Annotated in this window: 167 protein-coding genes, 6 tRNA genes, 1 other RNA gene, 1 pseudogene and 1 riboswitch; of the genes and pseudogenes, 66 read left to right on the top strand and 109 right to left on the bottom strand. The window is 71.9% G+C overall.

Annotated elements, in window-relative coordinates:
• Window positions 1-206 precede the first annotated feature (206 nt).
• Together orn and ACZ3IJ_RS30100 are read left to right on the top strand one after the other, a co-directional pair.
• On the top strand, window positions 207-809 hold the full coding sequence (orn, locus tag ACZ3IJ_RS30105) for an oligoribonuclease (RefSeq protein ID WP_467473210.1): 603 nt from the start codon (window positions 207-209) through the stop codon (window positions 807-809).
• Window positions 810-1,115: 306 nt separating this feature from the next.
• Window positions 1,116-1,188, top strand: a tRNA-His gene (locus ACZ3IJ_RS30100).
• Window positions 1,189-1,314: 126 nt separating this feature from the next.
• Here the strand turns inward: ACZ3IJ_RS30100 and ACZ3IJ_RS30095 are convergent.
• The 3 genes from ACZ3IJ_RS30095 to ACZ3IJ_RS30085 form a co-directional block, all read right to left on the bottom strand.
• Window positions 1,315-2,811 carry a glycoside hydrolase family 18 protein gene (locus tag ACZ3IJ_RS30095; RefSeq protein WP_467473207.1) on the bottom strand — a complete coding sequence of 499 codons (1,497 nt, stop codon included), beginning with the start codon at window positions 2,809-2,811 and terminating at the stop codon, window positions 1,315-1,317.
• A 289-nt stretch (window positions 2,812-3,100) separates the two neighbouring features.
• On the bottom strand, window positions 3,101-4,507 hold the full coding sequence (locus tag ACZ3IJ_RS30090; RefSeq protein WP_467473203.1) for a HAMP domain-containing sensor histidine kinase: 1,407 nt from the start codon (window positions 4,505-4,507) through the stop codon (window positions 3,101-3,103).
• A complete protein-coding gene (locus tag ACZ3IJ_RS30085) occupies window positions 4,504-5,205 on the bottom strand; it encodes a response regulator transcription factor (protein WP_467473200.1) in 702 nt (233 codons plus the stop codon). Before ACZ3IJ_RS30085 ends, ACZ3IJ_RS30090 begins: the two co-directional genes overlap by 4 nt.
• A gap of 78 nt (window positions 5,206-5,283) precedes the next feature.
• Here ACZ3IJ_RS30085 and ACZ3IJ_RS30080 point away from each other — a divergent pair, with 78 nt between their 5' ends.
• Window positions 5,284-5,838, top strand: a complete 555-nt coding sequence (locus tag ACZ3IJ_RS30080) for a hypothetical protein (protein WP_467473198.1) — start codon at window positions 5,284-5,286, stop codon at window positions 5,836-5,838.
• A gap of 35 nt (window positions 5,839-5,873) precedes the next feature.
• On the opposite strand, the gene ACZ3IJ_RS30075 is transcribed toward ACZ3IJ_RS30080, so the two are convergent.
• On the bottom strand, window positions 5,874-6,740 hold the full coding sequence (locus tag ACZ3IJ_RS30075; RefSeq protein ID WP_467473197.1) for a spermidine synthase: 867 nt from the start codon (window positions 6,738-6,740) through the stop codon (window positions 5,874-5,876).
• Window positions 6,741-6,909: 169 nt separating this feature from the next.
• Complete coding sequence (locus ACZ3IJ_RS30070; protein ID WP_467473195.1) at window positions 6,910-7,347, bottom strand: hypothetical protein; 438 nt, start codon at window positions 7,345-7,347, stop codon at window positions 6,910-6,912.
• Window positions 7,348-7,570: 223 nt separating this feature from the next.
• Here ACZ3IJ_RS30070 and ACZ3IJ_RS30065 point away from each other — a divergent pair, with 223 nt between their 5' ends.
• Window positions 7,571-8,857 carry a tetratricopeptide repeat protein gene (locus ACZ3IJ_RS30065; protein ID WP_467473193.1) on the top strand — a complete coding sequence of 429 codons (1,287 nt, stop codon included), beginning with the start codon at window positions 7,571-7,573 and terminating at the stop codon, window positions 8,855-8,857.
• Between the two features lie 297 nt (window positions 8,858-9,154).
• Here ACZ3IJ_RS30065 and ACZ3IJ_RS30060 read toward each other — a convergent pair whose 3' ends face one another.
• On the bottom strand, window positions 9,155-9,748 hold the full coding sequence (locus ACZ3IJ_RS30060; protein ID WP_467473191.1) for a histidine phosphatase family protein: 594 nt from the start codon (window positions 9,746-9,748) through the stop codon (window positions 9,155-9,157).
• Window positions 9,749-9,942: 194 nt separating this feature from the next.
• Between ACZ3IJ_RS30060 and ACZ3IJ_RS30055 the strand changes: the two genes are divergently transcribed.
• The 3 genes from ACZ3IJ_RS30055 to ACZ3IJ_RS30045 are packed head-to-tail and all read left to right on the top strand — an operon-like array spanning window position 9,943 to window position 14,097.
• Entirely contained in the window at window positions 9,943-11,133 is a 1,191-nt protein-coding gene (locus ACZ3IJ_RS30055; protein WP_467473188.1) for a hypothetical protein, read from the top strand.
• Window positions 11,134-11,173: 40 nt separating this feature from the next.
• On the top strand, window positions 11,174-12,763 hold the full coding sequence (locus ACZ3IJ_RS30050; RefSeq protein ID WP_467473186.1) for a hypothetical protein: 1,590 nt from the start codon (window positions 11,174-11,176) through the stop codon (window positions 12,761-12,763).
• The gene (locus tag ACZ3IJ_RS30045; protein ID WP_467473183.1) at window positions 12,760-14,097 is read left to right on the top strand and encodes an AAA domain-containing protein; all 1,338 of its coding nucleotides are present in this window, start codon (window positions 12,760-12,762) and stop codon (window positions 14,095-14,097) included. Before ACZ3IJ_RS30050 ends, ACZ3IJ_RS30045 begins: the two co-directional genes overlap by 4 nt.
• Before the next feature lie 43 nt (window positions 14,098-14,140).
• Here ACZ3IJ_RS30045 and ACZ3IJ_RS30040 read toward each other — a convergent pair whose 3' ends face one another.
• On the bottom strand, window positions 14,141-14,716 hold the full coding sequence (locus ACZ3IJ_RS30040) for a peroxiredoxin-like family protein (protein ID WP_467473180.1): 576 nt from the start codon (window positions 14,714-14,716) through the stop codon (window positions 14,141-14,143).
• Between the two features lie 68 nt (window positions 14,717-14,784).
• Here ACZ3IJ_RS30040 and ACZ3IJ_RS30035 point away from each other — a divergent pair, with 68 nt between their 5' ends.
• The 4 genes from ACZ3IJ_RS30035 to ACZ3IJ_RS30020 all read left to right on the top strand — a co-directional run bounded on the left by ACZ3IJ_RS30035 (window position 14,785) and on the right by ACZ3IJ_RS30020 (window position 17,043).
• Window positions 14,785-15,399, top strand: coding sequence for a TetR/AcrR family transcriptional regulator (locus ACZ3IJ_RS30035; protein WP_467473178.1), 615 nt, complete (start codon window positions 14,785-14,787; stop codon window positions 15,397-15,399).
• Between the two features lie 85 nt (window positions 15,400-15,484).
• The gene (locus ACZ3IJ_RS30030; RefSeq protein ID WP_391797178.1) at window positions 15,485-15,841 is read left to right on the top strand and encodes a hypothetical protein; all 357 of its coding nucleotides are present in this window, start codon (window positions 15,485-15,487) and stop codon (window positions 15,839-15,841) included.
• A 466-nt stretch (window positions 15,842-16,307) separates the two neighbouring features.
• The gene (locus tag ACZ3IJ_RS30025) at window positions 16,308-16,979 is read left to right on the top strand and encodes a bifunctional DNA primase/polymerase (protein WP_467473176.1); all 672 of its coding nucleotides are present in this window, start codon (window positions 16,308-16,310) and stop codon (window positions 16,977-16,979) included.
• A tRNA-Lys gene (locus ACZ3IJ_RS30020) sits at window positions 16,970-17,043 on the top strand. Before ACZ3IJ_RS30025 ends, ACZ3IJ_RS30020 begins: the two co-directional genes overlap by 10 nt.
• An 87-nt stretch (window positions 17,044-17,130) precedes the next feature.
• On the opposite strand, the gene ACZ3IJ_RS30015 is transcribed toward ACZ3IJ_RS30020, so the two are convergent.
• Complete coding sequence (locus ACZ3IJ_RS30015) at window positions 17,131-18,414, bottom strand: M6 family metalloprotease domain-containing protein (protein ID WP_467473174.1); 1,284 nt, start codon at window positions 18,412-18,414, stop codon at window positions 17,131-17,133.
• A 326-nt stretch (window positions 18,415-18,740) separates the two neighbouring features.
• Between ACZ3IJ_RS30015 and ACZ3IJ_RS30010 the strand changes: the two genes are divergently transcribed.
• On the top strand, window positions 18,741-20,660 hold the full coding sequence (locus ACZ3IJ_RS30010; RefSeq protein ID WP_467473172.1) for a putative bifunctional diguanylate cyclase/phosphodiesterase: 1,920 nt from the start codon (window positions 18,741-18,743) through the stop codon (window positions 20,658-20,660).
• A gap of 156 nt (window positions 20,661-20,816) precedes the next feature.
• On the opposite strand, the gene ACZ3IJ_RS30005 is transcribed toward ACZ3IJ_RS30010, so the two are convergent.
• Both ACZ3IJ_RS30005 and ACZ3IJ_RS30000 read right to left on the bottom strand, forming a co-directional pair.
• Window positions 20,817-22,520: a glycosyl hydrolase family 18 protein gene (locus tag ACZ3IJ_RS30005; protein WP_467473170.1), complete on the bottom strand. Its 1,704-nt coding sequence runs from the start codon at window positions 22,518-22,520 to the stop codon at window positions 20,817-20,819.
• A 237-nt stretch (window positions 22,521-22,757) separates the two neighbouring features.
• Window positions 22,758-23,825: an LLM class flavin-dependent oxidoreductase gene (locus ACZ3IJ_RS30000; RefSeq protein WP_467473169.1), complete on the bottom strand. Its 1,068-nt coding sequence runs from the start codon at window positions 23,823-23,825 to the stop codon at window positions 22,758-22,760.
• A 108-nt stretch (window positions 23,826-23,933) separates the two neighbouring features.
• On the opposite strand from ACZ3IJ_RS30000, the gene ehuB reads away from it, so the two are divergent.
• The 6 genes from ehuB (at window position 23,934) to ACZ3IJ_RS29970 (ending at window position 27,933) form a co-directional block, all read left to right on the top strand.
• Complete coding sequence (gene ehuB / locus ACZ3IJ_RS29995) at window positions 23,934-24,800, top strand: ectoine/hydroxyectoine ABC transporter substrate-binding protein EhuB (RefSeq protein WP_467473167.1); 867 nt, start codon at window positions 23,934-23,936, stop codon at window positions 24,798-24,800.
• A complete protein-coding gene (gene ehuC / locus ACZ3IJ_RS29990; protein ID WP_467473165.1) occupies window positions 24,797-25,456 on the top strand; it encodes an ectoine/hydroxyectoine ABC transporter permease subunit EhuC in 660 nt (219 codons plus the stop codon). The genes ehuB and ehuC overlap by 4 nt, the downstream gene beginning before the upstream one ends.
• Window positions 25,453-26,103, top strand: a complete 651-nt coding sequence (gene ehuD / locus ACZ3IJ_RS29985; protein ID WP_391797170.1) for an ectoine/hydroxyectoine ABC transporter permease subunit EhuD — start codon at window positions 25,453-25,455, stop codon at window positions 26,101-26,103. Before ehuC ends, ehuD begins: the two co-directional genes overlap by 4 nt.
• Window positions 26,093-26,836: an ectoine/hydroxyectoine ABC transporter ATP-binding protein EhuA gene (gene ehuA / locus ACZ3IJ_RS29980; protein WP_391797169.1), complete on the top strand. Its 744-nt coding sequence runs from the start codon at window positions 26,093-26,095 to the stop codon at window positions 26,834-26,836. Before ehuD ends, ehuA begins: the two co-directional genes overlap by 11 nt.
• Window positions 26,837-27,001: 165 nt before the next feature.
• Window positions 27,002-27,760 carry an IclR family transcriptional regulator gene (locus ACZ3IJ_RS29975; RefSeq protein ID WP_352187504.1) on the top strand — a complete coding sequence of 253 codons (759 nt, stop codon included), beginning with the start codon at window positions 27,002-27,004 and terminating at the stop codon, window positions 27,758-27,760.
• 99 nt (window positions 27,761-27,859) lie between these two features.
• Window positions 27,860-27,933: transfer RNA gene (locus ACZ3IJ_RS29970), tRNA-Lys, on the top strand.
• A 73-nt stretch (window positions 27,934-28,006) separates the two neighbouring features.
• Here ACZ3IJ_RS29970 and ACZ3IJ_RS29965 read toward each other — a convergent pair.
• The 6 genes from ACZ3IJ_RS29965 to ACZ3IJ_RS29940 all read right to left on the bottom strand — a co-directional run bounded on the left by ACZ3IJ_RS29965 (window position 28,007) and on the right by ACZ3IJ_RS29940 (window position 37,031).
• Window positions 28,007-28,669, bottom strand: a complete 663-nt coding sequence (locus tag ACZ3IJ_RS29965) for a response regulator (RefSeq protein WP_467473162.1) — start codon at window positions 28,667-28,669, stop codon at window positions 28,007-28,009.
• Window positions 28,600-29,919 carry a sensor histidine kinase gene (locus tag ACZ3IJ_RS29960; protein ID WP_467473160.1) on the bottom strand — a complete coding sequence of 440 codons (1,320 nt, stop codon included), beginning with the start codon at window positions 29,917-29,919 and terminating at the stop codon, window positions 28,600-28,602. Before ACZ3IJ_RS29960 ends, ACZ3IJ_RS29965 begins: the two co-directional genes overlap by 70 nt.
• 100 nt (window positions 29,920-30,019) lie before the next feature.
• Window positions 30,020-31,723 carry an AMP-binding protein gene (locus tag ACZ3IJ_RS29955; RefSeq protein WP_467473158.1) on the bottom strand — a complete coding sequence of 568 codons (1,704 nt, stop codon included), beginning with the start codon at window positions 31,721-31,723 and terminating at the stop codon, window positions 30,020-30,022.
• A gap of 25 nt (window positions 31,724-31,748) precedes the next feature.
• Window positions 31,749-32,339, bottom strand: coding sequence for a lytic polysaccharide monooxygenase auxiliary activity family 9 protein (locus ACZ3IJ_RS29950; RefSeq protein ID WP_467473157.1), 591 nt, complete (start codon window positions 32,337-32,339; stop codon window positions 31,749-31,751).
• A 183-nt stretch (window positions 32,340-32,522) separates the two neighbouring features.
• Window positions 32,523-35,615 carry an SPFH domain-containing protein gene (locus tag ACZ3IJ_RS29945; protein WP_467473155.1) on the bottom strand — a complete coding sequence of 1,031 codons (3,093 nt, stop codon included), beginning with the start codon at window positions 35,613-35,615 and terminating at the stop codon, window positions 32,523-32,525.
• A gap of 24 nt (window positions 35,616-35,639) precedes the next feature.
• Window positions 35,640-37,031 (bottom strand): peptidoglycan-binding protein, encoded by a 1,392-nt coding sequence (locus ACZ3IJ_RS29940; protein ID WP_467473154.1) that lies wholly within the window; start codon window positions 37,029-37,031, stop codon window positions 35,640-35,642.
• 182 nt (window positions 37,032-37,213) lie between these two features.
• On the opposite strand from ACZ3IJ_RS29940, the gene ACZ3IJ_RS29935 reads away from it, so the two are divergent.
• Window positions 37,214-37,287, top strand: a tRNA-Lys gene (locus ACZ3IJ_RS29935).
• A 360-nt stretch (window positions 37,288-37,647) separates the two neighbouring features.
• On the opposite strand, the gene ACZ3IJ_RS29930 is transcribed toward ACZ3IJ_RS29935, so the two are convergent.
• The 13 genes from ACZ3IJ_RS29930 to ACZ3IJ_RS29870 all read right to left on the bottom strand — a co-directional run bounded on the left by ACZ3IJ_RS29930 (window position 37,648) and on the right by ACZ3IJ_RS29870 (window position 51,347).
• On the bottom strand, window positions 37,648-38,280 hold the full coding sequence (locus ACZ3IJ_RS29930) for a class F sortase (RefSeq protein ID WP_467473152.1): 633 nt from the start codon (window positions 38,278-38,280) through the stop codon (window positions 37,648-37,650).
• A gap of 55 nt (window positions 38,281-38,335) precedes the next feature.
• Window positions 38,336-38,968 (bottom strand): hypothetical protein, encoded by a 633-nt coding sequence (locus tag ACZ3IJ_RS29925; protein WP_467473150.1) that lies wholly within the window; start codon window positions 38,966-38,968, stop codon window positions 38,336-38,338.
• A gap of 96 nt (window positions 38,969-39,064) precedes the next feature.
• Window positions 39,065-39,844, bottom strand: a complete 780-nt coding sequence (locus tag ACZ3IJ_RS29920) for an HAD-IIA family hydrolase (protein WP_467473148.1) — start codon at window positions 39,842-39,844, stop codon at window positions 39,065-39,067.
• A gap of 81 nt (window positions 39,845-39,925) precedes the next feature.
• Window positions 39,926-41,494: an alkaline phosphatase family protein gene (locus tag ACZ3IJ_RS29915; RefSeq protein WP_467473145.1), complete on the bottom strand. Its 1,569-nt coding sequence runs from the start codon at window positions 41,492-41,494 to the stop codon at window positions 39,926-39,928.
• Between the two features lie 143 nt (window positions 41,495-41,637).
• Complete coding sequence (locus ACZ3IJ_RS29910) at window positions 41,638-42,705, bottom strand: 2-aminoethylphosphonate ABC transporter substrate-binding protein (protein WP_467473142.1); 1,068 nt, start codon at window positions 42,703-42,705, stop codon at window positions 41,638-41,640.
• 23 nt (window positions 42,706-42,728) lie between these two features.
• Window positions 42,729-43,526, bottom strand: coding sequence for an ABC transporter permease (locus ACZ3IJ_RS29905; protein ID WP_467473141.1), 798 nt, complete (start codon window positions 43,524-43,526; stop codon window positions 42,729-42,731).
• Window positions 43,513-44,397 (bottom strand): 2-aminoethylphosphonate ABC transporter permease subunit, encoded by an 885-nt coding sequence (locus ACZ3IJ_RS29900; protein ID WP_467473230.1) that lies wholly within the window; start codon window positions 44,395-44,397, stop codon window positions 43,513-43,515. The genes ACZ3IJ_RS29905 and ACZ3IJ_RS29900 overlap by 14 nt, the downstream gene beginning before the upstream one ends.
• Before the next feature lie 16 nt (window positions 44,398-44,413).
• A complete protein-coding gene (locus ACZ3IJ_RS29895; protein ID WP_467473228.1) occupies window positions 44,414-45,454 on the bottom strand; it encodes an ABC transporter ATP-binding protein in 1,041 nt (346 codons plus the stop codon).
• 83 nt (window positions 45,455-45,537) lie between these two features.
• A complete protein-coding gene (locus tag ACZ3IJ_RS29890) occupies window positions 45,538-46,230 on the bottom strand; it encodes a phosphonatase-like hydrolase (RefSeq protein ID WP_467473140.1) in 693 nt (230 codons plus the stop codon).
• A 5-nt stretch (window positions 46,231-46,235) separates the two neighbouring features.
• Window positions 46,236-47,372 (bottom strand): TIGR03364 family FAD-dependent oxidoreductase, encoded by a 1,137-nt coding sequence (locus ACZ3IJ_RS29885; protein WP_467473138.1) that lies wholly within the window; start codon window positions 47,370-47,372, stop codon window positions 46,236-46,238.
• Window positions 47,373-47,544: 172 nt separating this feature from the next.
• Window positions 47,545-48,309: a GntR family transcriptional regulator gene (locus ACZ3IJ_RS29880; RefSeq protein ID WP_391797154.1), complete on the bottom strand. Its 765-nt coding sequence runs from the start codon at window positions 48,307-48,309 to the stop codon at window positions 47,545-47,547.
• 255 nt (window positions 48,310-48,564) lie between these two features.
• A complete protein-coding gene (locus tag ACZ3IJ_RS29875) occupies window positions 48,565-49,839 on the bottom strand; it encodes a hypothetical protein (protein ID WP_467473136.1) in 1,275 nt (424 codons plus the stop codon).
• 125 nt (window positions 49,840-49,964) lie between these two features.
• Window positions 49,965-51,347 carry an ROK family protein gene (locus ACZ3IJ_RS29870; protein WP_467473135.1) on the bottom strand — a complete coding sequence of 461 codons (1,383 nt, stop codon included), beginning with the start codon at window positions 51,345-51,347 and terminating at the stop codon, window positions 49,965-49,967.
• Window positions 51,348-51,421: 74 nt separating this feature from the next.
• Here ACZ3IJ_RS29870 and ACZ3IJ_RS29865 point away from each other — a divergent pair, with 74 nt between their 5' ends.
• Window positions 51,422-52,498, top strand: a complete 1,077-nt coding sequence (locus tag ACZ3IJ_RS29865) for a Gfo/Idh/MocA family oxidoreductase (RefSeq protein WP_467473132.1) — start codon at window positions 51,422-51,424, stop codon at window positions 52,496-52,498.
• Window positions 52,495-52,962, top strand: coding sequence for a heme-degrading domain-containing protein (locus ACZ3IJ_RS29860; RefSeq protein WP_467473129.1), 468 nt, complete (start codon window positions 52,495-52,497; stop codon window positions 52,960-52,962). Before ACZ3IJ_RS29865 ends, ACZ3IJ_RS29860 begins: the two co-directional genes overlap by 4 nt.
• 88 nt (window positions 52,963-53,050) lie before the next feature.
• Here the strand turns inward: ACZ3IJ_RS29860 and ACZ3IJ_RS29855 are convergent, their stop codons facing one another.
• The 4 genes from ACZ3IJ_RS29855 to ACZ3IJ_RS29840 all read right to left on the bottom strand — a co-directional run bounded on the left by ACZ3IJ_RS29855 (window position 53,051) and on the right by ACZ3IJ_RS29840 (window position 56,061).
• A complete protein-coding gene (locus ACZ3IJ_RS29855; RefSeq protein WP_467473226.1) occupies window positions 53,051-53,908 on the bottom strand; it encodes a fumarylacetoacetate hydrolase family protein in 858 nt (285 codons plus the stop codon).
• 239 nt (window positions 53,909-54,147) lie between these two features.
• Window positions 54,148-54,870, bottom strand: coding sequence for a YidC/Oxa1 family membrane protein insertase (locus ACZ3IJ_RS29850; protein ID WP_467473126.1), 723 nt, complete (start codon window positions 54,868-54,870; stop codon window positions 54,148-54,150).
• Window positions 54,871-54,957: 87 nt separating this feature from the next.
• Window positions 54,958-55,251: a DUF6412 domain-containing protein gene (locus ACZ3IJ_RS29845; protein ID WP_391797148.1), complete on the bottom strand. Its 294-nt coding sequence runs from the start codon at window positions 55,249-55,251 to the stop codon at window positions 54,958-54,960.
• 33 nt (window positions 55,252-55,284) lie between these two features.
• Window positions 55,285-56,061 (bottom strand): class E sortase, encoded by a 777-nt coding sequence (locus ACZ3IJ_RS29840; protein ID WP_467473125.1) that lies wholly within the window; start codon window positions 56,059-56,061, stop codon window positions 55,285-55,287.
• Window positions 56,062-56,124: 63 nt separating this feature from the next.
• Between ACZ3IJ_RS29840 and ACZ3IJ_RS29835 the strand changes: the two genes are divergently transcribed.
• Window positions 56,125-57,129: an SEC-C metal-binding domain-containing protein gene (locus tag ACZ3IJ_RS29835; protein ID WP_467473123.1), complete on the top strand. Its 1,005-nt coding sequence runs from the start codon at window positions 56,125-56,127 to the stop codon at window positions 57,127-57,129.
• Between the two features lie 10 nt (window positions 57,130-57,139).
• Here ACZ3IJ_RS29835 and ACZ3IJ_RS29830 read toward each other — a convergent pair whose 3' ends face one another.
• Window positions 57,140-58,249 carry an MrcB family domain-containing protein gene (locus ACZ3IJ_RS29830; RefSeq protein WP_467473121.1) on the bottom strand — a complete coding sequence of 370 codons (1,110 nt, stop codon included), beginning with the start codon at window positions 58,247-58,249 and terminating at the stop codon, window positions 57,140-57,142.
• A 93-nt stretch (window positions 58,250-58,342) separates the two neighbouring features.
• Here ACZ3IJ_RS29830 and ACZ3IJ_RS29825 point away from each other — a divergent pair.
• From ACZ3IJ_RS29825 to ACZ3IJ_RS29810, 4 genes and pseudogenes are all read left to right on the top strand, one after another.
• Window positions 58,343-58,491 (top strand): annotated as a pseudogene (locus tag ACZ3IJ_RS29825) (Scr1 family TA system antitoxin-like transcriptional regulator); the annotation flags it as partial.
• Window positions 58,488-58,712 (top strand): DUF397 domain-containing protein, encoded by a 225-nt coding sequence (locus tag ACZ3IJ_RS29820; RefSeq protein ID WP_467473119.1) that lies wholly within the window; start codon window positions 58,488-58,490, stop codon window positions 58,710-58,712. The pseudogene ACZ3IJ_RS29825 and the gene ACZ3IJ_RS29820, both read left to right, overlap by 4 nt.
• A gap of 294 nt (window positions 58,713-59,006) precedes the next feature.
• Complete coding sequence (locus ACZ3IJ_RS29815) at window positions 59,007-59,708, top strand: excalibur calcium-binding domain-containing protein (RefSeq protein WP_467473117.1); 702 nt, start codon at window positions 59,007-59,009, stop codon at window positions 59,706-59,708.
• A gap of 96 nt (window positions 59,709-59,804) precedes the next feature.
• Window positions 59,805-60,110, top strand: coding sequence for a hypothetical protein (locus ACZ3IJ_RS29810; protein ID WP_467473115.1), 306 nt, complete (start codon window positions 59,805-59,807; stop codon window positions 60,108-60,110).
• Window positions 60,111-60,378: 268 nt separating this feature from the next.
• Here the strand turns inward: ACZ3IJ_RS29810 and ACZ3IJ_RS29805 are convergent, their stop codons facing one another.
• The 4 genes from ACZ3IJ_RS29805 to ACZ3IJ_RS29790 are packed head-to-tail and all read right to left on the bottom strand — an operon-like array spanning window position 60,379 to window position 64,596.
• Window positions 60,379-61,890 carry a DUF445 domain-containing protein gene (locus ACZ3IJ_RS29805; RefSeq protein ID WP_467473225.1) on the bottom strand — a complete coding sequence of 504 codons (1,512 nt, stop codon included), beginning with the start codon at window positions 61,888-61,890 and terminating at the stop codon, window positions 60,379-60,381.
• Between the two features lie 26 nt (window positions 61,891-61,916).
• Window positions 61,917-62,900 carry an ABC transporter ATP-binding protein gene (locus ACZ3IJ_RS29800; RefSeq protein WP_467473112.1) on the bottom strand — a complete coding sequence of 328 codons (984 nt, stop codon included), beginning with the start codon at window positions 62,898-62,900 and terminating at the stop codon, window positions 61,917-61,919.
• 3 nt (window positions 62,901-62,903) lie between these two features.
• The gene (locus ACZ3IJ_RS29795) at window positions 62,904-63,803 is read right to left on the bottom strand and encodes an ABC transporter permease (RefSeq protein ID WP_467473109.1); all 900 of its coding nucleotides are present in this window, start codon (window positions 63,801-63,803) and stop codon (window positions 62,904-62,906) included.
• Window positions 63,796-64,596 carry an ABC transporter permease gene (locus ACZ3IJ_RS29790; RefSeq protein WP_467473224.1) on the bottom strand — a complete coding sequence of 267 codons (801 nt, stop codon included), beginning with the start codon at window positions 64,594-64,596 and terminating at the stop codon, window positions 63,796-63,798. The genes ACZ3IJ_RS29795 and ACZ3IJ_RS29790 overlap by 8 nt, the downstream gene beginning before the upstream one ends.
• Window positions 64,597-64,767: 171 nt before the next feature.
• Between ACZ3IJ_RS29790 and ACZ3IJ_RS29785 the strand changes: the two genes are divergently transcribed.
• Window positions 64,768-67,158: a transglycosylase domain-containing protein gene (locus tag ACZ3IJ_RS29785; RefSeq protein WP_467473107.1), complete on the top strand. Its 2,391-nt coding sequence runs from the start codon at window positions 64,768-64,770 to the stop codon at window positions 67,156-67,158.
• On the opposite strand, the gene ACZ3IJ_RS29780 is transcribed toward ACZ3IJ_RS29785, so the two are convergent.
• The 3 genes from ACZ3IJ_RS29780 to ACZ3IJ_RS29770 form a co-directional block, all read right to left on the bottom strand.
• Window positions 67,152-67,472, bottom strand: a complete 321-nt coding sequence (locus tag ACZ3IJ_RS29780) for a DMT family transporter (RefSeq protein ID WP_189805276.1) — start codon at window positions 67,470-67,472, stop codon at window positions 67,152-67,154. The two genes, ACZ3IJ_RS29785 and ACZ3IJ_RS29780, sit on opposite strands and share 7 nt — an antisense overlap.
• A gap of 181 nt (window positions 67,473-67,653) precedes the next feature.
• Complete coding sequence (locus ACZ3IJ_RS29775) at window positions 67,654-67,992, bottom strand: GroES family chaperonin (protein ID WP_189600978.1); 339 nt, start codon at window positions 67,990-67,992, stop codon at window positions 67,654-67,656.
• 46 nt (window positions 67,993-68,038) lie between these two features.
• Complete coding sequence (locus tag ACZ3IJ_RS29770; protein ID WP_383224027.1) at window positions 68,039-68,359, bottom strand: DUF3618 domain-containing protein; 321 nt, start codon at window positions 68,357-68,359, stop codon at window positions 68,039-68,041.
• 121 nt (window positions 68,360-68,480) lie between these two features.
• Here ACZ3IJ_RS29770 and bcp point away from each other — a divergent pair, with 121 nt between their 5' ends.
• The 4 genes from bcp (at window position 68,481) to ACZ3IJ_RS29750 (ending at window position 70,553) form a co-directional block, all read left to right on the top strand.
• Window positions 68,481-68,948, top strand: coding sequence for a thioredoxin-dependent thiol peroxidase (gene bcp, locus ACZ3IJ_RS29765; RefSeq protein WP_467473104.1), 468 nt, complete (start codon window positions 68,481-68,483; stop codon window positions 68,946-68,948).
• 170 nt (window positions 68,949-69,118) lie between these two features.
• A complete protein-coding gene (locus ACZ3IJ_RS29760; protein ID WP_467473102.1) occupies window positions 69,119-69,757 on the top strand; it encodes an HNH endonuclease signature motif containing protein in 639 nt (212 codons plus the stop codon).
• Window positions 69,754-70,419: an HNH endonuclease signature motif containing protein gene (locus ACZ3IJ_RS29755; RefSeq protein ID WP_467473101.1), complete on the top strand. Its 666-nt coding sequence runs from the start codon at window positions 69,754-69,756 to the stop codon at window positions 70,417-70,419. Before ACZ3IJ_RS29760 ends, ACZ3IJ_RS29755 begins: the two co-directional genes overlap by 4 nt.
• A gap of 50 nt (window positions 70,420-70,469) precedes the next feature.
• Window positions 70,470-70,553: transfer RNA gene (locus tag ACZ3IJ_RS29750), tRNA-Leu, on the top strand.
• A 48-nt stretch (window positions 70,554-70,601) separates the two neighbouring features.
• On the opposite strand, the gene rdgB is transcribed toward ACZ3IJ_RS29750, so the two are convergent.
• The 4 genes from rdgB to ACZ3IJ_RS29730 form a co-directional block, all read right to left on the bottom strand.
• Window positions 70,602-71,204, bottom strand: a complete 603-nt coding sequence (rdgB, locus tag ACZ3IJ_RS29745) for an RdgB/HAM1 family non-canonical purine NTP pyrophosphatase (RefSeq protein WP_467473099.1) — start codon at window positions 71,202-71,204, stop codon at window positions 70,602-70,604.
• Between the two features lie 8 nt (window positions 71,205-71,212).
• Entirely contained in the window at window positions 71,213-71,569 is a 357-nt protein-coding gene (locus ACZ3IJ_RS29740; RefSeq protein ID WP_352187535.1) for a hypothetical protein, read from the bottom strand.
• A 104-nt stretch (window positions 71,570-71,673) separates the two neighbouring features.
• Complete coding sequence (gene rph / locus ACZ3IJ_RS29735) at window positions 71,674-72,405, bottom strand: ribonuclease PH (RefSeq protein ID WP_391797128.1); 732 nt, start codon at window positions 72,403-72,405, stop codon at window positions 71,674-71,676.
• A 72-nt stretch (window positions 72,406-72,477) separates the two neighbouring features.
• Window positions 72,478-72,738, bottom strand: coding sequence for a PTS sugar transporter subunit IIB (locus tag ACZ3IJ_RS29730; protein WP_391797127.1), 261 nt, complete (start codon window positions 72,736-72,738; stop codon window positions 72,478-72,480).
• A gap of 222 nt (window positions 72,739-72,960) precedes the next feature.
• Between ACZ3IJ_RS29730 and ACZ3IJ_RS29725 the strand changes: the two genes are divergently transcribed.
• Window positions 72,961-74,262 (top strand): PTS transporter subunit EIIC, encoded by a 1,302-nt coding sequence (locus ACZ3IJ_RS29725; protein ID WP_467473098.1) that lies wholly within the window; start codon window positions 72,961-72,963, stop codon window positions 74,260-74,262.
• A 272-nt stretch (window positions 74,263-74,534) separates the two neighbouring features.
• On the top strand, window positions 74,535-75,800 hold the full coding sequence (locus ACZ3IJ_RS29720) for a PTS transporter subunit EIIC (protein WP_391797125.1): 1,266 nt from the start codon (window positions 74,535-74,537) through the stop codon (window positions 75,798-75,800).
• A gap of 82 nt (window positions 75,801-75,882) precedes the next feature.
• Here ACZ3IJ_RS29720 and ACZ3IJ_RS29715 read toward each other — a convergent pair whose 3' ends face one another.
• Window positions 75,883-76,635, bottom strand: a complete 753-nt coding sequence (locus ACZ3IJ_RS29715; RefSeq protein ID WP_467473095.1) for an MBL fold metallo-hydrolase — start codon at window positions 76,633-76,635, stop codon at window positions 75,883-75,885.
• A 188-nt stretch (window positions 76,636-76,823) separates the two neighbouring features.
• Here ACZ3IJ_RS29715 and ACZ3IJ_RS29710 point away from each other — a divergent pair, with 188 nt between their 5' ends.
• Complete coding sequence (locus ACZ3IJ_RS29710; protein WP_467473093.1) at window positions 76,824-77,363, top strand: type II toxin-antitoxin system PemK/MazF family toxin; 540 nt, start codon at window positions 76,824-76,826, stop codon at window positions 77,361-77,363.
• Between the two features lie 23 nt (window positions 77,364-77,386).
• Here ACZ3IJ_RS29710 and ACZ3IJ_RS29705 read toward each other — a convergent pair whose 3' ends face one another.
• The 10 genes from ACZ3IJ_RS29705 to clpS form a co-directional block, all read right to left on the bottom strand.
• The gene (locus tag ACZ3IJ_RS29705; protein WP_467473091.1) at window positions 77,387-78,337 is read right to left on the bottom strand and encodes a PLP-dependent cysteine synthase family protein; all 951 of its coding nucleotides are present in this window, start codon (window positions 78,335-78,337) and stop codon (window positions 77,387-77,389) included.
• 5 nt (window positions 78,338-78,342) lie between these two features.
• Window positions 78,343-78,621: a MoaD/ThiS family protein gene (locus tag ACZ3IJ_RS29700; RefSeq protein WP_467473089.1), complete on the bottom strand. Its 279-nt coding sequence runs from the start codon at window positions 78,619-78,621 to the stop codon at window positions 78,343-78,345.
• Window positions 78,622-78,724: 103 nt separating this feature from the next.
• Window positions 78,725-78,823 carry a putative leader peptide gene (locus tag ACZ3IJ_RS29695; RefSeq protein ID WP_352187453.1) on the bottom strand — a complete coding sequence of 33 codons (99 nt, stop codon included), beginning with the start codon at window positions 78,821-78,823 and terminating at the stop codon, window positions 78,725-78,727.
• A gap of 44 nt (window positions 78,824-78,867) precedes the next feature.
• On the bottom strand, window positions 78,868-79,653 hold the full coding sequence (locus tag ACZ3IJ_RS29690; protein ID WP_467473088.1) for an ABC transporter ATP-binding protein: 786 nt from the start codon (window positions 79,651-79,653) through the stop codon (window positions 78,868-78,870).
• Entirely contained in the window at window positions 79,650-80,759 is a 1,110-nt protein-coding gene (locus tag ACZ3IJ_RS29685) for a FecCD family ABC transporter permease (RefSeq protein WP_467473086.1), read from the bottom strand. Before ACZ3IJ_RS29685 ends, ACZ3IJ_RS29690 begins: the two co-directional genes overlap by 4 nt.
• On the bottom strand, window positions 80,756-81,730 hold the full coding sequence (locus tag ACZ3IJ_RS29680; RefSeq protein ID WP_467473084.1) for an ABC transporter substrate-binding protein: 975 nt from the start codon (window positions 81,728-81,730) through the stop codon (window positions 80,756-80,758). The genes ACZ3IJ_RS29685 and ACZ3IJ_RS29680 overlap by 4 nt, the downstream gene beginning before the upstream one ends.
• Before the next feature lie 8 nt (window positions 81,731-81,738).
• A riboswitch (adenosylcobalamin (AdoCbl) riboswitch) is annotated at window positions 81,739-81,889 on the bottom strand.
• A 7-nt stretch (window positions 81,890-81,896) separates the two neighbouring features.
• Window positions 81,897-82,325: a M67 family metallopeptidase gene (locus ACZ3IJ_RS29675; RefSeq protein ID WP_467473081.1), complete on the bottom strand. Its 429-nt coding sequence runs from the start codon at window positions 82,323-82,325 to the stop codon at window positions 81,897-81,899.
• 76 nt (window positions 82,326-82,401) lie between these two features.
• Window positions 82,402-83,853, bottom strand: a complete 1,452-nt coding sequence (locus ACZ3IJ_RS29670) for an amino acid permease (protein ID WP_467473079.1) — start codon at window positions 83,851-83,853, stop codon at window positions 82,402-82,404.
• Between the two features lie 330 nt (window positions 83,854-84,183).
• Window positions 84,184-84,768, bottom strand: coding sequence for a DUF2017 domain-containing protein (locus ACZ3IJ_RS29665; protein WP_467473077.1), 585 nt, complete (start codon window positions 84,766-84,768; stop codon window positions 84,184-84,186).
• On the bottom strand, window positions 84,768-85,073 hold the full coding sequence (gene clpS / locus ACZ3IJ_RS29660; protein WP_352187447.1) for an ATP-dependent Clp protease adapter ClpS: 306 nt from the start codon (window positions 85,071-85,073) through the stop codon (window positions 84,768-84,770). Before clpS ends, ACZ3IJ_RS29665 begins: the two co-directional genes overlap by 1 nt.
• Window positions 85,074-85,173: 100 nt before the next feature.
• On the opposite strand from clpS, the gene ACZ3IJ_RS29655 reads away from it, so the two are divergent.
• Complete coding sequence (locus tag ACZ3IJ_RS29655) at window positions 85,174-86,502, top strand: nicotinate phosphoribosyltransferase (protein ID WP_467473076.1); 1,329 nt, start codon at window positions 85,174-85,176, stop codon at window positions 86,500-86,502.
• A 110-nt stretch (window positions 86,503-86,612) separates the two neighbouring features.
• Window positions 86,613-87,200 carry an isochorismatase family protein gene (locus tag ACZ3IJ_RS29650; protein ID WP_467473074.1) on the top strand — a complete coding sequence of 196 codons (588 nt, stop codon included), beginning with the start codon at window positions 86,613-86,615 and terminating at the stop codon, window positions 87,198-87,200.
• Between the two features lie 36 nt (window positions 87,201-87,236).
• Here ACZ3IJ_RS29650 and ACZ3IJ_RS29645 read toward each other — a convergent pair whose 3' ends face one another.
• Both ACZ3IJ_RS29645 and ACZ3IJ_RS29640 read right to left on the bottom strand, forming a co-directional pair.
• A complete protein-coding gene (locus tag ACZ3IJ_RS29645; protein ID WP_352187444.1) occupies window positions 87,237-87,542 on the bottom strand; it encodes a hypothetical protein in 306 nt (101 codons plus the stop codon).
• Window positions 87,543-87,667: 125 nt separating this feature from the next.
• On the bottom strand, window positions 87,668-90,103 hold the full coding sequence (locus ACZ3IJ_RS29640) for an immune inhibitor A domain-containing protein (RefSeq protein WP_467473072.1): 2,436 nt from the start codon (window positions 90,101-90,103) through the stop codon (window positions 87,668-87,670).
• A 368-nt stretch (window positions 90,104-90,471) separates the two neighbouring features.
• Between ACZ3IJ_RS29640 and ACZ3IJ_RS29635 the strand changes: the two genes are divergently transcribed.
• Window positions 90,472-90,747: a hypothetical protein gene (locus ACZ3IJ_RS29635; protein WP_467473070.1), complete on the top strand. Its 276-nt coding sequence runs from the start codon at window positions 90,472-90,474 to the stop codon at window positions 90,745-90,747.
• Between the two features lie 23 nt (window positions 90,748-90,770).
• On the opposite strand, the gene ACZ3IJ_RS29630 is transcribed toward ACZ3IJ_RS29635, so the two are convergent.
• Complete coding sequence (locus ACZ3IJ_RS29630) at window positions 90,771-91,544, bottom strand: RDD family protein (protein WP_467473068.1); 774 nt, start codon at window positions 91,542-91,544, stop codon at window positions 90,771-90,773.
• 87 nt (window positions 91,545-91,631) lie between these two features.
• A complete protein-coding gene (locus ACZ3IJ_RS29625) occupies window positions 91,632-93,257 on the bottom strand; it encodes an RDD family protein (RefSeq protein WP_467473066.1) in 1,626 nt (541 codons plus the stop codon).
• A gap of 282 nt (window positions 93,258-93,539) precedes the next feature.
• On the opposite strand from ACZ3IJ_RS29625, the gene ACZ3IJ_RS29620 reads away from it, so the two are divergent.
• Window positions 93,540-94,031 carry an SsgA family sporulation/cell division regulator gene (locus ACZ3IJ_RS29620; protein WP_467473064.1) on the top strand — a complete coding sequence of 164 codons (492 nt, stop codon included), beginning with the start codon at window positions 93,540-93,542 and terminating at the stop codon, window positions 94,029-94,031.
• A gap of 53 nt (window positions 94,032-94,084) precedes the next feature.
• Here ACZ3IJ_RS29620 and ACZ3IJ_RS29615 read toward each other — a convergent pair whose 3' ends face one another.
• Window positions 94,085-95,464 (bottom strand): FAD-binding oxidoreductase, encoded by a 1,380-nt coding sequence (locus ACZ3IJ_RS29615; RefSeq protein WP_467473062.1) that lies wholly within the window; start codon window positions 95,462-95,464, stop codon window positions 94,085-94,087.
• Between the two features lie 87 nt (window positions 95,465-95,551).
• Here ACZ3IJ_RS29615 and ACZ3IJ_RS29610 point away from each other — a divergent pair, with 87 nt between their 5' ends.
• Window positions 95,552-97,084, top strand: a complete 1,533-nt coding sequence (locus ACZ3IJ_RS29610) for a tetratricopeptide repeat protein (RefSeq protein ID WP_467473060.1) — start codon at window positions 95,552-95,554, stop codon at window positions 97,082-97,084.
• Between the two features lie 261 nt (window positions 97,085-97,345).
• On the opposite strand, the gene hppD is transcribed toward ACZ3IJ_RS29610, so the two are convergent.
• Entirely contained in the window at window positions 97,346-98,491 is a 1,146-nt protein-coding gene (gene hppD, locus ACZ3IJ_RS29605) for a 4-hydroxyphenylpyruvate dioxygenase (protein ID WP_467473058.1), read from the bottom strand.
• Window positions 98,492-98,612: 121 nt separating this feature from the next.
• Here hppD and ACZ3IJ_RS29600 point away from each other — a divergent pair, with 121 nt between their 5' ends.
• The 4 genes from ACZ3IJ_RS29600 (at window position 98,613) to ACZ3IJ_RS29585 (ending at window position 101,279) form a co-directional block, all read left to right on the top strand.
• Window positions 98,613-99,089 carry an Lrp/AsnC family transcriptional regulator gene (locus ACZ3IJ_RS29600; protein ID WP_383227978.1) on the top strand — a complete coding sequence of 159 codons (477 nt, stop codon included), beginning with the start codon at window positions 98,613-98,615 and terminating at the stop codon, window positions 99,087-99,089.
• An 85-nt stretch (window positions 99,090-99,174) separates the two neighbouring features.
• Window positions 99,175-99,765 carry an ArsR/SmtB family transcription factor gene (locus ACZ3IJ_RS29595; RefSeq protein ID WP_467473054.1) on the top strand — a complete coding sequence of 197 codons (591 nt, stop codon included), beginning with the start codon at window positions 99,175-99,177 and terminating at the stop codon, window positions 99,763-99,765.
• A gap of 18 nt (window positions 99,766-99,783) precedes the next feature.
• On the top strand, window positions 99,784-99,969 hold the full coding sequence (locus tag ACZ3IJ_RS29590; RefSeq protein WP_467473052.1) for a hypothetical protein: 186 nt from the start codon (window positions 99,784-99,786) through the stop codon (window positions 99,967-99,969).
• Window positions 99,966-101,279 carry an MFS transporter gene (locus ACZ3IJ_RS29585; protein WP_467473050.1) on the top strand — a complete coding sequence of 438 codons (1,314 nt, stop codon included), beginning with the start codon at window positions 99,966-99,968 and terminating at the stop codon, window positions 101,277-101,279. The genes ACZ3IJ_RS29590 and ACZ3IJ_RS29585 overlap by 4 nt, the downstream gene beginning before the upstream one ends.
• On the opposite strand, the gene ACZ3IJ_RS29580 is transcribed toward ACZ3IJ_RS29585, so the two are convergent.
• Together ACZ3IJ_RS29580 and ACZ3IJ_RS29575 are read right to left on the bottom strand one after the other, a co-directional pair.
• Entirely contained in the window at window positions 101,212-102,006 is a 795-nt protein-coding gene (locus tag ACZ3IJ_RS29580) for a S16 family serine protease (RefSeq protein WP_467473047.1), read from the bottom strand. The two genes, ACZ3IJ_RS29585 and ACZ3IJ_RS29580, sit on opposite strands and share 68 nt — an antisense overlap.
• A 9-nt stretch (window positions 102,007-102,015) precedes the next feature.
• Window positions 102,016-103,209, bottom strand: a complete 1,194-nt coding sequence (locus tag ACZ3IJ_RS29575; protein ID WP_467473044.1) for an alpha/beta hydrolase family protein — start codon at window positions 103,207-103,209, stop codon at window positions 102,016-102,018.
• A gap of 90 nt (window positions 103,210-103,299) precedes the next feature.
• Here ACZ3IJ_RS29575 and ACZ3IJ_RS29570 point away from each other — a divergent pair, with 90 nt between their 5' ends.
• The gene (locus ACZ3IJ_RS29570; protein ID WP_467473042.1) at window positions 103,300-104,295 is read left to right on the top strand and encodes an ArsR/SmtB family transcription factor; all 996 of its coding nucleotides are present in this window, start codon (window positions 103,300-103,302) and stop codon (window positions 104,293-104,295) included.
• A 237-nt stretch (window positions 104,296-104,532) separates the two neighbouring features.
• On the opposite strand, the gene ACZ3IJ_RS29565 is transcribed toward ACZ3IJ_RS29570, so the two are convergent.
• The 5 genes from ACZ3IJ_RS29565 to ACZ3IJ_RS29545 form a co-directional block, all read right to left on the bottom strand.
• Window positions 104,533-105,174, bottom strand: coding sequence for an IclR family transcriptional regulator (locus ACZ3IJ_RS29565; protein WP_260229619.1), 642 nt, complete (start codon window positions 105,172-105,174; stop codon window positions 104,533-104,535).
• A gap of 376 nt (window positions 105,175-105,550) precedes the next feature.
• Window positions 105,551-107,341, bottom strand: coding sequence for a DEAD/DEAH box helicase (locus ACZ3IJ_RS29560; protein WP_352187429.1), 1,791 nt, complete (start codon window positions 107,339-107,341; stop codon window positions 105,551-105,553).
• A gap of 136 nt (window positions 107,342-107,477) precedes the next feature.
• Complete coding sequence (locus tag ACZ3IJ_RS29555; RefSeq protein ID WP_467473041.1) at window positions 107,478-107,849, bottom strand: type II toxin-antitoxin system death-on-curing family toxin; 372 nt, start codon at window positions 107,847-107,849, stop codon at window positions 107,478-107,480.
• Window positions 107,846-108,043, bottom strand: a complete 198-nt coding sequence (locus ACZ3IJ_RS29550) for an Arc family DNA-binding protein (RefSeq protein WP_260229616.1) — start codon at window positions 108,041-108,043, stop codon at window positions 107,846-107,848. Before ACZ3IJ_RS29550 ends, ACZ3IJ_RS29555 begins: the two co-directional genes overlap by 4 nt.
• 33 nt (window positions 108,044-108,076) lie before the next feature.
• Complete coding sequence (locus tag ACZ3IJ_RS29545; protein WP_467473038.1) at window positions 108,077-109,540, bottom strand: MFS transporter; 1,464 nt, start codon at window positions 109,538-109,540, stop codon at window positions 108,077-108,079.
• A 304-nt stretch (window positions 109,541-109,844) separates the two neighbouring features.
• Here ACZ3IJ_RS29545 and ACZ3IJ_RS29540 point away from each other — a divergent pair.
• Window positions 109,845-109,916, top strand: a tRNA-Cys gene (locus ACZ3IJ_RS29540).
• A 281-nt stretch (window positions 109,917-110,197) separates the two neighbouring features.
• Here ACZ3IJ_RS29540 and ACZ3IJ_RS29535 read toward each other — a convergent pair.
• Window positions 110,198-112,060 (bottom strand): DUF262 domain-containing protein, encoded by a 1,863-nt coding sequence (locus ACZ3IJ_RS29535; RefSeq protein WP_467473037.1) that lies wholly within the window; start codon window positions 112,058-112,060, stop codon window positions 110,198-110,200.
• A 271-nt stretch (window positions 112,061-112,331) separates the two neighbouring features.
• Between ACZ3IJ_RS29535 and ACZ3IJ_RS29530 the strand changes: the two genes are divergently transcribed.
• Entirely contained in the window at window positions 112,332-112,727 is a 396-nt protein-coding gene (locus ACZ3IJ_RS29530; RefSeq protein WP_467473036.1) for a hypothetical protein, read from the top strand.
• 22 nt (window positions 112,728-112,749) lie between these two features.
• Here ACZ3IJ_RS29530 and ACZ3IJ_RS29525 read toward each other — a convergent pair whose 3' ends face one another.
• The 9 genes from ACZ3IJ_RS29525 to ACZ3IJ_RS29485 all read right to left on the bottom strand — a co-directional run bounded on the left by ACZ3IJ_RS29525 (window position 112,750) and on the right by ACZ3IJ_RS29485 (window position 123,453).
• Window positions 112,750-115,065 (bottom strand): xanthine dehydrogenase family protein molybdopterin-binding subunit, encoded by a 2,316-nt coding sequence (locus ACZ3IJ_RS29525; RefSeq protein WP_467473035.1) that lies wholly within the window; start codon window positions 115,063-115,065, stop codon window positions 112,750-112,752.
• A complete protein-coding gene (locus ACZ3IJ_RS29520; RefSeq protein WP_467473033.1) occupies window positions 115,062-116,447 on the bottom strand; it encodes a (2Fe-2S)-binding protein in 1,386 nt (461 codons plus the stop codon). The genes ACZ3IJ_RS29525 and ACZ3IJ_RS29520 overlap by 4 nt, the downstream gene beginning before the upstream one ends.
• Window positions 116,444-117,319, bottom strand: a complete 876-nt coding sequence (locus tag ACZ3IJ_RS29515) for an FAD binding domain-containing protein (protein WP_467473032.1) — start codon at window positions 117,317-117,319, stop codon at window positions 116,444-116,446. Before ACZ3IJ_RS29515 ends, ACZ3IJ_RS29520 begins: the two co-directional genes overlap by 4 nt.
• Window positions 117,320-117,544: 225 nt before the next feature.
• A complete protein-coding gene (locus ACZ3IJ_RS29510) occupies window positions 117,545-119,209 on the bottom strand; it encodes a beta-N-acetylhexosaminidase (RefSeq protein WP_467473030.1) in 1,665 nt (554 codons plus the stop codon).
• 40 nt (window positions 119,210-119,249) lie between these two features.
• Window positions 119,250-120,089: a carbohydrate ABC transporter permease gene (locus ACZ3IJ_RS29505; protein WP_467473027.1), complete on the bottom strand. Its 840-nt coding sequence runs from the start codon at window positions 120,087-120,089 to the stop codon at window positions 119,250-119,252.
• A complete protein-coding gene (locus ACZ3IJ_RS29500; RefSeq protein WP_467473026.1) occupies window positions 120,086-121,036 on the bottom strand; it encodes a carbohydrate ABC transporter permease in 951 nt (316 codons plus the stop codon). The genes ACZ3IJ_RS29505 and ACZ3IJ_RS29500 overlap by 4 nt, the downstream gene beginning before the upstream one ends.
• Window positions 121,037-121,041: 5 nt before the next feature.
• Window positions 121,042-122,346 carry an extracellular solute-binding protein gene (locus ACZ3IJ_RS29495; protein WP_467473024.1) on the bottom strand — a complete coding sequence of 435 codons (1,305 nt, stop codon included), beginning with the start codon at window positions 122,344-122,346 and terminating at the stop codon, window positions 121,042-121,044.
• A gap of 225 nt (window positions 122,347-122,571) precedes the next feature.
• The gene (locus ACZ3IJ_RS29490; RefSeq protein ID WP_260229605.1) at window positions 122,572-122,862 is read right to left on the bottom strand and encodes a DUF3039 domain-containing protein; all 291 of its coding nucleotides are present in this window, start codon (window positions 122,860-122,862) and stop codon (window positions 122,572-122,574) included.
• Between the two features lie 30 nt (window positions 122,863-122,892).
• Window positions 122,893-123,453 carry a YqgE/AlgH family protein gene (locus ACZ3IJ_RS29485; RefSeq protein WP_352187418.1) on the bottom strand — a complete coding sequence of 187 codons (561 nt, stop codon included), beginning with the start codon at window positions 123,451-123,453 and terminating at the stop codon, window positions 122,893-122,895.
• A 264-nt stretch (window positions 123,454-123,717) separates the two neighbouring features.
• Between ACZ3IJ_RS29485 and murA the strand changes: the two genes are divergently transcribed.
• Complete coding sequence (gene murA / locus ACZ3IJ_RS29480) at window positions 123,718-125,058, top strand: UDP-N-acetylglucosamine 1-carboxyvinyltransferase (protein WP_352187417.1); 1,341 nt, start codon at window positions 123,718-123,720, stop codon at window positions 125,056-125,058.
• Window positions 125,059-125,315: 257 nt separating this feature from the next.
• On the opposite strand, the gene ACZ3IJ_RS29475 is transcribed toward murA, so the two are convergent.
• From ACZ3IJ_RS29475 to ACZ3IJ_RS29450, 6 genes are all read right to left on the bottom strand, one after another.
• On the bottom strand, window positions 125,316-125,597 hold the full coding sequence (locus tag ACZ3IJ_RS29475) for an HU family DNA-binding protein (RefSeq protein ID WP_017237029.1): 282 nt from the start codon (window positions 125,595-125,597) through the stop codon (window positions 125,316-125,318).
• 379 nt (window positions 125,598-125,976) lie between these two features.
• A complete protein-coding gene (locus ACZ3IJ_RS29470) occupies window positions 125,977-127,413 on the bottom strand; it encodes an NAD-dependent malic enzyme (RefSeq protein WP_467473021.1) in 1,437 nt (478 codons plus the stop codon).
• Between the two features lie 366 nt (window positions 127,414-127,779).
• A complete protein-coding gene (locus ACZ3IJ_RS29465) occupies window positions 127,780-130,110 on the bottom strand; it encodes a HelD family protein (RefSeq protein ID WP_467473221.1) in 2,331 nt (776 codons plus the stop codon).
• An 89-nt stretch (window positions 130,111-130,199) separates the two neighbouring features.
• A complete protein-coding gene (locus tag ACZ3IJ_RS29460; RefSeq protein ID WP_467473019.1) occupies window positions 130,200-131,069 on the bottom strand; it encodes an anti-sigma factor family protein in 870 nt (289 codons plus the stop codon).
• Window positions 131,066-131,653, bottom strand: coding sequence for a sigma-70 family RNA polymerase sigma factor (locus ACZ3IJ_RS29455; RefSeq protein ID WP_352187529.1), 588 nt, complete (start codon window positions 131,651-131,653; stop codon window positions 131,066-131,068). The genes ACZ3IJ_RS29460 and ACZ3IJ_RS29455 overlap by 4 nt, the downstream gene beginning before the upstream one ends.
• 95 nt (window positions 131,654-131,748) lie before the next feature.
• Complete coding sequence (locus ACZ3IJ_RS29450; RefSeq protein ID WP_391797083.1) at window positions 131,749-132,300, bottom strand: CGNR zinc finger domain-containing protein; 552 nt, start codon at window positions 132,298-132,300, stop codon at window positions 131,749-131,751.
• 223 nt (window positions 132,301-132,523) lie between these two features.
• Between ACZ3IJ_RS29450 and ACZ3IJ_RS29445 the strand changes: the two genes are divergently transcribed.
• Complete coding sequence (locus ACZ3IJ_RS29445) at window positions 132,524-133,006, top strand: anthrone oxygenase family protein (protein ID WP_467473017.1); 483 nt, start codon at window positions 132,524-132,526, stop codon at window positions 133,004-133,006.
• Window positions 133,007-133,043: 37 nt separating this feature from the next.
• Here the strand turns inward: ACZ3IJ_RS29445 and ACZ3IJ_RS29440 are convergent, their stop codons facing one another.
• The 3 genes from ACZ3IJ_RS29440 to ACZ3IJ_RS29430 form a co-directional block, all read right to left on the bottom strand.
• Window positions 133,044-134,180: a uroporphyrinogen-III synthase gene (locus tag ACZ3IJ_RS29440; protein ID WP_467473014.1), complete on the bottom strand. Its 1,137-nt coding sequence runs from the start codon at window positions 134,178-134,180 to the stop codon at window positions 133,044-133,046.
• Window positions 134,181-134,255: 75 nt separating this feature from the next.
• A complete protein-coding gene (locus ACZ3IJ_RS29435) occupies window positions 134,256-135,620 on the bottom strand; it encodes a nitrate/nitrite transporter (RefSeq protein WP_467473012.1) in 1,365 nt (454 codons plus the stop codon).
• 119 nt (window positions 135,621-135,739) lie between these two features.
• Window positions 135,740-136,744 (bottom strand): LysR family transcriptional regulator, encoded by a 1,005-nt coding sequence (locus tag ACZ3IJ_RS29430; protein ID WP_467473009.1) that lies wholly within the window; start codon window positions 136,742-136,744, stop codon window positions 135,740-135,742.
• Window positions 136,745-136,826: 82 nt separating this feature from the next.
• Here ACZ3IJ_RS29430 and ACZ3IJ_RS29425 point away from each other — a divergent pair, with 82 nt between their 5' ends.
• Window positions 136,827-138,140 carry an MFS transporter gene (locus ACZ3IJ_RS29425; protein ID WP_467473007.1) on the top strand — a complete coding sequence of 438 codons (1,314 nt, stop codon included), beginning with the start codon at window positions 136,827-136,829 and terminating at the stop codon, window positions 138,138-138,140.
• Between the two features lie 29 nt (window positions 138,141-138,169).
• On the opposite strand, the gene ssrA is transcribed toward ACZ3IJ_RS29425, so the two are convergent.
• From ssrA to ftsE, 5 genes are all read right to left on the bottom strand, one after another.
• Window positions 138,170-138,562, bottom strand: a transfer-messenger RNA (tmRNA) gene (gene ssrA, locus ACZ3IJ_RS29420).
• A 125-nt stretch (window positions 138,563-138,687) separates the two neighbouring features.
• On the bottom strand, window positions 138,688-139,227 hold the full coding sequence (gene smpB, locus ACZ3IJ_RS29415) for an SsrA-binding protein SmpB (RefSeq protein WP_467473005.1): 540 nt from the start codon (window positions 139,225-139,227) through the stop codon (window positions 138,688-138,690).
• 18 nt (window positions 139,228-139,245) lie between these two features.
• Window positions 139,246-140,442, bottom strand: coding sequence for a S41 family peptidase (locus ACZ3IJ_RS29410; RefSeq protein ID WP_467473003.1), 1,197 nt, complete (start codon window positions 140,440-140,442; stop codon window positions 139,246-139,248).
• A 78-nt stretch (window positions 140,443-140,520) separates the two neighbouring features.
• The gene (ftsX, locus tag ACZ3IJ_RS29405) at window positions 140,521-141,438 is read right to left on the bottom strand and encodes a permease-like cell division protein FtsX (RefSeq protein ID WP_385851749.1); all 918 of its coding nucleotides are present in this window, start codon (window positions 141,436-141,438) and stop codon (window positions 140,521-140,523) included.
• Window positions 141,439-141,459: 21 nt separating this feature from the next.
• Window positions 141,460-142,149 carry a cell division ATP-binding protein FtsE gene (ftsE, locus tag ACZ3IJ_RS29400; protein WP_215071052.1) on the bottom strand — a complete coding sequence of 230 codons (690 nt, stop codon included), beginning with the start codon at window positions 142,147-142,149 and terminating at the stop codon, window positions 141,460-141,462.
• A gap of 247 nt (window positions 142,150-142,396) precedes the next feature.
• Between ftsE and ACZ3IJ_RS29395 the strand changes: the two genes are divergently transcribed.
• On the top strand, window positions 142,397-142,582 hold the full coding sequence (locus tag ACZ3IJ_RS29395; protein WP_467473001.1) for a hypothetical protein: 186 nt from the start codon (window positions 142,397-142,399) through the stop codon (window positions 142,580-142,582).
• A 102-nt stretch (window positions 142,583-142,684) separates the two neighbouring features.
• Here the strand turns inward: ACZ3IJ_RS29395 and ACZ3IJ_RS29390 are convergent, their stop codons facing one another.
• The 4 genes from ACZ3IJ_RS29390 to ACZ3IJ_RS29375 form a co-directional block, all read right to left on the bottom strand.
• Window positions 142,685-143,353, bottom strand: a complete 669-nt coding sequence (locus tag ACZ3IJ_RS29390; RefSeq protein ID WP_467473000.1) for an LPXTG cell wall anchor domain-containing protein — start codon at window positions 143,351-143,353, stop codon at window positions 142,685-142,687.
• A 492-nt stretch (window positions 143,354-143,845) separates the two neighbouring features.
• Window positions 143,846-144,952 carry a peptide chain release factor 2 gene (prfB, locus tag ACZ3IJ_RS29385; protein WP_467472998.1) on the bottom strand — a complete coding sequence of 369 codons (1,107 nt, stop codon included), beginning with the start codon at window positions 144,950-144,952 and terminating at the stop codon, window positions 143,846-143,848.
• Between the two features lie 104 nt (window positions 144,953-145,056).
• Window positions 145,057-146,295 carry a serine/threonine-protein kinase gene (locus tag ACZ3IJ_RS29380; protein ID WP_391797073.1) on the bottom strand — a complete coding sequence of 413 codons (1,239 nt, stop codon included), beginning with the start codon at window positions 146,293-146,295 and terminating at the stop codon, window positions 145,057-145,059.
• A 107-nt stretch (window positions 146,296-146,402) separates the two neighbouring features.
• Complete coding sequence (locus ACZ3IJ_RS29375) at window positions 146,403-148,091, bottom strand: serine/threonine-protein kinase (RefSeq protein WP_467472996.1); 1,689 nt, start codon at window positions 148,089-148,091, stop codon at window positions 146,403-146,405.
• Window positions 148,092-148,521: 430 nt separating this feature from the next.
• Between ACZ3IJ_RS29375 and ACZ3IJ_RS29370 the strand changes: the two genes are divergently transcribed.
• The 4 genes from ACZ3IJ_RS29370 (at window position 148,522) to ACZ3IJ_RS29355 (ending at window position 155,932) form a co-directional block, all read left to right on the top strand.
• Window positions 148,522-152,043, top strand: coding sequence for an FHA domain-containing protein (locus ACZ3IJ_RS29370; protein WP_467472995.1), 3,522 nt, complete (start codon window positions 148,522-148,524; stop codon window positions 152,041-152,043).
• Window positions 152,044-152,167: 124 nt separating this feature from the next.
• The gene (locus ACZ3IJ_RS29365) at window positions 152,168-153,541 is read left to right on the top strand and encodes an ABC transporter substrate-binding protein (protein ID WP_467472993.1); all 1,374 of its coding nucleotides are present in this window, start codon (window positions 152,168-152,170) and stop codon (window positions 153,539-153,541) included.
• A gap of 4 nt (window positions 153,542-153,545) precedes the next feature.
• Window positions 153,546-154,886 (top strand): carbohydrate ABC transporter permease, encoded by a 1,341-nt coding sequence (locus ACZ3IJ_RS29360; protein ID WP_467472991.1) that lies wholly within the window; start codon window positions 153,546-153,548, stop codon window positions 154,884-154,886.
• Window positions 154,887-155,128: 242 nt separating this feature from the next.
• Entirely contained in the window at window positions 155,129-155,932 is an 804-nt protein-coding gene (locus ACZ3IJ_RS29355) for a carbohydrate ABC transporter permease (protein ID WP_467473219.1), read from the top strand.
• Window positions 155,933-156,083: 151 nt separating this feature from the next.
• On the opposite strand, the gene ACZ3IJ_RS29350 is transcribed toward ACZ3IJ_RS29355, so the two are convergent.
• Window positions 156,084-156,689 carry a TetR/AcrR family transcriptional regulator gene (locus ACZ3IJ_RS29350; RefSeq protein WP_467472988.1) on the bottom strand — a complete coding sequence of 202 codons (606 nt, stop codon included), beginning with the start codon at window positions 156,687-156,689 and terminating at the stop codon, window positions 156,084-156,086.
• A 143-nt stretch (window positions 156,690-156,832) separates the two neighbouring features.
• On the opposite strand from ACZ3IJ_RS29350, the gene ACZ3IJ_RS29345 reads away from it, so the two are divergent.
• From ACZ3IJ_RS29345 to ACZ3IJ_RS29335, 3 genes are all read left to right on the top strand, one after another.
• Window positions 156,833-157,741 (top strand): ABC transporter permease, encoded by a 909-nt coding sequence (locus ACZ3IJ_RS29345; RefSeq protein WP_467472986.1) that lies wholly within the window; start codon window positions 156,833-156,835, stop codon window positions 157,739-157,741.
• A 130-nt stretch (window positions 157,742-157,871) separates the two neighbouring features.
• Window positions 157,872-158,594 (top strand): ABC transporter ATP-binding protein, encoded by a 723-nt coding sequence (locus tag ACZ3IJ_RS29340; protein ID WP_467473217.1) that lies wholly within the window; start codon window positions 157,872-157,874, stop codon window positions 158,592-158,594.
• Window positions 158,595-158,638: 44 nt separating this feature from the next.
• A complete protein-coding gene (locus tag ACZ3IJ_RS29335; RefSeq protein ID WP_467472985.1) occupies window positions 158,639-160,066 on the top strand; it encodes a glycosyltransferase family 87 protein in 1,428 nt (475 codons plus the stop codon).
• A gap of 58 nt (window positions 160,067-160,124) precedes the next feature.
• On the opposite strand, the gene ACZ3IJ_RS29330 is transcribed toward ACZ3IJ_RS29335, so the two are convergent.
• Window positions 160,125-165,080, bottom strand: coding sequence for an NAD-glutamate dehydrogenase (locus ACZ3IJ_RS29330; RefSeq protein ID WP_467472983.1), 4,956 nt, complete (start codon window positions 165,078-165,080; stop codon window positions 160,125-160,127).
• A gap of 384 nt (window positions 165,081-165,464) precedes the next feature.
• Here ACZ3IJ_RS29330 and ACZ3IJ_RS29325 point away from each other — a divergent pair, with 384 nt between their 5' ends.
• On the top strand, window positions 165,465-166,019 hold the full coding sequence (locus ACZ3IJ_RS29325; protein WP_361768246.1) for a DJ-1/PfpI family protein: 555 nt from the start codon (window positions 165,465-165,467) through the stop codon (window positions 166,017-166,019).
• 267 nt (window positions 166,020-166,286) lie between these two features.
• Here ACZ3IJ_RS29325 and ACZ3IJ_RS29320 read toward each other — a convergent pair whose 3' ends face one another.
• Together ACZ3IJ_RS29320 and ACZ3IJ_RS29315 are read right to left on the bottom strand one after the other, a co-directional pair.
• Window positions 166,287-166,946: an HAD family hydrolase gene (locus tag ACZ3IJ_RS29320; RefSeq protein WP_467472981.1), complete on the bottom strand. Its 660-nt coding sequence runs from the start codon at window positions 166,944-166,946 to the stop codon at window positions 166,287-166,289.
• 128 nt (window positions 166,947-167,074) lie between these two features.
• A complete protein-coding gene (locus tag ACZ3IJ_RS29315; protein ID WP_391797064.1) occupies window positions 167,075-167,581 on the bottom strand; it encodes a DUF6912 family protein in 507 nt (168 codons plus the stop codon).
• Between the two features lie 369 nt (window positions 167,582-167,950).
• Between ACZ3IJ_RS29315 and ACZ3IJ_RS29310 the strand changes: the two genes are divergently transcribed.
• Window positions 167,951-168,433, top strand: a complete 483-nt coding sequence (locus tag ACZ3IJ_RS29310; protein ID WP_467473214.1) for an Rv3235 family protein — start codon at window positions 167,951-167,953, stop codon at window positions 168,431-168,433.
• 66 nt (window positions 168,434-168,499) lie between these two features.
• Here the strand turns inward: ACZ3IJ_RS29310 and secA are convergent, their stop codons facing one another.
• Window positions 168,500-171,307: a preprotein translocase subunit SecA gene (secA, locus tag ACZ3IJ_RS29305; protein ID WP_467472978.1), complete on the bottom strand. Its 2,808-nt coding sequence runs from the start codon at window positions 171,305-171,307 to the stop codon at window positions 168,500-168,502.
• 315 nt (window positions 171,308-171,622) lie between these two features.
• Between secA and ACZ3IJ_RS29300 the strand changes: the two genes are divergently transcribed.
• Window positions 171,623-172,204: a GNAT family N-acetyltransferase gene (locus ACZ3IJ_RS29300; protein ID WP_467472976.1), complete on the top strand. Its 582-nt coding sequence runs from the start codon at window positions 171,623-171,625 to the stop codon at window positions 172,202-172,204.
• Window positions 172,205-172,298: 94 nt separating this feature from the next.
• Window positions 172,299-173,462, top strand: coding sequence for a winged helix-turn-helix domain-containing protein (locus ACZ3IJ_RS29295; RefSeq protein ID WP_467472974.1), 1,164 nt, complete (start codon window positions 172,299-172,301; stop codon window positions 173,460-173,462).
• On the opposite strand, the gene ACZ3IJ_RS29290 is transcribed toward ACZ3IJ_RS29295, so the two are convergent.
• From ACZ3IJ_RS29290 to mtrA, 6 genes are all read right to left on the bottom strand, one after another.
• Window positions 173,455-174,210: a response regulator gene (locus tag ACZ3IJ_RS29290; RefSeq protein WP_467472972.1), complete on the bottom strand. Its 756-nt coding sequence runs from the start codon at window positions 174,208-174,210 to the stop codon at window positions 173,455-173,457. The genes ACZ3IJ_RS29295 and ACZ3IJ_RS29290 overlap by 8 nt on opposite strands.
• 208 nt (window positions 174,211-174,418) lie before the next feature.
• Complete coding sequence (gene hpf / locus ACZ3IJ_RS29285) at window positions 174,419-175,099, bottom strand: ribosome hibernation-promoting factor, HPF/YfiA family (protein WP_352187385.1); 681 nt, start codon at window positions 175,097-175,099, stop codon at window positions 174,419-174,421.
• A 294-nt stretch (window positions 175,100-175,393) separates the two neighbouring features.
• Window positions 175,394-176,185, bottom strand: a complete 792-nt coding sequence (locus ACZ3IJ_RS29280) for a ComF family protein (RefSeq protein ID WP_467472968.1) — start codon at window positions 176,183-176,185, stop codon at window positions 175,394-175,396.
• 126 nt (window positions 176,186-176,311) lie between these two features.
• Window positions 176,312-178,084, bottom strand: a complete 1,773-nt coding sequence (locus tag ACZ3IJ_RS29275) for an LpqB family beta-propeller domain-containing protein (protein ID WP_467473212.1) — start codon at window positions 178,082-178,084, stop codon at window positions 176,312-176,314.
• Window positions 178,085-178,211: 127 nt separating this feature from the next.
• Complete coding sequence (mtrB, locus tag ACZ3IJ_RS29270) at window positions 178,212-180,233, bottom strand: MtrAB system histidine kinase MtrB (RefSeq protein WP_467472966.1); 2,022 nt, start codon at window positions 180,231-180,233, stop codon at window positions 178,212-178,214.
• Between the two features lies 1 nt (window position 180,234).
• A complete protein-coding gene (gene mtrA / locus ACZ3IJ_RS29265) occupies window positions 180,235-180,912 on the bottom strand; it encodes a two-component system response regulator MtrA (protein ID WP_009333493.1) in 678 nt (225 codons plus the stop codon).
• Window positions 180,913-181,354: 442 nt separating this feature from the next.
• Here mtrA and ACZ3IJ_RS29260 point away from each other — a divergent pair, with 442 nt between their 5' ends.
• From ACZ3IJ_RS29260 to ACZ3IJ_RS29240, 5 genes are read left to right on the top strand one after another with little or no spacing between them, the layout of a single operon-like run.
• Window positions 181,355-182,587, top strand: a complete 1,233-nt coding sequence (locus ACZ3IJ_RS29260; protein ID WP_467472964.1) for a DUF7847 domain-containing protein — start codon at window positions 181,355-181,357, stop codon at window positions 182,585-182,587.
• 22 nt (window positions 182,588-182,609) lie between these two features.
• Window positions 182,610-183,281, top strand: coding sequence for a DUF4129 domain-containing protein (locus ACZ3IJ_RS29255; RefSeq protein WP_467472962.1), 672 nt, complete (start codon window positions 182,610-182,612; stop codon window positions 183,279-183,281).
• Window positions 183,278-184,477 carry a DUF4350 domain-containing protein gene (locus ACZ3IJ_RS29250; protein ID WP_467472960.1) on the top strand — a complete coding sequence of 400 codons (1,200 nt, stop codon included), beginning with the start codon at window positions 183,278-183,280 and terminating at the stop codon, window positions 184,475-184,477. Before ACZ3IJ_RS29255 ends, ACZ3IJ_RS29250 begins: the two co-directional genes overlap by 4 nt.
• A complete protein-coding gene (locus tag ACZ3IJ_RS29245; RefSeq protein ID WP_391797055.1) occupies window positions 184,474-185,457 on the top strand; it encodes an AAA family ATPase in 984 nt (327 codons plus the stop codon). The genes ACZ3IJ_RS29250 and ACZ3IJ_RS29245 overlap by 4 nt, the downstream gene beginning before the upstream one ends.
• A 12-nt stretch (window positions 185,458-185,469) precedes the next feature.
• Window positions 185,470-186,780: a DUF58 domain-containing protein gene (locus ACZ3IJ_RS29240; RefSeq protein WP_467472958.1), complete on the top strand. Its 1,311-nt coding sequence runs from the start codon at window positions 185,470-185,472 to the stop codon at window positions 186,778-186,780.
• A gap of 33 nt (window positions 186,781-186,813) precedes the next feature.
• Here ACZ3IJ_RS29240 and ACZ3IJ_RS29235 read toward each other — a convergent pair whose 3' ends face one another.
• A complete protein-coding gene (locus tag ACZ3IJ_RS29235; protein ID WP_467472956.1) occupies window positions 186,814-187,314 on the bottom strand; it encodes a hypothetical protein in 501 nt (166 codons plus the stop codon).
• Window positions 187,315-187,550 lie beyond the last annotated feature (236 nt).

Genomic DNA, 187,550 nt, shown 5'->3' with positions numbered 1-187,550 from the left:
GGGGGGGGGGCCCGGCGGGGGGCGGGGCCGCCCCCCCTGGGGGGGGCCCAGCCGCGGCCCCCCACACCCCGCCCACATAAAAACCCGCGGGGCGCCGGGGCACCCCCCCCCGGGGCCCCCGTCGGCGTCCCGCCCCGTCCCGCCCCGCCCCGAGCCGTACGGCCGCTCCCGGTCCGAACCGGGAGCCACCCCCTAAGGTAGGACGCATGAACGATCGCATGGTGTGGATCGACTGCGAGATGACCGGGCTCTCGCTGACGGACGACGCACTCATCGAGGTGGCCGCACTGGTCACCGACTCGGAACTTAACGTGCTCGGCGACGGCGTGGACATCGTGATCCGCCCGCCGGAGGCGGCGCTGGAGACCATGCCCGAGATCGTGCGCCAGATGCACACGTCCTCCGGCCTGCTCGACGAGCTGGCCGACGGCACGACCCTCGCCGACGCCGAGGCCCAGGTACTCGCCTACGTACGCGAGCACGTCAAGGAGCCCGGCAAGGCCCCGCTGTGCGGGAACTCGGTCTCCACCGACCGCGGCTTCCTCTCACGGGACATGCCGGCGCTGGAGAACCATCTGCACTACCGGATCGTCGATGTCTCCTCGGTCAAGGAGCTGGCCCGCCGCTGGTACCCGAGGGCGTACTTCAACAGTCCGGAGAAGAGCGGCAACCACCGCGCGCTCGCCGACATCCGCGAGTCCATCGCCGAGCTGCGCTACTACCGCGAGGCGGTCTTCGTCCCGCAGCCCGGACCGGACTCGGACACGGCGAAGCAGATCGCGGCCCGCCACGTCGTACGTCCGGAGTAGTCCGGAGCGGCACGGCGTCGCCGTACGGCGCTGTCCGGAGCGGTCCGGGGCGGTTCCGGGGCTGTCCAGGGCTGTCCGGGGCGGTTCCGGGGTGTGCTCCCGGGTGTGTTCCGGACCACTTCGCACCGGCCCGGAGCCGCCCGTCCCCAGCCCTGCCAGGTACGAGCAGCCCCTGCTCGCGCCCCTGACACCCCTCTGACGCCGCCACGGCGCCGCCGGGTCGAATACGGGCGCGAGCACCCTCTCGGACCCTGTAGACTTCTTCTCGGCCGGTCGGGAAAACCTTCGGGAAAACCGCCGGTCGTGGTGGGTATAGCTCAGCTGGTAGAGCACCTGGTTGTGGTCCAGGATGTCGCGGGTTCGAGTCCCGTTACTCACCCTGAAGAGAGAGGCCCCGGTTCTTGCGAACCGGGGCCTCTTTCGTCGTAGCGGCCCACGAAGAGGCGCGCCCCGGCCGGTGGTGGGGTGGAACCGGCCGGGGCGCGCGGTGTGGGGGGCGCAGTGGCTACTTGTAGGCGGCGAACGCCCTGGTGAAGGCCAGCGGCTGCTGGAGGATCGAGGAGCAGGTGGCGTCCGCGTGGTTCACCGCGCCGCCCGCGCACTGCTTGTCGCGGGTCGAGGACCACATCGACAGCCAGCCGATGCCCTTGGACTTGGCGAAGTCCACCAGCTGGGTCGCGTCGTCGACCCTGAAGATCTCGGTGGTGACGTCGTTGACCCCGATCATCGGGGTGACGGCGACGGCCTTCCAGGCGGCGCTGTCGCCCAGTCCGAGGACGCCCTTGATCTGCGCCTGGGTCGCGGTCGCGGCCTGAATAGCGTACTGGCCCATGTCGCCGCTGTAGGCCGGTCCGTAGTCCATCGCCATGATGTTGACGGCGTCGACGCGGACACCGTTCCTCTTGGCGTCGGCGAGCAGGTCCACCCCCGGCTGCGTCAGGCCCTCGGGCATGACCGGCAGGGTGAAGGAGACGTTCAGGCCGGGGTGGGACTTCTGGAGCTGGGCGATGGCCTGCGAGCGCCGGGTGTTGGCGGCGGTGTCGGGCAGGGCGGCGCCCTCGATGTCGAAGTCGACCTTGCTGAGCTTGTACCGGTCGACCACCTTGCCGTAGGCGGCGGCCAGGTCGGCGGAGTTCGCGCAGTTCAGGGCCAGTTCGTGACCGGCCGCGCCGCCGAAGGAGACCCGCACGTCGCCGCCCTCGGCCCGCAGGGCGCCGATCTGGGAGGCGACCTTGTCGTCGGCCAGATCGGTGACGCCGCCCCACAGCGGTGCGCAGGATCCGCCGGAGGTGATGAAGGCGAGGTTGAACTCCTTCACACCGGTGGCGTCGGCGGTGGCGAGCAGGTCGTACGCCGGGTAGAGCGAGGTGTCGACGTACGGCGCGTACTTCGCGGCGGCGCCCGGGGTGCCGGTGGCGGTCGCCGTCGGGGTGGGCGTGGGCGCCGTCGTGGCGGGCCGGCTCGGGGTGGCCGTCGCGGTGGCCGTGGGGGTGGCCGACGCGGTGGGGGCGACGGTGGCGGTCGGCTGCCCGGTGGGCCGGCCGCTGGGCGTCGGGGTGGCGCCGCCGACGGAGCAGCTGGCCTTGTTGATGAGGCAGTTCGTCGGGTCGCCGGCCGCACCGGCCGCCGAGGTCACGAAGCCGACGGTGACGGACTGGCCGGGGGCCAGCTCCTTGTTCCAGCTCGCGGGCTTCACGGTGACGTGCCTGCCGGAGACGGTGTGCTCGCCGTTCCACAGGGACCCGATGGTCGTCCCGGCGGGCAGGTCGAACTCCAGCGTCCAGCCCCCCGGCTGGACGCTGGAGGTCTCGTTGGTCACGACGTACTGCCCGGTGTAGCCGCCGGTCCAGGAGCTGGTCCTGGTGTACGCGGCGCCGACGGCCGCGGCCTGGGCGGTGCCGGTGAGCGCGAACGCCGCGCCGCCGATCACCGCTGCCGCGACGACCGCGCCGACGGCCTTGGTCCTGCCGCTCGTCCTGCGCCGGTGCGAACTGGTGCCCATCGCGTGCCTGCCTCTTGTGTGCGGGGGTGGGGTGCGGCAGCACGCTAGCGAGCGGGAAACGGACAAATGGCCACGAGGGGGTCAGGGTTGAGGATTCTTAGGGTCCGCTTAAGGGAGGCATCGGAACGACGAAAGGTTCGACACCTCGGCGGGCACTCGGCGGACCCTGGCGCACTCCCGACGGGCGCTCGGGGCACAGCCCGTACGCGGGCGCTCGGGGCACAGCCCGTACGCGGGCGCTCGGGGCACAGTCCTACGCGGGCGCTCGGGGCACAGTCCTACGCGGGCCTCAGCGGGCCCTCGCCGTGGCCGGCTTCTTCCGGCGCCCCCGACGGCCGCCGCGACCCGCCGCGTCGCCGAAGCGGCGCCCGTCGAGGCCGATCCAGATGCGGACCTCCGTACCGCCGAGCACCGAGTGTCCGATGCGGACGTCGCCGCCCGTGGCCTCGGCCATCCGCCGCACGATGTCCAGGCCGAGACCCGTCGAGCCGTCACGGTGGCCGCTGTTGCCACGGGTGAGCGCCGCGGCCGGGTCGGCGATGCCGGGCCCCGCGTCGGAGACCAGCACGATGACGGCGTCGTCGCCGTTGTGGACGTCGACGGAGAACGCCGTCCCCTCCGGGGTGTGGCGGAAGACGTTGCCGAGCAGCGCGTCGAGCGCGGCGACGAGTTCGGGCCGGGCGACCGGGATGCGTACCGGTCGCTCGATGCCCGCGACCCGCACCTTGCGGCCCTCGTCCTCGGCGAGCGCGGACCAGAAGTCCATCCGTTCCCGGACGACCTCGGAGGCGTCGCAGCCGGCGCCCGGGCCGGGGCCCTGCGTCTGGGGTTTGGCCTCCCGGGCCGTACGGATGATCGTGTCGACCTCGCGCTCCAGCTGCTCGACGGCGGTCCGGGTCTGCTCGGCCACCGGTCCCGAGCCGAGCGAGGCGGCGTTGAGCCGGAGCACGGTCAGCGGGGTCCGCAGACGGTGCGAGAGGTCGGCGGCCAGTTCGCGCTCGTTGGCGAGGAGCTGGACGACCTGGTCGGCCATGGAGTTGAAGGCGATCGCGGCCGACTTCAGCTCCGGCGGGCCCTCCTCGGGGACCCGCGCCCCGAGCTTGCCCTCACCCAGGTCGTGGGCCGCGCCCGCGAGACGCTGCGCGGGCTGCACCATCCGTACACCGAGCCGGTCGGCGACCGCGACCGAGCCGACGATCAGCGCGACGCCGACGCCGGCCAGGACCAGCCAGGCCGTGGCGACGCCGTTGGTGACCTCGCCCTCGGGGACGAAGAGTTCGACGACGGCGACCTGCCCGGAGGAGAGCGCCGTGGGCTGGAGCAGCACGGAGCCGCCCTCCACCTCGGCGATCGTCGCCCGGCCCAGTTCCCGGGTGGTCCGCAGCTCCTTCTCGTCGGCCCGGCGGGTGCCGATCTCCAGGGCCTCGGCGCCCGGCTCGTCGGCCGATGCGGCGGCCGGGACGTGGACGGCCATCCGTCCGGCGGCCCCGTCCTCGGTGCTCGCGACGGCCCGGTCGAGCTCGTCCCGGTCGGTGGTGATGGCGAGGACGGGTGCGAGCGCGGCGGCGCGGCGCTCGGCGTTGGAGAAGGCCCGGTCGCGCGCCATCTCCTTGACGACGAGGCCGAGCGGTACGGCGAAGGCGACGACGACCATGGCGGTGACGGCCAGCGACACCTTGACGAGTGCCCATCTCACGGCCGGCTCTCCCGCGGCGGTTCCAGCTTCACGCCCACCCCGCGCAGGGTGTGGAGGTAGCGGGGACGGGCGGCCGTTTCGCCCAACTTCCGCCGCAGCCATGACAAATGTACGTCGATGGTCTGGTCGTCCCCGTAGGACTGCTGCCACACCTCGGCGAGCAGCTCCTTGCGCGGGACGACCACACCCGGCCGGCCGGCGAGGAACGCCAGCAGGTCGAACTCCCTGCGGGTCAGGTCGAGCCGGGCCCCGTCGAGCTCGGCGTGACGGCGCAGCGGATCGATGGACAGACCGCCGACCTGGATCACCCGCGACGGCGGGGCCTCCCCGGCGGCGGCCCGTGAGCGCCGCAGGACGGCGGCCATCCGCGCCGAAAGGTGCTCCACGGAGAAGGGCTTGGTCAGATAGTCGTCCGCGCCGTCGTTGAGGAGCCGGACGATCTCCGCCTCGTCGTCCCGCGCCGTCGCGATGATCACCGGTACGTCGGTGATGCCGCGCAGCATCTTCAGCGCCTCGGAGCCGTCCAGATCGGGCAGTCCGAGGTCGAGGATGACCACGTCGAAACGGAAATGGGCGACCTCGCGCAACGCCTCCAGGGCCGTGCCGACGCTCCGTACGGTGTGGGAGGCCTCGGTCAGATGCCGGATGAGGGCGGAGCGCACGAACTGGTCGTCCTCGACCACGAGCACACTTGCCATGGGCCGCACCGTACGCCATCCGGGTGAGGCCGAGGGAAGGTCCACCCAGCGGGACGCCCGCGGCGACCGTGGTGCAGTATGGCCCGGATGCGTAGAGGACTTGTTCACGCCATGGCGTGGTCGCTCGCCACGGGCGCGGCGGTCACGCTCTCGTGGTGGGGTGTGCACACGGTGATGGCCGGCACGGTCTACGACCCGCCCCGCGCACTGCCCATCCCGGCCGGGTCCGGCAGCGACGGGCCGGCCGACAAGGCCGGTGACCCGTCGGCCTCCTCCACCCGGCGGCCGACCCCCTCCTCGCCCACGCCGCCCGCCGCCTCCGGCTCGACCCCGTCGCCGTCGTCCGCCTCCGCGACACCCTCGCGCAGACCCACCGCGCCGAAGCCGTCCTCGCAGGCTCCGCAGGGCGCAGGGAGCGTGAAGAGCTATGCCGTGGACGGCGGTCTGGTCGCCTTCGACCTCGGCGAGACCTCGGCGGAGCTGGTCTCGGCCACACCGGCCTCGGGGTGGCAGATGCAGGTGTGGAAGCAGCCCACCTGGATCCGGGTCACCTTCACCAGGGAGGGCCGCGAGCTGTCGGTCTTCTGCGTGTGGCACGACACCGCGCCCCGGGTGGAGATCGAGGACCGCTGACGGCCGGCGCGTCAGCTCGTCGGCGCGTCAGCTCGTCAGCGGAAGACGGACGCGGGCGGTACGGGCGAGGGCTTGGCACTCGCGTCGGTGACCGGGGTCGCTCCCCCGGTGAAGTCGGTGAGCGGACGGCCGTGTTCGACCCGGCCCGGGTGCGGGTCGGTCGCCACCCGGCGGGTCAGTTCGGCGACGGGCAGCTCGCGGTCGGAGGCGAGGAGCACGGCGTTGCCGAAACGGCGCCCGCGCAGCACGGTCGGGTCGGCGGTCAGCGCGAGTTCGGGGAAGACGGTGGCGGCGGTCGCGACCTGGCCGCGCAGATGGGTCAGCGGCGGCCCGTCGGCGAGGTTCGCCGCGTAGAAGCCGCCCGGCCTCAGGACCCGGCGGACCTCGGTGAGGAACTCGGTGCTGGTCAGATGCGCGGGCGTGCGCGCCCCGCTGAAGACATCGGCGATGATCAGGTCCGCCCAGGCGTCCTGCACCTTGGAGAGGCCGGCGCGCGCGTCCGTGGAGCGGACCCGTATGCGGGCGGTCGTGTCGAGGGGCAGCTCTCGGCGGACGAGCTGGACCAGCGGCCCGTCGAGCTCCACGATCTGCTGGGTGGAGCGGGGCCGGGTGGCGGCGATGTAGCGGGCGAGCGTGAAGGCTCCGCCGCCGAGATGGACGGCCTGGAGCGGCCGGTTCGGCGGGGCGGCGAGGTCGGCGATGTGGCCGAGGCGTCGCTGGTACTCGAAGGAGAGGTGGCCGGGGTCGTCGAGATCGACGTGCGACTGCGGGGCGCCGTCTATCAGCAGCGTCCAGCCGCGGGGCCGCTCCCGGTCGGGTATCAGCTCCGCGAGCCCGCCGTCGACGGTCTCGACGACGGCGACGGCGGCTGCCGCCTTCTCACGCTGTCTGTTCCTTGCCACGTGCCCATTATCGGCGCCCGCCGGACTCCCCCGCCCGACGAGCCCCCGGGCCGATCGGAACCATGATCGGAGAGACGGGCCCCAGGGCCTGTCTTTCGGATCAGGCCTGATCAGTGAGCGGCGTCGCGTGCCAGGCGTCGCGAGCCCGGCATGATCGGAGAGACGGGCACTAGTGGCAGCCGTCGGCCGCCTCGATCAGCCGGGCCGCCTGGCCGAGGGCCTCGCGCAGCACCATCGGGTCGGTGACCTCGACACTGTCGCCGGGCGGCAGGAGCCAGCCGGCCGGGCGGGGCGCGTCACCGGCGGGCCCGGGAAGCTCCGGCAGTTCGGGGATCCGCAGACCGCGGCCGGAGGTCTGCGTACAGGCGCTGCCCGGCATGTCCCAGCCCGCCGCCGTGCCGGGCGGCACCAGGAAGCCGAGGGTGTCGCAGGCGCCGTCGTGCAGCACGGGACCGACGACCGGGGCCCCGCCCCTGCGGAGGATGTCCACGGCTTCCAGGCCCTGACGCGCCGGCACGGTCACCAGGTCACAGGGCTCGGCGTGCGGGGCACTGGCGTCCGGGGTGGGTGCGTGCCGCGCGGTCGACTGCGATCCGATCTCCAACAAGGGGACCCCTCCTTGCTCCGAGAAGACACGTTCCGTCTCTCCGCATGGTTCAACGCTCATGCGCGTCAACGGCTACGGCGGCACGCCGCCGCAAAGGATGGCAGTTCATGGCAGATTGCGAGCGAGATATCCGATTTATGGCAAAACCCAGCGTGTGCGCCCGGACACAGCAGGTACGTTCATGCCCGGCCGGAACACCGGCAGCACAGGAGAGGGCTCGGCCATGGCGGTGTCAGGGGCAGTTCCCAATCTCGCCTTCCGCCGACTCCGCGGACAGCACTCGCCGGCGGAGTTCGCCGCGGCGGTCCGGCGGGCGGCGCGGGAGATCGGCGAGCGGGTCGCGTGCGACGCCCGCTACATCGGGCGCGTGGAGGCGGGCGAGATCCGCTGCCCCAACTACGCGTACGAGCGGGTGTTCCTGCACATGTTCCCCGGTCTCTCCCTGGCGGACCTGGGCTTCTCGGCGCGGGAGGCGGTACGCGGCCGACGGCCGGCCGTCGCGGCCGGAGCGCCCCCACCCGCCATCACGACCCGGAACGATGAGGAGAGCGACGTGCTGCGTCGCGCATTCATGACGAGCGGCACCGTCACGGTGGCGGCCGCCTCGCTGGGACTCGGCGGCACCGCCGTCGCGATCCCCGCCCCCCGCGGGGCCCACAGGATCGGCGAGGCCGAGGTCCGCGCTGTCGAGGACGCCGTACGGCAGATCCGGCTGCTCGACGACCGGCACGGCGCCGACGGCCTCTACAAGGCGGCCGCCCAGCCGCTCCGGGCGGCGTACGCCCTGCTGGACGCGGGCACGACGGCCCGGCGCTCCACCGAGGACAGGCTGCACGCCGGCGCCGGCGAGCTCGCGATCTCCGTCGGCTGGCTGGCCCACGACTCCGGCCGCTTCGACGACGCCCGCTCGCACTACGCGGAGGCCCTGGCCACCGCGCGCGTGGCGGGCGATCCCGCCCTGGAGGCGCACGCCTTCTGCAACACCTCGTTCCTGGCCAGGGACGCGGGACGGTACCGGGAGGCGGTCCGCGCCGCCCAGGCCGGTCTGCGGGCGGCCCAGCCGCTCTCCTCCGACCGGCTGCTCTCCCTGCTCTCCCTCCGGGAGGCGGGGGCCTGGGCGGGAATCGGCGACCGGTCCGCGTGCGAGCAGGCCCTCGGCCGCGCGCACACCCACTTCGCCCGTGGTCAGAGCGAGGGCGACCCGGAGTGGATGTCGTTCTTCGGGGAGCCGGAGCTGGAGGCGCTGGAGGCGCACTGCTGGTCGGCGCTGGGCGACTGGAGCCGCGCGGCCCGTCACGCCCATCGCGCGACCGTCCTCCAGAACCCCCACTTCGCCCGCAACCTCGCCCTCTACCGCGCCCAGCTCGCGAGCGACCTGGCGCACGCGGGCCGTCCGGACGAGGCGGCGGCGGAGGCGCGCCGGGTGGTGGACTCGCTCGGCGACGTCCAGTCCTCCCGCGTTCGCCGCATCCTCACGGACACGAGCCGGGTCCTCGCGACCACACGCTGAACGGGCGAGCGCGGCCCGGACCCCGAGGACGGCCGGACCCGAGAACGGCCGGACCCGAGAACGGCCGGACCCGAGAACGGCCGGACCCGAGAACGGCCGGACCCGAGGACGGCCGGATCCCGAGGACGGCCGGACCCGAGGACGGCCGGACCCGAGGACGGCCGGATCCGGCGCCGGATTGCGCGGCCGGGCCTTCGGTGGCCGAGGCCCCTGGGGCGTCCGAACCCTCGGCGTCCGGACCTTCGGCGGCAGGGCCGTCGGCGGCAGGGCTTCGGCGGCCAGGGCTCCGAGGCGTTCCTACTCCAGGTGCCCGGTGTCGTTCCAGCGGGCCAGGGCGGGCTTGCCGTACATCCAGCCGAGGACCGACAGGCTCGTCGGGTCGAGGCCGATGCGGGCGCCGAAGGAGACCTCCTCGCCCAGCCAGCGCGCCGCGAGCGAACGCAGGATGTGGCCGTGTGCGAAGACCAGCACGTCCCGGTCCTCCGACCGCGCCCACTCCACGACCTCGTCCACCCGCGCCGCGACCTGGGCCAGGCTCTCGCCCTCCGGCACACCGTCGCGCCACAGCAGCCACCCGGGCTGGACCGCCTGGATCTCGGGCGGGGTCAGCCCTTCGTACGCCCCGTAGTCCCACTCCATCAACGCGTCCCACTCCCGAGCCCGCTCGCCGAAGCCGGCGAGGTCGCAGGTCTCACGTGCCCGTACCAGCGGACTCGTGCGGACCTCCACCTCCGGCAGCCCGCCCCACGGCCCCCGGTGCAGCCGCTCCCCCAGCAGCTTGGCGCCGCGCCGGCCCTCGTCGAGCAGCGGGATGTCGGTCCTGCCGGTGTGCCGGCCGCTCAGCGACCACTCGGTCTGGCCGTGCCGGGCGAGCAGGATGCGCGGTGCCATGAAGGCTCTCCAGGGGTTCACGTATCAGGTGCACCCCCATCATCCCGCACATGAATTCACGGCGTCGCGCGGGCGACGCGGACGGCCGGACACCGGCCCGTGGTGCGGTTCGGGAGCGGTACGGAAGCGCCCCGGAAGCATCGTCGGGCCGGAACAGCGACCGGATGTCAGTGGCGGATGGGAGACTTCCGCGGGTGAGCGCATCCCTGGACGGCGGAGCTCCCCTCCCTCCGCAGACGACACGACGGCACGGGGCCTCTCCCGCTCCGGTGAAGCCGAGAGTGTGGGAGAGACTCGCCGAGTTGCGCGGCCCCGCCGTGGTGCCGCACCCGCTGGACGCGCGGGCGCTGGCCGCGCTGGCCGCCAACCCCGGCTGCCGGCGGCGCGCGCTGCTCGACGGGGCCGGGGTGGACAAGACCGCGCTCGCGGCGAAGCTCGGCTCGCCCGCCGCCTTCGGGCAGTCGCAGTTCGCGTTCATGCGGGGCAACGCCTTCGAGGCGAAGGTCAAGGCGGACGGCGGCCGCGAGCTGCTGCGTCTGCTCGGCATCGACGAACCCGACGCGGCCCTGGTCCCCGACCTGACGGCAGCCGGTCCCGAGGGGCGGGCGGCCCGCACCGCGCTCGCGCTGCGCGAGGCGACCGCCGCCGGCGGCTGGGCGCTGCTCGACCACCCGATGCTGGCCCTGGAGGTGGCGGGCTCCCCCGCCTACCTGGAGCCGGACGCCGTGGTGGTGCACCCCGACGGCCGGTGGACGGTCGTGGAGATCAAGTCCTTCCCGATGATCGACGGTTCGGCCGACGCCTCCAAGGTGGGCGCGGCGGCCCGCCAGGCGGCGGTGTACGTCCTGGCACTGGAGCGGGTCGCGGCGCTGACCGAGGGCGCGCAGGTGGCGCACAGTGTGCTCCTCGTCTGCCCGAAGGACTTCTCCAACCTGCCGACCGCCTCGGTCGTAGACGTCCGCAAGCAGCTGTCGGTGACCCGCCGGCAGCTCAACCGGCTCACCCGGATCGAGGACATCGCGGACGCGCTGCCCGAGGGCATCACGTTCGACGTGGAGACCTGTTCGGCGGAGGAGCTCACGGCGGCGGTGGAGTCCGTTCCGCACGCGTACGCGCCGGAGTGTCTCTCCGCCTGCGAACTGGCCTTCCACTGCCGGGAGCGGGCCAGGGCCGCGGCCGTGGTGGAGACGCTGGGGCGTTCGGTACGGGGCGAGTTGGGCGGTCTGACCACGATCGGCGCGGTCCTGGCGGCGGCCCGCGGCGAGGAGGGCGACGCGGAGGATCCGACCGTCGAGGCGCTCCGCCGGGCCCAGGCCCTGCGCGCCGAGGCGCTGGCGGGCGCGCCCGCGCGGACTGCCGGGGCGGTCGTCGCATGCCCCTGCTGAGCACGAAGCCGGCGCCCGGCACCGGACGAGGAGGCTCCACATGTCGCTGATCTCCACCCTCGCCCGGCTGGAGGCCGTCGAGTCCGGGCGGGCGCAGCCCCTGGCCACGGTCCGGCACCGGCATGTCGCCGACCGCCCGCTCGTCCTCGTACCGCTGACCACGGCGGGCGAGGCGGGCGCCCCGCTCGGCGCGCTGGTCGGGACCGACCGCGAGGAGCCCCGGCTCCTGGTGGTCGCCCAGCCTCGCGACCGGGACCTGCGGTTCGCGTTCCTCGCCGACCTGGCCGAGGAAGTCCTGCCGTACATCGACTCGTTCACCGACGCCGTGGAGGCGGCCGAGCGCAACGAGACCGATCCGGAGACCGGGAAGAAGGTCAAGGTCCAGGTCGATCTGTGCGCGGACGCGCCGCAGCTGATCGTGCCGAGCCGGGCCGGCGTCGAGTACGTACGCCTCCTGGGACGGTCCATGCGCTTCCGGCGCACGGCGGAACAGGACCCGGAGACGCCGTTCCCCGCGCCCCCGCGCGTGCCGCTGCTCGGCCGCTGGCTCACCCACTTCGGCGAGCGGGCCCGCGTACCCGGATCCTCCCTGCTGCTGTCGGCGACGGACCTGCTCAACCGGCACTGGGCGACGGGCCAGTCCTCCCTGGAGGACCAGCACCTCGGCGCGCTCCTGGCCTGGATCGACCCGTACGACGACGAGTCGGGCGCCGAGGGCGCGCTCCGCGCCGAACTCGGCCGGGACCGCGACGGGCAGCTGCTCTGCCCGCCCGCCGGTCCCGCGACCGACCCGGCCTTCGACAACCGGCTGCTCGCACCCGCCGTCGAGCGCTTCGACCAGGCCCGGCAGGCGCTGGCCTCCGCGGAGGACGGCGAGAGCGCCGACGAGCGGCTCGGTGAACTGCACCGCGCCGAGCGCGAGATCCGCCGGCTCGTCGTCTCCCAGCTGAAGCCGACGTGGGACGCGGTCTGGCGCGCCGTCGACCTCCTGCGGGAGCTGCCCGCAGGAGCCCGGGTGGCGGACAGATGGACCCGCGACCGCTGGTCGTTCACCGGACATCGGGACCGGGTCACGGCCGGTGAACCGCCCCAGCCCCGCCGCGACGACGCCGTCACGGCGGCGCAGAAGCTGGCCGCGCGCGAGTCCGCGCAGGGGCAGCTGGAGGCGCAGGAGGCCCTCGACGATCCGCTGGTGCTGGCGGGGCGGCGGCTCTCGGGCGAGGCGTTCGTCGCGGAGGTGGCGGAGGTGACGATGACCTGGTCGGAGTCGAAGCGCCCGTCACCCCGCCCGCTGCTCACGGTCCGCACGGACGACCGTCCGCACCTGGGCACGGGCGTGAAGGTGTACCGCTCGCTCGAAGGCAAGCCGCAGACCGCGGAGTTCGTACGGCAGGAGGAGGACGGCTCGCTCGTGCTGCGGATCACCGACCGGATGGGCCGCTCCAAGGAACCCGCGGAGGGGTCGGTGCCGGAGAAGGGCGAGCGGATCGCCTGGACGCTCTTCGAGCACGACCAGCGGGTCGGCGCGAAGCTCCCCGACCCGGAGGAGACGCCCTGGACGCACGGTGGCCCTCCGCGCTCCGACGCCGCCGAACTGCCCGACGCCGTCACGCCGGAGGACCTGCTGTGAGCACCGAAGTCTTCGACCCGTCGGCGGAGGCGGCGCGGGCCACGGCCGCGATCCTGGCCGACACCCTGCACGGGAACGCCCGGGGCGTCGTCGTGGACTCCCCGCCGGGCGCGGGCAAGTCGACGCTCGTGGTCCGGGCCGCGCTCGAACTGGCCGAGGCAGGAAGGCCGTTGATGGTCGTCGCGCAGACGAACGCGCAGGTGGACGACCTGGTGCTGCGGCTCGCGGAGAAGCGTCCCGACCTGCCGGTGGGGCGGCTGCACTCCAACGACAGCGATCCGTACGACAAGGCGCTCGACGGGCTGGAGAACGTATGGAAGTCACCGAAGGCGGGGGAGCTCGCGGGGCTTCCGGTGACGATCTCTACGTCCGCGAAGTGGGCGCACGTGAAGAACGTGGAGCCGTGGGCGCACGCGATCGTGGACGAGGCGTACCAGATGCGCTCGGACGCGCTGCTCGGCGTGGCGGGGCTCTTCGAACGGGCGCTGTTCGTGGGCGACCCGGGGCAGTTGGACCCGTTCTCGGTGGTCGGCGCGGAGCAGTGGGCGGGCCTGTCGTACGACCCGTCGGCGAGCGCGGTCTCGACGTTGCTGGCGCACAACCCGGAGCTTCCGCAGCACCGGCTGCCGGTGTCCTGGCGGCTTCCGGCGTCGGCGGCGCCGCTGGTGTCCGACGCGTTCTATCCGTACACCCGGTTCCGCAGCGGTACGGACCACGGCGACCGGCGGCTGACGTTCGGGGTGCCGTCCGACGGCTCGGGCCCGGACCGGGTCCTGGACGAGGCCGCCGAGTCGGGCTGGGGCCTGCTCGAACTGCCCGCCCGGCACACACCGCGCACCGACCCGGAGGCGGTCGGGGCGGTGGCCCTGGTGGTGCGCCGGCTCCTGGACCGCGGCGGTGCCGCGGTCAGCGAGCGGGGGCCGGAGCCGGTCCCGCTGACCCCGGACCGGGTCGCGGTCGGCACGGCCCACCGCGACCAGGCGGCGGCGGTCCGCGCGGCACTGGCGGAGCTGGGCGTCACGGGCGTGACGGTGGACACGGCGAACCGCCTCCAGGGCCGGGAGTACGACGTGACGGTCGTCCTCCACCCCCTGTCGGGCCGCCCGGACGCCACGGCCTTCCACCTGGAGACGGGCCGCCTGTGCGTCCTGGCCTCCCGCCACCGCCACGCCTGCATCGTGGTCTGCCGCGCGGGCGTCGCCGACCTCCTGGACGACCACCCGTCGACGGAACCGGTACAGCTGGGCGTGACGGTCAAATTCCCTGACGGGTGGGAGGCGAACCACGCGGTCCTCTCCCACCTGGCCGAACACCGCGTGACCTGGCGGCCCTGACGAGGCCGGGCCCGACACCGCGTGACCTGGCGGCCCTGAGGGGTCAGTTGGGAGTGGGGGTCGCGCGGGGGGTTGCGGTTGCGTGGGCGAGAAGGGTGTCGACCGGCCACTGGTCGTCGGCGTGCTCGCCGTACTTCAGGGCGGCGATACGGCCGTCCGGGGCGATCAGGAAGTCCGCGGGCAGTCCGAGCCGGCCGCCGCGCGGGTTGCGTACCGGCGGGCGTTCCCGGCCGCGCAGCATCTCCCAGGTGCCGAGGAGCACGGCCCGAGCGATGGGCCCCCACGCCCGTGGGGAGAGCAGCGACCGGGGCGAGGACTCGACGCCGAACTCCGCGTAGAGCCGCTTGTCGGGGTCGGCGACGACCGCGAACGGCAGCCCGTCGAGGTGCGGGTGGAGCTCCTCGGGGGGCGAGTGGAAGATCACGACCTCCCGGATGCCCGCCTGCTCGATCTCCTCGTGCCTGCGCACGAACGACCGCAGGTGGAGGTGGCAGATCGGGCAGCCCGCGAACCGGCGGAACTGCAGGTGGACGAAGCAGTCGGGGTCCGGCACGGCGACCGGGGGGCCGAGGACCGGGTCGAGGGTGCGGGCGGGAACGGGCGCGCCGGGCATGAGCATGGACGACCTCCACGTAGGCGTACGGCGTACTCCTAACAGCGTAGGCGTATGCCGTACGCTGTCAACCCGTGCCCCGCCCTCGCTCTCTCACCCCGGAACAGCTCGCCGCCGCCGCGCTCGCCGTCATCGACCGCGACGGCCTCGCGGGCCTGTCCATGCGCACGGTCGCCAAGGAACTCGGCATGAGCACGATGGGGCTCTACCGGTACGTGGCCGACCGCGACGAGCTCGAAGGGCTCGTCGTCGAGCGCGTCCTGAGCTCTGTCGACCCGGCCCCGCCCCCCACCGACACGCCGTGGCGGGCGCGGATCGAGGTCATGGTGCGGCGCCTGCGCGACAGCGTCGGCGCGCACCCGGCCGCCGTACCGCTGACGGTCACCCACCGGCACCGGCTGCCCGGGCTGCTGCGCTGGTCGGAGTCGGTGCTCGGCCTGCTGGCGGAGGCCGGCATCGACGGCGAGCGGCGCGTCGTCGCACTGCGCGGCCTGATCTCGTACGTTGTCGGGGCGATCCAGCTCGAGCACCTCGGGTCCCTGGCCGGCGCCGGGACGACCGCGATCGCCGAACTTCCGCGTGACCGCTTCCCGTACATGACGGAGGCGGCCCGTCATGCCCCCGGCATCGACGCCGAACGCGAGTTCTTCGGCGGTCTCACGGTGTATCTCCGCGGCCTCGGCGACTGACCGCCTCCCGCCCTCTTGCGCGAAGCGGGACAATGGAAGAAGGCCCGGGTGTCCGGGCCGCGTGTGTGCGAGGAGGAGAAGGACGATGGCGGAATCCGCGGAGCGGAACGAGCAACGGCGGCTCCGGCCCGCACCGCTGATCTTCGAGCCCGCCGAGGCGACCGCGGACCCGGAGCACTTCTTCGACCTGGAGTCGATCGAGGACCCGCGTGAGCTCCTGGCGCGTGCGACGGAGCTGACGCTCGCGTTCCGCGCGGCGACGGACCGGGCCATCGAGTACCAGGCGATGGCGGCGGCCCAGCTCGCCGACCCGCGCCGCTTCGACCGCCTGACGGCGGCGGACGTCGCCGAACGGGCGGAGTGGACCGAGGACTACGCGCGCCGCATGATCGACTTCGGGCACGACCTCCTCCGCACGGCCACCACCCCGACGGACGACTAGGGCGTGTTGCGAAAGTAGCGCCGTCCGCCCGAAGGGCGGGCCCCGCGGCGTCTGGTGCGTGCGATCGCAAGGCGGAGGGTCGTCCTCGTACCGGGTGTACTCGGACGATCCCGACAACGCAGCGAGCGTGCGTGCCAGGCGTCGCGGGGCAGGCGGGACTTTCGCAACACGCCCTAGCCGGACGCCGGGCGGGCGACCGAGCCGGCGATCACCCCGCAGGCGGGGACCGGAACTCCCCGGCGACCGCCCGACCGACCCGGGCGGCGCATCGGCGGACCTTGCACGCCCGGGCATGGGAGCGCGCCCGGTATCTCAGCGCACATCCCGCGCCCCCGTTCGCGCCATGCGCCCCCGCCATCGGCGGGTGGCATATGCCGGGGCGAAAGATACCCCCCTCGCACCGCTCTTGTCCGGGTTTCCGGCAACACGCGGAAACCGCTCCGTCACCGCCGGTACACCTGACGTCATGAGCGCATGGCTGCGAGACGAGACTCCCCTGAGCCCCGCCCAGAACGACGCCGACGAGCGGCGGACCGACCGGGGCGACATCTTCCGGTTCCTCCGGGACGCGGACGACCGGCGTCATCACTCCGCGCACGTCACCGCCGCCGGAGCCGACTGGCTCGCCTCCGCCACCGCGTACCCGCGCTCCACGCTCGCGCTCTGGGAGTCCCGCCCCGCCGCCCCCGCCGTCCTGCCCTGCGGGGCCGTCTTCGACGTCGTGAACGTGGAGCCGATCTTCGGGCGCCGGATGCTCGACCGGCTCTGGGACGAGGGCCCCGGCTCCGGGCCCGTCGCCGTCCACCGCGGCAGGATGCTCCTCTTCGCCGCGCCCGGGACCGCCCAGCGGCTACCGGCCCTGCTGCACTGGGAGGAGTGGGGCGACACCGTTCCGCCGCCGCTCTGCCACGGCACCGGGGACGCCGTGACGATCCCCCCGCTGACGCCGCCGAGCGCCTCCGGCCCCCGCTGGCTGGTCGCCCCCGACACCCGGAATCCCTGGCTGCCGGGCCCCGAGGTCATGCTCTGGGCCTGTGTCCGGGCGGCCCGCGCCGTGTCCGCCGCCGACGTGCGGATATCGATTTTTCCTCCCGCCGATCAGGATGCTAAGGTCTACGACGTCAGCAGGCGCCGCTAGCTCAGTTGGTTAGAGCAGCTGACTCTTAATCAGCGGGTCCGGGGTTCGAGTCCCTGGCGGCGCACAGACGGAGAAAGCCCCTCGCGAGAGCGAGGGGCTTTCTTGCTGTCCGGGCCCGTCCGGCCTGTCCGGTCCGTCCGAGCACCAGGGGCTACAGGGACGGCGGCGGCACCGTCACCTTCACCGTGTACGCACCCGCCGGCGTCCGGTCCGCGACCTCCACCCGTGTGCCGTCGTCCGGCACCGTGAGCGTCTCGCCCACCGCCAGCGGCGCGTCCGCCAGGGGCGGGTACACCGAGCGGTCCCAGCAGGCCTCGGTCCGCGGATGGGCGTCCACGACCTCGATCGGCCCCTCGCCGGACGCCGCCTCGTTCCGCACGCGGTAGATCAGCACACCCTCCTTGCAGGTGTCCTTGTCGTTGCCCGAGGCGCCGCGCGCCTCGATGGCGAGCGCCGTGCCGGGCCCCGTCCGTACGACCGCGAGCCGGTTGCCGAGCGTGCCGCCGGCCACCGGCGCCGCCGCCAGCGGTTCCAGGCTGAAGAGGCGGGAGCCCGGCCCCTGCACGCACACGACCTGGCTCGGCTCCAGCCAGCCCAGCTTCCACTTGTGCCAGCCGAAGGGCTCGGGGGCGAGGCCGAACTGGCTGCCCATGACGTCCCAGTCCCCCACATGGGTGTCCCAGTCGCCCTTGCCGTCCATCGGCCGGTGGTAGAGGTCCGGCAGGTCGAAGACGTGCCCGGTCTCGTGGGCCAGCACGTTGCGGTCCGGAGGGTGCCGTTCGAAGACGGTGACGACCCGCTTGATGTCCTTGCCGTCGGCCGTGACCGGATGCTCCAGGTTGACGACCTTGGTGGCGTCGGAGTCCACGCCCGGCGCGTCGGGGTCGGCGACCAGATAGACGATGTCGTACCGCGAGAAGTCGACCTTGCTGTCGGCCGCCGCGACGGCGTCGCGCAGATACGCCGTCCGCTTCGCCGCGTCCCAGTCACGCCGTATGGCGTAGTCCGTCGAGTCCTTCGGCATGACGGTCCACTCCGGCTGCGCGTCGGCATGGAGCGCGAACCGGCCGTAGGAGGCCCGCTTGAAGAAGTCGCTGGTGCCGGGGAAGTGGTCCGCGGCCAGCTCCGCGGGCGCGGTCAGCGGGGTGGAGTCGGGGAACGACAGGAAGACCATGACCGCGTCGAGGGAGCGGACGGGCTGGGGGTAGGCGCCGTTCCAGGTGTCCAGGCCGAGGGAGTGGTGCGCGGCGGTACGGGGCAGGGCGCACGGTCCGGCCGAGGGGGCGCCCACCGCCGGGCCCGCGACGAGCCCGGTCGCGGCGAGTGCCACGAGCGAGGTGAAGGCCGCGGCGGAGGCACGAAGCCGCGCGCGTTCCACTCCCCCGGGTGGCTGCTGACCCCTCACGTGGACCTCCGGCTTCCGAATGCGGGACACCCCACCCACCTTGTGACGGTTTGTGGTGTTTCGCACTTTTCCGCTGCCCCAGTCGGGTGAGCGCGCGCCATGGCGTCGACACGACACGCGCCCTCAACGGCTCACGGAACGTCACAATCGGTCAGGCCCCCTACGTCCCGCGTCAGACCCGCGCAGAAACGATCGGCCGGATGGTCTCCGGCGGAGGCTCGGGGCCTCCGCGGGGCCGGAGGGCGCCGATGAAGCTGGAACGGCCCCGGGGCCAGCCTCTATGATCGGCACACTTTCCTTGGCCGACCCACCCCGACCACGTCTCTTACGGCCCGACTGCATTACGGGAGCGAGCGGTGAGCGGAACCCCCGAAGGACCGGTGCACACCCAGCTCTCGCCCGCACGGGAGCCCGCGCCTCCGATCACGGAGCGTCACGACAAGCTCCCGTCTGACGCGGAGGCCACGGCACTGGCAGAGCTCAGCGACCACCGCGCCGCCTTCCGCGCCGCGCAGCTCGCGATGGCCGTCGTCGACGAGGACGGGCTGGTCGTCTCCGCGAACGACGCCCTCGGCACCCTCTTCGGCACGGAGGCCGGCGCGCTGCGCGAGCAGGCCGCCGCCGACCTCGTCGACCTCGCCTCGGACGGCCGCACCTGGCACGCGTACCGCGAGGTGCTGCGCGGCCGCCGCTCCCGCTTCCGCTGCACGCGCCGGCTCAAGCACCCCGACGGGCGCTCGCTCTGGGCCGAGGTCACCGTCGCCCCCGTGCCCGACAGCCCGCGGGTCCTGCTCTCCGTCGCCGACATCAGCGACCGGCGCGAACTGCAGGCGCGACTGCGCCACCTCCAGATGCACGACCCGGTCACCCGGCTCCCCAACCGCACGCTGTTCTTCGAGCGGCTCTCGGCGGCTCTGGAGGCGGCGGCCTGCCTGGACGAGGAGTCCTCGGAGTTCCGCGCCCACCCGTCACACCCGTCGTACGAGTCCTACGAGTCACATCGGTCACACAAGTCGTACGGGGATGGCGGAACAGGGCGGATCGGTCTCTGCTACCTCGATCTCGACGGCTTCAAGGCCGTGAACGACACGCTCGGGCACCGGGTCGGCGACCGGCTTCTCGCCGCCGTGGCCGCCCGGCTGACGGAGTGTGCGGACAACGACGGATACACGAGGAGCGGCGGACATCTGGTCGCGCGGCTCGGCGGCGACGAGTTCGCCATCCTCGTCGAGGACTCCGCGGGCACGGAACAGCTCGCGGATCTGGCGCAGTCCGTCCTCTGCGCGCTCCAGCGGCCCTTCGACCTGGCCGGGCAGCGGCTCTCCGTCTCGGCGTCGATCGGGGTGGTGGAGCGCGGCGCCCGCGGAACGACCGCGACCGGGCTGATGCAGGCCGCCGACACCACGCTGTACTGGGCGAAGGCCGACGGCAAGGCGCGCTGGACCCTTTTCGACCCCGAGCGCAACGCACACCGGATGACCCGTCAGGCCCTCTCCTCCACCCTCCGGCCGGCGGTGGAGCGCGGGGAGTTCGCGCTGGAGTACCAGCCGCTCGTCGGGCTCGCGGACGGCGCGGTGCACGGGGTGGAGGCGCTGGTGCGCTGGAACCATCCGCAGTTCGGCACGCTCGCGCCGAATCGGTTCGTCGGGATCGCCGAGGAGGACGGCTCGATCGTCGAGCTGGGGCGGTGGGTGCTGCGCACGGCGTGCACGCAGGCCCGGCAGTGGCAGAAGGACCATCCGCGCGAGCGGCCGCTGTTCGTGAGCGTCAACGTGGCCGTGCGGCAGGTCTGGGACTCCGACCTGGTGGCGGACGTGGCGGGGATCCTGACGGAGACCGGTCTCGCGCCGCATCTGCTCCAGCTGGAGCTGACCGAGTCCGCGGTGATGGGCTCGGCGGGCCGCCCGCTCCAGGCGCTGCAGGCGCTGAGCGACATGGGTGTACGGATTGCCATCGACGACTTCGGCACCGGGTACTCGAACCTGGCGTATCTGAGCCGGCTCCCGGTGTCGGTGCTGAAGCTCGACGGATCGTTCGTCCGCGGCTTCCAGGACGAGGCGCACGCCAATCCGGCGGACGAGCTGATCGTGGAGGCGCTGGTGCAGTTGGCGCACCGGCTGGGCCTGACGGTCACCGCCGAGTGCGTGGAGACCTCGGGTCAGGCGACCCGGCTGCGGCGCATCGGCTGCGACACCGGGCAGGGCTGGCTGTACTCCCGCGCGGTGGCCGCGGACCGTATCGCGGAGTTGATCGGGGCGGCGCCGCTGGCCGTGTGAGAGCTGCGCGCCGCCTGCCGTGTGAGGGAGGCGGCGGACGCGTACGGGCATGGAACTGCCCCCGGCCGGAGGGACATCCGGGCGGGGGCAGTGGTCATGGGGGCTCAGCGGGGTGCCGCCGGGCACGGCGCCCCGCTGAGCGGCGGGGGGTGGGACCTAGCAGGCGCCCTGGTCCTTCCAGACGCCCCACTCGCCGGTCGTGCCCGGCGTCTCGTTCTGGGTCCACCACTGGGCGAGCCACTTGCGGCCGTTGTGGGAGACGACCGAGCCGCCGGTGTAGACCGTGCCGGCCACGTACGCCGGGACCGAGCCGCAGCCGGTGGGCGGGGTGGTCGGCGGGGTCGTGGGCGGGGTGGTCGGAGGCGTCGTGGGCGGGGTGGTGGGCGGCGTGGTCGGCGGGACGGTGGTGCCGCCGAGGGCGTCGCTGATCTGGTTCAGCAGCGTGATGTTGTTGTCCAGGCCGAGGAGCGAGTACATCATCGCGCCGGCCAGGCCGCGCTGCTTGCCGTAGTCCACCCGGGCCTGGATGGACTTCTGGTTCAGGCCGGTGAAGAACTCGCCGTCCTTGTAGAAGTACGAGGACTTGGCCTGGTCGTCCCAGAAGGTGGTCGCCGCGTTGTCGACGACGCCGCCGAGCTCCTTGTAGTGGGCGATGCCGGCCTGCTGGCTGAGCGGACGGGCGGCGGAACCGCCGGTGGCGGACTGGGCGAGGCCGTTGGCGCTGCCCGCGGGGACGCCCTTCCAGCCGCGGTAGTAGAACTCGTAGCCCAGCGTCAGTTTGTCGGCCGGGAAGCCGCCGGCGATGCCGTAGGCCGGCTTGCCGTCGATCCAGGAGTCGATCGCGTTGTCGATCGAGTACTTCTCGGTGCCCGGCGCGATGGGGTCGGTCGGGTCGTTCGAGCCGGAGTAGAGCGGGGACTGGTGGTACGTCGGCCCGTCGCCGTCCCAGGCGCCGTGCATGTCGTACGTCATGATGTTCGCGTAGTCGAGGTACGCGCCGATCTTGTCCGTCTCGATGTGCTTGATCTTGTCCTGGCCGGCCGGGAGGGCCGCGGTCAGCATGTATTTCTTGCCGCCGTTGGCCGCGCCGTACTCGTCGAGCTGCTTGCGGAACTCGGCGAGCAGGAGGGTGAAGTTCTGCTTGTCCTCGGGTCCGTAGTGGTTGCCGAGGTGGCCGCCCTCGGAGCCGGGGTACTCCCAGTCGATGTCGATGCCGTCGAAGATGCCCGCGGCGGTGCCGGCGCCGCCGAAGCCGCCCTCGACCGGGAGGTTGCCCTTGAGGTACTGGTCTATACAGGAGGAGACCAGCTTCTTGCGGCTGGCGTCCGTCTTCGCGGCGTCGTGGAAGTACTTGGAGTAGGTCCAGCCGCCGAGCGAGATGTTGATCTTCAGGTGGGGGTACTTCGCCTTCAGCTCCTTGAACTGGTTGAAGACGCCCACGATCGGCTGGTTCCAGGTGTCGGCCACGCCGTCCACGCTGTCCGCCGCGCCGAAGGACTTCTGGTAGTCGGCGTAGGAGTCGCCCGCGCCGTCGCCCGCGTTGGGGTTGTTGTCGTCCCCCGCGGCCTTGTTGGCCATGAAACAGGTGAGGTTGGTGGGGTGGATGTTGCCGAACGAGTAGTTGATGACGTCCAGCTTGCTCGCGATGCCCCGGGTGTCGAGGTGCTTGGGATAGAAGGCGTTCCCGTACACGCTCCACTGGTCGTAGTACGCGATGCGCACGTTGCCGTCGGCGGCGGCAGCGGCGGTGGTCACGGTGTCGGCCGCCTGGGCGGAGCCGATGCCGACGGTCGCGGCGAGCGCGCCTGCGGCGAGGGCCGTGCTCAGGAGCGCGGCGATCAATGGCTTACGGGGGTGCACGTTCGGCCTCCGAGGGGGTGACGCGAGACGGGAGTTGGTGAAGTGATAACCCCTGCGCAAACAGCACGTCAATGGTCTGAACCAGATTGAGGACTAGACCAATTGGCAGGTGAAACCCCTCGTCAGAGCGGTGCAGCACAGAAGCGAACCGCCCGCCACCATGGGTGACGAGCGGTTTAAGGTTCACTTAGGGGTGCCGGAGCCTCACGTTCCGGACTGAACCAACCCCCTACTTTCTCAGCCGAGTTCCGGCATGCCGTAGGCGTCCGCGATCAACTCGTAGCTCCGCAGCCGGACATCGCCGCCGTGCGCGTTGGCCGTGATCATCAGCTCGTCGGCCCCGGTCCGCTTGCGCAGATCGTCCAGACCTGTCCGGACCTCGTCCGCGGTGCCGTGGACGATGTTCACGAGCCAGCTCTCCACGAACTCCCGCTCCGTCGGACTGAACGGGTACGCCTCCGCCTCCTCCGGCGTCGGGATGAGACTGGGCCGGCCCGTGCGCAGCCGCAGCATCGACAGGGCGCCCGTCATGACCTGCCGGCGGGCCTCCTTCGCGTCGTCGGCGGCGAGCGCGCCGACGCCGATGAGCGCGTAGGGGGCGTCGAGGACCTCGGAGGGACGGAAGGAGTCCCGGTAGAGGTCGAGCGCCGGAACCGTGTTCTGCGCGGAGAAGTGGTGGGCGAAGGCGAAGGGCAGGCCGAGCATCCCGGCGAGGCGCGCGCTGAAGCCGGAGGAGCCGAGGAGCCAGATCGGCGGGCGCCCGGAAGGCCCCTGCACGGGTCCGGGCACGGCGTGGATCCGGGCGTAGGGGTGTCCGTCGGGGAAGTCGTCGTCCAGGAACCGGGTCAGCTCGGCCAGCTGCTGCGGGAAGTCGTCCGCACCCTCGTTCAGGGTCTGGGTCCGGCGCAGCGCCGCGGCCGTGGCGCCGTCCGTGCCGGGGGCGCGGCCGAGACCGAGGTCGACGCGGCCGGGGGCGAAGGCCTCCAGCGTGCCGAACTGCTCGGCGATCACCAGCGGGGCGTGGTTGGGCAGCATCACGCCGCCCGAGCCGAGCCGGATACGGCGGGTGTGGGCGGCGAGGTGCGCCAGGATCACGGCGGGCGAGGAGGAGGCGACGCCGGGCATCGAATGGTGCTCGGCCACCCAGTGGCGGTGGTAGCCGCGCCGCTCGGCGAGCTTGCTGATCTCGACGCTGGTGGTCAGCGCCTGGCTCGCGGTCCGCCCGCTGCCGACGGTCACCAGGTCCAGTACGGACAGCGGCGCGGGCGAGTCCCCGTGTGCCGTGCCCCGAATCGCGTCGCTCACCGTTGACGACCCCTCTGCCCATAGACGTATGTACCGAGAGGAGAACAGGAGGCTGTCTCCGGTTATTCCGAAGGAATGACCGGTTCAGCTTCGGGTAGCCGCGCGCCCATGCCTCGAACAAAGAACCAGATACGGCGACGCACGGTGCTGTGGGGGACAGCGGCCGCCGCGACGACCGCGGCCGCCGGCTGTGCCCGTGTCGCCTCCGGTGACACGCTCGGCCGGCTCAGATCCCAGGGCACCGTCCGCCTCGGCATCGCCGGCGAGGTGCCGTACGGCTACGTCGACGAGCAGGGCGCGTTCACCGGCGAGGCCCCCGAACTCGCCCGGGTGATCTTCGGGCGACTGGGCATACGGGACGTCCAGCCCGTCGCCACCGACTTCGGCTCGCTCATACCCGGGCTCGGCTCCCAGCAGTTCGACGCCGTCGCGGCCGGGATGTACATCAACAAGGAGCGCTGCGCGCAGGTGCTCTTCGCCGACCCCGAATACCAGATGCTCGACGGCTTCGTCGTCCGCAAGGGCAACCCGAAGAACCTCCGCTCGTACGACGACGTGGTGCGCTCCGAGGCGCGCTTCGCGACCGGCGGCGGCTACGCCCAGATCGCCCATGCCGTGGCCGCCGGGTACCCGGAGAAGGACATCGTCATCCTCCAGGACCAGGTCGCCGGCCTGAACGCGGTCGAGTCCGGCCGTGTCGACGTCTTCGCCGCCACCGCGCTGACGACCCGCCTGGTGGTGGGCAAGTCCGCCAGGGCCGAGGCCACCGAGCCCTTCGCCGCCGTCGTCGACGGGAAGCGGACGGTCGACGGGGGAGGCTTCGCCTTCCGCCCCACCGACACGGCCCTGCGGGACGCCTTCAACACCGAGCTGCACCGCATGAAGAAGAGTGGCGAACTCTTCCGGATCATGCGGCGCTTCGGCTTCACCGAGGCCGAGATGACCACCCTGACCGCCGAGGAGCTGTGCCGATGACCGCGGGACTCTGGCAGAACTGGGTCCTGCCCGGCATCTGGATCACCCTTCAGCTCCTGGTCGCCTCCGCCGCGCTCGCCGCGCTGGTCGCGTTCACCGTCGGGACCGCCCGTACGCATCGCTCCCGCGTCGTCCGCTTCCTGGCCGCGCTGTACACCGAGGTCTTCCGCGGCACCTCCGCGCTGATCCTCATGTTCTGGCTGTTCTTCGTGCTGCCGCCGCTGGCCGGCTGGCAGCTCGTGCCGATGTGGGCGGCGATCCTCGCGCTCGGCCTCTCCTACGGGGCGTACGGCGCCGAGATCGTGCGGGGCGGCCTGAACGCCGTACCGGAGGCGCAGCGCGAGGCGGGGGTCGCGCTCAGCCTGACGCCCTGGCAGCGGCTGCGGCTCGTCCTGCTCCCGCAGGCCGTGCCCGAGATGATCCCGTCCTTCTGCAACCTCCTGATCGAGCTGCTCAAGGGCACCGCCCTGGTCTCGCTGCTCGGAGTGGGGGACGTGTCGTTCGCCGCCTATCTGGTCCGGCTCGCGACCCAGGAGAGTGGCGGGATCTACACCGTGACGCTGGTCGTGTACTTCGTGATCGCGCTGGTGATCACCCGCTCGATGAAGGCGCTGGAACGGCGCACCAAGGCGAACCTGGGGGTGGTGGCCAAGTGAACTGGGACTGGTCCGCGGTGGCGGACTTCCTTCCGAGGTTCTGGGACGGCGTGCTCCTCACCCTGCAGGTGCTGGCGCTCGGCTCACTGATCTCGTTCACGCTCGGCCTGGTCTGGGCGCTCGGTTTCCGGGCCCCGAGCAGGTGGGTGCGCTGGCCGGTGCACGCCGTGACCGAGTTCATCCGGACGACACCCCTGCTCGTCCAGCTCTTCTTCCTCTTCTTCGTGCTGCCGGAGTGGGGCGTGCAGCTCTCCGCCCTGGCCACCGGCACGCTCGCGATCGGGCTGCACTACTCGACGTACACCGCGCAGGTCTACCGGGCCGGCATCGACGCCGTACCCGTCGGGCAGTGGGAGGCGGCGAAGGCGCTCAGCCTGCCGCGCCACCGGACGTGGCTGACGGTGATCCTGCCGCAGGCGCTGCGCCGGATCACTCCCGCGCTCGGCAACTACGTCATCGCGATGCTGAAGGACACCCCGATCCTGGCCGGAATCGGTGTGCTCGAACTCCTGCAGCAGTCGCGGCTGGAATCCGCCGCGACCTTCCAGTACACCGAGCCGCTCACGGTGGTCGGTGTGGCCTTTGTCCTGATCGCGTATCCCGCGTCTCTTCTTCTCCGCACCCTGGAGCGCCGCCTTGCCCACTGACCAGCTCATTCGATTCGAGAACGTCACCAAGCGCTTCGGGGACCAGACGGTCCTCGACGACCTCAGCTTCTCGGTCAGTCCGGGCAAGCACGTCACCCTGATCGGACCCTCCGGTTCCGGCAAGACGACGATCCTGCGGCTGCTGATGACCTTGGAGAAGCCCGACGCGGGGACCATCCGGGTCAACGGCGGGAAGCTGTACCCGGCCGACGAGAAGCACCGCCGGGAGGTGCGGCGGAAGATCGGGATGGTCTTCCAGCACTTCAACCTCTTCCCCCACATGTCCGTGCTGCGCAACATCACCGAGGCGCCGGTACGGAGCCTGGGCAAGAGCCGGGAGGAGGCCGAGGCACGCGGCCGCGAGCTGCTCGACATGGTCGGCCTCGCCGACAAGTGCGAGGCCAGGCCCGCACAGTTGTCCGGCGGACAGCAGCAGCGGGTCGCGATCGCGCGGGCGCTCGCCATGGAGCCGAAGGTGCTCCTGCTGGACGAGGTGACCTCCGCGCTCGACCCCGAGCTCGTGGCGGGCGTCCTGGACCTGCTCCGGGAGATCGCGGCGACGACGGACATCACCATGATCTGTGTGACGCACGAGATGAACTTCGCCCGTGACATCTCGGACGAGGTCCTGATGTTCGACGCGGGACGGGTGATCGAGTCCGGTTCTCCGGAAAAAATCTTCTCGGATCCGGAGCACGCGCGTACTCGCGAGTTTCTCGGCGCGGTGCTCTGACCTCAGACTCTCTTAAGGTGCTGTGACCATGGCATATGCCAGGGTGGTGCGCCCCAGCGTATGAGGCTGGGGCGCCGCATCAATCGCCAACAGCCGCCCCGAAAAGGGAGCTTGACGGCTATCGTGGTACGGAAGCTTGCGGTCACAACCTGGTAGGGGGAAACCGTGGCGCTGAAGCCCGAGCCCACCGCGCCGTTCCACTCGGTGCAATACGCCCTGCGCGTCCTTGAGACGGTCTCACGGCACGGTGGCGGGGTGACGGACGTCCAGATCGCTCGTGAGACCGGTCTGCCCGTCGCCCACCTGTCGTCCCTGCTGCTGATGCTCCGCCGCGAGGGGTACGTCGAGCAGGTCGCCGACGGCGCCTATGTGATCGGCGACTCCCTGGTCCTGCTGGGCTCCGGGCTGACCCGGCGCGAGGCGCTGGAGGGCAAGCTCCAGGAGACGCTGACCGAGCTGCGCGACTCCGTGGGCGCCGCGGTGTACATCAGCCGGTACATCGACGGCGAGGTGAAGATCACCCAGTTCGCCGACGGCCCTCGCACGCCCGCGGTCAACGAATGGGTGGACTTCCGCTCGGCCGCGCACGCCAGCGCGGTCGGCAAGTGCCTGCTGACCCAGCTCGATCAGAACGGCCGCCGGGACCACCTCTCGCGCCACAAGATCGCCCGGCTGACCTCCCGGACGATCACCAACGAGAAGGTGCTCTTCTCCAAGCTGGACAGCCAGCCGCCGACCGTCCCGGTGCTCGACCTCCAGGAGTACGCGGTGGGCACGGTCTGCGCGGCGGTGCCGCTGACGGCCGGCGCGGCCGTGGGCTGCCTGGCCCTCTCGCTGCCGATCGAGCACGCCCACCGGCTGCGCTCGGCGGCCGACACGCTGAACCGCAGGGCGGCTCCGGTGGTCCTGTCGCTGGCGATCTGAGTCGGTACGGACCGACTCGTCCCCGGATGTGACCTGGTCCTCGCCGGATCGTGGTCGGAACCACCTCCGAGGACCAGGTAGTATTTTCTCTGTCAGCAGGCGCCGCTAGCTCAGTTGGTTAGAGCAGCTGACTCTTAATCAGCGGGTCCGGGGTTCGAGTCCCTGGCGGCGCACAGACGGAAGAAGCCCCTCGCGGAAGCGGGGGGCTTCTTCGTGTCCCCCGCTTCCGTCAGCCCCCGTACGTCGTCACGCCCTCAGGTACGTCAGGACGGCCAGCACCCGGCGGTGGGTCTCCTCCGCGGGCGGCAGGTCCAGCTTCCCCAGGATGTTGCCGATGTGCTTGCCGACGGCCGCCTCGGTGACGACGAGCCGACGCGCGATCTCCCCGTTCGAGTGCCCCTCGGCGACCAGACCGAGGACCTCCCGCTCGCGCGGGGTCAGCGCCTCCAGCGGATCGCGGCGGCGGCGCAGCAGCTGCCGGACCACCTCGGGGTCCACGACCGTGCCGCCGTCGGCTACCCGGCCGAGTGCGTCCAGGAACTCCTCGACCTGGCCGACCCGGTCCTTGAGGAGGTACCCGACGCCGGTGCCGTCGCCCGCGTCCAGGAGATCGGCGGCGTAGGTGCGCTGCACGTACTGGCTGAGGACGAGGACGGGCAGCCGCGGACGCTCGGCGCGCAGCGCCACGGCGGCGCGCAGCCCCTCGTCCTGGAAGCCGGGCGGCATCCGCACGTCGGTGACGACGATGTCCGGATCGTGCTCCGCGACCGCCGCGCGCAGCGCGTCCGCGTCGCCGACGGCGGCCACGACCTCGTGGCCGAAACGGGCCAGCAGCCCGATCAGGCCCTCGCGGAGGAGGACGCTGTCCTCGGCGAGGACGACACGGAGGGCTCGGACGGCGGTCGGCACGGGATCTCCACTCCTAGAACGGTCGGCCCGCCCGGCGGGCTCATGATCGTCAGTGTGCCATCGAGGACGGCGAGCCGGTCGGCCAGTCCGGTGAGTCCGGAGCCGCGGGCCGGGTCGGCGCCGCCACGCCCGTCGTCCTCGACGCCGACCCGCAGCCGCCCGTCCTCGTACCGGGCGGTGAGGCGGGCCTGGGTGGCACCGCTGTGCTTGCCGATGTTGGCCAGGGCCTCGCAGACGGCGAAGTAGCCGGCGCTCTCCACGGCGGTGGGCAGCCGTGGCAGGTCGACGTCGGTGTCGACGGGTACGGCGGAGCGGTCGGCGGCGTCGCTGAGGGCCGCGCCGAGGCCGTAGTCGGCGAGCACCTGCGGATGGATGCCGTGGATGAGTTCGCGCAGTTCGGTCAGGACCCGGCCGGCCTCCGCGTGGGCCTCGGTGAGCAGGTCGGCGAGCGGGCCGGGCGGGGCGTCGAGGCGGGCCAGGCCGAGGGTCATGGTGAGGGCGACCAGGCGCTGTTGGGCGCCGTCGTGGAGATCGCGCTCGATCCGTCGCCGTTCGGCCTCGAAGGCGTCGACGAGCCGCGCGCGGGAGGCGGTGACCTCGCCGATGCGCTCGCGCAGCTCGGTCTCACGGGGTGCGAGCAGTGCCCGGCCGAGGGCGGCGCGGGCGCCGGCGAGCGCGCCCAGCGGGTAGAGCAGGGCGACGAGGAGGACGCATCCGAGGAGGGCGGCGGCGAACGCCTGCGGATAGGAGGTGACCAGGTACGCCTTGACCACCTTGGCCTCCTCGCCGTCGACGGCCAGCTGGAGGGGGGCGCTGATCAGGGCGGCGGGCAGCCCGAGGGCGACGGCGAGGACGATCAGGTCGAGCGGCCACAGGACGGTGGCGTGCAGGACGGCGTACGCGAGCTCCCGCCAGGTGGCCTGTTCCCGGACGCGGACGCGGAGCCAGGCGGCGAGTCCGGGCGCGTCCGGGACGCGGTGCGGGTCGGCGGCGGGGTCGAGGTCGACGAGCCGGAGCCGGCGGCGCTCGATGCCGCCGAGGGCGACGCCGGCGAGGAGGAGCAGCGGAAGCCCGACGAGCACGAAGGAGAAGAGGACGAGCACCAGCAGGACGAGCAGCGCGAGCGCACCGGTGAGCACCCCGGTCGCCAGATAGCCCGCGGACCGCCAGGGCCAGACGGTCCGCGGATACCGGGCCCGCGTGAGGGCCTGCCAGGGAGTGAGGGCCTGCCGGGAGATGGGGGGCGACATGGGGTTCACCGTAGGGGCCGGCCGCCGGGCGGGGCCATGGGTCTGGGGGGTGTACGGGGGTAGGCCTGGCCCTACCCCCGTGCCGGCAAGTGGGCGGGCGCTACCTCTGCGGCGCGGCAGGCTGTTCGGCGGCGCCCGGCCCTCGGGGCGAGCGGTCGTGGGCGGCGTAGACGGACCGGAGCCCGGCGAGGGCGTCCGGCGTCAGGGGTTCGTACGGGCTCGCCGGCGCGGGGCGCCACCAGACCGGGTCCCCGCAGAGGAAGGAGTCCCGGCGCAGGGCCACGCGGTGGATCTTGTTCGTGGCGGTCAGCGGGAGCCTCGGGACGACGCGCACGAACCGCGGGGGCATCTTGGTGCCCAGGTCCGGCTGGGCGGCGAGGAACGCCTCGAACGCGACCGGATCGAAGTCGGCGGCCCCGGCCGGGTCCTCGCGCAGGGCGATCGCCGTCATCACCTGGTCGCCCGCGACCGGGTCGGGTATCGCGTACACGGCGACACCGGCCGCACGCTCCCAACGGGACAGGATCCGCTCGATCACCGCGGCCGCGAGGTTCTCGCTGTCGACGCGCAGCCGGTCGTCGTCCCGGCCCGCGAACCAGAGGAAGCCGTCGGCGGTCCGGTAGAAGAGGTCGCCGGTCCAGTACCAGCCGCCGCGCGTCCGGGCGGCGTCCGCCTCGGGGTTGCGCCAGTAGCCCTCGAAGGGGTTCCGGCCGCGGTTGACGAGTTCGCCGATCGCCGCGGAGGCGTTGAGGAGCCGGCCGTCGGGCGAGAGGACGGCGGGCGGACACTCCTCGCCGGTCGCCGGGTCCACCACCGCCAGGTCGTCCCCCGGCGCCGCCCGCCCGATGGCTCCGGTCGGGGTGTCCGCAGTCCGCTGGATCGCCGCGCCGCCCTCCGAGGAGCCGTAGCCCTCGACGAGCCGCGCCCCGAACCGTGCCTGGAAGCGGGCCGCGTCCACGGCCCCCGCCTCCGTACCGAAGCCGAGACGCAGCCGGTGCTCACGGTCGTCCGGACGCGCAGGGGTGGCCAGCAGGTACTGGACCGCACGGCCGACGTACGTGAAGTAGGTCGCGCCGAACTCCCGTACGTCCGGCAGGAAACGGGAGGCCGAGAAACGGTCCCGCAGCGCCACGCCCGCCCCGGCGGCGAGCGCCGGGGCCCAGTCCGCGATGACCGCGTTGCCGTGGAACATGGGCATGCAGACGTAGTGGACGTCCTCGGGCCGTACGCCGAAGTGGTCGACGAGCGAGCGGCCGGCGGCGGCGAGCCGGCCCTGGCTGCAGATCGCCGCCTTGGGCGCTCCCGTCGAGCCGGAGGTGAAGTAGAGCAGCATCCGGCTGTCGGGGCGCACGGGGCGGACGGTGGCCTCTCCGGGCTCGGCGCCCTCGAAGAGGGCCAGCAGCTTCCGGTAGGCGTCCGTGTCGGTCACCAGGACGCGTACGCCCGGCAGGGGAAGGCCGTCGAGGAGGGGGAGGTGGGCGCGCTGGGTGACCAGGACGCGGCAGTCCGTGTGGACGATGTCGCGAGCCAGTTCGGCGCCGCGCCGGGTGGGGTTGATGCCGGCGACGGCGGCCCCGGCGAGGGCCGCCGCGCTCAGCCAGAGCGGGAATTCCGGCGTGTTGTCGAGCAGTACCCCGAGGTGCGGCTCGGCACCCCGGGGCAGCAGATCGACGAGGAGCGCCGCCCGTGCGGCGGCTCCGGCGGCGACCTGGTGGTGGGTGAGGACCGTGCCCTCCGTCCTCAGCCCGACCCTGTGGTCGCCCCATTGCCGACGCACGAGCTCCGCCACGGTGGGTTCGGTCATGCACCGGACGGTAACTGACGCTCCGTCAGAACTGAACATCCGAGCACGCGTAGAACGCGTTCCCGGTGTCCGCGATCGTCCAGACCGCGAGGATGAGATGCCGCCCGGACTTGCCCGCCGGGACGGTCCCGGAGTGCGAGAGCGTGGCCGGGGGCTGTGCGTTGTTGTAGGGGACGGTCAGGAACGGCTGGGGATCGAGCGCCGCCCTGGTGAGCTTCTGGCTGCCGTTCCAGCCGTTCTTGGTGATGTAGTACTTGAAGTCGGTGGTGCTGTGGCGGGCGGTGAACTGCCAGCGGAAGGTGTGGCTCTGGCCCGCGGTGAGCCGCGTGGTGGGCCAGGCGCCGCCCCGGGGGTCGTCGAGCTGGGCGAACCGCGAGTTCCCGCCGGCGCAGATCGTGCCGTCGGCGGGTCCGGCGGACGGGAAGCCCTTGAGGCCCTCGACCGACTGCGGCTCCCACTGGATGTCGCCGCAGTTGGTCACGGTGCCGTTGGCGCAGAGCTTCTGACGACTGATCGGGGAGTCGGTGTACCCGTGGCCGCTGGCGCTGCTGGTGGCGAAGAGGGAGGCGCCGGCGACGCCGAGCGCCACCGCCGCCACGCCTATCTTTTTGCGCATGCTGTCGCTCCTGGTGAACGTGGGGGAGTTCCGAGCCGTGCTGCACGCGTGCGGGTGGTGCGGGTGGTTCTGATGCTGGTGCGCCTGCGCTGGCGCGCTTGTGCGGTAGTGCCTATTCCGGTCTAGACCAAGTACCAAGGTATTGACGGAAGTTGAACATGTCCATACCGGCCACGCACCCCGTCACGCGCCCTCCACGGGCCCGGTCCGGCCGGTGTAGAACGCCACCGTCAGGTCCTTGACCAGCGCCTTGCGCTCGTAGTCGTCCAGCTCGACGAGACCACGCGTGGTCAGCCGGTGGACCACGTCGTCCACGGCGTCCACGACGGAGGTCAGCACGCTGTCACGGTGCTTGGCGTCGATCGCGGCGATCCGGCGGCGCTGCATCGCCGCCGCGATCTCGGGGGCGTACTCGATACGGGTCGGCTGCGCCGAGAACACGTCGATCCCCACCGGCGCGCACTCCGCGGAGAGCATCCGGGTGAGGGCCTCCCCGACCGCCTCCGCGTCGCGCAGGGTCGGGGCGTCCTCGTGGAAGGCGTCGGCCGGAAGCTGGGACAGGACCCGGGCCATCGCCGCCTCGACCTGCTCGCGCAGGTAGTCCTCGTGGCCGTCGACGCCGAGCGCGGCGCGGACGGTGTCACGGATGCGCCAGACGACGAGGACGACGACCCGGAGCGCGGTGCCCTTGGCGTCGACCGCGGAGAGCGGCTCGCTGCGCCAGTGGCGGAGACGGATGTCCACGCGGCGGCGCAGGAGCAGCGGGCTGACCCAGACGAGCCCGGTACGGCGGACGGTCCCGCGGTAGTCGCCGAAGAGGGTGAGGACCCAGGCGTAGCCGACGCGGCCGCGGCCGAGACCGCCGAAGGAGAAGAGGGTCAGCAGGACCCCGAGGGCGAGGAGGGCCCACTGGCCGAGGTGGATGCCGTGGTACGGACGCGGGGGCAGCCGGAGCATGCGCGTGAGCTGCTCGGGCACGGCCCCGACCCACCACAGGACGGCGGCGCACCCGGTGAGCGCGAGCGCCCCGGCGACGACCCCGGTCCACCCGGGCAGCACGGCCCCGTCCCGCTCGACGAGTCTGGGGTCGGCGCTGGGGGCCGGGCGGGACGGCTCGGGACGGGTGGGGGCGGGGATGACGGCCTTGGGGATGTGCGCGGGGACGGGGGCGGCCATGGCGACGGTGGCGGGCCCGCCGTCGTCGTCGGCGTCGGGCTCCTTCCGGAAGAGCAGGTGTACGGGGATGGAGCCGGTGGTCTCGGCCCCGATCACGTTCTTCCGCCGCCCCCCGGGGCGCACGGCCACGTGCGGCTCGGCGACGACGGGCACGGCGACGACCCCGACGTCACCACGGACGATCCGCCGAGGATCGACCCGCGCGTCGCCGCTGCGGGGCGCGGGCGCGTCGGGGTCCTTGGCGGCGGGGGCGGCGGAGGCGGCAGGGGCGGCGGAGGCGGCAGGGGCGGCGCCGGGTGCGCGGGTGCCGTTCGCGGCGGGGCGTGCGGCGGTCAGGCCGGTCGCCCCCACCGGCGTACGAGGGCCGGTCGCGGCGGGGTGTGCGGCACCCCCCGGGTCGGCGGAGACGTCGGACTCAGGGGCGCCCTGCGCACGCGGGCCGGTCGCCGCTGCGGGCCCACCGGCAGCGGGACGAGCGGCCGAAGCCGCGCCACCGGCGCCCGAAGGACGGGAACGGTTCGCATCGGGCCCGGGGGCGCCCTGCGACGCACCGGACGCGGTCGCGGCAGCGAGCGCACCGGCCGCGCCGCGGTCGGCCGACGAACCGCCGGGCGTACGCGGGCCGGTCGCGCCCGGAGCCACGGGGCGGGCTGCGCCGGACGTGGCGCCGAGAATGGCCGGACCGGCAGAGACTTCAGGGTCGGGGATGCCCGGCGTGCGCGGGCCGACGGCGGAGGCGGCCGGAGCACTGGGCGCATCGGCCGCCGAGCGGGCAGCGGTCGAACCGGTCGCACCGACCGGCGTGGAGGACCGCGCATCGCCGACCGTCGCCGCAGGGTCGGCGGCTGAGGCCTTGGCACCGAGAGCGCCCGGGTCGGCAGAAGCCACGGTCCCCACGACGCCCGGTGCGCGCGGGCCCGCCGCCGAGGCGCCCGGGGCGCCGGGCAGATCGGGCGTAGGGCGGGCGGCCGAAGCCCTGACACCGGCACCGGCACCGGCACCGGCACCGGCACCGGCACCGGCAGAAACCTCGGGCCACAGGACGCCCGGTGCGCGCGGGCCCGCCGCCGAGGCGCCCGGAGCGCCGGGCAGATCGGGCGTAGGGCGGGCGGCGGTCAGGCCGGTCCCACCGGCCGGCGTGCCGAGCCCGGCATCGCCGCCCGGTGCCGTGGGGCCGGCGGCTGAGGCCGGCGAACGGCCCGGTGTGCGCGTATCGGCCACGGCGTCGGCAGCGGTCGGGGCGCCCGCGTCGGCCACCGGCAGAGCGGTCGCCGCGGCGTCGGCCGCATCGGCCGCGCCGGGCACCGTGCCCGGCGTCGCCGACGTGCGCGGCTCGGTGACCACGGCCGCGCCGGGGGCGGAGCCGTTGACGGCGTTCGGCGGGCCACCGGTGGCGACCGGCCCCGCCGACGCCCCCTCAGAAGCCTTCGCGGCGTGATCGCCTGGCGCGCTGGAGGGACCGGCGGGATCCACGGCGGCGGAGAGGCCCGTGCCCTGGGACACCGACCCACCGGCACTCGCGGCCGCGTGGCCCGGAGCCACCGGGCCCTGCGACACCGACCCACCGGCGCCCGGCGTCGCGCCGCCCGACGGCGCCGTCCCCGGGACCGCGTGATCCGAAGCCACCGTCCCCGGCGTCGCCGCACCTCCGGCACCCGAGGCCGAACCGTGCGACGCGACATGGACCTGCGGGGCCTGCGCTCCGGCGCACGGCGTCGCGCCGCCCGACGGCGCCGCGCCCGGGGTCTCTGGTCCTCCGGCGGCCGGGGCCGGGCGGTCCGGTGCGACCGCGCCGTCCGGTGCCGGGCTTCCGGCGGCCCGGGCCTGGCCCTCCGGGGCCGACGGCCCGGAGCCCGGGGCCGAACCGCCCACGGGCCCTCCCGGCGTCGCCGCGCTTCCGGCGCCCGGGGTCGAGGCGGCCGAAGGCTGCGGCGCGGACGGGGTGGGCGTCTCCGATGCCGCGCCCGCCTCGCCCGTCGGCTCCGGCGAGCGGACCGACGGTCTCGGGCCGCGCGGTTCCGCCGTCAGGCGGCGGGCCGTGCGGGCCGCGTCACGGCTGGCCGCCGCGCCCGAGTCGGGGTGTGGCGTCGATGCGGTCATGGGGTCCACCTCATGCTCTCGGGGTCATCGGAACAAGCGCCGCCAGGTCTCCGGGCCCGGGTAGCCGTCGGCCGCGCCGCCGCGCCATCCCTGTGCCCGCTGGAACGCCTCGACATTGCGACGGTCCGCCTCGCTCCAGCGCGGACCGGGACCCGACAGGTAGTGCTTGCCGTAGCCCCGCTTCACCAGCTGTTTGCCCAGCTTCTCCACATATGCGTTGGATTGGCCCGGACGGAAGTAGCCACGCCCGGGGAACCCCGCCGCATTCGCGCTCGGACCCCCCGAACCACTCGAACCGCCGATGCTCCGCCCCTTGGCCGTCACCAGCAGACGCCAGGTGTGCGGCCCGGGCATCCCGTCCGCCTCCTTGCCCTTCCAGCCCTGCGCCCGCTGGAACGCCGCCGTCGCCTGGCGGTCCGCCTCGCTCCAGCGCGGGCCCGGGCCCTGGCGGTAGTACCGCTTGCCTCCGCGCTCGACGAGCAGCCGTCCGAGCCTCGTGACGTGAGCGTTGTTCGCGCCGGGGCCGAACATCTCCGAGCCCGGGTACGCCGTCGACGTGGCGGCCGGGCCGGCGGCACCACCGCCCCCGACGGCACTCCCACCGCCGACCACGCCCTTGTAGCGGTAGGCCACGTAGCGGGCCGAGTTCTTCCAGTACGCCAGCGGCGTCGCCTGCCGCCTGGTGCGCGGCTTGGTCTGCTCGTACGCGAGGTACGACGTGTGCGTGTAGTCCGTCCAGCCGCCGAAGACCGTGACGTGCGACCCCTTCGTCGGATCGGCCGGGTTGTGGAAGAGCAGGATGTCGCCGGCCTGGAGGTCCGCCCGGTCGATCCGGTCCCCGAAGCGGTCCAGGCTGCCCGTCCACTCGTTGGCGCGCAGGTTCCACACCATCGAGACGTAGCCCGAGCAGTCCTGGCGGTAGCCGTCGGACCAGTACCGCTCCATCGAGTACGGGACCTTGGCGTTCACCCACCGCTTGGCGCGGTTGATGATCTCGGTGCGGGTGGTCTTCCGCAGGGACTGGGCAGAGATCTGACTGGTCGTCGGGGTCGCGGCCGGCGACGGCTGCTGCGGCCCCGGACCCGCCGCTCCGTGCAGGGGTCCCGCGCTGCCCTGCGGCGTGTCGGGCCCGGGCGCGGCGACGCCCCCCGCCGCCCCAGCCGCCCCCGCCGTCGCGTCCGCCGGAGTGACGGGCGTCGTGGAGACCGACTGGCGGGCGAGCGCGCTCGCTCCCCCGCCGCCGAGGACCACTCCCGCGGCGGTCACCATGACCAGCGCGCGGCGCGCACCGTGCGCCGCCGGATGACCGCCCGCCCGGACGGGCAGGCCAAGGGCGAGATCGCGCCGCTGCCGGGCGCAGCCCGCGCAGCCGCAGTCGGCCGCGGGCTCGTACTCCTCGAAGACCGGCACGCTCATGCGAATCCCCTCCACACTCGTCAAGATCTTCTGGCGTGGTGCACGGGCGCCAGTGTCTCAACTGTCCGGACATATCGCATTTTGACGGATCGAAGGCCCGATACGACCATCCGACAGGCCGGAAGAACCGGTAATGGTCGGGAGCACCCTCGGACGTCGGGTAGAGTTACGCAGGTCAGCAGGCGCCGCTAGCTCAGTTGGTTAGAGCAGCTGACTCTTAATCAGCGGGTCCGGGGTTCGAGTCCCTGGCGGCGCACGCAGAGTCAAGGCCCCCTCACCATCGGTGAGGGGGCCTTGATCGTTCCAGCGCGCGATCCCCCGTACTCTCACGCCCTCAACCGCGCGCCGCGGACGCCGGGTTGGACCGTACGGAACCGGCCGATCTCAGGGCGTCCCGGAGGATGTCCGCCCTCGTGACGGACGCCCGTTCTAGAGTTGCGGAACCCGAACCTCCCGCGGCGGCGCCGGGCTTCTCCCGCAGCCCGTGCGCCCGCGGTCGAGGACCGGCCCGGCCGCCGGGCGCGTGGTCCGCCAGATGGACCCGACGATCAGATGCCCGCCGGCCGGGCCCGGGCCGCCCCCCGCCCCCTTCGCCGACCGGCTCACCCGTCGGCGGTCACGCCCCGCTCGCTCCCGTGAGGTACGCCGAGACGACGACGTTCGCCGTGTACGTACCGGACTCGCGGTCGAACGTCCCGCCGCAGGTGATCAGGCGCAGCTCCGCCCGGCCGTCCTCCCGCTGCCCGTACACCTTCCCCGCGTCGAAGCCCTCCCGGGGGAAGACCCGTACGTCGTCGACGGTGAACTCGGCGACCGAGCCGTCGGTGCGGATCACTCTGACCGTGGCACCCGGGCGGGCGGCGCTCAGCCCGTAGAAGACGGCGGGCCTGGTCTCGGTGTCGACGTGGCCGACGAAGAGCGCCGCGCCCTCCGCTCCGGGGCGCGTACCCGTACGGAACCAGCCGACGGATTCGGGCATCTCGTACGGCGGCGGGTCCACCGCCCCCGTACGGTCCAGGCCGCGCCCGACCACCGGCGCCGCGATCCCGAGCGACGGGATCTCGACGCGGCGCGGCGCGGCGGGCGCGATGGGCCTGTGCGCCGGGGGAAGGGCGGCACCGGCCGGCCGGCCGACCGCGGCCATGTCGCCCGTCGTGGGGGCGGAGGTGCCGCCCGGTCCGTCGGTGGCCTCTCGGCCCCAGAGCCAGAGCCCGAGGAGGAGGACCGCCCAGGTCGCCCCGGTCAGCATCCGCCCGCCGCCGGACCCGGCAGGGCCGGCGGATCCCGTGGACCCGGCGGACACCTCAGTCGCCCGCCCCGCGCCGGCGCGCGCTGCGGACGGCGACGGCCACCGAGGCGATCGCGGCCATCCCCAGGCCGACCAGGGTGTACGGCGTGCCGAGGCCGTTCTCGCTGGTGGTCTGGGCGACACCCGGCGCCACGGGGGGTGCGGCCGGGACCGCGAGGGCCGCGCCGCCGCCCCCGGCCCGCACCGGGGCGTACGGGGTGGAGTGGTGCGTGGGCTCGTGGGTCGGCTCGTACGTGGGCTCGTGGGTGGGCCTGTGCGTGGGCTGCGGCTTGTGCTTCTCGACGTGGACCACGCCGACGTCACGGTGCTCGCGACCGTCGCAGGTCACGCTGACCTTGTACGTTCCGCTCACCAGTCCCGACCTGATCGTGGTGTCGCCGGAGAGGCCATGGCCGCCTCCGTAGGCGCCGGTGAGGTCGGCGGCGGCGACGAACGCCTTGGACGAGGCGGCTCCGGTGGTGCCCTTGCAGCCCTGGACGCGGACCTCGACATCGGCGCCGGGCTTGGCCGTGGCCGGGGTGACCGCGGCCTTGACGCCGTCTCCGGCGAAGGCGGTACCGGCCGCGGGCGCCAGCACCAGGATGGCGGCCGCGCCTGCGGCACGGAGAGCAATGGGACCTGAACGCATCGTGACCTCCTGATACAGGCAGGGTCACCTGTTTCGCCCGCTCCCGCATCCGCAGGGGGTCCGGTCGGGCGTCCGGCCGGACCCCCGGCGGAGCCGTTACACCCGGTCCACGAGGTCCGCGATCGACTTGACGATCTTGGAGGGGCGGAACGGGAAGCGGTCGATCTCCGCCTGCGTCGTCAGACCGGTGAGGACCAGGAACGTCTGCATGCCGGCTTCGAGGCCGGCCAGGATGTCGGTGTCCATCCGGTCGCCGATCATGGCGCTCGTCTCGGAGTGGGCGCCGATGGCGTTCAGGCCGGTACGCATCATCAGCGGGTTGGGCTTGCCCGCGAAGTACGGGTCCTTGCCGGTGGCCCTGGTGATCAGCGCCGCGACGGAGCCGGTGGCCGGCAGCGGGCCCTCCAGGGAGGGGCCGGTCTCGTCGGGGTTGGTGCAGATGAAGCGGGCGCCGGCGTTGATGAGCCGGACGGCCTTGGTCATGGCCTCGAAGGAGTACGTCCGGGTCTCGCCGAGGACCACGTAGTCCGGGTCGTGGTCGGTGAGGACGTAGCCGATGTCGTGCAGCGCGGTGGTCAGGCCCGCCTCGCCGATGACGTAGGCGGTGCCGCCGGGGCGCTGGTCGTCGAGGAACTTCGCGGTGGCGAGCGCCGAGGTCCAGATGTTGTCCACCGGCACCTGGAGGCCCATGCGGGCGAGGCGGGCGTGCAGGTCACGGGCGGTGTAGATCGAGTTGTTCGTGAGGACCAGGAACGGCTTCCCGGTGTCCCGCAGCTTCGTGATGAACGCGTCGGCACCGGGGATCGGCACGCCCTCATGGATGAGGACTCCGTCCATGTCCGTGAGCCAGGATTCGATCGGCTTGCGCTCTGCCATGTGCGGGGACTCCTGCCGTACAGAAATCGTGCGGTGTGCTGGGGGCGCCGCGACAGCGCTGTGGCGACGCCCCCACCCTAATCAAGAGGTCGTGACCCTGACCCCGTCGATCACCCAGTACCAGTTGTTGGAGCCGGTGTAGCGGAAGCGGAAGCTCACGCTGGACGCACCGGAGGGGACGTTCACAGTGAGGGACTGGGGCTGCGAGATCACGTCGGCGGTGTAGTTCTTGACGACCGTCGGCGTACCGCCGTTGAAGACGGCCTGGACCTGGGCGGTCTGGCTGCCCTCCTGGCGGTAGAAGGTGGTGAAGTCGAGGGTCGCCCGCGTCCTGCCGGAGACGCTGTACGCGGGGGTGACCAGCGTCGAGTCGTACGTACCGGAGAAGGACCTGTCGGACCACTCGTCGGAGTCGGCGACGGCGAAGACGCCCCGGGCGCGGACGTTCAGCTCGCGGGACTGGTCGCGCTGGGTGCGGGACCAGAACTCGTCCGTCGCGAAGGCCCAGCCGCGCCACTCGGTCATGCCGCCGGTGCCCATGGCGTTGTTGATCACGGACCAGCCGGCGGGCGCGGTGTGGGTGAAGCCGAGGACGCCGGCGGGGATCCCGGACTCGTCCACGCGGCCGGTGAGGGAGGAGTGCAGGGCGTCGAAGGGGTCGGTGGAGCGCTGCTGGACCGGCTTGCCGTCCAGGCCCCAGGAGGCGTCGGGAACGATGCCGAGCTGGTGGAAGACGGTCGCGGCGACGTCCACGAGCCGGGTGTCGATGGGGCGGGCGCCGGCCGCGATGCCGGGACCCTGGGCGAGGACGAACGTGCGGCGCTCCTCGATGGCGGAGCCGCCGTGGCCGCCGCCGTCGGTGTGGCCGTGGTCGGTGGTGACGATGACGGTCCAGCGCTCGGTGGCGTACGCGGGGCGGGCCTTGATCGCGGCGAGGAGGCGGCCGAGGTAGCCGTCCTGGACGGCGATGGCGTCGAGGTACTTCTGGCTGGCGGCGCCGTAGGAGTGGCCCATCTCGTCGGTCTCGCCGAAGTAGACGAAGAGGACGTCCGGGTTCTGGTTGCGGAGGACGTCCTCGGTGATGTCGGTGATGATCTTGTCGTTGACGGCGTAGTCGTTGTTGTAGACCAGCTTCGCGTCGGCGCCGGGGGTGACCGTGCCGTGCGTGTCGAGCTCGGGCCAGTCGACGGCGGCGAAGAGCGAGAGGTCGGGGCGGACCTGGTTCAACCGGGCGAGGAACCCCGGGTACTTGGCGTAGTTCTTGCCGGTGAAGGTGTTGTCCCTGACGCCGTGCTTGTCGGGCCAGACGCCGGTGGAGATGGTCGACCAGCCGGGGCCGGAGGACGTGGCGGCCATCGGGTTGGCGTAGAGCAGCGACAGGCCGTACGTGCCGTTGGCCATCAGGGACTTCATCGTCGGCGCGTCGGCGGCGTCGATCCGGTCGTACCGCAGTCCGTCCATGCCGACGACGAGCACCTTGTCCTTGCTGGTGCCGTTCGGGAGCGTGGGGGCGGCGGTGGCGGCTCGGGCGGCCGGCGCGGCGGCGACGGTGCCCGCGGCGGCGAGGGCGGCGGCGCCGGCGGCGGCGGCGAGCACGCTGCGGCGGGGGACGCCGGTGGACGGGTCCGTGGACATGCCGGTGATCGGCATCTGGATCCTCCGTGGAGAGGGAGAAGCGGGCGAGGACGCGCCAACGCCCCCGATTCCTCGGGGGCGTTGGTCCGTACCCGTTATCTTTCCGCTACATGCGGAGGGATTCCAGGGCCGTGCGGTGAACTCTTGGAAGCCCGCGGTTAGCTTCCGGTGGCCGTCTTCCAGGCGTCGACGTAGGTGGTCAGGTTCTTGTCGATGCCGGCCCAGTCGGGCTCGAAGATCTCGACGCCCTCGACCAGTTTGGCCAGCTCGATCGCGTTGACGTCGGTCGCCTTGATGTCCTTGCGGGCCGGGAAGCCGCCGCCGATGGAGCTGACGTCGCGCTGGGCCTGCTCGCCGAGCATGAAGTCGAGCAGCTTCTTGCCGTTCTCGGTGTGCGGGGCCTCGTCGACCAGGCCGGCGGCGTACGGCAGGGCGAAGGTGGTCGGCTTGGCGCCGTCCTTCGCCGGGAACCAGATGCCGAGGTTCGGCATCGACTTCGACTGCGCGAAGTTCATCTGGACGTCGCCGTTGGCGACGAGGATCTCACCCTTGTCGACCTTGGGGGCGAGCTTGGAGGTGGACGACGACGGGCCGACGTTGTTGGCCTGAAGCTTCTTCAGGTACTCCATCGCCGGCTCCTGGCCGCCGAAGTCGTTCATCGCCTTGATGATGACGGCCGTGCCGTCACCGGCGACACCGGGGGTCGAGTACTGCAGCTTGTTCCTGTACTTCCCGTCGAGGAGCTCCTCCCAGGTCCGGGGGGCCTCCTTCAGCTGCTGCTTGTTGTAGATGAAGCCGAAGTAGTTGTTGACGACGGAGGTCCACTTGCCGTCGTCGGCCTTGTCGGCGCCGTCGACCTGCTCCGATCCCTTGGGGGTGTACGCCTGGAGCAGCCCCTTGGAGTCGGCCTGCTGGATGAAGGGCGGCAGGGTCACGATGACGTCGGCCTGGGTGTTGTTCTTCTCGCGGACGGCGCGCTGCACCATCTCGCCCGAACCTCCCTCGACGTACTTGACCTTGATGCCGGTCTCCTTCTCGAAGTCGGCGAAGACCTTGTCGTACCAGCCGTCACCCTTCTCCCCCTTCAGGCCGTCCGCGCTGTAGACGGTGACGACCTTCTCGTCGGAGGCCGCGGAGGAACCTCCGCAGGCGGTGAGGGTGGCGGCGAGGGCGAGGCTGCCGGTGACGGCGGCGATCGGCTTGACGAACGTGGACGAGGTACGCATAACGTCGTTCTCTCCTGAGGGAATTAGCGGTAGGACGCCCTGGTACGGACACGGGAGACGGCGAGCAGGACGAGCAGGGTCGTGGCCATGAGGACCACGGCGAGCGCCGAGCCGGTGAAGAGGGAGCCCCGGTCGGTGGCGGTGAAGATGAGCACCGGCAGCGGCAGCCAGTCCGGCGGGTAGAGCATCATCGTGGCGCTCAGCTCGCCCATGGAGAGGGCGAAGCAGAGCCCGGCGGCCGCGTTGAGCGACGGCAGCAGGAGCGGCAGCTTCACCCGGAGCAGGACGTACGCGGGGCGGGCGCCGAGGCTGGCCGCCGCCTGCTCGTACATCGGGTCGAGACGGAGGATGGCCGCCGAGACCGACTGGTAGGCGAACGCCGTGACAAGAATGGTGTGCGCCAGGATCACGATCCAGCGCGTGCCGTTCAGCAGCACGGGCGGCTGTGAGAACGCGACCAGGACGGCCAGGCCGACGACGACCGAGGGCACGGCGACCGGCAGCATGAACAGCGCGTCGAGGAACCGGCGGCCGTTCTTCCGGAGGGAGCCGGCGGCGAGCGCCGCCCATGTGCCGACGGTCAGCGCGAGCAGGCTGGCGGTCACGGCGGTGACCAGGCTGGTGGTCAGCGCCTGGAGCGACTCTCCCCGCACCGCGGCCGTGTAGTGCTCGGCGGTGGGCCCGGAGGGGAAGACCCCGGACCAGTTCGTGGAGAACGACGCGGCGACGATCACGAGCAGCGGGAGGGCGAAGAGCGGGACGAAGAGGACCGCGAAGAGGGTCCAGGCCGTCCACTTCCCCGTACGGCTATGCACCAACACGACGACTCACCACCCGGTACAGGCCGTAGAGGCCCACGGAGATCGCGACGTTGACGACGGCGACGACGCAGGCGGCGGCGTAGTCGGATTCGAGGATGGCCTTGCCGTAGACGAGCATCGGGAGGGTCGTGACGCCCTTGGCGCCGGTGAAGAGGACGATCCCGAACTCGTTCAGGCACATGACCAGGACGAGGCTCCCGCCGGCGGCGAGCGCGGGCAGCGCCTCGGGCAGGATCACCTGCCGGACGATCCGCAGCGGCTTCGCGCCCAGGGAGGAGGCGACCTCCAGCTGCGCGGTCTCCATCTGCGAGAACGCCGCCAGGAGCGGACGCATCACGAAGGGCGTGAAGTACGTGATCTCGGCGAGGAGGACGCCCCAGGGCGTGGTCAGGAACTGGAAGGGCCCGGCCTCGGCACCGGTGACGTCCGTCCACAGACCGTTGGCCACGCCGACCGTGCCGTAGAGGAAGAGGAGCGCGAGCGTGATCAGGAAGGACGGGAAGGAGAGGAAGACGTCGATGAACTTCGACACCGCCTTCCCGCCGGGGAACGGCACGAACGCGATGACGAGCGCGAGCACGAACCCCAGGACGAGACACCCGACGGTGGCCCCGACGGCCAGCCACACGGTGGTGACGAGCGCCTCCTGGAAGGCCCCGGACGCGAAGACGTCGACGTAGGCACCGGGAGCGAGGGACGCCTGGACGACGAGGGCGAGCGGGTAGAGGAAGACGAGCGCCAGCACGGCGACGGGGGGCAGGGCCCAGAGAACCGTGATGGGCACACGCCTCGCGGGGCCGGGGGCGGGGGTCCCGCCGGACGGAGTCCCGGGGAGGGCGGGCACGGTCCCACGACTGCGCTCGGCTGCCATGACGGGTCCGGCGGTGTCACCCATCGGACACCCCGGCCCCCAGCAGCACCCCGTCCTCGGCCGCGAAGTGAAGGACCACCTCGTCCCCGAGGGCGGGCGTCTCACGGAGTTCCCGCACGTCCGCCTTGACCCGGTGCCCTTCCACGTCGACGTACAGGCGGTGCGTCGACCCGCGCCACTGCACCTCCGCGACCCGCCCCCGCAGCGCGTTCGGGCCTTCGCCGAGTCCGACGAGGTGCGGCCGTACGCACAGGGTGGCGGCTGCTCCCGGGGCCACGCCGTCGATGGCGACCGTGAGTCGGGCGCCCCCGAAGGCCACGGTCCCCGTCCCGACCGTCACCGGCAGCAGGTTCGCGTTGCCGACGAAGGACGCCGTGAACTCCGTGCGCGGACGGCGGTACAGGTCCCGCGGCGTGCCGCAGTCCTGGAGCCTGGCCCTGTCCATGACGGCGATCCGGTCGGCGAGGGTCAGCGCCTCCACCTGGTCGTGGGTCACGTACAGGATCGAGACGTCCGGCAACTCCCGGTGCAGTCGCGCGAGTTCGGCGAGCATCCCGGAGCGCAGCTGTGCGTCGAGCGCCGACAGCGGCTCGTCGAGGAGCAGCACGTTCGGGCGGATGGCGAGCGCCCGCGCGATCGCGACGCGCTGCTGCTGGCCGCCGGACAGCTCACGCGGGTAGCGCTTGGCGTAGGCCGCCATCCCGGTCATCTCCAGGGCCTCGGCGACCCGTCCAGGGATCTCGGCCTTGGGCGCCTTCTGCGCCTTCAGGCCGAAGGCCACGTTGTCCTCGACCCGCATGTGCGGGAAGAGGGCGTACTGCTGGACGACCATGCCGATCCCCCGCTTGTGCGGCGGAAGGGCCGTGACGTCGCGGTCGCCGATGAACACCCGCCCGGAGACCGGCTGCACGAACCCGGCGACGGCGCGCAGGGCGGTGGTCTTGCCGGAACCGGAGGGCCCGAGGAGGGCCATGACCTCGCCGGGCTCGACGGTCAGGTCGAGGGCGTCGAGGACGGTGTTCCCGCCGTACGCGACGGAGACGGACTGGAAACGGATACCGCTGCGCGTGGCTGCGGAGGCGGGTCCGGCCGGGCCGGCCCTGCCGGCCCCGCGCGTCTCGACGACGGCGCCGGGCGCCGTCACCGGTCCGCCTCCGCCCGGGCTATCGCCGCCGGCAGATCCGCGACCGACGCGAGGACGTGGGTGGCGCCGTGCTCCTCGAGCGCGGCCTCGTCGTGCGCCCCCGTCAGCACGCCCGCCACGATCCCGGCGCCGGAGCGGACCCCGCTGAGCATGTCGTACGAGGTATCGCCCGCGACCACGATCCGACGGACGTCGTCGACGGCTCCCGTACGGAGGAAGGCACCGAGGACCATGTCCGGGTACGGACGCCCCCGGCCGCCCGCGTCCGCCGGGCAGAGGGTCAGCCCGACCAGGTGCCGCCAGCCGAGCGCGTCGAGGATGGCGTCCTGGGTGACCCGGGCGAAGCCGGTGGTCAGGACGACCGTCCGGCCCTCCGCCTTCAGCCGCTCGATCGCCTCGGCCGCGCCGGGGAGCGGGGCGATCAGGCCGCCGGCGACCAGCTCTCCGTACGCCTCCTCGAAGGCGACGTTGGCCTGCTGGGCGCGGGTCTCGACGCCGCCGAAGAGGTGGCGGAAGACGGAGATCTTGGACTCGCCCATGGTGGCGCGGACGTAGTCGATCATCGTGGCCGGGTCCTCGCCGAGGCGCTCGGCGGCGGCGCTGAACGCCTGCTCGACGAGGCCGCCGTCGGCGACGGTGGTACCGGCCATGTCCAGTACGACGAGGTCGAACGTGTGGTTCTCGGTCATGTCGTTCACCAGCCCAGTTCGTTCGCGGTCGTCTCTGCGACGGCGGGCGAGCAGGTCATGCCGCGTCCGCCGGGTCCCGTCACCAGCCACACGCCTTCGCGGACCTTCTGCCGGTGCACGACCCGGCTGGTGTCCGTGCACTGCGCGTACACGCCCGCCCAGCGGCGCCGGATCTTCGGCAGGGGGCGGCCGAGGAAGGACTCAACGACGCGGACGAGGTGCTCGTAGGGGTCTTCGAGGGTGTCGAAGGCGAAGGGGTGCTCGTACTCGTGGGTGTCGCCGATGGTCAGCCCGCCGTCGAGACGCTGCACCATCAGGAGCTGCATCTTGTGCGCGGCGGCGGTCGGATCCTGCGCCTGGCCCGCGTTGAGTGCGTCCAGGGCCTCCGACCGGTACGCCGGGTAGTAGCGGAAGGAGTCGGCGTCGGCGACGGAGGTGGTCAGCGGCTCGCCGAGCGGGTCGGTCTGCATCATCTGCAGCCGCACGCGGCGGACCGGGATGTCGCCGGCGAGCTCGCGGACGAGGCCGCTGAGCGCGGCGCCGGTACAGAGGACGACGGCGTCGCCGGTGTGGACGTCGCCGCGGTCGTCGCGTACCGCACAGGTGCCCATGCCCTCGGCACAGGAGACGTCACGGACCTCGCGGTTCGGCAGGAAGGTGTACCTCCCGGAGGCCAGCAGGGCCTTGCGCAGGGCGAGTTGCGCGGTGCGCGGCTCGACGGCCGCGTCGCGCTCGCAGAACAGCGCGGCCTGGAACTCTCCGCGCAGCGCGGGGTTGACCTGGCGCGCCTCGTCGGCGGTGAGCAGCTTGTAGCCGCGGGCCGCCGCGTCCGGCCGGGCGAGGGCGGCCTCGGCGACGGCCAGCTCCAGGTCGCCCCGTACGGGGGTGAGCGAACCGATGGCCCGGAAGCCGAGCTCGGGCACGCGGGCGCCGATGCCCTCCCAGAGCTCGCGGGCGCGCAGCGCGGTGTCCAGCTCCTCTCCGCCCGCGCGGCCGCTCACCCATATCTGGCCGAAGTTGCGGAGCGAGGCCCCGCGCGCCTCGGCCTCGCGCTCGATGTGTACGACCTCGTGGCCGCGTTCCACTGCGTGCCAGGCGTGCATGGTTCCCACCACGCCGGCTCCTACGACGATCACCTTCATGCCGTTCACGGTCCTGGCGGTGAATGGCCCGGAGCGATCCGCGTGGCAACGGGACGGTGAACGGGGCGACAAAGTTGGCCTAGACCCGTTATCTTCTCGTTATCGAAGGTGGGGTCGGAGCTGTACCCGGATCACGATCAGCTCGGATCGGCTCGGATCGGCTCGGATCAGCTCAGTCCTGCTGCCCCAGGTGCGCGGTGAAGCTGAAGCGGTCGCCGCGGTAGAGGGTGCGGACGCGCTCCAGCGGCCGGCCGGCCGTGTCGCGGGAGAGACGGTGGATGAGCAGCATCGGGAGCGCGGGCGGGGTGCCGATGAGCAGGGCCTCGCGCGGGGTGGCGAGCACGGTCTCGATCCGCTCGTCGGCGTCGCCGAAGCCGATGCCGAGCTTCTCGCTGAGGTAGCGGTAGAAGGAGGAGTCGGGGTCGAACTCGCCGTCCAGACCGGGGACACGGGCCACCGACACGTATGTGCTCTCCAGCCCGACCCGCTCGTCGTCGGCGAGCAGCACGCGCTCCATGTGCCAGACGGGCTCGCCGCGTTCGACGCCGATCTCTGGCGCGAGCGCGTCGGGGCAGGGGAAGCGGTCGAGCGAGATGAGGCTACGGCCGGGCCGGCGCCCCTGCCTCCGTACGCCCTCGGTGTAGCTGGCGAGCGAGAGCGGCTGCTCCAGCTTGGGCCCGGCGACCACGGTCCCGCGCCCCTGGCGGCGCAGCCGTCCTTCGAGGAGCAGCTCGCGAAGAGCCTGACGGACCGTCTCGCGCGAGACCTCGTAACGGACGGCGAGGTCCCGCTCGGTCGGCAGCAGTCCGCCCTCACCCAACTCGTCTATCAGCGAGGCGACTTTCGCCTTCACCGCGTAGTACTTGGGGATGCGGCCGTGCTCGGGGATGCCGGAGCGGATGGGTGCGCCAGGTGCCTGGTCGTTCGGGTAGTCCACTGGGGGATGCTCGCAGATGGGAATGAACGGGAGGGTGTACGGAGAGTGACTCGCGGGTTCGGAGGTACGCGGCGGCCTCTAGGGCGTGTTGCGAAAGTCCCGACTGCCCCGCGACGCCTGGCACGCACGCTCGCTGCGTTGTCGGGATCGTCCGAGTACACCCGGTACGAGGACGACCCTCCGCCTTGCGATCGCACGCACCAGACGCCGCGGGGCCCGCCCTTCGGGCGGACGGCGCTACTTTCGCAACACGCCCTAGGCGGGTGCCTGGTCCGGACGTCGGCGGAGGCGCCGGGAGGCGACGAGGAGTGACGCGCCCGTGAGGAGCAGCGCTCCCGAGGCCGGGGCGAGGAGGGCGATCGACTCGGGTCCGGTGTGGGCGAGTTCGGGGGGCAGGGGGGCGGGCGGGAGGCCTGTGTCGCCGCCCTTCGGCGGGCTGGTCCCGTCGGGCACGGGCCGCGGGTTCGCCTGGGGGTGCCCCTCGGAGTTCGCGTCGGGGTTCGGCTCGGGGTTCTCTTCCGTGCCCTCGGGTCCGATGGTCAGGGCGACGTCGTCGGACTCCCCGACCCACTCGCCGTCGGCCCCATGGCGCTGGACGATCGCCGCGTTGACCACGACCGCGTTGGGCTCGGTGCCCTCGCGGAACGCGAGGCGGACGGAGACGGTGACCGTGCCGCCCGCGGGGACGGTGAAGCCGGAGAAGCCGGCGGGGCCGGAAGGGGCGGAGGGGGCGGATGGGCCGATGAACGCACCGACGTTCTCGTCCTCCTCGGTCGCCTCGAACGCGACGGGGAGCCAGCGGCGGCTCTCGGAGTCGTAGAACTCCAGCCGGATCTGCTCGGGCCGGAGCGCCCGGTCGCGGTCGGTGAGGACCAGGACCGGGTGGATGCCCTGGCAGGCCTCGGCGGTGGTGTTGGTGAGGTCGACGTCGAGGGTGCGGAAGTCGGCACCGGGGACGAAGACGCCGGGACGGCGGTGGATCCGGGTGTCGATCGGGAACTCGGGGTCGGTTACCTCGCCGCAGGGGGACGGCTCTCGCCGTGGCGTCGTCACCGTGCCGGATTCCGCGGCGGATTCCGCGCCGGATTCCGCGCCGGATTCCGCGTCGGGGCGGCCGTCGGATTCCGCGTCGGGGCGTGCATCGGGGCGGGCCACCGTACCGGCGTCGGTTCCGTTGCCCGTTCCGGCACCGGGCTGGGACCCGGTTCCGGCGCCGGTGTCCTTCCGCAGCCGGAAGCCGGAATCGGCATCGGCATCGGCCCTGAGCCCGACACCCGGCCCGGTGCCCAGGCCCGAGCCGGGGTTCAGGACCGACCCTGCCTCGGAGCCGGAACCGGCCTCGTCCTCCGAACGCGAGGCTCCGGCCCCGGCTCCGGTACGCGCACCGGACTCGGAGCCGGAACCGGAACCGGAACCGGAGGCCTGACTCGGGCCGGGCTCCGCCGAGGACGGGCCCACGGCGAGCGCGAGGACGGCGGTTCCGGTCGTCGCCGCGGTCAGACCGAGGGCGAGGGCGTTGCGCAGTCGCATGGGCGGGTGCCTTTGCTGCTCGCGGGCGTACGGGACGGCCGCGACGCTGCCAGGCGGGGGCGGCGGCACAGGGGAGCGACGCCGCGCGTGACCCCCGGGCGGCCCACCCGTTCCGCCCAATCAGCCTATTTTCCGAAGATCGGAGCGAGGATCAGCTGCGCGGCCCCCTCGGCTACGGCGTACGGCGAGCAGGCGCCGGAGACCGGCGTGCCGAGGCCCGCCCCGGCGAGGACCGCGCCGACGCCGCCGACGAAGGCCTCGGGTTCGGCGGCCACGGCCCGGCCGCCGAGGACGACGCGGTCGATGTCGAGGAGCCGTACGAGGTTCACGGCGCCGGTACCGAGGACGCGCGCCGCCTCGGGCACGTCACCGCGAGCGACGGCCGCCAGGCAGAGGACCTCCAGGCAGCCACGACCGCCGCAGCCGCACGGCGGCCCGTCGAGCAGGACGGTCTGGTGCCCGAACTCGCCGGCGCCGGTCCTGGCCCCCCGGTGGAGGGCGCCGCCGAGGACGAGCCCGGAACCGAGCCCCGTACCGAGGTGGAGGTAGGCGAAGGAGTCGGCGGCGGGGGCGTCGGGACGGAGAGCCAGACCGAGGGCGGCGGCGTTGGTGTCCTTGTCGAGGGCGACGGGCAGCCCGAGCCGGCGCGAGAGCTCGTCCCGCAGCGGAACGCCCTCCCACGAGGGATGGCCGGTGACGCGCCCGGGCGTACCGGCGAGGTGATCGAGCGGCCCGGGCATGGCGACCCCGACACCGAGAACGGCGAGGCCGGCCGACCCGGCGTCTCCGGGGGACCCGGCGGGCTCGGTGGACCCGGCCGACGGGGCCGACCCGACGAGGACGGCCGAACCGGCGTCTCCGGCGTCTCTGGCGTCTCCGGCGTCTCCGGCGTCTCTGGCGGGCTCGGCCGAACCGGCGTCTCCGGCGTTTCCGGCCGACCCCGCAACCGGGGGCGGCGCCTCGCCCTCGCCGCCGAACTCCCTTACCTCACCCACCACTCCCGGCGCCTCGTCGCGTACGGCGCGGACCTCGCGGTCCACCGCGCCGAAGACGGCCTCCGTGCCCGCGCCCAGATCGAGCGGCGTCCGCCGTACCGCGACCCGTACCCCCGCCAGGTCCACCAGGACGGCGGTCAGTTCGTCGCGGTCCAGGTGGACCCCCACCGCGTACGCGGCCGTGGGGACGAGTCGCAGGACGGTACGCGGCTTCCCGCCGGTCGAGGCGCGGTGACCGGCCTCGCGGGCAAGCCCCTCCGCACGCAGCCGCGCGGTGATCTTGCTGACCGCCTGCGGGGTGAGCCCGGTGCGCTCGGCCAGTTCGAGACGGCTGATCCCGGCCTCCCCCGCCGTCCGCAACAGGTCGAGGACGAGCGCCGCGTTGTGGCTGCGCAGGGCCGGCAGATTGGCACCCGCCTCGCTCGCCACACCGGCCACACCGGCCACACCGGCCGCGCTCCCCACACCCCCCGCCCCCCACGGGCTCCCGACACCGCTGACACTCCCGACCATCCCGACACTCCTGTTCACCACACCATTGTCCCCCTCGCTTGCACTTTGGCAACAGCGTTGCTTAAGTGGGTGGCATGACCGCCACCGCCCCCCTCCGCGTCGGACTCGTCGGCTACGGCCTCGCGGGCTCCGTCTTCCACGCCCCGCTGATCGCCGCCACCGAGGGCCTCGTCCTCGACACGGTCACGACCGGCAACCCGGAGCGTCAGGCACAGGCCCGTGCCGCGCACCCCGGCGTACGGGTCGCGGACTCCCCCGAGGAGCTCTGGGCGCGGGCGGGCGAGCTCGATCTGATCGTCGTCGCGACCCCCAACAAGACGCACGTCCCGATCGCCACCGCCGCCCTGGCCGCCGGCCTCCCGGTCGTCGTGGACAAGCCGGTCGCGGGCACGGCCGCCGAGGCGCGCGAGCTGGCCGCCCTCGCCGAGGAGCGGGGCCTGCTCCTGTCGGTCTTCCAGAACCGCCGCTGGGACAACGACTTCCTCACCCTGCGCCGGCTCCTCGCGGAAGGCGCCCTCGGTGACGTCCAGCGCTTCGAGTCCCGGTTCGAGCGCTGGCGCCCCCAGCTCAAGGGGGGCTGGCGCGAGTCCGGCGCCCCGGAGGAGATCGGCGGTCTCCTCTTCGACCTCGGCAGCCATGTCGTCGACCAGGCGCTCGTGCTCTTCGGCCCGGCCGTCCGGGTGTACGCGGAGTCCGACGTCCGCCGCCCCGCGGCCGAGGCGGACGACGACACGTTCATCGCGATCACGCACGCGAACGGGGTGCGCTCACATCTGTACGTGAGCGCCACCACGGCCCAGCTCGGCCCCCGCTTCCGCGTCCTCGGTTCGAACGCCGGATTCGTGAAGTACGGCCTCGACCCCCAGGAGGCCGACCTGCGCGAGGGCCGTCTGCCGGAGCCCGGTACGCCGTGGGGCGTGGAGTCGGAGTCGCTGTGGGGCCGCCTGGGCGCCGGGGAGTCCCCGCTGACCGGCGGCGGAGTCCCCGTCGAGTCGGCGCCGGGCGACTACCCGGCGTACTACGCGGCCGTCGCCGCCGCCGTCCGCGGCACCGGTACGAACCCGGTCACCGCCCACGAGGCCGCTGCCGCGCTGGACGTACTGGAGGCGGCGAGGCGTTCCGCCCGCGAGGGAATCACGGTGACGCTGTGAACGAGGTGGCCACGCTGGAGGCCCAGGAGGCGCGCCTGGTCCTGCCCCGCTTCACGTACGAGGACGCCTGGGCCCTCGGCTCCCTCCTCGTGGAGCTGGCGCGCGAGCGCCGCGCGCCGGTCGCGATCGACATCCGGCGCGGGGCGCAGCAGCTCTTCCACTGCGCGCTGCCGGGTTCGAGCGCGGACAACGACGCCTGGATCGACCGCAAACGGCGGGTCGTCGAGCGGTACGGGGAGAGTTCGTACCTGGTCGGCGCCCGCTTCCGCGCCAAGGGGACGACGTTCGAGGAGTCCTCGCGCCTCGCCCCCGACCGGTACGCCGCCCATGGCGGTTCGTTCCCGGTCGCGGTCGAGGGCGCGGGGGTGATCGGCTCGGTGACGGTGTCGGGCCTGCCGCAGGCCGAGGACCACGCGATGGTCGTGGAGGCGCTGGCCCGAGTTCTGGCCGACCTCGCCACCTAGCCGACCGGCGACGCGGTTGCCGGCCGACCCCACCACCCAGCCGACCGGCGACACGGTTGCCGGCCGACCCCACCACCCAGCCGACCGGCTACGCGTCCTTCAGCTCCTGCCGCTGACGTCCGAGCCCCTCGATCTCCAGCTCCACCACGTCGCCCGCCCGCAGGTACGGCTTCGGCTCCGGCTGCCCCATCGCGACGCCCGCCGGGGTGCCGGTGTTGATGATGTCGCCGGGGTACAAGGTCATGAACTGGCTCACGTACCGTACGACCTCCGCGACGCCGAAGATCTGGTCCGACGTGTTGCCGTCCTGCTTCAGCTCGCCGTTGACCCAGAGCCTGAGCGCGAGCGACTGCGGGTCCGGCACCTCGTCGGCGGTGACCAGCCACGGACCGAGCGGGTTGAACGTCTCGCAGTTCTTGCCCTTGTCCCAGGTCCCGCCGCGCTCGATCTGGAACTCGCGCTCCGAGACGTCGTGGGCGACGGCGTACCCGGCGACGTGCGCGAGGGCCTGCTCGTCGGTCTCCAGGTAGCGGGCGGTCCGGCCGATGACGATGGCCAGCTCGACCTCCCAGTCCGTCTTGGTGCTGCGCCGCGGTACGAGCACGGTGTCGTCGGGCCCGACGACCGTGTCGGCGGACTTGAGGAAGACGACGGGCTCGGCCGGGGTCGCCGCGCCGGTCTCGGCCGCGTGCCCGTGGTAGTTCAGCCCGATGCACACGACCTTGCCGATCCGGCCGACGGGCGGGCCGATCCGTAGCCCGGTCGCGTCGAGGGCGGGCAGTACGCCGGCGCCGACGGCGGCCCGGATCCGGTCGAGCGTGGAGGCGTCGGCCAGCAGGCTGCCGTCGACGTCGTCGACGAGGGCCGACAGGTCACGCAGCGTTCCGTCCCCGTCGAGCAGGGCGGGACGCTCGGCTCCCGCCGGACCGACTCGCAGCAGCTTCATGGTCTTCTCCCTGTGGTCGAGGTGGGCCCGGGGGCGGGCCCGGAAGAGCCCCGGCCGATGGAGTGCGGCCATCGGAGATATCGGAGGATTGGTCGATCCTCCAAGAGTTTCGACCACTCGGCAAGACCCCGTTCACGGACTGGACCCTTACGCGCCGGTAGCAAGGGCTCCCGCACACCGGCGGTGAGACCCCTTGCGCACCGGAGGTGAGACCCCCTGCGTACCGGAGGTGAGACCCCCTACGCACCGGCGGCGAGGACCTCCGCGGGGCGCGGCTCACGGAAGAGGAGGGCGCGCTCGACGACGGTCCAGGTGGTGCTGGTGACGACATAGAGCGCGGCGGCGAGCGGGACGACGGCGACGGTGATCAGCGTGGCGAAGGAGAGCAGCGGCATCACCTTCTGGATCGATCCGGCGCCGGGGGTGTCCGCCATGCCGGTGTCGAGCGGCTGCGTGGCGAGCTGCCGCTTCGTACGCCGGAAGTTGAAGGCCGCGACGGCGGTGACGATCGCGAACAGGACGAGATAGACCTGCCCGGCGGGCCCGAAGACACCGCCGTGGGCGAGCGCGTCGGCCCAGTGGTCGCCGAGCGGGGCGGCGAAGAGGGCGTGCCCGGCCATGCGGTCGCCGGAGAACAGGTGGTACATGAGGAAGAAGGCAGGCGCCTGGAGGAGGCTCGGCAGGCAGCCGGCGAAGGGCGAGACCTTCTCCTTCGCGTGCAGCTCCATGACGGCCTTCTTGAGCCGCTCGGGGTCCTTGGCGTGCTTGGCGCGCAGCTCGGCGAGTTGCGGTGCGATCCGGGTGCGGGCCTTCTGACCGCGGGCGGCGGCCCGCGAGAGGGGGTGGACGGCGAGCCGTACGACCATCGTGAACAGCACGATCGCGGCGGCGGCGGAGGCGGTGGCGAAGAGGGGCTGGAGCAGGTCGGCGAGCTGCTCGACCAGGGAGGCGAAAACGGACATGGGAGCCCTCCGAAGGGTCTCGTCGTGCCGGAAGAGGAAACGTCGGCATGACGGAACCGCGCAGGAGTTCTCTGGTCTCGCTGCTCGCTACGCGGCCGTCGGGAGGGGACGGCCGGGTGCCCGGGGCCTGCGGCGCCCGGAGGCGTCGGGATCGCGCTGGGGCAGGAAGGCGGTACGCCGTTCACGGTCGCGGAGCGCGGTGCGTACCCGCGTACGGGGTACGGGCGGGGCGGCCGGGGCGCCGATGAGGGCGCAGACGACGGTGGTCGCGGCGAGGGCGACGGCGGCGGAGACGCCGGCGCCGTCGGAGAGCAGGAGGTCGGCGAGGGCGAGCAGGAAGAAGACCGGAGCGAGCATGCGCAACGCCGCGTCCCTGACCATCGCCCCTCCTCCCTTTACCGCTGTCTCCAGCCGTTATACACGCTTGGCCCAGACGACGAGCCGGTACCGGGAGCTGAACTCCGGGGTGCAGGTGGTGAGGGTCAGGTAGGAACCAGGGTCGGAGTAGCCGTAGGAGGGCTTGACGAGGGAGCGGGGTATGGGCTGGATCACACCGGTGTCGCGGGGTGCGGTCTGTGCCAGCACCTGGTCGACGACGTACGCGTACTCCCGCTCGCGGGTCTGGACACGGATGACGTCGCCCTTACGGAGCCTGTTGATGTACCGGAAGGGCTCGCCGTGGGTGTTGCGGTGCCCGGCGAGGGCGAAGTTGCCGGTCCGCCCGGGCCCGGCGGTCTCCGGGTAGTGGCCGACGTACCCGCGGTCGAGGACGGACCGCTTGGAGACGCCGCGGGCGATGGGGGCGGTGAGGCCGATGCGGGGGATGCGGATGATGGCGTACGCGGAGGAGGGCGGGCTCTCGCCCGGCGGGGCGGCCGGCGGTGCCGCGGCGGCCCCTTCCGTCTCCCCGACCGGCACGTCGGGCGCGACGGACGGCGATCCGGTGACGGACGGCGCGGGGACGACTGCCGGTGATCCCGCCCACTCCCGCTCCAGCACCCGGACCTGCTCACCGGCCTGGGCACGGGCCTGCTGGTTGGTCCACCAGAGCTGGTGGACGACGAGGAGCATGAGGACGACACCGCAGGTGACGACGGCCTCGGCGCACACCCACAGCACCCGCGCGGGCGTGCTCCGCACCCCGCGCGTCTGGACGACGACCGGCACCCGCTCACGCACCCTGTCCCGCACGCGGGGCACGATAAGCGCTGACGCGCCAACTCTCCAGGGCCGTACAGCAGTACGGTGTTCAGCATGCGCCCCGACACGCCTGCCGCCCACGCCACCGAAGCCGAGCGCCTGCTGCGCACCGCCGCGCTGTACCCCGAGGACAGGGAGGCCCTGCTCCTGCGGGCGGCGGCGCACCTGGAACTGGCGGGCGACCGCGCGGCGGCGACGTCCCTGTACGACGACCTGCTGTCGCCGGACCCGGCGGACCCCCATCTGATCCGCGCCCTGAAGGCGGCGAACCTGTGGGAGTACGGCCACGAGGCGGAGGCGCGGGCGATCATCGAGGGCCTGCGCGTCTCGGCACCGTCGGAGGCGGCGCCGTGGGAGATCGTGGTGGAGACCCTGGAGACCCACGACGAACTGGAACTGGCGGAGACGGTCGCGACGGAGGGGGCGACCCTCCTGTCCCCTGCCGCCGTTCCGGGGGACCTCCCCCACCCCACCCGATCGCTCCTGGTGACCCGCCACCGGGTCCGCCGCATGCTGGCGCTCCCGCACGACGACTGGGACACCCTGGCGGACACGCTCCACACGGCGGAGGTCCCCCTGGACGAGCTGCACGACCCGAAGCGCCTGTGGTCGCTGGGCTCCTCGGACCCGGCGGAACTCCAGGCGGAGATCACCCGCCTCCGCAGCGAACTGGGCTCCTACCGCACGGCCCTCTCCCGCCCCTTCCCGGTGGCGGTCCTCCACTGGCCGGAAGCGGAACTGGACGAGCTCCTCTCCTCGTACCCGGAACTGGAATCCGAGTACCCCACGTACCGCGCCCACCTCACGGACATCGAGGCCTCACTCCGAGAACTCGCCGCGGCGGGCACCCCCAACCTGGGCATCGTCCCGGCGACGGTCCCCTCCTACGAAGCCTTCGCCGCCTCGGAAGCCTCCTCCCCGGCCAACGCAGACCTGCTCCCCCAATACGCCACCACCCTCGCAGCCCGAGGCCGCGCAGCCACCTGGCCCCCGGCCCAGGGCGCACCCTGCTGGTGCGGCTCGGCAAGGGCTTACGGGGACTGCCACGGGGCGGAGTGACGGAGCCGGCCTACTCCGAGGCCATCCCCCACTCCCGTGCTTTGGAGGAGCCACCCCAACTGGCGCCGTCTCGCCATATCGAGGCGATGCCCTGCTCCTCCAAGTACGGTGCGTACGCTCCGATTTCCTCGGAGAAAAGCCCTATGAGGAAGGGCGCAGGACGCTTCAAGTAGAGGAAGTGCCGGTACTCGTATAGCTGTCCTACAACTTCACGAACCGCGTTGGTCGGGTTGCCATTACGGACAGCCTTCGCTTCAACCAGCCACTCCTCACTCTGCTCCCTGTCGGCGCCCTGTCGCCGAAGCACTAGGTCCCTCGGGTGCTGCTGCTCGGTGAAAGGGTCGTATCCGCGCTCGCGGATGTAGTCACCGAAGTCCTTGATGAGCTTCTCGTGGTGTCGCTTCTTGACCTGCTGTCTGGCCTTGATCTCAGCCACATAGTCGCTGCTGTCCTTCGGTCGAAAGCCAGCGAGCGGGTCGGGAAGCGGTCGGGCGTGACCGACCTCGTAGGACATCTCCAGCGCGTCGGTGGCGTCACTCATCCACCAGACGCGGTCCGCCTCTTCAGCCCGGCGCAGCGACTCGATGGCGAGCAGCAAGTCCTCCATCAGCACGACATCGCTAGGCAGAGCAGCTGTGTCGTATGACTTTGCGATGACGCTGGCCGCCTCGTAAGCCCGGGGGCGCGCTGCCTTGTCCCGAAGTTCAGGCTCGTCTACCCACCCCTGCCGCTCCTGCCGCCTCACTGCGCGGCGCAGCCGCTCCGCGTGGTGGCGGAGGTGCACCTCGCGTGCGGCACCCCTCCCCAACCGTTCTTCCAGCCACGTAATCCCTTGCTGCAAGGTCAGAGTCACGTTCTTCAGATCGGCGCTGAAGATGTAGGCGAGGTACAGCCCCTTCTTGGGGTCTCTCTCGCCTTCCTCATCGAATATCCCGATCCATGGGGTCGCCGCAGGAGTCGTCTGTCCGCCATGCCCCTTAGCTTTAAACCCCGACGGAAGGGCGAGATCCGTCCGCCTGGCCACCCCCCGCAGTACCTTCTGCCCCTCCACCTCACGGGTCGAGCCGGCGGTGCGGTCGTATGTGCTAGCGACGTCACTGAGCAAGTCTCGGATCCCCATGCGGAGAATCTAGATCAGGCGCCCGCTGGCGTGCATGGGTATCGACAGAGCCAATGAGCCACGGTGGCACCTCACTCACAGGCTGGATTCGATAGGGATGGCATCACCGATGCCCTGTACCTGGAGGGTGCCGAGGACGTCCGTGAATACACACGAGCGTGCGACAACCTGCGAGCCGCTGCGGCCAGCCCCATCACTCCGCCCAGCTGATTGAGATGCTGCTAAAGGAATACGCAAAATGACCTACGCCCCGTATTCGCCGAGCCCGCCGAACCTCCAGTGGTTCAAGTCCTCCTACAGCAACGGCTCGGGAGGCGAGTGTGTGGAGTGCGCGAGGACCGGCGAGGGGGCACTTGTGCGGGACTCGAAGCGTCCGGAGGACCACGCTCTTGCCATCGGAGCGAATGCCTGGCAGGCCGTTGTATCGGCAGCCGCAGCCGGTGGACTCCACCAAGTGCTCTGACGTCACGACTACGCCCTGATCTTCAGCGGCAGCCAACGCGCCGACCGGAAGCAACAGAAGGTGATCTTCACCTAAGGTTCACGATTCCACCACATCGCGCCCGCGGGCGTGGCAGCATCGGTGGCTTCTTCGTCTGCGGAAATGGCGTGGGGGCCTGTTGTGCGTGCCAGAGCGATCGTTGGGGTGGCGGCGTTGGCTGTCGGGGTTCTCTCGGGGTGTGGGGGTGGTGGGGCCGGTGACGGCAAGCGGGTGGCGGCTGCGGAGGTCAGTGCGACTGCTGCTGCGCCGAAGATCGTGTTGAAGCTCGTCGATGACGAGGAGAGTGCCGAGGGCGACCAGATCGTCGTGGACGTGCTCGGCAACGACACCGTGACCGAGGCGTCCGGGAGTGCGGCGAAGCCGCTGGGCGGTGTGTTCGACGGGGGCGGGTACCGGCTGACCGTCGACTCGCCGCCCGCTCAGGGCACCGCCACGGTCGACGGCTCCTTCATCAGCTACACGCCGGCCGCGGGGTACGTGGGTGAGGACGAGTTCACCTACCGGGTCGCCCAGAGCTCCCCGGGAACGGCTCGGGGTACCGCCGTCGTGCGCATCACCGTCGCCGCTCCCGTCGTCACCCCCAGCCCCACCCCCACGCCCACGCCCACGTCGGTGCCGACGCCGGCCCGTACGAAGAAGGTGGCGCCACCGGTCATCTATCCGAACTGCGACGCCGCACGTGCCGCCGGCGCGGCGCCCGTGCGGCGGGGTGATGTCGGGTACGGGAGCCATCTCGACCGTGACGGGGACGGGGTGGGGTGCGAGCCGTACTCCGGTGGATCCGGAGGCTCCGGAGGGTCCACCGGCGGCAGCAGCGGTGGAGGGGGCGGCAGCAGCACGTACTACGCCAACTGCAGCGCCGCCCGGGACGCCGGTGCCGCGCCCGTGCGCCGTGGGGATCCCGGGTACGGGCGGCACCTCGACCGGGACGGGGACGGGGTCGGGTGTGAGGGGTGAGGGGTGAGGGGTGAGGGGTGAGGGGTGAGGGGTGAGGGGTGAGGGGTGAGGTTAGGCTCGTCAGCCTGGACCGTCAGTCGTGAGAGAGGCTTCCTCATGCCCCGCATCCCCGCCCCCGCCATAGCCGCCGCCGGGCTCGTCGGTGGGTACGCCGTCGCCCGATGGACCAAGAAGCGGCCGCTCGGGGGCGTCGTGCTCGCCGCCGCCGGGGGGCTTGCCGCGCGGGAGTGGCAGCAGGTGGCCGGCGGGAAGGCCGCCGCCGCGCTTACCGGGGCGTATGTCGCCGCCTTCGCCGGGTCGCACCCGCTCGCGAAGAAGGTCGGCGCCTGGCCTGCCGTGTTCTCCGTCGCCGGGGCCATGGCCGGCGCCTCCTGGGCCGCCACCCGTAACAGCAAGGGCTGAGCCCGGCGGCCAGCGAACCGTCACCCGTGATCGCAGGGGCTGAGCCCCCGAGACACGTGGGCCGTCGGCCCCGGCCGTATCGCAACAAGGGAAGAAACCCGGGGGCGTTGAACGCCCCGCCCGTCCCGTCCGTATTGGACGGTGCCCTCCCCATGAGCGCTGGGCGGGCGGGTCCCCTACCCCCTGGCCCGCCCAGCGCGTGGCCCACCGGTGCGCCCCGAACCCTCACTCACAGCGGGGCCACCGGTGCCGTCCACAGGCGGCGGACTCAGCCGCCCAGTGCGTGGCTCACCGTGTAGATCAGCAGGCCCGCCAGCGCGCCCACCACCGTGCCGTTGATGCGGATGAACTGGAGGTCCCGGCCGATGTTCGCCTCGATCTTCTTCGAGGTCTGGTCCGCGTCCCAGCTCGCCACCGTGTCGCTGATCAGCGACGTGATCTCCGTGCGGTACGTCGTGACCACATAGGCCGCCGCGTCCTCCGCCCACCCTTCGACCTTCGTCTGCAGACGGCTGTCCGTCACCAGCCTGCCGCCCAGGGAGATCAGCGACGCCCGCGCCCGCAGCCGGAGCTGGCTGCGCTCGTCCTCGGCCGCCGCGATGATCATTCCGCGTACCGACGCCCACGCCGAGGCGATGATGTCCTGCACCTCCGGACGCGCGAGGAGCTCGCCCTTCAGACGCTCCACCCGCGCCCTGGTCTCCGTGTCGCCCTGGAGGTCGGCCGCGAAGTCCGTCAGGAAGCGGTCGATCGCGCCGCGCGCCGGGTGCCCCGGCATGTCCCGCATCTCCGTGACGAAGCGCAGCAGCTCCTTGTACACCCGCTCGCCCACCTTGCGGTCCACGAACCGCGGCGTCCAGCCCGGCGCACCGCCCTGGACCGCGTCCATCACGGAGTCCGCGTGGAAGACGAGCCAGTCGTGCGCCCGCGTGCACACCAGGTCCACCGCCCGGCGGTGCGCCCCGTCCGTGACGATCTTCTCCAGCGTCTTGCCGATGCCCGGCGCGACCTCCGCCGCCTCCGCCCGCCGCGTGATCGCCTCGCCGACCACCGCCTGGACGTCCGCGTCCCGAAGCACCGTCAGGGCGCCCCGGAGCGCCGTCGACAGTTCGCGCGTCACCCGGTCCGCGTGGTCCGGCTCCGCCAGCCACGCCCCCAGGCGGCCCGCGATGCCCAGCGCCTGCAGCCGTCCCCGTACGACATCCGCCGACAGGAAGTTCTCGCCGACGAACGAGCCCAGCGTCGTCCCCAGCTGGTCCTTCTTCGTCGGGATGATCGCCGTGTGCGGGATCGGCAGCCCCAGGGGGCGCCGGAACAGCGCCGTCACCGCGAACCAGTCCGCCAGCGCGCCCACCATGCCGGCCTCCGCCGCCGCCGCCACGTACCCGGCCCAGGCGCCCCACCCCGCGTTCTCCGCCCAGGTCGCCAGGGCGTAGATCACCGCGACCAGGAGGAGGAGGCCTGTCGCGAGGGCCTTCATACGGCGGACCCCGCGGTGCCGCTCCGCGTCCGCCGCCGTGTACGCGAACGCCACCAGCGGCCGTCGCACCGCCTCGCGTCGAACAGCCGTGCCGCCCGTCGCCGCGCCCGTGCCGCCCGATGCCGTGCCCGCGCCGCTCGGCGCCGTGCCCGAGCCGCCCGATGCCGCGCCCGAGCCGCTCGGCGCCGTGCCCGAAGCGCCCGAGCCGCCCGGCCCCGCGCCCGCAGGTCCGCCCGGCGTCCCGCCCGGCGTCCCGCTGCCGGGCTCGCCCCCCGTCCCGCTGCCGGGTTCGCGCCTCATGTCGCTCATCACCCCACCTCCCTACATCAGGGACTTCCCGGGCGCACCTCAAGTTCCCGATCCCCGTACATCTTCGCGATCACGGCCTCGATGTCCGGTTCCCGCACCGACAGATCCACCAGGGGGTACGCCTGCGCCACCGCGGCCACCAGCGGCGCCGCCGACGCCGAGGCGGGGAAGGCGAGGACCTGCCGCACCCCGCCGCCCTCCGACCGTACGAACCGCGCGCCCGGCACCTCGATCGGCGGCAGCTCCCGCGCGAGGTCCACCACCAGCTGGCGCTCGCTCGCACCTATCCCGTGCAGCCCCGCCAGCTCCCCGTCGTACATCAGCCGCCCGTGGTCGATCACCATCACGCGCCGGCACAGCTGCTCGATGTCCGTCAGGTCGTGGGTGGTCAGCAGGACGGTCGTGCCGCGCGAGGCGTTGAGCTCGCGCAGGAACTCCCGTACCCGCGCCTTCGACACCACGTCGAGGCCGATCGTCGGCTCGTCCAGGTACAGCACGTCCGGGTCGTGCAGCAGGGCCGCCGCGATGTCGCCGCGCATCCGCTGCCCGAGGGAGAGCTGCCGTACGGGTACGTCGAGCAGCTCGCCCAGTTCGAGCAGCTCCACGCAGCGGGCGAGATTGGCGGCGAACCGATCGTCCGGGATCCGGTACATCCGGTGCATCAGCCGGTACGAGTCCATCAGCGGCAGGTCCCACCAGAGCGTCGTCCGCTGCCCGAACACCACCCCTATCCGCTGCGCCAGCCGAGTCCGCTCCCGCGCCGGGTCGATCCCCGCGACCCGCAGCCGGCCCCCGCTCGGCGTCAGGATGCCCGTCAGCATCTTGATCGTCGTCGACTTCCCCGCGCCGTTCGGGCCGATGTAGCCGACCATCTCGCCGCGCTCCACGCCGAAGGAGATCCCGTCGACCGCCCGCACCTCACGCTTCTCGCGGCGCAGCAGCCCCGCCCGTCTGCGGACGGTGAAGACCTTCTCCAGACCGTCCAGCTCGATGAAGGCCATGCCTCAGCTCCCTGTGCTTCGATACGAACGGAGTCCGACGCGCCACGCCCAGCCCGCGAGGACGCACGCCACGAGCGCCACCAGCGGCGACGCGAACGCCAGCCAGGACGGCACACCGGCCGGAGCGGGCCGCCCCAGCACGTACAGCGCCGGCAGCCAGCTCACGAACGCCAGCGGCACGACGTACACGACACCCCGCACCAGCTCCTGCGCGAAGATCACCGGCGGGTACTGAAGGAGCGTGTTGCCGCCGTACGTGAACGCGTTGGTCACCTCCGCAGCGTCCTGCGCCCAGAACAGCACCGACGCCCCCACCACCATCACCGCCGCGAAGATCACCGCGCCGCTCACCACCATCACGGGCAGGAGCAGCACCTTCACCGCCGTCCACTCCACGTCCAGCACGACCAGCGCCCAGACCAGCACGAACAGCCCCTGCGCCACCCGGCCGAGCCGCCGCAGCGCGAACTTGTCCGCCGCCACCTGGGCGAGCACCGGCGCCGGCCGCATCAGGAACATGTCGAGCGAGCCGTCCCGCACCCGCCGTCCCATCCGCTGGAGCGAGCCCATCGTCAGGTCCGCGATCCCGAAGGAGGTGCCGGCCGTCCCGTACAGGAACGCGACCTCGGCGAAGGAGAAGCCGCCGAGGCCCCGCACCTGACCGAACATCAGCAGGATGACGACGAAGTCGAAGAACGTGACGCAGAAGGAGGTGAAGAGGGTCAGGGCGAAGGACGCGCGGTAGGTCATCGTCGAGCGGATCCACATCCCGGCGACCATCCGGTACGTACGCCAGGCCTCCCGCGGCGCGGACGGCCCCTCGCCCGTCGCGGGCGCACCCACCCCGCACTCGGCCGTCGCGGGCGCACCCACCCCGCACTCGGCCGTCCTGGGCTCAGCCACCCTGGACCACCACCTTCCGCGTCGCCAGCGACTGCGCCAGCCGCCCCATGAGCAGGAGCGCCACCGCCCAGCAGAGCTGGAAGCCGTACGCCCCGAGAAGCCCCCACCCCTCGTACCGCTCCAGGTACACGTCCGCCGGGATCTGGAGCATCGACGCCCACGGCAGCATCCGCGCCACCTCGCCCAGCGCGCCCGGGAAGACGTTCAGCGGCAGCAGCATCCCGGAGAAGAACAGCCCGCCCAGCCACGCCACCTGCACCACGCCCTGACCGTCCATCAGCCAGAACGCGGACATCGCGACCAGGTACCAGATCGCGAAACCGACCGTCGCCCCCAGCGCGATCGCCAGCAGGAACGCGAGCCAGGTCGAGGGCCGCGTCGGAAGCCGGAAGTCGAAGGCGAGCGCCCCGACCGCCATCGGCACCACCCCGCGGCCCAGCAGCTGATAGGCGCAGCGGCCCGCGTTGGCCGAGAACCACCAGGCCTGGAGGTCCGCCGGACGGTAGAGGTCGACGGCGATGTCACCCGTACGGATGCGCTCGATCAGCTCGTCCTCGAACCCGCCGCCCATCATCCCGCACACCGCGATCAGCCCCTGGCCGATCCACACATAGGCGAGCGCGTCCGCCATGTCGTAGCCGCCCAGGTGGGGCCGCTCGTCCCACAGGGCCATATAGGTGTACGCCAGGATGAATCCGAAGACGGTGTTGGTGAACAGCCCCGCCGCCGTCGCCATCCGGTACGTGGCATGGCGCCGGAAGCCACCCGCGGCCACCGTCGCGTACAGCCGCAGCATGTCGCGCGCTCCCTTCCTCCTGGCACCGACCACACCAAAGCGCACGACCCTAGTGGCGCGCGCTCCGCCACCGCGACTCCTTTTCGAGTCGCATTCCTCAGGTTCTGTCCCGTTACGTGCACTATGGGGAAGGCCATGCCTCCTTCATCCGGTACGGGAGTTCCAGACATGCGCGACGACCAGCCAGCCCCTCCACACCGGCCCGGCTGGACGCCGAGAGACCCCACCGTCCCCACCACACCCCCACCCGCGCCCGCCGCGCCCCCCGGCGCCTCCGGGCGCGCACGGCGCTCGCGCCCCCGGCGCATCCTGCGGGCGCTGTTCCGCACCGCCCTCTTCGGCACGCTGCTGCTGGCCGCCGCGTTCGTCGCCGGGTACCTGCTCGTCGACATCCCGCCCGCCAACGCCACGGCCACCGCCCAGTCCAACGTGTACCTCTACCGCGACGGCAGCCAGATCGCCCGCGACGGCGAGGTCAACCGCGAGAACGTACGCCTCGCGCACGTCCCCCTCACCGTCCAGCACGCCGTACTCGCCGCCGAGGACCGCGACTTCTCCTCCGCACGCGCCGTCGACCCCAAGGCCATGGTCCGCGCCGCCTGGAACACCCTCACCGGCAAGGGCCGCCAGTCCGGCTCCACCATCACCCAGCAGTACGTCAAGAACTACTACCTCGGCCAGGAACAGACCGTCACCCGCAAGGTGAAGGAGTTCTTCATCGCGATCAAGCTCAACCGCGAGAAGAGCAAGGACGAGATCCTCGAGGGATACCTGAACACCAGTTACTTCGGCCGCAACGCCTACGGGATCCAGGCCGCCGCCCGCGCCTACTACGGCAAGGAGGCCGCCGAACTCGACACCGGCGAAGGGGCCTACCTCGCCTCGCTCCTCAACGCGCCCAGCGCCTACGACGTCGCCACCCACCCGGAGAACCGGCCCCGCGCGCTCGCCCGCTGGAACTACGTCCTGGACGGCATGGTCAAGGAGCGGTGGCTCTCCCGCGCCGACCGCGCCACCGCCTCCTTCCCCACGCCCCAGACCGCCCGCCCCGCCACCGGGCTCTCCGGACAGCGCGGCTACATCGTCCAGGCCGTCGAGGACTACCTCACCGCCAACGGCGTCCTCGACGAGAAGACCCTCGCCGGCGGCGGCTACCGCATCACCACCACCCTGGAGAAGGAGAAGCAGGACGCCTTCGTCACCGCCGTCGACGACAAGGTCACCTCCCGGATCGACCCCGCGAACAACCCCGTCGACCGGTACGTACGGGTCGGCGGCGCGGCGATCGAACCCTCCACCGGCCGCGTCGTCGCCATGTACGGCGGCATCGACTACACCCGGCAGTACGTCAACAACGCCACCCGGCGCGACTACCAGGTCGGCTCCACCTTCAAGCCCTTCGTCCTCACCGCCGCGATCGAACACACCTCGCTCACCCAGGACGGCGAGCCGATCACCCCGAACACCTACTACGACGGCGCCGACAAGCGCCCCGTGGAGGGCTGGCCCGGCGCCCACTACGCCCCCGCCAACGAGGACGACGCCTCGTACGGCGCCATCACCGTCCGCACCGCCACCGACGACTCGGTCAACGCCGTGTACGCGCAGATGGCCGTGGACGTCGGGCCCGCGAGGGTCAAGGAGACGGCCGTCGCCCTCGGCCTGCCCGCCCGCACCCCCGACCTCAACGGCTCCCCCTCCATCGCGCTGGGCCCCGCCACCGCGAGCGCACTCGACATGGCCGAGGCCTACGCCACCCTCGCCAACCACGGCCGCCACGGCACGTACACGCTCGTCGAGCGCGTCACCAAGGACGGCCAGGACCTGAACCTCCCGTCATCCGACGCCCGGCAGGTGGTCAGCAGGGAGGCCGCCGACACGACGACGCACGTCCTGCGGAGCGTCGTGGAGAGCGGTACGGGAACAGCGGCGCTGGCCGCCGGACGCCCGGCCGCCGGCAAGACGGGCACCGCCGAGGACGACAAGGCCGCCTGGTTCGCGGGCTACACCCCGGACCTCGCGACCGTCGTCACCGTCATGGGCCAGGACCCCGACACGGGCGAGCAGAAGCCGCTGTACGGCGCGCTCGGCCAGAACCGGATCAACGGGGGCGGCACGCCCGCCGAGATCTGGGGCCACTTCACCCGGGAGGCGCTGGCCGGGACGGAGGCGCGCGAGTTCGAACTCGAGCTGGGCGAAGGGGCGGAGGAGTGGCTGGAGCCGCTGGATCCCCCTCAGCCGGAAGGGCCGGCCGAGGAGGGACCGGAGGAGGACGAGCAGCTGGGCCAGGCGGGTCCGAAGGCACCGCGCCAGCCGCGACAGCCCGAGCCGCCCCAGGCACCTCAGGCACCTCAGCTGCCGCGGCAGGAGGCGGAGCCGCCGGCCCGGCCCGAGACCATCCAGCCGGACCAGCAGCCACCGCGACCCGAGACGGGAACGGGAACGGCGACAGCGACGGGAACGGGGATGGGGATGGGAGCGGGGACGCCGGAACAGGGGCCGCCGCGGCCGCCGCGACCGGAGACGTTCCAGCCGGCCCCGCGACCGCCGGGTCAGTGACCCGAGGTCGCCTTCAGCCCCACCACGGCCACGAGCAGCAGACAGACGAAGAAGATCCGCGCGGCGGTCGCCGGCTCACCGAGCACCACCATGCCGAGCACCGCCGCGCCGGCCGCGCCGATCCCGACCCACACGCCGTACGCCGTACCGATCGGCAGCGTCTTGGCGGCCTGCGACAGCAGCAGCATCGAGGCGACGATCCCGGCGCCCGTGAAGACGCTCGGCCAGAGACGGGTGAACCCGTCCGTGTACTTCATGCCGATGGACCAGCCGACCTCGAGCAGACCGGCGACGATGAGAAGAACCCAGGCCATGACGGCGAACACCTCCGCGAGACGGAACAACAGGGGTGCGTCGTCTTTGCGTACTGCGGTGCAGCGGGCCCGGTACGGCGCGTCTCGTCGGGTGTGTCCAGAGTAGCAAGGAGAAGCCGAAAGGCCTGGTGACACCGGTCACCAGGCCTCAGCACGGAGTGCTGCGGAGTCCTACGTCGTCCTACAGGTACAGCCCGGTGGTGTCCTTCGAACCCTCGAACCGGTCCGCGGCCACCGCGTGCAGGTCGCGCTCCCGCATCAGGACGTACGCGACGCCCCGCACCTCGACCTCGGCACGGTCCTCCGGGTCGTACAGCACCCGGTCACCGGTCTCGACCGTACGGACGTTCTGGCCGACCGCGACGACCTCGGCCCAGGCCAGCCGGCGGCCGACGGCGGCGGTCGCCGGAATGAGGATGCCGCCGCCCGAGCGCCGCTCCCCCTCCGGGGAGTCGGTCCGGACCAGGACACGGTCGTGGAGCATCCGGATGGGCAGCTTGTCGTGGGTGTTCTCGCTCACGGCTCGAACCTACCTGCCCCGGCGTGTCGGACGTACTCGGGAGGGGTCATCCCTTGCGCTTGCGCGTCGACACCGCGAGCAGCCCGACGAGCGCGACGGCGACGAGGGCCACCGGAACCACACGCTCCAGGCGGGGCGCGCCGTCCTCGCCGGTGAACCGTGCCTTCACGTCGGACACCGTCCGGTTCACGGCGACGAACGCCCGCCCGGCGGTCTGGTCGACCGTGGAGGCGACCTTCGCCTTCGCGTCACCGATGATCGTCTTCGGATGCATCCGAATGCCGATCTCGTCGAGAGTCTCGGCAAGCTGCTCGCGCCGGCGGACGATGTCCGCCTCGATCTGTGCAGGGGTCCTGGCCTCCGACACCGCGCTGCCTCCGTAGTCGTAATCGGTCGTTGACGGACAGTCTCTCAGTTTCTCGGTCCGCGGTCTGTCTCAGGCCCCCATTAGGCTCGGTCGTGTACGCGCAGACACCCCGAGGAGAGCCATGAGCGAGCGACTTCAGCCCGGCGACACCGCCCCCGCCTTCACCCTGCCCGACGCGGACGGCAACGAGGTCTCGCTCGCGGACCACAAGGGCCGCAAGGTCATCGTCTACTTCTACCCGGCAGCGCTTACCCCCGGCTGCACCAAGCAGGCCTGCGACTTCACGGACAACCTGGAGCTGCTGGCGGGCGCGGGCTACGACGTGATCGGCGTGTCGCCGGACAAGCCGGAGAAGCTGGCGAAGTTCCGCGAGCAGGAGCACCTGAAGGTGACGCTGGTCGGCGACCCGTCGAAGGAGACGCTGGAGGCGTACGGCGCCTTCGGCGAGAAGAAGCTGTACGGCAAGACGGTGACGGGCGTGATCCGCTCGACGGTGATCGTCGACGAGGACGGCAAGGTGGAGCGCGCGCTCTACAACGTGAAGGCGACGGGCCACGTCGCCAAGGTCATCAAGGACCTGGGGATCTGACACCCGGCACCCCACCCGAGGCCCCGGCACCCACGGAACGGCCCGCACGCTTCCCGAAGCGGCGCGGGCCGTTCCGCATTTCGGACGGACGATGACGTGACCGTCCGATATTCGGCTCGTTACTCCGTACGAGACCACGAACAGGTGGCCGGGACGGAGGGGCGGCAAGGATGCCGGGGAGTCCGTACACGAGGGAACGCCTCGCGAAGGCGGCGAGCGCGTCGAGGACGCTGTCGGAGGCGTTGGAGCGGTTGGGGGTGGATCCGCGGAGCGGGACGCGACGGTATCTGCGCGACCGGATGCGGAGGCTGGGGGTGGACACGTCGCACTTCGAGCGGGAGGGGGCGAGGTGGACGCGGGAGGTGCTGGAGCCGGTGGTGGCGGTGTCGACGAGTGTGTGCGAGGTTCTACGACGGCTCGGGCTCGAAGTGGTCGGCGGCCACCATGCGCACCTCAGCCGGCGGATCAAGGCGTACGGCATCGACACGTCCCACTTCAGGCCGCCTTCCCGCGCAGGTGAACTCCGCCGACGATCCCCCGAGGCCCTTCTCGTCGAGCAGGACCCAAGCCAGGCGCGGCGCATCCCGAGCGACCGCCTCAAGCGGGCGATGGCCGCCAAGGGCGTTACGGAGCGCTGCGCACGCTGCAGCATCGAAGCGACATGGAGAGGGCGTCCGCTCCCCCTCGAGGTCGACCACATCGATGGAAATTGGCGCAACAATCGGATCGAGAACCTGCGGTTCCTCTGCCCCAACTGCCACTCGACGACAGACACATACCGCGGACGAGGCAAGGGGCGTCGCTCGTGAGCGAGAAAGTCCGCTACACGCGGGAGCGCTTGATCGAGGCTGCCGAGCGGTGCCGCACCATCGAGGAGGTCGTCTCCTTCTTCGGGACTGCCCCCTACGGCCGCCTGCGTCGCTACTTGTGGGGCCGGTTCGATCACTACGGCATCGACGTCTCACATATCCCGCGAAGGGCCTATCGCATGTCTGGCACCCGGCCGACGGCTGCAGAGCTCGCTGCGGCCGTGGACGCGGCCATCTCTTTGGCCGGCGCTTTACGAGCCCTGGGCCGACCGGACAGCGGTAGTCAGAGGGCGCTTCTGAAGCAGTGGATCATCGACGACGGCGTATCCACTCGTCATTTTCTGGGGCAGGCTCACCAGCGGGGCAGGGCTGGCGCCACGCCGATCCGCCGAGCCTCAGACGTTCTGGTTCAGCACGATGGCCATCGACGCACCAAGACCGTGATTCTGCGCCGAGCCCTCTCGGAGATCGGCGTACCGGAAGCGTGCATGGAATGCGGCACCGGCCCCGAATGGGGCGGACGACCCATGACGCTGGAGATCGACCACATCAACGGCGACTGGCGTGACGATCGCGCCGACAACCTTCGACTACTGTGCCCCAACTGCCATGCGATCACCGATAGCTGGTGCCGAGGGGGCAAGCGCCAGAGGCCTACGTAGCGACATCCGTGTCTACGCTGCCGCTTGCCCGCTACCATGGCAAGCGGCTAGCGGCCGTGGTGGAATTGGCCTACACGCAACTTTTAGGTAGTTGTGGGAGAAATCCCTTGAGGGTTCGAGTCCCTCCGGCCGCACTGTGAAGGGCGCGTCACCCACGGGGTGTCGCGCCCTTCTTGTCCGTCTCAGCCCAGCAGCTCCCTGACCACCGGTACCAGCGCCCTGAAGGCCTTCCCCCGGTGGCTGATCGCGTTCTTCTCGTCCGGGGTCAGCTCGGCGCACGTCACGTCGTAGCCGTCCGGCTGGAGGATCGGGTCGTAGCCGAAGCCGTTCGTGCCGGTCGGGGTGTGGCGCAACACCCCTCGCATGCGGCCTTCGACCACGCGCTCCGTGCCGTCGGGGAGGGCCAGGGCCGCCGCGCAGAAGAAGTGGGCGCCGCGGTGGGTGTCGTCGATGTCGGAGAGCTGGGCCAGGAGCAGGTCCAGGTTGGCGCGGTCGTTGCCGTGGGTGCCGGACCAGCGGGCCGAGAAGATGCCCGGGGCGCCGTTGAGGACGTCGACGCAGAGGCCGGAGTCGTCGGCGACGGCCGGCAGGCCGGTGGCCTGGGCCAGGGCGTGGGCCTTGAGGAGGGCGTTCTCGGCGAAGGTGACGCCGGTCTCCTTGACGTCGGGGATCTCCGGGTACGCGTCCGCGCCGACGAGCTCGTGGGTGAGGCCTGCGTCGGCGAGGATCGCGTGGAGTTCGGTGATCTTCCCGGCGTTGCGGGTGGCGAGGATCAGACGGGTCATGCTCCCGATTATCCCGGGGTGCAGACCTTCCCGATCTCGGTGGCCGCGTCGGTGATCGGCTTGATGTCCGGGGTGGTGTCGCCGTTGTTGACGGCGGTCTTCACGGATTCGACGCCCTTGGTCAGGTCGTCGACGGCCTTGGAGAGGTCCGCGTTGTCGGTGGTGTCCTGGAGCTTGCCGAGCTCCGTGGATATCTCGTTCAGGGCCTCGTTGAGCTGTGTCGGGTCGTTGGAGGCGTTGGAGACCGCCTGCGAGAGCTTGTCGACGCTGGTGGCGATCGCGTCGGCGGTGGCGACACAGTCCATCGCCTTGTCGAGTGCTCCGCAGCCGACGAGGGTGGTGGTGAGTACGGCTGCCGAGGCCATGGCGAGTGCGAGTCGGCGCTTCAAGACGGGTCCTCCCCGAGGGATATGGATGACGGGCGTACGGTCCTGCCGTACGCCCGTGTCCATGAAGACGCCGTTGGGGCCTACAGAGTTCCTTCGAGGGCCTGGCGCTGGATCTCGGCGAGTTCGGCGCAGCCGCCGGAGGCGAGGTCGAGGAGGGCGTTGAGCTCCTTGCGGTCGAAGGGCTCCGCCTCGGCGGTGCCCTGGACCTCGACGAAGCGGCCGTCGCCGGTGCAGACGACGTTCATGTCGGTCTCGGCGCGGACGTCCTCCTCGTAGCAGAGGTCGAGGAGGGGGGTGCCGTCGACGATGCCGACGGAGACGGCGCCGACGGTGCCGGTGAGGGGCTTGCGGCCGGCCTTGACGAGCTTCTTGCCCTGGGCCCAGGTGACGGCGTCGGCGAGGGCGACGTAGGCGCCGGTGATGGCGGCGGTGCGGGTGCCGCCGTCGGCCTGGAGGACGTCGCAGTCGAGGACGATGGTGTTCTCGCCGAGGGCCTTGTAGTCGATGACGGCGCGCAGGGAGCGGCCGATGAGGCGGGAGATCTCGTGTGTGCGGCCGCCGATCTTGCCGCGGACGGATTCGCGGTCGCCGCGGGTGTTGGTGGCGCGCGGGAGCATGGAGTACTCGCCGGTGACCCAGCCTTCGCCGCTGCCCTTGCGCCAGCGCGGGACGCCTTCGGTGACGGAGGCGGTGCAGAAGACCTTGGTGTCGCCGAAGGAGATGAGGACGGAGCCCTCGGCGTGCTTGCTCCATCCGCGTTCGATGGTGACGGGGCGGAGCTGTTCGGGGGTACGGCCGTCGATACGAGACATGCTCCGAGCGTAGCCGTACGCGGAGGGGCCCGGTCCCCTGCCGGACCGGGCCCCTGCGGCCGATGGGGCTGGTTACATCATGTCTTCGATGTCGGCGGCGATCGGGTCGGCGTCGGTGCCGATGACGACCTGGATCGCGGTGCCCATCTTGACGACGCCGTGGGCGCCGGCGGCCTTGAGGGCGGCTTCGTCGACCTTGGAGGGGTCGACGACCTCGGTGCGCAGGCGGGTGATGCAGCCCTCGACCTCTTCGATGTTGTCGATGCCGCCGAGCCCGGCGACGATCTTCTCAGCCTTGCTGGCCATGTTTTCTCCCTGTCCGTTCCTGTTCAAAGAACGTGAGTCCCGGCGCACCGTTGGTCCGCTTTGTCACGGTAACCCACGGTTGGCCCAACTTCGCGAGCGAGTGCCCTCGTTCTGCCGAATGATGACGATCACCGGCGGCCTGCCCTCGGCGGGCTACGGGAGCCTATCGCAACTGGTCTACACCACCTCTACTCCGCCAGTGGCAACGTCAGCAGGGCTCGGCATGTTCCGGGTTCAGGGAGGACGCCGATGAGTACGGACAGCGCCGCGGCCGCGCCGAGGAAGTCGATGTGGGGCGGCCTGTTCCAGGGGCTGCAGAAGATGGGGCGCAGCCTCCAGCTCCCCATCGCCGTCCTCCCGGCGGCCGGCATCCTCAACCGCCTCGGTCAGCCCGACGTCTTCGGCGCCGAGGGTCTGGGCTGGGACAACGTCGCCAAGGTGATGGCAGGGGCGGGCGGGGCGCTGCTCGACGGCAATCTGGGTCTGCCCCTGCTGTTCTGCATCGGTGTGGCGATCGGCCTGGCCAAGAAGGCGGACGGCTCGACCGCGCTGGCGGCGACGGTCGGCTTCCTCGTCTACTACAACGTGCTGCGCCAGTTCCCCGAGACGTGCCCCGAGGGCACGGTGGACATCAACGGGGGCTGCCTCGCGCCCGAGCAGGCCTTCACCGGGTACACGTACCAGAACCCGGGCGTCTTCGGTGGCATCGTCATCGGTCTGCTGGCGGCCTGGTTCTGGCAGCGGTACCACCGGGTGCGGCTGGTGGACTGGCTGGGCTTCTTCAACGGCCGGCGGCTCGTGCCGATCATCATGACCTTCGTCGCGATCGCCTTCGCGTCCCTGTGCCTCTGGGTCTGGCCGCCGATCGGCGACGCGCTGGAGAACTTCAGCGACTGGCTGGTGGGCCTGGGCGCCTGGGGTTCGGGCATCTTCGGTGTCGCCAACCGCGCGCTGCTGGTGATCGGCCTGCACCAGTTCCTGAACGTGCCCATCTGGTTCCAGTTCGGCACGTACGAGAGGCCGGACGGCACGACGGTCCACGGCGACATCCCGATGTTCCTCGCGGGCGACCCGGAGGCCGGCCAGTTCCTGACCGGCTTCTTCCCGATCATGATGTTCGCCCTCCCTGCGGCCGCCCTGGCGATCACCCACTGCGCCAAGCCGCGCCGGCGCAAGGAGGTGGGCGGCATGATGCTGTCGGTCGCGCTGACCTCGTTCGTCACCGGCATCACGGAGCCGATCGAGTACTCGTTCCTCTTCATCGCCCCCCTGCTGTACGCGATCCACGCGCTGCTCACGGGTGTGTCGATGGCCGTGACCTGGGCGCTCGGGGTCAAGGACGGCTTCAGTTTCTCCGCGGGCCTGATCGACTACGTCATCAACTGGAACCTGGCGACGAAGCCGTGGCTGATCATTCCGATCGGCCTGGGCTTCGCTCTCGTCTATTACGTGATCTTCCGGTTCGCGATCACCAGGTTCGATCTTCCGACGCCCGGCCGCGAGCCGGACGAGCTGGAGGAGGAGATGGACCGGGACACCACCAAGGCGTAGCGCGAGGCGGCGTGATTCGGGGCTTTCGCCCCGTTGCCGTGAGACGGAAGGCCCCAGGACCGCACGGTCCTGGGGCCTTCCGCCGTTCACACCCAGCTATGGCTCGGGCACGGAGAATTCGCAGGTTCCTTATCTAAGTCTCACGTGCTAAAACTGGTCTACACCACTCATTGGTGTAGACCACGCGGTCCAGTCCACCGCGTTCCACGAGACGCCGCCGTCACCCCCTTTTTCTGACCTCTGGCGGCGCCTTGCCTTACTGGAGGAAGTTGATGAGTACGGCCACCGCCCAGGCCGCCGCTCCCGCGAAGAAGCGCGGATCCGGCCTGTTCCAGGGCCTGCAGAAGGTCGGTCGCAGCCTGCAGCTGCCGATCGCCGTTCTGCCGGCCGCGGGTATCTTGCTCCGTCTCGGCCAGCCTGACGTCTTCGGCAAGGACGGCCTCGGATGGGACAAGGTCGCCTCCGTGTTCGCCACGGCCGGTGACGCAGTCTTCGCCAACCTGCCGCTGCTGTTCTGCATAGGCGTGGCCATCGGCTTCGCCAAGAAGGCCGACGGCTCCACCGCCCTGGCCGCCCTCGTGGGCTTCCTGGTCTACAGCAACGTCCTCAAGGCGTTCCCGGTCACCGACGCCGTGGTCAACACCACCGCCAACAAGGGTGTCGACGTCGCCGCGACGTACAACAACCCGGGCGTCCTCGGCGGCATCCTGATGGGTCTGCTCTCCGCGGTCCTGTGGCAGAAGTTCCACCGCACCAAGCTGGTCGACTGGCTCGGCTTCTTCAACGGCCGCCGTCTCGTCCCGATCATCATGGCCTTCGTCGGCACGCTCGTCGGCGTCGTATTCGGCCTCGTCTGGGAGCCCATCGGCAACGGCATCTCCAGCTTCGGCGAGTGGATGACCGGCCTCGGCGCCGGTGGCGCCGGCCTCTTCGGCCTGATCAACCGCGCGCTGATCCCGGTCGGCATGCACCAGTTCGTGAACACCGTCTCCTGGTTCCAGATCGGTGACTTCACCAACGCGGCCGGCGAGGTCGTCCACGGTGACCTGAACCGCTTCTTCGCAGGTGACCCGAGCGCCGGAATCTTCATGTCGGGCTTCTTCCCGATCATGATGTTCGGCCTGCCGGCCGCCGCGCTCGCCATCGCGCACGCCGCCCGCCCCGAGCGCCGCAAGGCCGTCATGGGCATGATGCTCTCCCTCGCGCTGACCTCCTTCGTCACCGGTATCACCGAGCCGATCGAGTTCACGTTCATGTTCATCGCGCCGCTGCTGTACGCGATCCACGCGGTCCTCACCGCCATCTCGATGGCCGTGACCTGGGCGCTCGGTGTCCACGCGGGCTTCACCTTCTCCGCGGGCTTCATCGACTACGCGCTGAACTGGAACCTGGCGACCAAGCCCTGGATGATCATTCCGATCGGTCTGGTCTTCGCCGCGATCTACTACGGCGTCTTCCGCTTCGCGATCACCAAGTTCAACCTCCCGACCCCGGGCCGCGAGTCCGACGAGGAGATCGAGGACCTCACCAAGGCGTGAGCCTCACCCGAACGACGGAAGGGCCCCGGAACCGAGACACGGTTCCGGGGCCCTTCCCGTACGCGCGGTATCCCTCAGGTGCTCAGACCTCGTAGACCGCGCCCGCGTACGCCAGCTCCGACGGCCCGTCGTACACCGCCCGGGCGTCCGCCAGGTTCTGCCGGCCGTCCGTCCACGGCGGGATGTGCGTGAGCACCAGCCTGCCCACCGAGGAGCGGGCCGCCTCCGCGCCCGCCTCGCGGCCGTTGAGGTGGAGGGCCGGGATGTCCTCCTTGCCGTGCGTGAAGGACGCCTCGCACAGGAAGAGGTCCGCACCGTCCGCGAGTTGGTGCAGGGATGCGCAGACCCCCGTGTCGCCGGAGTACGTGAGCGTCCGGCCGCCGTGCTCGATGCGGATGCCGTACGCCTCCACCGGGTGGCACACCTTCTCCGTCCGGACGGAGAACGGGCCCAGCTCGAAGGTCCCGGACCTCAGGGTCCGGAAGTCGAACACCTCACTCATCGACTTGTCCGAGGGGGTGTCGGCGTACGCCGTGGTCAGGCGCTGTTCGGCGCCCTCCGGGGCGAAGACCGGGATCGCGTCGCAGCGTCCGCCCTCGTGGCGGTAGTAGCGGGCCACGAAGTATCCGCACATGTCGATGCAGTGGTCGGCGTGGAGGTGGCTGAGGAAGATGGCGTCGAGGTCGTACAGACCGATGTGGCGCTGCAGCTCGCCGAGGGCGCCGTTGCCCATGTCGAGGAGCAGCCGGAAGCCGTCGGCCTCTACGAGGTAGCTCGAGCAGGCCGAGTCCGCGGACGGGAACGACCCGGAGCAGCCGACGACGGTGAGCTTCATGGAGCGTGAACCTCCGAGGGCGGAGAGCGGCGGGGGAGGTCTTGCGATGCGTCGAGCGTAAGGCGCGTCGCGCTCCGTCGCTCCTCCGTGGCGGCCCGTTGTGGGCGAACTCACGGGCTCTGTCACCGGTTCGGATGGAACTGGGGCGAGAGGGCGCGGGGTACGTGCGGACGGTAACGTCGTGGGCTATGGACACGTCCTGGTGGCCGGCGCTCGTCGCGGTCGTGGTGATCGCGCTGGTCGCGGCGGTGGTGGACGGCCGGAAGCGCTCGGGCAGGCGGCGGCCCGACGGCCGTACGGGCGCTTCGGGAGGCCGGAGCCGTACGCCGGGAGGCCGCGGTCGCGCGCCGGGAGGCCGTACGCGGCCGCCCGCGCGGCCGGGCGCGCCCGCGAAAGCACCGTCGAAGGCGCCCGCGCGGCTCCCCCGTGCGGGCGAGATCTGGTGGGCGGACGTGCCCTACGAGGACGGGCCGGGATCCAAGGACCGGCCCTGCCTGGTGCTGGCGCTGCGCAGGAACTCCGCGCTGGTCGCCAAGATCACGAGCAGGTACCACGACGAGCGGCAGGGGGTCATCGCGCTGCCGCCGGGGTCCGTGGGAGACGCGCAGGGACGGCCGAGCTTCCTGGAGACGGACGAGCTGCGGGAGGTCCCGGTGGCGGAGTTCCGCCGCAGAGTAGGAACGGCGGACCCGGTCGTATGGGACCAGGTCCGCCATCTGGCCACCTGAACGGGTGGCGACCTGAACACGCCCTAGGCCCAGAGCTGGCCCTGGACCGTCTCGATCGCCTCTTCGGTCGTCGCCGCCGTGTAGAGGCCGGTCGAGAGGTACTTCCAGCCGCCGTCCGCGACGACGAAGGCGATGTCCGCGCTCTCCCCCGCCTTCAGCGCCTTCGCGCCGACGCCGATGGCCGCGTGGAGCGCCGCGCCCGTGGAGACGCCGGCGAAGATGCCCTCCTGCTGGAGGAGTTCCCGGGTGCGGGTGACCGCGTCGGCGGAGCCGACCGAGAAGCGGGTGGTGAGGACCGAGGCGTCGTACAGCTCGGGGACGAAGCCCTCGTCGAGGTTGCGCAGCCCGTAGACGAGGTCGTCGTACCGCGGCTCGGCGGCGACGATCTTGACGTCGGGCTTGTGCTCGCGCAGGTAGCGGCCGACGCCCATGAGGGTGCCGGTGGTGCCGAGGCCCGCCACGAAGTGGGTGATGGAGGGCAGGTCGGCGAGGATCTCGGGGCCGGTGGTGGCGTAGTGGGCGCCCGCGTTGTCGGGGTTGCCGTACTGGTAGAGCATCACCCAGGAGGGGTTCTCCGCCGCGATCTCCTTGGCGACCCGTACGGCCGTGTTCGACCCGCCGGCCGCGGGGGACGAGATGATCTCGGCGCCCCACATGGCGAGCAGCTGGCGACGCTCCTCACTGGTGTTCTCCGGCATGACGCAGACGATGCGGTAGCCCTTGAGCTTGGCCGCCATCGCCAGCGAGATGCCGGTGTTGCCGCTGGTCGGCTCCAGGATGGTGCAGCCGGGGGTGAGCCGGCCGTCCTTCTCGGCCTGCTCGATCATGTGGAGCGCGGGGCGGTCCTTGACCGAGCCGGTCGGGTTGCGGTCCTCCAGCTTGGCCCAGATGCGGACGTCGTCCGACGGGGAGAGCCGGGGCAGGCGGACCAGGGGCGTGTTGCCGACCGCCGCGAGCGGGGAGTCGTAACGCATGTGGATCAGACCATGCCGCCGGCCACGGCCGGCAGGATCGTGACGTTGTCGCCGTCGGCCAGCTTGGTGTCGATGCCGTCGAGGAAGCGGACGTCCTCGTCGTTGAGGTACACGTTGACGAAGCGGCGCAGCTGGCCGTTGTCCACGATGCGGGCCTCGATCCCGGCGTGGCGCGTCTCCAGGTCGGCGAAGAGCTGGGCGAGCGTCTCACCGGTGCCCTCGACGGCCTTCTGGCCGTCGGTGTAGGTGCGGAGGATGGTCGGGATGCGGACCTCGATGGCCATGGCGTGGGCTCCTGTTTTCGGGAGTCGGGAGTGGCGTGGAAGGCGCGCGGCTGTCGGCCCCCGCGCGGGGTGGTGCTGCTGGGTGCGCCGTGGGCGCACCTGCTCACATCGCGCTGGCGAAACGGCACAGGTCGACGTGCAGTCGCGCCACGAGCAGCGCGCTGCCCGGCGTCGTCACTTCGCTCACGTCGTGGGAAACCATGCGGTCATCGTATCGATTCCCGGTCCGGGTTTCGGAATGTGATCTCACATGACGGACGGTTCGTGCTCGACTGGCGGACCTGGCAGGTAGAAGACGGTCGGTGTGCCGGTCCGCGGATGCGGGATGACCTCGGCTTCCACGCCGTACACCGCCCTGAACAGGGCCGGGGTGAGAACGCCGGCGGGCGTCCCCTCGGCGACGACGCGGCCGCGCTCCAGGACGTAGAGGCGGTCGCAGTAGGCGGCCGCGAGGTTGAGGTCGTGCAGGGCGAGGAGGTTGGTGGTTCCCAAGTCCCTTACGAGACGCAGGACTTCGAGCTGGTAGCGGATGTCGAGGTGGTTGGTGGGCTCGTCCAGGACGAGCAGCGCCGGCTCCTGGACGAGGGTACGGGCGACGAGGGCGCGCTGGCGTTCGCCGCCGGAAAGGGTGGGGTAGGGCCGGTCGGCCAGCTCGGCGATGCCGACCCGGGCCAGGGCGCTCTCGGCGCGGGCCAGGTCGGAGGCGTCGTCGCCCTCCCAGAAGCGCTTGTGCGGGGAGCGGCCGAGGGCGACGAGCTCGCGGACGGTCAGCTCGAACTCGGTGGCGCCCTCCTGCGGGACGACTCCGATCCGGCGGGCGCGCGCCCTGGGGCCGAGGGCGGTCAGGTCGTCGCCGTCGAGGAGGGCGCGGCCCGCGGTGGGGGTGAGGGTGCCGTAGACGCAGCGCAGGAGGGTGGTCTTGCCGCTGCCGTTGGGGCCGACGAGCCCGACGGTCTCGCCGGGGCGGGCGGTGAGGTCGGCGTCGCGCAGTCGCGTCCCGTACGAGAGTCGCTGGAGGCGCAGTTCGGTCATACCGGGCTCCCTTCCGCGCGGCGGCGCATGAGCCAGAGGAAGAACGGACCGCCGGTGAGGGCGGTGAGGACGCCGACGGGGATGTCCTGGGGCGCGGCGACGGTACGGGCGGCGAGGTCGGCGAGGATCAGGGCGAGCGCGCCGCCGAGCGCGGCGACCGGCAGGAGGCGGCGGTGCGGCGCGCCGACGGCCATGCGGGCGGCGTGCGGGACCATCAGGCCGACGAAGCCGACGGCTCCGCTGACGGAGACCATGACGGCGGTGACGAGGGAGGCCAGGACGAAGACGACGGCGCGGAAGCGGGCGGTGTCCAGGCCGAGGACGGTCGCGCCCTCCTCGCCGACGAGGAGCAGGTCCAGGGGGCGGGCGAGGGTGAGCAGGGCGGCGACGCCGAGGACGAGGACGGCGGCGGGCAGGGCGAGGGTGTCCCAGCGGGCGCTGCCGAGGCCGCCGAGGGACCAGAACATCGCCTCCTGGAAGTGTTCGGGGCGGCCCGCGAGGACGAGGAGCAGGGTGGTCAGCGCGGAGAGGATGTACGAGACGGCGACGCCGGCGAGGACGAGCCGGGAGCCGGTCATCGTGGAGCCGCGGCGGGCGAGCGCGTAGACGAGGACCAGGGCGAGCAGGGCGCCGGCGAAGGCCCCGGCGGGCATGGCGACGGTGGTGGTGATCCCGCCGCCGACGCCGAGGACGAGCACGAGGACGGCCCCGGTGGACGCTCCCGAGGAGATGCCCAGGAGGAAGGGGTCGGCGAGGCGGTTGCGGACGAGGGCCTGGAGGACGGCGCCGACGACGGCGAGCCCGGCGCCGACGACCGCGCCGAGCAGGACGCGCGGCAGCCGGACGTCGAGCACGATCGTGCGGTACGGGGAGGGGGCGGCGCGGCCGGTGAGGATCTCGGTGACCGCGCCCACGGGTATCCGTACCGACCCGAGTGCGACCCCGGCGACGACGGCTGCCGCGAGCGCGGCGACCAGCCCCCCGAGGACGAGTGCGAACCGCCCGCGCCCGGCCGGCGCCGGAGCGGCCGGGGCCCGGCCCTCGGGGGCCGTGTCCCGTTCCGCTCCGGCGGCCGGGGACGGGGGCGGGGACGAGGTGGCGGTCATCGGGTCGGGTGGAGCTGGGTGGCGAGCTTCTCGATCGCCGCGGGGACCCGGACACCGAGGACGGCGTCGGAGAGCGGCAGGACGGCGAAGCGGCGGTTCTTGACCGCCGGGACGTCCTGGAGGGCCGGGTCGTCGAGGAGGCGCTTCTTCTTCTGTTCGACGGTCGTGGAGCCGTAGTCGTAGATGACGATCACCTCCGGCTTGCGGGCGACGACCTGCTCCCAGGTCGCGTCCCCGAAGGGCTTGCCGAGGTCGGCGAAGACGTTCCGGCCGCCCGCGAGGGAGATCAGCTCGTTGCCGATTCCCTTGCCTCCGGCGGTGAACGCGGTCTTGTCGCCGCTGTCGTAGACGAACACCGGGACAGGGGTGACCCCGTCGAGCCTCTGCCCGGTCGCCGTGACCGTCTTCTTCGCCCCGGCCGTCCACTCCGTGCCGCGTTCGGGGACGCCGAAGGTCCGGGCCACCTCGTCGACCTCGCGGTACAGGTCGGCGAGGGAGGAGGCGCCGGAGGGGCAGTACTCCATGTTCAGGCGGGTGTTGACGCCCGCCGCCTTCAGGTCGTCCCGGGCGCGTCCGGCCTTCGCGTCGAAGGCGCTGGAGTAGCCGCCGTAGACGAAGTCGGGGTTCGCGGCGAGCAGGGCCTCCTTGGAGGGGTACTCCTTGGCGAGGACCGGCAATGAGTCGTACGCCTTCTTGTACGCGGGCAGGATCCGGTCGTCGAGGTAGGCCGTGCCGACGAGGGACTTCTCCAGGCCGAGGGCGAGCATCACCTCGGTGACGTGCTGGTTCATGGTGACGACCCGCTGCGGCGGTGCCTGGTAGGTCGTCTTCACACCGCAGTTGGAGACGGTGTACGGGAACCCCGGTGCGGCCTTGGCGGCGGGGGCGTCCTTCTCAGCGGGGGCCGCGCAGGCCGCGAGCAGCGGGACGAGGGCGGCGGCGGGCAGCAGGGTACGACGGGGCCAGGTCATGGCGGACGAGCCTCCTCCGGGGATTTCCACGTCCCCAGTCGGTGGTGAGAGGCGGCAGGTCAGTTCCTGGCTTCCGGCCCCCGGAGGGGCCGGTCACAGTGGCGGGACCGTGCCGGATTCGCACCGGCTTCCTGGGTCCTGCCGCCCTGATGGTCGCGTCAGTGTCTCAGACGCCGTACTCCTCGACGACCTTCACGTCCTCCTCGGTCACGACGCCCTCGACGATCCGGTAGGAGCGGAACTGGAAGGGGCCCGCGCCGTCGGTGTCGGCGGTGGAGACGAGGACGTAGTGCGCGCCGGGCTCGTTGGCGTACGTGATGTCGGTACGGGACGGGTAGGCCTCGGTGGCGGTGTGCGAGTGGTAGACGATCACGGGCTCCTCGTCCCGGTCGTCCATCTCGCGGTAGAGCTTGAGGAGGTCGGCGGAGTCGAACTCGTAGAACGTGGGCGAGCGCGCCGCGTTCAGCATCGGGATGAACCGCTCGGGGCGGCCGCTGCCGGCGGGACCCGCGACCACGCCGCAGGCCTCGTCGGGGTGGTCCGCGCGGGAGTGTTCCACGATCTGGTCGTACAGGGCCCGGGTGATGGTCAGCATGTCCGACAGGATAAGCAGAGGGGCCGCTCCGTACCGAGGAGTGGTACGGAGCGGCCCGAATGCTGGACAGGCCGGGTCAGGAGCGCTTGGCGAAGGCCGCGCCCTCCGGGTTGCGGGCCTTCAGGACCAGGTAGGAGACCCCGAGGATCAGGCCCCACAGCGGCGCGCAGTAGAGCGAGATCCGGGCGTCCTTGTCGATGCCCATCAGCACGATGACCATGCCGATGAAGGCGAGGGCGAAGAGGCTGCACCAGATGCCGCCGGGCGCCTTGAAGGACGACTGGGGCAGCTCGCCGCGGTCGGCCTTGCGACGGAAGCGGACCTGGCAGACCAGGATCATGATCCAGGCCCACATGCCGGAGATGGTGGCGAAGGAGACGACGTAGTTGAAGGCGTCGCCGGGCCACTGGTAGTTGATCCAGACGCCCACCATCATCAGGCCGGCCGAGAACGAGGTGCCGACCAGCGGCAGACCGTTCTTGGTGAGCTTGGTGAAGAACTTCGGGCCCTGGCCGTTGAGCGCGAGGTCGCGCAGCATGCGGCCGGTGGAGTACATGCCCGAGTTGCAGGAGGAGAGCGCGGCGGTCAGGACGACGAAGTTCACGATCGCGGCGCCGACGCCGAGGCCCATCTTCTCGAAGGCCGCGACGAACGGGGATACGCCCGGCTGGAAGTGGGTCCACGGGACGACCGACAGGATCATGATCAGCGCGCCGACGTAGAAGACGGCGATGCGCCACGGCACGGTGTTGATGGCCTTGGGCAGGACGGTCTTCGGGTCCTTGGACTCGCCCGCCGTGACGCCGACCAGCTCGACGGCGAGGAAGGCGAACATGACCATCTGCAGGGTCATCAGGGTGGAGCCGATGCCCTTGGGGAAGAAGCCGCCCTCGGACCACAGCAGGGTCATGGAGGCGGTGTCACCGGCGTCGGAGAAGCCGATGGTGAGGATGCCGGCGCAGATGAGGATCATGCCGACGATCGCGGTGACCTTGACCATCGAGAACCAGAACTCGAGCTCGCCGAAGAGCTTGACGGAGATCAGGTTCGCGAGGAACAGCACGACCGTGAAGATCAGGGCGAACACCCATTGCGGCTGATTGAGCACGCCGTCGGTGTTCTTGGTCCAGTACTGCATGTACTCGGAGGCGGCGGTCACTTCGGTGATGCCGGTGACGACCCAGAAGAGCCAGTACGTCCAGCCGGTCACGAAGCCCGCGAAGGGGCCGATGAACTCCCGCGCGTACTCCGAGAAGGAGCCGGACACGGGGCGGTACATGAGGAGCTCGCCGAGCGCCCGCATGATGAAGAAGATGACGAGGCCCGCGATGGCGTACGCGAGGATCAGGCTGGGCCCCGCTTTGGAGATGCCCTTGCCCGCGCCCAGGAAGAGGCCCGTGCCGATGGCGCCGCCGATCGCGATCATCTGGATCTGGCGGGCGCCGAGTGCCCGGTGATAACCCTCGCCGTCGGCGGAGTCCGCGGCCTCACTGCCGTCGTGCTGCTTGTCGACCTGCACTGAGGTCATGGTGGTGCGCCTTTCTCCATGCTGTTCCGCGCCGACTGCGTCTGACTGCGGATCAGGTCCTGATCCCCCCGGATATGGATGGAGTGCTACCGGCGGTCAGCCGGCCGAAGCGCCCCCGGGAACAGGGGTGGCGTCCCCGGGCGGTCGTGAAGATTTATCACGGGGGAAACAGTGATCGAGGAGGGGGAATGTGGCGCACACCACATGAAAAAGCGGACAAAGGCCACTCAAGAGGACCAGTGAGAAGACTTCTTTGACGTATTCGTTATGCGGATTTGAGTGTCCGCTGAGCGAACGACGCACTACCGGCCGGTATCGGGGCGGCGAGTATCAGGCCCCGGACATCAGCGTCTCGACGAGTGACTCCTGAAGCGCGCCGAGCCAGAGGTATGCCATCACCATCGGCTTGCGCGGATCGGAGTCGGGCAGCCGGTACAGCTCGCCGCTCTCGTCCTCGTCGGTGACCTCCAGACGGGTCCCGATGGTCAGCCGGAGGTCGTTGAGCGCACCCAGCCACGAGCGGGACTCGTCGGGGGTGAGCTTGAGGACGACCCCGCCCTCGTCGTCCGAGGCGAGCCCGTCGAGGCTGCGGATCACCGCGAGGGCGTCCTGCCGCTTGCGGGCGCGCAGGTCGTTCTCGGTGTAGCGGCGGAAGTCGGCGGCGGCCGCGCGCAGCTCCTCGTCCTCGTCCCCGTACGCGTCGGGGAAGAGGCGCTTGAGCGCCGGGTCGCTCGGGGGCTCGCTCGGACCCTCGGCGAAGAGCGCGGCGAGCGGGTCCTCGCCCTCGACGGGTTCGTCGCCCGGCCCGAGCAGCTCCATGAGCTGGACGGCGAGGGAGCGCAGGATGGAGATCTCGACCTCGTCGAGCGCGACGGCGGCACCGCCGCCGGGCAGGGCCGCGAAGCGTCCGGCCATCAGCCGCGGTCCTGGGTGAGGGTCGCCCACAGCCCGTATCCGTGCATCGCCTGCACGTCGCGCTCCATCTCCTCGCGCGTCCCGCTGGAGACCACCGCGCGGCCCTTGTTGTGCACGTCGAGCATCAGCTTGTGCGCCTTGTCCTTGGAGTAACCGAAGTACGCCTGGAAGACGTAGGTCACATAGCTCATCAGATTGACCGGATCGTTGTGGACGAGAGTCACCCACGGCACGTCGGGCTCGACGACGGCGAAGGTCTCTTCGGCCGATTCGGTGCGTTCGATCTCAATAGGCGCGACGCTCACTTACCCCATGCTGCCACCTCAGGTGGGGCGTCGCACAAACGGGTCAGCCCGCGAGCCGAGAAATCGTCAGAGTGACGATTTCTGCGGTAGCATCGCTGACATGAACGCTGCGGACCTTGGGCTCCCGGTGGACGTACCGTCGACCGCGCTCTTCACCGATCAGTACGAGCTGACCATGCTGCAGGCGGCCCTCAGGGCCGGCACCGCCGACCGGCGCTCCGTCTTCGAGGTCTTCACCCGCCGGCTGCCCGAGGGGCGGCGCTACGGAGTGGTGGCCGGCACCGGACGGGTCCTCGACGCGGTGGAGAACTTCCGCTTCGACACGGACGTGCTCGGATTCCTGCGGGAGCAGGGCATCGTCGACGAGCCGACGCTGGCCTACCTGGCCGGCTACCGCTTCTCGGGCGACATCTGGGGCTACCCGGAGGGCGAGGTGTACTTCCCCGGCTCCCCGATCCTGCGGGTCGAGGGCTCCTTCGCCGAGTGCGTGCTCCTGGAGACCGTGATCCTGTCGATCCTCAACCACGACTCGGCCATCGCGGCGGCGGCCTCCCGGATGTCGGGCGCGGCCGGCGGCCGGCGGCTGATCGAGATGGGCGCCCGGCGCACCCACGAGCTGGCGGCCGTCGCCTCGGCGCGGGCGGCCTACGTCGGCGGCTTCGACTCCACCTCGGACCTCGCGGCCGGCTTCCGCTACAACATCCCGACCGTCGGCACCTCCGCGCACGCCTTCACCCTTCTGCACGACAGCGAGCGGGACGCCTTCCAGGCACAGGTCACCTCGCTGGGGCGCGGCACGACGCTGCTCGTCGACACCTACGACGTGGCCGAGGCCGTCCGTACCGCCGTCGAGGTGGCCGGCCCGGAGCTCGGGGCCGTACGGATCGACTCCGGGGACCTGCTGCTCGTGGCCCACCGGGTCCGGGCGCAGCTCGACGAGCTGGGCGCCACGGACACCAAGATCGTGGTCACCTCGGACCTGGACGAGTACGCCATCGCGTCGCTGGCGGCCGCGCCGGTCGACGCGTACGGCGTGGGCACGCAGCTCGTCACCGGCAGCGGCCACCCGACCTGCTCGATGGTCTACAAGCTCGTCGCCCGCGCCCGGTCGGCGGACCCGAAGGCTCCGCTGACGGCGGTGGCGAAGAAGTCGGTCGCGGGCAAGGCGTCGGTCGGCGGCCGCAAGTGGGCGGCGCGGCGGGTGGACGCGGAGGGCGTGGCCGAGGCGGAGGTCCTCGGCACCGGACCGGTGCCCGCCGGACTCGCCGACCGTCAGCTCCTCGTGGAGCTGGTCAAGGGCGGCGACGTAGTGGCACGGGAGCCGCTGGAGGCGGCGCGGGCGCGGCACTTCACGGCACGGGCCGCGCTGCCGATGTCGGCGATCCAGCTCTCCCGCGGCGAGCCGGTGCTGCCCACCGAGTACGTGTAACACCCTGCGAGGCCCCCTCCCGAAGGGAGGGGGAAGTCTCTAGGCTCGATGCCGTTCCCCGTGTCGACACCCCACCGTTCCCCCCGCCGGCCCACCGAAGGACACCCGCCATGCACCGCGCATTGATCGTCGTGGACGTTCAGAACGACTTCTGCGAGGGCGGCAGCCTCGCGGTGGCGGGGGGAGCGGACGTCGCCGCCGCCATCACCGACCTGGTCGGCGAGGCGGCGGGCGCGGCGTACCAGCACGTGGTGGCCACCCGTGACCACCACGTCGCCCCGGGGGACCACTTCTCCGACACCCCCGACTACGTGACGTCCTGGCCCGTGCACTGCGTCGCCGGTACGGAGGGCGTGGGCTTCCACCCGAACTTCGCGCCCGCCGTCGCCTCCGGCGCGATCGACGCCGTCTTCGACAAGGGGGCGTACGACGCGGCGTACAGCGGCTTCGAGGGGCGCGACGAGAACGGCGTCCCGCTCGCCGAGTGGCTGCGCGCGCACGAGGTGACCGAGGTCGACGTGGTGGGCATCGCGACGGACCACTGCGTACGGGCGACGGCGCTGGACTCGGCGCGCGAGGGCTTCCGTACGCAGGTCCTCCTCGACCTCACGGCGGGCGTCGCGAAGGAGACGACGGAACGGGCCCTGGAGGAGCTGCGCGGCGCGGGTGTCGAGCTCACGGGCAAGCCCGTCGTCTAGCCGGACGTCCCGCGGGCGCGCGGGCGGCCGGACGCCCTAGGAGGCCGTGGGCAGGGTCCGTATCGAGTGCCACAGCTCCTGGGTCGTGCTCGTCGTGGAGCGCCACAGGAGGCCGTCCGGGTGGTGCAGGACGGCGGTGATCTCGTCGGGCGTCGGCGGCTCCGCGTTGCCCCGGAGGTAGACCGCCCGCAGGCCCAGGTTCCGCAGCCGGGTCAGGGCGCGGGCGCGGTTGGCGGCGTGGACCAGGAAGCGGACCGTGACCCCGTCGCCCGCCGGGCTCGGGAGCCCTATCGCGACGACGACGCTCCCACCTGGCAACTTGCAGAAACCTCCACCGGGCATGCCGGAACCACTCCCCCTGTGCGTTTACTGTCAATAAGAACTTGGTCAGAGGCACCTAAACACGATCGGCCGCCGCCCGCTAGAGGGCGACGGCCGATCATGCTTTGACCTGCGGTGATGCAGATCTACTTCTGCGACGGACCCACCTGGACGGTCATCGTCTGGCCGTCCTTCGGCTCCTTGACGACCGCGATCTTGGTGTTGGTGTCAGTTACCTGGACACCGGCGCGCTCGGTCTGGGTGTACCAGTACGTGCCCCGTCGGTCGTCGAAGACCGGGACGCCGGGCTGCGACTTCACCCACGCCGGCACGCCCGCCTTGTGCAGCCGGATCGCGTCGGTGCGGTAGGTGCCGAACGTCGAGTCGTACGCCTGGACACGGTTGCGCATCAGGGTGCCGTCGGCGTTCTTCAGCGGCGTCGGGTGCGCGTCGATCGGAAGGATCAGACCCTGGCCGGGGTGGACGGCCGTGTTGTTGTCCTTCTGCGACGTGTCCCACTGCCAGATGAGCAGACCGTTCTGGTACGGGTAGTGCTCGACCCAGCTCGCCTTGTCACCCGTGAACCCGAAGTTGTACGGGCCGACCTTGAGGGTCGCGTCGTACGAGACGTACTGGCGGTTCTCCGCGATGTAGTACTGCTCGTACTCCTTCGTGAAGCCCTTGCCGATCCGCGAGAAGCCCTTCGCCGTCCAGCCGTTGTCGCCGTTCTCGACGTTGTCCGAGAAGACGGTGGCACCGTCGGCGGTCAGCGTGATGGCGTCGGCCGCGAAGCCCTTGCCGCCGGCGCCGCCGTCCGTCTGGTAGCGGAAGCGGAGGTCGAACTTCTTGCCCGCGTAGGCGTCGAGCGGGAAGACGAGCGGCTTGTACGCACCGGAGACGTCGGTCAGCGCCGGGGCGCCACTCGCGTCGCGGGGCAGCGGCTTGCCGTCCACCGTGCCGTCCAGGGCGGTCCAGTTGGCGCCGCCGTCGGTGGACACCTCGGTGTAGAGGTAGTCGTAGTCCAGCTCGATGTCGTACCAGCCCTTGAGCTCCAGGGTGGCCTTCGACTTGCCGGTCAGGTCGACGGAGCGGGTCAGGGTGTTCTTGAGGTCGTCACCCATGTCGCTCCACCACTGCGTGGCACCCTCGGCGGGCGCGACGACATCGGTGGTGACCTTCTTCTTCGGCAGCTCGACGACGAGCGCCTGGGGGTTCTTGGTGTTGTACTCGGCCACGCCCAGCTTGTGGGTGGACTTCGTACCACGCTGCTCGTTGCTCACCTTGGTGTAGTTGAGCCAGCCGAGCTGCAGCTTGTCCCAGGCGTTCATGTCGCCGGGCAGGTCGCCGATGGAGTCCTTGCCCCGGCCGAGCCAGGAGCCGGAGGACATCAGGGACCAGAAACCGGTCGAGTTCTCGGCGCCGGCCTTGCCCGAGGTGTCGTACAGGTCGGGCAGACCGAGGTCGTGACCGTACTCGTGGGCGAAGACGCCGAGGCCGCCGTTCTCGGGCTGCATCGTGTAGTCGCCGACCCAGACGCCGGTGTTGCCGACCTGCGTGCCGCCGGACTTGTTGTTCGACGGTCCGGTCTTGCCCGCGTCCGTGCCGTACGCGTACCAGCGGTGGGCCCACAGGGCGTCGCCGCCCTGGACGCCGCCGCCCGCCGACTCGTCCTCGCCCGCGTGGACGATCTGGAAGTGGTCGATGTAGCCGTCGGCCTCGTTGAAGTTGCCGTCGGCGTCGAAGTCGTACCGGTCCCACTGGTCGTACTGCGCGATGTCGGCCTTGATCTGGGCGTCGGTGCGGCCCTTGGCCTTCTGGTCCGCGGTCCAGGCGGTGACACCGTCGCGGACGGCGTCCCAGACGTTGGCGCAGTTGCTGTTGCCGCAGTAGTTCGAGCCGTAACGGGCCTCGTTGTACTCGACCTTGACCCAGTCCGAGACACCGCCCTCGACCGAGTACCGGCCGGAGGAGGTCTTCTCGTAGTACGTCTTCAGGGACTCCTTCGGCTGGCCCTTCTTGTCCTTGCCGGTGCCGAAGTACAGGTCCTGGAAGTGCTGCTGGTTGTAGTCCTTCTGCCAGGCCGTCGAGTTGTCCTTCGAGCGGTCCGGCTGGGCTATCTGGTTGTGCAGCGGGCCGGGCGTGCCGCCGAACTTCGGCTTCGGCTCGTCCGTCTCGTCGTCGGCGCGGTCGACCAGGGTGGTGTTGTCCACCTTGTCGCCGAACTCCACGAGGATCGTGAAGATCTTGTCCGTCTTCTCACGGCCCAGCTCGACGTACTTCTTGCTGTCGAGCTTGACGACCTGGGAGCCCCCGCGGCGCTCGACCTTGCTCTCGCCGCTCAGCACCTGCTCCAGAGCAGCCTTGCGCTGCTGCTCCTGCTGCTTGCTGTACGGTCCCTCGAGATCGTGGTCGACCGCCGTCTTGTCGACACCTGCACCCGGAGCCGGGTCGTGGCGCTCGATCGAGGCCGGTGCGCCCGGTCCCCTGTCGTCGGCGAAAGCGAAGGTCGAGGCGCTCGCGGCGGTGGCCGCGAGCGCCACGACGACTGCGGACGCTCTGATCGCCCGTCGTCTGTTGGTCACTTGATGATTCCTCCCCGGCGCCCGCGACCGCGCGGACCGAGGGTGGGGTGTCCGCGGGCGGGGTCGCGCGTCACAAGTGACGACATTCGACCGGAGTTACGAGAGAAAAGACAGACCTTGACTTGAACAGGCCAACTGCACTATGCAGGAGTCGTTTTCCGTTATCCGGACGGCAACCGGGCGCACCCGAAGAGGTCGTTGGAAGAAACGATGACTCCATGCGCCCCCCGTGCATCCACACCGTGGGTTAGGTCACGCTTACTACCCGTTTCGCTCGGGCATCCAGCATCGTAGAGTCGCTCGCCGGGGGTCCTCCGGCGCCAGCCAGGGGGAGCGACGAGCCGATGCTTCGAGGGACGGAACCCGTCATGCCGCGTCCGAACGCCGCACAGCTCGCCTACGGTTCGGCCACCGTCGTCTTCTCGACCGTCGCCCTGCTGCTGCTGTCCCGCACCACGAACGCGCTGGGGATCGTCGTCATCAGCGCCGCCGGACTGCTGCTCGGGCTGCTGGTCACGGTGACCATGCCGGTCCACCGCAGGCCCGCCGCCCCGGCACCCGTGCCACCACTCCCCCGGACGGACGAGATCCGGGTACCGGCCGCCCGCGTCGGTGCGGGGGCCGATTCCCGGATCGGCACGTGACGCCGGCGCCGTAGCCGCCCCGGCTACTGCGGGACCGACACCACCACGGTCTTGGCCGCCTTGTCGTGCAGGCCCTGCTTGTAGGGCTTGTCGACCAGGATCAGGATGAGCAGGAGCAGCGGCCACAGGCAGGCACAGCAGATCAGCGCGGGCAGCCAGAGCACGACCGCGCGGATCAGCGAGGCGTTCGTCGGCGGTGTGGAGCCGTCGTTGAGCATCGCGACGCGCAGCTTCAGCCACTTCTTGCCGAGCGTCTGGCCGCTGTTCGCCACCATCAGGGTGTCGTAGGCGACATACGCCACGATGGTGATGAGCTGGAAGACGAGACCGCTGCCCGTGCTGGTCGCCGTGATGGTGTCACCGAAGTCGTCGCCGTCGGTCGCCCGGTCGTAGATGTTGAACGGGATGCCGATGAGGGCGAGCGGGATGGCGACGATCAGCCAGTCGATGATCCGGGCGAGGATGCGCTTGCCGGAGTCGGCGAGCGGCGGCATCCCGGCCAGCGGATCCACACCCCCGTAACCGCCCCCGCCGCCGTAGGGCTGGGAGCCGTACGGCGGGGGCGGCGGCGGCATGTTGTCGTACGGAGAACCGGGCGGCGGACCCCCGGGAGGAGGACCCCCCGGCGGCGGACCCTCGGGAGGAGGGCCGCCCGGCGGCGGCGTCCCCTCGGGGGGTGGCGGCTGACTCCCGCTCCCGTACGGAGAGCCCCCCGACGGCGGCGAGGGCTCCTGCGGCTTCTTGACGAACGGGTCGTCCTCGGGCGGCTGGCCGGACGTCGGCTGGTCGTTGCTCATGGGGGCAGTGCATCCCGCGTGGCAGGGCCCCGCAATCGATCGCCGACCGTTCGGGGGACCGCCGTACGGGTCCCCCGGGGGCGGCCGTTAGCCGGCCACGAAGGTGTGGGCCGCCTTGTCGTGCCAGCACTGACGCCAGGGGCGGTCGAAGAGACACCACAGGACGTTCAGGACACCGAGGACGAGGAGTCCGAGCACGCTGTAGACGAGCCAGCGGCGCAGGGCCGCGCCGAACGTCGGCGGCTCGTGCGCCTCGATGTCCCGCACCTGGAGACCGCAGAGCTTCTTGCCGAGCGTACGGCCCCACTTGGCCGTGGGCAGCGCCTCGTACAGCACGCCGAGGACGAGGAGTGCGCCGAGCGCGATCCCGAAGTTGAGCGAGGTGGTGCCGTCCAGGAGCCAGACCTGGACGGTGACACCGGACTGCTTGGCCGCCTCGATCTTGGCGTCGATGTGGTCGAGCGCCGCCATGACGAAGGGGAAGGACGCGCCGCCGGCGAGCGCGCCGAGGACGAGGGTGTCGATGAACCGGGCGACCAGGCGCTTGCCGAGCCCGGCCGGGCGGGCGGCGGCCTGGGCACGGGCGGCCTGGAGGAACGGGTCCTCGACGGGCGGCTTCCAGGGCAGGACCGGCTGCTCCTGGTCGGCGGTCTGCGGGTGCTGGGCCTGCGGGGTCTGCTGGGCCTGCGGGGAGTGCTGGGCCTGCGGGGTCTGCTGGGCCTGCGGGGTCTGCTGGGCCTGCGGGGTCTGCTGGTGTGCCGCCGGGGCCGCGGCCGCCGCGGGCTGCGCCAGCTGGTGGACCTGCTGGGGCCACGAGGGGGCCCCGCCGCCGGGACCCGCGGTGACGGGGGCGGGTGCGGAGGCCGCTGGGGAGGGGGCGGGGTTCTGCGCCTGGGGCTGGGGCTGGGGCTGGCCGGGCACGTGCGGGAGGGGAGCCGGGGAGGGCTGCGCCCCGCCTCCCTGAGGGGCCCTGAGGGCCTGCGGTCCCTGCGGCACGTGCGCGTCACGCGTACCCTGCGGGCTCTGGGGGCCCTGCGGGCTCTGGGCGTTCTGCGGGGAGGCCGGTGCGCCCTGCGGTGGGAGCGCCCGGATCGTCATCGTGCCCTCCGGCACGGGCGCCTGACCGTCCGTCTTCGTCTGCCGCACGCCGGGCAGCGCGCCGCCCGTCGGGTCGGCGGCGGACGCCGGAGTGACCGGCATCCCGCCCAGCCGGGCCTGCGGACCGGACGGCCCGGCCGGCTTGGGCTCGGGGTCCGCGGCGCGGGCGGCGGCGACCCGGGGATCCTGCGCCGCCTGCTCGGCCTCGGGCGAGCCCCAGGAGACCCTGCGGTCCCGGTCGCCGCCGAACCCGGTCTGCCGCGAGACGTCCGCCTGCCATGCCGAGGCCGGCTCGGGCTCGGGCGCGGCGGCGGGCTCCTCGTCGAGGAAGACGGGTCCCGTCTCCTCCACGGCGGGCACGGGGGCCGGCGACGAGACGACGGGCGCCGGCGAGGAGACCACGGGCGCGGGCGAGGGGTTCGGGGCCAGGGCCGGACCCGGCGGCATCGCCGAGACCGGGGCCGCCGGAGGGAGTTCACCCTCACGGGGGGCCGGCCTGCTCGTCCCGGGCACCCAGGCGCCCCCGTTCCAGTACCGGATGTATCCGGGAATGGAGGGGTCCGGGTAGTACCCGGCCTGCGGTACCTCCCCGCCGGCTCCAGGAGGAGTAGCCACTGCCCCGACTCCGTTCCGTGACGACGCTTCTACGACCTCGGGCCCACGGGCCCAAGGAGGACAGTAACGAAGAACGGCGCCACAAGAAGAAAGAGGCCGCGAGAAACCTGCCTTCGAGCGACATACCCACAGAACCCGCCACTCACCGTCACGCTCGGGCCGACGGTCCCCTCGGAGAACTCCCGAAAAAACTTCTCCGAAGTCGCGTAATGGCGGGCCGCCGTCGCGCTCTCTCCGGGTGCGGGCCCGCCCCGGGCCCCGTACAGGGAGAGGACGTCAGCCATGCAGAACACCGAGAACACCGTCGTCGAGCGCGAGCTGGAGCTGAAGCTGGTGCTGTCGCCCGAGCGCTCCATCCCCGTCCCCGCGCGGCTCGCCTACCGCACCGACGACCCTTACGCCGTGCACATCACGTTCCACGTCGGTTCGGAGTACCCCGTCAACTGGACGTTCGCCCGCGAGTTGCTCGTCGAGGGTGTCTTCCGGCCCTGCGGCCACGGCGACGTCCGGATCTGGCCCACCAAGGTCGACGGCCGCGACGTCGTCCTCATGGCGCTCTCCTCCCCCGACGGCGACGCGCTGCTGGAGGCGCCGTCCGCGCAGGTCTCCGCCTGGCTGGAGCGGACCCTGCGCGCCGTCCCGCCGGGCACCGAGTCCGAGCAGCTCGGCATCGACGAGGGGCTCGTCGAGCTGCTGGCCACCACCTCGGTCGCCGACGACCTCTGGCTGCACGACCCGTGGCCGTCGGACGAGTCGCAGGACGGTGAGGCGTGAGGGGAGCAGTGAGGTACGGCGTGAGGTACGGCGTGAACGGAGCGGCGAAGAGATCAGAAGAGCTTTCCGGGGTTCAGGATCCCGAGCGGGTCGAAGGTCCGCTTGATGCCCTGCTGCAGCTCCACGCCCACCGGTCCCAACTCCTGCGCCAGCCAGTCCTTCTTCAGGGTGCCCACGCCGTGCTCGCCGGTGATCGTGCCGCCGAGTTCGAGTCCGAGCGCCATGATCTCGTCGAAGGACTCCCGCGCCCGCCGCGACTCGTCCTCGTCCGCGTGGTCGAAGCAGACCACGGGGTGGGTGTTCCCGTCGCCCGCGTGCGCGCAGACACCGATGGTCAGGTCGTACTTCGCGGCGATGGCGGCCGTCCCGTCGAGCATCGCGGCCAGTTTCGTCCGCGGTACGCAGACGTCGTCGATCATCGTCGCGGACTTGATCGTCTCCAGGGCGGTCAGGGAGAGCCGGCGCGCCTGGAGGAGGAGATCGGACTCGGCCGCGGACTCGGCCGGTACGACCTCGGTGGCCCCGGCCGCCCTGCACAGCTCGCCGACGGCGGCCAGATCGGCCGCGGGGTCGGGGGTGTCGAAGGCACACAGGAGGAGCGCTTCGGTGGTGTTGGGCAGCCCCATGTTCGCCATCGCGTTGACGGCGCGGATGGTGGTGCCGTCCATCAGCTCCAGCAGAGACGGCGTATGGCCGCGCTCCATGATCGCGCAGACGGCCTCGCAGGCGGCCGCCGATGAGGGGAACTCGGCGGCGAGCGCGAGCTGCTGGGGCGGCTGCGGGCGGAGCGCGAGGGTCGCGCCGACGATGATGCCGAGGCTGCCCTCCGAGCCGACGAAGAGCCGGGTCAGGTCGTATCCGGCGACGCCCTTGGCGGTGCGGCGGCCGGTGGAGAGCAGCCGCCCGTCGGCGAGGACGACGTCGAGGCCGAGGACGTACTCGGCCGTCACCCCGTACTTCACACAGCACAGGCCGCCGGACGCGGTGCCGATGTTCCCGCCGATGGTGCACGTCTCCCAGCTGGAGGGGTCCGGCGGGTAGGAGAGGCCGTGCTCGTTGACCGCGCGGGACAGGACGGCGTTGACCACGCCGGGTTCCACGACCGCGATCCGGTCGACCGGGTTGACCTCCAGGATCCGGTCCATCCTGACCAGCGAGAGCACGATGCAGCCCTCTGAGGCGTTGGCGGCCCCGGACAGGCCGGTGCGCGCGCCCTGGGGGACGACCGGGACGCGCAGCGCGGTCGCGGTGCGCATGACGTGCTGGACCTGCTCGACCGTGCGCGGGAGGACGACGGCAGCGGGGGTGCCGGCCGTGCAGAAGCTCGCCATGTCGTGGGTGTAGGAGGCGGTGACGTCCGGGTCGGTGATCAGCGCCTCTGCGGGCAGACCCGCGCGCAGGTCCGCGTGGAGCCGCGTCAGAAGATCGTCCATGCGTCCAGCCTGGCACCCGGGGCCATCGGTGTGAACCCGCCGTCGTGGTCCTTCGTGTGCTCTTCGTACAGGCGCACAGTGAGCGGCATGAAGACGGAGAACGTGTCGAGAGCGGTCCTGGCCGCGGGGGTGGGTGCGGTGCTCGCGGCGACGGCGCTGCTGTACGCCCCCGATCTCGCACCCGGTCTGTTCGGCGACGGGAAGCGGCCCGCCCCCGGTCCCGCGGAGCGCGCGGTGATCGCGGCGAACGCCGGGGCGCAGGCCTCGCTGCCCGACCTGGGAGCGCTGATCGGCGACCGTGAGAAGTGGCTGAAGGACCATCCGGCGGACGAGGTGTCGTGGGCCGTGCTCGGGGCGGCGTACACCGAGCGGGGCGTGCGGCTCGGCGACGTGACGTACTACCCGCGGGCCGAGCGGGCCCTGAACCGTTCCCTGGAGGTACGGCCCGCCTCACGCGGGAACCTCGACGCGCAGCTGGGGCTCGGCGCCCTGGCCAACGCTCGGGGCGACTGGCGGACGGCCAGGACCTGGGGCGAGGCGGTGCGCGCGAAGGCCCCGAAGCGCTGGCCGGTGTACCCGGTGCTGATCGACGCGTACAACGGGCTCGGCGACTACAAGTCCGCCCAGCAGGCCCTTTCGGCCCTGGAGGAGCTGCACTCGGGTGCGGCGGTGAGCACGAGGGTCGCGCAGGGGTACCGCAACCGGGGCTGGCGCGAGGACGCGGCGGTGGCGGCGCTCGACGCGGTGGCGCGGGCGGAGACCGGCGCGGAGAAGGCGGCGGCGTACGCGCGGCTCGGGGATCTGGCGTGGGAACGGGGCGAGCCGGAGGAGGCGGTGACCCAGTACGGGTCGGCCCTGCGTCTCGTGAGGGACCACGGGCCGTCGCTCGCCGGACGGGGCCGGGCACTCGCGGCGCTGCACCGCACGGACGAGGCGATGCTCGACTACCGGGCGGCGCTCGCGCGGCTGCCCCGGCCCGAGTACGTCCTGGAGGCGGGCGAGCTGTACGAGTCGCTGGGCCTGGACGGCGAGGCGCACGCGCAGTACGAGCTGTTGCGGTCGGGGTCCTGGCCCGGCGGGGAGGTCGCCCTCGGCCTGTTCGAGGCGGACCACGGCGACCCGGCGGCGGCGGTGCGGACGCTGCGGGCGGAGTGGGCGCGCGGGCACCGGTCGGTGCAGATGGCGGACGCGCTGGGGTGGGCGCTCTTCCGGGCCGGGAAGCCGAAGGAGGCGCTGGAGTACGCGAAGAGGGCGACGGACGAGGGGCTGCGCAGCGCGCTCTTCGCGTACCACCGGGGGGAGATCGAGCGGGCGGTGGCGGAGTACGGGCCGGCGCGCCGGCATCTGGCGGAGGCGCTGCGGATCAATCCGGAGTTCTCGCCGCTGCTGGCACCGAGGGCGAGGCAGTCGGTCCGCGAACTGGGCGACCCCCCGGACACCCTCCCGGAAGAACTCCGCGAGTCCCCTCCTGAGCCCCCGAACGCCTCGGAAGCGCCGCCGACGGCGAAGGCACCGGCTACACCCGTTGCGGGTAATCGTTCCGCCGGGGCGGCAGGGGGGTCGCCTCGGACGGAGTCCGGGGAAGGGTGGGCACAACCCACGACGGCGCCGCACCCGTAGGCACCGCAGGCACGGGGAGCCTGGGCCCGGCAAGGGCACCGTCCCGTGTGCCCACCCTCCCCCAGACTCCGTCCGGGGGGGACCCGCGACCGGGACGGCGCGGACCGCGGGCAGTGCGGAGCCCCCACGCCCCGGCGGGACGATTACCCACACGGGGGGGCACGCAGGTACCACCGCGCTCCGGCGCCTCCCCCGCGGGCGCCGGAGCGCGAAAGACGGGCCCGGGGCAGACACCCGCCCGGGCCCGCCGGTCTTCGCGGACTACAGGTTCCCGCGCTTCTCCTGCTCCCGCTCGATCGCCTCGAAGAGGGCCTTGAAGTTGCCCTTGCCGAAGCCCATCGAGCCGTGACGCTCGATCATCTCGAAGAAGACGGTCGGACGGTCCTGGACCGGCTTCGTGAAGATCTGCAGCAGGTACCCGTCCTCGTCGCGGTCGACGAGGATCTTCAGCTCACGCAGGGTCTCCACCGGCACGCGCGTCTCGCCGGCCCACTCGCCGAGCGTGTCGTAGTACGAGTCCGGGGTGTCGAGGAACTGGACACCGGCGGCGCGCATGGAGCGGACCGTCGCGACGATGTCGTTGGTGGCCAGCGCGATGTGCTGGACGCCCGCACCGCCGTAGAACTCCAGGTACTCGTCGATCTGCGACTTCTTCTTGGCGATCGCCGGCTCGTTGATCGGGAACTTCACCTTGAGGGTGCCGTCCGCGACGACCTTCGACATCAGGGCCGAGTACTCGGTCGCGATGTCGTCGCCCACGAACTCCTTCATGTTCGTGAAGCCCATGACCTTGTTGTAGAAGCCGACCCAGTCGTTCATCTTGCCGAGCTCGACGTTGCCGACGCAGTGGTCGATGGCCTGGAAGGTGCGCTTGGCCGGCGGCTCGACGATGGGGGAGGCGGCGACGAAGCCCGGCAGGTAGGGGCCGTCGTAGCCGGAGCGCTCGACGAGGGTGTGGCGGGTCTGGCCGTACGTCGCGATGGCGGCGAGGACGACGGTGCCGTTCTCGTCCTTCACCTCATACGGCTCGGTGATCCCGGTGGCGCCGTGCTCGACGGCGTAGGCGTACGCGGCGCGCGCGTCGGGCACCTCGATCGCCAGGTCGACGACGCCGTCACCGTGCTCGGCGACGTGCTCGACGAGGAAGCGGCCCCAGTCGGTGGAGGCCTTGATGACGGAGGTGAACACGAAGCGGGCGGCGCCGTTCGTCAGGACGTAGCTGGCGGTCTCGCGGCTGCCGTTCTCCGGTCCGGAGTAGGCGACGAGCTTCATGCCGAAGGCCGTGGAGTAGTAGTGCGCGGCCTGCTTGGCGTTGCCGACGGCGAAGACGACCGCGTCCATTCCCTTCACGGGGAAGGGATCGGCCTGCCGCGCCGTGGAAGGGGTGTGATCGATGGTCTCAGTCATGACGGCAGAGTCCCGCCGATCGGCAAGCTGCGCAATAGTTCGCCGAGCGGCTGGGCAACCTGTACAGCCGCAGGCCAGTATGGCCGGGAGACTTGTACAGGATGACCATGAGGAGGCCTCTGTGGCGATCGATCATCTGGACGGCCGGTTGATCGTGCTTCTCGCACGAGAGCCGCGGATCGGGGTGCTGGAGGCGTCGCGCCGGCTGGGCGTGGCGCGCGGCACGGTGCAGGCGCGTCTGGACCGTCTTCAGGCGCAGGGGGTGATCCGCGGCTTCGGCCCGCAGGTCGATCCGGCGGCGCTCGGCTATCCGGTGACCGCGTTCGCGACGCTGGAGATCAAGCAGGGGCAGGGGCCGGACGTACGGGAGCACCTGGCGACCGTGCCCGAGGTCCTGGAGCTGCACACGACGACCGGGCACGGCGACATGCTCTGCCGACTGGTGGCGCGCTCCAACGCGGACCTCCAGCGGGTGATCGACCGGGTCGTCGGCATCGAGGGGATCGTGCGGGCCTCCACGGCGATCGTGATGGAGAACCCCGTACCGCTGCGGATCATCCCGCTGGTGGAACAGGCTGCGGAGGACGGGCCGCTGTAGCCGCCTCCTGCCCCTCCCCGACTTCCGAAGAAGTAGTTGCAAAGAAACCCTTGCAAGCCTTCCTTTGCAACTCTACTGTGGAGCCATGCCCGAGCCCGAGAAGCCCAGGAAGCCCGAGAGCCGCACACTCGACCCGCGCTCGCTGCGCGGGCTGGCCCACCCGCTCCGGATCCAGCTGCTGCGCGCCCTGCGTCACCACGGCCCCGCCACCGCCTCGCAACTCGCCGAGCGGCTCGGCGAGTCCAGCGGCGCGACCAGCTACCACCTCCGCCAGCTCGCGGCGCACGGCTTCGTCGAGGACGACCCGACGCGCGGCAAGGGGCGGGAGCGGTGGTGGAAGGCGGCCGTGCAGGGCACGACGTTCGACGAGTCGCTCTACCACGACCCCGACCCCGAGGTCAGGGGCGCCGTGGAGGTCTACCTCCACGAGATCGCGACCATCCACACCCAGGAGCTCAACACCTGGCTCGGCACCCGGCAGGAATGGGACGAGAGCTGGCTCGGCGCCTCCGACATGAGCGACTTCACCCTCCGCCTGCCGCCGGAGCGGCTGCGCGAACTCAGCGAGAAGATCCACGAGTTGATCGGCTCCTACAGCGAGGCCGCCGGCACCGACACCCCGGGCGCCGCCCGCGTACGGATGCACCTGCACGCGTTCCCCCAGTACGAGCACTGAGAAAGGGACCACGAGACCATGCACTCCGACATCCACCTCCGGCTCCACCAGCTCGACGCCGCCGAACTCCACAGGGCCGCCGCCGACTCCCTCCCCCGCGTCCCGGTCCGCTCGCAACTGGGCTGGGCCCTGGTCACGTTGGGGCTCCGTCTCGCCGTTCCCTCCCGGGCCGCCACCCCCCGCCGGATACCGCTCGCCGTATGAGCACCCCGGGGGGACGTGCTCCACTGGCCACCGTCCTGGCCGCCAACGCCATCTCCGTCACCGGCAATTCGCTCACCCTCATCGGCGTCCCGTGGTTCGCGCTCGACACCACGGGAAGCCCCGGAAAGGCGGGACTCGTCGCGTTCTGCGCGGCCCTGCCCGTCGTCGTCTCCGCGATCGTCGGCGGCCCGCTCGTCGACCGCGTCGGCCGCCGCCGGATCAGCGTCGCCTCCGACCTCGTCTGCGCCCTCGCGCTCGCCGCGATCCCGCTCCTGCACCGAGCGGGTGCGCTCCAGTTCTGGATGCTGTGCGCGCTGATGGCCGTGACCGGCCTCTTCCACGCTCCGGGCGAGACCGCCCGCTCCGTCCTCATCCCCGATCTCGCGGACCACGCCGGTACCCCGCTCTCGCGCGCCGCGAGCCTCTTCGACGCCGTCTCGCGGGGCGCCCGGATGGCCGGAGCCGCCCTCGCCGGCGTGCTCGTCGCGCTCCTCGGCGCCGACACCGTCCTGGTCCTCGACGCCGCCACGTTCGGGCTCTCCGCCCTGCTGATCCTCGTCGGCCTCCGGGGACTGCCGGCCGCGGCCCCGCTGCGGGACCCGGCCCCCTTCTCGCCCGCCCGCTACCGGGCCGATCTGCGCGAGGGCTACACCTTCGTCCTCCGGTCCCGGCTGCTCCTCGGCATCGTCCTGATGGTGATGGTCACCAACGGTCTCGGCCAGGGCTGGATCGCGGTGCTGCTGCCCGTCCACGCCCGCGACAACCTCGGCGGCCCCGCCGTCCTCGGCCTGCTCGTCTCCGTCTTCGGCGGCTGCGCGCTGCTCGGGGCACTGGCGTACGGGGCGGTCGGCCACCGCTTCCCGCGCCGGGCGGTCCTCGTCGCGGGCTTCCTGCTCTGCGGCGCACCGCCGTTCACCGTGGCCGCGCTCACCGACACCACGCCGCCGCTGCTCGTCACCATGGCGGCGGGCGGGTTCGGGGCCGGTGTGCTGAACCCGATCCTGACGACGGTGATGTACGAGGTGATCCCGGACGGGCTGCGCAGCCGGGTCGCCGGCGTGACCACGGCGGGGGTGCTCCTGGCGACGCCGCTCGGCGGCCTCGCCGCCGGTCAGCTCGTCGAGCGGACCGGTCTGGTGGCGGCGCTGCTCACGCTCGCCGGGGTCTACTTCCTTGCCACGCTCGCGCCGATGGTCTTCCCGTCCTGGCGCACGATGGAGGCACCGGCGAAGGACGGACGGGTCAGCAGCTCCGAACCTTCGCTTCCTGGCCCTGCTCCAGCGCCCGGAGCGACGCCACGGCGTCGGTGAGCGTCGAGACGGGGATCAGCCGCATCCCCTCCGGCAGCTCGGCCTGGGCGTCGGAGCACTCCGCCTCGGGCACGAGGAAGACGCTCGCCCCGTCGCGCGCCGCGGCCTGGGTCTTCAGCGACACCCCGCCGACGGCGCCGACCGTGCCGTCCGGCTCGATCGTGCCCGTACCGGCGATGGTCCGGCCGCCGGTGAGGTCTCCGTCGGCGCCGTCGCCGTCGAGCTTGTCCACGATCCCGAGGGAGAAGAGGAATCCGGCGCTCGGCCCGCCGATGTCGGCGAGGTGGAGCGTGACCTTCACGTCCTTCGGGTCGAGCTTCAGATAGCCGAGGGCGGCCAGGGTGGCGGCGTCCTGCGACTCCTTCATCTCACCCAGGTTGTGCTCCTCCACCTCGGCGTCCGACTTGCCCGGCGGGTAGACGGAGTCGCGCGGCAGCACGGCCTGGTCCGTACGGAACCAGGCGTCGGCGATGTCGGCGAAGTCGTTGTCGACGCTCGGTCCGGTGGCCACGATCGTGGTCATCAGCAGCTCGCCCTCGGTGTCCCGGACGGGTGCCCCGCTGATCGTGATCACCTGACGCCCGTCGACCGACCCGAGCACGTCGGCGGTCGTTCCGGGCGAGGCGATGGCGTACGGCAGCGGCGCGAGCCCGACGGCGGCGAGGAGCGCGGCGACGGGCAGGGCGCAGAGGGCGAGCGCACGGGTACGCGTGAGACTGGTGAGCACGCCCCCAATCTACTGGGCGCCCACCGGCACCCGACGGCCGAAGAACCCCCGCACCCGGTGACGCACGGCACGCACGGCCTCCCACGCCCCGATCGCACCGACGAGCCGGATCCGGTCCGCGGCGCCGATCAGCCCGGCGGCCTGGAGCTGGGGCACGAGCGCCGCGTAGTCGGTGAACACCCCGTGCGCCGCGTCGTCGAGCTGCCGTCGGCGGACCAGCGCCCCGGACCGGTCGAGCACCGCGTCCCAGGAGCGGTCGAGCCGGGCGTCGCGGTACCCGTCGGTGCCGAACAGGAGCAGCGGCCGGTCGACGCCGTACCGGGCCACGGGAAAGAGCGTGCCGTCCATCTGGTCCAGATACCCCTCCAGGTTCACGGCGGCGGCGAGCCGCGGGTCGTCGCAGAGGGCCTGCGCGGCGGCGGTGCCGCCCGCGGAGTGCCCGTAGACGCCGACCCGTTCCAGGTCGAGCGCGCGGCCGAGGGGCCCTTCCAGGGCTTCGAGCCGGTCGAGGACGAGACGGAGGTCCGCGAGCCGGGTGTCGATCATCGTGCGGAACTGCTCGGCGGTGGGCGGTCCGAGGAGGACCGTCTGCCGCACCCGGTCACGCCCCGGCCGCGGGCCGGGGAACTCCACCTGGCCGGCGTCGCCGGGGTGGTCGACGGTGACGACCACCCAGCCGTGGCTGGCCAGCTCCTCCGCGAGCGAGGTGCCCATGGAGCGGGCCTCGCCGCCACCGGGGCTGTAGAGCAGCACGGGCCATCGGCCGGGCAGGACGGGGGCGCCGACGTGGGAGTGCGTACGGGTGGCCGCCCAGTCCACGCCGGCCGGGGGCAGCCCGTGGACGGCGTGGGCGAGGAAGGCGAAGATCTCGGCCTCGCCCGAGGTCAGCTGCGGCGCGCGCGGGCATCCGCGGACGGTACGGGCGGGGTGGAGGACGGTGACCATGACCTCCCGTACACCGATCGCGGGCTCCCAGGGGTCGTTGCGCGAGGGGTCGACGAGGTGGAGGGTCGTGGCGCCGATCCGGTACGGGCCGGTGGGCGCGGGCAGCCGAAGCGCGAGCGCGGAGGCGGCGGACACGGAGCCGGCGGACACGGAGCCGGACGCGCGGGCGGTGCCCGGCGCGAGTGCGAGCGCGGCGGCGAGGATGCCCGCTCGGGTGACGGTCCGTCGGGTCGGAGAGGTCGCTCGGGAAGAGGTCATGCGGACAGGCTGGCGTGGTGAGGGGGCTTCGGACGAAGGTTGAGGCTGTGATCGAAAGGCTTGCGGGGAGTGCGGAATGAGGCGACGGCGTTGACACGGATCCGGTTCACGGCGGAGGACCTGGCCCGGGTGCGGTTCGCCGCCCGGCCGGCCCCGCTGCCGGAGCTGAACGCGGCCTTCATGATGCTGTTCGCGGGCGGCGGCGAGCTGCTCCACGGCCGCTGGCGGCGGCGGGTGCTGCGGTCCCTGCCGGACGCCGTGGCACCGCTCGCGGACCTCGTCCCCGGCGGCGACCCCCCGCTCTTCCTCGACGTGCTCGGCGAGACTCCGGCCGAGGGCCTGGACCTGGTGGAGGCGGCTCCGGCGGAGCTGGTGCGATCCGAGCTGGAGCGGGTCTACGCCGGTCGTCCCGTCCCGCGCTGGATCCGCGAGCTCCACGCGGGCGAGAAGGACGCCGGGCGGGTGCTGCGCCGGGCCCAGCAGGCGGCGTACGAGACGGTGGTGACACCGGTGTGGCCGCTGGTGCAGGACCTGCACCGTGCGGAGTTCACCCAGCATGCGCTGACGGTCGCCGAGCACGGGACCGGCGCGGCCCTGGAGGCCCTGGTCCCCGGCACCCGGCTGCGTGACGGCGTCTGGGAGTGGCCGGCGGTGTCCGCCTCTCCGGCGGCCGAGCGGGAGATCCGCCTCCGCGGGCGTGGCCTCGTCCTCCTGCCGACCTTCCACTGGACCGGCCGACCGCTCGTCCAGGACCGGCCGGGCCGGCCGTTGGTGGTGACGTACGCGGCGGGACCCGGCCTGCCGCTCACCCCGGACCTCGCACCCGGCCCGGAGGAGTCCCTGGCGACCGTCCTGGGCCGCACCCGCCTCGAACTCCTCCGGGCCCTCACCGCCCCGCACACGACGACATCGCTGGCCCGCCGCCTGGGCGTCAGCAACGCGACGGCGTCGGCCCACGCCTCGGCGCTGCGTGGGGCGGGCCTCATCACGACGACACGGGCGGGCCGAGCGGTGGCGCACCGCAGAACGGCACTGGGCGACCTGCTGCTGGCTCCCCACGACGGGCACGGGCCAGGCGCTCCCTAGTGCGGGAGCGCCCTGGCGCGGACGCGTCCTGACGCACAGGAGCGCCCCACCGCAGGCGCGTCCGACCGCAGGCGCGCCCAAGCGCAGGTAGTCCAAGCGCAGGCGCGCCCGAGCGCAGGCGCGCACAAGCGCAGGTACCTCCAAGCGCAGGTACCTCCAAGCGCAGGCGCGCCCAAGCGCAGGTACGTCCGAGCGCAGGCGCGTCCTGGCGCGGACGCGACCCGACGCTGCCGCGTCCTAGCGCAGTGCGTCGGCGACCTCGCGGGCCGCGTCGACCACCCTCGGGCCCACGCGTTCCGGGACCGCGTCCGCGAGCATCACGACGCCCACGCTGCCCTCGATGCCCGTGATGCCGACCAGCGGGGCCGCGGCGCCGCTCGCGCCCGCCTCCAGCTCGCCGTGGGTCAGCGTGAACCCCGGCTCGATCAGGCTGCCCTGCCGGGCCGCGAGGATGGCGCGGCCCGCCGCGCCCCGGTCCAGCGGGTGCCGGAACCCGGCCCGGTAGGCCACGTGGTAGTCGGTCCAGGTCGGTTCGACGACGGCGACCGCCAGCGCCTCCGCCCCGTCCACGAGGGTGAGATGGGCCGTCGCGCCTATGTCCTCGGCCAGGGAACGCAGCGCGGGCAGCGCCGCCTCCCGTACGAGCGGATGGACCTGGCGGCCGAGGCGGAGCACGCCGAGGCCCACCCGGGCGCGACCGCCCAGGTCGCGGCGGACGAGCGCGTGCTGTTCGAGTGTGGCGAGCAGACGGTAGACGACGGTCCTGTTGACCCCGAGTCGGTTGGACAACTCGGTGACGGTCAGGCCGTGGTCGGTGTCGGCGAGCAGTTTGAGGACCCTGAGTCCCCGGTCGAGCGTCTGGGAGGTTTCCGCGGTCACGACGCCCTCTCCTTCGGAGTGAGTGACGGCGGACCTTCAAACGAGAGCAGCGGCGCCGGTCCCGCGGCGACGCACGTCAGAGGCCGCCGGCAGGCCATGCGCACCGGCTGCGCTCCGCGGCGGCGCTGCCACGGGGCGTTTGCATTGCGGGGACATTAGCGAGCCACTCCGCTCAGCGGAAGACCTCGTCCAGAATCCGGGCGCGAGCGGCTGGATACCGCCGGTCGGCGCGTGGTGGCGTGCGGCCCCGTCCGCTCAGCGGTGCACGACCGTCCTGAGCGACGCGGGACCGTCCGCTCAGCGGCACACGGGCCCGCCCGAGCGGCACGCGGCCGCCCCTCCGCTCACCTTCGTACGAGAGCCGGCGTCCGCGGGTTCAGCGCATCCGGGTGGCCCACTCCTGGACCTTCTTGATCCGCTCGCGGATCTGCCCGGCGGTCGCCTCGGCGCTCGGGGGCCCGCCGCACACCCGCCGCAGCTCGGTGTGGATCACCCCATGGGGCTTGCCGCTCTGGTGAACGTACGCACCGACCATCGTGTTGAGCTGTTTCCTCAGCTCGAGAAGCTCCTTGTGGGAAACGACGGGCCGCCGCTCGGCCGGAAGCTCCAACAGGTCCGCCTCGGTGTCCGGCTTCTTGCGGCTGTGCGCGATCTGCCGGGCCTGCCTCTTCTGGAGGAGCAGCTGCACCTGGTCGGGTTCGAGGAGGCCGGGGATGCCGAGGTAGTCCTGCTCCTCCTCGCTGCCCGGGTGGGCCTGCATGCCGAACTCGGCGCCGTCGTAGAGCACGCGGTCGAAGACGGCGTCGGACTCCAGCGCCTCGAAGGGCAGCATGTCCTGCTCGCCGGTGTCCTCGTCCTGCTGCTTCTCGGCCTCCGCCATCTCCTTCTCGGACTCGGCGTACGGGTCCTCCTCGCCGTCCTTCTTCGGCTTGTCGAGGACGTGGTCGCGCTCGACCTCCATCTCGTTGGCGAAGCCGAGGAGGTTGGGGATCGTGGGAAGGAACACGGAGGCCGTCTCGCCGCGCCTGCGGGAACGTACGAAACGTCCGACGGCCTGGGCGAAGAAGAGCGGGGTCGAGATGGTCGTCGCGTACACGCCCACGGCGAGGCGGGGGACGTCGACGCCCTCGGACACCATGCGGACGGCGACCATCCAGCGTTCGTTGTTCTCGCTGAACTCGTCGATCCGCTTGGAGGCGGCGGCCTCGTCGGAGAGCACGACGGTGGCCTTCGTACCGGTGATCTCGCGGATGAGCTTGGCGTAGGCGCGGGCGGAGTCCTGGTCGGAGGCGATGACCAGGCCACCGGCGTCGGGAATGCCCTTGCGGACCTCGGTGAGGCGCTGGTCGGCGGCGCGCAGGACGTTCGGCATCCAGTCGCCGCGGGGGTCGAGCGCGGTGCGCCAGGCCTGGGAGATGGCGTCCTTGGTCATCGGCTCGCCGAGGCGGGCGGCGATCTCGTCGCCGGCCTTGGTGCGCCAGCGCATGTTGCCGCTGTAGGAGAGGAAGATCACGGGCCGGACGACACCGTCGCCGAGGGCGTTGCCGTAGCCGTACGTGTAGTCGGCGGACGACCGTCGGATCCCGTCGTTCCCCTCCTCGTACGTGACGAAGGGGATGGGGTTGGTGTCGGACCGGAAGGGCGTACCGGTCAGGGCGAGGCGGCGGGTCGCCGGGTCGAACGCCTCCAGGCAGGCCTCGCCCCAGGACTTGGAGTCACCGGCGTGGTGGATCTCGTCGAGGATGACGAGGGTCTTGCGCTGCTCGCAGCGGTTGCGGTGGAGCATGGGGCGTACGCCGACACCCGCGTAGGTGATCGCGACGCCGTGGTACTCCTTGCTGAGCGGCCCGGCGCTGTAGTCGGGGTCGAGCTTGATCCCTATCCGTGCGGCGGCGGCCGCCCACTGCTTCTTCAGGTGCTCCGTGGGGGCGACGACCGTGACCTGCTGTACGACGTGGTGGTGCAGCAGCCAGGACGCGAGGGTCAGCGCGAAGGTGGTCTTTCCGGCGCCGGGCGTCGCGACCGCGAGGAAGTCGCGGGGCTGCTCCTGGATGTACTTCTCCATGGCGCCCTGCTGCCAGGCTCGCAGCTTGTTGGCGGTGCCCCAGGGGGCCCGCCCCGGGAAGGCGGGAGAGAGGTGGTGGGAGGAGGTGGCGGTGGTAGTCACGGTCTCCGGTTCGACGCTCGTCCAGATATGACAACCGGGCCACCCTACCGGTGTGGCTCGCGTCGGGCGTCGCGGACGAGGCTGTGACCTCGCGCGGTGCGGCGAGTGTCACAGCCTCCCCTCCGCTGCAAGGCGGTCAGCGCGCGAATCGCGGCAGCAGCGCGGCGATCTTGGGTACGTCCAGCACGCCTTGGCAGACGTCCAGGACGAAGGCCTCCGCCTCGTCGACGTCGAACGCCGCGTCCAGCGGGTGCCCGTTCATGTGCAGGAACACCCAGGTCGCGTACCAGGCGATGCGCTTGTTGCCGTCCACGAGACCGTGATTACGGGCCAACGACTCCATCAGGGCCGCCGCCTTCTCCCATACGTCCGGGTAGGCGTCCTGGCCGAACACGCTCGACTGCGGACGGGCGAGTGCGGAGTCGAGCAGCCCGTAGTCACGCACCTCGCTCGCCCCGAGCCGCTCCGCGAGGTTCAGGAGCTCGGGCAGCGTGAGGAAGTGCGTCACGCGAGCCTCCGGTTCAGCTCCTCGCTGGCCTTCAGAACGTGCTCGGCCGCCTCGTTGAACAGCCGCGAGTGCTCGTTTATGGCCTTGATGACGGCGTCATGCGCGAAGGACTGCATGCTGCGGCCCTCCGCCTCGGCGCGCTCGCGCAGCGCGTCCAGCTCTTCTTCGGTGAATCGGACGTTAAGACCAGCCATGTACCGCATGGTACCGCTCGGTACCATGCGGTGTCATCGAGTTTCGTCCACCCGCAGTCGGGTCGCGACCCACGCCCCCGCCAGAGCCACCGCCGCCATCGGGACGAAGACGGCCGCGAAGGCCACCGGGTGGCCCGCTCCGCCCGCGGTGACCGCGTGGCCGACCGCTCCCCCGCCCAGCGCCGCGAACGCCGCGCCGCCCACGGCGAGCAGCAGCACGTTCGACAGACCGTCCGAGATCTGCAGCGCCGCGGAGTTCGCGCCCGCCTCCTCCGGCGCGGAGAGCTTCAGGAGCAGCACACTCGTCGAGGCGATGACCATGCCCATGCCGAGGCAGCCGTAGCCCCACGCGACCGCCACCACCCAGACCGGGACCGCCTCGATCAGGACGGTCGGCGCGGTGCCGATCGCCGCCGCGACGAGCAGCATCCCGATCACGACGAGCCGTTCGCGGTACGGCTCCGTCCACGGCCGCGACTGGATCCACGACCCGAGCGCCCAGGTCGCCCCGCCGACCGCGAGCGACAGGCCCGCGAGCGTGGGGCTCATCCCCCGCTGGGTGACGAGCATGAGCGGTACGAAGGACTCCGCGGCGATGAAGGAGCCCGCCGCGATCCCCCGGAGCAGCACCACCGACGGCAGCCCCCGCGCGGCCCGGTAGGTTCCGCGCGGCAGCAGCCCGAGCACCGCCGGCACGAGCAGCGCCGCGCCCGCCACCGCCGGGAGGAGCGAGAGCCAGCGCAGCTCCTGACCGGCGTACTGGAGCAGTCCCGCGCCGGCCGAGATGCCGAGCGCGAGCCGGATCCGCCGGCGGTCGTACGGCAGGAGGGGCGCGGCCGGGTCGGCGGGACCGGAGGCGGTGCGGCGGATGGCGGGCAGGGCGAGGGCGAGGGCGGGGACGACGAGAACGGGGATCCCGACGAAGACCCAGCGCCAGCCCAGGTGCTCGGTGATCGTCCCGGAGGCGAGCGGGCCGACGACGGACGGGATGACCCAGCTCGCCGCGAAGGCGGCCATGATCGCGGGCCGTAGCTGTTCGGAGTAGGCGCGGCTGACGATGACGTACAGCGCGACGATCACCAGCCCGCCGCCGAGGCCCTGGACGGCCCGTCCGGCGATGAAGAGCCACATCGTGCCGGCGGTCCCGGAGAGCAGCAGCCCGGCGGCGAAGGCGCTGATGCCGACGGTGAGCGGGGCGAGGGGCCCGCTGCGGTCGGACCACTGCCCGGAGAGGACCATGGCGAAGAGGCTGGTGGTGAAGTAGGCGGAGAAGGCGAAGGCGTAGAGGGGAATCCCGTTCAGCTCGCGCGCCGCGACCGGCATGGCCGTCCCGACGGCGGTCGCCTCGAAGGCGATGAGCAGGACGACGGAGACGATGCCGATGCTGAGCGCCCGGTGCTCGCGGTCGAGCACGGAACCGCCGTCCGGGGCGAGGACGGCGGCGGAGATGTCCGGCGCGACGCCGGAGTCGGCGTCGCGGGGTTCGAGGGCGCTCATGGAGCCAGCGTAAGGGGCATAACTCGGAATGGACCCTGTCCGGAAGCAGGGTCCCGCCTGGTCCCTTGGTCGTAGGACCGCCCCGACGGCCGACCGGCGGACCGGGCGGCGGAGCGGGCGGCGGACCGGGCCGGGGACGTATCGCCGAACCGGTCGTCGGACCGGCGTCGGACCGGCGTCGGACCGGCGTCGGACCGGCGTCGGACCGGCGACCGTGAACGCGGTATGGCAGTCGTGTTGCGGCACCCGGGAACCCCTTGAGCCACGCCCGCCCCCGCCCTAGGTTCGAACTCGTCACCAACACGGCCGTGTGCCCGAGTGGTTCAGGGGCTCGCCTGCAAAGCGAGTTACGCGGGTTCAATTCCCGCCACGGCCTCTACCTGTCTGACCAGGAGAAACGAAAGGGCGACACCCCGTCGGGGGTGTAGCCCTTTCCGGCTGTCCGTCTCAGTTCCCGTCTCAGCTTACGGATACGCGAGAGGGACCTGTGGTGCCCCGCACCGCAGGTATAAGGACAGCGGGAACTCTTCGGTGGTCAATTTGGCCAGTCGACGAGCGCCCTGGTGGCCGAGGCGAACGCCCGACCACCGAACCACCCGGCCGAGCCGAAGCGCACCACCGGGCGCGGCCCGTGAGGCGCAGAACGAGCCCAGTTCGTCAGTCGGTGTCGCCCTTGGGCTTCGGCCATGCCTGTAGGGCGATGTGGGCAAGCCACAAGGTGCGCAGCTGAATCCGGTCCTCGTCCCAGCACTCGGCCCAACGCTCGTTGCTCCACTTGTCCTGAAGCCCCTCCGGCGCGGAGAGTACTGACGAGGTCGTCAGCCGCAAAAGGCTGTGAGCACCCAGGCTGTCCTTCTTATGAGGCCATTCCCGGTTACTCAACGACGGGTTGAGCTTCGTGGTGGTGAGCGTGAGATTGCCGAGCTGATGAACCGCCTCATGTCGTTTCTTCAAGGCCTCCTCGCTCTCAACGTCGTTCAGCGGCCAGTGCGTCTCCCATTTCTGCGGCAGAACATGCTCGATGTTCAGCCGGGGGTCCGCACTGGAAAGTGCCGGCGCGTGCTCGGTCTTCGGCGTCCGCAGGTGATTCTCCAGTCCGACCAGCAGAGCCTTCAACCGGGCACGGTAGGAACGACGGTAGAGATCGTTCGCGATCAGGGCCGCAAGGAACGTCCGGTCGTCAGGCCACAGCCGGGCGTCGGCCGTTTGATTCCGCAGGCTGCGCACGACGGCGTGACCGGCCCGGGCGGGATCGCTCTGCTGAGCATCGGCCAGTACCTGGACGAAGAGTCGGTTGTAGTCCTTCGTCGTCATCAGGCAGACGGCTCGCCGCATGAGAAAGGAGTCGATGGCGCGGGCCGCGATCGCTCGCTGGCCGTTCGGTACGTCGTCTGTCGCGTGCAGATAGAGCAGCACAGGCCACGGCGTCGTCGTCATGGTCTGCATGCGGTCGAGCAAACGGCCGGTGGGATCGGTCAGCGGCAATCCCCGAACCCGCTGATACGTCTCGGCATAATGCCTGATGTCCCGGATCACGTCCGAAGCCTGCCGGCCACTTTCCGGTAGCCACTTCTTGACGTCGGCGAACAGGTGCTCCACCAGGACGTCTTGACGCTTTTGAACAGTCAGCCAATAGGCCAGGAGCAGGTCGATCCGGGCCCGCCTGATGCGTCCGGTGGTTACCTGACCGCGCCAGGGTTCGGCATCCAGAGGCAGCCAGGCGTTCATCAACAGCTCCTCGGAGTGCTGATGCTCCCCCTGCGACTCGACGGTCTGGAAAAGGAGGTTCTTCACGAGGTCCGCAGCGTCGAGGCGCACTCCACGGTGGTTCAGCGCCTCGAAGATCACCTGCGGATCGTCACCCGCGTCCAGGACGATCTCGACGAGCTGCATGCGCTCTTGAAGCGTGTAGAACAGGTCATCGAGCCGCTGGGCCGGGTTGGGCGCGGCCTTGGCCCAGTCGCCGATCTCCTGCTCGAACCATACGCGGGCACGGACCAGCCGGTGGTCGGGGGCGGGCGCCGTACCGTCGTCGTCGCTCCCACGTACGGCCCAGAGGAATGCCGCACGATCCTGAGGAAGCGGCCAGACCTTGTAGCGGTCGTCCGGGAACGCCTCGTGAACCGTCTCCGCCCGGTTCTCCAGCAGACTCGTGAAACGCCCGACGACGCTGTCGGCGGCAATGTCGTGGGCGACAGCCCGAGCTGCCGCGAAGAGGATCTGCAGCGTGGTCATGCGCTGCTGTCCGTCGATGATGTGGGACGAACCGAGGCGCCGAGGCGGCCGGTACCGCTCCTGTACGACCACGGCGCCTAGGAAGTAGGTGCGCGGCTTCGACTGCCCCGTACCGCTCTGGAGCTCTGTCTCCGCCTCCACCTCCTCCGCCGCCGTCCGGACGTCCATCCACAGGGGTTCCCAATTGTCCTCCTGATCCCATACATAGGGCCTCTGGAAGATCGGGATCACGCTCTGGTGGTCGTTCGCGAAGACCTTCCCCAGCTTGACGTCGCCGGCCTGCATCGCCCCTCCGGTCCCCCAGCACCTGCATGGTCATCGCAGCGTAACGGCGCAGCGCCGGATCTGATCGCGCTTCCGGTGAACGTCCGCACTTACAAAGCCAATTGAGCTGACGGCGCTTGGACCTGGCATCACGAGCGGTTCACCCTGGCGTCCGCCAGGAGAGCAGGAGAGGGCGAAGGAGGATCGGCACTCACGTGGTTCCGGGTTCGATTCCGATCACGGCCTCCATACGATCTTCACATCGGTACGTCGCCCGTGTCAGAGTCCGCTCATGACCGACATCGGTGTGAGACGCAGACTGGGCGCGCTCGTCGGAGCTGCCGTATCCGGCGCGGTGCTGCCGGGGATCACCCTCCAGGGCGACACCGCGGACGCGGTGCTCGGCACGCTGCTGGCCGGGCTCGTGATCGCCGTCCTCACTCAGCTGATCCACATCGGTCCGTCCGAGCCCGTCCCCGCCCTCCCCCTGCTGGCCTTCGCGGCGGCGGGCTTCGTCCAGGACGCCCTGATCTGGTGGCTGCTGTCCTGGCTGGGCGACGAGAGCGGCATGATGCGCGTGGAGGGCTTCGGCACGATCCTGCTGGCCGCCCTGATCACCCGCGCGTCGATCCTCGCCCTCTCCCTCCTCGGCGCCCGGCGCGGCACGGAGGACGCGGTCGCGGACTGACCCCCGTGCCGAGGAACCTGGCCTACGCCGTCACCGCTCCCACCGCCGCCTGCGGGCGGATCGGGAGGCGGTTGACCGGGCGGCCCGTCGCCGCGCGGACCGCCGAGGCGACCGCCGCCGGGGAGGTGACGACCGGGACCGCGCTCGCCGCCTTCGCCCCGAAGGGGGCCACCACGTCGCGCTCCTCGACGAGCTTCACGATGCGGATGTCAGGGGCGTCCAGGGCCGTCGGGAGCGCGTAGCCCGTCAGATCCGGGTGCCGCAGCAGGCCGCGGGCCGTGCGGAGGTTCTCCGTGAGGGCCGCGCCGACGCCCTGGGTGACACCGGCCTCGATCCGGGTGGCCAGCTGCGCCGGGTTGAGGACGCGGCCGACGTCCTGGGCGACGGCCATCTCCACCACGCGGACAGCGCCCAGCTCGATGTCGACGTCCACCACCGCGCGGATCGCGCAGAAGGCGAGGCCCACGAAGGCGTCGCCCTGGCCCGACTCGTCCAGGGGCTCGGTCGGGTGCGGCCGGCACTGGGCGGTCGCCCAGAGCTCCTTGCCGTCCATCGCCTCCGTGACCGTGGTCGACAGGACGCCGTCGTACGACGTGATCTTGCCGTCGGTGATCTGGAGCAGCTCCGTGGACATGCCGAACTTGTGCGCCAGGGGCTGCAGCAGCTGCGTACGGACCATCTTCGCCGCGCGCTCCACCGCCCCGCCCGACACCCACGTGTGACGGCCGTGCGTCGCCGGACCGGCCGGCGGCTGGTCGGTGTCGACCGAGGCGACGTGGACCTCCTCCAGGCCCAGCGTCTCCTGGACGATCTGGCGGGCCAGCGTCGAGAAGCCCGAACCCGTGTCCACGGCGGCGCAGATGACCGTGGCCACGCCGTCCTGGACCTTCACCGTCGCCGTCGAGACCTCGTCGGCGCCCTCCGCGCCGAGCATGTGGACCATGCCGAGCGCGTAGCCGACGCCCCGGCGCACCGCGCCCGGTTCGCCCGCGCCCTCCGGTCCGCCCGGCAGCAGCCAGTCCTCCTCCGGGGTGTCCATCGGGAGGGAGGGGAGGGGGAAGTCCCTCACAGCAGCGAGGAGTTCCGCCACCGGCGCCGGGCACGTCACCGTCTGGCCCGTCGGGAGGATGTCCCCGGTGGCCAGGACGTTGCGCAGCCGTACGTCGACCGGGTCCACGCCCAGCTTCGCCGCCAGCTTGTCCATCTGCGCCTCGTACGCCGCGCAGACCTGCATCGCGCCCTCGCCCCGCACATGGCCGGACGGCGGGTTGTTCGTACGGACCGCCCAGCCCTCGATGAAGGCGTGCGGGACGACGTACGGACCACAGGCGAAGGAGACGGCGGCGGCGAGGGACTCCGAGGACGCGTCCGCGTAGGCACCGGCGTCCAGCAGGATCTGCGCCTCCACCTTCACCAGCCGGCCCTCCGCGTCCGCGTGGTGGCGGTAGCGCAGCAGCGTCGGGTGACGGTGGGCGTGGCCGAGGAAGGACTCCTCGCGCGTGGCGGTCAGCTTGACCGGGCAGCCGGTGCGGAGCGCGAGCAGGCCCAGCGGGATCTGGAAGCCCGGGTCGTCACGGTCGCCCGTCGCCCCGGGCACGCCCGTCACGACGACCTTGACCTGGTCCGGCGTGAGGCCGAAGCAGGCAGCCGCCAGGTCGCGGTCGGTGTGCGGGTCGGTGGACGCGGTGTAGATCTCGACCCCGCCGTCGGGGCGCGGGACGGCGAGTCCGGCCTCCGCTCCGATGGGGGCCGGGTCCTGGCGTCCGATCCGGTACAGGCCCTCGACCACGACCTCGCCCGTCGCCTCGGCGTCGCCGAACCGCAGCGGGATGTGGCGGATCAGGTTCCCGTCCGGGTGCAGCGCCTCCGCGGCGAAGGCCTTCTCCGGGTCCGTGACCGGCTCCAGGACCTCGTACTCGACGGCGATCGCCGCCGCCGCGAGCCTGGCGGTGTCCGGGTGGTCCGCAGCCACGGCGGCGATCGCCTCGCCGTGGTGGCGGACGAGCTCCGCCGCGAAGACCGGGCGGTCGGCCACGGTCCGGCCGTACGTCGCGGCCCCGGGCAGGTCGGCGTGGGTCACCACGGCTCGCACGCCGGGCATGTCGGCCGCCGCCGCCGTGTCGATCGACACGATCCGGGCGTGGGGGTGCGGCGAGCGCAGGATCGCCGCCCACAGCAGGCCTTCGGCCCACAGGTCGGAGGCGTACGGGAAGGTGCCCTCGGTCTTGGCCCGGGAGTCGGCCGACGCGAGGGAGGTTCCCAGGCCGTGCGCCACGGGCTCCTGCTCGACGTCGAGCGCCGCCGCGGGAGTGGTGGCGGTGGTCGCGTCGCCGGTCACGCCGTGCCTCCGTCGTGCGGGTGGGGAATCTGGTGCGGGATGCGGGCTTCGTCGGCCGACGCGGCCGCCTGCGCGTCGCGCTCGGCGACGACCTCCCGGACGGCGTCGAGCACGCCCCGGTAGCCCGAGCAGCGGCAGAGGTTGCCGCAGAGCGCCTGGCGGGTCTCCAGCTCGGTCGGAGCGTGGTTCCCCTCCAGCAGGTCGTGGACGGTCATGGCCATGCCCGGTACGCAGAAGCCGCACTGGACGGCCCCGCAGCGGGCGAGGGCGCGCTGGACGTCGGACGGTTCACCGTCGGTCGCCAGGCCTTCGACCGTACGCACCTCACTGCCGGCGGCCGTCGCGGCGGGCACCAGGCAGGAGGCGACGAGCCGGCCGTCGACCTGCACGTTGCACGCGCCGCACTCGCCCTGCGAGCAGCCGTCCTTGGCACCGGCCAGGCCGAGCCGCTCGCGCAGGACGTAGAGCAGCGACTCGCCGATCCAGGACTCCGTCACGGGGCGGTCGGCGCCGTTCACCCGCAGGACGTACGAGATGTGCGGGTGCTCGTCGCTGTCCGCGCTGGTGCCGGTCGAGACGGCAGGGACCTCGGCGACGTCGGAGACGTCGGAGACGTAAGGGACATCGGGGGCCTGAGGCGCCTCGTGGGTCTCCGGAGCCGCGTAGGTCTCCAGCGCCTCGTGCGTCTCCAGAGCCTCGGGGGCTGCGGGGGCGTCCACGGCCTCAGCGGCCTCGGCGGTCTCAGGGGCCTCCAGGCCGTCCGTGAACGCCTCCGGCTCGCCGTCCGCGGCCGGAGCCGCTCCGTCCGTCTCCGTCGGCTCCGCGGCAGGTTCCTGGACCGCCCACGGCGCCGGCGCGCCGCCCGGCAGGGTCGCCGGGGCGCTGCTCGCGTACTGCGCCAGCATCGACGTCGTGTACTCGCCGGATTCGTCCGAGGTGTCCGAACCGTCCGTCACCACCGGGATCTTCCACTGCCCGGTCGGCGCGGGGTCGGGCGTCTCCCCCGCGTCGAAGCGCCACTGGCCGGTCGCGTGCGGATCGGGTTCCGCACTCTCCGCGAAGTTCCACTGCCCCGTCGCGTGCGGGTCCGGGTCCCCGGGGTACTCCGGCCCGTCCGGAGCCGTCGTCTCCCCGGCCGTCGGGACCTGTACCACCCACTGGCCCGTCGCCGCCGGATCCGTCCCCGCCGCCGGGGTGAGCGGAGTCAGCGGCATGATCATCGGCGGTACGTAGCCGTGCCCCGGCGCCTCCAGCGGGACGCCGTCGAGCATGAACTCGGGGGGCAGCTGCACGAACGCCGTGGCGTCGCCGTCGTACCCCTCGCTCTGCGGGATCGGCTCCCAGCCGCCCCCGCCCGCGTTTCCGTTCGGTTCGTCGCTCACGACAGCGCCCTCCCCAGTGCCCGTCGAGCCAGCGCGGCGACCGTGCGCCGCAGGTGCAGTACGGCCGGTGGCAGCTGCTCGTCGCCCGGCGGGTCCGGGATGCACGCGGCCGCCACGTACTCGCCGAACGCCGTCAGCGCCTCCGGCGCGAGCCCCCGGTCGTTGTCCCAGTCGACCAGCGAGGCGATCCAGTGCTCCGCCTCCAGCGGCCGCAGCGGCATCGGCGCGATCGCGCCGACCGCGCAGCGCACCCCGCGCCGCGCCGGGTCGAGGACGACCGCGACGGAGGCGGTGGCGCGCGCCGGGCCGGTGCGGCCGGTCGCCTTGAGGAAGACCTGCGGGGCGTGCAGGAGGGGTACGCGGACGAACGCGACCAGCTCGCCGGGGGCCAGCAGGTCGCGGCCCGCCAGCAGATGGGAGACGGGGATCTCACGCGTGCCGAGCGGGCCCATCACGACGAGGTCGGCCTCCAGGGCCGCCAGGACGGGCAGGGAGTCGCCCGTGGGGGCCGCGGTGACCACGTTGCCGCCGAGGGTGCCGGCGTTGCGGATCTGGGGCGGCCCGGCGGCGCGCGCGGCGGCGGCGAGGGCGGGGATGAGGGCCGCGAAGTCGGGGCGGCCCATCCGGGCGTGGGTCAGACCGGCGCCGAGGAGCGCGTGGCCGTCCTGGTACTGCCAGCCGCGGATCTCGTTGATCCGGCCGAGGCCGACCAGGCCGGCGGGCCTGAGCTGCCCCTTGTTGACGGCGGCCATCAGGTCCGTGCCGCCCGCGACCGGTACGGCGGCGGGCATGGCGGCGAGTGCCGCCACGGCCTCGTCGAGCGAGGCGGGCAGCGTCACGGACTGCGCCGTCTGTGGTGCGTGCGTGGTCAACCCGCTGCCCCTTCCCGGTGTCCCCGGCGGTCCCCGACTCGTCCCCGGCTGTCACGCCTGTGTGGCCGTACCGTACGTGCTCACAGCCCGGACGTGGCAACTCTGGCACATCTTCCGAGCCGTCCGACGCGAGGGTCCGCGAAGGACGGTTCCGTCCGGGAAGCCGTACCGGCGACGGTAACTTCCGTTTTGCCGCTCTTGGGTGACGTGGGGACGCGACCTGCCTCACACGTTCGGGGGCGCTCCCTCCAGGGGCCGCCCGAGCACCCCGGGGCGCTGCTGCCAGGGGTGCGGCCCGGTGGACGGCCGGTAGCCGACGCCGAGGGCGTCCAGGCGCCGGTAGTGGGCGGTCATCCGGTCCTCGAAGCCGGCGAAGTCCCGCTCCCGCGGTGCGGGCAGCGCGGACCAGGCGACCTCGGCGAAGGCGACGAGGCGCGGGAAGACCTGGTAGTCGACGCGGGAGCGGTTCTCCATGACCTCGGTCCAGACGTTGGCCTGGGCGCCCAGGACGTGGGCGGCGGCCTCGGGGCTCAGGCCGGGCGGCAGCGGGTCGAAGCGGTAGACGTCCTCCAGGGTCCGTACGTACCCGATGGGCACCGGCTCGTCCTCGCCGGGTGCCTGACGGTGGTCCAGGTACACCTGCTGCTCGGGGCACATCACGACGTCGTGCCCGGCCTCGGCGGCGGTGACCCCTCCCCCGTACCCCCGCCACGACGACACGGCCGCCCCCTGCGCGAGGCCCCCCTCCAGGATCTCGTCCCAGCCGATCAGCCGGCGGCCCCGGTCGGCGAGCCAGCGGTCGAAGTGGCGGACGAACCAGGACTGCAGCTCGTCCTCGTCGGCCAGCCCCAGCTCCTTGATGCGGGCCTGGGCCGTCGGGGACGCCTTCCACTGGTCCTTCGGGCACTCGTCGCCGCCGATGTGCACGAAGGTCGACGGGAACAGCTCCAGGACCTCCTCGAAGACGCCCTCGTAGAAGCGGAGGGTCGCCTCGGTGGGCGCGAGGACGTTCGGGTTGACGCCCCAGGTGTCCCAGACGGTGAGCGCCGCCGTGTCGACGACGTCGGTGTTGCCGAGTTCCGGGTAGGCGGCGACGGCGGCCTGCGAGTGGCCCGGGACGTCGATCTCCGGGACCACGGTGATGTGCCGCTCGGCGGCGTACGCGACGATCTCGCGGATGTCGTCCTGGGTGTAGAACCCGCCGTGCGGCGTCTCGTTCCACAGCGGCGAGGCCCGGTGCCCCCACTTCGTACGGGCACGCCAGGCGCCGACCTCGGTGAGCCGCGGGTGGCGCCTGACCTCCAGGCGCCAGCCCTGGTCGTCGGTCAGGTGGAGGTGGAGGACGTTGAGCTTGTGCGCGGCCATCAGGTCCAGTTGGCGCAGGACGTCGTCCTTGGGCATGAAGTGCCGGGCGACGTCGAGCATGAGCCCGCGCCACCCGAAGCGCGGGGCGTCCTCGACGCTGAGACGGGGAAGGTCCCAGCCGCGGGCGGCCGGGCCGACGGGCGCCTTCCGGTACGCGTCGGGCCCGAGGAGCTGACGGAGCGTCTGGAGGCCCCAGAACACCCCGGCCGCGCCGCCCCCCTCCAGGAGGACGGCGGCGCCTCGGTTGCGGGAGCCGTCGGTCGAGAGCCGGTAGCCCTCCGGGCCGTACTCCTTCTCGACCTCGGCGCTGACGCGCAGCCGGATCGCCCGCGGGCCGCCGCCCGGCGCGAAGGGCAGCCCGGTGGCCGCGCCGAGGGCCTGGCGCAGCCAGCGCGCCGCGCCCTCGGTGCCGGGCCCGGCGTCCAGGGTGGTGTCCTCGTCCAGCGTGACGTGGCCGGCGCCCGGCGCGCGGACGTCGAGCGCGCGCGGCGCGGGGATCAGCGGCTCGTGACGGTCGCCATGCATGGCATCGGCCTTTCGGAAAGGGTGACGGAGGTCAGGGAGATCAGTCCTTCACCGCCCCGCCGAGTCCCGAGACCAGGCGGCGCTGCACGAGGACGAAGAAGACGAGCACCGGAACCGTCATCACGGTCGACCCCGCCATGATGCCGCCCCAGTCGTTCTCGTCCGGCTTGAAGAAGACCAGCAGCGCCATCGGGAGGGTCGACTGCGAGGTGTCGCTGATGAGGAACGACTTCGCGAACAGGAAGTCGTTCCAGGTCGAGATGAACGAGAACACGCTCGTCGCCACGAGCCCCGGGAAGACCAGCGGGAAGAGGATCTGCCACAGGAACCGCGTGCGGCTCGCGCCGTCGAGCGCCGCCTGCTCCTCCAGCGCCTCGGGCACCGCCTTCACGAAGCCGCGCAGCATCCAGATCGCGAACGGGAGCGAGAAGGCGATGTGCGGCAGGACCAGCGAGCCCAGCGTGTTGAGCTGGCCGAGGTCCCGCATCAGGAAGAAGAGCGGGATCGTCAGCGCCTCGATCGGCACCATCTGCGCCACCAGGAACATGACCAGCAGCGTCGTCCGGAAACGGAAGCGGAAGCGGGTCACCGCCGTCGCCGCCAGGAACGCGATCAGCGCGGAGGCGACGACGACCGTGCAGGCGACGATCAGCGAGTTGAGGAAGTACCGGCCGAACTCCTGCTGCTCGAATACGCGCCGGAAGGAGTCGAGGGACGGGGACAGGGTCCACGGCCGCGGGTGCGCCGACTGGACCTCGCCGGCCGGCTTGAAGGCCGAGAGGACCATCCAGTACACGGGGAAGGCGACCACGGCCGCGACGAGGAGGGCGGCGGCCTCGGCCGCGAGCCGGCCGGGACGGCGGATGCGTATGGAGGTCACAGTTCCTCTCCCTGACGGCGGAGCAGACGGAGGTGGACGAGCGTCACCGCCAGCAGGATCAGCAGCATGACGACGCCGATCGCCGAACCCAGGCTGTACTGGGAGGAGGCGAAGGCCTTCTGGTACGCGTACACGTTGAGGACGAGGTTCTGACCGGCGATCCCGCCGCCGGCCGTCATCACGTAGATCTGGGTGAAGAGCTTGAAGTCCCAGATGATCGACTGGATCGTGACGACGACCAGGATCGGCCGGAGCATCGGCGCCATGACCGAGCGCCAGATCCGCCACTGCGAGGCGCCGTCGAGCGCCGCGGCCTCCAGGACCTCCGACGGGATGGCCTTGACTCCCGCGTAGACGGTGACCATCACGAACGGGAACGAGCACCAGACGACCTCGAAGAGGACCAGGGCGAAGGCGCTGTAGCGGCCGTACGTCCATGAGAAGTCGCCGAGCCCGAGCAGCCGGTTGACCGGGCCGTGGTCGGGGTCGAAGAGGAAGACCCAGACCGTGGAGCCGGTGACCGCCGGGGTGGCCCAGGCGGCGAGCGCGGCGAGCATGAGCGCGAGCCGGGGCACGGCCCGTACGCGGGTCAGGAGCACCGCGAGCGCGCAGCCCACGGCGAGCGTGGCGACGACGCAGGCGGCGGCGAACAGGACCGTGGCGAGGAGGACCTGCCAGAACTGCGGGTCGGAGAAGAGCGCGGTGTAGTTGCCGAAGCCCTGGAAGGAGGTGGGCTCGCCGCCGCTGACCTGCGCCTGGGTGTACTCCAGGAAGGAGATGAGCCCGAGCTGGTAGATCGGGTAGACGAGGAGCCCGCCGAGGACGACGAGGGCGGGGAGCAGATAGAGCCAGGGCGTCCAGCCGGACCGGCCGCGGGGGCGGCGGGACGCGCGCGGGGCGTGCGGCGTCTCCACCGCCCCGGCCTTCGTGGTGGCGGTCAGGGTCATGCCGGTCAGCCCGCGGCCGCGAACGCCGCGTCCATCTTGGTCGCCGCGGCCTCCGAGGCCGCCTTCACGTCCTTACGGCCGCTGACGATCTCCTGGAACATCGTCGGCAGCACCTGCGAGGCGTCGATCTGTCCCCAGCCGGGGGACGCGGGGACGAACCTGGTGCCGGCGCCGAGCGTGTCGATGAACGGCTGCGCGAAGGGCTCCTTCCGCGCCGCCTGCGTCCGCACGTCGGTGAAGGTCGGCAGGAAGCCCATGGCGTCGAAGAGCCTGCCCTGCGTCTCCTTGCCGGCGAGTGACTTCATCAGGTCGACGGCGAGGGTGCGGTGGGAACTGCTCTTCATCACACCGATGTTGTTGCCGCCCGCGAACGCCGGGGCGATCGAGCCGGGCGTCAGGCCGGGCAGCGGGACCACGGCGTACCTGCCCTTCGCCTCGCCCGCGTCGACCGCGGCGCGTACGAAGTCGCCGCCGATCACCATCGCGGCCTTGCCCGAGGCGAAGGCGGCGACGGTCGCGTTGCCGCCCATCTGGGCGCACTTGGCGGCCGGGCAGTTGTCGTCGCCGAAGAGCGAGGTGTACGAGGTGATGCCCTTGCGGGCGGCCTCGGAGTCGACGGCGGCGCGGTACGCGGCGCCGTCCTGGGTGGCGAGTTCGCCGCCGTTGGCCCAGAGGAACGGCATCGCGCCGTAGGTGTTGGCGCCGCCGACCGCCATCCCGTACAGCTCGGGCCTGGCCTTGCGGATCTTCTTCGCTGTGGAGATCAGTTCGTCCTGCGTCTTGGGCGGGGTGAGACCGAGGTCCTTGAAGACGTCGGTGCGGTAGTAGAGCGCGCGGACGCCGACGAAGAGGGGCGCGCCGTAGATCTTTCCGCCCACGGTGACGGAGGACCTGGCGGTGGGGTCGGTGTCCTCGGCCTCGGCCCAGGCGCCGAACTCGGCGCTGACGTCGGCGAGTCCGCCGTCCTTCACGTAGCCGGCGGTGTCGGTGTTGCCGTACTCGATGACGTCGGGGGCGGACTTCGGGTCGTTGAAGGCGGCCTTGACGCGCTGGGCGCGGGTCTCGACGGGGATGTACTCGACCTCGACGCGCGCCCCCGAGTGGCGCTTCTCGAACGCGGCGATCGCGGCGTCGACGACCTGCTTCTTCGGGGTGTTGTCGACCTCCTGGAAGAGCCAGACGCGCAGGGTGCCGGTCTTGTCGTCCGCCGTGGCGCCGCCGTCGGAGGTCTGCGGGGCGCAGGCGGTGGCGGTGAGGGCGGCGAGCACAAGTGCGGTGACGGGGGCGGCGATTCGGGCAGGAAGCTTCATGACGGGTCCCCTCCGATGGTGTTGCAACATACGCAACGGGCGTTTCGTGCTGCACAACACGCGAGAGGTTAGGGGTGGACCAACGCCCGGACAAGTGGTCTCAACCACTCTGTGACCGGCCGAAGCAACCCGTGCAACGCGCGACCGGAACCCCGAACGCGGACGGCCCCCGGCACACGCACCGAAGTGCGCGCGCCGGGGGCCGTCCCGACCGCCAGGACCGTCCTACTTCTTGTCCTTGCCGCCCTTGTCCTTGTCTCCGCCGCCGGAGCCCATGGACTCGTAGATCTCCTTGCACATGGGACAGACGGGGTACTTCTTGGGGTCACGCCCCGGCACCCAGACCTTCCCGCACAGTGCCACCACGGGAGTGCCGTCGAGGGCGCTCGCCATGATCTTGTCCTTCTGGACGTAATGGGCGTAGCGCTCGTGGTCACCGTCGCCGTGGGACACCTGCGGCGTCGGCTCGACGAGGGTTCCCGTACCTGCCCCGCGCTCGGGCTCGAGAGTGCTCATGAGTACCAAGGGTACTGGGGACCGGACGGGTCAGTTGAGCGACGGGTCGTCCGGGTACGTCGCCACCATCGCGAGGTCGCTCCGCTGGCGGCGGAGGACCTCGCGCCAGAGGGTCTCGGGGCGCGGGGAGGAGACGTCGCCCGGTTCGGACTCGACCACGTACCAGGCGCCGTCGCCCAGCTCCGTCTCCAGCTGGCCAGGACCCCAGCCCGCGTAGCCGGCGAAGATCCTCAGGGAGCCGAGCGCGGGTCCGAGCAGTTCGGGCGGGGTCTCCAGGTCGACCAGGCCGATCGCGCCGAAGACCCGGCGCCAGCCGAGGGGGCCCTCGTCGCCGGGGATCACCGCGAGGCCGAGCGCCGCGTCCAGGGAGACCGGACCGCCCTGGAAGACCACGTCCGGCTCGCCGGCCAGATCGGCCCAGGGAGCGAGGATGTCGCCGACCGCGACCGGGGTGGGTCGGTTGAGGACCACGCCGAGGGAGCCCTCGTCGTCGTGGTCGAGGAGGAGCACCACCGCGCGGTCGAAGTTGGGGTCGGCCAGGGCGGGGGTGGCGACGAGCAGCCGTCCTGTGAGCGAGGACACCTCGGTCATGCGACACATGATCCCGCATCTTCGCCCTGCGCGGGGGTCGACCGGCAGAGTACGGACAGACCGGCGACCCGTGCAGTTCAGAGGGGCCGCGCCGGGCGTCCGGAGCGACAAACGGACGGTGACACTCCGCAAGATCGCGTGAACGGAGGGTGTTGTGCCGAATTCATTACATCTGTGAGGGGCCCTCAGGCTTCCAAGCGGGGGGACTATGACCCTTACCCTTTTCCCTGGCCCCCTGCCCGACCTCTCCGGAACGCGAGATTCATGACCGGCACAGACGATGTACTGCTTGTCCACGGCGGAACCCCGCTGGAGGGCGAGATCCGCGTCCGCGGCGCGAAGAACCTCGTGCCCAAGGCGATGGTCGCCGCCCTGCTCGGCAGCGGGCCGAGCCGGCTGCGCAATGTGCCCGACATCCGTGACGTCCGCGTGGTCCGCGGACTCCTCCAGCTGCACGGGGTGACGGTCCGCCCCGGCGAGGAGCCGGGCGAGCTGGTCCTCGACCCGACGCACGTCGAGTCCGCCAACGTGGCTGACATCGATGCCCACGCCGGTTCGTCGCGCATCCCGATCCTCTTCTGCGGCCCGCTGCTGCACCGCCTCGGCCACGCCTTCATCCCGGGCCTCGGCGGCTGCGACATCGGCGGCCGGCCGATCGACTTCCACTTCGACGTGCTGCGTCAGTTCGGCGCCACGATCGAGAAGCGGGCCGACGGCCAGTACCTGGAGGCCCCGCAGCGGCTGCGCGGCACCAAGATCCGGCTGCCGTACCCCTCGGTCGGCTCGACCGAGCAGGTGCTGCTGACCGCCGTCCTGGCGGAGGGCGTCACCGAGCTCTCCAACGCGGCCGTGGAGCCCGAGATCGAGGACCTGATCTGCGTCCTGCAGAAGATGGGCGCGATCATCTCCATGGACACGGACCGGACGATCCGGATCACCGGTGTCGACAAGCTCGACGGCTACACGCACCGCGCGCTCCCGGACCGTCTCGAGGCCGCGTCCTGGGCGTCGGCGGCGCTGGCGACCGAGGGCAACATCTACGTCCGCGGCGCGCAGCAGCGGTCGATGATGACCTTCCTCAACACGTACCGGAAGGTGGGTGGCGCCTTCGAGATCGACGACGAGGGCATCCGCTTCTGGCACCCGGGCGGCTCGCTCAACGCGATCGCCCTGGAGACGGACGTGCACCCCGGTTTCCAGACCGACTGGCAGCAGCCGCTGGTGGTGGCGCTGACGCAGGCCGCGGGGCTCTCCATCGTCCACGAGACGGTGTACGAGTCGCGGCTCGGCTTCACCTCGGCGCTGAACCAGATGGGTGCGCACATCCAGCTGTACCGGGAGTGCCTGGGCGGCTCGGACTGCCGCTTCGGCCAGCGGAACTTCCTCCACTCGGCGGTCGTGTCGGGCCCGACGAAGCTCCAGGGCGCCGACCTGGTCATCCCGGACCTCCGGGGCGGCTTCTCGTACCTGATCGCGGCGCTGGCGGCCCAGGGCACCTCCCGGGTCCACGGCATCGACCTGATCAACCGCGGCTACGAGAACTTCATGGAGAAGCTCGTCGAGCTGGGCGCGAAGGTCGAGCTGCCGGGCAGCGCGCTCGTCTGAAGCGCGACGCGCGACGCCTGAACGGCGCGAGGCCCCCGTACCCCCGTAAGGGGTGCGGGGGCCTCGCCACAGGGGTGCGGGGGCCACGCCGCGCGCCGGCGCCCAGCGCGCGAGCTGCCGGACGGCGCCCCTGCGGCTCCGCGCCCGTGTGCGGCGCTCAGACGGGCGCACAAGAGGGCGGCCACCCCCTGAAGGGTGGCCGCCCTCTCTGTCGCCTAGAAGCCCGCCTGGGCGGCTTCGGCGGTGTGCCTGCAGGCTTACTTGCCCTTGGCGGCTTCCTTGAGCTTCGAGCCCGCGGAGACCTTCACGCTGTAGCCGGCCGGGATGTTGATCGGGTCGCCGGTCTGCGGGTTACGAGCGGTGCGAGCGGCACGGTGGGTGCGCTCGAAGGTCAGGAAGCCGGGGATGGTGACCTTCTCGTCGCCCTTGGCGACGACCTCGCCGACGGTCTCGGCGAGAGCGGCCAGCACGGCGTCGGCGTCCTTGCGGGTCACCTCGGCGCGGTCGGCCAGGGCGGCCACCAGCTCACTGCGGTTCATGTTGTTACTCCCGTGTTCTTCTTGCCTGTGAGGCGTGCCATGCGGCGGAGCCGCATGTATGGGCACAGCGAAGCCGATGCTGCCAGGGCCCTCGGACAGTCCCCGGACCCGGGTCTGGTGACAGACCCTCGCGCCCGAATAGGCATCCTGCCCCCACCAGCGGCGGGAACGCCAATCCGGCACCCTCTGGGGTCACACGAAAAGCGCCACGGGCTCTGGCGTGGTGACGTTCCGTCGACTCCGCCGAAACTCTTTGGAGCCGAGGCGCCACCCTACGGCGGATCTACGGCGCGGCGCCTTCCGACGCGCCGTTCCGACGGCGGGCCCGGGACCTTTCCAGGCCCCGTTCCGGCCCGCCGCACGTGGTGTCCGGGCTCTCTCAGAGCCCGTTCGTCCCGCTGCCGGCACCCGCGCCGGCCGCCTTGGCGGCGGTGCGGACGGCGCCCGCGACGGCGCCGGCGACCTTGTCGTTGAAGACCGACGGGATGATGTAGTTCGGGTTGAGCTCGTCCTCGGTGACGACGTCGGCGAGCGCGGAGGCGGCCGCGAGCATCATCTCCGTGTTGACGGTGCGGGACTGGGCGTCCAGCAGACCGCGGAAGACACCGGGGAAGACGAGCACGTTGTTGATCTGGTTCGGGAAGTCGGAGCGGCCCGTGGCCACAACGGCCGCCGTCTGACGGGCGATTGCCGGGTCGACCTCGGGGTCCGGGTTCGCGAGCGCGAACACGATCGCGTCGTCCGCCATGGCGGCGACGTCGTCCGCGCCGAGCACGTTCGGGGCCGACACGCCGATGAAGACGTCCGCGCCGACGACGGCCTGCTTGAGGGTGCCGGTGACGCCCTCGGGGTTGGTGTTGTCGGCGATCCAGCGCAGCGGGGTGCCGGGCGCGGCCTCGACGAGGTCCTCCCGGCCGGCGTGGACGACACCGTGGATGTCGGCGACGACGGCGTGCTTGACGCCCGCGGCGATGAGGAGCTTCAGGATGGCCGTACCGGCGGCGCCGGCGCCGGACATGACGACCCGTACGTCTCCGATGCCCTTGCCGACCACGCGCAGCGCGTTGGTCAGCGCGGCGAGCACGACGATGGCGGTGCCGTGCTGGTCGTCGTGGAAGACGGGGATGTCGAGGGCCTCGCGCAGCCGTGCCTCGATCTCGAAGCAGCGGGGGGCGGAGATGTCCTCGAGGTTGATGCCCGCGAAGCCGGGGGCGATGGCCTTGACGATCTCGACGATGGCGTCGCTGTCCTGGGTGTCCAGGCAGATCGGCCAGGCGTCGATGCCCGCGAAGCGCTTGAAGAGGGCCGCCTTGCCCTCCATGACGGGCAGGGCGGCCTTGGGGCCGATGTTGCCGAGGCCGAGGACGGCGGAGCCGTCCGTCACGACTGCGACGGAGTTGCGCTTGATGGTGAGGCGGCGGGCGTCCTCGGGGTTCTCGGCGATCGCCATGCAGACCCGGGCCACGCCCGGGGTGTAGATCATGGAGAGGTCGTCACGGTTGCGGATGGGGTGCTTGGACGCCATCTCGATCTTGCCGCCGAGGTGCATCAGGAACGTACGGTCGGAGACCTTGCCGAGGACGACGCCCTCGATGGTGCGCAGCTGCGCGACGATCTCGTCGGCGTGCGCGGTCGAGGTCGCGGCGATGGTGACGTCGATCCGGAGCTTCTCGTGGCCGGAGGCGGTCACGTCGAGGCCGGTGACGGAACCGCCGTGGGACTCCACCGCCGTGGTGAGCTGGGAGACCGCGGTTCCGCTGGCGGGAACCTCCAGCCGGACCGTCATCGAGTACGAGACGCTGGGCGCCGTTGCCATGGCCGAGTTCCTCTGCTTTCCCTGAGCTTCGTTGCTACGCCGCCCCGGCTGGTTGCCCGGCGGCGCCCTCCGATCGTCGCACCTACCAGCCGGTAGCAGGTAATGCGGTCATTTTGTTTTCGGAAAGTAGTTTCCACCATACGAGAAGCCGTGGGGAAACAGAAGAGGTCCGCGATCACCCGTGGGTGACGCGGACCTCTTCTGTATGTACGTACAAGATGGCACCGACCCGCCATGCTCGCCTCGCGGCAAGTGGTCCCTCTAAGGGACGAAGGTTGGGCCCGGGGGCTTGGATCGAGCCGGTGCCATAGACAGGCTAACAAACCACCCTGGTAAGTGATTCCTGCGACGCAGGTTGACCTGAAATCAGTCTCTGAGCAGGTCCGGAACACCGTCCGCGTCCGGTACGTCACGGGCGCCGGAGACCACGGTGAGCTGCTGCGTGGCGCGGGTGAGCGCCACGTACAGGACCCGCAGACCGGCCGGGGACTCGTCCGCGATCTCCGCGGGCGAGGCGACCACGGTGGCGTCGTACTCCAGGCCCTTGGCCTCCAGCGAGCCCAGCGCCACGACCCGGTCGCCGAGGTCCGCGAGCCAGCCGGCGGCCTGCTCACGGCGGTTCATGGCGACCACGACACCGACGGTGCCGTCCACCCGTTCGAGCAGCCGCTGAGCCTCGGCCCGTACGGTTCCGGCCAGATCGTCCTTGCCGGACACCGCCACGAAGCGGGGCTCCACACCGGTCGACCGGACCGCGCGGGGCGACTCCTTGCCGGGCATGGCGAGGGCGAGCACCTTGGCGGCCAGTTCGGCGATCTCGGCGGGGTTGCGGTAGTTCACGGTCAGCTCGAAACGGCGTCGCGGGCGGGAGCCGAGCGCCTCGTCGCGGGCCTCGGCGGCCTCGTCCGGGGTCGACCAGGAGGACTGCGCCGGGTCGCCGACGACCGTCCAGGTGGCGGTGCGGCCGCGCCGTCCCACCATCCGCCACTGCATGGGCGTGAGGTCCTGGGCCTCGTCGACGATGACGTGCGCGTACTCGGTGCGCTCCGCCGCCAGGCGTTCGGCCCGCTCGCGCTGCGTCTCCTCGCGTACGGGCATGAGCTCCTCCAGGCCCGTGAGCTGGTCCAGCGGGTCGTACTCCCGCCTTCTTCGCGGTCTGACCGGAGCACCCAGGAGGGTGTTCAGCTCGTCGAGGAGCGCCACGTCGTGCACGGAGAGACCGTCGCGGCGCAGCGAGCGGGCGAGCCGCCGGACCTCGCCCTGGTTGAGGACGCGCCGGGCCCAGCGGCCGAGGCGCTTCTCGTCGGCCATCGCGCCGAGGACCTGGCGCGGGGTGAGCTCGGGCCACCAGGCGTCGAGGAAGCCGAGGAAGGAGTCCTCGGTGGAGACGTCCTCGTCGAAGGAGGAGCGCAGCTCCGCGGCGAGCTCGGGGTCGCTGTGCCGGCCCGCCGCGCCGGACTTGGCGTACAGGGCGTCGAGCAGCAGCTTGCGGGCGCGCGGGCGCAGCAGGTTGACGGGCGCGGAGCCGCCGAGCACGTTGTGGCGGATGCGCTGGAGCTCGTCCGCCTCCAGCTCCAGTCGGCGGCCGAAGGCGACGACCCGGAGGCGCGTCGGGGTGCTCGCGGGGGTCGGGGCGGCCTCGTCCTCGTCCAGGGTCGGCTGGGCCCGGTGCTGCGGAGCCGGGGTCTCCAGGGCGCCGCGGGCCGCCTTGCGCAGGACGGCGAGCATGCGGGAGGAGCCCTTGATCCGGGCGACGGCCGGCTCGTCGTACGTGGTGGCCTCGACGCCGTCGACCAGCGAGCCGAGCGCGCGGATCGCGACCTGGCCCTCCTCGCCGAGCGAGGGCAGGACGCCCTCGGTGTACGAGACGAGCAGCGGTGTCGGGGAGACGATCAGGATGCCGCCCGCGTACCGGCGCCGGTCCTGGTAGAGCAGGTAGGCCGCCCGGTGCAGGGCGACCGCCGTCTTGCCGGTGCCCGGGCCGCCCTCGACGTACGTGATGGAGGCGGCGGGCGCGCGGATGACCAGGTCCTGCTCGGCCTGGATGGAGGAGACGATGTCGCGCATGGTGTGGCTGCGGGCCTGCCCGAGCGCGGCCATCAGGGCGCCGTCGCCGATCACCGGCAGCTCGCGTCCGTCGAGGGTCGCCGTCAGCTCGGGGCGCATCAGGTCGTCCTCGACGCCGAGGACCTTGCGGCCCTTGGAGCGGATGACGCGGCGGCGCACCACGCGGCCGGGGTCGACCGGGGTGGAGCGGTAGAAGGGCGCGGCGGCGGGGGCGCGCCAGTCGATGACGAGCGGCGCGTAGTCGGAGTCGAGGACGCCGATCCGGCCGATGTGGAGGGTCTCCGCGATCTCGGCCGTGTTGTCGGGCCGTACGGCGTCCTCGGCGGGTTCGACGGAGGTGTACGCGCCGTCGGGACCCTTCTTGCCGTCCTTGCCGTACAGCAGGTCGATGCGCCCGAAGAGGAAGTCCTCGAACTCGTTGTTGAGCCGGTTGAGGTGCACGCCGGCCCGGAAGACCTGGGCGTCCCGCTCGGCGAGCGCGCCGGGGGTGCCGACCTGGCCGCGTTTGGCGGCGTCGTTCATCAGGAACTCCGCCTCGTGGATCTTCTCCTCGAGGCGGCGGTAGACCTTGTCCAGATGTTCCTGCTCGACACCGATCTCACGGTCCCGGACCGTGTCGGTGGCGGCCATGGCCTCCACGGCTTCCTGCGCGGCCACTGAGGCCCCCTTCTGACGTGCACTGGGCAGCCGTCGAGCGTACGCCACAGGGGGGCGGAATGTCAGGCCTCGACCTCCACGAGGCGTTCGCCGTCGAAGGTCCTGACCTCGAAGTGGTCGATGTCGTTGCGGTCCATCGCCGCGCCGCCGTGGACGTACAGCGGGTTCTTGGCACTCTCCATGGTCGCTCCGGGGATGCCGTACCCCCACTTCGGGACGGCCCAGGAGGTCACGGTCTCCTCCTCACCGCTCTTGGAGACGGCGACGAGCCGGCACTTCAGGGGTCCCTTGACGTTCTTGAGCTCCAGGACGGTGTGGGTGCCCCAGCCCTTCTTCTCCAGGCCGACGGTCGCGCTGACCTTGGTCGTCGGGTCGGTGGCCTGGATCTTCTCGTCCATGTGGTGGAAGAAGGCGTCCTCGGCCGGGCTGGTGGGGTGCGGTTCGACGGCTCTGTTCTCCCGCTCGCCGCCGGAGGTGGCGACGACGGCGACGGCGGGGCCGCCGATGACGAGCACGGCTGCGGCCGCGACGAGGTAGAAGGAGCGGCGGCGCCGGTTCGCGCGCTTGGCGCCGACCTCGTCGATGAGCCGGTCGAGCAGCTCGGGTCCGGGCTGGGCGCCGACGGCGTGGAGTGCGACGGGCGCGCTCTGGGCGCGGCGGGGGCCGGGCGGGGCGGGCGGCCGGGGCGCGAAGTCGTCGAAGGCCTTGTCGGCGTACGGATCGATCGACGTCGGGCCGAAGGCGGCCGGTGCGCTGCCCGCGTCCGCCAGCAGGGCGAGCATCGGCTCCATGCCGGCGAACTCCTCCACGTGCGCGGCGCAGAGCTCGCAACCCGCCAGGTGCGCCTCGAAGGCGGCGGCGTCGGCATCGTCCAGGATGCCGAGTACGTACGCACCCGCGGCGTCGTGCGGCGGTGTCATGCCGCTGCTCATGCCGAAACCCCCCTCTCCTCCAGCGCGATTTTCATGGAACGAAGTGCGTAGAACACTCGGGAACGCACGGTCCCGGCAGGTATGCCGAGTGTCTCGGCCGCCTCATTGACCGTACGCCCCTTGAAGTAGGTCTCGACCAACACTTCCCGGTGGGCGGGCGTCAAATCGTCGAGAGCGTCAGAGAGCGTCATCAGCCACAGCGCCTTGTCGATCTCGTCCTCCGCGGGCAGGACCTCGAGCGGTGACGGATCGACCTCCTGGGGCCGGGCCTGCCGGCTTCGGTGGCCGTCGATGACGATGCGCCGGGCAACCGTCACCAGCCAAGGTCTGACGGAGCCGGTAGCCCGGTTGAGCTGGCCGGCGTTCTTCCAGGCACGGATGAGCGTCTCCTGCACGACGTCCTCGGCACGCTGGCGGTCGCCGGCGACGAGGCGAAGTACGTAGGCGAGCAGGGGCCCGGCATGTTCGCGGTAGAGAGCACGCATCAACTCCTCGTCAGGGACGTCGGGTCGGTGGCGTGACACCTCGCTGCGATGCCGGGCCCGATGCGGACGTTCATCGGCCACGGCCGCATCCTTGCGCACCACGAACCTCCCGGTCGAGACCCTGTCTGTCGTGGAGAGGTACGGAGCGCGGGCGGGTTCGACTCAACGCCACGCGGACTTTTTCACGGGTTTCTTCAGACGGTGGCCTTCGCCCGCCGGGCTGCCCGATGCCGGGCAACGCGCTCCCGGTTTCCGCACGCCTCGCTGGAGCACCAGCGGCGGCGGCGCCCGCGGGAGGTGTCGAGGTAGCAGCGACGGCAGTCGTCGCTCTCGCAACGGCGCAGCAGGGCGCGGGCGTTCGGGTCGGTGAGCAGGTCGACGGCGTCGCGGGCCACGGCGGCGAGCAGCGCGCGGCAGTCGGGTTCGACGCTCAAGGCCCGTACGAGCCCGCCGGTTTCGGTGCGCACGGCGCGGGGCGCGGGGGGCGCGGAGGCGGCGGCGAGGGCGTTGAGCCGCTCCAGGGCGGGCCCGGCGCGCCGCCCGTCGAGCTGGGCGTGGACCAGCTCGACCACGCAGTCGCGCAGTTCGCGGAAGCGCACGACCCAGGCGGCGTCGAGGGCGCGCAGCGGCACGGCGGCGGGGACGAGCCCGGTGGTGCGCAGGAAGCGGTCGAGCGCCTGGCAATGGGCGAGCGGCTGATCGGCCAGATCAAGGCAGATGCGGCCGGAGTCGAACCGTACGGTCATGCCCCTGTCACCACCTCGCGATCGGATGCGGGCGCCCGACCAGAGTGCTCCCGAACCTCCGGTCCGGCTAGAGGGCGTCGCGGACGGACGGGGTCGGACGGACGGCGGCCGGGTGGGCAGCGGCCGGGCGGACGGGAGATCTGGTGGCGCCGTGGACGCTCGCGTATGGAGGCTGGACGCGCGTCCATGGTTCCGTCCGGACGTGGCCGCTTGACTGGGTGTCATGACGGACAACAGGGGTGGGACGGTGGCCGGGGCGGTACTCGGCGCGGCGACGGTGGCGACGGGAATGATCGCGGGGGTGTGGTTCGCGTACGTGTGCTCGGTGATGCCGGCGCTCGCGCGCAGCGACGACCGGGTCTTCGTGGAGGTGATGCGGAACATCAACGACGTGATCCAGAACCCGGCCTTCTTCACGCCGTTCTTCGGCGCGCTGATCCTGACTGCGGTAGCCGCCTGGCAGCTGCGCGCCACACCGGCACGGGTCTGGGGGACCGCGGCGCTCGTCCTGTACGTCGCGGTCCTCGCGGTCACCTCGGCGGTGAACGTCCCGCTCAACGACGCCCTCGCCGCGGCGACGGATCCGGTACGGGCCCGCGCGGACTTCGAGGCCCCGTGGGTGGCCTGGAACCTCGTCCGCGCGGTCCTGACCACGGCGGGCTTCGTCTGCCTGCTGCGCGCGCTCGCCGTCCGCCGGGCGAGGTGACCGCGCCCGGCCGGACGGGCCGGACCGGCCGGTCGCCCTACTCGTCGTACTTCGTGTCCGCCACGGGGTCGAGGGCAAGACGGTACCCGCGCTTGACCACGGTCTGGATCAGTTTCGGCGCGCCGAGCGCCGTCCGCAGCCGGGCCATCGCCGTCTCCACCGCGTGCTCGTCGCGTCCCGCGCCCGGCAGGGCGCGCAGCAGGTCGGCGCGGGAGACGACCCAGCCGGGGCGCCGTGCCAGCGTGGTGAGGAGCGCCATCCCGGCCGGCGGGACCGGCCGCAGGGAGCCGTCGACGAGGACCGCGTGCCCCCGGATCTCGATCCGGTGGCCCGCCACCGGGAGCGCACGGGCCCGGGACGGCAGTTCCTGGCAGAGCAGTTGCACCAGCGGCCCGAGCCGGAAGCGCTCGGGCTGCGCCGTGTCGATGCCGTGCGCCTGGAGCGGCAGCGCCGTCACCGGCCCGACGCAGACCGCGAGCACGTCGTGGCGCAGCGCTTCGAGGAGCTTTTCCAGCGCTCCCCGGTCCTCGGCCCGCGTCAGCAGCGAGGCCGCGGCCGGGGCGCTGGTGAAGGTCACCGCGTCCAGGGTGCCGGCCAGGATCCCGTCCAGGAGCCGGTCGAGGGGGCCGATGTCCTCCGGCGGCATCCACCGGTAGACCGGTACGCCGACGACCTCCGCGCCGCCCGCCGTCAGCGCCTCCACGAATCCCGGCAGCGGCTCCCCGTGCAGCTGGATCGCGATCCGGCGCCCCGTCACCCCCTCGGCGAGGAGCCGGTCGAGCACCTCGGCCATGGACTCGGAGGACGGCGACCACGACTCCGTGAGCCCCGCCGCCCGTACCGCGCCCTTGACCTTGGGGCCCCGGGCGAGCAGCTCCACGCCCCGCAGCCGGTCGAGGAGCGCCTCGCCGTGGCCCCAGCCGTCCGCCGCCTCGATCCAGCCGCGGAAGCCGATCGCCGTCGTGGCGACGACGACGTCCGGGGCGTGGTCGAGGATGTCCTTCGTCGCGGCGAGCAGTTCCGTGTCGTCCGCCAGCGGCACGATCCGCAGCGCCGGGCCGTGGACCACGGCCGCGCCCCGGCGACGGAGAAGCGTGCTCAGCTCGTCGGCGCGCCGGGCCGCGGTGACCCCGACGGTGAACCCCGCGAGGGGCCCCTGCTCTTGCTCGTTCATGACGACCGAGCCTGACGTGGATCCGTGACAGGCTCGGTTCGCCGGTATTTCCTGGCCGTTACGGACCATGTCCGCTCACACCTCGGCGTATCCGAGCCGCGACGCCGTCTCGCCGTCGGCGTCCGCGCCCTCTGCCGTGTCCGGGACGGCCGCCGGCCGGCGAAGGTATACCGCCCAGGTGACGACCATGCAGGCCGCGTAGAAGAGCAGGAAGGCGACGAAGGCAGCGGTGCCGGTCCCCGCGGTCTGGAACGACTGACGGAAGGCGAGGTTGATGCCGAGCCCCCCGAGCGCGCCGACGGCTCCGATCAGCCCCATGGCGGCCCCGGAGAGCCTGCGCCCGTACGCCTCCGCCGCGTCGCCCGACAGCCCCTTGCGGTGCCCCTGCGCGAGGAAGATCGCCGGGATCATCTTGTACGTCGAGCCGTTGCCGAGTCCGCTGAGGACGAAGAGGGCGATGAAGCCGACGAGGAAGACGGTCAGCGACTCGATGACGGAGGCGTAGACGACCACGCCGGTCGCCACGGCCATCCCGCCGAAGTTCGCGAGCGTGATGCGGGCACCGCCGTGCCGGTCGGCGAGCGAGCCGCCGAGCGGCCGGATCAGGGAGCCGAGGAGCGGGCCGATGAAGGTGAGCGACGCGGCCTGGAGAGGGGTGCGCCCGAACTGGGTCTGCAGGACGAGCCCGAAGGCGAAGCTGTAGCCGATGAAGGAACCGAAGGTGCCGATGTAGAGGAAGGCCATGATCCAGGTGTGGCCGGACCTGACGGCCTCCTTCGCGGCGCCGGTGTCGTTCTTCACCGGGGCGAGGTTGTCCATGAAGAGCGCGGCGCAGACGGCCGCGACGACGACGAGCGGGATGTAGACGCCGAGGACGATCCTCGGGTGGACGGCTCCGGCGGTGCCGATGACCAGCAGACCGACGAGCTGGACGACGGGGACGCCGATGTTGCCGCCGCCCGCGTTGAGACCGAGCGCCCAGCCCTTCTTCCGCAGCGGGAAGAAGGCGTTGATGTTGGTCATGGAGGAGGCGAAGTTGCCGCCGCCCACCCCGGTGAGCGCGGCGACCAGCAGGAAGGTCTGGTACGAGGTGCCCGGCTCCATCACCGCGTAGGCGACGCCCGTCGGCAGGAGGAGCAGCAGCGCGCTGAAGACCGTCCAGTTCCGGCCGCCGAAGCGGGCGACGGCGAAGGTGTACGGGACGCGGATCAGCGCGCCGACGAAGGTGGCGGTCGCGATCAGGAAGAACTTCCCCGCCGGGTCGATGCCGTACTCCGGCCCCATGAACAGGACCATGACCGACCACAGGCTCCAGACGGAGAACCCGATGTGCTCGGAGATGACGGAGAAGACGAGATTGCGCCGGGCGATCCGCTCTCCCTGGTCACGCCAGAAGGTCTCGTCCTCCGGCTCCCACCGTTCGATCCATCGGCCGCCCATCACGTACCTCCACGGTTCGGGTCCCGAGCGTCCAGATGCTCTGGACCTCTTGCTCCATGACCCTAGGCAGGCCGCGTTTCGGGCCGGTGGCCGAAGGTGACGGGTACGGAACCTTGCTCTCACCCGCCGTGCGGCCCCGGTGTGAGTACGGGACTCCGCTCCCCCGGCACGCCCGGTTCGCCCTCCGGGAGCCAGGAGTCCGCGGGCCGGTCCAGCCACCCTTCCCGCGCGCCGATCTCGGCCGCGGCGGTGCGCAGCGCGTCCAGGCCGGGATGCCGCAGCCCCTTGCGCCACACCATGCTCACCGGGGAGAGCGGCACGGGCTCGACGAGGGGCCGCAGCACAGAGCCCTCCATCGGCGGAAAGCCGACCACCGCGAGGACGGGGGTACGGAGTTTGGCCATGATCCGCCGGAACTCCTCCCTTCCCACCGCCATCGGCGCGGGCGGCGCGACGGAGATGCCGCGCCCCTCGAAGAGCCGGGCGGCGAGGTCGGTCCACTCCGGGGTGCGGTCGTTTCCCGCGCCCGCGTAGACGCTCTCGCCCGCAAGCGCGGCCAGCGGCACCTCCGTCAGCTCCGCGAGCCGGTGGTCGTCGGGGAGCAGGACCGCCATCGCCTCGTACCGGACGAACTGCGAGGCGAGCCGGCTCCGCGTGGTCGCGTCGAGCCCGCCGTACCGTCCGAAGGACACGTCGAGGCGCCCGGCGAGGATCTCGGCGGCGGCCCACGTCAGCCCGTTCTCGTAGCGGGCCATCAGCTCCTGCTCGGGGGCGAGTTCACGGGCCCGCTCCATGACGTCGCCCTGGGCGGGGAGACCGGTGCTGTTGAGGTCGACGAGCAGCGGCCTCGCGACCGCCCGGAAGGCGTCGGCGAGCTCGTCGCAGGCGGCCAGCACCTTGCGGGCGTACGGCAGGAGCCGCGTGCCGTCCGGGGTGAGCGTGACCTGACGGGTCGTCCGTACGAACAGGTCCGTGCCCAGGTCCCGTTCCAGCCGCCGGATGTCGCGGGAGAGGGCCTGCTGGGCGACGTACAGGCGGGCGGCGGCGCGCGTGAAGTGCAACTCGTCGGCGACGGCGGTGAAGGCCCGCAGCAGCCGGGGCTCGATGTCGTACGAAGTGACCACGCGGCATTTAACAACACGGGCGCGTGAATGGCCACGGATCAGGTGTTGGACCGGGGCCGGGGGCTCCCCGGAGGCTGAGTGCATGCCGCATCACGACCTCATGCTCACCCCGGCGGGCCCGGCGCTCGCCCCGCGCTACCGCGAGCCGAAGAGCCCCGCCGTCACGCCCCTCAGCTCCGTCACCGCCCCGGCCGCCACCCCTGTCTCCGGCTCGTACCGGCGGCTCTTCGCCGTTCCCGGCGCCCGCGCTTTCACCCTCGGGAACCTCGTCGCGCGGCTCCCGATGGGGATGCTCACCGTGAGCGCGGTGATCATGATCGCGGGGGCGTACGGCTCGTACGCGCTCGCCGGAGCCGTCACCGCGACCGGCATGGCCGCCACCGCCGTCGTCGCCCCCTGGACCGCGCGGCTCGTCGACCGGCACGGGCAGAGGCGGGTCGCCGTCCCGGCCGCGGCGCTGGCCGCGCTCGGCTCGCTGGCCCTGCTGCTGTGCGTGCACCACCGGGCGCCGGAATGGACGCTGTTCGTCGCGTACGCGGCGACCGCGACCAGCCCCAACACGGGCGGGATGTCCCGGGCCCGCTGGGCACATCTCCTGCGCCACGAGCCCTCCGCCCTGCACACGGCCAACGCCTTCGAACAGGCCGTCGACGAACTGTGCTTCATGCTGGGTCCGGTCCTGGCCGCCTTCCTGTGCACGGCGCTCTTCCCGGAGGCGGGCACCCTGACCGGCGCCGTCCTGCTGCTCACCGGAGTGCTCGTCTTCACCGCCCAGCGCTCCACCGAGCCCCCGGCCACGCCCCGCTCCGCCACCGCGCCCGGCTCCCTCCTGCGCGGGTCCGGCACACGGCCGCTGCTCGGCGTCTTCCTCACCATGGGCGCGGTCTTCGGTGCGATGGAGGTCGTGACGCTCGCGCACGTGGACGGACCCGCAGCCGGACCGATCCTGGCCCTGCAGGCCGCCGGCTCCTGTGCGGCGGGGCTGGTCTACGGCCGTACCGGACGCTCGGGCCGGCTGCGCACCTGCCTCGTGGCGATGACCTGTCTGATGGCGATGCCGTTCCTGGGCGCCGCGACCGGATCCCTGCTCGCCCTGGCGGCCGGGCTGCTGGTGGCGGGCATGGCGACCGCTCCGACGATGGTCACGGGCATGGCCCTGGTCCAGCGACTGACCCCCTCGGGCCGGCTCAACGAGGGTATGACGCTCGCGGTGACCGCCCTGCTCGCCGGTGTCGCGGTCGGCTCGGCGACCGGCGGCTGGGCGGCGGAGCACGCCCCGTCGACGGTGTACGCGTTCCTGATCCCGGCGGCCGCCGCGGCGCTGGCCCTCGCGGGCGAGACCGCCCGGGGAATGACGGAGGCCCGGGGAATGACGGAGGCCCGGCGGTCGTCGTGACGACTGCCGGGCCTCTGCCCACATGGGATGAGTGGAGATGGCGGGAATCGAACCCGCGTCCAACGGTGCAGAATCAGGGCTTCTCCGTGTGCAGTCCGCTAGGAGTTTCTCAGCCCCGGAGATCACGCGGACAAGTCTCCGACGGGCTCAGTCACTGTTTGATTTCCCTCAGGCCCCCGTGACCGGGGCTAGAGGTTTAGATCCCTTGATGACGCCAGGATCCGGGTCGGGACCATCCCCGGGCTGACGCTCCTCACAGAGGCTTCTGCTCGTTACCTAAAATTAGGCAGCGAGGGCGAAGCGGGAGTTATCGCTCTTGGAGTTGGCGATTATTGGTTGCGACATGTGGTTTACGAGATCATTGCCGCTTCCTCGACACGCTTCCCCTGCTTCGACATCCGCTGTCGAAACCGATCATCCCCATGTTGATTTTTCAAACGTGCACCCGCTGTGAGGTGCGGGTCCCATGGTACGTGACGACCGCGTACGGTTGCCAGCGTATTAAGGGGCCCTGGCCGGACGGGTTCCGCGCGGCCGCCGGCGTCTGCTAGCCGGCCGCCGCCCGCTGGCGGCGCTTCGCCGCCGCGATCGCCCGGTTCGTCTCGCGGGTGTCCTGCTTCTCCCGCAGCGTCTGCCGCTTGTCGTACTCCTTCTTGCCCTTGGCGAGCGCGATCTCGACCTTGACGCGTCCCTTCAGGAAGTACAGGGCGAGGGGCACGATCGTGTGACCCGTCTCCTGGGACTTCGCCTCCAGCTTGTCGATCTCGGCGCGGTGCAGGAGCAGCTTGCGCTTCCGCTTCGCCGAGTGGTTGGTCCAGCTGCCCTGCATGTACTCGGGCACATGGATGTTGTGCAGCCACGCCTCGTGCCGGTCGATCTGCACGAAGCCGTCCACCAGCGACGCCCGGCCCATCCGGAGCGACTTCACCTCGGTGCCCATGAGCACCACACCGCACTCGTAGGTGTCGATGATGTGGTAGTCGTGGCGCGCCTTCTTGTTCTGCGCGATGATCTTGCGCTCAGGACCCTTCTCCGGGTCCTTCTTCTTCGCAGGCTTGCCCTGCACGTTCACGAGTCCCTTTGCCATAGTGCGGCCATTTTCGCACTACGAGCCCCCTCCGAGGCCACTCAATACCGTCCTCGCCCGCTTCTCGGCCCGCTCGCCCGTGGTGTCGCTGACCACCAGGTCGGGTGTGATGCCCAGGCCGTCCACGCCGTGCCCCGAGGGAGTGCGGTAGTGGCCGACGGTCAGCTCGGCGACGGAGCCGTCGGGCAGCGTGCTCGGCATCTGCACCGAGCCCTTGCCGAAGGTGCGCGAGCCGACGGTGACGGCCCGGCCGCGGTCCTTCAGCGCGCCGGTGAGCAGCTCGGCGGCGCTCATCGTGCCTCCGTCGACCAGCGCCACCACCGGCCGCCGGGTGTCGCCGCCGCTCTGCGCGTACAGCGCGCGCTGCTCGCCGTCGACGTCGTACGTGGCGACGAGTCCGCCGTCGAGGAAGGCGGAGGCGGCGACGGTGGCCTCGGCGACCAGTCCGCCGGCGTTGCCCCGTAGGTCGAGGAGGACTCCGGCGCCGGCCGGGGCGCGCCGCACCGCGTTCCGTACCCGCTCGCCCGCACCCTTGGTGAAGGCCGTCACCTTGATGAGTACCGTCCCGTCGTCGAGGCGGCGCACGGTGACGTCGTCGGTGGCGAGCCGGGCCCGGGTGAGGGTCTGCGTCCAGGCGGAGCGGCCGCGCTCGACGCCGAGGGCGACGGTGGAGCCGGCCGGGGCGCCGTCGCCGCGCAGCAGGGAGACGACCTCGGAGACGGACAGGGCGGCGGTGTCGCGGCCGTCGACGGAGACGAGCCGGTCGCCGGTGCGCAGCCCGGCCAGGGCGGCCGGTCCTCCGGCCTGGACGCGGCTGATCTCGATGCGGCCGCTGTCCGCCTTCCGCGCCGAGAGGCCGACGCCGGTGTACGAGCCGTCGAGGGCCTGCTCGAACTCCTCGAACTCGGCGGGGCCGTAGACCGCGCCCCAGCGGTCGCCGCTGCGGCTGACGAACTCCTCGGCGGCCTGCTGGCCGGACTTGCCGTCGGCCATCGCCTCGGCGGCGGCGCGGGAGAGGTCGGCGGGGTCGACGGTGTCGTGCGCGGCGGCCTGTGGGGCGCGCTTCACGGAGGCGGCCTCCTGCCGGGGCAGGGTACCGGTGGCCGCGGCCGTGGCGAGCACTCCGGCGAAGACCAGCGTCAGGGCAGCCCCGCGGAGAACTCCGCGGGGCCGGAGACAGAGGTCGGGGCGGGACCCCGGGTCGACGGCCGACATGGCGCCCACTCTAGGACAAGCGAAAGGCGCCGTACGGTGGTTGGCCGTACGGCGCCCGGGGCACTCAGGGGTCTCTTCTCACACCTTGAGGTACTTGCGCAGCGCGACGAAGGCCGCAAGGGACGGCATCAGCAGGCCGATGACGAGGACGAGCGGCAGCACCGAGAGGACGGCGTCCCAGCCGATGAAGTTGACGAGCTGCATCTTCTCGGCGAGCGCGATGCCGTGGTCGATGAGGAAGTACCGGCCGACCAGCAGCATGATGCAGGCGACGGCGCCGCCGAGGAGGCCGGCGAAGGCCGCCTCCATGATGAACGGCATCTGGATGTAGAAGCTGGAGGCGCCGACCAGCCGCATGATGCCGGTCTCACGCCGCCGGCTGAAGGCCGAGACGCGCACCGTGTTGACGATCAGCATCAGCGCGATGACCAGCATCAGCGCCATGACGCCGAGCGCGGCGACGTTCATGCCGTTCATCAGGTCGAAGAGGTTCTGCAGGATGCCCCGCTGGTCCTGGACGGACTCCACGCCGTCCCGCCCGGCGAAGGCCGTGGCGACGACCTTGTACTTCTCCGGGTCGTCCAGCTTGACCCGGAACGACTCCTGCATCTGGTCGGGCGTGATGACCGACGCGATGGCGGTGTCGCTGTACTGCTCCTTGTAGTGCTTGTAGGCCTCGTCGGTGGACTCGTGGTGCACGGTCTCGACGATGTCCATCTTCTTCAGATCGGCCTCGATCTGCTCCTTCTGCTGCGCGGTCACCGCGCCCTTGGCGCACTTGGTGGAGGTGGCCGCGTCGTTCTTGTTGCAGAGGAAGATGGAGACGTTGACCTTGTCGTACCAGTAGTCCTTCATCGTGCTGACCTGCTCGCGCATGAGCAGCGCACCGCCGAACAGGGCGAGCGAGAGGGCCACGGAGACGATGACGGCGAAGGTCATCGTGAGATTGCGACGGAGGCCGACGCCGATCTCGGAGAGCACGAACTGAGCGCGCATGGTGTTCTATCCCCTACCTGCTCAGTGCTGGTATCCGTAGACGCCGCGCGCCTGGTCGCGGACGAGGCGGCCCTTTTCGAGCTCGATGACGCGCTTGCGCATCTGGTCGACGATGTTCTGGTCGTGGGTCGCCATGACGACGGTGGTCCCTGTCCTGTTGATGCGGTCGAGCAGCTTCATGATGCCGACGGAGGTCTGCGGGTCGAGGTTGCCGGTGGGCTCGTCGGCGATCAGCAGCATCGGGCGGTTGACGAAGGCGCGGGCGATGGCGACGCGCTGCTGCTCACCGCCGGAGAGCTCGCCGGGCATCCGGTCCTCCTTGCCGCCGAGGCCGACGAGGTCGAGGACCTGGGGCACGGCCTTGCGGATCTCGCCGCGCGGCTTGCCGATGACCTCCTGGGCGAAGGCGACGTTCTCGGCCACGGTCTTGTTGGGCAGCAGCCGGAAGTCCTGGAAGACGGTTCCGAGCTGGCGCCGCATGTGGGGCACCTTCCAGTTGGACAGCCGGGCGAGGTCCTTGCCGAGGACGTGCACCTGGCCATGGCTGCAGCGCTCCTCGCGCAGGATCAGCCGGAGAAAAGTCGACTTTCCGGAGCCGGAGGAACCGACGAGGAAGACGAACTCCCCCTTCTCGATCTCCAGGGATACATCCCGGAGCGCGGGGCGGTTCTGCTTCGGATAGGACTTGGAGACGTTGTCGAATCGGATCACGGATGCACCACGGTCGGCCGGGAGTAGGTGTGCGCGACCTTACGCGACCGGAGATGGGGCGCGCAGTCGCGGTCCCGGCTTGCGCGCTTTATCCTTTTCGCCCTTCGGGGCGGAAGCGATGCGATCCGGGTGTAATCCGACGGGGCGCGCCGAAACGCCTCGGAACTGGCAGAGTGGTAGGGGGAACGCTCGGGTACCACCGGGCGTTGTCCTTGGTGTGGACCCGAGTGCGGGAGGAGGAGAGCGCATGACCTATGACCGACTGGTGTGCGCCAACTGCGCGGCCCCCGTCGCGGAGGGCCGCTGCCCCGTCTGCCGCGCGAACCGGGAACGTCTCGAGCCGTCGTCGGGCCTGACGCCGGCGATGCTGCTGGCGCTCGTGGTCGCCCTGGTGGCGATGGTGGCGCTGCTCGCCGCACTGCAGAGCGCGTAGGGCTCCGCGGCTCCGCATACGAGCCGGAGACGAACGAGGGCCGGGGGTACGCCCCCCGGCCCTCTTCTTCATGCTTCTACGACCTGACGGTCACCGAACCGCTCAGACGGCGGCGCGGCCACCGCCGACCAGACGCGGGAGCATCCGGAAGCCGATGCCACCGGCGATCATGGTCGCGGCGCCGATGATCAGGAACGAGGTCTCGGCGGCGCCGGTCTCGGCCAGCTCCTCCTTGGCCTTGCCCTGCTCGACGGGCTGCGAGCCGGCGTTGTCGGTGTCCGGGTTGTTGACGCACTCGGCGCCGTCGAGGTCGACGGTGCAGGTGCCGGCGTCGTCCGAACCGTCGTCACCCGGCGTGGTCGGCGCAGGCGTCTCACCCGGGGTGGTCGGCGTCGTCGGAGGCTTCGTCGGCGTCGTCGGCGGGGTGGTCACCGGCGGCGTGGTCACCGGCGGAGTCGTCACCGGCGGGGTCGTGACCGGCGGCGTGGTCACCGGCGGAGTCGTCACCGGCGGGGTCGTGACCGGCGGCGTGGTCACCGGCGGAGTCGTCACCGGCGGCGTGGTCACCGGCGGCGTGGTGGGCGGGTTCTCTTCACAGCCCGGCGTGCCCGGGATACAGGTCGGGTCGACCTCCGGCAGTTCGGCCTGGACGCCGATGTTCAGCTCCACACCCACAGCCTGAGCGGCGCCCGCGGCGGTCAGGGACGCGCCGGCGGCGATCACCGCACCGGCGGCTATCCGCGCGAAACGGACCCGCGTCTTCTTCGTCATGTGCCTGCTACCCCCAGTAGCTCAATCTCGTCATGGAGCAGCGCTCGGGGCCACGGGCACGGGGACGGCGTGATCACTCAACCAGCCCCCGGTCACACACGCCCCATAGATACGCATGCCGCGTGCCACCCTTCCGAGTTTCCGAGTACGCGTCAAGGTCGTTGCGCGTGCGATGCCCGAAAGATCACGTGTTGCCCGCCATGCGGGGATGCAACTGTGACGTAAACGTGGAACTACCGCCTCCCCAAGGCCAGTTCCCTTGTCGACAAAGCGCCCCGCAAGCCCCGATTCCGCTTGCGCCCGCGAACGTCCGGGAGGGCCCTGCGAGGGAGATCCGGCCCCAACTCCCGTCACCTGTCGCCGTACGCGCCCGCCGCGCGGTCCAACGCGGCCGCCTCACGGCCCGGATGGCGCCCCGTCAGAGGCGACGCGTACGACGAGGGGCCCCGTACGCGTGCGTACGGGGCCCCTCGCGGTGATGCGGCGTGCGGGTTACTTCTCCTGCTGCTTGCGCCAGCGGATGCCCGCCTCGAGGAAGCCGTCGATCTCGCCGTCAAGGACGGACTGCGGGTTGCCGACCTCGAACTCCGTACGGAGGTCCTTGACCATCTGGTACGGGTGCAGGACGTACGAACGCATCTGGTTGCCCCAGGAGCTGCCGCCATCGCCCTTCAGGGCGTCCATCCTGGCGCGCTCCTCCTGGCGCTGGCGCTCGAGGAGCTTGGCCTGGAGGACGTTCATGGCGCTCGCCTTGTTCTGGATCTGGGAGCGCTCGTTCTGGCAGGAGACGACGATGCCCGTCGGGAGGTGCGTGATGCGCACCGCCGAGTCGGTGGTGTTGACGCCCTGGCCACCCGGGCCCGAGGCGCGGTAGACGTCCACGCGCAGCTCGGACTCGTCGATCTCGACGTGGTCGGACTGCTCGACGACCGGCAGGATCTCGACGCCCGCGAACGACGTCTGGCGACGACCCTGGTTGTCGAACGGGGAGATGCGGACCAGGCGGTGCGTGCCCTGCTCGACCGAGAGCGTGCCGTAGGCGTACGGCGCCTTGACCACGAACGTGGTCGACTTGATGCCGGCCTCTTCCGCGTACGAGGTCTCGTAGACCTCCGTGCCGTAGCCGTGCCGCTCGGCCCAGCGCAGGTACATGCGCTGGAGCTGCTCCGCGAAGTCGGCCGCGTCGACGCCGCCCGCCTCGGCACGGATGTTGACCAGCGCCTCGCGCTCGTCGTACTCGCCGGAGAGGAGGGTACGGACCTCCATCTCGTCCAGCGCCTTGCGGACGGCGACCAGCTCCGTCTCCGCCTCGGTGCGCGTGTCCGGGTCGTCCATCTCCTCGGCGAGCTCGAAGAGCACCCCGAGGTCGTCGATCCGGCCGCGCAGGGCCTCGGCCTTGCGGACCTCGGCCTGGAGGTGCGAAAGCTTGCTGGTGATCTTCTGCGCCGCCTCCGGGTCGTCCCAGAGGGACGGGGCCGCGGCCTGCTCTTCGAGCACGGCGATGTCTGCCCTCATCTGTTCGAGGTCCAGTACGGCCTCGATCGACCCCATGGTCGAGGAGAGGGACTTCAGCTCTTCGGATACATCGACGACTGCCACGCGTCCCAGCCTAACGGCTCACCGCAAATGCCAGGGCCCGACGGTCGTCCGTGACGAGCGGCGGGGAGCGGCGGCGGGGCGGCGGGAAGCGGCGGCGGGGGCCGCTACGGCTCCGTCGACGTCTTCGAGTCCTGGGGCGGTACGTCGCCGTCCTCGGCGGCCGCCAAATACCCGCCCACGCCCAGCGCGCCCGCGACGACGACCGCCGCGATCGAGAGGGTGATCCGGCGCTTGCGGACCGTCCCGGCCTTGTGGCGGGCCGAGCCGGGCCGCCGGGCGCTCGCCGAGCGCGGGGCCCGGGCGGTGCCAAGGGGGCCGCCCGCGAGCTCGTCGGGGGCGGGGACGCGCATGGAGGTGTGGGTGTCCCGGTTGGAGTCGGGGGTGGCGCCGGGGACCAGGGGGACGGCGGCCCGGCGCGGGGCGGCGCCCGCGGCCCCCGTGGGGTACGGGTCCTCCTCGCGCTGCTCCGGCGCCTGCTGCTCCGCGTCGTCGGGCTCGTCCACGTCCAGCGGGGGCAGTCCGGCCAGCAGCGGCAGGCACTCGCGCAGCCGGGAGGCCAGCTCGGAGGCGCGCAGCCGGGAGGCCGGGGCCTTGGCCAGGCACTGGACGATCAGCTGCCACAGCTCCTCGGGGATACCCGGCAGCGGGACGACCGTCTCGGTGACGTGGCGGCGCAGCACGGCGCCCGGGTGGCCGCCGCCGAAGGGCGTGAAGCCTGCCAGGAGCTCGTACAGGACGGTCGCGAGGGCGTAGATGTCGACCGCGGCACGCGGCGGCAGGCCCTCGACGATCTCCGGGGCCAGGTAGTCCGGCGTACCGATGATCCGGGTCGCCTTGGTGCGGCCCGGGGTGTCGATGAGCTTGGCGACCCCGAAGTCGGTGAGGAGCGCCGGGTGGGCGCCGGCGGGGCCGAGCGGCCCCTCCATGTCGAGCAGGATGTTCTCCGGCTTGACGTCCCGGTGGACGACTCCGGCGGCGTGCGCGGCGGCGAGTCCGTCCGCGACGTCGGCGATGATCGCGACGGCCGCCTCGGGGGCGAGCCTGCGCTCGCGGTCGAGGCGGGTGCGCAGGTCCGTGCCGCGGACCAGGTCCATGACGAGCGCCAGGTCGTTGCCGTCGACGACGAGGTCGCGGACGGAGACCACCCGGGGGTGGTCGAGGCCGAGGAGGGCGGTGCGCTCCTGGACGAAGCGGCCGACGAGCTCCTGGTCCGAGGCCAGGTCCTCGCGCAGCAGCTTGATGGCGACGGGGCCCTCGGGGCCCTCGCCGAGCCACACCGTGCCGGCGCTGCCCCGACCGAGGATCTGGTGGGCCGTGTAGCGGCTGCCGATATTCCGTGCCAAGACTGCTCCCTCAGCGGCTGGCGGACGCGTCAAAGTTACGCGTCCGCAGCCGCCGGTCGTCACTTCCGAAGGGAAATCACCCCTCGGAAGTCGATAAATCGGCAGTACTACTGCCCCGTACCGCCGGTAGTAGTACCACTCCCGGAGCCGGAGCCCGAGTCGGCGAGCTCCGAGACCCAGTCGGTGAAGGACGAGATCCCGTCGCCGAGCGCCTCCCAGTAGCCCTTCCCCTCGGCGATCCAGCTCTGGAGCGGGGTCAGCTCCCAGATGAGCCAGCCCGCGACCACGAAGAGCAGGACCGAGAAGAGACAGCCCTTCAGACAGCCGAGCCCGGGGATCCGCATGGGGTTGGCGCCGCGCTGACGCGGCGGCCTCGGCTCGCGGGGAGCGGGCGGCTGCGGGGCCTGCGGGCGCTGCTGCGGCGGGTTGTAGGCCTGCTGCTGCGGCGCGTACCGCTGCTGGGGCTGCTGGGGCGCGTACTGCTGCTGCGGCGGCTGCTGATACCGGGGCTGCTGCGGCTGCTGGTACTGCTGCGGAGCCCCCTGCGGTCGCTGCGGGTGCTGCGGCTGGCGCTGGGGACGGCGGCGCAGCGGGTCCTCGCTCGGGTCCAGGTACTGGACCTGCGTCTGCTCGTTGCGGTCGCGGGCCGCGCGCAGCTGGTTCTGCCAGGGATGCGGCTGCTCCTCGCCCGGGGCGCCCTGCGGCGGCTGCGGCGGTACGGGAGGCATCACGGCGGTCGGGTCGGCGCCGCCGTTCATGCCGCCGGGCGGTCCGCTCGTCGGCATGACGCTGGTCGGCGCGGCGGGGTCGAAGTGGGAGCCCGCGCCGCTGGGCAGCACCTGGGTCGGATCCGCGGCGCCCGGCGCCTCCGGGACCGGCGCGGGCGCCGGATCGGGGGCGAGCAGCGCGCCGACACCGTCGGCGGCCTCGATCTGCGCGGGTGTGGCGTGCACGCCGATGCCCGCCGCGACCGCACGCAGTCCGCGGGCCAGGTTCTGGGCGCTGGGGCGCCGCTCGGGGTCCTTGCTCAGGCAGCGCTCTATGACCGTCCAGAGCGGGCCCGGGACCGTCGAGGGGCGCCGCGGCTCCTCGCTGAGGTGGCGGTGCAGCACTTCGAGGGCCGTGCCGCCGGCGAACGGGGGACGGCCGGTGACCAGCTCGTAGAGCAGGATGCCCGCGCCGTAGATGTCCACGGCGGAGGTCTGCGGACGGCCCTCGGCGGACTCCGGCGCGACGTACGCGGGCGTGCCGACGAACTCGTGGGTACGGGTCAGGCCCGGGGAGTCGGCGAGGCGCGCGATGCCGAAGTCGGTCAGCATCGGGTGCATCTGGCCACCCTGCTCGGCGAGCAGCACGTTGGCGGGCTTGAGGTCCCGGTGGACGACGCCGTCCGCATGGCTGGCGGCGAGCGCGTCGGCGATCTGGGCCGTGAGGAGCGCGGCGGCGACCGGGGTGAGCGGGCCGTTCTCGCGGATGTAGCGGTGCAGGTCCGGGCCCTCGACGAGGTCCATGACCAGCGCCAGGACATCGCCCTCGACGACCAGGTCGCGGGTGCGGACGATGTTGGGGTGGGTGAGCCGGAGCAGCACGGACCGCTCGCGCAGGAAGCGCATCACGATGTCCGCGTCGTTGGCCAGCTCCTCCTTGAGGACCTTGATCGCCACGGTCTCGCCGGGCTGGCCCTGCACGGCCGCCTCGGCGCCCGCGGCCTCCCTCTGGCGGGCTCGCCAGACGGTGCCCGTGGCGCCGCGTCCGAGCGGCTCCTCGAGCAGGTACTTGCTGCCGATTGGCCGCACGTCACGCGCTCCCTGCTGATCGTGGTCCTGGGGGTCCCGGGGTCCCTGTCGTCAGTTGTGACCCGTCCGGGTGTCCGACCCACTTTAGTGCCGCCGAACGGGTCGGGGGTCGATCACAAGACGGCTGATTCCCGCGCCGGACTTGTCCGAAAACAAGACGCTCATGGCGCGCGGGTGGTTGCCGCGGAGATCGGAAGGCGTACTCAACCAGGCACTTTTAGGTCCACAGCCGACCATTCAAGATCACTTCGAGGCGACCCGCGGGCGGGTTGTCGGCGGCAGGTGCGAGGATGCACACAGCACGCGCGTCGAGGGTCGGGAGCCCCGCGCCGTGCCGACCTGTACCGGACGACGTGTCCGTGCCGGGTGGGGGGAGGCACCGGGCGGTCCCCCTGCCGGGCACCACGCGCAGAAGGGACCGCTGACGGCGATGCAGATCCGGCTGACCGTCCTCGCGCCGCACGCCGGCCACGGCGCCGGGCGCGCCTGCGACGTGCTCGTCACCGCTCCGGCGGGGACGGCGCTTGCCGCCGTGGCCTCCCAGCTGGCCGCGGCCGTCTCCGGGCCCGACACCTCCCTCTCCGGTTCGACCGTGCTCTACGCGGGCCGGGAGCGGCTCGACGCACGGCGCTGTTCGCTCGGCGAGCCCCCGCTGGTCGACGGGGCGGTGCTGTCGCTCCACGTCCCCGGCGAGGACGACCGGCCGGACGAGGTCGCCTCGGCCCGGCTCCACGTGGTCGCGGGGCCCGACGCGGGCGGTGTGCACCTGCTGCACCGCGGCCCGGTCGGGATCGGCCGCTCCCTGGACGCCGACGTACCGCTCGACGACCCGGACGTCTCCCGGGTGCACTGCACGGTCACGGTCGGGGACGACGGCCGGGTCACGGTCGCGGACCTCGGCTCCACGAACGGGACGACGCTGGACGGCGTGGCGGTCGGCGACCGCCCCGTCCGGCTTGCGCCCGGCGCGCTGCTGCGCCTCGGCGAGTCGGCCCTCCGCCTGACGGGCCCGGGCGACCCCGGTACGGACTCCCTGCCGACGACCCCGGACGGCGAGGGCCACCTGCGGGTGAACCTCGGGACGGGGAGCGCGGACGGGCGGGAGACCGCGTCCGGCTCCGCCGCCGGATCAGGATCAGCGTCAGGACCCGCGCTCCACGGGACGCGTACGGACCCGGGCGCCGGCGGTACGGGGCCGGGCACCGGTTCCGGCCCCGGCACGGCTCTCGGCGGCGGCGCCTTCTCCCTCTCCGCCGACGCGACGCACGGCGGCCTGCCCGCACACGCGCGTGCCGAGGAGTCGCCGGACGGCGAGGGCTCGGAGGTCGAGGCGCACAGCAGGACCCGGCAGACCCCGCGCCAGGCCGCCCCCTCGCGGGGCAAGCGGGGCATAGGAGCGTGGGCGCGCCGGTTCGCCGGTGCCAGGGAGGACGTGCCGGTGCCGGGCGCCGGCCCCGGCCCGGACGTCGACACCGCGTCCGGATCGGGAGCCGCGTTCGGTGCCGGGTCCGGTGCCGAGCGCGCCGCCGGTCCCGCGCCGAGCCCCGAGACCTGGCCCGACCCGGCCGCCGTGCTGCTCACCGCCCTCGGCCCCGGCCCCCGGCTCTGGGAGCGCGGCCAGGACCATCCCGAAGCCCTCGTCGTCCGCCTCGGCACGACCGACCGCGCCGAGCTGTCCGGGGTGCCGGTCACCGTAGGGCTGCGCGAGGCCGGTTCCCTGGGGCTCGCGGGCCCCGGCGACCGGCTGGCCGGCCTCGCGCGCTCCGTGGTCGCCCAGCTCGCCGCCCTGCACTCCCCCGCCGATCTGGAGATCGTGCTGATCAGCGCGGACCGGAGCCGCTCCCTGGAGGAGCGGCGCCGGGCCTGGGGCTGGCTCGGCTGGCTCCCGCATCTGCGCCCGGCACACGGCCAGGACTGCCGCCTGCTCCTCGCGTACGACCGCGACCAGGCCCACGCCCGTACGGCGGAGCTCACGCGGCGGCTCGACGACGGCCCGCTCGGACCCGGCTGGCCGAGCGCGGACCGCGCGGCGGTCACGGAGGCCGCCGCGCGGTACGAAGGACCGGTCACGGTCGTGGTCGTGGACGGCGACCCCGGGTCGGCGGCGCTGCGCGAGACCACCGCGCGGCTCGCCGGGGCGGGGGCGGCCGCCGGCATCCACCTGATCTGTCTGGCCGAGGCGCCGGCCGCGTCGCCGGTCTCTCCGGTGGCGGCGACGTACGAGAGCGCGTGCGCGGCCTCCCTCGCCTTCCGCGAGTGCGGGGCGGTCGCCCTGCTGAGCGGTGACGTGGCGACGGCGCTGCGGCTGCTGCGTACGGCGGGGGGCCGGGCCGCGGGTCACGGGACCGTCGGCGTGGTGGACGCGGTGTCGGTCGCCTGGGCCGAGCGGTTCGGGCGGGCCGTCGCACCCCTGCGCACGGACGCCCCCGCCACCCACGGAAGGGCGGCGGCGACGGCGCTGCCGCGCTCCGCCCGGCTCCTCGACGAGCTGGGTCTCGCCCGGGCCACGCCCGCCTCGCTGCTGGCGCGGTGGGCGGCGGCGGGCGACGGGACGGCCGTCCTGGGGGCCGGGCCGCGCGGACCGGTCTCGGTCGACCTCACGGAGGAAGGCCCCCATCTGCTCATCGAGGGGCCCGCGGGCAGCGGGCGCACGGAGCTGCTGCGCTCGATCGCGGCGTCGCTCGCCGCCGGCGGCCGCCCGGACCGGCTGGGGCTGCTCCTCGTCGACGGCGCGGGCGGTGAGCGCGGCGAGGGTCTCGCGGCGTGCACGGAGCTGCCGCACGTCACGGAGCACCTGGTCGCCTCCGACCCGGTACGGATGCGGGAGTTCGCCCAGGCGCTGGGCGCGGAGCTGAAGCGCCGGGCGGAGATCCTGGGCGACGGGCACTTCGCCGACCGTCAGGCGGCGGCGCGCATGATCGGCCAGCGCGGCCCGAGCGCGGCGGAGTCGATGCCCCAGGGCGCCCGCGCGGCGGCCCGCATCCCCGACGCCCGGGCCTCCGACGCCCGCGCCGCCGACCTCGCCGACCGTCCCAGCGGCCGCACCCTGCGCACGGGCGAGGGCCTGGTCGGCGACCGCCCGGGCTCGGACACCCCGGACAGGACCGCCCCCGACCGAAGCCCGGTCGAGCGGACCACCGGCTCGGGCGCCGAGGACCTCACCCACCGCTCCAGCGGCCGGACCGCGCGCACCGGCGACGGCACCCCCGGCGACCGGCCCCGCGGGCGAACGCCCCGCACGGGCGCCGACGACCTCACGTACCTGCCGAGCGGGCGGACGTCCCGCACCGGCGCGGGCGCCGACGACCTCACGTACCACCCCAGCGGGCGTACGACACGCCTGGGCGCCGACCACCGCGTCCCGCGCCCCGGGCGGGAGCAGGATCCGGGGGCGGATGACGAGACGGCCGCCGCGCTGCCCCGGCTCGTCGTGCTCGTCGACGACTTCGACGCGCTCGTCGCACCCGCGCTCGGCTCGCCGGGGCGGCCCGCCGCCGGGTCCGTCGTACGGGCACTCGAAGCAGTGGCGCGCGGGGGCGCGCGCCTCGGGGTGCACCTGGTCGCGACCTCCGCGCGCCCCGACCGGACGGCGGACACCGAGCTGGCCCACGGCCCGGGCGGTCGCCTGCGGATCGTGCTCGACGCACCGCCCGTCGCGCCGGGTCCGGACGATCCCGCGCCCGGCCGGGGACGGCTCGGTCATCCGGACGGCCGCGTCACCCCGTTCCAGTCCGGCCGGGTCACCGGCCGCATCCCGCGTACGGCGACCCTGCGCCCGACCGTCGTGCCGCTGGAGTGGGAGCGGATGGGCGACCCGCCCACGCGCAGACCCGTCCGCGAACTCGGCAACGGCCCGACCGATCTGGCCCTCCTCGCCAGCGCTCTCGACCGTGCCGCACGCTCCCTGGAAGCCGGCCCGATCTCCCCCCTGACGCCCGCGACCCGCTCCTGACGGGACGTCACGAGCCGATCACGATCGCCCGCTTGCCACGGAAGGCGGTATTGCGGGGCCGGTGCCCCCGGCGTAGACCTGAGCGCACGGGACACGCACCGCGCACAGGAGAGACGGGGCAGAAATGCGTACAACTCTTCGTACACGCAGGGCCGCACCGGCCGTCGTCACGGCCACCGCGCTCACCCTCGCACTCGCGCTCGCCGGCTGTGGCGGCGGCGAGGACACCGGGGAGGGAACCAAGGAACCCGGCCCGCCGGCCGCGTCGAGCGGCTCGTTAGGACTGCCCTCCCTCAAGGGCGAGGAGATCGAGGTCGCCGCCGTCTGGACGGGCCCGGAGCAGGAGAACTTCACCAAGGTCCTGAAGGAGTTCGAGAAGCGCACCGGCGCCACCGTCACCTTCGTGCCCGCACAGGACCCGATCGTGAACTTCCTCGGTACGAAGATCGCCGGCGGCTCCCCGCCCGACGTCGCGATGCTCCCCCAGGTCGGCGCGATCCAGCAGGCCGCCGCACAGAAGTGGCTGAAGCCGGTCGGCCCCGACGCCCAGGCGCAGCTCGCCGCGAACTACTCCAAGGGCTGGCGGGACCTCGGCGCCGTCGACGGCACGCAGTACGGCGTGTACTTCAAGGCCGCCAACAAGTCCCTGGTCTGGTACAACAACGCCGCCTTCGAGAACGCGGGTGCCACCGAGCCCAAGACCTGGAAGGAGTTCCTGACCACCGCGGAGACGATCTCGGCCTCCGGTGTCACGCCGGTCTCCGTCGGCGGCGCGGACGGCTGGACGCTCACCGACTGGTTCGAGAACGTCTACCTCTCCCAGGCGGGCCCGGCCAAGTACGACCAGCTCGCCAAGCACGAGATCAAGTGGACCGACGCGTCCGTCACCCAGGCGCTCACCACCCTCGCCGAGCTGTTCGGCAAGCCCGAGCTGATCGCGGGCGGCGCGTCCGGCGCGCTGCAGACGGAGTTCCCCGCCTCCGTCACCCAGACCTTCACCGGCGGCGACCAGCCCAAGGGCGCGATGGTCTTCGAGGGCGACTTCTCGGCCGTCAACATCGCGCAGACCAGCGCGAAGATCGGTACGGACGCGAAGGTCTTCCCCTTCCCGGCCGTCGGCCCGTCGTCGCCGGTCGTCACCGGCGGCGACGCGGCGGTGGCCCTGAAGGACACCAAGGGCGCCCAGGCCCTGCTGACCTTCCTCGCCTCCCCCGACGCGGCCACGATCTGGGCGGGCGCGGGCGGCTTCCTCTCGCCGAACAAGAACATGGACCCGGCCGCGTACCCGAACGACGTCCAGCGCGAGATCGCCAAGGCGCTCCTGGAGTCCGGGGACGACTTCCGCTTCGACATGTCGGACCAGATGCCGCAGTCGTTCGGCGGCACGCCCGGCAAGGGTGAGTGGAAGGCGCTGCAGGACTTCCTGAAGAACCCGAAGGACATCGCGGGGACCCAGGCGCGCCTGGAGGCCGACGCGGCCAAGGCGTACAAGAACTGACGCCGTGACGTCCGCGTCCAGGGCTGCCAAGGCGCCCGGGGCCTCCACGGCCCCCACGGTCACGGGCACGCGCAGGACCGTCGCGGCGGGGTTCCTCCTCCCCGCGCTGGTCCTGCTCGGCGCGCTCGTCGTCTACCCCATCGGGTACTCCGTCCAGCGTTCGTTCTTCGACACGTCCGGCAACTCCTTCGCCGGACTCGACAACTACATCGCCCTCTTCACCGACGACACCATCCTCACGGCCGTCCGGAACAACGCGATCTGGGCGGTCGTCGCCCCGGCCGTGGCGACCGCCCTCGGGCTGATCTTCGCGGTGCTCACCGAACGGGTCCGCTGGGGCACGGCGTTCAAGCTGCTCGTCTTCATGCCCATGGCGATCTCGATGCTGGCCGCCGGGATCATCTTCCGGCTGGTGTACGAGCAGGATCCCGACCGTGGTGTCGCCAACGCCGTCTGGGTCGGCGTCCACGACACCTTCGCCGAGTCCTCCGGCTTCCCGCGGGCCCGCCCGCTGCCGGTCCACCCGCTGAAGGCGGCGGGCGGCGGAGCGTACGTCACCGAGAGCCCGGTCCGCGCGGGAGAGCCCGCGCGGCTCCCGCTGATCGGGGTCGCGCCGGCGCAGATGCCGGAGGACGCCCGCCCGGCGCACGAGCCGCCGCCGTCGCGGGAAGGCGGGATCACGGGGATCGCGTGGCTGGACTTCACCAAGGGCGGGGGCGGGAAGCCGAACGCCGTGGACCCGACGGAGGTCGGCCTCAGGGGGCTGCGGATCGAGGCGGTGAAGGACGGGACCGTGGTGGCCACGACACGGGCGGCGGCCGACGGCTCGTTCACGCTCCCCGCCTCCGCGGACGGCGCCCTCCTGCGGCTGCCCGCGAGCAACTTCCGCGAGCAGTACAACGGCGTGGAGTGGCTGGGACCTTCGCTCGTGACCCCGGCGGTCATCGGCAGCTACGTGTGGATGTGGGCCGGGTTCGCGATGGTCCTGATCGCGGCCGGGCTGGCGAGCGTGCCACGGGAGCTGATGGAGGCGGCGCGCGTCGACGGGGCGAACGAGTGGCAGGTCTTCCGCCGCATCACCGTCCCGCTCCTCGCGCCGGTCCTCGCCGTCGTCCTCGTCACCCTGATGATCAACGTGCTGAAGATCTTCGACCTGGTCTTCATCATCGCGCCGGGCTCGGCGCAGGACGACGCGAACGTGCTGGCGCTCCAGCTGTACCGCTCGTCCTTCGGCACGGACGCGGATCTCGGGATCGGCTCCGCGATCGCCGTCCTGCTGCTCCTTCTGGTGATCCCGGTGATGGCGTTCAACATCCGCCGGATGCGAAGGGAGGCCCGCAGGTGACGGCGACGAACGAGAACGGCAAGGCCCCGGACGCCGCCGAGGGCGGGGCTGAGGGCGAAGCTCGGGGCGGAGTCCGGGACGGGATCCGGGCCGAGGCTCGGGGCGGGGCTCGGGGCAGGGCCCGGGGCGGGGCTCGGTCGGCCGCCGCCGCCCGGGGCGGGGGCCCTCCGGGCACCCCGCCCGCGACGCGCCCGGCGGCCCCGCTCGGCGCCCGGCTGGCCGCGCGGGCGGCGGGCGGCGCGATGCGGATCTTCCTCGTCCTCGTCGGCCTCTTCTGGCTGACGCCGACGGTCGGACTGCTGCTCTCCTCGCTCCGCAGCCCCACCGACATCAGCGAGAGCGGCTGGTGGCAGGTCTTCGCCTCCCCTGCCCAGCTGACCGTCGAGAACTACTCGGCCCTTCTCTCCAACGAGACCATCACCCGGTCCCTCGTCTCCACGATCCAGATCACCGTCCCTGCCACGCTCCTGGTCCTCGTCATCGGCTCGCTCGCCGGATACGCCTTCGCCTGGCTGGACTTCCCCGGCCGCGACTGGTGGTTCCTGGTGGTCGTCGGGCTGCTCGTGGTGCCGGTGCAGGTCGCCCTCGTACCCGTGTCGAAGCTCTTCGGCACCATCGGCATCTTCGAGACGACGCTCGGGGTCGTCCTCTTCCACACGGCGTTCGGACTGCCCTTCGCGATCTTCCTGCTGCGGAACTTCTTCGCCGAGATCCCGAAGGAGCTGCTCGAAGCGGCACGGCTCGACGGGGCGGGCGAGATCCGGCTCTTCACGCGGGTGGTCCTGCCGCTCGGAGGGCCGGCGATCGCCTCGCTCGGCATCTTCCAGTTCCTGTGGGTCTGGAACGACATGCTGATCGCGCTGATCTTCGCGGACTCCGAATCGCCGCCGATCACGGTGGCGCTGCAGCAGCAGGTCCGGCAGTTCGGCAACAACATCGACGTGCTCGCACCGGGCGCGTTCCTGTCGATGGTGATCCCGCTGGCGGTCTTCTTCGCCTTCCAGCGGCAGTTCGTCTCGGGGGTGATGGCGGGGGCGGTCAAGTAGCCCGGCGGTCGAGCAGCGGTCGCTGTGCCGCGAGCCCAGGAGCCGCTCCCACACCGCGAGCCCAGGAGCCGCTCCCACGCCGCGGGCCCAGGAGCCGCTCCCACGCCGCGAGCCCAGGAGCCGGCCCTACGTGCGCGCCCAGGAGCCGCCCCTACACCGCGAGCGCCGCCACCGCCGAGCGCGCGAGGTCGTCGACGTATCCCTTCGGCAGCTCGCCGCGCACCACCACGAGCCGCCAGTAGAGCGGCCCGACGATCAGGTCGAGGGCGCGCTCCGGGTCCGTGCCGTCCGGCAGTTCGCCGCGTGACACGGCCTCGCGGACGATCTGCGCGACGACGCCCTGCTGGCCGTCGAGCAGGGCGGCCTTGATCGCGTCGGCGATCTCCGGCTGCCTGGCGGCCTCCACCAGCAGGTCCGGGATGACCTGGGAGGCCACGGGGTGACGCAGGGCGTGCGAGCCGACCTCCAGGAGCGCGCGCACGTCCCCGTACAGCGAACCGGTCGACGGCGCCGGCAGCCCCTGCGTGGCGAACGCGCCGAGGAGGTCGAGGACGAGCGAGAGCTTCGACTTCCAGCGGCGGTAGACGGCGGTCTTGCCGACGCCCGCGCGCCGCGCGATGCCCTCGATGGACATACGGGCGAAGCCGACGGCGGCCAGCTCCTCGAAGACGGCGGCGCGGATGGCCTCGGTCACGTCCTCCCGGAGCACGGCGGCTCCCGCGGGGGCGCGGCGGGGGGATCCGGGGCGTGTCGTCATAGGCGGATCCTAACCAACCGCACGCCTGCACGTCACGACGAAACGGTTGCGTTGCGACGTCCGAACGTCCTACTCTCGCCGTAGCGACGATACGGACCCGTTCCGTCGTCAGCCTGCCCCGCCCCCTCGTCGAAAGCGACCTCGTGACCACCGAGACGCTCACGAAACCCGACTCCCAGGTTCCGGAGGACCTGCGCGCGCTCGCCCAGCGCCACGGTCTGTCCGTCAGCGGCGCCCGCCCGCCACTCCGCGCGTACGTCGGACAGCTCTGGTCGCGCCGCGCCTTCATCTCCGCGTTCGCGACCGCCCGGCTGACGGCCCAGTACAGCCACGCGAAGCTCGGCCAGCTCTGGCAGGTGATGACCCCGCTGCTCAACGCGGCGGTCTACTACCTGATCTTCGGCATCCTGATGAACGTCCAGGAGGGCATCCCCGACTACGTGCCGTTCCTGATCACCGGCGTCTTCGTCTGGACCTTCACCTCCCAGTCGATCATGACCGGCACCCGGGCGATCAGCGGGAACCTCGGACTCGTCCGGGCCCTGCACTTCCCCCGCGCGAGCCTCCCGCTGGCCCTGGCGCTGCAACAGCTCCAGCAGCTCGTACTCTCGCTCGGCGCGCTCGTCGGGATCCTGTTCTGCTTCGGCGAGTTCCCCCGCGCGAGCTGGCTGCTCGCCGTGCCCGCGCTCTTCCTCCAGGCGCTCTTCAACGCCGGGGTCGCGCTCGTCATGGCCCGGCTCGCCGCCCGCACACCGGATCTCGCGCAGCTGATGCCGTTCCTGCTGCGCACCTGGATGTACGCCTCCGGGGTCATGTGGTCCCTCGACCATCTGGCGCGGAGCGGCCGGATCCCCGACCTGGCGATCACGGTCCTGCAGTGCAACCCGGCGAGCGTCTACATCGACCTGATGCGGTTCGCGCTGATCGAGAGCTTCACCGCCGACCGTCTGCCACCGCACATCTGGGCGCTCGGCGCCGGCTGGGCGCTGGTGGCCTTCGTGGGCGGGTTCATCTACTTCTGGAAGGCAGAGGAGACGTACGGCCGTGGCTGAACAGACCCTGACGACGACCCCGCCCCCGAGCCAGGCCCCGACACCGGCGGCGGCCCCCACCCCGGCCCCGGGCCCGGCGCCTGCGCCGTCCGAGCGCATCCCCACCGTCGTCGCCGACGACGTCCACATCATGTACACCGTCAACGGCGCCCGTACCGGCAAAGGCAGCGCCACCTCCGCGCTCAACCGGATCCTCACCCGCCGCACCGCCCCCGGCGCCCGCACGGTCCACGCGGTGAAGGGCGTCAGCTTCGCCGCGTACCGAGGCGAGGCGATCGGCCTGATCGGTTCGAACGGCTCGGGGAAGTCCACCCTCCTCAAGGCCGTCGCGGGCCTGCTGCCGGTCGACCGCGGCACGATCTACACCCGCGGCCAGCCCTCCCTCCTCGGGGTGAACGCGGCCCTGATGAACGACCTGACCGGCGAGCGGAACGTGATCCTGGGCGGGCTCGCGATGGGCATGACGCGTGCGGAGGTCGACGAACGCTACGACGGCATCGTCGACTTCTCCGGGATCAACGACAAGGGCGACTTCATCTCGCTGCCGATGCGGACGTACTCCTCCGGCATGGGCGCCCGGCTCCGCTTCTCCATCGCGGCGGCCAAGAGCCACGACGTCCTGCTGATCGACGAGGCGCTGTCCACGGGCGACGCCCGGTTCCGCCGCCGCAGCCAGGAGCGGATCGACGAGCTGCGGGCCGAGGCGGGCACCGTCTTCCTGGTCTCCCACTCCAACTCCACCATCACCCAGACCTGCGACCGAGCGCTGTGGCTGGAGGCGGGCACGCTGCGGATGGACGGTCCGGCGAAGGAGGTGGTGGCGGCGTACGAGGCGTTCACCAAGAAGGGCTGACAAAAGATCTGAAATCCACCCAGACAGCAATAGAGTGCGGTTCGATGACGACGCATCGCGACCGCACCCCGCCGCCCCCGCCCGACCCGGACGCCGCCCCGGCCTCCGGGCTGAACTCCGACCCGGAGGCCGGACGGAGCTCCGGCACGGGCGTCAAGGCCACCTGCGCCCCGCCACCCCCCTCCCTCACCGGCTCCCCCTTCGACTCGGACACCTTCACCTCGGCCAGCTTCGTCAACGTCGGCCGCGGTCCCGCCCTCGCCCTCACCGTCGTCTGGACCCTCACCCGCGCCGGCATGCTGCTGCTCCTGGCGCGCGACGCCCTGGGCGTCGGCGGGGTCGGCCGCGAGGTGTACGTCCTCTACCACCACTGGTTCCGGCAGTTCGGCCACGGAACCTTCCCCGTGAACGACGTGACCTGGCAGTATCCGCCCGGCGCCGGCCTGGTGATCATGTCCCCGGGCCTGCTGCCCTGGCTCACCTACTTCCAGGCCTTCGTCGCCCTCACGCTCCTCGCCGACGCCGCCGTCACGCTCGCCCTCGCCCGCGCCGACAGCCGCCGCGTCACCCACGGCGTCTGGATCTGGGTCTGCGGACTCCCGCTGCTCCTGCACATCCCGCTGGCCCGGTACGACGTCCAGGTCACCGCCCTCGCCGTCCTCGCCCTGCTCGCGCTGACCTCCCGCACGCCGGCCGTCCCCCGCTTCGGCGGGGTGCTCGGCGGTGTCCTCGCCGGACTCGGCGCACTCGTCAAGGTGTGGCCGGCGCTCACCCTGATCGGCACGCCCCGGGGCCGTACCACCCGCGACGCCTGGACCTCCGCCGCCGCCACGGCCGCCGTGCTCCTCGCGACCCTCGCGCTCTTCTTCTCGGACTCGCTCGGCTTCCTGCGCCAGCAGGGCAGCCGGGGCGTCCAGATCGAGTCGGTGGGCGGTACCGCTCTCGCGCTCGCGCAGTCGGCCGGCGTCTGGCCGGGCCGGGCGCAGTACCGGTACGGCGCCTTCGAGTACGTGGGCCCGTACGTCTCCACCCTGGGCCGGGTCGCACTGCTCCTGACCGTCCTCGCCTTCGTCTGGCTGCTGGTCTGGCGGCTGCGGGCACGCACCTGGACGGAGGCGACCCCGCTGGACGCGGCGCTCGCCGCCGTCCTGCTCTTCACCGTCACGAGCCGGGTGATCAGCCCGCAGTACCTGATCTGGCTGCTCGGCCTCGCCGCCGTCTGCCTGACCTCGCGCCGGACCGTCATGCGGCCCGTCGCCCTGCTGCTCCTGCCCGCGGCCGCGCTGAGCTCGCTCGCGTACCCGGTCCTCTACGACGACGTGGTCGCCGGATCCTTCCCGGGCGTCGCCGTCATGGTGGTGCGCAACGGGCTGCTGCTCGCCTGCGCCCTGCTGGCGGCGCGCCGGCTGTGGGCCTCGACGACGCGGGCGGCACCGCCCCCGACCTCGCAGCCGCGCTCCCACGACTCATGAGCGAAGGGCCCCGCCGGACGACCGGCGGGGCCCTTCACCCGTGTTCGACCGACGACGGCTAGCTGTGCGCGCGCAGCAGCTGGCGCATCGTCCTCATCGCCACCGACAGGTTCGCCAGGTCGAAGGTCTCCGAGCCCTGGATCTCCTCCAGCGTGGTGCGCGCGCGGCCCAGGATCGCCGCGTTCTTCTCCTCCCAGGCCTTGAACCGCTCCTCCGGCGTCGAGGTCCCGTTGCCCGCCGCGAGCACGTCGGCCGTGAGGGCGGCGTGCGCGGCGAACAGGTCCTCGCGGATGGAGGCGCGGGCCATCGACTGCCACCGGTCGGCGCGCGGCAGCTCGATGATGCGGTCCATGAGCTGGGTGATCCGCAGCCGGTCGGCCAGGTCGTAGTAGACCTCGGCGACCGCCATCGGCTCCTTGGCCGTGCGGTCCGCGATCGCGACGATGTCGAGCGTCGGGAAGGCGGAGGAGAAGCCGGCGACCCGCAGGGCGAGCTCCTCCGGCACGCCCATGGAGGTCAGCTCCTCCAGGATCGACTGGTACCACTCCAGGTCCGCGCCGCGCAGCAGCTGCGGCAGCTCGCCCCAGACCTCCTCCACGCGCTCGGCGAAGAACTCGATCGTCTCGGCGAGCTGGAGCGGCTGCGGCCGGTTGCCGAGCAGCCAGCGCGTACCGCGCTCGACCAGTCGGCGCGAGTGCAGCCGCATCTGGGTCTGGATCTCGGCCGGCACCCGGTTGTCGAGGGCCTCGACGGCGTCCCAGACCTCGCCCAGCCGGAAGATGGCGCGGGCGGCGGTCTGCGCGCGGACGATCTCCTCGATCGACGCGCCGGTCTCCTCGCGGAGACGGTGCAGGAAGGTCGAACCACCGGTGTTGACGGTGTCGTTGACCAGGACCGTGGTGATGATCTCGCGGCGCAGCGGGTGGCTGTCCACCGCCTCCATGAACTTCTCGCGCAGCTGCGTCGGGAAGTACGCGTGGAGCAGTCCGCACAGGTACGGGTCGTCCGGCAGCTCGGTGCCGATCAGCTCGTCGGCCACCGTGATCTTGGTGTACGCGAGGAGGACCGCGATCTCCGGCTGGCTCAGTCCCCTGCCGTTGTTGAGCAGCTCGCGGATCTGCCGGTCGTTGGGCAGGAACTCGAGCGAGCGGTCCAGGGCGCCGTCACGGCCCAGGCGGCGCATGAAGCGCTGGTGGGCGTGGAGCAGCGACGGCGACTGGGCGACCGCGTTGGCCAGGGCGACGTTCTGCGCGTAGTTGTTGCGCAGGACGAGCGCGCCGACCTCGTCGGTCATCTCGGCGAGGATCTTGTTGCGCTGCTTCACGGTCATGTCGCCGTCGGTGACGAGCCCGTTGAGCAGGATCTTGATGTTGACCTCGTGGTCGGAGGTGTCCACACCGGCGCTGTTGTCGATCGCGTCGGTGTTGACCTTGCCGCCCTCGCCGTCCGGGCCGCCCTTGCGGGCGAACTCGATACGGCCGAGCTGGGTCAGACCCAGGTTGCCGCCCTCGCCGACGACCTTGACCCGCAGAGCCTCGCCGTTGACGCGGATGGCGTCGTTCGCCTTGTCGCCGACGTCCGCGTTCGACTCGGTGGACGCCTTGACGTACGTACCGATGCCGCCGTTCCACAACAGGTCGACGGGCGAGTGGAGGATCGCCTGCATCAGCTCGGCCGGGGTCAGCTTGGTGACGCCGGCCTCGATGCCGAGGGCCGCGCGCATCTGCGCGTTGACCGGGATCGACTTCGCGGTACGGGGGTGGATGCCGCCGCCCGCGGAGAGGAGCTCGGTGTTGTAGTCGGCCCAGGAGCTGCGGGGCAGCTCGAAGAGACGGCGCCGCTCGGCGTACGAGACGGCCGCGTCCGGGGTCGGGTCGATGAAGATGTGGCGGTGGTCGAAGGCCGCGACGAGGCGGATGTGCTCGGAGAGCAGCATGCCGTTGCCGAAGACGTCGCCGGACATGTCGCCGACCCCGACGACGGTGAAGTCCTCGGTCTGGGTGTCGTGGCCCAGCTCGCGGAAGTGGCGCTTGACGGACTCCCAGGCGCCGCGGGCGGTGATGCCCATGCCCTTGTGGTCGTAGCCCGCCGAGCCGCCGGAGGCGAAGGCGTCGCCGAGCCAGAAGCCGTAGGAGACGGCGACCTCGTTGGCGATGTCGGAGAAGGTCGCGGTGCCCTTGTCGGCGGCGACGACGAGGTAGGTGTCGTCCTCGTCGTGGCGGACGACGTCGGTCGGCGGGACGACCTCGCCCGCGACCAGGTTGTCGGTGATGTCGAGCAGCGCCGAGATGAAGGTCCGGTAGCTGGCGATGCCCTCGGCCAGCCAGGCGTCGCGGTCCACGGACGGGTCCGGGAGCTGCTTGGCGACGAAGCCGCCCTTGGCGCCGACGGGCACGATGACGGTGTTCTTCACCATCTGCGCCTTGACCAGGCCGAGGATCTCGGTACGGAAGTCCTCACGGCGGTCGGACCAGCGCAGGCCGCCTCGGGCGACCTTGCCGAACCGCAGGTGCACGCCCTCGACACGCGGGGAGTACACCCAGATCTCGTACGCCGGACGGGGCGCGGGGAGATCGGGGATGGCCTGCGGGTCGAACTTCATCGAGACGTACGAGTGCGGCCCGCCGTCCTCGTTGTTCTGGAAGAAGTTGGTCCGCAGGGTCGCCTTGATGACGGTGAGGAAGGAGCGCAGGATGCGGTCCTCGTCCAGGCTCGCGACCTGGTCGAGGGCGGCGTCCAGCTCCTCCAGGAGGGCGTCGATCAGCTCGACGCCGGCGCGCTGGCGCTCCGGCGCCATCCGGGCCTCGAAGAGCGAGACGAGCAGCCTGGTGGTGTGGACGTTGTTACGGAGGGTGTCCTCCATGTAGTCCTGGCTGAACGTCGCGCCCGCCTGGCGCAGGTACTTCGCGTAGGCGCGCAGCACCATGGCCTGGCGCCAGGTCAGCCCGGCGCTCAGGACCAGTGAGTTGAAGCCGTCGTTCTCGGCGTCTCCGGTCCAGGTCGCGGCGAACGCCTCCTGGAACCGCTCACGGGCGTCGTCGCTGAACGAGGCGCCGTTGGCGGTCGGGGCGGGCATGCGCATACCGAAGTCGTAGACCCAGGCGTGCGTACGGTCGGAGCAGCGCAGCTCGTACGGACGCTCGTCGATGACCTCGACACCGAGCCGGTTGAGCACCGGCAGCACGGCGGAGAGGGAGATCTGGTCGCCGGACTTGTAGATCTTGAATCGCCGCTCGCCGGGACGGGCGCCGACGGGCTCGTACAGCGAGAGCGCGAACTCCTTGCCGGAGTGGCGCAGCTGCTCCAGGTGGACCAGGTCGGCCACGGCGGCGCGCGGCGAGTGGTCGGCCTTGTAGCCCTCGGGGAAGGCGTTGCCGTACTTGCGCAGCAGCTCGGCGGCGCGCTCCTCGCCGGTCTCGGCGTTGAGCGCCTCGGCGAAGCCGTCGGCCCAGGAGCGGGCGGCCTCGACGAGCCGCGCCTCGACGCGCTCCCGGTCGGCGTCGGTGAGCTGCGTCAGCTCCGAGCCGGGGGCGACACGGACGACGAAGTGCAGCCGGGTGAGCACCGACTCGGTGCTCATCAGCGTGAAGTCGACGCTGGTGCCCTGGAGCTCTTCCTTGAGGATGTCCGTCAGCCGCTCGCGGACCGTCGTGTTGAAGCGGTCGCGCGGCAGGTAGACGAGGGCCGAGTAGAACCGGCCGTACTCCTCCTGGCGCAGGTAGAGCCGCAGCCGGCGCCGTTCCTGCAGGTACAGGACGCTGGTGACGATCTCGCGCAGCTCGTCGGGCGGCGTCTGGAAGAGCTCGTCGCGGGGGTACGTCTCCAGGATCTGGAGCAGGTCGCGGCCGTCGTGGCTGTTCGGCGAGAAGCCGGCGCCGTCCAGGACCTCCTGGACCTTGCGGCTGATGACCGGAACCCGACGGACGGACTCGGTGTACGCGGCCGAGGAGAACAGGCCGAGGAAGCGGCGCTCGCCCACCACGTTGCCGTCGGCGTCGAACTTCTTCACGCCCACGTAGTCGAGGTACGAGGGGCGGTGCACGGTGGAGCGGCTGTTGGCCTTGGTGAGGATCAGCAGCTTGTGCTCGCGCGCCTTGGCGCGGGCGTCGGCGGGCAGCCGGCTGAAGGAGGACGAGACGGGGGCGTGGTGCACCTCGTCGCCACCGTGCTGCGGGTCGGAGCGCAGGACGCCGAGGCCGGTGCCCGGGACGGCGGCCAGCGCGTCCCCGTTGACCAGCTCGTACTCGCGGTAGCCGAGGAAGGTGAAGTGGTCGGCGGCGAGCCAGCGCAGCAGCTCGCGGGCCTCCTCGACCTCGGTGGGACGCAGGTCGTCGGCGGTGGGCTCGCCGGGGAGCTCCTCGGCGATGCGCAGCGCGGCGTCGCGCATCTTCTCCCAGTCCTCGACGGTCTCGCGGACGTCGTTCAGGACGCGGAGCAGGTCGGTGGTGATCTGCTTGAGGTCGGCGCGGTCGGTCTCGCGGTCGATCTCGACGTGGATCCAGGACTCGACGAGCGCGTCGTGGGGGAGATCGCCCCTGGGCTCGGTGGTCAGGACCTCGATGAGCTTGCCGGTCAGGTCACGGCGGACGAGGACCTGCGGGTGGATCACGACGTGGATGCCCCGGCCCTGGCGGGACAGCTCGTTCGTCACGGAGTCGACGAGGAAGGGCATGTCGTCGGTGACGACCTCGACGACGGAGTGGCTGCAGGTCCAGCCGTTCTCCTCGACCGTCGGGGTGTGGACGCGGACGTTCGCGGTGCCCTGGGGGCGGGTCTCCGCGAGCCGGTAGTGCGAGAGAGCGGCGCCGAAGACGTCCACCGGGTCGCGGTCGGTGAGGTCCTCGGGCGCGGTGTGCAGGTAGTAGCGCTGGAGGTAGTCGAGCACGGTGTCCCCGTCCGGGCGCTTGCCGTCCTCGGGCCCCGTCGGAAGTTGCCCCCCGACCGGGCCGGTCTCAGCTACCCGGGCGGCCCGTGCGAGCAGCTCGGCCTTGGCTTCGTCCAGCTTGGTCTGCATGTCCTCTGGCTCCTGTCGCGCGCCGTTGCGTGACGTCGGTGGAAGAAAGGACACAACGCCACGACGCGGTGTTACCGGTCGGAGTCGACGTTATGCCGCGATGAGAGATGTCCGAGCCGTTATCGGCCATTTCTGGCGCCGTGCCCAGGACGGGAGAATCGGCGAACGCCATGTCCGCCCGGACGCCGTGGCGCTCCGGGCGATGGCCGGGGGCTTCGCTGCCCCCTCGGCGTATCGCGCTGATCACGGGAAAAGCCTATCGCTCCCGCCCCCCCGATCGTCATGGTCCGTATGTGTACAAAAGAGGGGGTGGAAGTTTGACGTTATGGACAGCGACACAGTGTCCTGTGGCAGGGAGCCGAGATCCGAGATCCGGGAGTCGCCATGGCAAAGATCTTGATCGTGACCGGGGACGCGGCGGAGTCGCTGGAGGTCATGTACCCCTACCAGCGGCTCCTCGAGGAGGGGTACGAGGTCCATATCGCGGCCCCGGCGCGCAAGCAGCTGCGGTTCGTGGTGCACGACTTCGAGCCGGGTTACGACACGTACACCGAGAAGCCGGGGTACAGCTGGCCCGCGGACCTGGCGTTCTCGGAGGTGGACCCGGGCGACTACGTGGCCGTGGTGATCCCGGGCGGCCGGGCGCCGGAGTACCTCCGCAACGACCCGGAGCTCCGCAAGATCCTGAAGTCCTTCTTCGACGCGGACAAGCCGGTGGCCCAGATCTGCCACGGCCCGCTCCTGACGGCGGCGATCGGCGGCCTGGAGGGCCGCAGGGTCACGTCCTACCCCGCGCTCGAACTGGACATGCAGGCGGCGGGCGCCACGTTCCAGGACACGGAGGCGGTGGTGGACGGCACCCTGATCTCCTCCCGAGCCTGGCCGGACCACCCGGCCTGGATGCGAGAGTTCCTGAAGGTCCTCCGCGAGACGACCTGACCCCCGACGCGCCCCGCAACAGGGGAGCCCCGCAGCCGGCCCCTCAGCGGTACGGGCCGGCGCGGCCTCCCACCGCCCCGCAGCCGCCGACGACGGTCGACCACCCACAGGGAGACCCGCAGCCGACGTCTCAGTGGTACGGGTGGTGCGGGTGGGAGCAATCAGCCCGGCCGAAGGCCGGGCGCACCCCCACCGGCCCGCACCCCCACCGGCCCGCACGCGCACCCGCACCCGCACCCGCACCCGCACCCGCACCCGCACGCGCCCCTACACAAGCTCCTCCGCCACCGCGACCGCCTCCGCCAGCGAGTCCACCACCGGCACCCCCGCCGCCTCCAGCGACGCCCGGCTGTGCGACCCCCCGGTGTACAGGACCGCCCGCGCCCCCACGTGCGCCGCCGCCCGCGCGTCGTCGGCCGCGTCACCGATGACGACGACCCGCTCCGGCGGAACGCCCGTGAGCGCCGCCAGGTGCCGCACCATGTGCGCCGACTTCCCCTCCGTGGACGAGCCGATCCGCCCGTCCACCCGTACGAACCGCGTCTCGATCCCGTGCCTCCGCACGAGCGGGACCAGCTCAGCATGCGGCGCCAGCGAGAGCAGCGACTGCGTGAACCCGGACTCCTGCCGCGCGGCCAGCAGCTCCGCCGCCCCGGCCGTCAGCACGCACGCCTCGGCCCGCTGCCAGTAGTGCCGGTGGAAGGCACCGTCCATCAGCACCCACTCGGCGTCCGTGGGCAGCCGCCCCATCAGCCGTTCGTAGAACTTCGGCACGGGAACGGTGTAAAGGTCCCGGTACCGCGCCAGCGTGATCGGTTCGAGCCCCAGCTCGGCGAAGGCCGCGTTCGTCGCGCCGATGACCGCCTCGATGTCGTCGAGCAGCGTGCCGTTCCAGTCCCAGACCAGGTGCTTCCCGTGCTTCCCCATGCCAAGACGGTACCGGTCCGCACCGACAGAGCCCTCGGCTCGGGCCCCGGCCAGCAGCGAGCCCGCAGCCCCGGCCCCCGGGCCCCCGACCAGCAGCCTCCGGCCCCGCGGCCCCCCGGCTTCCGGTCTCAGCCCAGCAGACCCGGGATCTCCTGGACCCCGAACCAGAGCAGCTCGTGGTCCTCGGCCCCGTCCACCGTGAACTGCGCGTCGTCGTCGCCCTGGTCCGCCGCGCCCAGCGCGTCCGCCGCCGCCGAGACGTCCGCCTCCGCGTCGTCCGCGTCGGCGTGCACGGCGGCCGCCTTGGCCAGCGGTACGGCTCCGGCGACGCGGACCTCGCCCAGCGAGCTCGCGTCCAGCCCTCGGTCCGGGTCCACGACCGCGTCCTTGTCCGGCACGTCGACGGCGACGACGATCCGGCGGCGCGCGGCCGACGGGTCCCCGGCGAGCTGCCGCAGCGACGCGGCCGCGGCCCGGCTCAGCGCCGCGTACTCGAGCTCCTCGATGTCGTCGGAGACGTACCACTCGCGCAGCGCGGGGGTCACCGCGTAGGCGGTCAGCGGGCCGGGGCCCAGTTCGCCCGCCTTGTGCGCCTGTGCGAGACCGGGGAGGGTCAGGGGGACGTACACGCGCATGGCTGGCCGCTTTCGTAGTCGGAAACGCCCTCAGGATACGTGCGGAGTCCCCCTTCGGGGTCCCCAGGAGGCCGTCTCGTCGGTCCACCCGAGGCATCCCCGCACCCCGCTCCGGAAGACCCGGAGAGCCGCTCCCTCACTCTGATAGGTGAATCCGCCGGACGGCCGCGCGGACGCCCCCGCCGCCTTGCGAGGCCGCGAGCCGCCCCCGTACAAGATCCCCAGCAGAAGTTACCGCCCGGTAGAGCACCGGACGCGAGGGATCGGGGACCACTCATGGACATCGCCACCACGACGACGCGTACGCCCGGAGCCACGACGACGCGCACGCCCGAAACCACGACGACGCGCACGCCCGAAGCCACGGCCATGGCCACGACCCGCCCCCGGACCCCCCGCCCCCGCTCGGCCCCCCGCGGCCCCGCCGGAACCCGCCCCCGCGGCGCCGCCGGCTCCCGCCCCGGGACGGCATCCCCACCCGCCCGTACGGCTCCGCGCGTGCTCCCGACCCACGCCCACTTCGCCGAGCGCCTGCTGCTCGTCCTGAGCGGTCAGCGGCCCGTGCACTGGATGCTGGGCCAGACCGTGGGAGAGGCGTACGAGCAGCTGGTCCAGCTCGCCCCCACCACCCCCTTCGGAGGTCCCGGCATCCGCCCCGTACTCCGCAGCTGCCGGGCCCAGCCCGCTCAGGACGCCCTGGAGGCGTTCGCCAGCGTCGCCACGGACCGGGGCGTACGCGCCATGGCCTTCCGCCTCGAACTCGGCGCCGACCGCCGCTGGCGCTGCGCCGCCGTCGAGCTTGACGGCCTCCACACGCGCGTGCCCGCCCAGCTCCGGCCGACCCGCCGATGAGCGCCCCGGCCATGACGAAGGGGCCGGCCACCTCACCAGGTGTCCGGCCCCTCCTCCCCCGGGGGGTTACTTCTTGCGGCGACGCCCGCCGCTGCTCTTCTGCGCCTTGCGACGCTCCGCGCGCGTCAGCCCGTCACCGCCGGCCGCGGCGTCCTCGCTGACGAAGTCGCCCTCGACGACGCTGCCGTCACCGTCCACCTTGGGCGCGGTGTAGTGCAGCCGGTCCGGCCGCTGCGGGGCCTCCAGGCCCTTGGCGCGGATCTCCGGGCGTCCGGCCGGAGCCGGCACCGCGTCCTTGGTGAGGGAGGGAGCCGCGTCCTGTACCGGGACCTCCTCGACCTGCTGCTCGACCTGGACCTCCAGGTTGAACAGGTAGCCGACGGACTCCTCCTTGATGCCCTCCATCATCGCGGTGAACATGTCGAAGCCCTCGCGCTGGTACTCGACCAGAGGGTCCTTCTGCGCCATCGCGCGCAGGCCGATGCCCTCCTGGAGGTAGTCCATCTCGTAGAGGTGCTCGCGCCACTTGCGGTCGAGCACGGAGAGCACCACGCGGCGCTCCAGCTCACGCATGATGTCCGAGCCGAGCGACTTCTCCCGGGCGTCGTACTGCTCGTGGATGTCGTCCTTGACGGACTCGGCGATGAACTCGGCCGTGATGCCCGCGCGGTCGCCGGCCGCGTCCTCCAGCTCCTCCACGGTCGCCTTCACCGGGTAGAGCTGCTTGAACGCGTTCCAGAGCCGGTCGAGGTCCCACTCCTCCGCGAAGCCCTCGGCGGTCTCCTGGCGGATGTAGTCGTCGATCGTGTCGTCCATGAAGTGCTGGATCTGCTCATGCAGGTCCTCGCCCTCCAGGACGCGGCGGCGCTCGCCGTAGATGACCTCACGCTGGCGGTTGAGGACCTCGTCGTACTTCAGGACGTTCTTACGCGTCTCGAAGTTCTGGGTCTCGACCTGGGACTGCGCGGAGGCGATGGCGCGCGTGACCATCTTGTTCTCGATCGGCACGTCGTCCGGCACGTTGGCCATGGCCATGACGCGCTCGACCATCTGGGCCTTGAACAGGCGCATCAGGTCGTCGCCGAGGGAGAGGTAGAAGCGGGACTCGCCCGGGTCGCCCTGACGGCCGGAACGGCCGCGCAGCTGGTTGTCGATCCGGCGCGACTCGTGGCGCTCGGTGCCGAGCACGTACAGCCCGCCGAGCTCCTTGACCTCTTCGAACTCCGCCTTCACGGCCTTCTCCGCGCGCTCCAGGGCGCCGGGGAGGGCCGCGGCCCACTCCTCGACGTGCTCGACCGGGTCCAGGCCGGCCTGGCGCAGCTCCGCCTCGGCGAGGTCGTCCGGGTTGCCGCCGAGCTTGATGTCGGTGCCTCGGCCGGCCATGTTCGTGGCGACGGTGACGGCGCCCTTGCGGCCGGCCTGGGCGACGATCGTCGCCTCACGGTCGTGCTGCTTGGCGTTGAGCACCTCGTGCTGGATGCCGCGCTTGGAGAGCTGCTGCGAGAGGTACTCGGACTTCTCGACCGACGTCGTACCGACGAGGATCGGCTGGCCCTTCTCGTGCTTCTCCGCGATGTCGTCGACGACGGCGGCGAACTTGGCGACCTCGGTCCGGTAGATCAGGTCCGACTGGTCCTTGCGGATCATCGGCCTGTTCGTCGGGATCGGGACGACGCCCAGCTTGTAGATCTGGTGGAACTCGGCGGCCTCGGTCATGGCCGTACCGGTCATGCCGGAGAGCTTGTCGTAGAGGCGGAAGAAGTTCTGCAGGGTGATCGTGGCGAGCGTCTGGTTCTCGTCCTTGATGTCCACCCCTTCCTTCGCCTCGATCGCCTGGTGCATGCCCTCGTTGTAGCGGCGGCCGGCGAGGATACGGCCGGTGTGCTCGTCGACGATCATGACTTCGCCGTCCATGACGACGTAGTCCTTGTCCTTCTTGAACAGTTCCTTGGCCTTGATGGCGTTGTTCAGGTACCCGACGAGCGGGGTGTTCACCGACTCGTAGAGGTTGTCGATGCCCAGCCAGTCCTCGACCTTGGCGACGCCGGACTCGTGGATGCCGACGGTCCGCTTCTTCTCGTCGACCTCGTAGTCGCCGGTCTCCTCGATGCCCTTGAGCGGGTTGCCGGCCTCGCCGCGGGAGAGGCGGGTGACCAGCTTGGCGAAGTCGCCGTACCACTTGGTGGCCTGGTCGGCCGGGCCGGAGATGATCAGCGGCGTACGGGCCTCGTCGACCAGGATGGAGTCGACCTCGTCGACACAGGCGAAGTTGTGGCCGCGCTGGACGAGCTCGTCCTTGGACCACGCCATGTTGTCGCGCAGGTAGTCGAAGCCGAACTCGTTGTTCGTGCCGTACGTGATGTCGCAGGCGTACTGCTGGCGACGCTGGGCCGGCGTCATGTTGGCCAGGATGCAGCCGACCTGCAGGCCCAGGAACTTGTGGACGCGGCCCATCATCTCGGAGTCGCGCTCGGCCAGGTAGTCGTTCACCGTGATGAGGTGCACGCCCTTGCCGGACAGCGCGTTCAGGTACGCGGGGAGCGTGCCGACGAGGGTCTTGCCCTCACCGGTCTTCATCTCGGCCACGTAGCCGAGGTGGAGGGCGGCGCCGCCCATCAGCTGCACGTCGTAGTGACGCTGGCCGAGGACGCGCTTGGCGGCCTCGCGGACGGTCGCGAAGGCCTCGGGGAGCAGGTCGTCGAGGCTCTCACCGTCGGCGTACCGCTGCTTGTACTCATCGGTGAGCGCCCGCAACTCGGCGTCGGAGAGGTTGACGAAGTCCTCTTCGATGGAGTTGACCTGGTCCGCGATGCGGTGCAGTTTGCGCAGGATCTTGCCTTCGCCTGCACGCATGAGCTTGTTGAAGACGGACACTGAGGCTGGTCTCCTTGCCGGTCGGGCCTGGCACTGGGTCGTGTGATGGACTCGGGCGCGGGCACGGCAGGTGGTCCCCACCGCAACGGCCATCGTAAGCGAGACCGCCGCCGCGCCGGGAGGCCCGAAGGGCCGGAGCGTCACCGCTGCCCGGAATGAGAACGCACGAGACGCTCCGAAGGTGCCGCCGGGCCCGAAAAGCGATCGTTTACGGGTCCGGGTTTCCAGCATCCGGAAGTTTCCGCTCCGGAGCACGGACTTCCGGGATACGAAAAGTGTTCGACCCATCACGGTCCGGACGCCACAATTCCATCCATGGAGCCCACGACACTCACCACGGAACGCCTCACCCTCGGCCTGTTCGGCCCGGAGGACGTCGACGAGGTCCACGCCATCTGCCAGGACCCGGACATCCAGCGCTGGACGACGGTGCCGTCGCCGTACGGGATCGAGGACGCCGAGTTCTTCCTGAACCGCGTCGTCCCGGACGGCTGGCGCGACGACACCGAATACGCGTTCGCCGTACGGCTCCGTGAGGGCGGCCCGATCCTGGCCGCCGTCGCGCTGCACCACCCGCGCGCCGGGTGCTGGGAGGTCGGCTTCTGGACGGCCAAGGAGCACCGGGGCCGCGGCTACATGACGGAGGCCGTCCTCGCCCTCGCCCGCTGGGCCTTCACCGACCTTGCCTGTACGCGCCTGGAGTGGCGGGCCGAGGTCGGCAACGTCGGCTCGCGGGCGACGGTCGAGAAGGCCGGGTTCCGGATCGAGGGCGTCCTGCGGGCCGCGCTGCCGAACAAGGGCACCCTCCGGGACAGCTGGGTCGGCGCCCTGCTCCCCTCGGACCTGGGCCTCCCCGGCCCCGTGCCCTACCTGCCGGCCGCCCGTCCCGAGGCCTGATCGCCGGCCTGTTCCGGCCCTGGCCCGCCCGGAACTGTCCGGAGCTTCACGGCCCGGGCCCCGACTGTCGGTGCCGCCCTCTAGGGTGCGGATCATGACCACTGTGCCGCCGCCCGTCGCCGAACTGTCCGCGGACGAAGCCCGCCGGATCGCCCTGCGCGCCCAGGGATTCCTGGGCGCCCCCGACCGCCGCGCGGGGGTGCGGGGCGTCCTGCGCCACCTCGGCCAGGTGCAGCTCGACACGATCTCCGTCCTGGCGCGCTCGCACGAGCTGATTCCGTACGCCCGGCTGGGCGCCGTGGGCCGTTCGACGGTCGAGAAGGCGTACTGGACCGACGCCCACGCCTTCGAGTACTGGTCGCACGCGGCGTGCGTCCTGCCCGTCGAGGAGTGGCCGCTCTTCGCCTTCCGGCGCCGCGCCTACCGCTCCCGCCCGCAGTGGTACCACCACCTTGCGGACGGTGCGTACGACGCGGTGATCAAGCAGCTGCGGACCGAGGGGCCGCAGACCGCGACGGAGCTCGGCGGCGCGAAGAACAAGGGCGAGTGGTGGGACTGGTCCGAGTCGAAGGTCGCCGTCGAGCGGGCGCTGATGTACGGCGAGGTGGTGTGCACCGAGCGGCGCGGCTGGAAGCGGGTCTACGACCTGGCCGAACGGGCGATCCCGGGCGCCGTGCTCCACGACGACCTGGACGACACCGAGTGCCTCCGGCGCCTGGTGCGGCAGGCGGGCGAGGCGCTTGGCGTGGGCACGCGCGCGGACATCGCCGACTACCACCGGCTGAAGACCGAGCAGTTCGACAGGGTCGTGGAGGCGTCAGGCCTCGTCCCGGTCGCGGTGGCGGGCTGGTCCAAGCCGGCCTGGGCGGATCCGGCGGCGCTGGCGAGCGAGCCGCGGGGCAGGCACCGTACGACGCTGCTGTCGCCGTTCGACTCGCTGATCTGGGAGCGGGCGCGGACGGAGCGGATCTTCGGCTTCACGCACCGCCTGGAGGCGTACGTGCCGAAGCAGAAGCGCGTGCACGGCTACTTCGCGATGCCCCTGCTCGCGGGGGGCAAGCTGCTGGGCCGGGTCGACCCGGCGCGCGAGGGCAGCACCCTGGTGGCCCGCCAGGTGTCGCTGGACACCCCCAAGGCGGTCGGCCCGATGGCGCAGGCCCTGCGCGAGGCGGCCGAATGGGTGGGCTGCGACGCCGTACGGATCGAACGCACCAACCGCCCGGACCTGACCCCCGCCCTGACCGAAGCCCTCACCTGATCTCGAGGATCTTCTCCCGCATCGCATAGACGACGGCCTCCATCCTGGAGTGCAGCTGCAACTTCTCCAGGATGTTCCGCACGTGGTTCTTCACCGTGTTCTCGGAGATGAACAGCTCCTTCGCGATGTCCCGGTTGTTCATCCCGGTCGCGACGAGCTTGAGGACCTCCAGCTCGCGGTCGGTCAGCCGCGGGGCCGGGACGAGGCGGCGCTCGTCCGTGCGCTGGATCATCGACTTGAATTCGGTGAGGAGCTTGGACGCCATCGAAGGGCTGATCTGCGACTGCCCGTCGGCCACCGCGCGAATCGCGGTCGCGACCTCGTCGGTGGAAATCTCCTTCAGGAGATATCCGGTCGCCCCCGCTTTGATCGCGTCGTAGAGATCGGCCTCCTCGTCGCTGATCGTCAGCATGATGATCTTCGCACTGGGAGCCACCTCCTTGATGGAGGTGCACGCCTCGATGCCACCCCGCTTCGGCATCCGGACATCCATCAGGACGATGTCGGGCAGCAAATCCGCTGCCTTGTCGACGGCTTCGGCCCCGTCGCCCGCCTCTCCGACGACCTGGATGTCCTCCTCCTGGGCGAGGACGATCTCCAGGCCCCGACGGAAGAGGGCATGGTCGTCCACCACGAGGACCCGGATCGGCTCTTTGCGGGACTCCCCGCTGTCCGATTCCGATCCCTCGGTGATGGCCGCGCCATCGGACTCCCGCCCGCTGTGCACCGGCCCGAAGCTGTCCGCCATCGTTCCTCCCCCTGAAGGCCGTGGCCTGAATTCGTGTTCGGTCCTTCAACCTCTGCTCTCGGACCAGAGGTTGGCGTGCACGCCATGATTTCATGCCCGGGCGACGACGCGGTGATCCCGTGGGAGCACGGGGGTGCCCCTGGGGGCGCATGGGGCGCTCCAGGGGCACCGTGACGGACAGATATGGGTGTGGTCCTGCGGCTGCGGGTCAGCCGCCGAGGGCACCACCGGCGCCGCCACCCTCGGCGAGCGGGTCGCTCTCCAGATGGATGACGCCGTAGTCGTACGCGTGCCGCCGGTAGACGACACTCGGCTGCTTCGTGTCGGAGTCGACGAACAGATAGAAGTCGTGACCGACGAGCTCCATCTCGTAGAGCGCCTGGTCGAGGGTCATCGGGGCGGCCCTGTGCGTCTTCTCCCGGACCACCAGGGGGCCTTCGCCCTGCACTTCGATCGAGCCCATCATCGTGGTGGGCACTTCACCGGTCTCGTCGGCGACCAGCTGGCCGTTCCCGTTGAGCTGGGCCACGCCCGGCACCACGTCGGCCACCTCGGCCGCGGACAGCCTGCCGTTGCCGCGGCGCGTGTACCGCTTGTCGTGCTGCTTGCGCAGTCGCGCCTCGAGCTTGCCGTGGGCGAGGTCGAGCGCTGCGTACGGGTCGCCTGCCGCCGCTTCCGCCCGGATGACCGGGCCTCGGGAATGGACGGTGATCTCCACACGGTCGGACCGGTCGGCCTGCCGCGGGTTGTGCTCCTTGGACACCTCGACGTCGAGGCTGATCACCTTGCCGTCGAGCTTCTGGATCTTCTCCAGCTTCAGCTTCTCGGCCACGTGCTTGCGGAACCGCTCGGGCACCTCGGTCTTGCGGCCCTTGACGACGATGTCCACGCAGAACTCCGTTCCCGGATCGCTCAGCTCGGCTCCTAGGCCGCTGAGCTTCTCCCTTTGCACCAGACTCCGGTGAATGCCGGAGTCTCGGACTTGGCGACGTTCACCTCCTCCTCCCCAGCCGGGGAGATCCCCACCCCACCAATCTGAGGTTAATTCGCCCTGAACTCCTGTCCTGTAGGCGCACCCGTGCATTCGGTGAGGCGTAGCATTCGCCGTTCCTCACAACCGAACATAGCTCGTTCGGTCGGGTGTCGGCACCCGCTGCAGCCACATACCTCCGTACGGGTGTTTTCACCTCTCATCACCTGCAACGATGCAACTCACCAGTCCGTTCCGGTTTATATCGAACGACGACGGCGAACAGGCGACCACCGCGGCCGCGGGCCGTACGAATCGGCTCTCCGTTCCGCCGCCGCCCGAGGTCGAGATGAACGGCGGGTGTACGGCGCCGAGTGCCCGCACCGCCTCCGCCAACGAGGCGCCCGTCGTCATCAGATCGTCCACCAGCACCACCTGCCCGCGCTCGACGAGCCGCACACCGCCCTTCACGATCTCGAGCGCCCCGGCCAGGTTGGCGAACCGCGCGTGGGCGGAGAGCCCCGACTGGTCCGCGACTCCGCGGCGCTGACGCAGTACGGGAATCACCCGAGCGGCCCGCCCCCGACGGCGCAACCGGCCGGCGGCGGCCAGCGCGATGCGGCGGGTCGGATCGTGGCCACGCGCCCGCACCGAGCGACGGGACGAGGGCACCGGTACGAGGAGAAGGGGGAGGGCCCCCGGGCCGTCACAGTGCCCGACAGCGGCTTCCACGGCGCCCGCGAGCGCGGACCCGAGTGGCCCGGCCAGGGAGAGCGCGCCGCGTTCCTTGTGCGCGAGCAGCACGGAACGCACGGCGCCGGCGTACGGAGCGGCGGCATGCACGCTCGGCAGCCCGGCCGGCTCGGGGACCGGACGGACCAGCCGCGGCCCCCTTCCGGTCAGCTCCGCCCGGCAGGACGGGCACAACTCCGTACGGGGCCTGCCGCAGCCTCCGCAGGCGACCGGCAGCACCAGTCCGGCGATCTCGCGCCACCACCCCCGCATGGCTCCCACTGTCCTCCTGACCGACCGGCCCGGCCACCCCTGTGGACAGCGGCCCCGGCCTGTCTGTGGACAACGGGCGGCCCGGGCGGCACGCAGCGGCTTCCCCGGGATCACCCGGGCGGTCGGCTACCCCGGGTAGACCGGCGCGGAACCCGCGACCTTGACCAGTCGCTGCCAGTTCGCGCCCGGCGCGAGCCGCACGATGCCGTCGTTGCCGGAGTCGGCCACCACCGGGGCCTTGTCGTCGTTCGGCGCGGCCACCGCCGTCACCCCGTTGAGCCCCGGCAGCACCGAGGTCGCCGAGGTCGCCCCGTCCGTCTGGACGTACCGGACCTGCTGGACCCCGCCGGCCTCCTTGCCGACCACCACGAGCCTGCTCGGACCGGCCCAGGACACGGCCGTCACGGCCTCCATGCGCGGCGCCACCGGCTGCAGGTCCGCGACCGACACGGTCGCCCCCGCCCCGTCGGCCGCGCGCTCCACACGCCCGATCTTCAGCGCGGTGCTGCCGTCCTTCTCCTTCAGGACCAGGGCCATCCGCACACCGTCCGCCGAGACCCTCAGCGACTGGACGCGCGCCCCGTCCGCCAGCCAGGGAGCCCGTACCTCCACGGGCGTGCCCTCGCCGTCCGGCACCATCCACAGCCGCGGCTTCGCAGGGTTGCGGTCCGCGACCCACAGGTCGCCGCGCCCGTCCCAGCTCGGCGCGGACAGCCGGTCCTCGGGCCTGGCCGCGGTACTCGTCACCAGGGCCGGGCGCAGCTCGTGGTCGGTGAGGATCGACGCCACGCGCAGCTCACGCCCGTCCTTGCCGACCCCGGCCGCACGGCTCTCGTCCCGGTCGACCGCGACCGACCGCAGCGGCGTCGCCCCCTTGCCGAACGGCCCCGGCGTCACGTCCGCCTGCGCGTCCTCCTTGCCGCCGACCGGCAGCGTCTTCAGCGAGCCGTGTTCGTCGACGAAGAACGGGTTCTCGGCCAGGCCCGAGTCGCGCACCGGCGCGAACTCCTCGGCCTGCGCCTTGGAGAGCACGCACAGCCGCCCGCCGTCGGAACCCCGCTGCAGCTCCACCTGCTCGACCCGTACGGACGTCAGATCACCGAGCGTGAAGAGCAGCTGTGCCGCCATCCGCCGGCACACCTCCCCGCCCACCCGGTCCGCCTTGGCGTTGAGCGGCACCTTCAGCGTGGACTGGTCGTCCGTCGCGAGCGTGGTGACGCCCTCCTTCAGCTCCGTACCCGACGGGAACCGTGAATCGACGGCCGGCTTCAGCCAGTTCGTCGGCCCCTCCAGGAGCGCCTTCACGGTCTGGGTCACCGGATCCATCCGGGTCACCGGGTCCTGCCGCTGCCGGATGTACACCGGGTCGGCGACGACCCAGTCCTCCCCCGAGGCGAAGTAGTACGTGTTGACGGAGCGGTAGTTGCGCTGGAAGTCGGCCTCACTGAGCACGAGCCCGGACGGCAGGTGGTCGATGCGCCACTCCCTGCCCTTGCCGTCCGCGGCGGGCTGCTGCACGACGTGGATGAAGTCCTTGTACTCGGCCGGGTTCCTCGGCTGGTAGGCGTGCCGGGCGTCCACGGTCGCGATCTGCCGGCCGCGGATCGGATAGGACCGGCCCTCGTTCTCCGCGTCGGCGAGCCGGTCCGCCTGCTCACGGTCGGGCGCGGTCGTCAGCACGGTGATGCTCTGCTCCGGCTTCCAGGCCCGCGCCGCCTGCTTCGTCAGATACTTCCTGGCCGTGGCGAAACCCGGGTCGTCACTGGTCATCGCCTCCAGGAAGCCGTCGACGATCTCGTCGGGCTGCGCGTTCTCCCGCGGCTGCACGGCGTAGACCCGGACCTGCGAGTCGCCCGGATTGGACGCCTTCACCTGCTGGACGTCCCCGCTGTCGGGCATCGTCGCGCAGCCGGCCACCAGCAGCCCTCCGCACGCCAGCAGCAGGCTCGTCCGCACCGGTCGGGCGGACGAGCGCGCGGCAGCGGCTGTCCCGCTGTCGACGGCCGCCTTCCGCTCTCCTCGGAAGTCAGCGCCCACGTGTCCCGTCCTCCCCCTCGGCGTGCGTCGACGCCCTCGCCTCGCTGCTGCTGTCCGCCTCGGTCGTCGCCCGCGCGACGACCCGGGCGCCACTGCCCGGCAGCGCCGTCGGATCCGCCGTGGCCCGCGGCGCCGGCGGCATCCGCGGCGGTACGGGCAGGGCGGGGCGGTCCCCCGCGGGCTGCACCGGCAGCGCCACCTGACGCCGGTCGCCGTCCCCCGTGCGCCCTTCCGTCCGCCCCTGGGCGGGGGTCCGGACCTGAGCCTGCTCGCGGTTGCGCCGCGAGTCCTCCGGCTCCAGGGGAATCGGGGATCCGCGCAGCGGCTCGTCCGCGGTGCGCGGCAGGGTGAGCCGGAACTGCGAGCCGCCACCGGGCTCGCCCCAGGCCTGGAGCCAGCCGCCGTGCAGCCGCGCGTCCTCCACGGCGATCGACAGGCCGAGGCCCGTCCCACCGGTGGTACGCGCGCGTGCCGGGTCAGCCCGCCAGAACCGGTTGAACACCCGGGTCGCCTCGCCCGGCTTGAGTCCCACCCCGTAGTCCCGCACGGCCACCGCGACGGCCCCGCCGGCCGCGGCCAGCTTGACGATCACGTCCCGGCCCTCGCCGTGCTCGACCGCGTTGACCACCAGATTGCGCAGCACCCGCTCGACCCGCCGGGCGTCGGCCTCGGCCACGACCGGCTGCTCGTCGCCGACGACGACGATCCGGCCGCCCTTGCGCTCGGCGAGCGGCTCGGCACCGCCGATCACCCGCCGTACCACCTGGCGCAGGTCTATCGGCTCGGCCTCCAGGGCCGCCGCCCCCGCGTCGAATCGGCTGATCTCCAGCAGATCGGCCAGCAGCGACTCAAACCGGTCCAGCTGGTCGCCGAGGAGCTCGGCGGAGCGCGCCGTGACGGGATCGAAGTCGACGCGGGCCTCATGGATGACGTCGGCCGCCATCCGGACCGTGGTCAGCGGCGTACGCAGCTCGTGCGACACGTCCGAGACGAACCGCCGCTGCATCCGGGACAGCTCCTCCAGCTGCTGGATCTTGAGCTGGAGGTTCTGCGCCATCTTGTTGAAGGCCTCACCGAGCCGGGCGATGTCGTCCTCGCCGGTGACCTTCATCCGCTCCTGAAGGCGGCCCGCTGACAGCCGCTCGGCCACCCCGGCGGCCATCCGCACGGGGGTGACGACCTGGCGGACGACGAGCCAGGCGATGGCCCCGAGCAGGACGACCACGAAGAGCCCGGCGGTCGCCAGGGTGCCCTTGACCAGAGTCAGGGAGTCCTCCTCCTGCGCCAGCGGGAAGAGGTAGTACAGCTCGTACTGGGTGCCCTCGGCGTCGTTGAGCCGCTTGCCGATCACCAGCGCGGACTCGGCTTCCTTGCCGTTCGTGTAGTGGATCCGCGTGTACTTCTGGAACGTGCCCGTGCCCTGCGCGACGGAGTGCCGCAGGTTTCCGGGGATGCTGGTGTCCGGGTTGACCTCACCGGAGGCACGCGCGCCACGGCTCGCGGGCCCGTCGGAGTCCTCCATGGAGAGCGCAACCACGTTGAACGCGCTCTGGCCACCACTGGCGAGCTGCTCGACCAACGTGGACCGCCAGGTCAGCGAGGAACCCGCGCGTCCGCCGTCCTGCCCGCCCGGCCCGGACGGCGTGGTCGCCGCCTTGTCCTGGGCGGCGGAGAACCCGCCGGCGGCCTGGCTCTGGGCGGCCCTCTCCTTGGCGTCGAGGAGACCGTTACGCACCTGGCCGATGACGACCAGGCCGAGCAGCAGCACGACGCCGAGCGACATCAGCAGGGTGCCCGCGACGACGCGGAGCTGGATGTTCCGCCGCCACAGCCGTACGGCGGGCAGCAGCGGACGCCGCGTCCAGCGGGCGAGGAGCCGGAGGGCCGATCCACCCGGCGTACGGCTGTGAAGCAGACGGCCGAATCGCGAGCCCCCCCGTCCCGGTCCGGCAGCCCGCCCCGACCGGACTCCCGGGTCCCCGGGCTTCGGAGCAGTACTGCCTACGCTCATGTCAGCTCGGCCCCGCCTTGTACCCGACACCACGGACGGTCACCACGATCTCCGGCCGCTCCGGGTCCTTCTCGACCTTCGAGCGCAGTCGCTGGACGTGCACGTTCACCAGTCGGGTGTCGGCAGCGTGCCGGTAGCCCCAGACCTGCTCGAGCAGGACCTCACGGGTGAACACCTGCCACGGCTTTCGGGCCAGGGCGACCAGCAGGTCGAACTCGAGCGGCGTGAGGGCGATGGACTGCCCGTCCCGCTTCACCGAGTGACCGGCCACGTCGATGACCAGGTCGCCGATGGCGAGCTGCTCGGGCGCGGGCTCCTCCGACCTCCGCAGCCGCGCCCGGATACGGGCGACGAGCTCCTTCGGCTTGAACGGCTTGACGATGTAGTCGTCGGCCCCGGACTCGAGGCCCACCACCACGTCGACGGTGTCGCTCTTGGCGGTCAGCATGACGATGGGCACGCCGGACTCGGCCCTGATCAGCCGGCACACCTCGATGCCGTCCCTGCCGGGCAGCATCAGGTCCAGCAGCACCAGGTCCGGCTTGGCCTCGCGGAATGCCGCGAGCGCCTTGTCACCGTCCGCGACGAACGACGGCTCGAACCCTTCACCCCGCAGCACGATGCCGAGCATCTCGGCCAGTGCGGTGTCGTCGTCGACGACGAGAACGCGTCCCTTCATATCGACATCATCCCATTTCCGTATCAGTCTCAAGGCGGCTGGTGAGATACCTCACTGACCAGCGGCAACGTCGGTGATCGTCCACCGCACGTCGCCCCTGTGCGTGGGCGCTGATGTCGGACATGGACCCGTAGCCCCCGTCGGCCGTCCTGAACCGTACCCCGAGCACCCGCCCCTGGCCCATGACCGAACCCGGCCCCGCCCCCTCACCACCGGCGAAGCGCCGCTTCCGCGCACGGTTTGCGGTACTGAGCGGCCATCCGCCCCTTCTGCGCCCCTCCCCGCCGAGAACCAAGGTCAGAAGGTGGCAGCGGCCCCGGCCCACCGGCGGGCCCCTCGTGGCACGATGACTCACGGCCCGCCACCCCGCACGGGGATCGGCCACTGAGACCGCGCCGGCTGTCCGAGCCGGCCCCGCGACCATTCCTCGAGGTGGACGACCGTGAACGACACTCCGGGCTGGACCTCGCCCGGATCTGCTCCCTCCGACGGCCAGGACGGTTCCGGGGTCCCCCGGCCCACCACGCCCGGTGACGCGAACGGCTCCGCCCCCCAGTGGTCCAAGGACCAGCCGCCCGCCGGCCAGTGGTCCCCGCCGACCGCCCCCGTCCCGGGACAGGGCCGACCGCCCGCCCCCGGACCGGCCCAGAACTGGGGCGGCCAGCCGCCGCACGGGAGCTGGGGCAAGCCGCCGGCCGCCAAGCCCGGAGTGATCCCCCTGCGCCCCCTGGGCCTGGGCGAGATCCTCGACGGCGCGGTGTCGACGATGCGCACCTACTGGCGCACGGTCCTGGCGATCACGGTCACCGTCGCGGTGATCTCCCAGGTCGCCGACATCCTCGCCCAGCGCTACCTCGTTCCGACGCCGCCCGAGATCAACCCGGACGCGAGCCCGAGCGAGGCCATGGCCCAGCTCGGCGACACGCTGCAGACGAGCCTCATCGCCTCCGTCCCGGCGATCCTCATCCTTCTGATGGCCACCCTCGTGAGCGCCGCCCTGCTCACGGTGGTCATCAGCCGCGCCGTGCTCGGCAGGCCGGTCTCCCTCGGTGCCGCCTGGCGGGAAGCCCGCCCCCGGCTGCTCCAGCTGCTCGGGCTCACTCTGCTGCTGCCCCTGATCGGCGCGGCCGTCATGGTCGTCGCGCTGCTCCCCGGCACCCTCCTCGGTGACGAGGCCGGCGGCGCGCTCGTCGCCCTCGGCGCGCTCGGCGGCCTGGTGGTGGTCGTCTGGCTGATGGTCCGCTTCAGCCTGGCCTCCCCGGCCCTGATGCTGGAGCGACAGGGCATCGTCGCCTCCCTGAAGCGCTCGGCGAAGCTCGTCCAGGGATCCTGGTGGCGCATCTTCGGCATCACGCTGCTCACGCAGCTGCTGCTCTTCATCATGGCGATGATCATCGCGATCCCGTTCGCGATCATCGGGATCGCCGCCGACGGCCAGGGGTTCAGCGGCCTGGTCTCGGGCTCCACCCCCGAATTCGGCTGGACGTTCCTGATCGTCACCGGCATCGGCGGCGTCATCACCAACGCGATCGCCTACCCGATCTCGGCCGGGGTGACCGTCCTCCTCTACATCGACCAGCGCATCCGTCGCGAGGCCCTGGACCTCGAACTCGCCCGCGCCGCCGGTGTCCCCGGCTACGGACCCGCCCCCGGCGACCCCGCCACCGGAGGCTGACGGGGTGATCCACACGGGGGGCATGACCACGGCGCGGCTGCCGCTACGCGGCGTCGACGACGTACCGGTGGACGTACCCCGCGTCCCCGCCCGGGAGGCGGCGGAGCGGGAACTGTCCAAGCCGATGTACCACGAGAACGACCCGAGCCTGCTCGAACGGGGCGTCGACCGCTTCCTGAAGTGGGTCGGCGGGCTCTTCGACGCCGCATCCGGGGCAACCCCGGGCGGCCTGCTCGGGCTTCTCGCCATCGTCGTGGTCGTGCTCGCCCTGGTCGGTGCGCTCTGGTGGCGGCTCGGCACCCCGCAGCCCGGCTCCTCCACCGGCGACTCCCTCTTCGACGACGGCCCCCGCACCGCCGACGAACACCGGACGGCCGCCGCCCGGCACGCCGCCGCCGGCCGCTGGAACCAGGCCCTCCAGGAACGGATGCGGGCGATCGTCCGCTCCCTCGAGGAGCGCACCCTCCTCGACCCCCGCCCCGGACGCACGGCGGACGAGGCAGCCGCCGAGGCGGCACGCAGTCTGCCCACGCACACCGACGAACTCCGCGCCGCGGCCCGCTCCTTCGACGACGTCACATACGGCGGCCGCACCGCCGACGAGTCCGCGTACCGCCGCGTCGAGGAACTCGACACGGCCCTGGAGCGGACCAGGCCGACCCTCGACGCCGCTGCCGCGGGAGGCACCGAGTGAGCCGGCCGCCCACGAGCGCCACCTCGACCTCGCTCGGCCCCCGCCAGATATGGGGCCGGGCCCGCGTCGTCCTCCTCATTCTCGGACTCGTCGTCATCGGCGGTGTCCTCCTCGCGGCCGTGCGCTCCACCGACCACCACGGCCACCTCGATCCCCGCTCCGCCGACCCCAACGGCAGCCGCGCGGTCGCAGAGATCCTCAAGGCGCAGGGCGTCACCCTCCAGGTGGTCACGACCCTCGACGAGGTGACCGCCGCCACCGGAGGCGACAGCACCCTCCTGGTCACGACACCGGACCTGCTGACCGACCATCAGCAGTTCACGCTGCGCCAGGCAATGAGCGCCTCCGACGGCCGCACCGTCCTCGTCGGCGCAGGCCATCCCTCGCTCGACACCCTGGCCCCCGGCGTCACCGCCGCCACCAGCACGTCGGTCACGAGCCGAGAACCCTCCTGCGTCCTCCCCGCCGCCGTCAGCGCCGGCCCCGTCGACCTCGGCGGCGAGCGATACACCACGGACGTCACCGACGCCACCGCCTGCTACCCCGGAGGAGGCCTGCCCACCCTGGTGGTCCTCCCGACCCCGGGCGGCGGTGACACCGTGCTCCTCGGCTCCCCCGACATCCTTTTCAACGAGCGTCTCGACCAGCAGGGCAACGCCTCGCTCGCCCTGCACCTCCTCGGCTCCCGCCCTCATCTCGTCTGGTACCTCCCCTCTCTCTCCGATGCTTCCGCCGCCGAGGGCGAGACCCCCGAGAGCACCACCGACGGCTTCCTCTCGCTCGTCCCCTCGGGCTGGCTCTGGGGCACGCTCCAACTCGCCCTCGCCGCAGTCCTCGCCGCCGTCTGGCGAGGCCGGCGTCTGGGCCCTCTGGTCACCGAACCGCTCCCGGTGGCCGTCCGCGCCTCCGAAGCCACCGAGGGCCGCGCCCGCCTCTACCGCAAGGGCAACGCGCGCGACCGCGCCGCCACCGTCCTGCGCACCGCGACCCGCACCCGGATCGCCCCTCTGCTCGGCGTCGCCGCCCAGGACGCCCACGCGCCCGAGACCCTGCTCCCCTCGCTCTCGGCCCGGCTCTCCGGAACCACCGCGGACGCCAGGGACCTTCTCTTCGGCCCGGCTCCCGCCGACGACGCCGCTCTCATCCACCTGGCTGACCAACTCGACGCCCTCGAAAGAGAGGTACGCACCTCATGAGCGCCCCGACCCCCGAGACCGCCACGAACTCGGACAGCGCCCGGGCCTCCCTGGAGGCCCTGCGCACCGAGATCGCGAAGGCGGTGGTCGGCCAGGACCCCGCCGTCACCGGACTCGTCGTCGCCCTCCTCTGCCGGGGCCACGTCCTCCTCGAAGGCGTCCCCGGCGTCGCCAAGACGCTGCTGGTCCGCGCGCTCGCGGCCACGCTCGAACTCGACACCAAGCGCGTCCAGTTCACCCCCGACCTGATGCCGAGCGACGTCACCGGCTCACTCGTCTACGACGCCCGTACCGCGGAGTTCTCCTTCCAGCCGGGCCCGGTCTTCACCAACCTGCTGCTCGCCGACGAGATCAACCGCACGCCTCCCAAGACCCAGTCCTCCCTTCTGGAGGCGATGGAGGAGCGGCAGGTCACCGTCGACGGAACCCCCCGTCCCCTGCCCGACCCGTTCCTCGTCGCCGCCACCCAGAACCCCGTCGAGTACGAGGGCACCTATCCACTCCCCGAGGCCCAACTCGACCGCTTCCTGCTCAAGCTGACGGTCCCGCTGCCTTCCCGGGCGGACGAGATCAACGTCCTGACCCGGCACGCGAACGGCTTCGACCCTCGCGATCTCAAGGCCGCCGGAGTCCGCCCGGTAGCCGGCCCCGCCGAACTCGAGGCCGCCCGCGATGCCGTCGCCAAGACCTCGGTCTCCCCCGAGATCGCCGGCTACGTCGTCGATATCTGTCGTGCCACCCGTGAATCCCCCTCGCTCACCCTCGGCGTCTCCCCCCGAGGCGCCACCGCCCTGCTCTCCACCGCCCGTGCCTGGGCCTGGCTCACCGGCCGGGACTACGTCACCCCGGACGATGTGAAGGCCCTCGCGCTCCCCACTCTCCGCCACCGCGTCCAACTGCGCCCCGAGGCCGAGATGGAGGGCGTCACCGCCGACTCCGTCATCAACTCCATCCTCGCCCACGTCCCCGTACCCCGCTGAGAACGGCGCCTCATGGCCCTCACCGGACGAACCGCGCTGCTCGCCGCCCTCGGATCGCTCCCCGTAGGCATCCTCGCCCCCAGCTGGGCGGGGATGCTCGCGGTGAACGCGCCCCTCTCACTCGCAATTCTGTGCGACTACGTGATGGCCGCGCCAGTGCGAAAGCTCCAGTTCACCCGAAGTGGTGACACAACAGTTCGACTGGGTGACAGCGCCGACGTACAGCTCACCGTGACCAACCCGTCCCGCCGGCGCCTCCGCGCCCACCTCCGCGACGCATGGCCGCCCAGCAGCTGGCTCCCTGGCACAGAACAGGCCGCCTCCCGAAGGAAGTTGACCGTCCCAGCGGGCGAACGCAGGGCTCTCACCACAGCACTCCGCCCCACCCGCCGAGGCGACCGCCACGCCGCACGCGTCACCGTCCGCTCGTACGGCCCGCTCGGCCTGGCCGCCCGCCAGGGCAACCACACCGTGCCGTGGACGGTCCGCGTCCTGCCGCCGTTCACCAGCCGCAAGCACCTGCCGTCGCGACTGGCCCGCCTCCGCGAGCTCGACGGCCGCACCAGCGTCCTCACCCGCGGCGAGGGAACGGAGTTCGACAGCCTCCGCGAGTACGTCCCGGGCGACGACACACGCTCCATCGACTGGCGGGCCACCGCCCGCCAGACCACCGTCGCCGTCCGCACCTGGCGCCCCGAGCGCGACCGTCACATCCTGATCGTCCTCGACACCGGTCGCACGTCGGCCGGCCGCGTCGGAGACGTGCCCCGTCTCGACGCCGCGATGGACGCGGCCCTTCTCCTCACGGCCCTCGCCGCACGCGCCGGCGACCGCGTCGACCTCCTGGCCTACGACCGCCGTCTCCGCGCCCAGGTGCAGGGCCGTTCCGCAGGCGACGTCCTGCCGGCCGTGGTGAACGCACTGGCCACCGTCGAACCCGAACTCGTGGAGACGGACGCCCGCGGCCTCGCGGCGACGGCCCTGGCCCGGGCCCCGCGCCGCTCGCTGCTCGTCCTGCTGACCAGCCTCGACGCCGCCCCGATCGAGGAGGGCCTCCTCCCGGTCCTCCCGCAGCTCACCCAGCGCCACACCGTCCTCGTGGCCTCAGTCGCCGACCCGTACACCGACCGCATGGCCGCCGGCCGCGGCACGATCGACGCCGTGTACGAGGCGGCAGCGGCCACCCAGGCTCAGACCCAGCGCCACCGCACCGCGGACCAGCTCCGCCACCACGGCATCACGGTCGTCGACGCCACCCCGGAGAACCTCGCGCCGGCCCTGGCAGACGCGTATCTCGCCCTCAAGGCGGCCGGCCGCCTGTAGCGCACAGCGACCGGCCACCGTTCGTTCACCGGATCAACGGAACACGACAGACGCCTCCCCGGCCGCCGCGCTGAAGGAGCCCGGGCAGAGGAACGAGCCCGAGACCTTGCTGGCGGTGAACGGCCGGTTCAGATACTTCCTGGTAGCCGCGTCACGATTCCAGACGATGTTCGTCGCCTTGTAGCGGCAGGAGACGAACGACTGCTTCCCGGTGATGTCGATGGCGTCGGTCGTCGCCGTTCCGGCGGCATCGTCGAAGGTGAAGGCCGGGTTGTTGTTGAGCGAGGCAGTGATGCCCCCGCCGCAGGCCAGGTTGCCGCCCGGCTTGTTGATCGTGGCCCGGTCGACGGTGAGCGCGCTCGGCGGGTTGGCGCTGCTGCTCGCGTTGGTCCAGCTGCAGGCGTTCCCGGCGACGACGATGACGCCGTCGACCTTGAGGTCGGCGGTGGTGTCGGCGTAAGCCGATGTGGACGCACCGATGCCGGCCGCGATCACCAGCGCGGCCAATCCACTCAGTGTGGGGGTGTACTTCATGTCGCTCCTCCTTGCCACTGCGTTGTGGGTGGGGGAACCCGAGCCGCCTGGCGGAGCCACCCGGGTTCGGAGTGCGCCACGAAGGGTGACACAACGATCGAGAGATGTCATGGCACGGTCAAGTCTTGGCCGAAAGCAGCCGAACGCAGAAATGCCTCAACCCCCGGACCAGGTCCAGGGGTTGAGGCTAAAAATTGTTCGGCGGCGTCCTACTCTCCCACAGGGTCCCCCCTGCA

This window comes from Streptomyces sp. NPDC013317, assembly GCF_055563155.1.
The sequence above is the reverse complement of the archived record's forward strand: the minus strand, read 5'-3'. Positions and strand labels throughout refer to the sequence as shown.

Excerpts from the sequence above, each read along its gene's own strand:
- orn (WP_467473210.1), top strand. The coding sequence starts at position 207 with ATGAACGATCGCATGGTGTGGATCGACTGCGAGATGACCGGGCTCTCG.
- ACZ3IJ_RS30095 (WP_467473207.1), bottom strand. The coding sequence starts at position 2,811 with ATGGGCACCAGTTCGCACCGGCGCAGGACGAGCGGCAGGACCAAGGCC.
- ACZ3IJ_RS30085 (WP_467473200.1), bottom strand. The coding sequence starts at position 5,205 with ATGGCAAGTGTGCTCGTGGTCGAGGACGACCAGTTCGTGCGCTCCGCC.
- ACZ3IJ_RS30080 (WP_467473198.1), top strand. The coding sequence starts at position 5,284 with ATGGCCCGGATGCGTAGAGGACTTGTTCACGCCATGGCGTGGTCGCTC.
- ACZ3IJ_RS30065 (WP_467473193.1), top strand. The coding sequence starts at position 7,571 with ATGGCGGTGTCAGGGGCAGTTCCCAATCTCGCCTTCCGCCGACTCCGC.
- ACZ3IJ_RS30060 (WP_467473191.1), bottom strand. The coding sequence starts at position 9,748 with ATGGCACCGCGCATCCTGCTCGCCCGGCACGGCCAGACCGAGTGGTCG.
- ACZ3IJ_RS30050 (WP_467473186.1), top strand. The coding sequence starts at position 11,174 with ATGTCGCTGATCTCCACCCTCGCCCGGCTGGAGGCCGTCGAGTCCGGG.
- ACZ3IJ_RS30040 (WP_467473180.1), bottom strand. The coding sequence starts at position 14,716 with ATGCTCATGCCCGGCGCGCCCGTTCCCGCCCGCACCCTCGACCCGGTC.
- ACZ3IJ_RS30030 (WP_391797178.1), top strand. The coding sequence starts at position 15,485 with ATGGCGGAATCCGCGGAGCGGAACGAGCAACGGCGGCTCCGGCCCGCA.
- ACZ3IJ_RS30025 (WP_467473176.1), top strand. The coding sequence starts at position 16,308 with ATGAGCGCATGGCTGCGAGACGAGACTCCCCTGAGCCCCGCCCAGAAC.
- ehuB (WP_467473167.1), top strand. The coding sequence starts at position 23,934 with ATGCCTCGAACAAAGAACCAGATACGGCGACGCACGGTGCTGTGGGGG.
- ehuC (WP_467473165.1), top strand. The coding sequence starts at position 24,797 with ATGACCGCGGGACTCTGGCAGAACTGGGTCCTGCCCGGCATCTGGATC.
- ACZ3IJ_RS29960 (WP_467473160.1), bottom strand. The coding sequence starts at position 29,919 with ATGTCGCCCCCCATCTCCCGGCAGGCCCTCACTCCCTGGCAGGCCCTC.
- ACZ3IJ_RS29955 (WP_467473158.1), bottom strand. The coding sequence starts at position 31,723 with ATGACCGAACCCACCGTGGCGGAGCTCGTGCGTCGGCAATGGGGCGAC.
- ACZ3IJ_RS29950 (WP_467473157.1), bottom strand. The coding sequence starts at position 32,339 with ATGCGCAAAAAGATAGGCGTGGCGGCGGTGGCGCTCGGCGTCGCCGGC.
- ACZ3IJ_RS29945 (WP_467473155.1), bottom strand. The coding sequence starts at position 35,615 with ATGACCGCATCGACGCCACACCCCGACTCGGGCGCGGCGGCCAGCCGT.
- ACZ3IJ_RS29940 (WP_467473154.1), bottom strand. The coding sequence starts at position 37,031 with ATGAGCGTGCCGGTCTTCGAGGAGTACGAGCCCGCGGCCGACTGCGGC.
- ACZ3IJ_RS29930 (WP_467473152.1), bottom strand. The coding sequence starts at position 38,280 with ATGCTGACCGGGGCGACCTGGGCGGTCCTCCTCCTCGGGCTCTGGCTC.
- ACZ3IJ_RS29925 (WP_467473150.1), bottom strand. The coding sequence starts at position 38,968 with ATGCGTTCAGGTCCCATTGCTCTCCGTGCCGCAGGCGCGGCCGCCATC.
- ACZ3IJ_RS29920 (WP_467473148.1), bottom strand. The coding sequence starts at position 39,844 with ATGGCAGAGCGCAAGCCGATCGAATCCTGGCTCACGGACATGGACGGA.
- ACZ3IJ_RS29915 (WP_467473145.1), bottom strand. The coding sequence starts at position 41,494 with ATGCCGATCACCGGCATGTCCACGGACCCGTCCACCGGCGTCCCCCGC.
- ACZ3IJ_RS29910 (WP_467473142.1), bottom strand. The coding sequence starts at position 42,705 with ATGCGTACCTCGTCCACGTTCGTCAAGCCGATCGCCGCCGTCACCGGC.
- ACZ3IJ_RS29900 (WP_467473230.1), bottom strand. The coding sequence starts at position 44,397 with ATGGCAGCCGAGCGCAGTCGTGGGACCGTGCCCGCCCTCCCCGGGACT.
- ACZ3IJ_RS29890 (WP_467473140.1), bottom strand. The coding sequence starts at position 46,230 with ATGACCGAGAACCACACGTTCGACCTCGTCGTACTGGACATGGCCGGT.
- ACZ3IJ_RS29885 (WP_467473138.1), bottom strand. The coding sequence starts at position 47,372 with ATGAAGGTGATCGTCGTAGGAGCCGGCGTGGTGGGAACCATGCACGCC.
- ACZ3IJ_RS29875 (WP_467473136.1), bottom strand. The coding sequence starts at position 49,839 with ATGCGACTGCGCAACGCCCTCGCCCTCGGTCTGACCGCGGCGACGACC.
- ACZ3IJ_RS29870 (WP_467473135.1), bottom strand. The coding sequence starts at position 51,347 with ATGGTCGGGAGTGTCAGCGGTGTCGGGAGCCCGTGGGGGGCGGGGGGT.
- ACZ3IJ_RS29865 (WP_467473132.1), top strand. The coding sequence starts at position 51,422 with ATGACCGCCACCGCCCCCCTCCGCGTCGGACTCGTCGGCTACGGCCTC.
- ACZ3IJ_RS29855 (WP_467473226.1), bottom strand. The coding sequence starts at position 53,908 with ATGAAGCTGCTGCGAGTCGGTCCGGCGGGAGCCGAGCGTCCCGCCCTG.
- ACZ3IJ_RS29850 (WP_467473126.1), bottom strand. The coding sequence starts at position 54,870 with ATGTCCGTTTTCGCCTCCCTGGTCGAGCAGCTCGCCGACCTGCTCCAG.
- ACZ3IJ_RS29845 (WP_391797148.1), bottom strand. The coding sequence starts at position 55,251 with ATGGTCAGGGACGCGGCGTTGCGCATGCTCGCTCCGGTCTTCTTCCTG.
- ACZ3IJ_RS29835 (WP_467473123.1), top strand. The coding sequence starts at position 56,125 with ATGCGCCCCGACACGCCTGCCGCCCACGCCACCGAAGCCGAGCGCCTG.
- ACZ3IJ_RS29830 (WP_467473121.1), bottom strand. The coding sequence starts at position 58,249 with ATGGGGATCCGAGACTTGCTCAGTGACGTCGCTAGCACATACGACCGC.
- ACZ3IJ_RS29820 (WP_467473119.1), top strand. The coding sequence starts at position 58,488 with ATGACCTACGCCCCGTATTCGCCGAGCCCGCCGAACCTCCAGTGGTTC.
- ACZ3IJ_RS29810 (WP_467473115.1), top strand. The coding sequence starts at position 59,805 with ATGCCCCGCATCCCCGCCCCCGCCATAGCCGCCGCCGGGCTCGTCGGT.
- ACZ3IJ_RS29805 (WP_467473225.1), bottom strand. The coding sequence starts at position 61,890 with ATGAGGCGCGAACCCGGCAGCGGGACGGGGGGCGAGCCCGGCAGCGGG.
- ACZ3IJ_RS29800 (WP_467473112.1), bottom strand. The coding sequence starts at position 62,900 with ATGGCCTTCATCGAGCTGGACGGTCTGGAGAAGGTCTTCACCGTCCGC.
- ACZ3IJ_RS29785 (WP_467473107.1), top strand. The coding sequence starts at position 64,768 with ATGCGCGACGACCAGCCAGCCCCTCCACACCGGCCCGGCTGGACGCCG.
- ACZ3IJ_RS29780 (WP_189805276.1), bottom strand. The coding sequence starts at position 67,472 with ATGGCCTGGGTTCTTCTCATCGTCGCCGGTCTGCTCGAGGTCGGCTGG.
- bcp (WP_467473104.1), top strand. The coding sequence starts at position 68,481 with ATGAGCGAGCGACTTCAGCCCGGCGACACCGCCCCCGCCTTCACCCTG.
- ACZ3IJ_RS29760 (WP_467473102.1), top strand. The coding sequence starts at position 69,119 with ATGCCGGGGAGTCCGTACACGAGGGAACGCCTCGCGAAGGCGGCGAGC.
- rdgB (WP_467473099.1), bottom strand. The coding sequence starts at position 71,204 with ATGACCCGTCTGATCCTCGCCACCCGCAACGCCGGGAAGATCACCGAA.
- ACZ3IJ_RS29740 (WP_352187535.1), bottom strand. The coding sequence starts at position 71,569 with ATGGCCTCGGCAGCCGTACTCACCACCACCCTCGTCGGCTGCGGAGCA.
- rph (WP_391797128.1), bottom strand. The coding sequence starts at position 72,405 with ATGTCTCGTATCGACGGCCGTACCCCCGAACAGCTCCGCCCCGTCACC.
- ACZ3IJ_RS29725 (WP_467473098.1), top strand. The coding sequence starts at position 72,961 with ATGAGTACGGACAGCGCCGCGGCCGCGCCGAGGAAGTCGATGTGGGGC.
- ACZ3IJ_RS29720 (WP_391797125.1), top strand. The coding sequence starts at position 74,535 with ATGAGTACGGCCACCGCCCAGGCCGCCGCTCCCGCGAAGAAGCGCGGA.
- ACZ3IJ_RS29715 (WP_467473095.1), bottom strand. The coding sequence starts at position 76,635 with ATGAAGCTCACCGTCGTCGGCTGCTCCGGGTCGTTCCCGTCCGCGGAC.
- ACZ3IJ_RS29710 (WP_467473093.1), top strand. The coding sequence starts at position 76,824 with ATGGACACGTCCTGGTGGCCGGCGCTCGTCGCGGTCGTGGTGATCGCG.
- ACZ3IJ_RS29705 (WP_467473091.1), bottom strand. The coding sequence starts at position 78,337 with ATGCGTTACGACTCCCCGCTCGCGGCGGTCGGCAACACGCCCCTGGTC.
- ACZ3IJ_RS29700 (WP_467473089.1), bottom strand. The coding sequence starts at position 78,621 with ATGGCCATCGAGGTCCGCATCCCGACCATCCTCCGCACCTACACCGAC.
- ACZ3IJ_RS29695 (WP_352187453.1), bottom strand. The coding sequence starts at position 78,823 with ATGGTTTCCCACGACGTGAGCGAAGTGACGACGCCGGGCAGCGCGCTG.
- ACZ3IJ_RS29690 (WP_467473088.1), bottom strand. The coding sequence starts at position 79,653 with ATGACCGAACTGCGCCTCCAGCGACTCTCGTACGGGACGCGACTGCGC.
- ACZ3IJ_RS29685 (WP_467473086.1), bottom strand. The coding sequence starts at position 80,759 with ATGACCGCCACCTCGTCCCCGCCCCCGTCCCCGGCCGCCGGAGCGGAA.
- ACZ3IJ_RS29680 (WP_467473084.1), bottom strand. The coding sequence starts at position 81,730 with ATGACCTGGCCCCGTCGTACCCTGCTGCCCGCCGCCGCCCTCGTCCCG.
- ACZ3IJ_RS29675 (WP_467473081.1), bottom strand. The coding sequence starts at position 82,325 with ATGCTGACCATCACCCGGGCCCTGTACGACCAGATCGTGGAACACTCC.
- ACZ3IJ_RS29670 (WP_467473079.1), bottom strand. The coding sequence starts at position 83,853 with ATGACCTCAGTGCAGGTCGACAAGCAGCACGACGGCAGTGAGGCCGCG.
- ACZ3IJ_RS29665 (WP_467473077.1), bottom strand. The coding sequence starts at position 84,768 with ATGGCCGGACGCTTCGCGGCCCTGCCCGGCGGCGGTGCCGCCGTCGCG.
- ACZ3IJ_RS29655 (WP_467473076.1), top strand. The coding sequence starts at position 85,174 with ATGAACGCTGCGGACCTTGGGCTCCCGGTGGACGTACCGTCGACCGCG.
- ACZ3IJ_RS29650 (WP_467473074.1), top strand. The coding sequence starts at position 86,613 with ATGCACCGCGCATTGATCGTCGTGGACGTTCAGAACGACTTCTGCGAG.
- ACZ3IJ_RS29645 (WP_352187444.1), bottom strand. The coding sequence starts at position 87,542 with ATGCCCGGTGGAGGTTTCTGCAAGTTGCCAGGTGGGAGCGTCGTCGTC.
- ACZ3IJ_RS29635 (WP_467473070.1), top strand. The coding sequence starts at position 90,472 with ATGCCGCGTCCGAACGCCGCACAGCTCGCCTACGGTTCGGCCACCGTC.
- ACZ3IJ_RS29630 (WP_467473068.1), bottom strand. The coding sequence starts at position 91,544 with ATGAGCAACGACCAGCCGACGTCCGGCCAGCCGCCCGAGGACGACCCG.
- ACZ3IJ_RS29620 (WP_467473064.1), top strand. The coding sequence starts at position 93,540 with ATGCAGAACACCGAGAACACCGTCGTCGAGCGCGAGCTGGAGCTGAAG.
- ACZ3IJ_RS29615 (WP_467473062.1), bottom strand. The coding sequence starts at position 95,464 with ATGGACGATCTTCTGACGCGGCTCCACGCGGACCTGCGCGCGGGTCTG.
- ACZ3IJ_RS29610 (WP_467473060.1), top strand. The coding sequence starts at position 95,552 with ATGAAGACGGAGAACGTGTCGAGAGCGGTCCTGGCCGCGGGGGTGGGT.
- hppD (WP_467473058.1), bottom strand. The coding sequence starts at position 98,491 with ATGACTGAGACCATCGATCACACCCCTTCCACGGCGCGGCAGGCCGAT.
- ACZ3IJ_RS29595 (WP_467473054.1), top strand. The coding sequence starts at position 99,175 with ATGCCCGAGCCCGAGAAGCCCAGGAAGCCCGAGAGCCGCACACTCGAC.
- ACZ3IJ_RS29590 (WP_467473052.1), top strand. The coding sequence starts at position 99,784 with ATGCACTCCGACATCCACCTCCGGCTCCACCAGCTCGACGCCGCCGAA.
- ACZ3IJ_RS29585 (WP_467473050.1), top strand. The coding sequence starts at position 99,966 with ATGAGCACCCCGGGGGGACGTGCTCCACTGGCCACCGTCCTGGCCGCC.
- ACZ3IJ_RS29575 (WP_467473044.1), bottom strand. The coding sequence starts at position 103,209 with ATGACCTCTTCCCGAGCGACCTCTCCGACCCGACGGACCGTCACCCGA.
- ACZ3IJ_RS29550 (WP_260229616.1), bottom strand. The coding sequence starts at position 108,043 with ATGGCTGGTCTTAACGTCCGATTCACCGAAGAAGAGCTGGACGCGCTG.
- ACZ3IJ_RS29545 (WP_467473038.1), bottom strand. The coding sequence starts at position 109,540 with ATGAGCGCCCTCGAACCCCGCGACGCCGACTCCGGCGTCGCGCCGGAC.
- ACZ3IJ_RS29535 (WP_467473037.1), bottom strand. The coding sequence starts at position 112,060 with ATGCAGGCCGGCGACGTCAAGCTGGGGAAGGTCTTCGCGAACGACCAC.
- ACZ3IJ_RS29530 (WP_467473036.1), top strand. The coding sequence starts at position 112,332 with ATGACCGACATCGGTGTGAGACGCAGACTGGGCGCGCTCGTCGGAGCT.
- ACZ3IJ_RS29510 (WP_467473030.1), bottom strand. The coding sequence starts at position 119,209 with ATGCATGGCGACCGTCACGAGCCGCTGATCCCCGCGCCGCGCGCGCTC.
- ACZ3IJ_RS29500 (WP_467473026.1), bottom strand. The coding sequence starts at position 121,036 with ATGACCCTGACCGCCACCACGAAGGCCGGGGCGGTGGAGACGCCGCAC.
- ACZ3IJ_RS29495 (WP_467473024.1), bottom strand. The coding sequence starts at position 122,346 with ATGAAGCTTCCTGCCCGAATCGCCGCCCCCGTCACCGCACTTGTGCTC.
- ACZ3IJ_RS29490 (WP_260229605.1), bottom strand. The coding sequence starts at position 122,862 with ATGAGCACTCTCGAGCCCGAGCGCGGGGCAGGTACGGGAACCCTCGTC.
- ACZ3IJ_RS29485 (WP_352187418.1), bottom strand. The coding sequence starts at position 123,453 with ATGACCGAGGTGTCCTCGCTCACAGGACGGCTGCTCGTCGCCACCCCC.
- murA (WP_352187417.1), top strand. The coding sequence starts at position 123,718 with ATGACCGGCACAGACGATGTACTGCTTGTCCACGGCGGAACCCCGCTG.
- ACZ3IJ_RS29475 (WP_017237029.1), bottom strand. The coding sequence starts at position 125,597 with ATGAACCGCAGTGAGCTGGTGGCCGCCCTGGCCGACCGCGCCGAGGTG.
- ACZ3IJ_RS29470 (WP_467473021.1), bottom strand. The coding sequence starts at position 127,413 with ATGGCAACGGCGCCCAGCGTCTCGTACTCGATGACGGTCCGGCTGGAG.
- ACZ3IJ_RS29465 (WP_467473221.1), bottom strand. The coding sequence starts at position 130,110 with ATGGCCGCCACCGACACGGTCCGGGACCGTGAGATCGGTGTCGAGCAG.
- ACZ3IJ_RS29460 (WP_467473019.1), bottom strand. The coding sequence starts at position 131,069 with ATGAGCAGCGGCATGACACCGCCGCACGACGCCGCGGGTGCGTACGTA.
- ACZ3IJ_RS29450 (WP_391797083.1), bottom strand. The coding sequence starts at position 132,300 with ATGACCGTACGGTTCGACTCCGGCCGCATCTGCCTTGATCTGGCCGAT.
- ACZ3IJ_RS29445 (WP_467473017.1), top strand. The coding sequence starts at position 132,524 with ATGACGGACAACAGGGGTGGGACGGTGGCCGGGGCGGTACTCGGCGCG.
- ACZ3IJ_RS29440 (WP_467473014.1), bottom strand. The coding sequence starts at position 134,180 with ATGAACGAGCAAGAGCAGGGGCCCCTCGCGGGGTTCACCGTCGGGGTC.
- ACZ3IJ_RS29435 (WP_467473012.1), bottom strand. The coding sequence starts at position 135,620 with ATGGGCGGCCGATGGATCGAACGGTGGGAGCCGGAGGACGAGACCTTC.
- ACZ3IJ_RS29425 (WP_467473007.1), top strand. The coding sequence starts at position 136,827 with ATGCCGCATCACGACCTCATGCTCACCCCGGCGGGCCCGGCGCTCGCC.
- smpB (WP_467473005.1), bottom strand. The coding sequence starts at position 139,227 with ATGGCAAAGGGACTCGTGAACGTGCAGGGCAAGCCTGCGAAGAAGAAG.
- ACZ3IJ_RS29410 (WP_467473003.1), bottom strand. The coding sequence starts at position 140,442 with ATGTCGGCCGTCGACCCGGGGTCCCGCCCCGACCTCTGTCTCCGGCCC.
- ftsX (WP_385851749.1), bottom strand. The coding sequence starts at position 141,438 with ATGCGCGCTCAGTTCGTGCTCTCCGAGATCGGCGTCGGCCTCCGTCGC.
- ACZ3IJ_RS29395 (WP_467473001.1), top strand. The coding sequence starts at position 142,397 with ATGACCTATGACCGACTGGTGTGCGCCAACTGCGCGGCCCCCGTCGCG.
- ACZ3IJ_RS29390 (WP_467473000.1), bottom strand. The coding sequence starts at position 143,353 with ATGACGAAGAAGACGCGGGTCCGTTTCGCGCGGATAGCCGCCGGTGCG.
- ACZ3IJ_RS29370 (WP_467472995.1), top strand. The coding sequence starts at position 148,522 with ATGCAGATCCGGCTGACCGTCCTCGCGCCGCACGCCGGCCACGGCGCC.
- ACZ3IJ_RS29365 (WP_467472993.1), top strand. The coding sequence starts at position 152,168 with ATGCGTACAACTCTTCGTACACGCAGGGCCGCACCGGCCGTCGTCACG.
- ACZ3IJ_RS29355 (WP_467473219.1), top strand. The coding sequence starts at position 155,129 with ATGCGGATCTTCCTCGTCCTCGTCGGCCTCTTCTGGCTGACGCCGACG.
- ACZ3IJ_RS29350 (WP_467472988.1), bottom strand. The coding sequence starts at position 156,689 with ATGACGACACGCCCCGGATCCCCCCGCCGCGCCCCCGCGGGAGCCGCC.
- ACZ3IJ_RS29340 (WP_467473217.1), top strand. The coding sequence starts at position 157,872 with ATGTACACCGTCAACGGCGCCCGTACCGGCAAAGGCAGCGCCACCTCC.
- ACZ3IJ_RS29335 (WP_467472985.1), top strand. The coding sequence starts at position 158,639 with ATGACGACGCATCGCGACCGCACCCCGCCGCCCCCGCCCGACCCGGAC.
- ACZ3IJ_RS29330 (WP_467472983.1), bottom strand. The coding sequence starts at position 165,080 with ATGCAGACCAAGCTGGACGAAGCCAAGGCCGAGCTGCTCGCACGGGCC.
- ACZ3IJ_RS29325 (WP_361768246.1), top strand. The coding sequence starts at position 165,465 with ATGGCAAAGATCTTGATCGTGACCGGGGACGCGGCGGAGTCGCTGGAG.
- ACZ3IJ_RS29320 (WP_467472981.1), bottom strand. The coding sequence starts at position 166,946 with ATGGGGAAGCACGGGAAGCACCTGGTCTGGGACTGGAACGGCACGCTG.
- ACZ3IJ_RS29315 (WP_391797064.1), bottom strand. The coding sequence starts at position 167,581 with ATGCGCGTGTACGTCCCCCTGACCCTCCCCGGTCTCGCACAGGCGCAC.
- ACZ3IJ_RS29310 (WP_467473214.1), top strand. The coding sequence starts at position 167,951 with ATGGCCACGACCCGCCCCCGGACCCCCCGCCCCCGCTCGGCCCCCCGC.
- ACZ3IJ_RS29300 (WP_467472976.1), top strand. The coding sequence starts at position 171,623 with ATGGAGCCCACGACACTCACCACGGAACGCCTCACCCTCGGCCTGTTC.
- ACZ3IJ_RS29295 (WP_467472974.1), top strand. The coding sequence starts at position 172,299 with ATGACCACTGTGCCGCCGCCCGTCGCCGAACTGTCCGCGGACGAAGCC.
- ACZ3IJ_RS29290 (WP_467472972.1), bottom strand. The coding sequence starts at position 174,210 with ATGGCGGACAGCTTCGGGCCGGTGCACAGCGGGCGGGAGTCCGATGGC.
- ACZ3IJ_RS29280 (WP_467472968.1), bottom strand. The coding sequence starts at position 176,185 with ATGCGGGGGTGGTGGCGCGAGATCGCCGGACTGGTGCTGCCGGTCGCC.
- ACZ3IJ_RS29275 (WP_467473212.1), bottom strand. The coding sequence starts at position 178,084 with ATGCCCGACAGCGGGGACGTCCAGCAGGTGAAGGCGTCCAATCCGGGC.
- mtrB (WP_467472966.1), bottom strand. The coding sequence starts at position 180,233 with ATGAGCGTAGGCAGTACTGCTCCGAAGCCCGGGGACCCGGGAGTCCGG.
- mtrA (WP_009333493.1), bottom strand. The coding sequence starts at position 180,912 with ATGAAGGGACGCGTTCTCGTCGTCGACGACGACACCGCACTGGCCGAG.
- ACZ3IJ_RS29255 (WP_467472962.1), top strand. The coding sequence starts at position 182,610 with ATGACCACGGCGCGGCTGCCGCTACGCGGCGTCGACGACGTACCGGTG.
- ACZ3IJ_RS29245 (WP_391797055.1), top strand. The coding sequence starts at position 184,474 with ATGAGCGCCCCGACCCCCGAGACCGCCACGAACTCGGACAGCGCCCGG.
- ACZ3IJ_RS29240 (WP_467472958.1), top strand. The coding sequence starts at position 185,470 with ATGGCCCTCACCGGACGAACCGCGCTGCTCGCCGCCCTCGGATCGCTC.
- ACZ3IJ_RS29235 (WP_467472956.1), bottom strand. The coding sequence starts at position 187,314 with ATGAAGTACACCCCCACACTGAGTGGATTGGCCGCGCTGGTGATCGCG.